The 228,922-nt window shown below is 61.2% G+C and carries 214 protein-coding genes, 6 tRNA genes, 1 other RNA gene and 7 pseudogenes (2 of these 228 cut by a window edge); 121 read left to right on the top strand and 107 right to left on the bottom strand.

The window, feature by feature from the left end:
* The 3 genes from yidD to rpmH all read right to left on the bottom strand — a co-directional run.
* On the bottom strand, nt 1-90 hold the 5' portion of the coding sequence (gene yidD, locus ACWHTU_RS01465; RefSeq protein ID WP_447861148.1) for a membrane protein insertion efficiency factor YidD. It extends 120 nt beyond the left edge of the window; 90 of the gene's 210 nt are visible here — the first part of the coding sequence; the start codon lies at nt 88-90; the stop codon falls past the left edge of the window.
* On the bottom strand, nt 66-455 hold the full coding sequence (rnpA, locus tag ACWHTU_RS01460) for a ribonuclease P protein component (RefSeq protein ID WP_447861147.1): 390 nt from the start codon (nt 453-455) through the stop codon (nt 66-68). The genes yidD and rnpA overlap by 25 nt, the downstream gene beginning before the upstream one ends.
* A 264-nt stretch (nt 456-719) precedes the next feature.
* Nucleotides 720-857, bottom strand: coding sequence for a 50S ribosomal protein L34 (rpmH, locus tag ACWHTU_RS01455; RefSeq protein WP_447861146.1), 138 nt, complete (start codon nt 855-857; stop codon nt 720-722).
* A gap of 384 nt (nt 858-1,241) precedes the next feature.
* On the opposite strand from rpmH, the gene ACWHTU_RS01450 reads away from it, so the two are divergent.
* From ACWHTU_RS01450 to ACWHTU_RS01390, 13 genes are all read left to right on the top strand, one after another.
* Nucleotides 1,242-1,517, top strand: a complete 276-nt coding sequence (locus tag ACWHTU_RS01450) for a hypothetical protein (protein ID WP_447861145.1) — start codon at nt 1,242-1,244, stop codon at nt 1,515-1,517.
* Between the two features lie 62 nt (nt 1,518-1,579).
* Entirely contained in the window at nt 1,580-2,203 is a 624-nt protein-coding gene (locus tag ACWHTU_RS01445) for a hypothetical protein (RefSeq protein ID WP_447861144.1), read from the top strand.
* 17 nt (nt 2,204-2,220) lie between these two features.
* The gene (locus ACWHTU_RS01440; protein ID WP_447861143.1) at nt 2,221-3,375 is read left to right on the top strand and encodes a L,D-transpeptidase family protein; all 1,155 of its coding nucleotides are present in this window, start codon (nt 2,221-2,223) and stop codon (nt 3,373-3,375) included.
* A 73-nt stretch (nt 3,376-3,448) separates the two neighbouring features.
* Nucleotides 3,449-4,051 carry a L,D-transpeptidase gene (locus ACWHTU_RS01435; RefSeq protein ID WP_447861142.1) on the top strand — a complete coding sequence of 201 codons (603 nt, stop codon included), beginning with the start codon at nt 3,449-3,451 and terminating at the stop codon, nt 4,049-4,051.
* A gap of 174 nt (nt 4,052-4,225) precedes the next feature.
* Nucleotides 4,226-4,741, top strand: coding sequence for a hypothetical protein (locus tag ACWHTU_RS01430; protein ID WP_447861141.1), 516 nt, complete (start codon nt 4,226-4,228; stop codon nt 4,739-4,741).
* A gap of 113 nt (nt 4,742-4,854) precedes the next feature.
* Nucleotides 4,855-6,615 (top strand): glucose-6-phosphate isomerase, encoded by a 1,761-nt coding sequence (locus ACWHTU_RS01425; protein ID WP_447861140.1) that lies wholly within the window; start codon nt 4,855-4,857, stop codon nt 6,613-6,615.
* A gap of 23 nt (nt 6,616-6,638) precedes the next feature.
* Nucleotides 6,639-7,394, top strand: coding sequence for a 6-phosphogluconolactonase (gene pgl / locus ACWHTU_RS01420; protein ID WP_447861139.1), 756 nt, complete (start codon nt 6,639-6,641; stop codon nt 7,392-7,394).
* Between the two features lie 6 nt (nt 7,395-7,400).
* Nucleotides 7,401-8,480, top strand: coding sequence for a glucokinase (glk, locus tag ACWHTU_RS01415; protein WP_447861138.1), 1,080 nt, complete (start codon nt 7,401-7,403; stop codon nt 8,478-8,480).
* Entirely contained in the window at nt 8,477-9,175 is a 699-nt protein-coding gene (gene rpiA, locus ACWHTU_RS01410) for a ribose-5-phosphate isomerase RpiA (RefSeq protein WP_447861137.1), read from the top strand. The genes glk and rpiA overlap by 4 nt, the downstream gene beginning before the upstream one ends.
* A 46-nt stretch (nt 9,176-9,221) precedes the next feature.
* On the top strand, nt 9,222-12,008 hold the full coding sequence (locus ACWHTU_RS01405) for a M1 family metallopeptidase (protein WP_447861136.1): 2,787 nt from the start codon (nt 9,222-9,224) through the stop codon (nt 12,006-12,008).
* Between the two features lie 18 nt (nt 12,009-12,026).
* A complete protein-coding gene (locus ACWHTU_RS01400) occupies nt 12,027-12,398 on the top strand; it encodes a VOC family protein (protein ID WP_447861135.1) in 372 nt (123 codons plus the stop codon).
* Between the two features lie 225 nt (nt 12,399-12,623).
* Nucleotides 12,624-12,875 (top strand): type II toxin-antitoxin system RelE/ParE family toxin, encoded by a 252-nt coding sequence (locus ACWHTU_RS01395; protein ID WP_447863292.1) that lies wholly within the window; start codon nt 12,624-12,626, stop codon nt 12,873-12,875.
* A 10-nt stretch (nt 12,876-12,885) separates the two neighbouring features.
* Nucleotides 12,886-13,191, top strand: coding sequence for a HigA family addiction module antitoxin (locus ACWHTU_RS01390; protein WP_447861134.1), 306 nt, complete (start codon nt 12,886-12,888; stop codon nt 13,189-13,191).
* Between the two features lie 1,071 nt (nt 13,192-14,262).
* Here the strand turns inward: ACWHTU_RS01390 and ACWHTU_RS01385 are convergent.
* From ACWHTU_RS01385 to ACWHTU_RS01365, 5 genes are all read right to left on the bottom strand, one after another.
* Entirely contained in the window at nt 14,263-15,153 is an 891-nt protein-coding gene (locus ACWHTU_RS01385) for a PD-(D/E)XK nuclease family protein (protein WP_447861133.1), read from the bottom strand.
* Nucleotides 15,150-17,702: a UvrD-helicase domain-containing protein gene (locus ACWHTU_RS01380; protein ID WP_447861132.1), complete on the bottom strand. Its 2,553-nt coding sequence runs from the start codon at nt 17,700-17,702 to the stop codon at nt 15,150-15,152. The genes ACWHTU_RS01385 and ACWHTU_RS01380 overlap by 4 nt, the downstream gene beginning before the upstream one ends.
* Nucleotides 17,703-17,762: 60 nt before the next feature.
* Nucleotides 17,763-18,500: a hypothetical protein gene (locus ACWHTU_RS01375; RefSeq protein WP_447861131.1), complete on the bottom strand. Its 738-nt coding sequence runs from the start codon at nt 18,498-18,500 to the stop codon at nt 17,763-17,765.
* Nucleotides 18,501-19,227: 727 nt separating this feature from the next.
* The gene (locus ACWHTU_RS01370; protein WP_447861130.1) at nt 19,228-19,872 is read right to left on the bottom strand and encodes a response regulator transcription factor; all 645 of its coding nucleotides are present in this window, start codon (nt 19,870-19,872) and stop codon (nt 19,228-19,230) included.
* The gene (locus ACWHTU_RS01365; RefSeq protein WP_447861129.1) at nt 19,863-21,929 is read right to left on the bottom strand and encodes an AAA family ATPase; all 2,067 of its coding nucleotides are present in this window, start codon (nt 21,927-21,929) and stop codon (nt 19,863-19,865) included. Before ACWHTU_RS01365 ends, ACWHTU_RS01370 begins: the two co-directional genes overlap by 10 nt.
* 205 nt (nt 21,930-22,134) lie before the next feature.
* On the opposite strand from ACWHTU_RS01365, the gene ACWHTU_RS01360 reads away from it, so the two are divergent.
* The 12 genes and pseudogenes from ACWHTU_RS01360 to ACWHTU_RS01305 all read left to right on the top strand — a co-directional run bounded on the left by ACWHTU_RS01360 (nt 22,135) and on the right by ACWHTU_RS01305 (nt 35,168).
* Nucleotides 22,135-23,184, top strand: coding sequence for a helix-turn-helix transcriptional regulator (locus ACWHTU_RS01360; RefSeq protein WP_447861128.1), 1,050 nt, complete (start codon nt 22,135-22,137; stop codon nt 23,182-23,184).
* Between the two features lie 163 nt (nt 23,185-23,347).
* Nucleotides 23,348-25,410 (top strand): annotated as a pseudogene (locus tag ACWHTU_RS01355) (type I restriction-modification system subunit M).
* A gap of 73 nt (nt 25,411-25,483) precedes the next feature.
* The gene (locus ACWHTU_RS01350; RefSeq protein WP_447861127.1) at nt 25,484-25,720 is read left to right on the top strand and encodes a FitA-like ribbon-helix-helix domain-containing protein; all 237 of its coding nucleotides are present in this window, start codon (nt 25,484-25,486) and stop codon (nt 25,718-25,720) included.
* Nucleotides 25,717-26,139, top strand: coding sequence for a type II toxin-antitoxin system VapC family toxin (locus ACWHTU_RS01345; protein WP_447861126.1), 423 nt, complete (start codon nt 25,717-25,719; stop codon nt 26,137-26,139). The genes ACWHTU_RS01350 and ACWHTU_RS01345 overlap by 4 nt, the downstream gene beginning before the upstream one ends.
* The gene (locus ACWHTU_RS01340) at nt 26,136-27,437 is read left to right on the top strand and encodes a restriction endonuclease subunit S (protein ID WP_447861125.1); all 1,302 of its coding nucleotides are present in this window, start codon (nt 26,136-26,138) and stop codon (nt 27,435-27,437) included. The genes ACWHTU_RS01345 and ACWHTU_RS01340 overlap by 4 nt, the downstream gene beginning before the upstream one ends.
* Nucleotides 27,434-28,576, top strand: coding sequence for an ImmA/IrrE family metallo-endopeptidase (locus ACWHTU_RS01335; protein WP_447861124.1), 1,143 nt, complete (start codon nt 27,434-27,436; stop codon nt 28,574-28,576). The genes ACWHTU_RS01340 and ACWHTU_RS01335 overlap by 4 nt, the downstream gene beginning before the upstream one ends.
* Nucleotides 28,576-29,079, top strand: coding sequence for a DUF4411 family protein (locus ACWHTU_RS01330; protein WP_447861123.1), 504 nt, complete (start codon nt 28,576-28,578; stop codon nt 29,077-29,079). Before ACWHTU_RS01335 ends, ACWHTU_RS01330 begins: the two co-directional genes overlap by 1 nt.
* Nucleotides 29,080-29,111: 32 nt before the next feature.
* A pseudogene (locus tag ACWHTU_RS01325) lies at nt 29,112-29,198 on the top strand (restriction endonuclease subunit S); the annotation flags it as partial.
* A 269-nt stretch (nt 29,199-29,467) separates the two neighbouring features.
* Nucleotides 29,468-30,112 carry a type IV toxin-antitoxin system AbiEi family antitoxin domain-containing protein gene (locus ACWHTU_RS01320; protein WP_447861122.1) on the top strand — a complete coding sequence of 215 codons (645 nt, stop codon included), beginning with the start codon at nt 29,468-29,470 and terminating at the stop codon, nt 30,110-30,112.
* Nucleotides 30,109-30,882 carry a nucleotidyl transferase AbiEii/AbiGii toxin family protein gene (locus tag ACWHTU_RS01315; protein ID WP_447861121.1) on the top strand — a complete coding sequence of 258 codons (774 nt, stop codon included), beginning with the start codon at nt 30,109-30,111 and terminating at the stop codon, nt 30,880-30,882. The genes ACWHTU_RS01320 and ACWHTU_RS01315 overlap by 4 nt, the downstream gene beginning before the upstream one ends.
* A 166-nt stretch (nt 30,883-31,048) precedes the next feature.
* Entirely contained in the window at nt 31,049-34,051 is a 3,003-nt protein-coding gene (locus ACWHTU_RS01310) for a type I restriction endonuclease subunit R (protein WP_447861120.1), read from the top strand.
* Between the two features lie 649 nt (nt 34,052-34,700).
* Complete coding sequence (locus tag ACWHTU_RS01305; protein ID WP_447861119.1) at nt 34,701-35,168, top strand: PilZ domain-containing protein; 468 nt, start codon at nt 34,701-34,703, stop codon at nt 35,166-35,168.
* Nucleotides 35,169-35,205: 37 nt separating this feature from the next.
* On the opposite strand, the gene ACWHTU_RS01300 is transcribed toward ACWHTU_RS01305, so the two are convergent.
* Nucleotides 35,206-37,878, bottom strand: coding sequence for an ABC transporter permease (locus ACWHTU_RS01300; RefSeq protein ID WP_447861118.1), 2,673 nt, complete (start codon nt 37,876-37,878; stop codon nt 35,206-35,208).
* On the bottom strand, nt 37,875-38,579 hold the full coding sequence (locus tag ACWHTU_RS01295; RefSeq protein WP_447861117.1) for an ABC transporter ATP-binding protein: 705 nt from the start codon (nt 38,577-38,579) through the stop codon (nt 37,875-37,877). Before ACWHTU_RS01295 ends, ACWHTU_RS01300 begins: the two co-directional genes overlap by 4 nt.
* A gap of 66 nt (nt 38,580-38,645) precedes the next feature.
* On the opposite strand from ACWHTU_RS01295, the gene ACWHTU_RS01290 reads away from it, so the two are divergent.
* Complete coding sequence (locus tag ACWHTU_RS01290) at nt 38,646-39,431, top strand: arylesterase (RefSeq protein WP_447861116.1); 786 nt, start codon at nt 38,646-38,648, stop codon at nt 39,429-39,431.
* Between the two features lie 79 nt (nt 39,432-39,510).
* Here ACWHTU_RS01290 and ACWHTU_RS01285 read toward each other — a convergent pair whose 3' ends face one another.
* From ACWHTU_RS01285 to ACWHTU_RS01265, 5 genes are all read right to left on the bottom strand, one after another.
* Complete coding sequence (locus ACWHTU_RS01285; RefSeq protein ID WP_447861115.1) at nt 39,511-39,696, bottom strand: hypothetical protein; 186 nt, start codon at nt 39,694-39,696, stop codon at nt 39,511-39,513.
* Nucleotides 39,697-39,846: 150 nt separating this feature from the next.
* A complete protein-coding gene (locus ACWHTU_RS01280; protein WP_447861114.1) occupies nt 39,847-40,725 on the bottom strand; it encodes an SWIM zinc finger family protein in 879 nt (292 codons plus the stop codon).
* Nucleotides 40,652-41,473, bottom strand: a complete 822-nt coding sequence (locus tag ACWHTU_RS01275) for a DNA-3-methyladenine glycosylase family protein (protein WP_447861113.1) — start codon at nt 41,471-41,473, stop codon at nt 40,652-40,654. The genes ACWHTU_RS01280 and ACWHTU_RS01275 overlap by 74 nt, the downstream gene beginning before the upstream one ends.
* 165 nt (nt 41,474-41,638) lie before the next feature.
* On the bottom strand, nt 41,639-41,911 hold the full coding sequence (locus tag ACWHTU_RS01270) for a CDGSH iron-sulfur domain-containing protein (RefSeq protein WP_447861112.1): 273 nt from the start codon (nt 41,909-41,911) through the stop codon (nt 41,639-41,641).
* A 51-nt stretch (nt 41,912-41,962) separates the two neighbouring features.
* Nucleotides 41,963-42,970: a ChaN family lipoprotein gene (locus ACWHTU_RS01265; RefSeq protein ID WP_447861111.1), complete on the bottom strand. Its 1,008-nt coding sequence runs from the start codon at nt 42,968-42,970 to the stop codon at nt 41,963-41,965.
* Between the two features lie 149 nt (nt 42,971-43,119).
* On the opposite strand from ACWHTU_RS01265, the gene ACWHTU_RS01260 reads away from it, so the two are divergent.
* The 4 genes from ACWHTU_RS01260 to ACWHTU_RS01245 all read left to right on the top strand — a co-directional run bounded on the left by ACWHTU_RS01260 (nt 43,120) and on the right by ACWHTU_RS01245 (nt 48,939).
* On the top strand, nt 43,120-44,523 hold the full coding sequence (locus ACWHTU_RS01260; RefSeq protein ID WP_447861110.1) for a hypothetical protein: 1,404 nt from the start codon (nt 43,120-43,122) through the stop codon (nt 44,521-44,523).
* Nucleotides 44,524-44,605: 82 nt separating this feature from the next.
* Nucleotides 44,606-45,547 (top strand): AAA family ATPase, encoded by a 942-nt coding sequence (locus ACWHTU_RS01255; RefSeq protein ID WP_447861109.1) that lies wholly within the window; start codon nt 44,606-44,608, stop codon nt 45,545-45,547.
* A gap of 100 nt (nt 45,548-45,647) precedes the next feature.
* Nucleotides 45,648-46,766, top strand: coding sequence for a DUF58 domain-containing protein (locus ACWHTU_RS01250; protein WP_447861108.1), 1,119 nt, complete (start codon nt 45,648-45,650; stop codon nt 46,764-46,766).
* Nucleotides 46,738-48,939, top strand: coding sequence for a transglutaminase TgpA family protein (locus ACWHTU_RS01245; RefSeq protein ID WP_447861107.1), 2,202 nt, complete (start codon nt 46,738-46,740; stop codon nt 48,937-48,939). Before ACWHTU_RS01250 ends, ACWHTU_RS01245 begins: the two co-directional genes overlap by 29 nt.
* Before the next feature lie 215 nt (nt 48,940-49,154).
* Here ACWHTU_RS01245 and ACWHTU_RS01240 read toward each other — a convergent pair.
* Nucleotides 49,155-49,229: transfer RNA gene (locus ACWHTU_RS01240), tRNA-Gly, on the bottom strand.
* Nucleotides 49,230-49,932: 703 nt separating this feature from the next.
* On the opposite strand from ACWHTU_RS01240, the gene ACWHTU_RS01235 reads away from it, so the two are divergent.
* The 4 genes from ACWHTU_RS01235 to ACWHTU_RS01220 all read left to right on the top strand — a co-directional run bounded on the left by ACWHTU_RS01235 (nt 49,933) and on the right by ACWHTU_RS01220 (nt 57,377).
* Nucleotides 49,933-53,370 (top strand): molybdopterin-dependent oxidoreductase, encoded by a 3,438-nt coding sequence (locus ACWHTU_RS01235; protein ID WP_447861106.1) that lies wholly within the window; start codon nt 49,933-49,935, stop codon nt 53,368-53,370.
* A 4-nt stretch (nt 53,371-53,374) separates the two neighbouring features.
* On the top strand, nt 53,375-54,760 hold the full coding sequence (locus ACWHTU_RS01230) for a 4Fe-4S dicluster domain-containing protein (RefSeq protein ID WP_447861105.1): 1,386 nt from the start codon (nt 53,375-53,377) through the stop codon (nt 54,758-54,760).
* A gap of 536 nt (nt 54,761-55,296) precedes the next feature.
* A complete protein-coding gene (locus tag ACWHTU_RS01225) occupies nt 55,297-56,358 on the top strand; it encodes a putative zinc-binding metallopeptidase (RefSeq protein WP_447861104.1) in 1,062 nt (353 codons plus the stop codon).
* Nucleotides 56,355-57,377: a D-alanine--D-alanine ligase family protein gene (locus ACWHTU_RS01220; RefSeq protein ID WP_447861103.1), complete on the top strand. Its 1,023-nt coding sequence runs from the start codon at nt 56,355-56,357 to the stop codon at nt 57,375-57,377. Before ACWHTU_RS01225 ends, ACWHTU_RS01220 begins: the two co-directional genes overlap by 4 nt.
* 234 nt (nt 57,378-57,611) lie before the next feature.
* On the opposite strand, the gene ACWHTU_RS01215 is transcribed toward ACWHTU_RS01220, so the two are convergent.
* Nucleotides 57,612-58,169: a hypothetical protein gene (locus ACWHTU_RS01215; RefSeq protein ID WP_447861102.1), complete on the bottom strand. Its 558-nt coding sequence runs from the start codon at nt 58,167-58,169 to the stop codon at nt 57,612-57,614.
* A 278-nt stretch (nt 58,170-58,447) separates the two neighbouring features.
* Entirely contained in the window at nt 58,448-59,053 is a 606-nt protein-coding gene (locus ACWHTU_RS01210; RefSeq protein WP_447861101.1) for a 2,3-bisphosphoglycerate-dependent phosphoglycerate mutase, read from the bottom strand.
* Between the two features lie 178 nt (nt 59,054-59,231).
* Between ACWHTU_RS01210 and ACWHTU_RS01205 the strand changes: the two genes are divergently transcribed.
* On the top strand, nt 59,232-60,086 hold the full coding sequence (locus ACWHTU_RS01205; protein WP_447861100.1) for a hypothetical protein: 855 nt from the start codon (nt 59,232-59,234) through the stop codon (nt 60,084-60,086).
* Nucleotides 60,087-60,110: 24 nt separating this feature from the next.
* Here ACWHTU_RS01205 and ACWHTU_RS01200 read toward each other — a convergent pair whose 3' ends face one another.
* On the bottom strand, nt 60,111-60,734 hold the full coding sequence (locus ACWHTU_RS01200; RefSeq protein WP_447861099.1) for a DUF2628 domain-containing protein: 624 nt from the start codon (nt 60,732-60,734) through the stop codon (nt 60,111-60,113).
* 158 nt (nt 60,735-60,892) lie between these two features.
* Here ACWHTU_RS01200 and ACWHTU_RS01195 point away from each other — a divergent pair, with 158 nt between their 5' ends.
* The 9 genes from ACWHTU_RS01195 (at nt 60,893) to dapB (ending at nt 71,138) form a co-directional block, all read left to right on the top strand.
* Nucleotides 60,893-62,086, top strand: coding sequence for an acetylornithine transaminase (locus ACWHTU_RS01195; RefSeq protein WP_447861098.1), 1,194 nt, complete (start codon nt 60,893-60,895; stop codon nt 62,084-62,086).
* Between the two features lie 22 nt (nt 62,087-62,108).
* A complete protein-coding gene (argF, locus tag ACWHTU_RS01190) occupies nt 62,109-63,137 on the top strand; it encodes an ornithine carbamoyltransferase (RefSeq protein ID WP_447861097.1) in 1,029 nt (342 codons plus the stop codon).
* A gap of 18 nt (nt 63,138-63,155) precedes the next feature.
* Entirely contained in the window at nt 63,156-64,373 is a 1,218-nt protein-coding gene (locus ACWHTU_RS01185; protein ID WP_447863291.1) for an argininosuccinate synthase, read from the top strand.
* Between the two features lie 129 nt (nt 64,374-64,502).
* Nucleotides 64,503-65,876, top strand: a complete 1,374-nt coding sequence (argH, locus tag ACWHTU_RS01180) for an argininosuccinate lyase (RefSeq protein WP_447861096.1) — start codon at nt 64,503-64,505, stop codon at nt 65,874-65,876.
* A complete protein-coding gene (locus ACWHTU_RS01175; protein WP_447861095.1) occupies nt 65,873-66,127 on the top strand; it encodes a hypothetical protein in 255 nt (84 codons plus the stop codon). Before argH ends, ACWHTU_RS01175 begins: the two co-directional genes overlap by 4 nt.
* Before the next feature lie 99 nt (nt 66,128-66,226).
* Entirely contained in the window at nt 66,227-68,122 is a 1,896-nt protein-coding gene (locus ACWHTU_RS01170) for a radical SAM protein (protein ID WP_447861094.1), read from the top strand.
* Nucleotides 68,115-69,377 (top strand): diaminopimelate decarboxylase, encoded by a 1,263-nt coding sequence (gene lysA / locus ACWHTU_RS01165; protein WP_447861093.1) that lies wholly within the window; start codon nt 68,115-68,117, stop codon nt 69,375-69,377. The genes ACWHTU_RS01170 and lysA overlap by 8 nt, the downstream gene beginning before the upstream one ends.
* A 32-nt stretch (nt 69,378-69,409) precedes the next feature.
* A complete protein-coding gene (gene dapA / locus ACWHTU_RS01160) occupies nt 69,410-70,282 on the top strand; it encodes a 4-hydroxy-tetrahydrodipicolinate synthase (protein WP_447861092.1) in 873 nt (290 codons plus the stop codon).
* 52 nt (nt 70,283-70,334) lie between these two features.
* On the top strand, nt 70,335-71,138 hold the full coding sequence (gene dapB, locus ACWHTU_RS01155; protein WP_447861091.1) for a 4-hydroxy-tetrahydrodipicolinate reductase: 804 nt from the start codon (nt 70,335-70,337) through the stop codon (nt 71,136-71,138).
* 1,025 nt (nt 71,139-72,163) lie between these two features.
* On the opposite strand, the gene ACWHTU_RS01150 is transcribed toward dapB, so the two are convergent.
* Nucleotides 72,164-72,475, bottom strand: a complete 312-nt coding sequence (locus ACWHTU_RS01150) for a hypothetical protein (RefSeq protein WP_447861090.1) — start codon at nt 72,473-72,475, stop codon at nt 72,164-72,166.
* Between the two features lie 214 nt (nt 72,476-72,689).
* Between ACWHTU_RS01150 and fsa the strand changes: the two genes are divergently transcribed.
* The gene (gene fsa / locus ACWHTU_RS01145; RefSeq protein WP_447861089.1) at nt 72,690-73,337 is read left to right on the top strand and encodes a fructose-6-phosphate aldolase; all 648 of its coding nucleotides are present in this window, start codon (nt 72,690-72,692) and stop codon (nt 73,335-73,337) included.
* 21 nt (nt 73,338-73,358) lie between these two features.
* On the opposite strand, the gene ACWHTU_RS01140 is transcribed toward fsa, so the two are convergent.
* Nucleotides 73,359-74,045, bottom strand: coding sequence for a uracil-DNA glycosylase (locus tag ACWHTU_RS01140; protein WP_447863290.1), 687 nt, complete (start codon nt 74,043-74,045; stop codon nt 73,359-73,361).
* Nucleotides 74,046-74,162: 117 nt separating this feature from the next.
* Here ACWHTU_RS01140 and ACWHTU_RS01135 point away from each other — a divergent pair, with 117 nt between their 5' ends.
* From ACWHTU_RS01135 to ACWHTU_RS01125, 3 genes are read left to right on the top strand one after another with little or no spacing between them, the layout of a single operon-like run.
* Complete coding sequence (locus ACWHTU_RS01135) at nt 74,163-75,275, top strand: lytic transglycosylase domain-containing protein (protein WP_447861088.1); 1,113 nt, start codon at nt 74,163-74,165, stop codon at nt 75,273-75,275.
* A gap of 12 nt (nt 75,276-75,287) precedes the next feature.
* On the top strand, nt 75,288-76,625 hold the full coding sequence (locus ACWHTU_RS01130; protein WP_447861087.1) for a glycerate kinase type-2 family protein: 1,338 nt from the start codon (nt 75,288-75,290) through the stop codon (nt 76,623-76,625).
* A 9-nt stretch (nt 76,626-76,634) separates the two neighbouring features.
* Nucleotides 76,635-79,286, top strand: coding sequence for a PEP/pyruvate-binding domain-containing protein (locus ACWHTU_RS01125; protein WP_447861086.1), 2,652 nt, complete (start codon nt 76,635-76,637; stop codon nt 79,284-79,286).
* Nucleotides 79,287-79,391: 105 nt separating this feature from the next.
* On the opposite strand, the gene ACWHTU_RS01120 is transcribed toward ACWHTU_RS01125, so the two are convergent.
* The 3 genes from ACWHTU_RS01120 to ACWHTU_RS01110 are packed head-to-tail and all read right to left on the bottom strand — an operon-like array spanning nt 79,392 to nt 81,030.
* Nucleotides 79,392-80,183, bottom strand: coding sequence for a chlorite dismutase family protein (locus ACWHTU_RS01120; protein WP_447861085.1), 792 nt, complete (start codon nt 80,181-80,183; stop codon nt 79,392-79,394).
* Nucleotides 80,184-80,200: 17 nt separating this feature from the next.
* Nucleotides 80,201-80,536: a hypothetical protein gene (locus ACWHTU_RS01115; RefSeq protein ID WP_447861084.1), complete on the bottom strand. Its 336-nt coding sequence runs from the start codon at nt 80,534-80,536 to the stop codon at nt 80,201-80,203.
* A gap of 20 nt (nt 80,537-80,556) precedes the next feature.
* Nucleotides 80,557-81,030: a hypothetical protein gene (locus tag ACWHTU_RS01110; protein ID WP_447861083.1), complete on the bottom strand. Its 474-nt coding sequence runs from the start codon at nt 81,028-81,030 to the stop codon at nt 80,557-80,559.
* Nucleotides 81,031-81,258: 228 nt separating this feature from the next.
* Between ACWHTU_RS01110 and rmuC the strand changes: the two genes are divergently transcribed.
* From rmuC to ACWHTU_RS01080, 6 genes are all read left to right on the top strand, one after another.
* A complete protein-coding gene (gene rmuC / locus ACWHTU_RS01105) occupies nt 81,259-82,104 on the top strand; it encodes a DNA recombination protein RmuC (RefSeq protein WP_447861082.1) in 846 nt (281 codons plus the stop codon).
* Nucleotides 81,995-82,651, top strand: a complete 657-nt coding sequence (locus ACWHTU_RS01100; RefSeq protein ID WP_447861081.1) for a DNA recombination protein RmuC — start codon at nt 81,995-81,997, stop codon at nt 82,649-82,651. The genes rmuC and ACWHTU_RS01100 overlap by 110 nt, the downstream gene beginning before the upstream one ends.
* A gap of 381 nt (nt 82,652-83,032) precedes the next feature.
* A complete protein-coding gene (locus ACWHTU_RS01095) occupies nt 83,033-84,406 on the top strand; it encodes a ribonuclease H-like domain-containing protein (RefSeq protein ID WP_447861080.1) in 1,374 nt (457 codons plus the stop codon).
* A 7-nt stretch (nt 84,407-84,413) separates the two neighbouring features.
* A complete protein-coding gene (locus tag ACWHTU_RS01090) occupies nt 84,414-84,626 on the top strand; it encodes an adenylosuccinate synthetase (RefSeq protein WP_447861079.1) in 213 nt (70 codons plus the stop codon).
* 192 nt (nt 84,627-84,818) lie between these two features.
* Nucleotides 84,819-85,508, top strand: a complete 690-nt coding sequence (locus tag ACWHTU_RS01085) for a hypothetical protein (RefSeq protein WP_447861078.1) — start codon at nt 84,819-84,821, stop codon at nt 85,506-85,508.
* The gene (locus tag ACWHTU_RS01080; RefSeq protein WP_447861077.1) at nt 85,505-86,026 is read left to right on the top strand and encodes a PilZ domain-containing protein; all 522 of its coding nucleotides are present in this window, start codon (nt 85,505-85,507) and stop codon (nt 86,024-86,026) included. The genes ACWHTU_RS01085 and ACWHTU_RS01080 overlap by 4 nt, the downstream gene beginning before the upstream one ends.
* Here ACWHTU_RS01080 and panC read toward each other — a convergent pair.
* The 4 genes from panC to ACWHTU_RS01060 form a co-directional block, all read right to left on the bottom strand.
* Complete coding sequence (panC, locus tag ACWHTU_RS01075) at nt 85,998-86,897, bottom strand: pantoate--beta-alanine ligase (RefSeq protein WP_447861076.1); 900 nt, start codon at nt 86,895-86,897, stop codon at nt 85,998-86,000. The two genes, ACWHTU_RS01080 and panC, sit on opposite strands and share 29 nt — an antisense overlap.
* A complete protein-coding gene (folK, locus tag ACWHTU_RS01070) occupies nt 86,894-87,466 on the bottom strand; it encodes a 2-amino-4-hydroxy-6-hydroxymethyldihydropteridine diphosphokinase (RefSeq protein WP_447861075.1) in 573 nt (190 codons plus the stop codon). The genes panC and folK overlap by 4 nt, the downstream gene beginning before the upstream one ends.
* A gap of 95 nt (nt 87,467-87,561) precedes the next feature.
* Nucleotides 87,562-88,737, bottom strand: a complete 1,176-nt coding sequence (locus ACWHTU_RS01065; RefSeq protein ID WP_447861074.1) for an LL-diaminopimelate aminotransferase — start codon at nt 88,735-88,737, stop codon at nt 87,562-87,564.
* A gap of 137 nt (nt 88,738-88,874) precedes the next feature.
* The gene (locus tag ACWHTU_RS01060) at nt 88,875-89,558 is read right to left on the bottom strand and encodes a type 1 glutamine amidotransferase (RefSeq protein WP_447861073.1); all 684 of its coding nucleotides are present in this window, start codon (nt 89,556-89,558) and stop codon (nt 88,875-88,877) included.
* A 220-nt stretch (nt 89,559-89,778) separates the two neighbouring features.
* Between ACWHTU_RS01060 and ACWHTU_RS01055 the strand changes: the two genes are divergently transcribed.
* Complete coding sequence (locus ACWHTU_RS01055; protein ID WP_447861072.1) at nt 89,779-90,603, top strand: hypothetical protein; 825 nt, start codon at nt 89,779-89,781, stop codon at nt 90,601-90,603.
* Between the two features lie 9 nt (nt 90,604-90,612).
* Here the strand turns inward: ACWHTU_RS01055 and ACWHTU_RS01050 are convergent, their stop codons facing one another.
* On the bottom strand, nt 90,613-91,305 hold the full coding sequence (locus ACWHTU_RS01050) for a class I SAM-dependent methyltransferase (protein WP_447861071.1): 693 nt from the start codon (nt 91,303-91,305) through the stop codon (nt 90,613-90,615).
* A gap of 286 nt (nt 91,306-91,591) precedes the next feature.
* On the opposite strand from ACWHTU_RS01050, the gene ACWHTU_RS01045 reads away from it, so the two are divergent.
* Complete coding sequence (locus ACWHTU_RS01045; protein ID WP_447861070.1) at nt 91,592-92,221, top strand: hypothetical protein; 630 nt, start codon at nt 91,592-91,594, stop codon at nt 92,219-92,221.
* On the opposite strand, the gene ACWHTU_RS01040 is transcribed toward ACWHTU_RS01045, so the two are convergent.
* On the bottom strand, nt 92,211-92,564 hold the full coding sequence (locus ACWHTU_RS01040; RefSeq protein WP_447861069.1) for a hypothetical protein: 354 nt from the start codon (nt 92,562-92,564) through the stop codon (nt 92,211-92,213). The two genes, ACWHTU_RS01045 and ACWHTU_RS01040, sit on opposite strands and share 11 nt — an antisense overlap.
* Before the next feature lie 100 nt (nt 92,565-92,664).
* Here ACWHTU_RS01040 and ACWHTU_RS01035 point away from each other — a divergent pair, with 100 nt between their 5' ends.
* Nucleotides 92,665-93,144 carry a hypothetical protein gene (locus tag ACWHTU_RS01035; RefSeq protein ID WP_447861068.1) on the top strand — a complete coding sequence of 160 codons (480 nt, stop codon included), beginning with the start codon at nt 92,665-92,667 and terminating at the stop codon, nt 93,142-93,144.
* 32 nt (nt 93,145-93,176) lie between these two features.
* On the opposite strand, the gene ACWHTU_RS01030 is transcribed toward ACWHTU_RS01035, so the two are convergent.
* Both ACWHTU_RS01030 and ACWHTU_RS01025 read right to left on the bottom strand, forming a co-directional pair.
* Nucleotides 93,177-93,788 carry a histidine phosphatase family protein gene (locus tag ACWHTU_RS01030; protein ID WP_447861067.1) on the bottom strand — a complete coding sequence of 204 codons (612 nt, stop codon included), beginning with the start codon at nt 93,786-93,788 and terminating at the stop codon, nt 93,177-93,179.
* Between the two features lie 15 nt (nt 93,789-93,803).
* Nucleotides 93,804-94,895, bottom strand: coding sequence for a WD40/YVTN/BNR-like repeat-containing protein (locus tag ACWHTU_RS01025; RefSeq protein ID WP_447861066.1), 1,092 nt, complete (start codon nt 94,893-94,895; stop codon nt 93,804-93,806).
* 318 nt (nt 94,896-95,213) lie between these two features.
* Here ACWHTU_RS01025 and ACWHTU_RS01020 point away from each other — a divergent pair.
* The 3 genes from ACWHTU_RS01020 (at nt 95,214) to ACWHTU_RS01010 (ending at nt 97,139) form a co-directional block, all read left to right on the top strand.
* Nucleotides 95,214-95,288: transfer RNA gene (locus ACWHTU_RS01020), tRNA-Val, on the top strand.
* Between the two features lie 357 nt (nt 95,289-95,645).
* On the top strand, nt 95,646-95,870 hold the full coding sequence (locus ACWHTU_RS01015) for a hypothetical protein (RefSeq protein WP_447861065.1): 225 nt from the start codon (nt 95,646-95,648) through the stop codon (nt 95,868-95,870).
* A gap of 117 nt (nt 95,871-95,987) precedes the next feature.
* Nucleotides 95,988-97,139 (top strand): tetratricopeptide repeat protein, encoded by a 1,152-nt coding sequence (locus ACWHTU_RS01010; protein ID WP_447861064.1) that lies wholly within the window; start codon nt 95,988-95,990, stop codon nt 97,137-97,139.
* A 79-nt stretch (nt 97,140-97,218) separates the two neighbouring features.
* Here ACWHTU_RS01010 and ACWHTU_RS01005 read toward each other — a convergent pair whose 3' ends face one another.
* The 6 genes from ACWHTU_RS01005 to ACWHTU_RS00980 form a co-directional block, all read right to left on the bottom strand.
* Complete coding sequence (locus ACWHTU_RS01005) at nt 97,219-97,653, bottom strand: TraR/DksA family transcriptional regulator (RefSeq protein WP_447861063.1); 435 nt, start codon at nt 97,651-97,653, stop codon at nt 97,219-97,221.
* An 89-nt stretch (nt 97,654-97,742) separates the two neighbouring features.
* The gene (gene recR / locus ACWHTU_RS01000) at nt 97,743-98,345 is read right to left on the bottom strand and encodes a recombination mediator RecR (RefSeq protein WP_447861062.1); all 603 of its coding nucleotides are present in this window, start codon (nt 98,343-98,345) and stop codon (nt 97,743-97,745) included.
* Nucleotides 98,346-98,425: 80 nt separating this feature from the next.
* On the bottom strand, nt 98,426-98,749 hold the full coding sequence (locus tag ACWHTU_RS00995) for a YbaB/EbfC family nucleoid-associated protein (protein ID WP_447861061.1): 324 nt from the start codon (nt 98,747-98,749) through the stop codon (nt 98,426-98,428).
* Nucleotides 98,746-100,671 (bottom strand): DNA polymerase III subunit gamma/tau, encoded by a 1,926-nt coding sequence (gene dnaX / locus ACWHTU_RS00990; RefSeq protein WP_447861060.1) that lies wholly within the window; start codon nt 100,669-100,671, stop codon nt 98,746-98,748. The genes ACWHTU_RS00995 and dnaX overlap by 4 nt, the downstream gene beginning before the upstream one ends.
* Nucleotides 100,672-100,719: 48 nt before the next feature.
* An RNA gene (gene ffs, locus ACWHTU_RS00985) (signal recognition particle sRNA small type) lies at nt 100,720-100,819 on the bottom strand.
* Between the two features lie 189 nt (nt 100,820-101,008).
* Nucleotides 101,009-101,098 (bottom strand) — tRNA-Ser (locus ACWHTU_RS00980).
* Nucleotides 101,099-101,445: 347 nt separating this feature from the next.
* Between ACWHTU_RS00980 and ACWHTU_RS00975 the strand changes: the two genes are divergently transcribed.
* From ACWHTU_RS00975 to ACWHTU_RS00955, 5 genes are all read left to right on the top strand, one after another.
* Complete coding sequence (locus ACWHTU_RS00975; RefSeq protein ID WP_447861059.1) at nt 101,446-103,095, top strand: AsmA family protein; 1,650 nt, start codon at nt 101,446-101,448, stop codon at nt 103,093-103,095.
* A 738-nt stretch (nt 103,096-103,833) separates the two neighbouring features.
* Nucleotides 103,834-104,916, top strand: a complete 1,083-nt coding sequence (locus ACWHTU_RS00970; RefSeq protein ID WP_447861058.1) for a DUF481 domain-containing protein — start codon at nt 103,834-103,836, stop codon at nt 104,914-104,916.
* Between the two features lie 41 nt (nt 104,917-104,957).
* Nucleotides 104,958-105,398: a large-conductance mechanosensitive channel protein MscL gene (mscL, locus tag ACWHTU_RS00965; RefSeq protein ID WP_447861057.1), complete on the top strand. Its 441-nt coding sequence runs from the start codon at nt 104,958-104,960 to the stop codon at nt 105,396-105,398.
* 26 nt (nt 105,399-105,424) lie between these two features.
* Nucleotides 105,425-105,883 carry a hypothetical protein gene (locus tag ACWHTU_RS00960; RefSeq protein WP_447861056.1) on the top strand — a complete coding sequence of 153 codons (459 nt, stop codon included), beginning with the start codon at nt 105,425-105,427 and terminating at the stop codon, nt 105,881-105,883.
* Between the two features lie 46 nt (nt 105,884-105,929).
* Nucleotides 105,930-106,256 (top strand): hypothetical protein, encoded by a 327-nt coding sequence (locus ACWHTU_RS00955; RefSeq protein ID WP_447861055.1) that lies wholly within the window; start codon nt 105,930-105,932, stop codon nt 106,254-106,256.
* A gap of 63 nt (nt 106,257-106,319) precedes the next feature.
* Here the strand turns inward: ACWHTU_RS00955 and ACWHTU_RS00950 are convergent, their stop codons facing one another.
* From ACWHTU_RS00950 to ACWHTU_RS00940, 3 genes are all read right to left on the bottom strand, one after another.
* Complete coding sequence (locus tag ACWHTU_RS00950; RefSeq protein WP_447861054.1) at nt 106,320-107,324, bottom strand: ABC transporter substrate-binding protein; 1,005 nt, start codon at nt 107,322-107,324, stop codon at nt 106,320-106,322.
* 10 nt (nt 107,325-107,334) lie between these two features.
* Nucleotides 107,335-107,565: a twin-arginine translocation signal domain-containing protein gene (locus ACWHTU_RS00945; RefSeq protein ID WP_447861053.1), complete on the bottom strand. Its 231-nt coding sequence runs from the start codon at nt 107,563-107,565 to the stop codon at nt 107,335-107,337.
* 269 nt (nt 107,566-107,834) lie between these two features.
* Nucleotides 107,835-108,905: a HEAT repeat domain-containing protein gene (locus ACWHTU_RS00940; protein ID WP_447861052.1), complete on the bottom strand. Its 1,071-nt coding sequence runs from the start codon at nt 108,903-108,905 to the stop codon at nt 107,835-107,837.
* A gap of 447 nt (nt 108,906-109,352) precedes the next feature.
* Here ACWHTU_RS00940 and ACWHTU_RS00935 point away from each other — a divergent pair.
* The 6 genes from ACWHTU_RS00935 (at nt 109,353) to ACWHTU_RS00910 (ending at nt 114,173) form a co-directional block, all read left to right on the top strand.
* A tRNA-Leu gene (locus tag ACWHTU_RS00935) sits at nt 109,353-109,435 on the top strand.
* A 111-nt stretch (nt 109,436-109,546) separates the two neighbouring features.
* Nucleotides 109,547-110,866: a trigger factor gene (gene tig, locus ACWHTU_RS00930; RefSeq protein ID WP_447861051.1), complete on the top strand. Its 1,320-nt coding sequence runs from the start codon at nt 109,547-109,549 to the stop codon at nt 110,864-110,866.
* A gap of 120 nt (nt 110,867-110,986) precedes the next feature.
* Nucleotides 110,987-111,625: an ATP-dependent Clp endopeptidase proteolytic subunit ClpP gene (clpP, locus tag ACWHTU_RS00925; protein WP_447861050.1), complete on the top strand. Its 639-nt coding sequence runs from the start codon at nt 110,987-110,989 to the stop codon at nt 111,623-111,625.
* 16 nt (nt 111,626-111,641) lie between these two features.
* Entirely contained in the window at nt 111,642-112,892 is a 1,251-nt protein-coding gene (clpX, locus tag ACWHTU_RS00920; RefSeq protein WP_447861049.1) for an ATP-dependent Clp protease ATP-binding subunit ClpX, read from the top strand.
* Between the two features lie 209 nt (nt 112,893-113,101).
* A complete protein-coding gene (locus ACWHTU_RS00915; RefSeq protein WP_447861048.1) occupies nt 113,102-113,626 on the top strand; it encodes a TIGR02266 family protein in 525 nt (174 codons plus the stop codon).
* Nucleotides 113,627-113,654: 28 nt separating this feature from the next.
* A complete protein-coding gene (locus ACWHTU_RS00910) occupies nt 113,655-114,173 on the top strand; it encodes a PilZ domain-containing protein (RefSeq protein WP_447861047.1) in 519 nt (172 codons plus the stop codon).
* Here ACWHTU_RS00910 and ACWHTU_RS00905 read toward each other — a convergent pair.
* The 3 genes from ACWHTU_RS00905 to ACWHTU_RS00895 all read right to left on the bottom strand — a co-directional run bounded on the left by ACWHTU_RS00905 (nt 114,139) and on the right by ACWHTU_RS00895 (nt 117,274).
* Nucleotides 114,139-114,933, bottom strand: a complete 795-nt coding sequence (locus ACWHTU_RS00905) for a HEAT repeat domain-containing protein (protein ID WP_447863289.1) — start codon at nt 114,931-114,933, stop codon at nt 114,139-114,141. The genes ACWHTU_RS00910 and ACWHTU_RS00905 overlap by 35 nt on opposite strands.
* Before the next feature lie 46 nt (nt 114,934-114,979).
* Entirely contained in the window at nt 114,980-115,816 is an 837-nt protein-coding gene (gene tatA, locus ACWHTU_RS00900; RefSeq protein WP_447861046.1) for a twin-arginine translocase TatA/TatE family subunit, read from the bottom strand.
* Between the two features lie 171 nt (nt 115,817-115,987).
* The gene (locus tag ACWHTU_RS00895) at nt 115,988-117,274 is read right to left on the bottom strand and encodes a M24 family metallopeptidase (protein ID WP_447861045.1); all 1,287 of its coding nucleotides are present in this window, start codon (nt 117,272-117,274) and stop codon (nt 115,988-115,990) included.
* 26 nt (nt 117,275-117,300) lie between these two features.
* Here ACWHTU_RS00895 and ACWHTU_RS00890 point away from each other — a divergent pair, with 26 nt between their 5' ends.
* From ACWHTU_RS00890 to ACWHTU_RS00875, 4 genes are all read left to right on the top strand, one after another.
* The gene (locus ACWHTU_RS00890) at nt 117,301-117,771 is read left to right on the top strand and encodes a hypothetical protein (protein WP_447861044.1); all 471 of its coding nucleotides are present in this window, start codon (nt 117,301-117,303) and stop codon (nt 117,769-117,771) included.
* A 128-nt stretch (nt 117,772-117,899) separates the two neighbouring features.
* Nucleotides 117,900-118,349 carry a hypothetical protein gene (locus ACWHTU_RS00885; protein WP_447861043.1) on the top strand — a complete coding sequence of 150 codons (450 nt, stop codon included), beginning with the start codon at nt 117,900-117,902 and terminating at the stop codon, nt 118,347-118,349.
* The gene (locus tag ACWHTU_RS00880; protein ID WP_447861042.1) at nt 118,349-119,086 is read left to right on the top strand and encodes a gamma-glutamyl-gamma-aminobutyrate hydrolase family protein; all 738 of its coding nucleotides are present in this window, start codon (nt 118,349-118,351) and stop codon (nt 119,084-119,086) included. The genes ACWHTU_RS00885 and ACWHTU_RS00880 overlap by 1 nt, the downstream gene beginning before the upstream one ends.
* Nucleotides 119,087-119,203: 117 nt before the next feature.
* Nucleotides 119,204-120,655 (top strand): amino acid permease, encoded by a 1,452-nt coding sequence (locus ACWHTU_RS00875; RefSeq protein ID WP_447861041.1) that lies wholly within the window; start codon nt 119,204-119,206, stop codon nt 120,653-120,655.
* A 31-nt stretch (nt 120,656-120,686) separates the two neighbouring features.
* Here ACWHTU_RS00875 and ACWHTU_RS00870 read toward each other — a convergent pair whose 3' ends face one another.
* The 9 genes from ACWHTU_RS00870 to ACWHTU_RS00830 form a co-directional block, all read right to left on the bottom strand.
* On the bottom strand, nt 120,687-121,112 hold the full coding sequence (locus tag ACWHTU_RS00870; RefSeq protein ID WP_447861040.1) for a hypothetical protein: 426 nt from the start codon (nt 121,110-121,112) through the stop codon (nt 120,687-120,689).
* A 187-nt stretch (nt 121,113-121,299) separates the two neighbouring features.
* Complete coding sequence (locus ACWHTU_RS00865; RefSeq protein WP_447861039.1) at nt 121,300-122,811, bottom strand: SLC13 family permease; 1,512 nt, start codon at nt 122,809-122,811, stop codon at nt 121,300-121,302.
* Between the two features lie 19 nt (nt 122,812-122,830).
* Nucleotides 122,831-123,328, bottom strand: coding sequence for a phosphate-starvation-inducible PsiE family protein (locus tag ACWHTU_RS00860; RefSeq protein ID WP_447861038.1), 498 nt, complete (start codon nt 123,326-123,328; stop codon nt 122,831-122,833).
* Nucleotides 123,329-123,406: 78 nt separating this feature from the next.
* Nucleotides 123,407-123,793 carry a hypothetical protein gene (locus ACWHTU_RS00855; protein ID WP_447861037.1) on the bottom strand — a complete coding sequence of 129 codons (387 nt, stop codon included), beginning with the start codon at nt 123,791-123,793 and terminating at the stop codon, nt 123,407-123,409.
* Between the two features lie 22 nt (nt 123,794-123,815).
* Nucleotides 123,816-125,105 (bottom strand): MFS transporter, encoded by a 1,290-nt coding sequence (locus ACWHTU_RS00850; RefSeq protein ID WP_447861036.1) that lies wholly within the window; start codon nt 125,103-125,105, stop codon nt 123,816-123,818.
* Complete coding sequence (gene nagZ / locus ACWHTU_RS00845) at nt 125,102-126,202, bottom strand: beta-N-acetylhexosaminidase (RefSeq protein WP_447861035.1); 1,101 nt, start codon at nt 126,200-126,202, stop codon at nt 125,102-125,104. The genes ACWHTU_RS00850 and nagZ overlap by 4 nt, the downstream gene beginning before the upstream one ends.
* A 94-nt stretch (nt 126,203-126,296) precedes the next feature.
* Complete coding sequence (locus ACWHTU_RS00840; RefSeq protein WP_447861034.1) at nt 126,297-127,817, bottom strand: leucyl aminopeptidase; 1,521 nt, start codon at nt 127,815-127,817, stop codon at nt 126,297-126,299.
* Nucleotides 127,818-127,915: 98 nt separating this feature from the next.
* Nucleotides 127,916-128,554: a 7-carboxy-7-deazaguanine synthase QueE gene (gene queE, locus ACWHTU_RS00835; RefSeq protein ID WP_447863288.1), complete on the bottom strand. Its 639-nt coding sequence runs from the start codon at nt 128,552-128,554 to the stop codon at nt 127,916-127,918.
* 70 nt (nt 128,555-128,624) lie between these two features.
* Nucleotides 128,625-129,317 (bottom strand): HAD family hydrolase, encoded by a 693-nt coding sequence (locus ACWHTU_RS00830; RefSeq protein WP_447861033.1) that lies wholly within the window; start codon nt 129,315-129,317, stop codon nt 128,625-128,627.
* A gap of 126 nt (nt 129,318-129,443) precedes the next feature.
* Here ACWHTU_RS00830 and ACWHTU_RS00825 point away from each other — a divergent pair.
* The 3 genes from ACWHTU_RS00825 (at nt 129,444) to ACWHTU_RS00815 (ending at nt 131,495) form a co-directional block, all read left to right on the top strand.
* Nucleotides 129,444-129,528: transfer RNA gene (locus tag ACWHTU_RS00825), tRNA-Leu, on the top strand.
* Nucleotides 129,529-130,507: 979 nt separating this feature from the next.
* Nucleotides 130,508-130,879, top strand: a complete 372-nt coding sequence (locus ACWHTU_RS00820) for a response regulator (protein ID WP_447861032.1) — start codon at nt 130,508-130,510, stop codon at nt 130,877-130,879.
* A 199-nt stretch (nt 130,880-131,078) separates the two neighbouring features.
* Nucleotides 131,079-131,495 carry a hypothetical protein gene (locus ACWHTU_RS00815; protein ID WP_447861031.1) on the top strand — a complete coding sequence of 139 codons (417 nt, stop codon included), beginning with the start codon at nt 131,079-131,081 and terminating at the stop codon, nt 131,493-131,495.
* A gap of 20 nt (nt 131,496-131,515) precedes the next feature.
* Here ACWHTU_RS00815 and priA read toward each other — a convergent pair whose 3' ends face one another.
* Together priA and ACWHTU_RS00805 are read right to left on the bottom strand one after the other, a co-directional pair.
* The gene (gene priA / locus ACWHTU_RS00810) at nt 131,516-133,882 is read right to left on the bottom strand and encodes a replication restart helicase PriA (RefSeq protein WP_447861030.1); all 2,367 of its coding nucleotides are present in this window, start codon (nt 133,880-133,882) and stop codon (nt 131,516-131,518) included.
* A 149-nt stretch (nt 133,883-134,031) separates the two neighbouring features.
* Entirely contained in the window at nt 134,032-135,600 is a 1,569-nt protein-coding gene (locus ACWHTU_RS00805; protein WP_447861029.1) for an OmpA family protein, read from the bottom strand.
* A 102-nt stretch (nt 135,601-135,702) separates the two neighbouring features.
* Here ACWHTU_RS00805 and ACWHTU_RS00800 point away from each other — a divergent pair, with 102 nt between their 5' ends.
* The 17 genes from ACWHTU_RS00800 (at nt 135,703) to ACWHTU_RS00720 (ending at nt 154,901) form a co-directional block, all read left to right on the top strand.
* Nucleotides 135,703-135,894, top strand: a complete 192-nt coding sequence (locus tag ACWHTU_RS00800) for a hypothetical protein (protein ID WP_447861028.1) — start codon at nt 135,703-135,705, stop codon at nt 135,892-135,894.
* Between the two features lie 206 nt (nt 135,895-136,100).
* Entirely contained in the window at nt 136,101-136,484 is a 384-nt protein-coding gene (locus ACWHTU_RS00795; RefSeq protein ID WP_447861027.1) for an NADH-quinone oxidoreductase subunit A, read from the top strand.
* A 29-nt stretch (nt 136,485-136,513) separates the two neighbouring features.
* Nucleotides 136,514-137,029, top strand: coding sequence for an NADH-quinone oxidoreductase subunit B (locus ACWHTU_RS00790; protein ID WP_447861026.1), 516 nt, complete (start codon nt 136,514-136,516; stop codon nt 137,027-137,029).
* Between the two features lie 51 nt (nt 137,030-137,080).
* Nucleotides 137,081-137,524, top strand: coding sequence for an NADH-quinone oxidoreductase subunit C (locus tag ACWHTU_RS00785; protein WP_447861025.1), 444 nt, complete (start codon nt 137,081-137,083; stop codon nt 137,522-137,524).
* A gap of 3 nt (nt 137,525-137,527) precedes the next feature.
* Nucleotides 137,528-138,832 (top strand): NADH dehydrogenase (quinone) subunit D, encoded by a 1,305-nt coding sequence (gene nuoD / locus ACWHTU_RS00780; RefSeq protein WP_447861024.1) that lies wholly within the window; start codon nt 137,528-137,530, stop codon nt 138,830-138,832.
* Between the two features lie 118 nt (nt 138,833-138,950).
* Entirely contained in the window at nt 138,951-141,662 is a 2,712-nt protein-coding gene (locus tag ACWHTU_RS00775) for a molybdopterin-dependent oxidoreductase (RefSeq protein WP_447861023.1), read from the top strand.
* Nucleotides 141,663-141,712: 50 nt separating this feature from the next.
* The gene (gene nuoI, locus ACWHTU_RS00770; RefSeq protein ID WP_447861022.1) at nt 141,713-142,300 is read left to right on the top strand and encodes an NADH-quinone oxidoreductase subunit NuoI; all 588 of its coding nucleotides are present in this window, start codon (nt 141,713-141,715) and stop codon (nt 142,298-142,300) included.
* Nucleotides 142,301-142,310: 10 nt separating this feature from the next.
* On the top strand, nt 142,311-142,832 hold the full coding sequence (locus ACWHTU_RS00765) for an NADH-quinone oxidoreductase subunit J family protein (RefSeq protein ID WP_447861021.1): 522 nt from the start codon (nt 142,311-142,313) through the stop codon (nt 142,830-142,832).
* Between the two features lie 92 nt (nt 142,833-142,924).
* A complete protein-coding gene (nuoK, locus tag ACWHTU_RS00760; protein WP_447861020.1) occupies nt 142,925-143,227 on the top strand; it encodes an NADH-quinone oxidoreductase subunit NuoK in 303 nt (100 codons plus the stop codon).
* A gap of 1 nt (nt 143,228) precedes the next feature.
* On the top strand, nt 143,229-145,226 hold the full coding sequence (gene nuoL / locus ACWHTU_RS00755; protein WP_447861019.1) for an NADH-quinone oxidoreductase subunit L: 1,998 nt from the start codon (nt 143,229-143,231) through the stop codon (nt 145,224-145,226).
* A gap of 22 nt (nt 145,227-145,248) precedes the next feature.
* Nucleotides 145,249-146,889, top strand: a complete 1,641-nt coding sequence (locus ACWHTU_RS00750) for a complex I subunit 4 family protein (protein WP_447861018.1) — start codon at nt 145,249-145,251, stop codon at nt 146,887-146,889.
* 3 nt (nt 146,890-146,892) lie between these two features.
* On the top strand, nt 146,893-148,527 hold the full coding sequence (locus ACWHTU_RS00745; RefSeq protein WP_447861017.1) for a complex I subunit 4 family protein: 1,635 nt from the start codon (nt 146,893-146,895) through the stop codon (nt 148,525-148,527).
* 21 nt (nt 148,528-148,548) lie between these two features.
* On the top strand, nt 148,549-150,045 hold the full coding sequence (locus ACWHTU_RS00740; protein ID WP_447861016.1) for an NADH-quinone oxidoreductase subunit N: 1,497 nt from the start codon (nt 148,549-148,551) through the stop codon (nt 150,043-150,045).
* A 122-nt stretch (nt 150,046-150,167) separates the two neighbouring features.
* Entirely contained in the window at nt 150,168-151,667 is a 1,500-nt protein-coding gene (locus ACWHTU_RS00735; RefSeq protein WP_447861015.1) for a sensor histidine kinase, read from the top strand.
* Nucleotides 151,664-152,098, top strand: a complete 435-nt coding sequence (locus tag ACWHTU_RS00730; RefSeq protein WP_447861014.1) for a response regulator — start codon at nt 151,664-151,666, stop codon at nt 152,096-152,098. The genes ACWHTU_RS00735 and ACWHTU_RS00730 overlap by 4 nt, the downstream gene beginning before the upstream one ends.
* A gap of 14 nt (nt 152,099-152,112) precedes the next feature.
* Nucleotides 152,113-153,765 carry a response regulator gene (locus ACWHTU_RS00725; protein WP_447861013.1) on the top strand — a complete coding sequence of 551 codons (1,653 nt, stop codon included), beginning with the start codon at nt 152,113-152,115 and terminating at the stop codon, nt 153,763-153,765.
* Between the two features lie 200 nt (nt 153,766-153,965).
* A complete protein-coding gene (locus ACWHTU_RS00720; RefSeq protein ID WP_447861012.1) occupies nt 153,966-154,901 on the top strand; it encodes a phosphodiester glycosidase family protein in 936 nt (311 codons plus the stop codon).
* Here ACWHTU_RS00720 and ACWHTU_RS00715 read toward each other — a convergent pair.
* On the bottom strand, nt 154,898-155,326 hold the full coding sequence (locus ACWHTU_RS00715) for a rhodanese-like domain-containing protein (RefSeq protein WP_447861011.1): 429 nt from the start codon (nt 155,324-155,326) through the stop codon (nt 154,898-154,900). The two genes, ACWHTU_RS00720 and ACWHTU_RS00715, sit on opposite strands and share 4 nt — an antisense overlap.
* Before the next feature lie 86 nt (nt 155,327-155,412).
* Here ACWHTU_RS00715 and ACWHTU_RS00710 point away from each other — a divergent pair, with 86 nt between their 5' ends.
* Entirely contained in the window at nt 155,413-155,724 is a 312-nt protein-coding gene (locus ACWHTU_RS00710; protein WP_447861010.1) for a hypothetical protein, read from the top strand.
* A gap of 17 nt (nt 155,725-155,741) precedes the next feature.
* Here the strand turns inward: ACWHTU_RS00710 and pyrE are convergent, their stop codons facing one another.
* From pyrE to ACWHTU_RS00605, 21 genes and pseudogenes are all read right to left on the bottom strand, one after another.
* Entirely contained in the window at nt 155,742-156,968 is a 1,227-nt protein-coding gene (gene pyrE, locus ACWHTU_RS00705; protein ID WP_447861009.1) for an orotate phosphoribosyltransferase, read from the bottom strand.
* A gap of 89 nt (nt 156,969-157,057) precedes the next feature.
* Nucleotides 157,058-158,050, bottom strand: a complete 993-nt coding sequence (locus tag ACWHTU_RS00700) for a YbgA family protein (RefSeq protein ID WP_447863287.1) — start codon at nt 158,048-158,050, stop codon at nt 157,058-157,060.
* A gap of 46 nt (nt 158,051-158,096) precedes the next feature.
* Nucleotides 158,097-159,035, bottom strand: a complete 939-nt coding sequence (locus tag ACWHTU_RS00695; RefSeq protein WP_447861008.1) for a TIGR01777 family oxidoreductase — start codon at nt 159,033-159,035, stop codon at nt 158,097-158,099.
* A gap of 126 nt (nt 159,036-159,161) precedes the next feature.
* Nucleotides 159,162-159,389: a hypothetical protein gene (locus ACWHTU_RS00690; protein ID WP_447861007.1), complete on the bottom strand. Its 228-nt coding sequence runs from the start codon at nt 159,387-159,389 to the stop codon at nt 159,162-159,164.
* A gap of 230 nt (nt 159,390-159,619) precedes the next feature.
* Nucleotides 159,620-159,841, bottom strand: coding sequence for a hypothetical protein (locus tag ACWHTU_RS00685; RefSeq protein WP_447861006.1), 222 nt, complete (start codon nt 159,839-159,841; stop codon nt 159,620-159,622).
* On the bottom strand, nt 159,772-160,266 hold the full coding sequence (locus tag ACWHTU_RS00680) for a DUF4143 domain-containing protein (protein ID WP_447861005.1): 495 nt from the start codon (nt 160,264-160,266) through the stop codon (nt 159,772-159,774). Before ACWHTU_RS00680 ends, ACWHTU_RS00685 begins: the two co-directional genes overlap by 70 nt.
* Nucleotides 160,256-160,690, bottom strand: coding sequence for an AAA family ATPase (locus tag ACWHTU_RS00675; RefSeq protein WP_447861004.1), 435 nt, complete (start codon nt 160,688-160,690; stop codon nt 160,256-160,258). The genes ACWHTU_RS00680 and ACWHTU_RS00675 overlap by 11 nt, the downstream gene beginning before the upstream one ends.
* A gap of 30 nt (nt 160,691-160,720) precedes the next feature.
* Nucleotides 160,721-160,909, bottom strand: a complete 189-nt coding sequence (locus ACWHTU_RS00670; protein WP_447861003.1) for a hypothetical protein — start codon at nt 160,907-160,909, stop codon at nt 160,721-160,723.
* A 144-nt stretch (nt 160,910-161,053) separates the two neighbouring features.
* On the bottom strand, nt 161,054-164,374 hold the full coding sequence (locus ACWHTU_RS00665) for a DEAD/DEAH box helicase family protein (RefSeq protein WP_447861002.1): 3,321 nt from the start codon (nt 164,372-164,374) through the stop codon (nt 161,054-161,056).
* A gap of 7 nt (nt 164,375-164,381) precedes the next feature.
* The gene (locus ACWHTU_RS00660; protein ID WP_447861001.1) at nt 164,382-164,579 is read right to left on the bottom strand and encodes a DUF2283 domain-containing protein; all 198 of its coding nucleotides are present in this window, start codon (nt 164,577-164,579) and stop codon (nt 164,382-164,384) included.
* Nucleotides 164,576-164,848, bottom strand: coding sequence for a DUF4258 domain-containing protein (locus ACWHTU_RS00655; protein WP_447861000.1), 273 nt, complete (start codon nt 164,846-164,848; stop codon nt 164,576-164,578). The genes ACWHTU_RS00660 and ACWHTU_RS00655 overlap by 4 nt, the downstream gene beginning before the upstream one ends.
* On the bottom strand, nt 164,845-165,369 hold the full coding sequence (locus tag ACWHTU_RS00650; protein ID WP_447860999.1) for a hypothetical protein: 525 nt from the start codon (nt 165,367-165,369) through the stop codon (nt 164,845-164,847). Before ACWHTU_RS00650 ends, ACWHTU_RS00655 begins: the two co-directional genes overlap by 4 nt.
* On the bottom strand, nt 165,339-167,372 hold the full coding sequence (locus ACWHTU_RS00645) for a site-specific DNA-methyltransferase (protein ID WP_447860998.1): 2,034 nt from the start codon (nt 167,370-167,372) through the stop codon (nt 165,339-165,341). Before ACWHTU_RS00645 ends, ACWHTU_RS00650 begins: the two co-directional genes overlap by 31 nt.
* Before the next feature lie 13 nt (nt 167,373-167,385).
* On the bottom strand, nt 167,386-169,164 hold the full coding sequence (locus tag ACWHTU_RS00640) for an ATP-binding protein (protein WP_447860997.1): 1,779 nt from the start codon (nt 169,162-169,164) through the stop codon (nt 167,386-167,388).
* Nucleotides 169,165-169,168: 4 nt separating this feature from the next.
* Complete coding sequence (locus ACWHTU_RS00635) at nt 169,169-170,341, bottom strand: DNA double-strand break repair nuclease NurA (RefSeq protein WP_447860996.1); 1,173 nt, start codon at nt 170,339-170,341, stop codon at nt 169,169-169,171.
* Entirely contained in the window at nt 170,338-171,468 is a 1,131-nt protein-coding gene (locus ACWHTU_RS00630; RefSeq protein WP_447860995.1) for a Druantia anti-phage system protein DruA, read from the bottom strand. Before ACWHTU_RS00630 ends, ACWHTU_RS00635 begins: the two co-directional genes overlap by 4 nt.
* Nucleotides 171,469-171,481: 13 nt before the next feature.
* The gene (locus ACWHTU_RS00625) at nt 171,482-174,238 is read right to left on the bottom strand and encodes an ATP-dependent helicase (RefSeq protein WP_447860994.1); all 2,757 of its coding nucleotides are present in this window, start codon (nt 174,236-174,238) and stop codon (nt 171,482-171,484) included.
* Between the two features lie 161 nt (nt 174,239-174,399).
* On the bottom strand, nt 174,400-174,789 hold the full coding sequence (locus ACWHTU_RS00620; protein ID WP_447860993.1) for a hypothetical protein: 390 nt from the start codon (nt 174,787-174,789) through the stop codon (nt 174,400-174,402).
* A gap of 251 nt (nt 174,790-175,040) precedes the next feature.
* Nucleotides 175,041-175,988: pseudogene (locus tag ACWHTU_RS00615) on the bottom strand (N-6 DNA methylase); the annotation flags it as partial.
* Between the two features lie 594 nt (nt 175,989-176,582).
* Nucleotides 176,583-176,669: transfer RNA gene (locus tag ACWHTU_RS00610), tRNA-Leu, on the bottom strand.
* A 44-nt stretch (nt 176,670-176,713) separates the two neighbouring features.
* Entirely contained in the window at nt 176,714-178,198 is a 1,485-nt protein-coding gene (locus ACWHTU_RS00605; protein WP_447860992.1) for an AAA domain-containing protein, read from the bottom strand.
* 155 nt (nt 178,199-178,353) lie between these two features.
* On the opposite strand from ACWHTU_RS00605, the gene rplI reads away from it, so the two are divergent.
* The 6 genes from rplI to lpxC all read left to right on the top strand — a co-directional run bounded on the left by rplI (nt 178,354) and on the right by lpxC (nt 183,721).
* Nucleotides 178,354-178,830, top strand: a complete 477-nt coding sequence (gene rplI / locus ACWHTU_RS00600; protein ID WP_447860991.1) for a 50S ribosomal protein L9 — start codon at nt 178,354-178,356, stop codon at nt 178,828-178,830.
* 104 nt (nt 178,831-178,934) lie between these two features.
* On the top strand, nt 178,935-180,191 hold the full coding sequence (locus ACWHTU_RS00595; RefSeq protein WP_447863286.1) for a serine hydroxymethyltransferase: 1,257 nt from the start codon (nt 178,935-178,937) through the stop codon (nt 180,189-180,191).
* A 14-nt stretch (nt 180,192-180,205) separates the two neighbouring features.
* Entirely contained in the window at nt 180,206-180,670 is a 465-nt protein-coding gene (gene nrdR, locus ACWHTU_RS00590) for a transcriptional regulator NrdR (protein WP_447860990.1), read from the top strand.
* A 151-nt stretch (nt 180,671-180,821) separates the two neighbouring features.
* Complete coding sequence (locus tag ACWHTU_RS00585) at nt 180,822-181,943, top strand: histidine kinase (RefSeq protein WP_447860989.1); 1,122 nt, start codon at nt 180,822-180,824, stop codon at nt 181,941-181,943.
* On the top strand, nt 181,930-182,643 hold the full coding sequence (locus tag ACWHTU_RS00580; RefSeq protein WP_447860988.1) for a response regulator: 714 nt from the start codon (nt 181,930-181,932) through the stop codon (nt 182,641-182,643). Before ACWHTU_RS00585 ends, ACWHTU_RS00580 begins: the two co-directional genes overlap by 14 nt.
* 136 nt (nt 182,644-182,779) lie before the next feature.
* A complete protein-coding gene (lpxC, locus tag ACWHTU_RS00575; protein WP_447860987.1) occupies nt 182,780-183,721 on the top strand; it encodes a UDP-3-O-acyl-N-acetylglucosamine deacetylase in 942 nt (313 codons plus the stop codon).
* Between the two features lie 309 nt (nt 183,722-184,030).
* Here lpxC and ACWHTU_RS00570 read toward each other — a convergent pair whose 3' ends face one another.
* Nucleotides 184,031-184,540, bottom strand: coding sequence for a winged helix-turn-helix domain-containing protein (locus ACWHTU_RS00570; protein WP_447860986.1), 510 nt, complete (start codon nt 184,538-184,540; stop codon nt 184,031-184,033).
* Nucleotides 184,541-184,869: 329 nt separating this feature from the next.
* Between ACWHTU_RS00570 and ACWHTU_RS00565 the strand changes: the two genes are divergently transcribed.
* Nucleotides 184,870-185,682, top strand: coding sequence for an inositol monophosphatase family protein (locus ACWHTU_RS00565; RefSeq protein WP_447860985.1), 813 nt, complete (start codon nt 184,870-184,872; stop codon nt 185,680-185,682).
* 92 nt (nt 185,683-185,774) lie between these two features.
* The gene (locus tag ACWHTU_RS00560; RefSeq protein ID WP_447860984.1) at nt 185,775-186,047 is read left to right on the top strand and encodes a hypothetical protein; all 273 of its coding nucleotides are present in this window, start codon (nt 185,775-185,777) and stop codon (nt 186,045-186,047) included.
* A gap of 25 nt (nt 186,048-186,072) precedes the next feature.
* Here the strand turns inward: ACWHTU_RS00560 and ACWHTU_RS00555 are convergent, their stop codons facing one another.
* From ACWHTU_RS00555 to ACWHTU_RS00530, 6 genes are all read right to left on the bottom strand, one after another.
* Nucleotides 186,073-186,405, bottom strand: coding sequence for an arsenosugar biosynthesis-associated peroxidase-like protein (locus tag ACWHTU_RS00555; protein ID WP_447860983.1), 333 nt, complete (start codon nt 186,403-186,405; stop codon nt 186,073-186,075).
* Nucleotides 186,406-186,500: 95 nt separating this feature from the next.
* Nucleotides 186,501-187,511 carry an NAD-dependent epimerase/dehydratase family protein gene (locus ACWHTU_RS00550; RefSeq protein WP_447860982.1) on the bottom strand — a complete coding sequence of 337 codons (1,011 nt, stop codon included), beginning with the start codon at nt 187,509-187,511 and terminating at the stop codon, nt 186,501-186,503.
* Nucleotides 187,512-187,577: 66 nt separating this feature from the next.
* Complete coding sequence (locus tag ACWHTU_RS00545; RefSeq protein WP_447860981.1) at nt 187,578-189,440, bottom strand: RiPP maturation radical SAM C-methyltransferase; 1,863 nt, start codon at nt 189,438-189,440, stop codon at nt 187,578-187,580.
* Nucleotides 189,441-189,477: 37 nt separating this feature from the next.
* A complete protein-coding gene (locus tag ACWHTU_RS00540) occupies nt 189,478-189,828 on the bottom strand; it encodes a 4a-hydroxytetrahydrobiopterin dehydratase (RefSeq protein WP_447860980.1) in 351 nt (116 codons plus the stop codon).
* A 93-nt stretch (nt 189,829-189,921) separates the two neighbouring features.
* The gene (locus ACWHTU_RS00535) at nt 189,922-190,953 is read right to left on the bottom strand and encodes a chromosome partitioning protein ParB (protein WP_447860979.1); all 1,032 of its coding nucleotides are present in this window, start codon (nt 190,951-190,953) and stop codon (nt 189,922-189,924) included.
* A gap of 1,068 nt (nt 190,954-192,021) precedes the next feature.
* Complete coding sequence (locus tag ACWHTU_RS00530) at nt 192,022-192,270, bottom strand: hypothetical protein (RefSeq protein ID WP_447860978.1); 249 nt, start codon at nt 192,268-192,270, stop codon at nt 192,022-192,024.
* A gap of 342 nt (nt 192,271-192,612) precedes the next feature.
* Between ACWHTU_RS00530 and ACWHTU_RS00525 the strand changes: the two genes are divergently transcribed.
* The 8 genes and pseudogenes from ACWHTU_RS00525 to ACWHTU_RS00490 all read left to right on the top strand — a co-directional run bounded on the left by ACWHTU_RS00525 (nt 192,613) and on the right by ACWHTU_RS00490 (nt 196,973).
* A complete protein-coding gene (locus tag ACWHTU_RS00525) occupies nt 192,613-192,840 on the top strand; it encodes a hypothetical protein (RefSeq protein ID WP_447860977.1) in 228 nt (75 codons plus the stop codon).
* Complete coding sequence (locus ACWHTU_RS00520) at nt 192,830-193,243, top strand: type I restriction endonuclease (RefSeq protein ID WP_447860976.1); 414 nt, start codon at nt 192,830-192,832, stop codon at nt 193,241-193,243. The genes ACWHTU_RS00525 and ACWHTU_RS00520 overlap by 11 nt, the downstream gene beginning before the upstream one ends.
* The gene (locus tag ACWHTU_RS00515) at nt 193,159-193,932 is read left to right on the top strand and encodes a DEAD/DEAH box helicase family protein (RefSeq protein WP_447860975.1); all 774 of its coding nucleotides are present in this window, start codon (nt 193,159-193,161) and stop codon (nt 193,930-193,932) included. The genes ACWHTU_RS00520 and ACWHTU_RS00515 overlap by 85 nt, the downstream gene beginning before the upstream one ends.
* On the top strand, nt 193,863-195,107 hold the full coding sequence (locus tag ACWHTU_RS00510) for a type I restriction-modification enzyme R subunit C-terminal domain-containing protein (RefSeq protein ID WP_447863285.1): 1,245 nt from the start codon (nt 193,863-193,865) through the stop codon (nt 195,105-195,107). The genes ACWHTU_RS00515 and ACWHTU_RS00510 overlap by 70 nt, the downstream gene beginning before the upstream one ends.
* Nucleotides 195,108-195,815, top strand: coding sequence for a type I restriction-modification system subunit M N-terminal domain-containing protein (locus ACWHTU_RS00505; RefSeq protein WP_447860974.1), 708 nt, complete (start codon nt 195,108-195,110; stop codon nt 195,813-195,815).
* Nucleotides 195,812-195,907 (top strand): annotated as a pseudogene (locus ACWHTU_RS00500) (N-6 DNA methylase); the annotation flags it as partial. The gene ACWHTU_RS00505 and the pseudogene ACWHTU_RS00500, both read left to right, overlap by 4 nt.
* Nucleotides 195,908-195,957: 50 nt before the next feature.
* Complete coding sequence (locus tag ACWHTU_RS00495; protein WP_447860973.1) at nt 195,958-196,800, top strand: HsdM family class I SAM-dependent methyltransferase; 843 nt, start codon at nt 195,958-195,960, stop codon at nt 196,798-196,800.
* A 26-nt stretch (nt 196,801-196,826) separates the two neighbouring features.
* Complete coding sequence (locus ACWHTU_RS00490) at nt 196,827-196,973, top strand: hypothetical protein (protein WP_447860972.1); 147 nt, start codon at nt 196,827-196,829, stop codon at nt 196,971-196,973.
* Between the two features lie 8 nt (nt 196,974-196,981).
* On the opposite strand, the pseudogene ACWHTU_RS00485 reads toward ACWHTU_RS00490, so the two are convergent.
* From ACWHTU_RS00485 to ACWHTU_RS00460, 6 genes and pseudogenes are all read right to left on the bottom strand, one after another.
* Nucleotides 196,982-198,134 (bottom strand): annotated as a pseudogene (locus ACWHTU_RS00485) (IS3 family transposase).
* A 908-nt stretch (nt 198,135-199,042) separates the two neighbouring features.
* A pseudogene (locus tag ACWHTU_RS00480) lies at nt 199,043-199,423 on the bottom strand (putative toxin-antitoxin system toxin component, PIN family); the annotation flags it as partial.
* A 72-nt stretch (nt 199,424-199,495) separates the two neighbouring features.
* Nucleotides 199,496-199,792, bottom strand: a complete 297-nt coding sequence (locus ACWHTU_RS00475; RefSeq protein WP_447860971.1) for a hypothetical protein — start codon at nt 199,790-199,792, stop codon at nt 199,496-199,498.
* Between the two features lie 3 nt (nt 199,793-199,795).
* Nucleotides 199,796-200,356, bottom strand: coding sequence for a Panacea domain-containing protein (locus ACWHTU_RS00470; RefSeq protein WP_447860970.1), 561 nt, complete (start codon nt 200,354-200,356; stop codon nt 199,796-199,798).
* A gap of 422 nt (nt 200,357-200,778) precedes the next feature.
* The gene (locus ACWHTU_RS00465) at nt 200,779-201,351 is read right to left on the bottom strand and encodes a PIN domain-containing protein (protein WP_447860969.1); all 573 of its coding nucleotides are present in this window, start codon (nt 201,349-201,351) and stop codon (nt 200,779-200,781) included.
* Nucleotides 201,352-201,816 carry a helix-turn-helix domain-containing protein gene (locus ACWHTU_RS00460; protein WP_215870506.1) on the bottom strand — a complete coding sequence of 155 codons (465 nt, stop codon included), beginning with the start codon at nt 201,814-201,816 and terminating at the stop codon, nt 201,352-201,354.
* Nucleotides 201,817-202,041: 225 nt separating this feature from the next.
* On the opposite strand from ACWHTU_RS00460, the gene ACWHTU_RS00455 reads away from it, so the two are divergent.
* The 9 genes from ACWHTU_RS00455 to ACWHTU_RS00415 all read left to right on the top strand — a co-directional run bounded on the left by ACWHTU_RS00455 (nt 202,042) and on the right by ACWHTU_RS00415 (nt 215,500).
* Entirely contained in the window at nt 202,042-202,251 is a 210-nt protein-coding gene (locus ACWHTU_RS00455; RefSeq protein ID WP_215870507.1) for a helix-turn-helix transcriptional regulator, read from the top strand.
* Nucleotides 202,252-202,371: 120 nt separating this feature from the next.
* Complete coding sequence (locus tag ACWHTU_RS00450) at nt 202,372-204,210, top strand: N-6 DNA methylase (RefSeq protein ID WP_215870508.1); 1,839 nt, start codon at nt 202,372-202,374, stop codon at nt 204,208-204,210.
* A 233-nt stretch (nt 204,211-204,443) separates the two neighbouring features.
* Nucleotides 204,444-205,481 carry a restriction endonuclease subunit S gene (locus tag ACWHTU_RS00445; RefSeq protein ID WP_447860968.1) on the top strand — a complete coding sequence of 346 codons (1,038 nt, stop codon included), beginning with the start codon at nt 204,444-204,446 and terminating at the stop codon, nt 205,479-205,481.
* Nucleotides 205,478-208,417 carry a type I restriction endonuclease subunit R gene (locus ACWHTU_RS00440; protein ID WP_215870509.1) on the top strand — a complete coding sequence of 980 codons (2,940 nt, stop codon included), beginning with the start codon at nt 205,478-205,480 and terminating at the stop codon, nt 208,415-208,417. The genes ACWHTU_RS00445 and ACWHTU_RS00440 overlap by 4 nt, the downstream gene beginning before the upstream one ends.
* On the top strand, nt 208,417-208,788 hold the full coding sequence (locus ACWHTU_RS00435) for a M48 metallopeptidase family protein (RefSeq protein WP_215870510.1): 372 nt from the start codon (nt 208,417-208,419) through the stop codon (nt 208,786-208,788). Before ACWHTU_RS00440 ends, ACWHTU_RS00435 begins: the two co-directional genes overlap by 1 nt.
* Nucleotides 208,789-208,802: 14 nt before the next feature.
* Entirely contained in the window at nt 208,803-209,507 is a 705-nt protein-coding gene (locus ACWHTU_RS00430; RefSeq protein ID WP_215870511.1) for a hypothetical protein, read from the top strand.
* A 22-nt stretch (nt 209,508-209,529) separates the two neighbouring features.
* The gene (locus tag ACWHTU_RS00425; RefSeq protein WP_215870512.1) at nt 209,530-210,684 is read left to right on the top strand and encodes a sigma-70 family RNA polymerase sigma factor; all 1,155 of its coding nucleotides are present in this window, start codon (nt 209,530-209,532) and stop codon (nt 210,682-210,684) included.
* A 49-nt stretch (nt 210,685-210,733) separates the two neighbouring features.
* On the top strand, nt 210,734-213,778 hold the full coding sequence (locus ACWHTU_RS00420; RefSeq protein ID WP_215870513.1) for a helicase-related protein: 3,045 nt from the start codon (nt 210,734-210,736) through the stop codon (nt 213,776-213,778).
* 12 nt (nt 213,779-213,790) lie between these two features.
* The gene (locus ACWHTU_RS00415) at nt 213,791-215,500 is read left to right on the top strand and encodes a hypothetical protein (RefSeq protein ID WP_215870514.1); all 1,710 of its coding nucleotides are present in this window, start codon (nt 213,791-213,793) and stop codon (nt 215,498-215,500) included.
* 8 nt (nt 215,501-215,508) lie between these two features.
* Here the strand turns inward: ACWHTU_RS00415 and ACWHTU_RS00410 are convergent, their stop codons facing one another.
* The 17 genes and pseudogenes from ACWHTU_RS00410 to ACWHTU_RS00330 form a co-directional block, all read right to left on the bottom strand.
* A complete protein-coding gene (locus ACWHTU_RS00410; RefSeq protein WP_447863284.1) occupies nt 215,509-216,477 on the bottom strand; it encodes an AAA family ATPase in 969 nt (322 codons plus the stop codon).
* 309 nt (nt 216,478-216,786) lie between these two features.
* Nucleotides 216,787-217,110 (bottom strand): annotated as a pseudogene (locus ACWHTU_RS00405) (nuclease-related domain-containing protein); the annotation flags it as partial.
* Nucleotides 217,107-217,559 carry a very short patch repair endonuclease gene (locus ACWHTU_RS00400; RefSeq protein ID WP_447860967.1) on the bottom strand — a complete coding sequence of 151 codons (453 nt, stop codon included), beginning with the start codon at nt 217,557-217,559 and terminating at the stop codon, nt 217,107-217,109. The pseudogene ACWHTU_RS00405 and the gene ACWHTU_RS00400, both read right to left, overlap by 4 nt.
* A gap of 13 nt (nt 217,560-217,572) precedes the next feature.
* Nucleotides 217,573-218,661, bottom strand: a complete 1,089-nt coding sequence (locus tag ACWHTU_RS00395) for a DNA cytosine methyltransferase (protein ID WP_215870517.1) — start codon at nt 218,659-218,661, stop codon at nt 217,573-217,575.
* A gap of 55 nt (nt 218,662-218,716) precedes the next feature.
* Nucleotides 218,717-218,917, bottom strand: a complete 201-nt coding sequence (gene mads1 / locus ACWHTU_RS00390; protein WP_215870523.1) for a methylation-associated defense system helix-turn-helix domain-containing protein MAD1 — start codon at nt 218,915-218,917, stop codon at nt 218,717-218,719.
* 70 nt (nt 218,918-218,987) lie between these two features.
* Entirely contained in the window at nt 218,988-219,500 is a 513-nt protein-coding gene (locus ACWHTU_RS00385) for a lysozyme (RefSeq protein WP_215870518.1), read from the bottom strand.
* Nucleotides 219,497-219,973, bottom strand: coding sequence for a hypothetical protein (locus tag ACWHTU_RS00380; RefSeq protein ID WP_215870519.1), 477 nt, complete (start codon nt 219,971-219,973; stop codon nt 219,497-219,499). The genes ACWHTU_RS00385 and ACWHTU_RS00380 overlap by 4 nt, the downstream gene beginning before the upstream one ends.
* Entirely contained in the window at nt 219,970-220,272 is a 303-nt protein-coding gene (locus tag ACWHTU_RS00375) for a DUF6127 family protein (RefSeq protein WP_447860966.1), read from the bottom strand. The genes ACWHTU_RS00380 and ACWHTU_RS00375 overlap by 4 nt, the downstream gene beginning before the upstream one ends.
* Nucleotides 220,273-220,340: 68 nt before the next feature.
* Nucleotides 220,341-220,691, bottom strand: coding sequence for a DUF2793 domain-containing protein (locus ACWHTU_RS00370; RefSeq protein ID WP_447860965.1), 351 nt, complete (start codon nt 220,689-220,691; stop codon nt 220,341-220,343).
* 4 nt (nt 220,692-220,695) lie between these two features.
* On the bottom strand, nt 220,696-221,286 hold the full coding sequence (locus tag ACWHTU_RS00365) for a hypothetical protein (protein WP_447860964.1): 591 nt from the start codon (nt 221,284-221,286) through the stop codon (nt 220,696-220,698).
* Nucleotides 221,287-221,354: 68 nt separating this feature from the next.
* Nucleotides 221,355-223,634 (bottom strand): phage tail protein, encoded by a 2,280-nt coding sequence (locus ACWHTU_RS00360; protein ID WP_447860963.1) that lies wholly within the window; start codon nt 223,632-223,634, stop codon nt 221,355-221,357.
* Nucleotides 223,634-223,843, bottom strand: coding sequence for a hypothetical protein (locus ACWHTU_RS00355; protein ID WP_447860962.1), 210 nt, complete (start codon nt 223,841-223,843; stop codon nt 223,634-223,636). The genes ACWHTU_RS00360 and ACWHTU_RS00355 overlap by 1 nt, the downstream gene beginning before the upstream one ends.
* The gene (locus tag ACWHTU_RS00350) at nt 223,840-224,067 is read right to left on the bottom strand and encodes a hypothetical protein (RefSeq protein WP_447860961.1); all 228 of its coding nucleotides are present in this window, start codon (nt 224,065-224,067) and stop codon (nt 223,840-223,842) included. The genes ACWHTU_RS00355 and ACWHTU_RS00350 overlap by 4 nt, the downstream gene beginning before the upstream one ends.
* 13 nt (nt 224,068-224,080) lie before the next feature.
* Nucleotides 224,081-224,866, bottom strand: a complete 786-nt coding sequence (locus tag ACWHTU_RS00345) for a DUF2163 domain-containing protein (RefSeq protein WP_447860960.1) — start codon at nt 224,864-224,866, stop codon at nt 224,081-224,083.
* Between the two features lie 2 nt (nt 224,867-224,868).
* On the bottom strand, nt 224,869-226,428 hold the full coding sequence (locus ACWHTU_RS00340; RefSeq protein WP_447860959.1) for a hypothetical protein: 1,560 nt from the start codon (nt 226,426-226,428) through the stop codon (nt 224,869-224,871).
* Complete coding sequence (locus ACWHTU_RS00335) at nt 226,425-227,492, bottom strand: hypothetical protein (protein WP_447860958.1); 1,068 nt, start codon at nt 227,490-227,492, stop codon at nt 226,425-226,427. The genes ACWHTU_RS00340 and ACWHTU_RS00335 overlap by 4 nt, the downstream gene beginning before the upstream one ends.
* Before the next feature lie 3 nt (nt 227,493-227,495).
* Nucleotides 227,496-228,922, bottom strand: partial view of a phage tail protein gene (locus ACWHTU_RS00330; RefSeq protein ID WP_447860957.1) — the 3' portion only. Its footprint extends 1,273 nt past the window's final position; 1,427 of the gene's 2,700 nt are visible here — the last part of the coding sequence; its start codon lies off the right edge, out of view; its stop codon occupies nt 227,496-227,498.

Raw genomic sequence — 228,922 nt, 5'->3', positions numbered from 1 at the left:
ACATGTCGGCTCGAATCGGCAGGCAGGCCCTAAAAACGGCGACACCCACCGGCGATATGCCCCGATCACTGTGAGACAGATCCATCGCATTTTTCAATCCCGGTCGGCCGCAGCAGTCCTTGACGCCGCAGTAGGGACAGCCAAGACGACCGCAGCGTCTCAAACGGCACCATCAAGGCATCGCGCTTCGGAAACACCACGCATTCGTGACCCTCCACGACCTCCGTGCGAACGTCTCGGACCAACTCCCGGAACAGACGCTTCACCCGGTTTCGCTGGACCGCTCCCCCCAGCCGTCTTCCCGCCAGCACTCCGAACCGGCTGGCCCCGCCCTGCGAAGGCAAAACCAGCAAAGTAAAGTATGGCGTCGAAATCCGACGGCCGGTCCGCTTCACACGTTCGATCTCTCCGCTGCTGCGCAGGAAGAGCGCCCGGTCTCCGCGCGCTCGTGCCATCTCTGAGAACCGATCGGATAACAACCGGAGGAACAGCGGGTGCTCTGAGGAAAACCGCGAGGCAAGAACGCAACGGATCGTGTCGATAACGACTTCCTATTCCCAAAACGGCCCGGACGGCTTGCAGCGAAACCCTATAGCGCCCATACAAGAGAGAGGGTGTGTCGAATGGATCGACACCACTAGCCGCGTTGCCCTCCGCGCCAACGTTCCCTGTCGCCGTTTGCTTCGTAACCGAGAGTAGCGATAGGCCTCCGGGAATGTTCACACCGTCAGCCGTGCCCGTCCCTTCGCTCGACGGCGCGCCAAAACTTTGCGGCCGTTCTTGGTGCTCATGCGCTTGCGGAATCCGTGTTCCCTTTTCCGTTTTAAATTCGAGGGTTGCCGGAACGTAACAGACATGCGCGACCCCTTTGCGTCTTGATTGCCATAGACGGTGGCGGCATTATAGGGGTCGCCTTCCTGAGAGTCAATGTTCGGTTGGTTCACGGGCGATGAGGTTGCAAATCGAGCGAGGCCGGTGGAGCGCGATCCGATTCCAACGGTCGAATTCCGTCAGCGAGGCCGAGGCATAGGGAGATTACTGGGGCGAATTTGCTGACTTCGGGCAAACCTGCCACAAGAAGAGACCGAGCTAGACACACGCTCTTCCGGAACGCCCCTCGTAACTCGTTCTGTTTTGGCGCTTTTACCCATATCTTTACCTGGGGCATTGAGCTTGCCTTGCAGAGTTTGCTTCTCGGATGATCAACGCATGACGAAGGTCGATACCTAAACTGCACAGGCTTGTTCCTTCTGAAAGGGGGTGAATTCCGTATGAAGCACTTCGCGACAGCAATGACCGCACTGGCGACGGTCCTAATTTTTGGGGCGCTGATGGTCGTCCATGCTGAAGAGCAACCCGCGACGCCCACGCCGGCCTCCCCGACAACAGAGACTCCGCCAGCAGCGACCGCTCCGGCCGAAACCGAGAAGAAAGTTGAGAGCGAACCGGAGAAGAAAGAGAAAAAGGCGAAGAAGCACGCCAAGAGAGCCAAAAAGCGGGCGGAAAAGAAAAGCTGAAACACCTAACAACTGAGGGGGAAGATGGAACGGCTACGACAGCCTGAAAGGAGGCGACATCCATGAAGTTCGCGTTGACAACTCTATCGGCCGCCGCAGGGCTTCTTCTCGTAACCGCTTGCGCGAAACCCCCCAGCGAGAAACTGGAAGCCGCCGAGAAAGCGGTCAAGGAAGCCCAAGAGAGCGGCGCGGCAACCTATGTGGCCGAAGACTTTGCCAAACTGGAGGGGATGCTGGCCAACGCGAAGAAGGAAATCGCGGATCAGGAAGCCAAGTTTGTGCTCCTCCGAGATTACGGAAAGGCCGAGCAACTCGCGGACACTGCCAAAGCCGAAGCAGTGAGGGTCAAGAACGAAGCCGAAAAGAAGAAAGAGGAAGCCAAACAGGCGGCGCTCCAAATGCAACAAGTCGCGCAGGAGTCGGTGAAGGCGACGCAGGAATTGGTCGCCCAGGCACCGGCTGGCAAAGATCGGGCGGCCCTGGAATCGATTAAAGCCGACGCGCAGGGTCTGAGTGCCTCACTCGATGAAGTTCAGAAAGCCCTGGATGCCGGGGATTACCTGGGGGCCCAGGCCAAAGCCAAGGCGATTCAGGATCAAAGCCAGAAGCTTGCAACGGAAATCCAGGCCGCGTTAGCGAAGGTCGGTGGAGCAAAAGGGAAGAAGGGCCAACAGGCCAAGAAATAGGCTACAATGGCCGTAACATGATGGCTGCTTCACCGGTTCAACGCTTCCGAGTCTTCTGTGTCACCTGTGTTGCCGCAGCGGCAGTGTCCGGCTGTGTCCAGACGGTTCCCGGCGACCTGGTCGAAGCGGTCGAGGCCTTGGATCGTGAGCTGGCGACTACGCGGGCGGCGGAGTTTGCGCCGGACGAATACAGCCGGTTTGCCCGGCATTGGGTCGCGTTCAAAGCCAAACTGGCGGCAGAAGAGGAGACGATTCGTTGGCCGTGGGAACCGAATCGCCTGGAGACGGAGCTGCGGACCCTCCAGGAGGAAGGCACCTGGGCGAAAAAGGAAGCGGAGCGGAACCGAGAGGCGTTGCGCGCCAAAGCCGAAACCAGGGTCGACCGAGTCGAGCGGCGGCTTCGGGACTTCCAAGTCCGGGTGAACGAGATCGAGGGACGCGCGGTCTTGGGAGCACGCTCCGTTGAAGCGGAACTGTTGGTTAGGCAGGCCCGCTCATTTCTGGAAAACGGACAATACGACCGGTCGCTGGAAGCAGCCGCGCAGGCATCCAAGTCCCTGGTTGACCAGGTAGCAGCCTTAAACTCCGCTTTAGGGCGATACGCCGATGCAGAACGGATCAACATCTGGCGCCGAATGGTCAGGCAGACGATCGAATGGTCCCGCACGCATCGAGCGCCAGCCATCGTGGTGAGCAAGGCCGATCGGATCTTGATCCTCTACAAGAACGGTCGCAAGGTGCTGTCCTACCCGGTACGCCTGGGCTACAACGGCATGCTCGAAAAACGGTTTCAGGGAGACGGTGCGACTCCCGAAGGCCGGTATCGAATCGTCAAAAAACGCGGAGAAGGCCAGACACAGTTTTATCGCGCCCTTCAGCTCGACTATCCGAATGCGGACGACCGTCGCCGGTTTCGATCGGCCCGCCGAGCCGGCGACTTCCCGACCGAAAAAGGCATCGGCGGTCTCATTGAGATCCATGGCATCGACAACCCCTTCATGAATCAGACGCTGGGGTGTATCATGTTGGAGAATCCACAGATGGAAGCGTTGTACAATCGGGTCGAGACCGGTACACCGGTGACCATCGTGGGAGCCTTGGATGTCGAGAACTCCGTCTCTTTGGTTCTGGCGGATTTGGAAGGATCGCAGAATCCCGAAGAAGAAACCTGAGCCCCGTGCCGCCCTCGACGGCGGTCGCTGCATGGCAGGCCTGCAACGGACCTTCCTGGTTTCTCTTACCTCTTTGATCGGGCTGCTGTTCTTGGCGCTGCCCCAAAGCAGCGGAGTGGCCACCTCCAACGCTCCGAGGATGCAAGAAACCCTACCGAGCGAGGAGCTCACTCTTCAGGCCCTCCGCGCGCGCCGCCTCGCACTCATTCGACAGTTGGCACAGTACAACCCGACCGGCCCCTACATTGTCGTCGACACGGCGCGTAATCGGCTTTTCGTGAAACGCAAGGATGAAATACTCCTGGCGGCGACCGCTTCAACCGGTAGCGGCACCATCCTCGACAAGCCGGGTCAGTCCGACGCCCAGTGGGTGTTCGACACGCCCCGAGGAGAGTTTGCTGTTCAGTCAAAGCTCATCAACCCGGTTTGGGTGAAACCGGACTGGGCCTTCCTAGAGGAGGGCCTGGACGTCCCCTCCGATCCTGCCGAACGGGTGGAGGCGGGGGTCCTGGGGGAATATGCGTTGGGCTTCGGCAAGGGCTATTTTATCCACGGCACCCTCTATACCCGCCTGTTGGGGAAAAACGTCACCCACGGCTGTATTCGATTGAGCGATGACGACCTCAAGGCGGTCTATCAGCTCGCCAAGATCGGCACTCCGATCATGATCTTCTGACTTCGTTGTTCGTTCCCCTTTGCCATTACGCTTCTTCTTTTTTTTTATATGATGCGCCCCTGCATCAGACCTCTCCTTGGGCTTACGTGGCTGTTCGTTGCAGCATGGTCCGCCGTCTCCCCCTGCCCCGTCGACGCGATTGAGGACCCCGCTTCGCTTCGCGAAGCCATCCGCGTGTTGCAAGAAGAACTCCGGTTGGCGGCGAAGCCCCAGATCTACCTGCTCCTGGACTTGCCCGCCAAGGCGGTCGTGATCAAAGGGCGAGGAATCGAACTGCATCGATTCCCGATCCTCGCCTGGCGTGTGTCGACCTCTGAACCGTTGGGAACAGTTTTCCGGCTCCGAAGAAGACCGCCAATCATACGTCCGAAAGCCGCGATCGCCGAAAATCCTCAACAGGACCCGATCGAGCTCACGGACATGCCTGTCGCCTTTACGCTGCGGTTCGACCCACCGCTGACCATTTGGATCACGCCCCCGGCGCGGGAAAATCCGTGGCGCTGGGCCAGCAGCCGGGGTGAAGAATGGTGGACCAGGCTTCGATCCTGGGCAGCGACCCTGCTCTCGACAGACCCGCCCGACCCGGAACCGTCTCTCCGACTCACACTTTCGACCGACGATGCGCGCTCGTTGGCGTGGTCGGTGACGGACGGTCTGCCCGTGCTGATCGTCCGTTCGCACCCGGAGTAAGGCGACGGACCACCCTCCGCCCCACCACCGTTTGCGTTTTCAAACCACGCATCCTAAGATAACCAAACTCGGACGTGGAAGGACACGTGCGTCGTTTGCGCACGGAGGCAAGCTTGCGGACATCGTCACGCCTGTCAGCGCAACAACCACTTCAGACCATCATTCGATCCGCGTTGGAACAACTCGCCGACGAACAGGTCGTCGAGCGACTGTGGGCCAAAGACCACACCCTGTGGAAACCGGACCCGACGGAGATCGACAACCGGCTTGGCTGGTTGACCGTGGTGGAACAAATGCGCGAACAGGTCGGTGCGCTCCGGACCTTCGCCCAATCGGTCAAGGATTCAGGCTTTCGAGACGTGGTCCTGCTCGGCATGGGAGGAAGCAGCCTCGGTCCGGAAGTCCTTCGTCGCGCACTCGGATCGACGCGCGGATTCCCGCGCCTGTGGGTGCTCGACTCCACGGTACCGCAAGTCATCCGCGAGGTGACGGACGCGGTCCGCCCCGCCCAGACCCTCTTCATCGTGGCCAGCAAGTCCGGCGGCACGATCGAAGTGATGTCGCTCTTCGCCCACTTCTGGGAGTTGGTCGCCCGGACGAAGGGAGCCCGCGGCGGAACGCAGTTCATCGCGATCACCGATCCTGGTACCAGCCTGGAAAAGTTGGCGGGCGAACGCGGATTCTGGCAGACCTTCGCCAATCCGCCGGACATCGGAGGGCGGTATTCCGTCCTGTCCTATTTCGGCCTGGTACCTGCGGCGCTAATGGGACTGGATCTCGCCGGATTGTTGGACCGGGGAACCGCCATGGCGGAGGCCTGTCGGTGCCACGCTCCTCTGGACCGGAATCCGGGCGCCTATCTCGGCGCAGTCATGGGAGCGCTGGGCCGGCAGGGACGGGATAAGGTCTCTCTCCTTGTCTCTCCCGGGATCAGCGGTTTCGGTTTGTGGGCCGAACAACTGCTGGCTGAAAGCACCGGCAAGGAAGGCAAGGGCTTGGTGCCAGTGGCGGATGAACCGTTGAGCCGTCCGGCGGTCTACGGAAACGATCGCCTGTTCGTGTATCTCCGGCTGAAAGGCGACAGGAACGACCGTCTCGATCGTCACGTGATGGCCCTCGAACGGACCCGGCAGCCGGTTGTTCGACTCGAACTCCGCGACCGCTACGATCTCGCCGCGGAGTTTTTTCGCTGGGAATTCGCCACCGCGGTCGCCGGCTATTTCCTCGGCATCCATCCTTTCGATCAGCCCAACGTGCAGGAGAGCAAGGACAAGACAAAGCGGGTGTTGCAGCAAGTGGAAGCCACCGGCCGGTTGCCTCGGCAGCGCGAGGCGTCCGTCGCGGCAGCGGCGGACACGATCCTCCGACGGACAGCTCCGGGACGGTATGTCGCCGTCCTGGCGTACGTACCACCCTCACGCCGAGTCGAAGCGGCGATTCAGTCGCTCCGTAAGACCATTCTCGCAACCGCGCAGGTGGCCACGACCGCCGGCTATGGTCCGCGCTATCTCCATTCCACCGGCCAACTGCATAAAGGTGGACCGAACACCGGGTTGTTTCTGCAACTGATCGACGAGATGACGCCGGACCTGGCGATTCCTGGCAAACCCTACACGTTCGGCACGTTGGCACGGGCACAGGCGCTCGGCGACCTGCAATCCTTGTTAGCCCATGGGCGGACGGCCGTCAGCGTGAATCTGGCCCGGCGGCCTCTGGCAACGATCAAGGCCTTGGCGCAAGCCTTTCGAGCACTCACTGTGAAGCGTCGCCGCGCGCAGCCCGGCGGACCGCGTACGACTACCGGAACCCATTCTTCCTCGCAGGGAGGACTGCGTCAAAAACCGCAGAAGACAACGGCAGCCAAACGACCATGAGTGCCACGCCGGAAATTCGAATCATGACCGATGCCGAGGAATTGGCCCAGGAGGCCGCCGAACTCTTCGTGTGGCTGGGCGAACAGGCGATCAAAAGCCACGGGCGCTTCCTCGTGGCCCTCTCCGGAGGCTCAACCCCGCAAGCCCTGTATACGATGCTGGCCGGTCCGGAATTTTCAGCCCGACTGGAGTGGAGTCGTGTCAGGTTCTTCTTCGGCGATGAGCGCTGTGTGCCGCCGGACCATCCCGAAAGCAATTACGGCATGGCCAACGCAATTTTGTTCCAACCATTGAAAATCCAGGCCGACCAGGTGTTCAGGATGAAGGGCGAAGACAGCGACCCCGATCGGGCAGCCCGCCACTACGAGGCATTGCTGAGACAAGAATGCGGAACGGCAGAGGCGGCGTGGCCAACCTTCGATGTGCTGTTGCTCGGACTGGGCGAGGACGGTCATATCGCCTCGCTGTTCCCCGGGACGGATGCCCTGAACGAGCAGACACGCTGGGTGGTCGCGGCGAAGTCGCCCCGAGGCGTTGTGTCACGGTTGACCCTGACCTTGGGCGTCATCAATCACGCCGGCGCCGTGATCTTTCTCGTAACCGGCAAACACAAAGCCGGCGTTGTTCGAGCCGTGCTGGAAGGGCGGGATCCGCAAACCGCCCGCTTGCCGGCCGCGCTGGTTCGTCCTCAACAGGGACGGCTCATCTGGTTTCTGGATCAGGCAGCCGCGTCGGAACTCACGATCGCCAGGCAAGGGATCACATCTCGCGAGGAGTAGGAGTCCATGATACTCGCCGGAGACATTGGAGGCACGAAAACCAACCTGGCCTTGTTTGACTGGAAAACCGAGCGTGTGGACCCGGTCCGCGAGGAAACCTTTCTGAGCGGCGACTACAAGGCGCTGGAGGAGATCCTGACGGAGTTTCTCACGCCGCCGGCCAGGCCCACGATCTCGGAAGACGCGGAACACCCAGACGATAGGGAGGCGGCCGCAACGCAGCCGCAAGAGCCGCTGCCTCCGGAACCTCTCGTCATCGACGCCGCCTGCTTCGGGGTGGCGGGACCCGTCATCGACAACCGTTGCCAGACCACGAACCTCCCGTGGGTGGTCGATGGGACAGCGCTGGGAAAACAATTTGGCATTCCACAGGTCTGTCTCCTTAACGACCTGGAGGCCACTGCCCATGGGATTTTGTTGTTGCGACCGGATGAAGTCGAAGTCCTTAACCAGGGGAACCCGCCCAAAACCAAGCGGGCCCTGGCGCTGATTGCGGCGGGAACGGGCTTGGGCGAAGCGATCCTCTTCTGGGACGGCAGCCGCTACCGACCGATGCCGTCGGAAGGCGGCCATGCGGACTTTGCGCCGAACAGTGACAGCGAAATCGACCTCCTGCGACATCTGCGCGTGAGCTATCTCCATGTGAGTTACGAACGCGTGCTCTCTGGCGCGGGGCTGCACGCGATTTACGAGTTTCTGCGTGACACGAAAAGAAATGAGCCGACCTGGCTCGCGGAGAAGATCAAAGTCGGCGATCCCGCCGCCGTCATCGCCGAGGCGGGATTGAAAGGCCAGGCGGAGATCGCCAAACAGGCGTTGGATCTCTTCGCCTCCATCTACGGGGCGGAGGCCGGCAACTTGGCACTCAAGGCGCTGGCGCTCGACGGCGTCTATGTCGCCGGCGGGATTGCCCCCAAGCTGATCGCGAAGCTCAAAGACGGCACGTTCCTGAAAGGCTTTACCAACAAAGGCCGGTACAAACGGCTGATGAGCGGGATTCCGGTCAAGGTGGTCATGAACGAGAAAACCGCCCTGCTCGGCGCGGCGGCCTATGCGGCCGGGCTCGTCCACGGTGTTCGTTCATGAACGCGGCGCATGATCTCGACGCTCTGAAGCGGGCCGCTGCGCGCAAGGCCATCGAGTTTGTCCGCGACGGGATGATCGTCGGATTGGGCACCGGGTCGACGGCGACCCATGCGGTGCTCGGTCTAGCGGAGCGGGTCAAAGCGGGCCTGAAGATCCGAGGTGTGCCGACCTCGCGCGAGACCGCCGAACTGGCCAGGCGTCACGGCATCGATCTGATCGAAACGGACGACGCGTGGTCGATCGATGTCGCGATCGACGGCGCCGACGAGGTCGATCCGCGCTTGAACCTGATCAAAGGCGGAGGCGGGGCGCTGCTCAAGGAAAAGATCGTCGCGGCCGCCGCGCGCCGGCTGATTATCGTCGTGGACCACACCAAACGGGTCCCTGCGCTCGGCACCACCTTTCCTCTGCCGATCGAGGTGGTCCCGTTCGGCTGGGGGAGCACCGCCCGCCAACTCGAAACGGTGGGCGGCAGAGCGGTCCTCCGCCGGCGCAACGGCGAAATCTTCCGGACCGAAGCCGGGCATTATATTCTGGATCTGCACCTCGGCCGGATCGACCGACCGGCTGAACTGGAGACGCAACTCAATCTGATCCCCGGCGTGGTCGAAACCGGCCTGTTCGTCGGCCGGACCAGTTTGCTGATCGTTGGCACCCCGAATGGTATCGAGGTGCACCACCCGCCAGGGGCGTGAACAGGCGCCGATGCGGAGTCAGGGCCGGCCCGGCGCACGTTCATCGATGACCCGAGAAAGACCGACGTCCCCTGACGTGACGCGTCGGGACATCCTGCGGCAGACATTGAGCAACGCGGGCCGGCTGATCGCCGTCGCAGGCATCGGGCGCCTGGTATGGTTGAGCGGCGGCCGCCGTGCGGACGGCGCCGGGCTGGACTCTCCGCGACCGCCGCGGGAAGCGCCCGAAGAGTCACCGACAAGGAGGAGATCTGTGGATCCGTATCGGTTGCCGAGACACGTCATCCCGAGCCGGTATGAGCTCACGCTCGAGCCGGACCTCACCACGTTTGCGTTCACCGGGCAAGAAACGGTCACGCTGACCGTCCGGCAAGTGACGACGGAACTGGTGCTCAACGCCGCCGACCTGGCGGTGACGTCCGCGCGCATCGAGAACGACCACGGCGCGGCGTACGACGGCACGGTTGAATTGGAGGAAGCGCTGGAACGCTGCCGCATCGGATTTCCCGCCGCCCTTCAACCCGGCGACTGGCGGCTGAGGCTGACCTTCAACGGCGTGCTGAACGAAAAGCTGCGCGGCTTCTATCGCAGCAGTTACAAGGACCAGGCCGGGACCGTGCACTGGCTGGCTGCGACGCAATTCGAAGCGACCGACGCGCGACGTGCGTTCCCGTGTTGGGATGAACCGGACTTCAAGGCGGTCTTTGCGACGACGCTGGTGATCGACCCGGCCCTCACGGCCGTGTCCAACACCAGGGTCCTCTCGGAGCGGCGGGACGGCGGTAAGAAAGTGGTGCGGTTCGCGGACACGATCCGCATGTCCACTTATCTCGTCGCTTTTGTGGTCGGAGAGCTGGAGGCGACGGATCCGGTCACCGTCGGCCAGACGCCGTTGCGGGTCTGGGCCGTCCCGGGCAAGCGGCACCTCGCCCGGTTTGCGCAGGAGATCGGAGCCTTCTCCCTGCACTTCTTCGAGGAGTATTACGGCATCCCCTACCCTGGCGACAAGCTGGACCTGATCGCGATTCCGGACTTCGCCTCGGGCGCGATGGAAAACCTCGGCGCGATCACGTTCCGGGAAACCGCCCTGCTGGTGGATCAGCGCACCGCGACTCACGCCGAACTTGAACGGGTGGCCGACGTCGTCGCGCACGAGAACGCCCACATGTGGTTCGGTGACCTTGTAACCATGTCCTGGTGGAACGGTTTGTGGTTGAACGAAGCGTTCGCGACTTTCATGGAAATGTTGGCCGTGGACGCCTGGAAACCGGAGTGGCAACGCTGGACGACCTTCAGCGCCTCCCGCGCCGCTGCGCTGTCGGTCGACGGCTTGCACAGCACCAGACCGATCGAATATCCGGTCCGCGCACCGAAGGACGCCGACGCCATGTTCGATGTCCTGACTTATGAAAAAGGCGCGGCGGTCCTGCGGATGTTGGAGCAACATCTTGGCCCGGCCGTCTTCCGTGACGGCGTCCGGGACTATCTCCACGCCCACGCCCACGCCAATGCCGACACCGGCGACCTCTGGACATCGCTGGGGAAAGCCGCCAAGCTGCCGGTCCCCGACCTGATGGATGCGTGGATCTTCAAACCGGGCTATCCGCTTATCAGCGTCACCCTGAATACGCCGTCCGAACTGGTCATCGCACAACAGCGCTTCACGTACCTACCCGAACCTCCAGCCGGATCCGACTCCGGCGGCGAGCGGGACCAGCGGTGGCAGGTGCCGATTCAACTGCGGATCGCCGCCGGCGGCCAGACGGAAACGAGGCGCCTGCTGCTCAAGGATAAGGAGACCACTCTAGCCTTGCCACCCGGCTTCGAGTCGGTGTTGCTGAATGAAGGCGGCCACGGCTTTTACCGCGTCCGCTATGCCCCGGAGCTATTGAAGCGACTAATCCCGCTCTTGCCGGACCGGCTGGCGCCAACCGAACGGTTCAACCTGATCAACGACGCCTGGGCCGCAGCCGTCGCGGGCCTGATGCCGCTCGACGACTACCTTGATCTGACCGGCCGTTTCAAAGCGGATCGGGACAAGAATGTCTGGACGCTCCTGCTCGACTCGTTCCACCAACTCAACCGCATCGTCGAGTCAGGCGACCGTCCCTTGCTCGAAGCCTTGGTTCGGGATCGAGTGGCGCCGGCGGTCGAAGATCTCGGCTGGGCGCCGCGGCAAGATGAGAACGAACTGACCCGCCAACTGCGCGGCGAACTGATCCGCGCCTTGGGAACTCTCGGAAACGACCCGGCCGTACAAACGCGCGCGGCCGAGTTGTATCAAACCTATCGGGCAGATGCAGGTGCGGTGGATCCGAACGTGGTACCGGCGCTCGTGGCGATCCTCGCCCACACCGGCGATGAGTCGCGATATCACGAATTCTCCGAACGGTTTGCCAAGGCCGCCACGCCGCAAGAAGAGCGGCGCTATCTCTTCGCCCTGGCCGCGTTCCGGCAGCCTGAACTCTTGGAGCGGACGCTGGCGCGGACCCTCAACGGCGAGATCCGAACGCAGGACGGCCCGTTCCTCGTCGGCGCGATCCTGGGCAGCGTCTACGGCCGCGAGCTGGCGTGGAACTTCGTGAAGATCAATTGGGACACGATGGATCGGCTGTTCCCCAAGAACGGCCTGCGCCGCATGTGCGGCGGCATCGTCGGTCTCGCGACGGCTGAACTCGAACGCGACGTCCGTGAGTTTTTCACCTCGCGCAAGATCGACCTCGGCGGCAAAACGCTGGACCAATATCTCGAGCAACTGCGCGTCGTCGTGCGGTTCCGCGAGCGCAGCGGCGCGGCGCTCCGCAGCTATCTCCAACGGTTCAACGCCGCGTAGGTTAGGAGGGAAATCCCCATGGTCACAGCCATTGCCTTCATGATGTATCCGGTCACTGACATGTCGCGCGCCCGGCGTTTCTATGAGGAAGCACTGGGCTTGAAACTCGCCAGGATCATGGAGGAAGGCGGACAGGCCTGGGCCGAATACGACCTGCCCGGCGGGACGTTCGCGATCACCACCTTCGCGGAAGGCGTCCATCCGAGCGCTGAGGCCGGGGGGAGCATCGGGTTCGAGGTCGACGACGTGGATGCGCTGATCGCCAAGCTCCGCGCGAGAGGCGTGACCGTCAAAGTCGAGCCCTTCTCCACGCCCGTCTGTCGGATGGCTGTCGTGCTCGACCCCGAAGGCAACGCGGTGACGCTGCATCAGGTGACGAAGGCGTGGTGAGGAAGGGGTGACAACTTTCACTCTTCTCTCTCCAGGTGCCGGGTGAGCAACTGTTTTGGGGTGTCAAGAGATCATGCAGGGTTTCACGATGACGTCACAAACCGTTAACGCCCGCATTGAGTCTAGGCGCGGCGTTCGTGAAGACCTCCGACTTCTGGGCTACCGCTCCCCGAGTGGTATCGAAAGCCAACAAAGACTCCCGGTACATTTTCTTCGTCCAAGGGTCTGAAGAAGCTCTTCGAGGAGGATGATCGGCGAAAGCTGCCGGCGGCGCACAGTGACAAGATCGCGCGGATACTAGCTCGACTGAATGAGGCCGTAACCGTTCAGGACATGGACCTGCCGGGGTACAGATTGCATCTGTTGAAAGGCGAGTTGGCGGGGTTCTGGTCGGTGTCCGTGTCGGGAAACTGGCGGATCATTTTCCGATTTGAGAACGGCGCGGCGTATGATGTGGACTTGATTGATTACCATTAGGAGAACTGCCATGCGTATGAAGAACCCTCCCCATCCTGGACTGTCGGTGCGGCATGACTGCCTTGAGCCGCTGGGACTATCCGTGGCAGAAGGCGCGAAGGTGCTGGGGATCACGCGGCAGGCGATGCATAACCTGGTGACCGGCAAAGCGGGGATTTCGGCAGAAATGGCAATCCGGCTGGACAAGGCGTTCGGCGGCGGTGCGGAGACGTGGCTGCGGATGCAGGCGGCCTACGACCTAGCACAGATGGAAAAGAAGGCCGGGAAGATCAAGGCCAAGCGTGTGGCAGAAGCATCCAGACCTGTGCATGCATGAGGCGGGGTCCGACGACGGGGACGATGATCTCATGGCCGGCGCAAATTAAGGGGTCGAGGAAGTTAAGGGGTCGAACCCCTTTATTTCCTCTTGATTTCTCTGCTTTTCCTTTCAGGGACTCAGATGACTCTGAGTCGAGGTGAACCCTTCGCGCGATCATGCATGAGGAAGTACCCTAATCCCCCCTCACTGGTAAGCGGTATGGTTTTTTTGTTCGGTCCGATCATGTACCAATCCCCCTTTACATCGCATACCACTCTTATCCACTTGATGCGGTTGCGAGACCAGCGGGGAGCCTCTAGATTACGGAGGTCCCCTCGCGTTACTACGATCATGTTCGTCCCGCACTGGAGGCATACACACAACCGTTTGCGTGGCCACTCGATAGAAGAAACGTTAAAGAACCAGCTTCTTCCCTTTTTGGTACGTGTTTCGCGGCTATACTTGAAAATGAGTTCAAGGCGGTCATTCACGACCCAACGCGAGGCTCGTTGCCTCGTGATGGTCCTAAATTTAGGGTGTGTCATCCATGCCATCAGCATCAGCCCATACCACCGATCGCTTTCCTTTAATACAACGCGCCGCATAGAGTCCTTCTATTCCAGATTTGAGGAGGAGGTGTGATCGACGGGGAGTTCGTTTCTCGAACGTTTCTCCAATTATTTTTAACAAATGACGCTGGCATTCCAACACATCTGATAAGGAATAGGCTTCCCTGTCTGTCCTATCACCCTCGGTGTTGGGTGACTATGGTTGTTGAACAGGTGCTACAACACAAAATCATATTCAGAACCTACAATGCTTGATGGGTGGTGCGCTTGCCACAGGTCATCAAGGTGTCCCCGTTCTGCCTTTTACCAACCCCAGGCGATCAATCAGCTCTACCAGATGGACCGGCATGCCTTGCAGTGGAGAACCCTCTTCTCATGGCGCCCGGTTTGATTACGGCAGATTGGACATTAATGGCCTTTTGTTCCACTCTTGCAGCGTTGGTGCATCTGAACCTTCTCCAGAAAGTCTCCTCGCGCCGATACGCTCTGAGGGGCAAGCCCTGTTTTACGGCGCGTTGTCTCAGAATTCTGCCAAGTTGTCTTCGATCCAAGCGTCTAGTTCTTGTTCGGCTGCATCATCCCGCATGCCGGGAGTTTTCCGTTTGCTCCGCGGCCCACCCTGACCTTCCTGGTATGCTTGATACGAGTCGCAACTGAACCGGGCGTCGCAGTTTCGGCAATGGATTTCAGCAAATGTCGGCTCGCGATCAAGACCGCCTCCAGGCGTGTCTCCGTGGTCCTTCTTGCGTCGAGTACCGTGTGGCTTGCCGAGTTTGTCAACCGGTGGCGGCGCGAACTTGCCGTCCTCGATCTCATCCACGCATCGGCCGAAATCCTCGATCGTGCGGGCGACCTCGTCCTCGTCGAACGGCAGATCAACGACTGGATCCCAGGCCGCCATGGCGGCGTTGATCGCCTTCGGAGCGCGTGCCTTGAGCGCCTCGCGGAGTTCGGGTGGCAAGCGTGTGGCGATGATCGCCGTCCCATCGAGACCCTGGTTACGCAATCTCTTCCAGATGTACGCGTAAACGTTGAGCTGCTGTTTGTATAGCTCGCTCTCGGCACGGACCTCGCTCTCCTCATGGGTCTTCAGATCGTACATCAGGACTTTATTCCCCTCCCGCACGATGTCCACGACTCCCTCAAGGACGAAGGGGCGCCCCTTCGGCGTTTTGAGGCCGGGAAGTGCGAGCTTAACCTCGGTCTCGGTGACCAAGGTCGCGATCGCCTTGAGCTTGCGCCAGTAGCACAGCACCTGATCCAGCGCTTGACGCTTCGCGCCCTCGGCGAGCACGTGCCCACCTTCCTGGCGGAGCAGATCGTGGTTCCTCTCGAAGAACTCGCGGATCCGCTCCTCGACCTCGGCGTCGTGTATCACGCGATCAACGGACTTTTTCGCCTCGCGGCTCACGACACCCGCCTCCCGGCCTCGGCCTGAGCCCGAAGCCACTGATGGAGATCCTCAATCGTCCGATGGACCAAGCTGCCGAAAAACATCGTCTGCGCGCGCGTCGGCGCGAAGTCGTAGTGCCGGTAGAACATGTAGCGTCGCGGGCAGGCGCGATACGCGAGGTAGTCGCCAGTGTACGAGTACGTCTTCGGCAGCTCCTCCTCGTGCTTCGGTTCCGCACGGGGGATTTTGTCGAGATCAAGATCTGCGATGCGCGGGAAGTCGTCGTCGAGGAGCGTCGCGAACGGCTCGTTCAAGTGCTGGCCTTGGCCCTGGTAGTGACAGAGCACGAGCAGGTTCTTGGGCCGCGAGAGCGCGACGTAGAACATCCGGGCGGCATCGAACGTTGCGATCCGGTCGAGCGGTTCGCCCTGGCGGCTATCGAGCAGCGGCCGGACGATCTTTTCGATCTTCTGCTCCAGTTTCTTCTTGCGCGGGTTGCCGAGCACCACGACGGGAAACTCAAGTCCCTTTGCCTGATGCACCGTGAGGAACGGGATTCGCCCCTTGGGGAAGGGATCGTCGGCGTCCTCATACTCCGACTCACCACGTCGCCACAGAGCGTAGACGAACGAGTTGAAGAAGGTCCGCACGAATTTCCTGCCTTGGAGGAAAGAGGCCGAGAGAACCGCACTCTTCTGCCGCGCCTGGAAGCGCGCCAGGTATTTTGAGATCAGGGCGAGGTTGCACAGGGGCCCTTCGTCCCCCTGTGCCGCGAGGTCGAATGCAGGGCGGAAGTGCTGGAACCCCGTGAGCTCGTAGAAGATGTCGAGCACGCCCCAGTCGAGCGTGGTCATGCGGTTCACGACGTAGTCGACCGTGAGAGGGCGTTCCGCCCGTCGCCGAGCTTCGATCAATCGGCGCAAGCCACGGCGCACGTAGCCCGTCGCTCGCGGCGACAGATCCTTCACCTTGACCATGCGGGCGACAATCGTGTCGATGATTGGCTCTGCGAGATTCTGCTCGCCCACAGCGGCGACGAGGAGTTGGCGATCGGCGATCGCGCGGTCGATCTGCTCCTGGCGCTCCTTGATGAACGCCGTGAGCGCCCGGTCCTCGCGCACGATCACCTTCCCGCGTTCATGTGCTCGCGTCACCCAGTCGAAGAACTGATGCATCCCCGGGCTTGCCGCTCCACCCGCGGGGCTCCCGAAGAGCACGAGGAGCACACCGAAGACGTCGAGTGCCTCCTCCACATCGAGGAACTGCCCGGCGCGCGGCGCATAGACCTTCAGTTCTTTCTTCTCCAGAGCGGTGATCATCCGCTTGACCTGGTTGCTCTTCAGGCTCGGGTAGAGGAACGCGATCTGGTTCGGGTCTGCGACCTTCTTCTCATCGAGGAGCCGGCGGACAAGCCCGGCCACCTCGGCGCAGACGTCGTCGGGGTGTGCCGGTGCGCTCGCGACGACGGCGGGCGTGTCGTCCTTGCTGTGCGCGACGATCGTCTTGCTCTCGATACGGTAGGAGCCCTTCTTCCCGGGTCCCTTGCTCCAGTCGAAGTGGGGGTGCCGGATGAACTCGGAGTAGAACTCCACGATCTTTCGCTGCGAGCGGTAGTTCGTCCCAAGGTTGATCGTGCGCGGGGCTTGACCGAGGTGCTCACGGCAGCGGTCCTCGAACTCCACGAGGTTCTCGACGGTTGCTCCGCGGAAGCGGTAGAGCGCCTGATCATCGTCGCCGACGACGCAGAGGTTCTGGTAGCCGCCGGCCAAGTGGAAGAAGAGCGACTCCTGGACGTGGTTCGTGTCCTGGTACTCGTCCACGATCACGTGACGCAGGACACGGCTCGTGACGTCGTTAGCACGGCAGTGCTCGAGCGCTGCCTGCTGGAGCAGCGATAGATCAGCGACACGAAGATCGCGGTACGCCTGATACATCAGGAGTAGCTTCTGAAGAGTGGCGTCGGACGTCTTACCAGCAGCCTTGCCGGGATCGAGGCACTCCTCGCTGAACCGGTTGAAGAGCGAGATCGCTGCTGCGACAGCCTCGTGGCGCGACTTTGATCGACGCCCGGTGAGGTATTGCGTGATTGTCTCGCTCTCCTCGCGCTCGAACCCGCCGGCCTTAAGCAGATCGTCCCACCGATCGTGCACAGTGAAGTACTGGTCCAGCTCATCGACTAAGGGGACGTTCCCGGGGCGTGCTCTGCCGCGCGAGAAGCGGCGATCGGCAAGGATGCGCTGGCAAATCGAGTGGACCGTACCGATCGGCATGGGCGAAAGGTCATAAGGGCGCCCGGTCAGCTTTGTCACTTCCGAGAGATATGCTATGAGGCCTTGACGAAGTTGCAGCGCAGCCTTCTCGGTGAACGTGCCAAGGAAGATCTCCTCCGGTGGCACCTCGTGGAAGACGATCAGGTTCAGCGTACGCCAGAGGAGCACGCGCGTCTTACCCGTCCCCGGTCCCGCCGTCAGGAACAGCGGCCCGTCCGTGTAGAGGATCGCCTCGCGCTGTGAATCATTTGGTTTAAAACCGGCCTTCTCCCAAAGAGCCTCAATCTGTAACGCCATACAGTATGCTCTTCCTGGACCAAACGAATGTAGGATATGATGCTATGTGATCTCGTCGGCTCAACGTTTTAATCTCCGGTGGTACCCGCAGAATCCGTAGTTGCCTGGTGTTGCTGGATGGTGACATACCTTGCATTGTGGTACCTCCTCGAAAGATTCCGAGTTGCCGTTTCGATGCGGGAGAGTTTTCGGTGAAAACCATTCGTGCTCAGCCCTCTCTTCGGGGTGCATGAATAATTGCGACGCTTCCCGCATTGCCTCAGCATCCTCAAAGCACCCTTGATCAACGAGGTCACCTACGGCGCGCTTTCGCTCTTCGTCGGTTGGCTCAAAAGTCGGCCGGCCTCTGCGCTTCCGCGCGACGAGGTAAATCGCCGTCTCTCGAGTATCCGACCACCGGCCTGCGCCTCCTGCGGCCACATTGGCACAACAGAGCACACGACGTTTTTCTAGAAACCGGATGAAGCGCTGAGCCGTTAATTCCCACTTTTCGGTACGGATCAAGGATTTACGTGTCCGGAATGTCACCATGGCAATGGTTGATCTCCACTCCTCGAACCGGAAACGGCCGTCTTCCCAGCGCTGCCGAAGGCGTGGCGGTTTAGCCGCTGCACGACCAAGATAGACCTCTACTTGAGAGAGCTCGCAGCCCATGATGTCGGGCAAGCCGTGGATGGCACGCATGACCGAGTCAACTGCCTCGCGCAGGCTTGATACCTGTGGAGCTTCCGTGAGAAGTTGCTCCAAGGACTCATTAGACAACGAGTCTAGTTTAGCCAGGGGGACGACCTTTGCCATTCGCGTTCCCTCCTGTCCGCGCGGTGATGTCTAATCGAAAAAAGATTGTTTCTACCTTTTGCCAAGCGCCTTAACTGTACAGGCCGGCCCTTCTACAAGACTTCACCTTCAATTCATCCGGCCACGGTGGTGGTCCCAGATCTCCACTTTGTCCCTGAATCGCTGCGCTCACCAACGCAGTTCGAGCGAATCCTTGACGACGAAACGATGGTGGACAGCTTATCAATATCTTCAATATCTCGCTGAATGGTCCGAACATTGGCTTAAAACCCCTTCGTCCAGAACGCGTCCCTAAGCGCGCGCGTCCCCACCTTGCCAGCGACTCGGGGAAGCGCCGCATCATGCTTCACTGCCGATGAGTCCTGTCGGTGAGTTTTCTCCATTGCGACTGTGCACGTTATCGACCTCTGCGACCTATGTTGAAGCAGAGGCCCGCTGCGCTACAAGCAAATTCACGTTTTCTTCAGCAACGAGTGCTGCGCGATGAACCGCCTGGCGCTGGTACGAGAACCTCGATACCAAGTCTGTCAGGAGTTGCACCGCTGGCTGTCTCGGAAGAGGATCGAGCCAAGTTCCTAAAGATCATCTAAGGACTTTGGCTCGCCCTGACCGCGTGAAAATGCGGGTGGTGCGATCTGAATACCCGTCCGCGCGAAGCCGAGTACACCAGGCGGGGTACGAGCACGGACGGGCTGGTCGGTAGCAAGCCCCGCATTGTCATGCTCCGTTACCGGCCAAGCACCTTTGCCACAATGCCCGCCCTAGTCGTGGCTCCGGTTTTGCGCATGATGTGTTTGACGTGTTCCTTGACCGTTTGTTCGGTGATGGTGAGGGTGTTGGCGATCTCTTTGTTGGTGAACCCCTTCACCAGCTCGCGCAGAACGGCCATCTCGCGGTCCGTCAACTGGTAGCGCTCCTGGGCTTGCTCGATCTTCTGCTGTTCTTGTCGCCCCAGCGGCTCGATTGTCACCACGATCCGCGCACGCGAAAGGCCACCGGAATCCGGCAAGCCGAATCCTCTCAGCAGAATGGCGCCGTCGGCCGACGCGGCGATCCGCGTGACGTGAAACTGCTCCCAGTCCTTGGCCTCGGTTTTCTCCTTCAGGGCGTCGATAACTGCACGGCACAGCTCGGTGAGCGCCGTGGGCAAGACGCCATGGGCGGCGGACGACGGTCCTTTCGTCTGCCCGGCCGCATGGATCTGCCGGGTCAGGTCGTGTGCGACCTGGTTCATGTACAGCAACTGCATGGTGACCGACAGCACGACAATGCCCGGCCCGGTTCGAAGATCCGCAAGATTGGCCGCCGAGTCATCGGCATTGCCAGTGATATCCATCGCTCCCTCGTCTTTCATCAGTCTGGCTACTGGCATGGGAAAAACCCTGTCACGCGCGTCGTGTTCCCATCTTTCACCCGGCACTCCGCTTCGAGCGCAGCGAGCAATTCCTCGGCACTGTAACGCCTGCCCAGGAGTCGCGCTTGCCGCAGCACCGTCACAAAGTCTCCTGGCGTTAACGTGGTCAATCGAGCCAACCGCTCCTGCACGGACGCGGACACCATCACTGCGTCGCCCGGCTGCCGATCCGAAACGAGCGCGATCACGAACAGGGTCAGTGTCTGTTCGGCCGTCAGATAGTCGAACCGGATCTTCAAATCGAACCGCCGCAGGACGGCCGGGTCGAGGTCTTCCATCATGTTGGTGGCGCAGAAGCAGATCCCTTCAAACGCTTCCATCTGCTTCAAGAGTTCATTCACTTGGGTCACTTCCCAGGAGCGATGCGCACCGCGCCGATCACGGAGAAAACTGTCGGCCTCATCGAGCAGGATCACGGCGCCTTCGTCGACGGCCTCCCGGAACAGTCGGGCCAGATTCTGTTCGGTCCCGCCGAGCCAGCAACTCAGCAAGTCCGACGCGCGGCGCTCGATGAGGGGACGGTCAAGCTGGTCGGCCACGTAATGCGCGAACGCGGTTTTCCCGCTGCCGGGCGGACCGTCGAGACACAGTCGCCCCATCGGGCGTTTTTTGAGTCCCTCCACCACAGCCTGCAGATCATGGCCGGCATTGAGGTGCTCGAGATCGTAGCTGAGGAGCGGCTCCGGGCCGATGCGATCGAGCGGCGCGCAACCCAGCACGTCCAGACTCTGTCGGATCGCCCGCTCGACGAGTGTTTCCACCATAGTCGGATCATCGCTGCCGGCCAAGCTCGCGACCTTGGACGCCTGGGCGATCAAGGCCGGGGTCAGGTTCGGATGGCCGGCCATCCGGTCGATCCATTCCGGTCGAACCGGCAAATGGTGGAGGTTGCCCGCCAACACCGCGCGGCGCACGGACCGCGGCGGTGTTCGCACCTCCAACGCGTACGCGAACCGCCGCCGAAACGCCGGATCGATCTGCTCGATTTCGTTGCAGACCCAGAAGGCCGGGCGCGGATTGGTCTCCAAAGCCGCATTGGTCCAAGCCTTCCGGAGCCCGGATCGCCGTTTCCACCCCACAAGCGGAAGCTCGTGGTCGCAAAAGACATCTTCCACCTCATCGAAGAGGATGAGGCTCCGGTCGTTGCGCGCCAGCAGTTTCTGCGTGAAGAGATACGACCGGAAGCGGAACTGCTCGAGCTCCCTGTCTTCGCACTCGTACCCGACCTGAAAGAGCGTGGCGCGCAGGGACGCGGCCAGCGCCTTGACGAGTTCCGTTTTGCCCGTGCCGCTCTCGCCGTACACCAGGATATTGATGCCCGTAGTCGGGTGCTCGAGGACCTGGCCCAGCAGGCGGTGCAGCACCTCGATATGGTCGCGAAGGTGAGGAAATTCCTCCAGCCGATGGCGCGGGTCCGGTGCCACCTCGCAATAGCGACGAAACGGCGCCGCCCCGCCCTCCGGATCTTCCAGCAGGCCGGTGCCCAACCCCTCCAACAGATCCAGCATCTCCGCGACATCGGGTTCCGTCCGATCCACACGCAAGAGACCGGACGAGCAGAGTGCGCTGTCCCCGCGCAGCATTCGGCCGATCTCTTTGCGCTCCTTTCCGAGCACGATCGCCAGCACCTCGTCCAACGACCACAGGTTCTGCTTCCGCGTCGCTTCCAGAAGGTCGCTGAGCACCGGACAGGCTTGCACCAAGACCGCGAAGGCGAGCAGCTCCTGCTCGGCTTGAGAGAGGCCGACCATTTCGGCAAGCTGATGGAGCTGTCGCGCGAGAGGCGTCCGCCCGGACACCGAACGCCGTTCCACCCTTTCGAGTCGATACTGAATCGCTCGTCTGGCTTCAACGCTGGCCGGACTCTTCAGATAGGCTTGCGGCAAACCGGTGAGCTTCTGGAGGGCGGATTCCTGCTCGCACTCGATCTCCGTGCGACGACCTGCGGCAAGCAGACGGAGAATCCATCGGGCAACCAGGTCACGGTACTCCGCCGGGACCGGCGCAGTAGACATGCTCCTCGATCGATGGAGTCGCTTCAGGAGACGACGCGACGACAGAAAAGCTTCGGATTTCCAGTGGCGCATGTGCAGACCTCCTCGTGATGATCCTCCTGCATAAAAACGTGTTCGTGCTTGTCAAACTAGCCGATTCGCGCGACAACATACGTCGTCAAGCGGCCATTTTCCCCGCTGGGATGGGTTACACCTTGAGGATGCGATGAGGCGTGCCGCTGAGACTGTGTTTCGTCAGTGGGTCATGCTCCGCTTGATTCCGCGGTCACCCCGGTCGGTCGGAACACGGGACATCAGGAATCGTCTGGCGGAGGAGGGCTTTGCCGTTGACTTACGGACGATCCAACGCGACCTGGGTAAACTTTCGGAGATTTTTCCGCTCACCAGCGAGGCCGACGGCAAGGCCTTGCGATGGTCTTGGATGTCCGAGGCAGCTTCCTTGGACATCCCCGGTATGGACCCCCCGACGGCGTTAGCCTTCCAGTTGGCGGCGGTGTATGTGACACCCCTCCTGCCGCCCACGACATTGCGCCATCTGAACCCGTACTTCCAACGGGCCCGCGACGTGCTCGCGAGCACGCGCGGGGGGAACATCAGCTTATGGCCGGACAAGGTCTGCGCCATTGTGCGCGGGCCGGTCCTGCAGGCTCCGGCAATCGTCCCATCGGTTCAGGAGGCTGTCTATCAAGCCCTGCTGATCGACCGGCAACTCATCGTTGCCTATCGCCGCAAGGCCGCCGACCGACCGAAAACCTACCCGGTCCATCCGCTCGGTCTCGTCTTCCGGGATGGAGTGGTCTATCTGGTCTGCACCGTGAAACGGTATGCCGACATCCGGCACCTGGCCCTGCACCGAATGACCTCGGCCATGTTGCGCAACGAGCCGGCCCGCCGCCCGGAAGGATTTTCGCTGAGCCGTTACGTGAAAGATGAGCAGTTCTTTTCCTATCCCGTGCAGGGCCGATCCATCCGAGCGGAGGTCCTCTTCGAGCGGGAGGCGGCTGTGCACTTGGCCGAACGGCCCCTCTCACGAGACCAACAGCTCATTCCTCAGAAAGATGGACGAGTCCTGCTGCGCGCGACCGTGCGCGACACATTGGAACTCCGATGGTGGGTGCAGGGATTCGGCGATCAGGTCGAGGTCCTTGCGCCGGCGTCCTGGCGAGCGGAGTTCGCTGCCATGGCCCATCGCCTTGCGAACCGGTACGGCGCTAGACCGCAGAACGACAAAACGGCGAGGCGACGGTCTGCCTGAGCTGAACGGACCGGCACCCCTGACATCTTCTCTGCTGTTCCGGTAACCCTTACCATACGGCGGTTTCACCCTCAGATGTTGGGTTGATTTCGCGCAGAGAATCGCGTATCCCTCTGCAAAACACGTTGCCTGGTTGCACTTCTCATCTGCCGAGATTCACACCATGAACAACTTCGGCGAGAAGGTCAGTTTCATCTGGGGCGTGGCGGACCTCATCCGCGACACGTTCAAGCGCGGCAAGTATCAGGACGTGATCCTGCCCTTCACGGTCCTGCGGCGCATAGACTGCGTGCTGGCGCCCACCAAGGAGAAAGTCCTCCAAGTCAACGCCAAGCTCAAGGGTAAGCTCGAAAACGTCGTTCCGCAGCTCTGCAAAGCGTCCGGTTACGCCTTCTACAACACGTCGAAGTACGACTTCGAAAGCCTGTTGCACGATCACGTGCACCTCGGCGCCAACCTTCGCCACTACATCAACAACTTCTCTCCGAACATGAAGGAAGTGCTGGAGAAGTTCGACTTCGACAACACGATCAAGAAGCTCGATGAGGCCGGCCTGCTCTTTCAGGTCATGGAGCGGTTCAAGACGATTGACTTGCATCCCAACACGGTCTCGAACCATGAGATGGGCTCCATCTTCGAGGAGCTCATTCGGAAGTTCAACGAAGCGCTGGACGATCCACCCGTTGCTATTACAGAGCAACGGGTACCCGGGCGAGCACTTCACGCCGCGAGAGGTCATCCGACTCATGGTGAACCTGCTGCTGGCTCAGGATAAAGAGGCCCTTGCCAAGAACCATATCGTCCGCACCATTGCCGATCCCTGCTGCGGGTCGGGCGGCATGCTGACCATCGCGAAAGAGCGGATTCTGGAGATCAACCCCCATGCCGACGTGTACCTCTTCGGCCAGGAAGTGAACCCGGAAACCTGGGCTGTCTCAAAGTCAGACGTGCTCATGACCAGCCCGGACGGGCGGGATGCCGAAAGCATCGCGTTCGGCAGCGTGTTGTCCGACGACAAGCACGCTAGCAAGCGGTTCGATTATCTCTTGGCCAATCCGCCCTACGGCAAGGACTGGAAGCGGGACGAGGAAGCCGTCGAGGCGGAACACGAGCGCGGCCATGCCGGCCGCTTCGGAGCCGGGCTCCCCCGCATCAGCGATGGGCAATTGCTCTTTCTTCAGCACATGCTCGGGCGAAAGAAAGACCCGAAAGACGGCGGCAGCCGGGTGGCCATCATCATGAACGGCTCGCCGCTGTTCACCGGCGACGCGGGAAGCGGCGAGAGCGAAATCCGCCGCTGGATTCTGGAGAACGACTGGCTCGAAGCGATCATCGCCATGCCGGAGCAGCTCTTCTACAACACGGGCATCGCCACCTACGTGTGGGTGCTCACGAACAGGCAAGAGAAGAAGCGCAGGGGGAAAGTGCAGCTCATCAATGCCTCAAGCTTTTGGGTCCCCATGCGCAGAAGCTTGGGCGACAAGCGGCGGGAAATTTCGGTCGAGCAGATTCAGCAGATCACCGACCTGTTCACGGCGTTCAAAGAAGGCGAGCACTGCAAAATCTTCGACACGACCGACTTCGGCTACCGCAAGATTACCGTCGAGCGCCCGTTGCGGCTCAATTTCCAGGCCGGCCCAGAACGCATGGCCAGATTGAAAGAGGAAACGGCCTTCAAGAATTTGGCGGTCAGTAAGAAGAAGCAGGCGAAGGAGAAGGCCAAGGAGGAAGAGGAAGGTCGAAAAAAAACAAGAAGCCATCGAGGCCATGCTGAAGCTCCTTCCGTCCACCCTCTTCAAAGACCGAGCGCGGTTCACCCAAGAACTCGACAAAGCCCAGGAGAAAGCGGACCTCAAGCTCACCAAGTCGTTGCGCGAGGCGATTGTGAACGCCCTGTCCGAGCGCGACGAGACGGCCGAGATCTGCCGCGATGAGGCGGGCAATCCCGAGCCCGATCCGGAACTGCGCGACACCGAAAACGTGCCCCTCAAGGAAGACATCCAGGTCTACTTTGACCGGGAAGTAAAGCCGCACGTGCCGGACGCCTGGATCAACCGGGCCATCGTGGACCCCAAGGATGGAAGAGTCGGCAAGGTCGGCTACGAGATCAATTTCAACCGGTATTTCTACCAGTACCAGCCGCCCCGGCCGTTGGAGGCCATCGAGGCGGAGCTCAAGGCACTGGAGCAGGACATCGTGAAGATGTTGCGCGAGGTCACTGAATAGCGGTTGCAGACCAGAAGTCAGGATGCTAGCATTTTGCAAGCGCGACCCGTTAAAGCGGGCAGGAGGCGGATAGATGGCACAGGTTCTTGTTCGGAATCTGGACGACAAAGTCGTGGCTCGGCTCAAAAAGAGAGCCGAGAGACGAGGGCGTTCGCTTCAAGCGGAAGTCAAGACCATCCTTGAGGAAGCCGCCAAAGAAGAACCTGGGGACTTCTGGGAAGCGGCCGATCGGATACGGGAACGACTGAAACGATCCGGCAGGAAGTTCAGCGATAGCGCCGCCTTGATCCGTGAGGACCGTGACCGGTGACGGCCTACGTGATCGACGCGAGCGTCATCCTCAAATGGTTCGTTCCGGAGGAGCACAGCGAACCGGCCTTGCGGCTTCAGCACACCGACGCCCGTCTGCACGTCCCTGCCTTTCTTACGCTGGAGATCGGCAACGTCTTGGCGAAAAAGCGTCGCCGTGGCGAACTGACGGCGCCGGACGCCGAGGACATCTGGCGCGCATTCCGACGGGCGCCGGTCCGCCGGCACGCCGATGAGCCGTTGGTTTTTGCCGCCTTCGACCTCGCTCACCTGACGAAACAGAGTGTGTACGACAGCTTGTACCTGGCCCTGGCCATGAAGCTGGACCTGCCGTTTCTAACGGCCGATCGAAAGTTCTACCAGGCGCTCCAGCACGGCGAGTACCGCAGCCGGCTTCGCTGGATCGAGGATCTGCCATGAAATGGAAGCCCTATCCCGCCTACAAGGACTCCGGTATCGAGTGGCTGGGGAAGATTCCGACGAACTGGGAGACGAAACGGCTGAAGCGGTTATTTCGAGTTGTCAACGGCTCCACTCCAAAGAGCGGCGAGTCTGACTATTGGGACGGTGATATTCCGTGGGTGACTCCCGACGATCTTGGGGAGTTGGTTGTGCCTGAGCTATCGCGTCCGACACGTTACATCACAAGAAAAGGGTACGAGAGTTGCGGGACGACCCTGGTGCCGGAAGGAAGTCTTGTGCTTTCGACAAGAGCGCCCATTGGGCATCTCGCTATTGCCGGCGTACCCCTTTGCACGAACCAAGGCTGCCGGTCCTTGGTGTTCAGCAGACGACAGAGTGAGAGGTACTATTACTATCAGGTTCTCGCGGCCCGGCGCGAGCTAGAGTCCCTAGGAGACGGGAGCACGTTCAAGGAATTGGCCAAGGAGAGTCTGGAATCCGTGCTTCTCTTGGAGCCACCGCCTGATGAGCAACGCGCCATCGCAGCCTTCCTCGACCGGGAGACGGCGAAGATTGATGCGCTGGTGGCGAAGAAGGAGCGGCTGATCGAGTTGCTGCAAGAGAAGCGCGCCGCCCTCATCACCCACGCCGTCACCAAAGGCCTCGACCCAACCGTGCCGATGAAAGATTCCGGCGTCGAATGGCTGGGCCGGATCCCGGCGCATTGGGAGATCAAGAGGAACAAGGTTCTCTTTCGCGAAATTGATCATAGATCCCTCGAAGGGGAAGAAGAGCTTCTCACCGTTTCCCATATAACAGGAGTAACAAAGCGATCCGAAAAAGAAGTTTACATGATCGAAGCCGAGTCTCACGAAGGATACAAGCTCTGCGAGCGAGATGATCTTGCCATCAATACAATGTGGGCTTGGATGGGAGCGCTGGGCATTGCAGGCGAGCCAGGAATGGTGAGCCCCTCGTATAACATCTATCGGCTCAAAGACCGGGCATTACTGCCACGATACTATGACTACCTGTGCCGAATTCCAGCCCATGTGTCCGAACTCACGCGCTTTTCGAAGGGAGTTTGGAAATCTCGCCTCCGCCTTTACCCCGAAGAATTCTTCGAGATTATTACGCCAGTTCCAAAACCCAAAGAGCAACAGGCCATTGCAGAAATGTTGGACCGCGAGACCGCCAAGCTCGACGCCCTCATCGCCAAGGTCCGTGAGGGCATCGAGAAGCTGAAGGAGTACCGCACCGCCCTCATCTCCGTGGCCGTGACGGGGAAGATTGATGTGCGAGAGGAAGCCGCGTGAATCGCGTCGTCGTGAAGCCTGAGTTGCTGCGTTGGGCGCGCGAGCGCGCCGGGCGCCGCGCCGAAAATCTCAGCGGGAAGTTTCCGAAGCTCCCTGCCTGGGAAGCGGGCGAGGTGCGACCGACACTGAAACAACTCGAGCAGTTCGCGAGAACGGTTCACGTCCCGGTCGGCTACCTTTTCCTGCGCGAGCCGCCCGTTGAGCGCGTGCCCATCCCGGACTTCCGCACTATTGCTGACACGCTCACTGGCCGCCCAAGCCCTGACCTGCTGGACACTATTTACCTGTGCCAACGCCGACAGGCGTGGTACCGCGACTGGGCACGTTCGATGGGCGAGGAGCCGCGCGCCTTCGTCGGTTCGGCTCGGCTTACTATGCCGATCGAGGAGACGGCCGCGACGATGCGGCGCGCGCTGGGGTTCGACCTTGATGCCCGTCGCGAGTGCTCCACGTGGACGGAGGCGTTGCGCCAGTTCATCGCTCAGGCCGACGACCTCGGCGTGTTGGTAATGGTGAGCGGGGTCGTCGGCAGCAATAACCACCGGAGGCTTGACCCCGAGGAGTTTCGCGGCTTCGCGCTCGCGGATGATCTTGCGCCGCTGGTCTTCATCAACGGCGCCGACACCAAGGCTGCGCAGATGTTCACCCTCGCGCATGAGCTGGCGCACGTGTGGCTCGGCGAATCGGCACTCACGGACGTGACGCCGGGTTCCACGCCCACGCAGCGGATCGAGTCCTGGTGCAACCGCGTGGCCGCGGAGCTACTGGTGCCCCTGGCTGTGCTGCGCGAGGAACTGCCTCGAGGTGATGTACTCATCGAGGTTCCGCGCCTCGCCAGGCATTTCAAGGTCAGCACGCTGGTCATCTTGCGACGCCTGCTCGATGCGCGACGGCTCACACGCGAAGCCTTCGAGACAGCCTATGATGAGGAGCTTGCCCGTCTCCGCGAGATGCCCAAGACAAGCGGGGGCGACTTTTATCTGACTCAGGCGGCTCGCCTGAGCCGTCGCTTCGCCCGCGCGCTCGTGGCGAGCACATTGGAAGGGCAGACGCTGTACCGCGATGCGTTCCGCATGCTCGGCATCGCCAGAGAAACGACATTTCGCGAGCTGGGCGCGAGCCTTGGGTATCCCATCTGATGGTTTATCTCCTCGACGCCAACGTCTTTATCGAGGCGAAGCGCCGCCATTACGGGATGGACTTTTGCCCCGCTTTCTGGGACTGGCTCGTCGAGCAGAATGCCGCGGAGCGCGTGTTCAGCATCGAGAAGGTTGGCGATGAACTAGCCGCGGGGAGCGATGAGCTGGCGGACTGGGCTGCCGCCCGTGGTGACACGTTCTTCCTGCGCCCTGATGAGGCGATGCTCGAGAGCCTCGCACGCGTAAGCGAGTGGGTCAATAATCAGCAGTATCGCCCGGCAGCCGTCACTTCGTTCCTTCAGGATTCGGACTATTACCTTGTCGCGCACGCGCATGCCCATGGTCACATTGTCGTGACCCATGAGGTGCCGAGCGACGGCGTGCGACAGGTCAAGATTCCAAACGTGTGTATCGGCATGAACACGAAGTGCATGACACCATTCGAAATGCTGCGGCGGGAGCGCGCACGATTTGTACTCGGCGGAGAACGGCGCTCCCGATGAGCGAGCGGCATCGGGTCAAGGTCCGCGAGGGGATCGAGAAACTCAAGGAATACCGCACTGCCCTCATCTCCGCCGCCGTCACCGGCAAAATCGACGTTCGGGAAGTCGTCCAATCATGATGATCGCCATCAGACAGAGTGACCGCACTCCACTTTCGTTAACCTGCCCGGGACGCTGATGATCGGCGTCGGCATCACTACCATCATCATGATCATCATGCTGATGCTGCAACTCATACCAACGGGATAAAAATGTCTGCACTTATCGAAAAGTGACGGTGTTTTTATCCATCCCGCGCATCCCTCTCTGAATATCCCCAGCCCTCTGTTTGGCCCTCCCCAAGCCCGGGAAAAATCCTTGACCTCCCCCCTCGGGACGCTGTTACAAAATGTCGGTACTTAACAACAAATGCCGACGATTTATAACAGTGGCGAAGAAATCAAAAACCCAACAGGTCCTCGACATCGCGCGGCAACTGAAAGTGATTCGGACGCGCGACCTCACCCGCCGCGGGATTCCGCCGATCTATCTGCGGCGGCTCTATCAGCGCGGCCTGCTTCAGCAATTCTCGCGCGGTCTGTACGTGCTCCCCGAAGGCGACCAGACCGAGCATTACCATCTCGCGCAGGCCTGCAAACGCGTGCCGCAGGGGGTGGTCTGCCTGCTGTCCGCCCTGCGTTTTCACGGTCTGACGACCCAGGCTCCTTTTGAAACCTGGCTGGCCATTGATCAAAAAAGCCGCGCTCCCAAGAAAGGATATCCTCCCATTCGAATCGTGCGCATGTCGGGGATCACACTGAAAGCAGGCGTGGAGCAGCACACCATCGAAAACGTGCCTGTCCGGGTGTTCGGCCAGGCCAAAACCGTCGCCGACTGTTTCAAATTCCGCAACAAGATCGGTCTGGATGTGGCCCTGGAGGCGCTGCGGGACTACCGACGCAAGCACCGGGGTGGCATGGATGAGCTCTGGCGCTATGCCAAGGTCTGCCGGGTGACCGCCGTGATGCGTCCGTATCTGGAGGCTACGGCGTGACTCGGAACTCGCTCAAGGACGTTGCGGCCTCGGTGCGCCAGCGGCTGTTGAACCTCTCGCGCGAACGCGGTGAGGATTTTCAACTGACACTCATTTATTATGCGTTGGAGCGCCTGCTGTACCGGTTGAGCCGTTCGGCTGCGCGCGAGCGATTCGTCCTGAAGGGCGCGATGCTGTTTTCCGTGTGGAGCGGCGCGCCGCACCGGGCGACGCGCGATCTCGACCTTCTCGGGAAAGGTCCCAATGACGTCGGCGTGCTCGTGAAAGATTTCCAGGAAATCTGTTGGACGCCCGTCGAGGACGATGGGCTCAAGTTCCTTGCCGAATCCGTTACCGGGGAGGAGATTCGCGACGGGAAGGAATATGAAGGCGTCCGTCTCTCCTTCGAGGCGCGGCTGGGAGTGGCCCGCATTCCGATCCAAGTGGATATCGGGTTTGGCGATGTGGTCCTGCCGAAGCCTGTCTCTTTGGAGTATCCCACGCTCCTCGATTTTCCAGCGCCCCGTCTGTTGGCGTACCCGCGCGAGACCGTGATCGCGGAGAGGTTCCAGTCCATGGTCGAGCTGGGCATCGCGAACAGCCGCACGAAGGATTTCTTCGATCTCTGGTCCCTGCCAGGCAGTTCAAGTTTGATGGATCTGATCTCTCTTACGCCATCCGTGGCACCTTTGCGCGCTGACGGACACCGCTGCCGACCGTTTCTCCCCTGTGCCCGACGGAAGATTTTTGGAGCAATAAGGACAAGCAGGCGCAATGGAAGGGCTTCCTGAAGCGGGCTGGCCAGGACTTGCAGGGCGTCTCATTGAAAGACGTGATCGGTTTCTTGCAGGACTTTCTCATGCCGCCGACCGTTGCTGCTGCGAAGGGAGCCCCGTTCGAACAGCATTGGCCGGCCGGCGGGCCGTGGGGGCCGAACAAGAAGGGAAGGCCCGCCTGATGGTGGACATCTCCGAAAAGAACTTCGAAGCCACCATCGAGCGCGTGCTGCTCAAAGGCACCGCGCCTTCTTCGACAGGCGGGGAGGGGTATGCCGGTCTTCCCGGCGCGTGGTACGAGAACGCGCCGGGCGGCTATCGCCGGATTGAGCCCGAGGAGTATGACCGCGCGCTGTGCCTGATTCCGGAAAGCGTCCTTCATTTCATCTACGCGAGCCAGCCGAAGGAATGGGACAAATTCACGAAGCAGCATGGCGCCGAAGCCAAGGACCGACTGCTGAAACGGCTTGCGTCCGAGGTCAAGACGCGCGGGACGTTGGAGGTGCTACGGAAGGGCATCAAGTCGGACGGCTGCTCGTTCCGCCTGGCCTATTTCCGTCCGTCGAGTGGGCTCAATGAAGAGGTCGAGAAGTTGTACAAGGCCAATCTCTTTGCCGTCGCCCGCCAGATCAAATACAGCGAAAAGAACGACAAGAGCCTCGATCTCGTTCTGTTCCTGAACGGCCTGCCGATCTTCACCGCCGAGTTGAAGAATCCGCTCACCGGACAGAACCTCCAAGATGCGATCCGGCAGTATCAGCACACCCGCGATCCGAAGGAGCCCCTCTTCGCCTTCGGGCGCTGCCTGGCGCACTTCGCGGTTGATCCGGATCTGGTGTATGTGACCACTCACCTGCAGGGCGTCAGGACGCGATTCCTACCGTTCAATCAGGGCCGGTACGGCGGCGCGGGGAATCCGCCCGTGGCGAGCGGGTTTGCCACGTCTTACCTCTGGGAGCGGATCTGGGCTCGGGATAGCGTCCTGAACCTGATCCAGCATTTTGTTCAGGTTGTCGAGGAGGAGGACGACAAGGGTCGCAAGACGGGCGAGCGGTCGCTGATTTTCCCGCGCTACCATCAGCTTGAGACAGTTCGCAATTTAATGCGGGAGGCGAAACAATCGGGTCCCGGCCATCGGTATCTGATCCAGCACAGCGCCGGCAGCGGCAATAGTAACTCGATCGCTTGGCTGGCGCACCAGCTCAGCATTCTTCATGACGCATCGGATCGCCGGGTCTTCGACTCCATTATCGTCATCACGGATCGGCGCGTCCTCGACCGCCAGCTTCAACGGACCGTTCGGCAGTTTGAGCAAACGGCCGGTGTGGTGGAGAATATTGACACGACCGCGCGGCAGCTCAAGCAGGCGCTGGAAGACGGCAAGACGATCATCGTCACGACCCTCCAGAAGTTTCCGGTCATCGCCCATCAAATGGGCGCGCTTCCCGGCAAGCGTTTCGCGGTGATTATCGACGAGGCCCATTCTTCGCAGACCGGGGAGAGCACCAAGAGCCTGAAACTCGTTCTCGCCGCTGGGAGCCTGGAAGTCGCCGAGGAAGAAGACCAAGAGGAAGGGGAGGACCTTGAGGATCGGATCATCGGAGAGGTCAAGAAGCGTGGACAACTGCCTCATGTCAGCTACTTTGCCTTTACGGCGACGCCGAAACCGAAGACGCTCGAGCTGTTCGGCTCGAAGCAGCCTGATGGGCGGTTCGCGCCCTTCAGCCTCTACACCATGCGGCAGGCGATCGAGGAGGGGTTTATCCTGGATGTGCTCGAAAACTACACGACTTATAAGGCCTACTGGAACCTACTCAAGACCGTTGCCGAGGATCCCCGTTACGACCGACACAAGGCCAACTATCTTCTGAAGTCATTCGTGGATCTCCACCCCCACGCGATCGAAAAGAAGGTCGCCATCATGGTGGAGCACTTTGTCGGCCAGGTGGCCCACCGGATCGACGGCAAGGCCAAAGCGATGATCGTGACGCGCTCGCGCCTGCACGCCGTGCGCTACAAGCAAGCCGTGGATCGTTATCTCAAAGAAAAGGGCTACGGGTTCAAGGCGCTTGTGGCGTTTTCAGGGACAGTCCGTGACGGCGGCGCTGATTACACCGAAGCGAGCATGAACGGCTTTCCGGAGGCCCAGACGGCTGAAACGTTCAAGCACGACGAATACCGAATCATGATCGTGGCCTACAAATTCCAGACCGGCTTCGATCAGCCGTTGCTGCACACGATGTACGTGGATAAGAAACTCGGCGGCGTCAATGCCGTGCAGACGCTCGCGCGGCTGAATCGGGTGGCCCCTGGGAAAGAGGAGACATTTGTGCTGGACTTCGTCAACGAGGCGGATGACATCCAAAAGGCTTTTGAGCCCTATTACGATCGGACGCTCTTGAAGGAAGGCACCGACCCGAACATTCTCTACGATCTACAGACCCGTCTGGCCGATTTTCATTTCTACACCACGGACGAGGTCAACCGGTTCGCGATGGTTTACTTCGATCCGAAGGGCACGCAGGATCGTTTGCACGCAGCATTGCAGCCGGCTGTCGATCGGTATCTGGCTGCCAGCGACGAGGAGCGGGTGCCGTTTCGAGGGCAGCTCAACGACTTTGTCAGTCTGTATGCCTTCCTCTCCCAGATCATCACGTTCGCGGACGCCGAACTGGAAAAGCTGTATGTCTTCGGCCGCTTGCTCCTCCGCAAGCTACCGGTGACTCGAGAACGACTCCCGGTCGAGATTCAGCAACAGATCGATGTGGAATCGTATCGGGTTCAACAGACCGGCAGCGGCGGCATCAGGCTCAAGCGGGGAACGGCCGAGCTTGAACCGATCAAGGCCAAAGATGTCGAGATGCCGCTGGCCGACGAGCTCGAGGCCCTCTCGCAGATCATTCGTGAACTGAACGAGCGATTTGGAACCAATTTCACCGAGAAAGACAGGGTCTTCATCGAGCAGCTTGAGGCCAAGCTTTCCGGAAACGAAGCCTTGGCCAAGGCTGTCGAAGTGAACACGCCGGATAATGCAAGGTTGACATTCGACCACATCGTGAACGACAAGCTTCAGGAAATGATCGACACGAATTTCAAGTTCTACAAACAGATCACCGACGATCCGGATTTTGCGAAAACCTTTCTGGACTGGCTCTTCGCTCGGTATCTGAAGAAAGCTCGGTAGTCCGGTAGGCTCCCGCAGAGAACCCTGTTCGACGGCCTCCACCCTTTCGGGGACGAACCGAATGTCCCGGCTTACACTGGCCAGCACCGTCGCTGCGGGTCTCGCAGTCCTGTCGCTATCCGCCTGCGGAGGTGGGGACTGTGGTGCACTTAGAACGAAACACCGGCTGTTCCATTACGGGAGGGTATGTCTACCAAGGGCAAGCCATTCCAAACCTTCAAGGCACCTATTTCTATGCCGACTTTTGGCCGGCTTTATGCGCAGCTTTCGATTTGTGAACGGACAGGTCACTGGGCATGCCGATTGGATAGCGCTTCGACCAACTGGCAACATCGCGAGCTTCGGGAAAGACACGGCAAGTGAGCTGTATGTCATGACCATTCAGGGCGGACTCTTCCGCATTGTTCCCAACTGAGACTGGATAACGATATGCCCTGACCCGGAGACATCCGGAAGCCGTGCCGTCGAGTTTCCTGCCCCGTCAAAGCGTCAGTATCCATCCTTGAGTGGGGCTTGCGTGGGACTGTCGAGTTCCTGTAACGTCGGGGTCTGTCGTTGTCATACCTTGCTCCATTCAGGCTGCACCCTGTCAAGAAGCCACCCTGTATGCTGGCCAAGCGGTCCCCGGTGCGGGACTTCGAAAATCCGGTTGGCCCCTCGGCGGACTCTCCTGGATCGACGGCTCGGAACCGTCACCATCTACCCCTATCCGCTGCCAACTCTGTACGTATTGCTTCCGATCATTTCTCGGCCGGCCCAGCCCAAACCCCGGCGGAGCTACGAGCGAGTGGCTGTCCAGTATCCGGTCGGGTTCCAATCGAGTTTCATGCGCTCATCGAAAAGCCTGAGGTACCCAGGCACGATCACCAACCTGTCCATTAGGGGTTGTTGCATTCGGAGCGCCACCCCGATTCCCAAAGGGGTGAGCCTGCGGCTCGAGTTCCAGCCGTCGCCGTATAACCTGCCGATCACCATTGATGGCGCGGTCATGCGCTTGCGGGCGGGAAACGCGATTGGACTCCGCTTTGTGACGGTCTATCGGGACGAAGAGCGCCGCCTGAGGCAGTTGCTCGAACCCCAGCTTTCTGGCTCCCGCCTCGACGAGCGCCAGCGCTGATCTGTCACTGCGGGCGCCCATCCACCGATCTTCCGTATTACTCCTGTCTCAGCACGGCCAGTGGGCGCCGGCCGAGGATGCGGAAGGTTGCGAGGAAACCGACCGTCACGTTGAGGGCGACGGTCAAGAGGAAGCCGACCGTCAGGACACCAGGCTGGAAAGACCACGGTAGGTCTAGGATGAAATACAGCACGGCCCACGAAAGCGCGCTGGCCAAGGCGATGCCGATCACGCCCGCGATCGCACCGAGAAGCGCATACTCCGTCGCGAACGACCGGGCAATGAGACCGCGTGTCGCTCCCAGGGCTTTGAGGATGACTGACTCATACAGGCGCCGATACCGGGTCGCTGCCAGCGCCGCTGCCATCACCAGCGCGCCGGCCAGGATGCAAAACGCCGCCACGGCCCGGATGGCCAGGGAAAGACGATCCAGGAGACGGGCGAAACTGTCCAGCACGTCGCCGATATTGATAGCTGTGACATTGGGAAAGGCGGCCACCACGGCCTGCTGCAACGGGATTTCGTCTTGTGGCGGCACGCGGGCCGTGGCGACGTAGGTAACCGGCACTCCCTCGAGCGAGCCAGGTGACAGGATCATGTAGAAATTGGTCGAGAAGTTTCCCCAATCGACTTTCCGAATGCTGCTCACCTCCGCCGAGACCGTTGCCCCCTGAATCTCAAACTCCACGACCGAGCCCACATCCAGCCCGAGGTTCCGCGCCGCTTCTTCCTCCACCGACACCAGCGTTTTGCTGGACACTTGGCCCGGTTTCCACCACTTGCCTTTGACGACCTCGTTGTCTTTAGGTAATTGATCCAGAAACGTGAGCACGTATTCGCGGGTGAAGTACCAACTCTTGCGCTTGTCCCGGGGCTTGTCCCGCTCCTCCTCGCCGCCTTCCTCGATCTTTACCGGTCGTCCGTTGATCGCAGCCAAGCGGGAGCGCACCAGCGGCGTGAGCTGCGGGTTGAGGTCACCGGTTCGTTCATGCAGCAATCGGACGAATCCGTCAGCCTGGTCAGGCTGAATGTCGATGAAAAAGAACGTCGGGGCGTCCTCCGGCCGATTCTCTCCGAGTTGTCGGATCAGCGAACGCTCCAACAGCCCGACCGCCATGATGACCATCACGCCGATGCCGACCGAAACCACGATACCGGTCGCATGGGAACCGGGCCGATAGAGATTGCCGATGCCGTAGCGCACTGCGAGAGATCGAGGCGTCGGCACCCAACGGATCGCATGGACCAGCGCCGCAGCCGCCAGCGACAACAGGACAATCGCCAAAACCAACGCGCCCAAAAATACCAGTCCGACCTTCCACGAGCCGGCCTGCCACATGGAGAGCCCGGCCAGCCCGGCTGCGATGGAGATCGCGGTGATCGCTCGCACTGGATCGTCCGCACCGACTCTCCATCGCCAGTGTTTCCACTGGTGCGCCGCACCAGCGAGTGGAGCGCCTTCGGACCCTGCGACCTCGCGCCGGAGAATCAGCGCGGGCCGGATCTCGCGGATGCCGAGCAGCGGCCAAACGCTGAACAATACCGTCGTCAGGAGCCCCAGACTCATCCCGTTGAAGAGCGGCAGCCAGGAGGACCTCGAAAGCTCGGACGAAAACGCGATCTGCTCCAGCACGTTGGTGGCGAACAGTCCGGCGATGAAATCTGGAAGCAGATCTTGGAGCGCAACACCCAGTCCCGCGCCAGTCACGCTCCCCAATACGCCCAGAAACGCGGCCTGCCCGAGGTAGGTCTTCACCACGGTGGCGGAGTCGGCGCCTAACGTTTTCAGAATCGCAATCGTTTGCAGTTTTTCCCGGAGAAACGCTTGCACGGACGTGGCGACGCTGATCCCACCCACGAACAGAGCGGTCAACCCGACCAAGCCCAGATACCGGGCGAGTTGTTCCAAGAATTGCTTGAGCTGCGGCTGCGCCTCGCGGTAGCTGGACACCCTAACCATTTCTCCCGCCAGCCGTCCCCGCAACTCGTCGAGCAGAGGCGGGATTGGCATCTCGGGCGGCACCTTCAGCAAATAGCGTTCGCGGACGCGGCTTCCCGGTTTGACCAGTTCCGCCGCCGCCAACCCTTCGCGCGAGATCATCACACGGGGGCCAAGACTGAAGGCGTTGACTATCCGATCCGGTTCCTTCCGAATCACTCCGGCGACGAGGAACGTCGCCTGTCCGATCTTCAGATGGTCTCCAACCGAGAGGCCCATTCGGATCAGCAACGATTCCTGCACGAGGGCCCCATAACAAAACGGCGCCGCGCAGCCGGTCCTGATCGACATGAGCAGGCTCGACAGCGGTCGATCCGGGTCCGCCTTCACTGTTCCGTAGAGCGGATAGCCAGGTTCCACGGCCTTCAACTCGACGAGTTGCGTCGTTGGGCCGGATCGGGCCTGGCCGTCGTTCACCGCCGCCGCCATTGCGACCAATTCGCTCACATGGGTCATGAGGATGCCGCGCGACGCAAGCGAGCGAAGGACCCGCTCCCCGGCTTCGCTCATGGGCCTCGACGTCCGCACTTCCAGATCGCCGCCGAGCAGCCCTCGGGCCTCGCGCGTAACGGCCCGCTCGACGTTCGCGGCGAACAGCCCCACACTGACTAGGGCGCTCACACCGAGCGCGATGCAGACGAAGAAATAGAAAAAATGCCGCCAGGCGGCCCGCGTCTCGCGCCAGGCCATCTTCACCGCGAAGGAGGTCACGACTCCCTCTCCACTGTTCCTCCCGACGGGGCGATGAGACGATCGGACTCGATTCGGCCATCGCGCAGGCCGACAATGCGCTCCATGTAGGACGCGAGCATCGGATCGTGGGTGACAAAGACAAGAGTGGCACCGTGGTCTCGGTGCAACCCTAACAACAGATCGATAACCTGCTGGCCCGCCGCCGAGTCGAGGTTGCCGGTGGGTTCATCGGCGAGCAGGATGGGCGGTCGGCAGGCGAAGGCTCTCGCCACCGCTACCCGCTGCTGCTCGCCGCCGGACAGTTGCGCCGGATAATGAGACTGACGCTCTTCCAGCCCGACGGCCGCCAGCAATTCCGCGGCCCGCTTCTTCGCCTGGGCGTCTCCGTTCAACTCGAGGGGCACCGCAACGTTTTCCAGCGCCGTTAAGGTTGGGATTAGATGAAAGGACTGAAAGATGTACCCGATCTTTTCGCGCCGGAAGCGAGCCATCGCGCGCTCCGACATCGAGGTGATCTCCCGACCATCGAGGCGGATCGAGCCAGCCGTCGGCCGGTCCAACCCGGCGATCAGTCCCAGCAAGGTGGACTTCCCGCTGCCAGACGGCCCGATAATTGCGACCCGTTGCTTGTCTGGAATGTCAAGGGTGATGTCGTCGAGGATGGTTACTGAGCGGCCTCCGGCGGAGAGCCGCATGGTGAGGCGACTGATCGAGATCATTCCTGGCGCTTTCGTCTCCGATGACGTGGCACTGGTTTCGGCACGAATCTATTATACTGTATGACGATGTGCCGCTCCGCAGGTCTCCGCTTTCTTCAGCACCATGTTGTCGCCGCATTGGGCTATCTGCTCGCCGGCGTCGTGTTGTTCAGCTGCGACCAGAGGCCGGAGCCGCCTTCGGTTTCTCCGGATTCTCCGTCCAGCCTCGCTCGCGACAGGTTGCCCGAACAGTCTGAAACGGCCGGTGCCGATCAGCCGGGACATGCCCGCCATCCGAGCGCGGATGACCGGCCTCGCATTGTGGCGTTTGGAGACAGTCTCACTGCTGGCCTCGGTGTGGCACCCGAGGACTCCTATCCTTCCCACTTGCAACGGCGGCTCGATGCGGCCGGCTACCGGTATCGCGTCATCAACGCGGGGGTGAGCGGAGAAACGACTGCGGGAGGGCTCCGTCGCGTCTCCTGGATTTTGAACAGCAGACCCAGTCTCGTGATCCTTGAATTGGGCGGCAATGACGGATTGCGCGGGTTGAACGTGGATGAGACGCAGTCGAACCTGGAGCAGATCATAAGACGCCTGCTAGCGGAAAAGGTCCCCGTCGTGCTGGCGGGCATGAAATTGCCGCCGAACTATGGAGCCGACTATACGGCGCGTTTCGAAGCGATCTATCCGAAACTGGCCACAACCTACGGGTTGACCTTGATTCCCTTCTTCTTGGAAGGGGTCGCGACGGACGCAACTCTCAACCAGGCCGACGGCATCCATCCGACAGGCGAGGGGTATCGCCTGGTCGCCGAGCACGTGTTCCAGGCGATTGAGCCTCTCCTCCTGAAGCCGAGACCGGCTCGATGACTTCGGTCGCACAACAAAAAAGCCCCCACGCCCGACGGCGCGGAGGCCTTTTGCTCATCACCCGTTCGCTGAACCGTGATCAGGATTTCTTGAAGAACGTATCGTAGACGCCGTATCCCAATACGAGTGCGATGAGTGTGTAATACATATAGGAGATGCCACTGTAATCCGGTGCCCCGCCCTTCGGCTCATTGGCGAGGGCCAAGGAGACATTGCTGGCCATGACCGCACTGACAATCAGAACTCTGCTGATCAGATTGTTCATAAGTGACCTCCCGGGGTGGTTCGGAAATAGCCGGACAAAACGGGGCCGATTGTACTGAAATCCCATGGGTAGACGCAAGGGGAAGATGCACAGAGGGAGAAAAGCGAGAACTTCTCCCAGCGTTCACAATGACTTGTGACTTGGAACAAATCACCCGACTGGCGGACCTCCCAGAGTTCTGAGCGCTGCCGCTAACTCTTGGAAGGAGACGGCCAAGGCTTCCAGCCGTGAACCTTTCTCCATGAGTTCGCCGGCGAGGGTTTTCATCTGCCCGTCGAAGCGTCCTATTTCTTTGGAGATCTCCAACGTTCGGGCGAGCATGGTCTTGTAAGAAGCCAATTCTTCCTGCAGTTCCCTGCGAGCGGCCTGCGCGGACTTGGTCTCGTCGAGCGAGATTTGGAGCTGATGGGTAAGATGGCCGACATAGGCCTCCCGGTCCCGCATGTCGGCTTCCAGTGCCAATTGCACCGCTTCGCTCTCCCGTCGACGGTCTTCCAAGTTCCTGATAGCCTGAATCCAGGAAGCAACTTCGCCGGCTTCAAGTGTCGGCGCTTCAGGAAGCGCCTGTCCTTTTTCCAGAGCCCGCACCGCCGGCTGCAACCATTCCATGAAGATCATGATCTCGCTGAGTTTGATATCGGGCACGGAGCCGGAGGGGGGTCTTTCAGGGTAGGGGGTCTCGCGGGGACGTGTCTCGCGGGGCCTCTTGGCAGCCGTGCGAGGTTGCGACCAGCGGTGATACTCCAGTAGCACGGCGACGCAATGCCGGCACATGGGCTCTTCAACCAGGGTGCAGGTACATTTCGTCAGCAGATGCCCATCCTTCAGTTTGATCGTTTGCTCATAAAGGCCTGAATTGCCGATGACAGCGGAAGAAATTTGCGATTCATCGGCTTCGACGATCCGGACGCGGTTCTCGGAGACATATTGATGCCCGATCTGGAAGGCGGTGCTCTCAACAACCGATTGAATCATGGGCGGATCGAGCAGGCTGAGGCGGTCGGCGGTACAGGGAATGCGGTTGCGCATAACGATCCGTCCTTTTTGCTGACCGACGCCGCGTTTCTCCAATGTGTTCCTGCCCTACCCGCGGAGCCTGAGCGACAAATTGCGTTTCATGATGACCGAAGTTCTTTCCCCATACCACTAGCCAATTGGGGGGGCTCCCCAACGAAATTGGCAGTCTCTTCGCCGCAACGGACCTTCGCCGCTTTCTGCCTCGTATAACCGCAACCTCTCCCCGGTTTTTCAGGACCGTAGGTTCTTCCATAGATTTATAGATACCAGCGGGCAGTGGTCTCATAGGGATGCCAGATTTGCCCGATTTTCCGAAGTCTAGTCGGCACAGGCAGGCTTTGCAATCCGTAGCGTCGTTGGACGCTTTGCGGATGCCTAAGTCGTCCACCGGCAGGACATCCAAGCGGTTGAGCGCAAACATCAGAAACATTTCAGTCGTCCATCGACCGATTCCGCGGATCGAGACGAGTGAGGCGATGATTTCCTCGTTGGACTGCCGCGCGAGTCGCCTCGGCGTGATCCGTCCATCTCGGAAGCCAGCGGCCAAATTTTTCAAGTACCCGGCCTTTTGCCTGGACAAGCCAGCGGTCTGGAGGACGGACATTGGAGTCCTCGCGACGGACAGCGGCGTCGGCCGTCTGGTGGGATAGAGCGCGAGAAAGCGATCGAAGATGGTTTCCGTTGCCTCAGGGGAAAGTTGTTGGAGATGATCGAATCGCAAAGGGTCGCGAAGTAGTCCCGGCGCGGCATCAGCCTGCATGGGCCAACACGCGAAATGATCTCGCGCATGACCGGATCGACGCGCCGAAGATGCCGGCAGGCGGCGGCATAGCCGTTCTACAAGCGAAGGGTCCGAGATGGGGTTTGTCCGTGTTGGTCGTCGTCGAGCAACGCCATATGGTTCGCGAGCGGCAAGCGGCGCCCTTTAGCGCTCCCGGCTCTCGCCCTTCTCGATCAGCGGTAAGCGGGAGTGCGTTCCATCACAGAACGGCGGGGTCTTGGTGTGTTTACAACCGCAAAAGGCCACTTGCTTTCTCTCTGCAAAGGTCACTTCCAGCGGTGAGAAATCGGTCCCCGTATGGGAGCCGTCGCAATACGGTTGGGTTTTCGATCGGCCGCAGCGACACCAATAGACCATGCCAGGCCCCACATCCACGATATAGGGCCCGCGCTGGGCAATCACGATTGGATCCGGCATGATGTCCTCCTCTCAACCTCGATCTCGTCTCGCCGCGCTCACCCTCTCATCTCAACGGCATCGGCGAGGTGGGCCTTGCAACCCCATGGGAGTCAACCAGATATAGTCCGCAATGCCGTCTTTGAGCAGCTCCTGAATTTCATCCCGGTGATCGGCGTGAAAAGAACTGAGATACACGGTCAGTTGTCGAACCCCTTCGGAGACCCGCCGCATGACTCGTTTCGGCACCGGCAACTGATACTGGATGTGGCCGCCGCCGGTATAACTGAGGATCGGCCCCATCGGAGAACCCGGGCCGATGCGAAACGTCCGCAGAGCTTCAACGATGGTTTTGGCCATGGCTTCGTCGCGGAACATGGACGCCTCGTACATGCCTTGATAGGCCGCGTCGGATCCGCCTTCATGACAAAGCCGAAGTTGTCGCACGATCTTCTCCCGATACGCTGCATCGTCGACGATTTCTTCCTGCGCCATCCCCCATCTTGCCATCTCCGGATCGGTCCGGACCCCCGCCAATCCGTGCTTCGCCACCTGGCGGACGAGTGAGCGCGGGGGGTTCAGCGCGCGCACAGGCAGCTGATGCTCCCGGGCGAATGTGATCAAAGGTTCGTAATCCTCGTACGCGCCACCCCAGTTTTGGCGCCAGCGGACCGCCTCCAGAAATTCCGATTTGGTCATGTTCGACTCTGCAAGATACCGATCCAGGCCGGCCTGGCCGTCCCAGCCGAACATCTCGATGGCCAGAACGGGTTTCCGTCCTTTGGCGATCAGCGCCTCCAAGACCCGAAGAGCCGCCTCAACATGAAACCGATTGTGGTGTTCTTCCCCGAGATAGATCACGTCCCAGGAAGCGAGGGAATCGAACCACTCCTCCAACGAGACCGCGCGTCCGGTCCGAGCTTCTAGCAGTTGCCACTCGCGAAACGATCCCGTTTTGTCGGCTGGCAACGAGGAAGATGGCGGAAACTCTGCAGCGCTGTTCGCAGGGACGGGTTGGGCAACCGCGATGGAGAAGATCGCACCGAGCCACAACCATCGGACGAACGGGTGGCATCTCATGCAGAAAGGCTGGACGGTCATCGCGGTCTTACCTAGCATACGCACGGCCCCACGGCAAGGAGGCGAGCCTTGACGGAAAAGAAGCGCGGCCGTTATGCTCCGGCGGTGCAAACAATCGAGAAGGTCGCCGCTCGCCCGCCGTTATCATTATGGGTGTCGATCCCCAGTCGCTTGCCGATTTGCGCATCCGGCTCGAACGCGTCCGGAACACCGATGAAGAACGATGGCGGGCTTCCCGCCGTCTCGTCGAGCCTGCGCATGTGCGCCAGACGTTGAATCGGTTGAGCGTCGCGCTTCGGGAGGCTTCCCTGGCGGAGGATATGAAAGCGGCTCTCCTGTCGGCCATTCGCTCAGGCCATGCCGACCGGATCCAAGACCTGCCCGGAGAGCGGTTGAAAAATCTCACCGGGCTGCCCCCGACCAAGGCGATCCGAGCCCTCAGTCTTCTCTTCGGCGGAATGGATGCAGCTCGATCCGTTTTGCCGGTCTCAATCTGGACACCCCTTCAAGTCGAACATCTGGTGCGTACCCACCGCAACCCGTTCGATCTGTTGCTCGAAGCCGATGTAGCCTCGCTCCTCGACCTGGGAGCCGGCGATTTGTCCTTCGCGGAGGAACTGGTCGATCACTATCTCCCGCACTTTCGAAAAACAAAGAAGCCGCTCGTTCTCCATTGCCTGGACCGCCTCCAGCCCGGCTCCAAACTGGGAGGCCCGCTGCATGCCCGTCAAGATCGGCTTGAACGGCTGAAACATCTAGATCTGATCCAGTTCAGCTTTTTCGGCGGTCAGGACATGTTCGCCCTCGAACCTCTGGAACAGACGGGGGAGATCGCCTCCCGCTACACCGTGGTGACGTGTTGGGCGCCGGCGACCCCAACCTTCGCCTATGAACCGACCAGGTTGTCGCGTGCAGTGATCGAGGCGGACCTGCGACGGACCAAGGGAACGTTCCGGATGGTCGAAGTTGACGGAGAAACTGCGCTGGAAGTCCGGCACGAAGGTCGGACGTTGTTGTTCCCTCCCTGGAAATTCGACATCCGTGGGCCGCTCGCCTTACTGAACCTTGTGGCTCGCCACGGGCTGCTCGCGGTCCTAGGCGCGGTGGATACACAGGTTTTCTGGGAACTTTTGTCCCAGCTTGTCGCCGATCCAGTCGTTCGGCCAGTCGAGCAGATCCTGACACCGACTCTGCTGGCGGATCTTTTCGGTCCCGTCTATCGTCGTTTGGAGGAACTGCCGGTCGGCGGCTCGGCGGTACTGAACGACGTGACGAATCTCCGGACCGACATCCCGCGCGTTCTCGCCGGGACCCGCGAACACGGACCAGCGTTTCGATTCAGGTACGTTGAGGTCAGACGCGGCGCCGTCTTTCCAGGCATCCCGGCCAGCAGCACGGCGCGACTCTTTCACCGCATGACTCAAGAAGCGCCTCCCTGGTTCATGATCCTTGTCCCTGAGACTGTCGAAGACCATCACTCTGCGCCCGCGGAGCGCGACGAACCGACTGCCGAGGAACGTCGCGACGACCGCGCAATATCGACGGAAAATTGACGCTCTCCAGACCCTTTGCTAGACTTCGCCAGTGTCCCGCCGATCCTTGCGCTTGGCCCATTTTCACCGATAGACCCCGACCGTGGACGCGACAAAGGCGATCCGTTCCATCCAAGACAACGTCGAGCGCGTGATCAAGGGCAAACCCCAGGTGATAGAAAGGGCGGTGGTGTGTCTTTTGGCGAGAGGGCACTTGCTCATCGAAGATGTCCCGGGAGTAGGGAAAACCACTCTCGCGCATAGTTTAGCCCGCTCAATCGACTGTTCGTTCAAGCGGATCCAGTTCACCAGCGACTTGTTGCCGTCGGACATTCTCGGCATCTCGATGTTCAACCGGCAGAAACAGGCCTTTGAGTTCATGCCCGGGCCTATTTTCGCCAATATTGTCTTGGCAGACGAGATCAACCGCACAACGCCCAAGACGCAAAGCAGTCTGCTAGAAGCGATGAGCGAGGCCCAAGTCTCGGTGGATAGCCAGACCTATCCGTTGCGTCAGCCGTTTATGGTGATCGCCACCCAAAATCCTTCTGAATACCACGGTACCTTTCCTCTTCCCGAGTCCCAACTTGATCGGTTTCTCATGCGCATCCGGATCGGGTATCCGTCTCCGGAGGAGGAGAAAAAAGTCCTCGACCGTCCTCACTCGCTGCATCCCGCTGAAGACTTGCAACCGGTAATGACCGGGGCGGAGGTCCTAGCTCTCCAGAGCCGCGTGGAAAAGGTCCGACTTGATGAAAGCCTGATGGAATATCTCCTCGCAATCGTCTTGGCTACGCGCCGCACCGAAGTATTGGCCCTGGGCGTCAGCACCCGAGGTGCGATGGCTCTCTGTAAGGCCGCCAAGGCGCTGGCCTTGGTCCGTAACCGCGACTACTGTGTACCAGACGACATTAAAGAGATGGCCCCCATCGTGTTGTCCCATCGGGTTATGCTGAAGCACGGGCACGCCATTAGGGGCAAGGGTGTCGACCGGGCAGAGCAAGTGATTCTTGATATCTTGGAGACCGTTCCCGTTCCCTTATAAGGGCCACGTGCGCTTCCACGTCGGCCAAGTTCCAAGTTCAGAGATGCCTTCCTCTGAAAACAGTCTGCCCTCAGCCGGCCATTCTCAGTTCAGGAGGTTCTTGCGCCAATTCTTCTCTCACCGCTCGGTCCGGCTGACGGGCGAGGGAACCCGCTTCGTACTGTTCACTTTGGCGGTCGGTGTGGCCGCCATCAACACCGGCAACAACCTTTTCTATTTGCTGCTTGCGATGATGCTCAGCTTGATTGTGATCTCGGGCATCCTATCGGAACAGTGCCTCAGACGGCTCGAGTTCAGGCGGCGAGTGCCCGATTACCTCATCGCCAAGCAACCGGCCACCGCGGAACTGTCGGTGGTCAATCGCAAGCCGTGGTTGCCCAGTTTTTCTCTCCGCATCGCGGACGTGGTGGACGGCGCTGTCATCGAACGGGGGGTTCACATCCCGCACCTGGGCCCGCGATCATCCGTTCACCTCTCCTATCCGCTGGTGGTCACGCGCCGAGGGCTGCATCGGGTCGAAGGACTCAAGGTGATGACGCCGTTCCCCTTTGGCTTGTTTTTGAAAAGCGCCTTCGTTCCCCTCGAAACGACCGTCATCGTGTGCCCGGAAATCAAACCGGTCCCCGAGCACCTAGTCCGGGAGTTGGTCGCGGAGGGACATGAACTGGCGATACCCCGCCGCGGGCAAGGGGTCGATCTGTACAATCTCCGACTGTATCAGCCGGGCGATGATTCGCGCGCGATCCATTGGATGACCACGGCTCGCACGTCCAAGCTGATCGTTCGCGAGACGGAAGCAGAAGACCAACGCCGCATCACGCTTGCGCTGTCGACCGTTGCACCGCAACGGCAGCATGAGAGCTTCGAGCAGGCCGTCATCTTAGCAGCTTCTCTTGCCGTGTTTTTTCACGATCGCGGATTCGCACTGCAGGCACTCATCGGAGACCGAGAGATTCCTCCGGCTTCAGGGGAACATCAGCTTTACTCGATCCTGCACGCGCTGGCCTTGTGCGGGATGGTGGAGCCCGCGGTAGCCGAGCCGGTCCGAGACACGTTCAATCAAGTGCTCGCTATCAGCGAGCTCACCGACTGCTCGATCGCGATCTTGCCCTGGCCGGACCAGGGGATCATTCACGCGTGTCGACATGTGACGCGTTGGGTCGACATGACCGAATATCAGGACATGGGCCATGAAGCTCGATCAGGCATTCCGGCTTAGCTCTGTCCTGCTTGCGGCCGCCGCGTTTTGCGGCTTGACCCTAGCGACGGGATTGTCTGTCTGGATCCTCGCTCTTGGCGGCATCGCGTTGGTCGCCCGACTGTTCCAACTCGGTTGGTGCCCGGAGGAATGGGGTGGCTCGTTCATCAACTTTTCCTCCGCCACATGGAACACGCTTTTGGTCCTGGCCTTCGCGGGCTTTTGGATCGATCTGCTGTGGATTTCCCAGGACCTTCTGCCCGCCGGGGTCCACTTTCTGATCGCCCTCCTGGTCAACAAATTGTTCAACCTGCACCAACGCCGCGATTTCCTACACCTGTACGCCATTAGTTTGATGGCTATTCTCGCCTCCGCAGCACTCACCACGGAAGTGTGGTACGCCACGGTCTTTTTCGCTTATCTTCTCACAGCCGTCTGGACATTGCTGCTGTATCACCTGACCAAGGAAACCGAAGAGGCAGGCTCCGCCACGCCTCATCGGATCGGAATCGCCGAGTCGTTGCGCGCGGGGGGCCGTATCACCCCGCGATTTTTCTGGACCACAAATGCCATCGCCATGAGCGCGTTCTGCCTCACGTTAGCCATTTTTTTCGCCATTCCACGGATTGGGGCCGGATTCTTTCACAAGGGCCGCACCGACGGGTTGAAAACTTCCGGCTTTTCCGAGAGGGTGGACCTCGGCGTGTTCGGTTCGATCAAACAGGACACCAGTGTCGTCATGCGGGTGGAGTTGGCAGATCGATCGAGACCGGCTACGGACCGGTTATATCTTCGGGGAGTTGCCTACGATCGCTACAACGGCCGTTCGTGGAGTAATAGTTTCGCCCATCGCCGTATTCTTCACGAGAACACCCCGGGCACATTTCGCGTACCCGGCTCGCTCGGTCGGTCAACCAAGCATGGCTCGCAGAGGGAAGGGCTCCAGCAAAACATCCTGCTCGAACCGCTGGACGCTGCGGTGCTGTTCACCGTCCCGTTCCCCGATTTCATTACCGGCGAATTCTTGACTGTCCAAGGGGATGTCATGGGCGCCCTGTACCTGCCGTCCCCACCCCCAACCAGAGTCGAATACACCGTGGTCTCTCGTGACAACCGGTTGACGGACGAAGATAAGGCGGCAAGGTCTTTCGTCTATCCTGATTTTATTCGGACTCACTTTCTCCAACTCCCGCCGATCGGCTCTCAGGTGACCGAACTGGCCGCGCACGTGACCGAACAGGCCGAGACCCCTTATAAAAAGATGATCGCGATCAAACGCCACCTTCTGGAACAGTACCGATATAGTCTGGATGTCGGCTCACCGCTCTCCGCGAAGCCGTTGGAGGACTTCCTTTTTAGGCGTAAGACGGGATACTGCGAACACTATGCGACAGCGATGGTGGTGTTGCTGAGAGCGGTCGGCGTTCCGGCCCGATTGGTCACGGGCTTTCTGGCCACCGAGTGGAACGGTTTCGGCAATTACTATACGGTGCGCCAGAAAGACGCCCATGCATGGGTGGAAGTGTTCTTCCCTCATTCCGGATGGATTACCGCGGACCCGACCCCCACGATCGGAGAAAGCGCTCCGGATCCCTGGTGGCATGCGATCGTGAGAATGATGGACTCGATGCGACTGCGATGGGATCGGCTGATCGTGCAGTACAGCGCCAGCGATCAACTCGCGGTGGTCCAGGGCATCCGGGAAAGCAGCGATTCTTTTCGAGCAAAGATTTCTCTCTCGCTCACGGGTTGGTTGAACCCGCTGTCGAACGCCATGACTCGACTCGGCCGTCTTGTACGGCAGGCCGACCTCGGTCAACTCGCAACGATGCTCGCACTGGTGACGCTGGGCGGCGCCTTCTTCGTGCTAGTGATTCGGCAGACGATCCCATCGAGGCACGGCAACGGCGCAGAACTCCCTGACGAGCAGCGTGTGGCCATTCAGCTTTACAAGCGAATGGTCGATCTTCTTGGCACCCACGGACTGGTAAAACCGACGAGCATCGCTCCGATCGAGTTCGCGCAACGTGTCCGCCAACAGAGACATGACGCCGGCTTATTGGTCGAAACGTTGACCCAGTTTTACTGCCGCGCACGGTTCGGGAAGACCCCCCTCACCCCTGAAGAGCTTGCTCGGGCCGACCAGCTTCTTGCACAGCTTCGCACCGTACTGCGATCTTCCGAGAACGCTTAACAGAACCCGGCGTGACCCCCACGAGAACCCTTCATCGGTGAAACAGCTCTCTGTCGTTTCGTGCCTGTACTTGCGCGGTGCGAAGGAAGATTGGCTCGCTTAAATCGACCGATTTTGCAGCGCTTCTTGATCAGCCGGGTTACAGCAGACATCCCGGTGAAGAGAGCGATGCCGGGGAGATCCCTGGGAAAACAGTCCTCGGGGAGGGCTGACTTTGGAGCGGGAAACGGGATTTGAACCCGCGACCCTCGCCTTGGCAAGGCGATGCTCTACCACTGAGCTATTCCCGCTCCGGCAAAGGGAAAGAAATTCTAAAGAGGCCATTCATGCCTGTCAAGCTCCACACGGTGCGGAGTTTACTGTAGGAGGGACGGAGGCTGAACTCTGATCCGCTGCATAGCATAAAGACTGGTCGAAAAATGGGCCTGCACGCTCAGATGAATTCAGCCTAGCCCCTGCCAGGTACTCATTCCTCTAATTTTTTTCCAAATAATGCGATGCCTGGACCCAAATCAATTCTTCTCAGAAGCGTTTTCGATCGTTGATTAAAAAATTTCTCATCTTGTTACGCATCCCATCAGCGTTACTTCTGTGTAACATCATAAAAGACTCCATAAGCACTTGATTTGTTGTGCCTTTAACCACTCTGTAGAAATTGACACATCTTTTCAATCGCTACGACTTCTTCACATCCACAGAAATTCGGTTCCTCTGAATTTTCACACTAACCACAATATCTCTATGTTTTTTCAGTAGGTTAAGCGATTATGGCGCGATGATTTCTCACTGGCTTGAATATTGCGAGCTAGCAACACACGCCTTGGTCATCAGATGTGTGGCGTATTGGTAACGGTCGTAAAGTTTCTTCCAAGAAAATACTGAAATTTCACGAGAATCAGGAAAAGAAAGGGGGTGAGAAAGACATTTTCCGCAGAAGAAGGCGGAACCGGTTATTTGGGTTGGTAACAAGTCATAAAGCAGGAGGGACACGCTATGCAGTTTTCACGACGGCAATTTCTTAAAGTCTCGGCGGGAACGGTCGCCGCGGTGGCCCTGGCTGACAAGGTCCTGGCCTTGACGGCCCTGCAGCCGGTCATCGAGGTCGGCAACCCCCTGGGCGACTATCCCGATCGGTCCTGGGAGCGGGTCTACCACGACCAGTACCGCTATGACTCCTCGTTCACCTGGTGCTGCTCCCCCAACGACACCCACGGCTGCCGTGTGCGCGCCTTCGTCCGCAACGGCGTCGTCATGCGGGTAGAGCAGAACTACGACCACCAGACCTACGAGGACCTCTACGGCAACCGCGGCACCTTCGCCCATAACCCTCGGATGTGCTTGAAGGGCTATACCTTCCACCGGCGGGTGTACGGCCCCTATCGGCTGAAAGGGCCCCTGATGCGCAAGGGGTGGAAGGAATGGATGGACGCCGGGGCACCGGAACTCACGCCACAGGTGAAGAGCAAGTACAAGTTCGACGCCCGCTACCTGGACGACATGCTGCGGGTGTCCTGGGACACGGCCTTCACGTATGTCGCCAAGGCCGTCATCCTGATCGCCCAGCGCTACAGCGGCGAGGCGGGAGCGCGGCGGCTGCGCGAGCAGGGCTATCCGCCGGAGATGATCGAGATGATGAAGGGCGCGGGGGTCCGCTGCTTCAAGCATCGGGCGGGCATGCCAGTGCTCGGCATCATCGGCAAGATGATGAACACGCGCTTCAACGGCGGGGTATTGCCGCTGGTGGATAGTTGGATCCGGAAAGTGGGGCCGGACCGGGCGCAGGGGGGCAAGTATTACTCGAACTACACCTGGCACGGCGACCAGGACCCCAGCCAGCCCTGGTGGAACGGGACCCAGAACTGCGATGTCGACCTCAGCGATATGCGCTTCAGCAAGCTGAACACGAGCTGGGGCAAGAACTTCGTCGAGAACAAGATGCCGGAAGCCCACTGGAAGCTGGAATCCATCGAGCGCGGTTGCCGGATCGTCGTGATCACGCCGGAGTACAACCCGACGGCGTATCGCGCCGACTACTGGATTCCGGTCCGGCCGCAGACCGACGCGGCGAACTTCCTGGGCGCCTGCAAGATCATCCTCGATGAGAACATGCAGGACATCGACTATATCAAGAGCCAGACCGATATGCCCTTGCTGGTCCGCACGGACACGTTGCAGTACCTCGACCCGCGGGACGTGATCGCGGACTACAAGTTCCCGGACTTCTCCAAGAGCTATTCGGGCCGGGTGCAGTCGCTCAAGCCGGAGCAGATCGAGCGGCTCGGCGGCTTCATGGTGTGGGATCTGAACAAGAACCAGGCGGTCCCCCTGCACCGGGAGCAGGTCGGCTGGCACTATTTCAACAGCGGCATTGACGCGGCCCTCACCGGCACCTACCGGGTGAAGCTGCTCAACGGCCGCGAAGTGGACGTGATGCCGATCTACCAGATGTACTTGGTGCACCTCCAGGACTACGACCTGGACACCACCCATCAGATCAGCCGGTCGCCCAAGGACCTGATCGTGCGGTGGGCGCGGGACAGCGGGACGGTGAAGCCGGCGGCCATGCACAACGGCGAAGGCGTCTGTCACTACTTCCACTGCACGGAGATGGGCCGCGCGGCGGCGCTGGTGCTGACCCTGACAGGCAACATCGGCAAGTTCGGGGCGGGCTGCCACACCTGGTCGGGCAACTACAAGGCGGGCATCTGGAACGCCACGCCCTGGTCCGGCGCCGGGTTGGCGGTGCATACGGGCGAGGACCCCTTCAATCAGACCCTCGACCCCAACGCCCACGGCAAGGAGATCAAGACCAAGTCGTATTACTATGGCGAGGAAGTCGGCTACTGGAACCATGGCGACACGGCCTTGATCGTCAACACGCCCAAGTACGGCCGCAAGGTGTTCACCGGCAAGACCCACATGCCCAGCCCCTCGAAGGTACGGTGGGTCACCAACGTGAACATTCTGAACAACTCCAAGCACCACTACGACATGGTCAAGAACGTCGATCCGAACATCGAGATGATCGTGACCCAGGACATCGAGATGACCTCCGACGTGAACCATGCGGACGTGGCGTTTGCGTGTAACAGTTGGATGGAGTTCACCTATCCGGAGATGACAGCCACGGTGAGCAACCCCTGGTTCCAGATCTGGAAGGGGGGGATCCGGCCGCTGTACGACACGCGCAACGACGCGGACACGTTTGCGGGCGTGGCGGCGAAGCTGACGGAGATGACCGGCGATCCACGGATGCGCCAGGTCTTCCACTTCGTCTACATGAACCGCGTGGATGTCTACGTGCAACGCACCTTGGATGCCAGCGCCACAGCCTATGGCTACAACGCGGACGTGATGCTGAAGTCGGAGAAGGGCTGGATGGTGATGGGGCGCACCTATCCACGGCATCCGCTGTGGGAGGAGACGAACGAGTCGAAGCCCCAGTGGACCCGCTGCGGGCGGATCGAAACCTACCGGGTGGAGCCGGAGGCCATCGAGTACGGCGAAAACTTCGTCGTGCACCGCGAAGGCACCGAGGCCACGCCCTATCTGCCCAATGCCATCATGTCGTCCAACCCGTTCATCCGGCCGGACGACTACGGCATTCCGATCACCGCCCAGCACCATGACGACAAGCATGTCCGCAACCTGCGGCTCCCCTGGCAGGAGATCAAGCGGCATGCCAACCCGTTGTGGGAGAAGGGGTATCAGTTCTACTGCGTCACCCCCAAGACCCGGCATCGGGTGCACAGCCAGTGGTCGGTCAACGACTGGGTGCAGATGTACGAGTCGAACTTCGGCGATCCCTACCGCATGGACAAGCGGACGCCGGGGGTCGGCGAGCACCAGCTGCACATCAACCCGCAGGCGGCCAAGGACCGCGGTATCAACGACGGCGACTACGTGTACGTGGACGGCAACCCGGTGGACCGGCCCTATCGCGGCTGGAAGCCCTCGGATCCCTACTACAAGGTCGCCCGCTTGATGATCCGCTGCAAGTACAACCCGGCCTTCCAATACCACGTGACGATGGCGAAACACGCGCCGTACGTGGCGACGGCGAAGTCGGTGAAGGGGCACGAGACGCGGCCGGACGGCCGGGCGATCGCGGTGGATACCGGCTATCAGTCGAACTTCCGCTACGGCGCCCAGCAGTCGTTCACCCGGTCGTGGCTGATGCCGATGCACCAGACGGACAGCCTGCCGGGCAAGCATGCCATCGCCTGGAAGTTCAAGTGGGGCTATGCGATCGATCACCATGCGGTCAACACGACGCCGAAGGAGTGCCTCATCCGCATCACCAAGGCGGAGGACGGCGGCATCGGCGGCCGGGGGCCGTGGGAGCCGGTGCGCACGGGCTTCACCCCGGGCCAGGAGAACGAGTTCATGATCAAGTGGCTCAAGGGGGAGCATATCAAGATCAAGGTGTAGGCCCATGACCCGAGTTCCGGGCCCCGTCGCCCGCAAGGGGACGGGACCCCGGAGCCGGGACTGGGTGGCGGAGGACGGATCACGGAAAACGGAGGACACCATGCCGGAAGTCTATAACTGGCAACTGGGCCGCAAGATGCTCTATCCCTACGAGGAGCGGCATCCGAAGTGGCAGTTTGCCTTTGTGTTCAACATCAATCGCTGTCTGGCGTGCCAGACCTGCTCGATGGCGGACAAGAGCACCTGGCTGTTCAGCAAGGGGCAGGAGTACATGTGGTGGAACAACGTGGAGACCAAGCCCTACGGCGGGTATCCCCAGTTCTACGACGTGAAGATCACGCAACTGATCGAGCAGGTCAACCCGGGGGGCCAGGTGTGGAACGTGCGGGTGGGCCGCAAGCACCATGCGCCCTACGGGGTGTTCGAAGGGATGACGATCTTCGACGCCGGGGCCAAGGTGGGCCAGGCGGCCATCGGTTACATCCCGACGGACCAGGAGTGGCGGTTCGTCAACATCTATGAGGACACGGCCACCTCGATGCGGGCCATCGTGGAAGGCATCGACAAGTCGGGGTTCTCGCGGGACGAACCGTGGAAGCTGACCGGCAGCAGCCTGCCGGAGCATGAGACCTTCTTCTTCTACCTGCAGCGGATCTGCAACCACTGCACGTATCCGGGCTGTTTGGCGGCCTGCCCGCGCAAGGCCATCTACAAGCGGCCGGAGGACGGCATCGTGTTGATCGACCAGAACCGCTGCCGGGGCTACAAGAAGTGCGTGGAGCAGTGCCCCTACAAGAAGCCGATGTACCGGGGCACGACGCGGGTGAGTGAGAAGTGCATCGCCTGCTATCCGCGCATCGAGGGCAAGGACCCGCTGACGGGTGGCGAGCCGATGGAGACCCGCTGCATGGCGGCCTGCGTGGGCAAGATCCGCCTGCAGAGCCTGGTGCGCATCGGCGAGGACGGCCTGTGGGCGGAGGACCGCTGGCACCCCTTGTATTTCGCCATCCGCGTGGAGCAGGTGGCCCTGCCCCTGTACCCGCAGTGGGGCACCGAGCCCAACGGCTACTACATCCCGCCGCGGCACAGCCCGCGGGGCTACGCGCGGCAGATGTTCGGGCCAGGGGTGGACAACGCGATCGAGAAGTACCTGGTGCCGAGCCGGGAACTGTTGGCGGTGCTGCAACTGTGGCGGGCCAGCCAGCAGATCATCTTCCGCTACGACGTCATTCCGGGCCCGAAGGTGTTTGAGACCCAGATCCACGGCAAGCGGTTCGAGATGTACAACGACACCGTGCTGGGCTTCAACAAGTCGGGCAAGGAGGTCGTGCGGCAGCAGGTGGAGGAGCCGATCTACATCCGCCCGGCCGAGCGCGTGAACTGGCTGTAACCACGGCGCCAGGCTGCATCAGCGAAGGGGCCGGGGGGCAGGTGCCCCCGGCCCCTTCTGTTTGTAGCCCGCTGGACAGCCTTATTCCCATAATTATTATTTATTTCCATCCGACCTCCCCCCATCATTTCCATTCCACCCACCGGTTCCAGGTTTCAAACATCTCTGCGACGTTCCCCCTCTGCTAAAAAATCAAGCTGATCACCGTATCGGAAACGTTCACGCCGACGCCTCCGGCATTTTTCGATACCGCAAGGCGATCCGCCGTTGGTGAGAAATCGCGAATATCCGGAGTGTTAGCCTTTGCCGCCTTCCACAAGCCCCTTAACTTGGCGCAGGATAACATTGTGGAGAGAACATATCCGCCTCAACAGGAAAGGAACTGTTCAAGTGCTATATTTTGTAGGGCTTATCCGCTCCGGACGAACAGGGTCCTACGCCGCCCTGTGCGCGTCAAGGACGAGGACCGCGATGCAGCGCAAAGGCCGAAACAGCGAGCGCAGCGTTTTTTGCCAAGACGAAAGAGGTCGGACCCCGTGACGCAGCACGGCACAGACGAGGTGGGAATCCTCTCCATCGCAGCGGACGATCAGCCTTGGGCGGCTTGGTCGGACGACATGCTTCTGGATCTGAAACTGTGCGATCTCCGGCTGGATCTCGAGGGAGGGTTCCTTTCTGAACAGATTGCTCGGTTGTATTCAGAACTTGCCTCCAGACGATTGGTCTTCCGGCCACACTTTTGGCTGTCCGATGAATGGTTCACCCCGGACGGAATTCCCGGGATCGCCATCCCATTCTATCTCGCGCACCCGCGGCTCGCTCGACTCGAACTCAGTCAAATGCTGGAGGTGGAGGGAGGCACGACCGAATGGTGCATGCGCATTTTGCGCCACGAAACCGGGCATGCCATTGAAAACGCACACCTGCTTCGCCGCCGGCGGCGGCGGCAGCAACTGTTCGGGAAGTCTTCGCAGCCCTATCCCGATTATTACACCCCCAAACCTTATAGCCGCAGCTTTGTGCTGCATCTGGACATTTGGTACGCGCAAAGCCATCCGGACGAAGACTTCGCCGAAACTTTCGCGGTTTGGCTGGACCCCGAATCAATGTGGCGTGACCGCTACCGCGGGTGGCCCGCGCTGAAGAAACTGAAATACATGGATCAGCTCATGCGGGAACTGGCCGATGTCCCGCCGAAGGTGTCGTCCAGGCAGGAGATCGATCCGCTTTCCAGTCTCAGCAAGACCCTGCGGGAGCATTACGGGCAGAAGCGCAAGCGCTACGGCGTGGAACGCCCGAATTTTTACGATGCCGACCTTCGTCGACTGTTCTCAGATTCCGCCGCCTTCGCCGGAAACAAGACCGCGGCCGCTTTTCTCAGCCGGATCCGCAAAGAAGTCCGTCGCAAAGTCGCCGGCTGGACGGGCGAGTATCAATACACCATCGATCAGGTGCTTGAGAGCATGATCACCCGATGCCGCGAACTCAATCTCCGGCTCGCTGTTCCGGAAGACCAGGCGAAACTCGACTTTACGGTGCTGCTGACTGTGCAAACGATGAACTATCTGCACAGCGGTCGGCATCGGGTAGCGCTATGAGAAAACTCCGTGTTCTGGTCCTGATGCACGAAGACCTCGTTCCACCGGCGCATACCACCGGCCATGATCTGAAAACGGTAGAGTGGAAAACGGAGTACGACGTGGTCTCGACGCTCAGGAAGATGGGCCACGAAGTCCGTCCGCTCGGCGTGAAGAGCAACTTGGGCGTCATTCGGAGCGCGGTCGAGGAGTGGAAACCACACATCGCCTTCAATTTGCTGGAGGAATTTGACGGCGTGGCGGTGTATGACCAAAACGTCGTGTCCTATCTCGAGCTGCTCCGTGTTCCATACACCGGCTGCAATCCTCGTGGGCTGATGTTGGCGCGCGACAAGGCATTGTCGAAGAAGGTCCTGTCGTTTCACCGGATTCCATTCCCCGAGTTCATCGTCGTCCCCTTGGGCCGCTCAGTGAAACGTCCCGAATGGCTCCCCTTCCCGTTGATTGTCAAGTCGGTCTCTGAGGAGGCGTCACTCGGGATTTCGCAGGCGTCCATCGTCGAAGACGACGACAAGTTGCGGGAACGCGTGATGTTCATTCATCACAGCGTCGGCACAGGCGCCATCGTCGAGCGATACATCGAGGGGCGGGAACTCTATGTCGGTGTACTGGGGAATTCCCATCTCCATGTGCTTCCAGTGTGGGAGTTGCTGATGGACAAGATGCCGGATGAGGCGCGCCGCATTGCCACCGAGCGGGTGAAGTGGAACCGGAAATACCAAGAGAAATACGGCATCAGGTCATGCGAAGCCAAGGACCTTCCCGAGGGCATGACGGAGCAGATTCAGCATCTGGCCAAGCGGGTCTATCGCGCCCTCGGACTGAGCGGTTATGCACGGATTGATCTCCGGCTTGATATGGAAGGTCGCGTCTATGTTCTAGAAGCCAATCCAAATCCGCAAATCGCCGAAGACGAAGACTTCGCCGAGTCCGCTCAGCGGGCCAACCTCTCCTATCCCGATCTGCTTCAAGATGTTCTGAACATCGGGCTGCGGTGGCGACCGGCCCGCGTCGCATAGCCCTGGCAGCGGCAAGCTCCTTCTTCCACTCTCACCGAGAAAACCGGTTGCGTGGGAGGTCGAATGAGACTTCCGTCCCTCATCCGACCCTGTCTTAAGGCCCCGGTTTCGTGACATGCGGATCGGCTGGTCGAACCTATGTGCACCCGGACACTGGGTGACTGTCCGGCAGGATAAGGAAGCCCCAACTTTCAGCGCAGTTCCAGGGCTTACAACGCGACGGGCTCCGACCGTCTAAGGCCCAAACCGGATTCCGAACATCACGGCCACGCTGGTGTTGTCGGTGGGAACCGGGGGAGAGAGGGTGATGTGATGCAGGTTGACCATCAGCGTCGTGGCCAGCGCAATGTTTCGGGTGGCCTGGAATTCGGCGGAAAGGCCGAGCGGAATGAAGTGGCTGGTATCGTTGCGATCGATGCGGTTCGGACCCGTTCCACGATCCAGATCCGCGTGCACTAAACCGATCCCCGCAAACGGCACGAGGTTAACGTCATTGTTGAGGCGCACATGGTACTTGGCAACACCGGCGAACGCGATCTGCGTCAGATCTCCCGTCGGCGCCAACACCATCATGGGACCGAAGGAGAACGAGCGATCCAAGTAATAGTCAAGATTGAATCCTAGCGCGAAAACCGTCCCATCGGTAGTTCCGCTCCAAAAACCGAGGTCCGTACCGAATCCCCAGCGATTCTCACCCGCCCATGCGAGATCCAGGAGCGGCAAAGCCAACGCGGCCGCCAGCGTACCTGAGAAGATCATCCCCCTTAAGAATCTGGCGCACACTCCACTCATTTCGCTTTCCTTTTCGGAACAACAGCCGTGCGGACTTTATCATGACGATCTCTACGGGACAAGCTTCCGCCGACTTCGTGATAAAGCCGACAGGGCCGAGGCTGGTATGATCGTCAATCGGGTCCGAAACCCGCTCATGCATGAGGTTATCCAAGCGAATTCTGCTCCCATCGCCGAAATATCGGGGCGACACGATCGGTTTGTGCGAACGGGAGGAAGCGCGCTCACGATCGCGACGGACCAGCCGAGACAGCGGAGCCGAAGCCGAGCCGTCAAGGTCAGAGATACCGACGCACCGTGACCGTTCCCTCAGCGCCGAATTCGTAAAGCAAGGGGGCACCGGTCGGAATGTTGAGCTCAAGGACCTGGTCTGGCGTCAGGCGATCGAGGTGCATCACCAGGGCGCGTAGACTGTTGCCGTGGGCGACGATCAGGACCGTTTCGCCTGCCAGGAGATGGGGTTTGATGCGAGATTCGTAATAGGGGAGCACGCGCTCAGCCGTATCTTTAAGACTTTCTCCGCCGGGAGGACGGATGTCGTAACTCCGACGCCACAACTTGACCTGTTGTTCGCCGTATTTCTTCGCTGTTTCGGTCTTGTTCAGCCCCTGCAACTCGCCATACATGCGCTCATTCAAGGCCTGATCTTTTTCGATCGGAATGTGGGACTGCCCGATTACCTCCAAAACGATCCGCAGCGTCTCGATGGCTCTGGTCAACACCGACGTAAAGGCCCGATCGAAGCGATATCCGATTAGCTTCTTGCCCGCAGACCGGGCCTCTTCTTCACCCTTTGCCGAGAGGGGGACATCGACCCAGCCCGTGAATCGGTTTTCTCGATTCCATTGCGATTCGCCGTGACGCAGCAGCACCAGCCTGCCCATTCCAATCCTCCCTCCGGTCAAGATGGTTTGCTTCCCTCAGCCCCAGGATACGCGATCGCCGCTCCAAGTCAAGCCTCGAACCGTGAAACTCTGATTGTCGGGAGCTTCTTGCAATCGCTCTGTGCAGTCAGTACCATGCCGGCTGTCGTGATAGTTCTTTTTCTATGGGCAGTGGGTCATGGTCTCCGTTGCCGATCCTCAAGATCGATCCTGGCGGGAGCTCGAGCGCTGGTGGATCGACATGGCGCGAAACCTTGGTGTCGGCGAACGCGCAGAGCAGTTCTTTGCACACGCGCTCGGTCCTGGTCGATTGTTAGAGCGAATCAGGTGGGTGGGCGGGAACATCGACTACCTGTTGTTCGTCTTGATCCGGTATTGGATTCCGCCCGTGCTTCCACCACCGGGACGAGAACGTATGTCGAAAAACGATCAGGATTATTGGCTGGAATCCGAGCAAATCCTCAAACGAGCGGTCGAACGGTTGAGGGAATTGAAACCTTTAATCGAATTGCTGACGGCTCCCAATCCGCTGACCATCTCCGCCGACTCCGGCAAGAAATCCCAAGGGACCGCGCCAGTGGTGGAAGTGGAACTCGCCCGGATGCTGGAAGGCATCGCCGAGGTGGCCGGCAGCTATGGCGGGCCTGATTACACGTCGGTCATCAAAAACTTCGATCCGGTTCCACTCCGGCAGACCCAACCGTTCAAACACAATAAGAAGAACAGCGCGGAACTATGGGTGGTCTTTCTCTTGCGCGAACATTTCAAGACGCTGGGTTTGGGCAAGGATCGATACTGGCCGCTCGTGGCTGAGGTCTGCGCGGCAGCAGGTATCGCCCAGCCAAACGGCCAATTGTACGGTGCGGAGGAGCTGAAATCTTGGTGGCAGAAGAACTGGCCGCGGACCTACACCCAATTAGAGCAGAAACAAGCTGCGGCCGACTCAGGGGGAGCCGCGTACGGCCACGATTTCGAGTGGTTCCAGGCCTGGATCACGTGGCAACGTACCCGCGCCCCGTTGGCGCCCGCGTAACGAACGGAAAGGTCCCGCAACTCATCACACCTTCGTGCGAGTGGGGCCTGGCTGAGTGCGCGGAGGGGCGGTCCCGCTGGGACTGGGCGGCCCCTCTCGCAGAATAGCGATGAGGAGCGCCACCTTCAAAGCGAACAACCCGACTCCAACCCACACCACATAAGGCTGAACTCCTCCCGAATCGCTCAAGACCCGGTCCCGGTTGGACGCATCCAGGTTCGGCAGTGTTTTGAGCTTTGCCAACTGCTCCTTGATGTGCCAGTAATAGATATAGTTCGCGCTGGCTCCTGCCATGATCCGCCAGACCAAATCTGCCGACAGATCCTGCGTGAAATAAAACGCCGCGACTGGGCCGACTGCATAGACCAACGCATACAGGTACATCTTGCGGTACAGAAACCAGAGGAAGGGCTCGAAGAGAAACGCCGGCCAATTCCAAGTGAAAGCAAAACGGGGGCCTGACGCGCCGGAAAATTTCTTGAACGTTTCTAGATAGCGATCGGCATTGGGTCCGATGAACTTCCGCCAGAGCTGCGCTTCATCCCAGACAGGGGGAGTCGTCTGGGAAGGGGAAAGTGCGGTCCCGCATTGCTGACAAAAGCGGGCGTCGTCTGGATTGACCTGGCGACAGGTTTCACAGGATCGCATGGGCCGAGCTTATCACATTCGCGGAGCTTCGCTCACATCACGTGTCGATGAAATTTCTCAATGTTCAGAAAGGGATAGAAGACTCGGTCGTCGAGTTTGATATTGCTTTCACTCGATCGGTGTGTTAGTGTCCGCCAATTCATAAAGGATGGTGCCCGATGCCGACAGAGGAGCTGCAACAAGACGCGGAACGCTATCTGATGGCGACCTATGCACGGCAGCCTATCTCGATCGTACGCGGTCGGGGTAGCCGCGTCTACGATATGGAAGGCAGGGAATACATCGATTTTGTTGCCGGAATCGCAGTGAATGTCCTGGGACATGCGCATCCGGACTTGACCTTGGCTATCCAAAAGCAGGCCCAGCATCTACTCCATGCTTCCAATCTGTATTACACGGAGCCACAAGTCAAATTGGCTCAGGCGTTAGTTGACCATTCATTCGCCGACAAAGTGTTCTTCTGCAACAGCGGAGCGGAAGCCAACGAAGCCGCCATCAAGTTGGCCAGGCGCTACTCATTCGAGAAGTACGGGCCGGGTCGCCATGACATTATTACGATGCGGAATTCGTTTCATGGCCGGACCCTTGCAACACTCACGGCGACGGGACAGGAAAAAGTGCAAAAAGGCTTCGACCCGCTCGTGCCGGGGTTCAGCTATGTGGCGTTCAACGATCTGGCGGAGGCGGAAAAAGCCATTACCGCCAAAACGGCTGCTGTCATGCTGGAACCGATCCAGGCCGAAGGAGGCGTCCACGTCGCAGATCGCACTTACTTAAAAGGTTTGCGGGAATTGTGCCGGCAACGCGATGTCCTGTTGATTTTCGATGAGGTTCAGACCGGCATGGGCCGCACGGGTACCCTCTTTGCGTACGAGCAATTTGGCGTCGAGCCAGACATCATGACCCTGGCCAAGGGGTTGGGCGGCGGTGTCCCGATCGGGGCCTGCCTTGCAAGGGCCCAAGTGGCGGAAGTCTTTACGCCCGGGACCCATGCGTCCACCTTCGGCGGCAATCCGCTGGCTTGCGCCGCCGGGTTGGCCGTGCTACGGGTCTTGCTCGAAGGGCGGATTTTAGACCATGCCCGCCGGATGGGAGATTACCTGGCCAAGGGCTTGGCGGAGTGCAAAGATCGCCATCGCGTCGTCAAAGAGGTACGCGGTCTTGGCTTGCTCCAGGGGATGGAACTCGCGATCGACGGCCAACAGATTGTGATGGATTGCCTGGCGCGCGGACTCTTGATCAACTGCACGATGGAACGGATCTTGCGGTTCATTCCTCCGCTGATTATCACCCAGCGCGAAATCGATCGCCTGTTGGACGCGCTGTCGCAGATACTGAACAAACGAGCGTGACAAACCGCGAGAGGAGGTCGCTATGGCAGGACGTCCTGCCAGCGTGACGGACAGAGAGCCCGGCCAGGGGCTCGGGAAAGACTTGCTGCATGTCGGCCCTATTCCCAGACGGAACATCGACGCCTTGCTGCGTCTGGCCGCCGACTTGAAGCGCGCTCAACGTCGTGGCAGAAACCCTCGGTTGCTGGCCGGCAAGATGCTTGGGCTCTTGTTTCAAAAGCCGTCCACGCGAACACGGGTCTCGTTCGAAGCTGGCATGAATCAACTAGGAGGGCAGGCGATCGTCCTCCCGATGGCTGACATCCAACTTTCGCGCGGAGAAAGCATCGCCGACACGGCACGGGTACTTTCACGATACCTAGACGGCTTGGTGATCCGGACCTATGACCATGCGACCGTCGAGGAGTGGGCCAGAGAGGCGACGATTCCGGTCATCAACGGGCTGACCGATCTCAGCCACCCCTGCCAAGCGCTGTCAGATCTCCTGACTATTCGCGAGAAAAAGGGCCGCCTCAGAGGGATCAAGATCGCCTATGTCGGCGACGGCAATAACGTGGCCAATTCCCTCATCGAGGCGGCGGCCAAGATGGGGATGGCGATCGCTCTCGGCTGTCCGGCCGGCTATCAGCCTGATCAACATATCGTCGACGTCGCTCGGTTGGAGGCGCAGCAAACCGGCGGCGTCATCGAAATCGGCGAAGATCCCGTCGTGGCGGTCAAGGAAGCCGATGTAATCTACACCGACGTCTGGATCAGTATGGGCCGCGAGCGGGAACAGGCTCGGCGCCTGAAAGCCCTCACTCCTTACCAACTGAACGAGCGGCTCCTGCGGCGGGCCAAGCCTGACGCCATTGTCATGCATTGTCTGCCGGCGCACCGAGGTGAAGAAATCACGGCTGAGGTCTTGGATGGTCCGCGATCCGTCGTCTTGGATCAGGCCGAAAACCGCCTACACATGCAAAAGGCCATCCTGGTCACGTGGCTAGGAAGAAAGCCAAAGGCAAGAGGGGCATTTGTGGCATCCTCCAGAGCGTCGGGTGCCCGGCGATAGGCGAGAGGAACACGCGTGTTGCAGAGACCCGTCAAGAAAGTGGTGTTGGCGTACTCGGGCGGGTTGGATACGTCCGTCATCCTTCGATGGTTGCAGGAAACCTACGGGTGCGCGGTGGTGGCGTTCTGCGCCGATCTCGGACAAGGCGAAGATCTCAAGGCCGTCAAGGCGAAGGCGCAAGCCTTGGGCGCCTCGAAAGTCTACGTCGAAGATCTCCGTGAGGTCTTTGTGAAAGACCACATCTTCCCGATGCTGCGGGCGAACGCCGTTTACGAAGGAAGCTATCTGCTGGGGACCTCGATCGCCAGGCCGCTGATCGCCCAACGTCAAATTGAAATCGCACGGAAAGAAAGCGCAGACGCCGTCGCGCACGGCGCGACAGGAAAGGGAAACGATCAGGTCCGATTTGAACTCACATACCTCGCGCTCGACCCCAAGATCAAGATCATTGCGCCCTGGCGCGAGTGGGCGTTCCGTTCGCGACGGGAACTCATCGAGTATGCGCAGGCGCACGGCATTCCGGTGACCGCGACCAAAGCCAAGCCCTACAGCATGGATCTTAATTTGTTTCATGTCAGTTATGAAGGCGGGATCTTGGAAGATCCCTGGGAGGCGCCGCCGGAAGAAATCTTTCAGATGACCGTCTCGCCCGAACAGGCCCCGGACAAGCCCAGGGAAATCGAGATCGACTACGAACGGGGAGACCCGGTCGCAGTGGACGGCAAGCGCATGAGCCCAGCGACGCTGTTGGCGCATCTCAATCGGCTGGGCGGAACGCATGGGGTGGGCCGGGTGGACCTGGTCGAGAACCGTTATGTCGGCATGAAGTCCCGCGGCGTCTACGAAACGCCGGGTGGGACGATTCTGCATGTCGCGCACCGGGGGATCGAGTCGCTGACGATGGACCGGGAGGTCTTGCATCTTCGCGACAGTTTGATTCCCCGTTACGCCGAACTGATTTATTATGGATATTGGTACAGCCCGGAGCGGCTGATGTTGCAGAAAGCGATCGACGAGGCTCAACAGGATGTCACCGGCACGGTCCGGGTGAAATTATATAAAGGCGGTTGCATGGTCGTCGGCCGCAAATCGCCCAGGTCGCTCTACCGGTTGGATATGGCAACATTCGAAGAAGACGAAGTCTACCGGCAGAAGGACGCGGAAGGTTTCATCCGGTTGAACGCGCTGCGGCTCGCCATCCGCGCGCAACGGCCCAAAAACCAAAAAAAGGCGTAAATCGGTGAAGCGTCTTTCGCAATGCGCGCTGGCGGAGAACTCATGGGCGGAAAGAAGCGACGCGGCGTTCGGGAAAAGAGGGAAGCGGTTGCCAGTCGTTTACGCACCACGCCTCCCGCGTCACACGAGATGACCAAACTGTGGTCGGGAAGGTTTCGCGACCGGACCGATCGGCTGGTGGAGGCATTCACCTCGTCGCTTGCCTTTGACCGACGGCTTTACGCGCACGATGTTCAAGGCAGTATCGCCCATTGCAAGACCCTGAAGCGGGCGGGTGTGCTGACCTCTCGCGAGACGGCAGAAATGATCCGCGGGCTGGAGGCAGTGAAGGCAGAGCTTGATGAAGGACGCTTCCCCTTCGTCCCCGAGGACGAGGATATCCACATGGCTATCGAGCGCCGGCTGACGGAGTTGATCGGGCCCCTGGGAGGGAAACTGCACACCGGTCGCAGCCGGAACGATCAGGTGGCGTTGGACATCCGCCTGTACCTGCGTGATGCGCTCAAGGCAATGACCGGCCGGATCGAGGAGTTGGAGCGTGCGCTCCTCTCTCAGGCGCGGGCGCACCTGGATGTGATCATGCCGGGCTATACGCATTTGCAGCGAGCCCAGCCGGTGCTGCTGGCTCACCACCTCTTGGCCTATGTCGAGATGTTGGAGCGAGACAAGGGACGGATCAACGACGCCCTGGCCCGATTGAACGTGATGCCGCTGGGTTCAGGAGCGCTGGCCGGCACGAACTACCCAATCGATCGCCGGTACACCGCGCGTCTGCTGGGTTTTACCGACGTGACGGAGAACAGTCTCGACGCCGTTTCCGACCGCGACTTCGCTATCGAGGTGATGGCCGCGCTCTCCCTGATCATGATGCATCTGTCTCGGCTCAGCGAAGAACTGATACTGTGGACCTCTCAGGAGTTCCAATTCGTGGACCTGCCGGATGCTTTCTGCACAGGCAGCAGCATGATGCCGCAGAAGAAAAATCCGGATGTGCCGGAACTGGTGAGAGGGAAAACCGGCCGGGTTTACGGTCATCTTCTGGCGCTGTTGACGACGCTGAAGGGACTCCCATTGAGCTACAACCGTGACCTTCAGGAGGACAAGGAAGCGCTGTTCGACGCGCTGGACACCGTATCGGCCTCTCTTGAGGTCTCTGCGGAGTTGATCAAAGGACTGAAGGTCAACCGCGATACACTGAAGCGCGCGGCCGCTTCGGGCGCCATGTTGGCCACGGAGTTGGCGGATTATCTCGTCTTCAAGGGCGTCCCGTTCCGTGAAGCCCATACCGTCACCGGCCGGATTGTGCGGTTCTGCCTGGATCACCAGAGAGACTTAGAGACTCTCACACTGGACGAACTCCGATCATTCTCCGAGCGGTTCGACAAAGACGTACTGGACGTGCTCACGGTGGAGGGTGCGGTTGAGCGAAAAGCCCAGATCGGCGGCACAGCGCGCAAGCGGGTCGAGGCGAGAATCAAGGTTTTGGAGAGAGCACTGGCATGACGAGAGAGCGAGACCCCGTCACGGCATTCGGGCTTACCCTGGCGGTCATGACGATCGCCGCCGGCTGCGGCGTCGTCGGATCCCCGATCGCGCCCGAAGATGTGGGGATCGCCCCCCGGTTACAAAAGGAACAGGAGATAGAAGCTCAGGAGCGCGCACAAGCCGCCCAACGACAGGAAGGGAAATCAGGCGCTGTCGAACCTTCTTCTGAGCCTGAGCTGCCGCCGTTGAGGCCGGTCGGCATCAGATAGTGCGCATGAGTTTGTTTGTGGGAGAACGCTGCGCGACAACCGGGCGGGAGCGTCGGCCTGGTTGACAATGGGCTACCTGACAATCAGGAGGAGAAACCGATGGAGCTGATCCGACCTGCGAGGTCGACGACAAGGACGAAGACCCTCTTGTTGGTTGATCCTTATCCAAGGAATAACCCTTATCACCTGACGGCTTCGGAGCGGCGGGCGGTGTGGTTTCCGAAGTTGAGCCTGCCGGTGATCGCGGCCTACACACCAGAGACCTGGCACGTCGAGCTGATCGACGAAGCCGTGCGGGACATCGATTTCGAACATCCCTGCGACTTGGTGGGGCTCTCGGTTATGACCTGCTATGCGCCGCGGGCCTACGAGATCGCCGCAGAGTTCCGAAAACGCGGCAAGAAAGTGGTGCTGGGCGGGGTGCATCCGACGTACTGTCCGGATGAAGCGCTCCAACACTGCGATGCGATCGTCTGCGGGGAGGCCGAGGATCTCTGGCCCGAATTGATCGCTGACTTCGAAGCCGGGGCGATGAAGCGCGTGTACAAGATGGAGAAGTTTCCATCGCTTGAACGTTATAGAAGCCCGCGCGTCGACCTGCTCAGCCCGGACGCTTACATGACCCGGCAATGCAGCTTCACGACGCGGGGGTGCCATTTCGATTGCGAGTTTTGCAGCGTGTCACCGTTCAACGGCAAGACGACGCGGCGCCGGCCGGTTCAGGAGGTCGTGAAAGAACTGACGCATATCAAGCAATGGATCCGGAGCGAACTGGTCGACCGGATGCGAAACGAGCCGCTCTGGAAAGCGTTCCTGACCGGTCTGCGCATCCGGCTGGGCATCGAGGATGGGACGATCTTCGCCTTCGTGGACGATTTGCACAACAGCAACCGCGCTTACTGCCGCGAGCTGTGGGCGGCGCTCAAGCCCCTGAATATCAAATGGGGATGCCAGTCGACGTTGTTCCTGGGTGACGATGAAGAGATGGTCAAGCTCGCGGCGGAAAGCGGCTGCGTATCGGTTTTCGTCGGGATGGAATCTCTCGATGAGGACTGCTTGGAGGAAACCAACAAGCCTTTCAACCGTGTGCAGAAGTTCTCGCAGGAAATCAAAATGTTTCACGATTACGGGATCATGGTCAATCCCGGCATCGTGTTCGGCTTCGATAACGACGACGAATCGGTGTTCGAACGGGCCGTGGAGTTCCTGGTAAAGAACCGGGTGGAGCTGGCTTACTTCAACGTGCTAACCCCGCTCCCGGGCACGGCGTTGTACGAGCGGTACAATCGAGAAGGCCGCATCTTCGACCGGGATTGGGCGAAGTATGACGGCAAACACGTGGTCTTCTATCCGAGCCGTATGACACCGGAGCAACTGCAGGAGGGGTTCTACTGGGCCAATCACCGCTTTTATTCGCTTCCGTCGATTTGGTACCGCTTGCTGGGAACGAAACAGCGATTCATCGCCCGATGGGAAATGAACCGGGAATTCCGCAAGCTGATCAAACGGGCGTGCCCGCGGGGCACCCTCTCCCCGGTGGCCAAGGTCCTGAAGAATCTTCAGGCCAAACTGCCGGCGCTCGATTGCGAACATCTGATCCCCAACGCGCTGCATGCGATCAAGCAACGGTTCGATGCGACCTCGGGGCCGGCCCACGAACTTTGGTTGAACATCAAGGCCAAGCGGCACGACCGATTCGCCGCCTTAGTCGTGGAGTTGGAGGGCACACTTGACCGGCTCAATGCGCAGGAACTGCTCAAGCGGATCAAGGAAGCGGCGGAGAAAGCCAGGCTCGACATTATTGTCAACTTCGAACACTTGAAGCACGCGACGCCCGATGCATTGCGCGCCCTGCTGGACGGCGAGGCGTTGAAAGCCATCATGCCGTATGCCAGAGTCCGCTATCGAAAGTTCAAGGCGGCTTTCGAAGCGTCGCTGCAGGGGCTTTCGATCAGCGGGCTTGAAATGCTCAGTGAGGACCTCCAAGATGCATGATTTCCAGTATCGTCAGGGCGAACTCTACTGCGAAGACGTCCCGCTTAGTCGTATCGCCAAGGAAGTCGGCACGCCATGCTACGTCTACAGCCATGCGACTTTGTTGCGGCACTTCCGGGCCTACGACAGCGCGTTTCAGAACATTCCCCACATCGTCGCTTTCGCCATGAAGGCCAATTCCAACCTGGCGATCCTGCGGCTGCTGGCCCGTGAGGGCAGCGGCGTGGACATCGTCTCGGGCGGCGAACTGTACCGTGCCCGGCAGGCCGAGGTGCCGACTTCGAAGATCGTATTTGCTGGGGTCGGAAAGAGTCGAGAGGAAATCCGCGATGCGCTCAAGTCGGACATTCTCATGTTCAACGTGGAATCCTCGGCTGAGCTCCATGCGATCGACGAAGTCGCAGCCGAGATGGGCGTTCGGGCGCGGGTGGCGCTGCGGATCAATCCGGACATCGATCCCAAGACGCACCCGTATATTTCGACCGGGTTGAAGAAAAGCAAATTCGGAATCAGTGCGGATCGCGCGCTCGAAGAGTTCAAGCTGGCGTCGTCGCTTAAGCACATCGAGGTCGTCGGAGTTCATAAGCACATCGGCTCCCAGCTCACCGATGTGACGCCGTTCGTCGAGGCGCTCCGGAAAGTGCTCGGATTGGTCGAGGCCCTCAAAGCACAGGAAATCGGCATCCGGTACGTCAACATCGGCGGCGGGTTGGGCATTACGTACGCCGACGAATCACCGCCGAGGCCCCAGGATCTGGCGGACGCCATCTCGCCGCTGGTGCGGGACCTCAAATGCGTATTGATCATGGAACCGGGCCGTGTCATCGTGGGGAATGCCGGCGTCCTCGTCACCAAGGTGCTCTACACCAAAGAAGGCGAGGCCAAACGGTTCATGATCGTAGACGCGGCGATGAACGATCTGATCCGCCCGAGCCTGTACGGCGCGTACCACGATATTCGGCCGATTCGGGAAGCGGCCGCACACGGCGAACGGAAAACCGTCGACGTGGTCGGCCCGGTCTGCGAGTCAGGTGACTTTCTGGCCAAAGATCGCTCAATGCCCGAGGCCAAACCGGGGGAGTTGTTGGCGGTCATGAGCGCGGGCGCCTACGGGTTCGTGATGTCGTCCAATTACAACTCCCGGCCGCGGGCACCGGAAGTCTTGGTCAAGGGCGGAGAGATGCATGTGATCCGCGCGCGGGAAACCTACGCGGATCTCGTGCGGGGCGAAACTATTCCGGATTTCCTCAGGTAGCGAGGCGGCACCTCTTTTGCGCGAGGATCGAGATGTTTACCGGCTCACTCGTCGCTATTGTCACACCCTTTAAGAACGGGCGGGTGGATGAACGAGCATTGGGCGACCTTATTGAATGGCAGATCGCCAACGGCACCGACGGGATCGTGCCATGCGGCACGACCGGGGAATCGGCTACCCTTTCGCACGAAGAACACGAACGGGTCATCGCTTTCACCGTCGAGGTGGTCAAGCGCCGAGTGCCGGTGATCGCCGGAACTGGCTCTAACTGCACCGATGAGGCCATTGCCTTAACCCGGCATGCGAACCGCGTCGGAGCCGACGGCGCCCTGTTGATCACTCCCTACTACAACAAACCGACTCAGGAAGGGTTGTTCCGCCACTTCAAGGCGGTGGCCGAAGCCGCAGACATCCCGATCGTGCTATACAATATTCCGGGGCGGACCGGCGTCAACATGCTGCCGGCGACGGTGGCCCGGCTGACCTCCGTACAGAACATTGTCGCGATCAAGGAGGGAAGCGGGGCGGTGCAGCAGGCGTCGGACATCGTCCAGATGTGCGGAGACCGGATCACCGTGCTGTCCGGCGATGATCCGCTTACCTTGCCCATGATGGCGGTCGGGGCCAAGGGCGTCATCACAGTCACCGCGAACATTGCGCCGGCGGACATGGCTCGCCTGGTGGATGCTTTTGCGGAAGGACGGATAGAGGAGGCGCGGCGGCTGCACTTCAAACTCTCCCCGTTGTTCGCCGCCCTGTTCCTGGAGACGAACCCGATCCCCGTCAAAGCGGCTCTCGGCATGATGGGGAAAATCGAAGAGGAACTGCGTCTCCCTCTCTGCCCGATGGGGCGGGAAAATCGCGATAAGTTGGCGCGGGTGATGAAAGAGTACGGGTTGATCTGATCAGCGTTCGGCGGTCGCTGACCGCCCTCTCGTTTCCTCTTGAGGTCCCGGTGTGATTAAAGTCGTCGTGGCTGGCGCAGCCGGACGCATGGGTTCCAGGCTTGTAGCCTTGCTCAAGGACTCGGCCGCCCTGACCTTAACCGGGGCGGTCGAAAGGAAAGGGCATGTCTCCATCGGCGAAGACGCGGGAGAGCTCGCCGGCTGCGGTAAGACAGGTATCCCCATCACGGACGACCTGTCCGCGCTCCTGGAGCGTGGTGAAGTGGTCATCGATTTCTCCACACCTCAGTCCTCCCTGGCCCACCTCCGAACCGTTGTTCAGCATCGCCGGGCGATGGTCATCGGCACCACTGGCTTTTCCTCTCAAGAACTGGACGAACTCAAAAGTCTGGCGCGCCAAGTCCCGTGCGTGTTTTCGCCGAACATGAGCGTAGGCATCAACGTGATCTTCAAAGTCATCACTGAGATGGCCAAAATCCTCGGAGAGGAGTACGACCTCGAAGTAATCGAGGCACATCACCGCTTGAAGAAAGATGCGCCGAGCGGTACGGCACTGAAGATGGCGGAAGTGCTTGCCAGGTCGATGAACCGCGACTTGGCCCAGGTTGGAGTTTATGCTCGGAAAGGGTTGATCGGGGAGCGCAAACGCGGGGAAATCGGCATTCAGACCATACGGGCGGGCGACATCGTCGGCGATCACACCGTGCTCTTTGGCGGCATCGGCGAGCGCATCGAGGTGATCCACCGGGTGCAGAGTCGCGACACATTCGCCCGGGGGGCCCTGCGCGCGGCGCGGTGGGTCGTGAAACAACCTCCCGGACTCTACGACATGCAGGATGTGTTAGGTCTCAAGTAGACAGCCTGTGCGCGACCCGGAAGGCCAACGGCTTAAAGGGATTTACTGGCAAGAGACCTGAAGGTTCGGGCTACTGACCGTGGAGCCACAGGTAGGACACTGGATCGCGCTCTGGCCGCGTGTGAAACTCATGAGCCGGTAGCATGACGGACAGCAGAGCACTGCAGTGAAGGGAACGGTCGCTATTCGATGAACAGGCGGTTTCATGGTGGTTCTTCGGCGGACGACTTTCGAGCATCCGCCGCACTTCCGAGCACAGCACAGACTTCTCCCTTCAGTCCTTCCGTTCGATTGGTGCCGACCTGAGCCGTAACACGCCGAGTGCCGATGGTACGAAAGACCGCATCCGCAGCGCGGTCTGAACGCGTAGAAGCAGGCGTGATTGTTCTCAGGGGCTGAAGAAAATTAATGTCGTGCCGTCAACGGTCGCGGCTCCGGATCGACGGCTTTTCGCCGACCGCAGTTCAAGCAAGCAAAGACTGTGATCGCCAGCCCGGCGTCAAGGTCCACAGCCCGTTCCGGCAACATTGTTCCCCGACATTTATCGCACGTTTGCATGCCGTTACTTTAACACCGCCCTCTGTCTATGACTATCCTCCTGAAGTACTGGATTCTTGGTGCAAAGGCCCCTCGTTCAGGTGGACAATCGGCCTATGGACCTTATGGATGATGGACGACGAAAAAGTGATCCGAAGCCTCGTCAAGTGTGCACTCCTTGACAGAAGAGCCAGACCTCACATAGGATTGTGGAATTCCACGCTGAGATCCACAATGTATAGGCTATTGTTCATTACGGGACTGTTGATCTTGCTGTATTTTCTCATCCGAAGCGCCATCAGAGAGCTAACCGGGAAGAGGGGCACGGGCGGTGGGGCGCTGATGGAAGACCGCAACAAGATGGTGCAAGATCCGGTCTGTAAGATCTTTGTCCCGAAAGGAACGGCGGTTATGGCAGAGATCGGAGGCCAGACTTACTTTTTTTGTAGCCGTGACTGCGCGTTAACGTTTCAGAAGCAGTTATCCGGCTAGCAGCCGGAATAACTGTAATCGGTCAGTTTCTCGTCCTTGTCGAACTTCAGCGTGATCTGACACTCGTTCGGGGAAAAATTGAACAGCGGCAGACCCGATTTGCCGCCGGCGATGCGATAATAGGTCCAGGTTTCGCCTCCGAAAAAGCGCGGCGCCTTGCCGTCCGGTGCTCCCCAGTTTTTTTCGAACCATGCCTTGTCCTTCCCTTGCAACTCGGCAGGCTTCAGCGAGGCTTCAAGATAGGGATTCCGCCCGCAAGCGGCGAACAGCAGTGTGAGAAGCACAACGCAGACAAATGGCTGTTTCATGATTCCTTCTCAGGCCTGATCCATTCGACGCTTCGCCGTTAATTATAAAGGGAGCGAATGAATCGACGTACAAGAATTGTAACCACCACCCCCATGCCTGTCAAACCGCTGCACGAAGGAGAGGGAATTGCTTTGTCCTTGAGATGTTCCTACAATCACTCCTAACAGAGACGACGGCTGCGACGAAAGCTTCCAAGCATGAAAGGAAGAGTCTATGCACATTTATCTTGATACCGCGAGCGTGAAAGAGATTCAAGAAGCGGCGAGTCTCGGCTTGCTGGACGGGGTGACGACGAATCCGTCACTCGTGGCGAAGGAAGGCCGGAGCTTCAAAGACGTGCTGCTCGAAATTTGCAACATTGTAGACGGACCGATAAGCGCCGAAGTGGTCAGCGTCGAAGCGGAGGCCATGGTGAAGGAGGGGCGCGAGCTGGCCAAAATCCATAAGAACATCGTGGTGAAATGTCCGCTGATCCCGGAAGGCTTGAAGGCAACGAAGCGGCTGGCGGCGGAGGGGATTCGTGTGAACGTCACGCTCTGTTTCTCGCCGACCCAAGCTCTCCTCGCAGCTAAGGCGGGCGCCTGGTGCGTGTCCCCGTTTATCGGCCGGCTGGACGATGTCAGTTCCAACGGCATGGAGCTCATTCGTCAGATCGTCACAATCTTCCGCAATTACGCCTTCCCGACCAAAGTTTTGGTTGCCAGCGTCAGGCATCCCCAACACGTGGTGGAGGCGGCGTTGGCTGGCGGGGACATTTGCACCATGCCCTTCGCAGTCTTTCAACAACTGGTGAAACATCCGCTCACGGATGTCGGGCTCAAGAAATTTCTAGCCGATTGGGAAGCAGGTGGCCGGAAATAGCGCGGGCCCGCCGCACCTCGCTCATCGCTGGTCGAGCCTCCTCCTGGCTTGCCGAAAGACGGAATGGAACATTCGTCTTGTCAGTTTTCCAGTAAAGGTGTTTTGCTGGCTGGGATGATACGATCCGATCAGCGTCACGCCCCATGGGAGGGGGTACGACAAGCCGTGGCCGAATACAGGCGACGGCGAAGGGATCCTGTGACCCAGGTCGCCACAGGCTTTCAGATAGCGGTCGAAGGCGATTTTCCCCAGCGCGACCACGACACGGACCCGCGCGAGCAGACGTAACTCTTCGACCATATAAGGCTGGCAGTTGTCAAATTCCTCCGGCAAGGGTTTGTTGCCCGGGGGGGCGCACCGGACCGTCGCGCCGATGTAGCAGTCGCGCAGTCGAAGCCCGTCGTTCCGATGAATCGACGTCGGCTGATTGGCAAAGCCGAACTTGTACAACGCCTCATAGAGCCAATCACCGCTGCGGTCGCCGGTAAAGACCCGGCCCGTGCGATTGCCCCCATGGGCCGCCGGCGCCAGTCCCAACACATAAAGACGGGCGTCGGGATCACCAAAGCCCGGGACGGGACGACCCCAGTAAGTCCAATTGCGGAACTGGCGGCGCTTGACTCGGGCGACCGCCTCCCGATAGGCAACCAGCCGAGGACAGCGGGAGCAGCGCACGATGCGTTCGTTCAGAAGATCCAGCGCTCGCATGAGGGACGAGTGTAACACGACCGGGAAAGGGCGTTCATTCTTGCTCGCCCTCTCACTTGCTGCTAGCATGGGTTAAAACGCAGATAGACGTCTCGATCCTGGACGAAATTATCCCCTATGCAGTTGCAGCTCACAGCCTTGCTGGTCTTTGCAACGGCTTCACTGTCTGGTCTTCTATTCATGTCCATTGCGGCGGAACGGGAACCGGCGGACGCGACCGTCGGGAAGGCGTCTTCCAAGAAGGCGGTTGAGGCGTTCCCCTCCGCCGGCGGTGACCGACGACAGGATGCCAAAGGTCTCGACGCCGATCGTGAGACTCCTTCGGAAGGAGCTATGGAGGAACTTGCCGAAGCGGAAGACCGCCTCGTCATCCTTCCGGAAATCAAACGGGAAGGCGAGCGGTTCTTCCTGAGTTCGTTCAAGCTGCCGGAAAAGCTGTTCTTTGCGGGTCAGCCGGTGCCGCTGGACAACTGGCAGGTCCGCGAGCGCATCGAGTATGAATTCTATCAGTTTTTGGAGGAGCAAGGTGAAAGCATTATCTTGGCCAAACGCATGGGCCGATGTTTCCCGCCGGTGGAAAAGCAGTTGGCCGAGGCGGGCTTGCCGGACGATCTGAAGTACATGCTGCTCGTAGAGAGCAAGTGCGTCGCCGCCGCCTATTCCCGCGCGAAGGCATCTGGCCCCTGGCAATTCATCGGCTCGACCGGCAAGCGCTACAAACTCCACAGCGACAAGTTTCTGGACCAACGACGCAATCTGGAAATGTCGACGGAGGCCGCCATCAAGTATCTTCGTCACTTGAAAGACTTCCACCAAGGCGACTGGTTTTTGGCAATGGCCTCGTACAATGCAGGCGAAGACCGCATCAGGAAGTTGCTCAAAGAACAAAAGGTGAATGATTATTGGAAGCTCCATGGCCCGCGAGAAACCATGCGCTATGTGCCCCGGATCATCGCAGCAAAGGAGATCTATTCCCAACCTGAGAAGTACCTCGGCCTGACGAAAAAAGATTTGTATGCGCCGTTGGAGACCGAGATGGTGACCGTCACGATCAAGGAAGCACAACGGCATCTCACCGCCATCGCCGAGGAGTTCGGCACCTACTTCCTCGAACTCAAGATGCTCAACCCGGAGATCAGAAAAGACTTCCTACCCAAAGGAACCTATCAGATCAAAGTCCCGCGGCAAACCTGCCCCGACCGCTGCTTTAAGCAAGAGAAGACCCCCTAAGGGCCTGGCACTATGCGCGTCGGCGTGTCGCAGCGTCGCATCCGCGCGTTCTTTCACCGGATCTGCGCGGCGGCGCTCTCGGCGGCAGACCCGGCCAAGGCAATCCGTCGCTTCGTGCGACGGGAAGGGACTTCACTGCGAGTCGGCCAAAGAGTTTATGACCTCCAGCGGCACCCCCGTGTCGTGGCGGTTGGAGCCGGCAAGGCTTCTGCGCGGATGGCGTGGGCGCTGGAACGAGTGCTCGGCAATCGCTTGGACGCTGGGCTGGTGGTCGTGAAATACGGCCACGCGGCCCCCACCGACAAGATCGAGATCATGGAAGCCGGCCATCCGGTTCCCGATCGGGCCGGGGAGCGGGCCGCCTCAAAGCTACTGACGCTTGTCGGCGGCCTTACGTCGAACGACCTGCTCATCGTGATCCTGTCCGGAGGCGCCTCCAGCCTGCTGCCAGCTCCGGTCCCCGGCCTGAGCCTCGCTGATAAGCAAACGGCGACTCAGTTGCTGCTCGCAAGCGGGGCGACCATTCAAGAGACCAATGCGGTGAGGAAACACCTCTCCGCGATCAAAGGAGGGCGACTAGCTGCCGCGACGCAGGCGCGGGTGATCAGCTTGATCCTCTCCGATGTGATCGGGGATGATCTGGCCGCCATCGGCTCGGGTCCCACCGCGCCCGATCCAACGACGTACGACGAGGCCTGTGCCATTCTGCGGTGCTACGACATTTGGAACGCGATGCCGACGCCTGTCCGCAGGCATTTGTCCGCCGGAGCGGCGGGCCGGGTTGCGGAGACGCCCAAGCCGGGCTCGCCGGTCTTCCGCCGTGTGCAGAACCTCATCATTGGCAACAACCGCGCAGCGGTCGAAGCGGCCGCGAGAGCCGTGAAAACAACCGGGATTACTTCCGCCATTCTGACCACAACGTTGACCGGCGAAGCGCGGGAAGCGGCGAAAGTCTTCGGCAGCATCGCACGGGAAATCGTGTCGGACGACAGGCCCTTTCGACGTCCCTATTGCCTGATCGCCGGAGGAGAGCTGACCGTCACGGTTCGGGGTGGCGGCCGGGGCGGACGATGTCAAGAGTTTGCACTGGCTTCCGCACTGGAAATCGCCGGATTGCCCAATGTGTGGCTCGCGGGCTTCGCCACGGACGGCACCGACGGCCCGACCGAGGCGGCCGGGGCGGTGGCGGATGGTCGCACGGTCCTGCGCGCGGCCAGGGTGGGACTGGATGCGGCGCGCGCGCTGCGCGACAATGATGCCTATCCGTTCTTTCAAAAGCTGAACGCCCACATCGTAACCGGCCCGACCGGCACGAATGTGAACGACTTGTATGTCCTCGTTTGCGTGTAATCCCGTTCCATGACTCATCCCGCTCTCTTGCCGCTGGAAGCCTGTGAAGACCGCGCGCTGGCCGGTGGAAAAGCGGCCGGATTACGCCGCCTAATTCTTCACGGTTTCCGCATTCCGCCCGGGATCTGCCTGACGACGGCGCTGTACGAAGCAGCGCTTGAACGCACGGGGATTCGTCTTCGCGATCAATGGCGCACGCTTCAAACCCAATCCGACCGTGACCGCCAGGTCACGTTGGCCGCCTGCCGGCGCGCAATTGAGCAGCCGAGCCTCTTGCGAGCGCTTCTCGATCCCCTGGCGGCGTCATTGGATGAGCTGGAAAGAGACAAACCTCCCGGCGCCAGTGGACTCTGGGCGGTCCGGTCGTCGGCCTCGAGCGAGGACGGGCGGGACGGATCCTTCGCGGGCATCTATCGAACGGTTCTCGGTGTAGCCCGGGATGACATTCCGGCGGCTGTGGTCTCGTGCTGGGCTTCGCTGTGGACCGAGACGGCTTTCGCCTACTCTCGCCGTTGGGGAATGGTAACGGACCCGCCGAAGATGGCGGTGATCATTCAGCCGCTTCTTTCTCCTACCGCCTCCGGCGTGGCCTTTTCCCAAGATGTGGCGACGGGTCGACCGGACCGCGTATTGGTCAATGCCGTCTTGGGATTGGCCGACTTGCTCGTAGCCGGTCGCATCGTACCGGACCACTATGTGGTCGTCTTCGACGAATCCAAGCGAACGCCTGTGGCCACAGTGGTGGAGCGTACGATCGCGGAAAAGCCGAGACGGAGAGTCCCAGCGGCGACCGGTCAGCGAAATGAGGTAGTCGACGAAGATGAGAAGAGGAAACCGGCACTGGAAGACTCGACCGTACTGGAGTTGGCGGCACTGGTAAAGCGGGTCGAGCGAGCGCTGGGCGAACCGGTCGATGTCGAGTGGGCGATCGATCGTCAGGGAATCTGGCTGCTCCAGGCGAGATCGCTTCTTCCCGCAGGTGCGCCGTCAACCACGGCATCCGGGCCGTGCGAGTGGTCGCGCGCCAATTTCAAGGAGACCATGCCGGAGCTGCCGAGCCCGCTGGGACTTTCCTTCTTGAACCATTTCATGGAGCACCAGATCCTCAAACATTATCGAAAGGCGGGCTGCAAGATCCCGGAGAATGCACAGGCGGTGCGGATCGTGCGGGGGCGTCCTTATATCAACGTAACGTTGTTTCAAACCCTCATGGCGCAATTGGGTGGCGACCCGCGGGATGTCGCTGAACAGATGGGCGGGCATGGCGGCGCGCTGCCGGTCGGCGTCGAACGGCTGCCCTGGTGGACACTTCTGTGGGCGGGAAGCCTGTTCATGTGGAAGATGCGGCAGGCCTCGCGGCGTGCGCCGACCTGGTTTGCTGAGATGAAGCGGATGGCAACCGATCTCCATGCGGATTCGCTCAAAGGCTTGTGCATCGCGGAATTGCTTGCGCGAATGGACCTGATTAGAACACGACTGCAGGAACACGATCTGACCTTCGCGATCGTAGCCGGCGTGGGACAGGCTTTGCGAACCCTCGGGTTCCTATCGTCTCGGGCGATCGGCGAAGGGTGGCGGGGATTGCTGAACGCGGCGTTGCAAGGACAGGGTACCGTCATCAGCGCCAGACAGGTGATTTGGCTGGCCGAACTGGCAAACCAGGCAAGGCAGGAAGACCGGGCACGGGCCTTTTTTCTCGCTGTTCCATGGACGCCGGATCGGTTCCGGTCCGTCCTGGCCGGCACGCGGTTTCTCAAGGAGTTCGACCGGTTCTTGGCGGAGTTCGGCCATCGGGCTCTCGGCGAGTCCGACGTGGCCGTGCCCCGCTTCAGTGAGCAACCAGATTATCTGTTGGGTGTCATCCGGGCTCACCTGCAAGCGAGGGGCGGGAAATCGGTCGAAGAGATCCTGTGGCAGCAGGAGTCGGCGCGGAAAGCCGCTCTAGCAGAAATCCGCCGGCGAATGGGGTGGCGTCTCCACAACTGGATGGCGTTTCGCTGGTGGTACCGGCGGCTCTGCCGATTTCTCGCCTTGCGGGAGGCGAACCGCCACCATCTGATGTATTTTTCCGCCGCCACGCGGCTTCTGGCCTTGGCGCTGGGAGAACAGCTCTCGGCAGCCGGCGTACTGGACACCCCGCACGACGTTTTCTTGCTCACCGCCGAAGAGATTAGAGCCATCGCGTGGAATCCTTCGCAAGACTGGAAAAGTCTGATCGCCGGACGGCGGACAGAGCGTAAGGAACGTGCGACATACCAGGCGCCGGACACGATACGAGACGACGGACGGGAATGGGACAATGCGGAAAGGCAGCAGTCGCCACGGACAACGAGCATCCCGCTGAGCGGAACCCCCGTCAGCACAGGTTATGCGGAAGGACCGGTCTGTCTCCTCCTCTCTCCAGACGATGTCAGGAAAGTCAAACGCGGCGACATCATCGTAGCTCCGGTGCTCGATCCCGGTATGGCGCCGGTCTTCAGCCTTGCCGCCGGACTCGTCGCCGAAATGGGCGGTACGCTCTCCCACGGCGCGATCATCGCTCGCGAATATGGTCTGCCGACGGTCGTCAACGTCCCGGGTGTGACGAAGCTCCTCAAGGATGGCGAGCAGATCGCGGTGGACGCGACACGAGGTCTCCTTCGGCCGCTTGGACCATCATGATGTCTCCCCCGTTTTCTCTTCCGACTGCCGGTGGTCGTCCTTGCGTCCGAAATCGTCTCGCCTCCAAAACGGATCGGTCTCGCCCCGACGCCGGTTGAAGCCCATCTACTTTGTTAAGATCTCCAGAATTTCGTCCAGTGGTCGGATGCTTCCCAGCAGCGTCGGATGACCGAAGCGGCGATAGTGTCGATTCTCCTGCACCTTTTCAAGGGCGATGATGAGGTTGTGGAAGTCGTCGAGTCGGGCGGTCTCGAAATAGGTGATGAAGTCGAGGTCGTCGAGGCCGGTTGCGTGGTAGAGCTTGCGTTTCACGGTCTTGAGATAGGCCACGGCGGCTTCTGTGTGTTCTTTCATCATCTCGATCCTCGACGCCTGATCCAACCGCCACCACTCTGCGTCCTTCTGGATCGGCATGACGATCGCGTAAGGCGTCGGCCCAGCATCGGCCTGGGCTTTGAGTGCCGCCTTCAGGTCCTCGGAAAATCCAGGCACGTAGTTGGCTTTCTTGGTCAGCCCGTTGAACGTCTGCGTGTTGCGGAGGTGACGCCCTAACAGCGTGCTCATCAACTCCAGGAGAAAATTTTGATTGTCGAGTATCTCCTGGGCATGGAGACGAAGAAAAAAGTCCGCCTGAGCGGACAGCCCGCGCAAGAGATAGACATCGATAGCCATCTTCTCGCTATGTTTCCGGATCATGTCTTTGACTACCGCTGCCGCCGAGGCGCGAGCATTCTTGTCCAGCTTCCACCAGTCTGCGTCAATGGAGAACACAGCGAATGTGGCATAGACGCCCGGCTCGGTCAGCAGCGTTGTCCGATCGGCGGCCTGGGTCTCCCAGGCAAAGACCGCCCAACACAGGAAACCGATAAGAATCCTCAATGGGAATAGGCGCAACATCGCCCGTCTCCTTCTAATTAATGATGGTCTTGCAAGGTGAAGCCGGAACCGGCAGGCTCCGGGAGCTTCGGCACCGGTTGCCCCGCCCAACCGATCTTTGACGCAAAGCCCTGGCCGTATCGATCATAAAGCTGGAAGAACTGGAAGGCCTTGCAGTCGGTCAGGACTTCTTTGACTTCTTTCAAGTACCGCTCGAACGTGTACTCAAACAGCACGCCCTGTCCGCCCGTCATGATCACCACACGCCGCGAAGGATCGATCGCCGTCTCCTGATGAAACACATAGCGGTAATACGGACTGTCCGGCCCGCCGATATGCTGAAGAAACTGCGCCCAGGTAGGTGGCTTGTCCATCGAGAGTCGCTCGGCGATGTTCACTCCCTTGATGGGTCCGAAGGGTTCGAAGAATTCTTTGAACATGTTGTCGGCCAGCGATGTTCGCCGGAAATGTGATGGATTGCGTGCTCGAACGGTACGAGCGTGTGGGTTTCCCAGCGAGAGCCGGGCGCCCAGTGGAAGATCACGCCGTTGGTTGGCCCCTTCCATTCGGTGCCGCCGACCTGCTCGACCTGGTGTTCAATGATCTTGTTGGCCCACACCCAGAAGACGAAATCCACGAAGCGAGGATCGGCCGGTGTGATCGTCAACGCGTCGGTGCGAAGCGGCGCCGTGGGGTTATAGCTGGTGCGGACGTCTTGGCAGTGTGCCTGCCATTGCGCATCGGACCAGGCTGCGTCGCTCACCGGAAACGCCGAGGCCTGATCCAGCAGATCGACCCGTGCGGTGAGCATCAAGGCCAGCGCCCCGGCGGCGAGACCGACTATGGCCCGACAGTTCCTTTCTCGCATGGTTCCGGCCTCCTAGCAGCGATGCCGCTGACCCTATCCTACCTTCCTCGATACCATGATTTCATCTGTCACAAACGATCGTTTTTCTCAGGGGACGGCGTCCAACAAGCAGCGTCCAACGGCTTGACCTTTCTCAACGATTCTCGTAGGCTTGCGCCGCTTTCCCAACACAACCAATCGCGATTCAGCCCTGAGCCTATTTCTACGCCATGCGGCGGAGGTGGTCCGATGTTTGACGTGACTGGCCTCCTAGCAGGCTTAGCCGTTGGCCTCCTGCTCGGTGCGGCGCTCGCCGGTTTCTGGACCGCGTCACGACTTCGCGCACAGACGCATACACGCCTCATCGAAAGCGCAGAGCGGGCCCAGCGGGCGGAGGCCGCAGCCTCCGAACTTCGTCGCCGCTCCGAGCAGGAGCGGGCTGAGATCCTGCGGCTGAGGGAGGAATTGGCCGAAGCCCAACAGGCTCGGGTCTCGGCCGAGACGCGCGCGGAGGAAGCCCTCAAGAATCTTCAGGAACAAAAGACGCTGCTCAGTCAGGCCCGGCAGGATTTGGTCGAGACTTTTCAGGCGCTCTCCGGCGAGGCCCTGAGACAGAACAATGACACCTTCCTGAACCTGGCCAAGACGTCCTTCGAAACTCTGCAGGCGGAGGCGAAGGGCGAGCTGGCCCAGCGCCAGCAGGCGATTCACGAACTGGTGAAGCCGCTCCAGGAAGCCCTCAGACACTACGAAGAGCAGCTCCACGCGCTCGAACAATCCCGCCAGTCGGCCTACGGCGGGTTGGACCAGCATCTCAAGCTCCTGGCCGAATCCCAGCAGCGGCTCCAGCAGGAGACCGGCAATCTGGTCAGAGCCTTGCGGGCGCCGACGGTGCGCGGCCGGTGGGGCAAGATCACGCTCAAGCGCGTGGCCGAATTGGCTGGCATGGTTGCTCACTGCGATTTCGTCGAACAGGATACGGTCGATGGCGAACAAGGGCGCCTGCGTCCCGACATGGTCGTGCACCTGCCCGGCGGCAGACAGATCGTCGTGGACGCCAAGACGGTGTTCTCGGCCTATCTGGAGGCGCCATGAGGCGCCGGATGATCCGCAGCGTCTCGAGCAGCTCAGACGGCATGCGGCGCAGGTGCGGGCGCGCATGGATGAATTGAGTCTCAAGGCATACTGGAGCCAGTTCCCTCAGGCGCCGGAGTTCGTGGTGTTGTTCCTGCCGGGTGAGCAATTTCTCGGCGCGGCGCTCGATCAGGACCCGACGTTGATCGAGGATGGGTTCGCGCGCGGGGTGGTGATCGCCACGCCGACGACCCTTATCGCCCTGCTCCGCGCGGTCGCCTACGGATGGCGGCAGGAACAGTTGGCGGCGCACGCCGAAGAGGCAGGCCGCCTGGGCAAGGATCTCTATGAACGGATGGCCGTGCTGGCCGAGCACCTGAACGACGTAGGGCAGGCGCTGGGGAAAAGCGTGATCGCGTATAACAAGGCGGTCGGCTCACTGGAGGCCAGGATTCTGCCGGCTGCGCGCCGGTTCAAGGAGCTAGGCGTGGCATCGGACAAGGAGGTCCCTCCGCTGGAGCCGACCGAGATCGTGCCGCGCAAGTGTCTGCCGGTCGACTCACCGTAACGCATGGAGCGATCCTAACGACGAATGAGAGATGGTCGCGGAGTTCCATCCTGACGTTCGGCTTCGATATGCGCTCGATCAGCATCTTTACATCTTTATGGCTATAGTCTACAGTCAAGCCCGCTTGGGCTGGAGACGCTGGACGAAGGCCATCGGGACGGTGGAGTGCTGACAGTGTCGACGACCACGGAAATCCTGCCGAGAACCTTCGTTCACCTCCCAGGAGTCGGCGAGACAACAGAACGGGCTTTGTGGCTGGGAGGGATTACCTCCTGGACAAAGTTGCTGAAGTCTTGTGCGCCACTTCCGACATCTCTCCGCGCGAGATCCGAAGTCGCTCGGGTGACTCACCAATCGCTGGAAGCATTCGAGCGCGATGACGTGTCTTTCTTCGCAGAACGCCTTCCCCGCGACGAATGGTGGAGACTCTATCCGAGTTTTCACGCCAAGGCTGTCTTTTTGGACATCGAGACAACGGGGCTCTCCCATTACTACGACGACATCACGCTCGTGGGTCTCTATGACGGGGAACGGGTGACCACCCTCATCTCCGGGCATAATCTTCATCAACTTCACGATCTGCTCCGACAATACCAGATTGTCATCACCTTCAACGGCACACTGTTCGACATTCCGTTCCTGAAAACCAAGTTTCCCACCCTGCAATTGCCGCCGATTCACCTTGACCTCCGCTATCTGTTGAAGAGACTTGGATACTCGGGAGGACTGAAACAGATTGAACGGCGCCTCGGACTCAAGCGAAGCAAGGAAGCCGAATCGGTTGATGGATTGATGGCAACGGTCCTGTGGGCACGCTATCGTCGTGGGGATGTCAGGTCCCTTGAACAGCTTGTGACATACAACACGGCAGATGTCACGAGCCTGCGGAGCCTCATTCGGTTTAGCTGCCAGCAATTAGCAAGCCGACTCCTCAACGGAACCGGCTTCCCCCAGCAAGAGCCTCGTCTGACACGTCCCAAGCCAGTGCCCGTCCACGTGTCGGTGAACGGGGCAGGCGCCAAGCTTGTCGTGGGCAATCACGGGCTTGTGTTGCAATCGAGGCCGAGTGAGCGGCCCACAATCACGCTCAACAATCTCTTAGCGAGAATGCCGGGCTTGAGAATGCCGAAGGTTGTGGGAATCGATCTTCGGGCATCAGAAGAACGCCTGACAGGTTGGGCTTTGCTCAAGGGCGACTGGGCCGAGACGCGGTTGATCAAAACGGATAAAGACCTCGTCAAAGAAACCGTCGAGGAGGCGCCCGACATCATCTCGATCGATTCGCCCCTAGGCATTCCCCTTGGGCGATGCTGTACCGAGGAGTCGTGTCGATGTCGGGCTCAGGGCATCTTGCGCGAATGCGAGCGAATCTTGTGGAAGCGGGGAGTCCGAGTTTATCCGTGTTTGTTGCCAAGCATGCGTAAACTGACAGAGCGCGGGATGCGCCTCGCTGGAGCGTTTCGCAGGCGCGGGTACACCGTGATCGAGAGCTACCCCGGGGCAGCTCAGGACATCATGCGAATCCCTCGGAAGCGATCCAGCCTGGAAGACCTCGCCAAGGGCCTGGAAGCCTTCGGCATTCGTGGCGCGTTTCTCTCGCAACCCTGCAGTCATGATGAGCTTGACGCGATTACATCGGCGGTGGTCGGCTACTTCTTTCTCACTGGAGAGTACGAAGCGTTGGGGAATGAGCGGGAAGAGCGCTTGATCGTGCCGAAATTGGACAGTCTGCTGACAGACATTACCCCTCGATAGGCAGGCCATGCCCCTCACCGTTGTAATCGGCGAACAATACGGCTCCAAGGGCAAAGGCAAGATCACGTCCTACCAGGCTCTCCGGGATAACGTCGACATGGTCGTTCGCTACGGAGGACCGAACTCAGGCCACACGGTCGAAGTCAGCAGGCAGCGTTACGAGCTGCGCCTGCTCCCATGTGAGGTTACCAACCCTAAAGATGGATGTGGAACAGGTTAATCGGAAGAGCTAGTCCGTCGAAATAAGCGGCAACCGCCGAAATTGCTGCCTTGCGGACACGACTGGACAGCCTTCGCGGGGAGACACAGACACTCGAAGCAGGGATAACCAAAGTTGGCTCAAAATCTTCCGTCAAATGGTCACAATCCGGCACGATGATGGGCATCTTTTTTCACAATCAGTACTGTTTTTGTGTTAACGACGCTGATGGACTCATTGGTATTGGTAATCGAGACCGCCTGCCTTGAAAAGACAGGCGCGTTTCAAGGCTATAAGGTCCATCCAGAACGTTATCTCTCTATGTTTTTGGCACCACAGAATAATCTCTTTATTCCACGGTCTCTGGCTGAAAGCGAGCCGAAATACAAACAGCTAATCCCATACGTGATCCTTCGTTGTCGCGACTCGCTCTTTTCATACGTGCGGGGAAAGCAATCCAACGAATCGCGCCTTGTCGCCATGCGATCGATCGGCGTCGGCGGTCACATCGAGCCGGCCGACCAAAGCCTGTTCTCGTCGGATCGCGAGATGTACTTGGAGGCGGCGCGGCGAGAGGTGCACGAAGAAGTCAAGATCGACACGCCCTACGTCGAGCATCTCGTGGCGTTGATCAACGATGATGCAACCGAAGTTGGGAGAGTTCATCTTGGCATCATGCATATCTGGGATTTGGCCGAACCCAGGGTGACCAAGCGGGAAGGCCTGATCACTCAGGCGGGGTTTGTGCCGATTACGAGGTTGAAAAGCAGGCTAGACGAGCTCGAAACGTGGTCTCAGATCGCACTTCAGGTGCTTGAGGACCATCGCGTCCCCGGTTGGGAGAAGAACATCGCAAGCCTACTGCGCGTTGCACCTGGGTGCCCTACGCAGTCAGCAGAATGAGTGAGAGACCGCCGATGAAGGGCCCTCATTGCCCCCAGTGCGGTACCCCGTTTGTCCGCCTGATTCATCATCAGGGTCGCCTCGAACCGTTGCTTAAATGGTTCAGGCTCTATCCGTTCCGCTGCCAGGTCTGCGCCAACCGGTTTGTCGCCCTGCGGCGCGGGATCAAAGATGACTCCCAGGCATTCGACCGCCGGGAGTACAAACGGCTGTCCACCAACTTCCCCGTCGTCTTTGCCGCGAACCAGCTCTCGCTCGACGAGGTCGTGATCGATCTCTCGATGGGGGGCTGCTCAGTGAGAACCGCCCAGCCATTGGCTCGCGGGACCTTCGTGGAACTCCTGCTGAAGCCGTCCACCCGTGAACCGGGGATCAAGGTCGAAACGGCGATCGTTTGTTGTGTGCGCCCGTCCACCGTCGGCGTGAAGTTCTTGGAATTGGAGCCGCAGGAGAAAACCCGTCTCAGTCGGGTCGTCCACAGTCTGCTTCTCAGTCAGACCGCTGCTCCCCAAGCCTGATTCGCCCACCTGTCCGTTTTTTCGCCGGAACAGTCACGAGCAGATTGTCAATCAGACGGACCTTGCCGATCCTAATTGCGCCCAGCAGCGCGACCTTTCCCGCCGCGCGCCGCAACGGCTCGAGCGTCCGGGCGTCGCACAGAGCGAGATAGTCGACCTGCGCCAGCGGTTCTGCGGCCACAGTATCGTGCATGATACGGCTGATCTGTGCTTCGGACCGGATGCCGGATCGAATGGCGGCCCATCCCGCCCGCAGGGCCCGATAGAGGACCGGGGCCGCGCGGCGTTGGGCCGTTGTCAGGTACACGTTGCGGGAACTGAGCGCGAGGCCGTCGGGTTCGCGCACGGTGGGGTGAACGACAACGCGGGCGCCGAGATTCAGGTCTTCCACCAAGCGCTGCACAAGCAGCGCCTGTTGGTAGTCTTTCTGCCCGAAGACCACCACGTGCGGCCGCACGAGGCACAGCAGCTTCGTCACCACCGTCGCCACGCCTTGAAAGTGATGCGGCCGCACGGTTCCTTCCCAGCGCCGCGCAAGTTCCTGGAGGGCGACGACAGTCTGAAAGCCCGGTGGATACATGGCCTCTCGGCTGGGAGCAAACAGCACATCGACCCCTTCGTGCGCACACAGGGCCCGATCCTGCGCGAACGGCCTGGGGTAGCGGGTTAGGTCTTCCGCCGGGCCGAATTGCCGCGGGTTGACGAAGACGCTAACAACGAGGGCATCGCAGGACAGGCGAGCCTTTCGGATCAGCGCGCGGTGTCCTTCGTGCAACGCGCCCATAGTCGGCACGAGACCGATTGTCACGCCTTCACGGTGGAGCCGGCGACTCCACACCGCCATCGCACGAGGGACTGTGATGATGTTCACGGGATCGGCTCTCGTTCGGACGCGGGTACATGGCAGGCAGGGCGCGAGCCGTAGCGGGAGCCGGGCTGTGGATCAAGCAGGCGGACGATCGCCCGGTCATCCAGGCTGTCCAGCAAGGCCTTGACGGTGCGGTTGAACACGGGGTGCACCCAGTCCGGATCTAGTTCGGCGAGCGGCACCAGCGCAAATCGTCGGAGATGCAGGCGGGGGTGGGGGATGACCAAATCGGGCTCCTGAATGATATACCCCCCGTAGAACAGGATATCGAGATCGAGCGTCCGTGGTCCGTCTCGATGCTCCTGGTCGCGGCCCAAGGAGGATTCGATCTCCCGACAGACCTCCAGCAGGCTCCGGGCCGTCACGTCGGTCTCCATTCGGACCGCGCCGTTCAGGAACCAGCCGAGTCCGGGATCGGTACCGTCTGCGAGCGGCTCGGTCTCATAGAGCGACGACACACCGGTGATCCGCGAATGGGGAAGCAGACTCAACAGCGTCACCGCCCGATCGCAGTAATCGAGCCGATCGCCCAGGTTGGAGCCGAAACCGATGAACACCGTTTCGCGAGACACGCTTATCCACATGTTGCGTTGAAAGTTCGCCATTCTGAGTTAAAGAGACTGATCACAACACTCAGCATTCGTCATTTAGCGCTCTTGACACGTAATTAGAATCCAGCCTTGCGAATGCGCTCTACAGCTTCCGCCAACCGCTCCTTGGTTGTACAGAGGGTCATGCGGATATAGCCTTCGCCTGGCGCGCCGAAGCCGTTGCCGGGCGTCGTGACGACGCCCGCCTTCTCCAGCAGATGCGCGGTAAAGGACGCGGACGCGTAACCCTTCGGGACGGCGATCCACACATAGAACGCCGCCGGCGGGTTTTCGACCTCCAAGCCGAGCTGTTTGAGCCCCGGCACGAGTGTGTCGCGCCGTTCCTGGTAGATCTTGCGCAGGCCGTCGGTGACGGAATCTTCCAATTCCAGCGCCGTGATGCCGGCTACCTGGATGGCCTGGAAGCAACCGGAATCCAGATTGCTTTTGATCTTGAGCAGACCGTTCAGCACCTGCCGGTTGCCGACGGCGAAGCCGATCCGCCAGCCGGTCATATTGTAGGTCTTGGAGAGCGAATGGAATTCGATGCCGACGTCTTTCGCACCCTCCACCTCCAGGAAACTGGCTGGCCGCCGCCCGTCGTAAAAGATCTCCGAATAGGCCGCGTCGTGGCACACGATGATCTGGTTCGCTTGGGCGAACTCCACGACCCGCCGGAAGTAGTCCTTGTCGGCGACGACGGAGGTCGGGTTGTTCGGCGAGTTGAGAAACATCAGCTTGGCTTTTCTCGCCACGTCCTTCGGGATCGCGTTCAGATCCGGTAAAAAGCCGTTCTGCTTGGTCAACGGCATCATGTAGGGAACCCCACCCGCGAAGGTGGTCCCCACCGGATAGACCGGATAGCCGGGACTCGGCACCAACACCACGTCGCCGGGATCGACAAACGCCAGTGGCACATGACCGATCCCCTCTTTGGAGCCGATCAGAGTGAGAACTTCCGAGGCCGGGTCTAGCATGACGCCGAACCGACGCTTGTACCAGCCGGCTACGGCCTGACGGAATGACAACAACCCTTCATAGGACGGATATTGATGGTTCTTCGGATCAGCCGCCGCTTGCTTGAGGCGTTCGATGATCGGCGCCGGTGTCGGGAGATCGGGATCCCCCACACCCAGGTTGATGATGTCCACGCCGCGCGCGATCGCGTCCTGCTTTATCTTATCGATCGCGGCAAACAGATACGGAGGCAGAGCCTTGATGCGGGTTGCGTATTCAATTGGGAACCCAGACATTCAGATAACTCCTTTCTTAAATAGCTCCTCGCGATCAGCCACCAGCGGTCAGCGCCGCCCCCTGAGACTGAACGTCGCCCGGATGACAGGCATGCTTGCTGTGGAAGCGCTAGCGTACTCGAATTGAAGGTCCGCAATCAACGCGGGAGAGCGAGCAGATGGTCGATGAGCACCCCGGCTCGGGCATGCAGATGCGGCAGATGCGGCAAGGCCTGCGCAAGAAGGGCGGCCGGTTGGAGTCCTGACCGCGCGACATCCTCGGAGCATTCGCGGCACAGCGCATCGATCCCGCTCTGTTCCATCTCCAGATGGAAGAGGAGACCGTACGCGTGCGACCCGTACCGAAAAGCTTGGACTGGCGCGATCGTTGACCCGGCGAGCGCCACGCAGCCGGCCGGCAAGTCGAAGACCTCACCGTGCCATTCAAAGACGTCGAACGTGTCCGGAAACCGGCCAAAGACCGGGTCTTTCTTCCCGTCGACCGTGAGACGGATCGGCGTCATGCCGATCTCCAATGCACGGCCCGGACGCACTTGCGCCCCAACCGCCTTGGCCATGAGCTGACTGCCGAGACAGATGCCAAGGACCGGTTGGCCGGCCAGCATCGCAGCCTGGATGAAGGCCACCTCCTGCGCCATCCAGGGATCCGGATCATTGGCCGACATCGGTCCGCCCATGACGATCAACAGATCGCCTGGATCGTTGGGCAGACCGTCGTAAGGCACAAGGTATTGCTCGACAGTCACGCCGCGCCCATTCAGGTGCTTGGCGAAGATACCGGGTCCTTCGAAGGACACATGTTTCAGACACACCGCGCGCATTGACATTCATTCCAGACGCGGGGTTCTTCGTCCCGTCTTACCCTGTAAGCTCGCAGTTCTTTCGCACGCGAGCCCAGGCGCCTTGGCAATCGACTCAGGCGCTCTCCGTGGTCGGATGAAGCACAATCGGGTCCTCCTCGTCAAGCCCGCCGTTGGAGGGACCGCCGATTTGATAACCAACGTCTACCGTTTAAACGGCCGCTGCGCTAGAATGATCGCCATGCGTCACTCCATTCGCAACGCCGAAGATGTGGCGTGGTTTCTGGCACATACACACGGGTTTCGCGGCGGCTTTGTAACCGACGTGCATGTCTCGAAACGCCGGCTGTTCGACGAGGGCTCCGGCCGAGACGTGCCCGCCGGGACCACGGTGACCACGGTGATCCGTTACCAAGTGCGCGGGACCACACGGGTGGCTAAGCTGACGATGCTCGGCGTCACGGATTTCTCGATTTTTGAGCAAGAGGGCGCCGACTGCTCGACGCTCGGTGTGATTCATGCGGAGGTCAGTGCCGACCGGCTCCGCTTCTGGTTTGATCCCCAGGGAGAGCTCTACGTCGTCTGCGAGGAGGCGGAACTGGAGGAAATCTCCAAGCCTGCCGACGAAGCCGCGTTGGCGAGCCGTCTGGCCCAGTGGACGTTCCAGGCCGAGTCCGGAGAAGGACCGACGATCGAGTGGTTGCTCGCTGAGCTGGATCGGGCAGGGCTCCCCTGTTCGTGGAAAGCGAAACGCGTCAACGGAGCGAGCCATCCGGCGGTCCGCTGGGAAGGCCACTTCATTCCTGCCGCCTCCCGCGAGGCGCCGCACCTCGGCTCGGTTTTCGTCCGGGTGTATGGACCGCTGGATGGGGCCGGATTTGGGATCGTCTTGCAGACGTCCACCCTTCACAACGGCCAAGCCGGTCGGGTCTTGGGCTTGCTGGCCGATCTCATCGCCCGCACATTCTCTGGAAACTGCCTGGTCGGGAATACAATTATTCCCGGGATGGACTGGATCAACGGAAAACTGCTGGAGCGTGCTCGGTGGGCGGATGAGACCGAATAAATCCGCCGATCAACGCTGAAGAGATCCGCCGCCGTTCTTCGACCCGTTCACATGGGCCGAGCCGTTCGAGTGACCCGCCCGACCGGTTTTGTTGTTCACGCACTCCACGAGATGCCAGAAGCGCAGCGGGTTGACTTTTTCTTTCCTGGCGACCTGCAAGGTGGTCCCTTCCAGCACGGTGTTAAGCGACAGGTCCGTGCGCCACCCAAGATGTTTGGTCAGCGGGGAGATGACTTTTTCGACCGCGGCGATCAGCTTGTTGCCGTTGCTGAAATGATTCAGCATGACGATCCGTCCGCCCGGTCGGCAAACGCGGATCATTTCGCTGACAACGCTGCGATAATCCGGCACGGCGGTCACCACATAGGCAGCCACGACCGTATCGAAACTGTCGTCCGGAAATTCCATGGCACCGGCGTCCATCCGATACAGCCGCACATGGCTCAACCCATGGGCCAGGGCCCGTTTCTTCGCTTTTTCCAACATGCCCTCCGAGAGATCGATGCCCACGATCTGGCAGTGGCGGGGGTACATCGGAAGCGCCAGCCCGGTGCCCACCCCAACTTCCAGGATGCGCTCATTGGGCTGCACGTTCAGATTGCGGATCGCGGATTCTCGTCCCTCGTGAAATACCTTGCCGAAGACATGATCATAGATGTTGGCATAAGCTGTATAGACACGCTCGACTTTCTGAAGATCCATGTTGCCTCCACGCCTCACACGCGCCTGCCCGCGGACGCCCGCTCGGCGGAAGTAACAGCCGACGGCTTCAATGATGTGAGGGAAACCAATTAAGGCGGGGAACTGGACATGTTGAAACTACGTGCCCGCCCGGACAAAAAACGGACTTACTGTAGCGAAGTCGTCACAACGAGTCAACAGATTCGTGCGGCGCGGCCGTCTGGCGCCCAGCCGCCGACCCGCATCGGACCGACCAGCCGTCTTCCGCGTCTTTCGACACGCCCTCGCATGTGCTATGGTAGGCCCGATGGTGTTGGCCGGACTGGTCGCCGCAGTGCTGTTCTTCGGGCTGATCGTAGGGGACTGGTGGTTGTTTTCAAGCCTGTCGTCGGATGCCAGTCGTTACGGTTGCGGGATCGCCCACGGCCAGGACAGGCTGAACGGCACGAACTTCCTGCGGCTGCAAGAGCGCTTTGACCGTAACGGCATGCTCGCCCTCCCGCACGGCGTCGCCCGCTTGTTCCCGGAGGAACGGCGCCTGACATTCCGCTCCCAGTGCCATCTGTTCTCGCTGCGGTTTCGGACCGCCTGGCCGCTGAAGGGCACGATCGACGTGATTCCCGACGGTGAGAGCATCCGCTTGGTTTATACGAAGCGGATTCCTTGGTCCTCGGCGATTCTCACATTGTTGTGGTTTGGGGTTGTCGGGCTAGGGACGATTGGGTTCCTAATCGCCTACGTCGTGGAAGGCGGCGCGGCGTCCCTCAGCGGGCTCTTGATGGGGTTGGGCGTCACAGGGTTAGGCCTATTAGTGGTCGCGTTCGGCCTGGTCACCGTGGCGTTCGCCTATCGATTAGAGAATAGTCGCCTGACTGAGCTGTACCAGGAACTGCGCGCGGTCCTGGAAGAGCCGCCCGACCGGCCCGTCACGTCCTGAAGGCGTCCAGGAACCGGTCGTATTCCTTCGGCAGGTCAAGCGCCTGACGCGATCTGGCCAACCCGGCGATGATACCGCGATGTTTTTGATTGAGACCGGCCGCGGTGAACGCTTCGACATACCGGGCCCATCGCAACTCGGGGTCGGCCACGATGCGATCCCGTTCCTCGGGCGGCAAGGCCTTGAGAGTCGTTGCGAGCTGAAGAACGGCTTTTTCGACGCTATGATAGGGAGGGACCAGCTTCAACTTCGCGTAAAACGTCTCCAAGTGCCGTCGAAACTCATCACGGAGTTGTGCGAGGGAATCGGGAGTATGTGGCACAGGGTCGGTCGTTTCAGGCATGAAGAATCGGTGATCGATTGCTTGACAAGGATATAGCGGCGTATACCGGGCAAGCAAGGGGCATGATGGGGTGGACTCTTTGTCGAAAGGAGAGACGAGCATGAAAGCGGTGAGCGGCATCGCGTTGTCGGTAGTAATGGCGGCAGTCCTCGCAGGCTGCAGCTCCTATCACCAACGGATGGGATACGCCGGCGGCGGGTATGGATGGGAGAAAGCGGCCAAGGACATGACCGCTCTCGTCGACAAGACGATCCAGGATCCGGCCAAGGCCAAGCAAGTGAACGAGCTGCTAGGCCAGATCATGGGCGAGATCAGGCATTCAACCGAGCAAAGTCGGCAGTATCACCAAAAGCTCTACGAGCTCAATGCCAACTATGAGGCCTCCCCCGAGGACTTCACGAAAATCCTCGACGACCTGAACAACCACCGCATGCGGTCGGCGTCCAAGATCCTCGGCCTGCGCTTCCAGATAAGGAACATTTTGACGGCGCAAGAATGGAAGGCGCTCTCCGATGCGATGACGGCGTATCGCAGCCGCTACCGACACGGAGACGAGATGGGGCCAAAAGCCGGGAACTGAAGCAAACGACGCGCATTTCGCAATTCGACAGATCACAGGCCCAGACCGGCGGCCGCGGGAGTATAGTTCAGACAGAGCAACTCGGCCGCCCCTTCCGCAAGCCGCAACGCCGTCAGCGAGGCGTGGTCGATCCGCGCCCGGCGCAGACCGACGAAGTCCAGATACAGGTAATGCGCCAGAACCGAGCGGATGACGTCGGCGTGTGACACGAACAAGAACGGTCCACCGGTACCGTTGCGGCAAACTTCCTCGACAGCCGCCACGGCACGGTCTTGAACCTCGGCCAACGTTTCGCCGCCCGGCGGCCTGGCTTCGCGCGGTTTGGCGTAATAGTCATTTTTTATCGGCTCGTCGGCCAGGTCCTTCCAGAACCTTCCCGCCCATTCGCCGACCCCGATTTCCGATAGACCGGGCAGCAGAGTCACGCGAGCCCCCAAGACCGAGGCCAGAATCTCCGCGGTCTGGACTGCCCGCGCGACAGGGCTTGAATAAATGGTCTGAATGCCACACCCCTTCAGGCAAGCGGCGAGTTGATGCGCCTGGACCGCGCCGTGAGGGTTCAGCGGTATCGGCTGGTCGCCCATGATCTGACCGCTGCGATTCCAGTCCGTTTCGCCATGACGAACGAGCAGAATGATCGACATATTCCCCCTCGCCGTTCAGCTCGAAGCGGCAGCCCGAGCCGCCGTGACTTCGGTCAACGGGACACGGATCCAGGTCTTGCCGCCGTCGGTCGAACGATAGAGCCCGCTCCCGTTGGTCCCAACGAAGAGAAGATTCGGATCGCGCGGGCTCAGCACGATCGTGCGGATGTTGAGTGTCTCGAGCCCGGTGTTCATGGCCCGCCAACTCGCGCCAGCATCGTGGCTCTTGAAGACGCCGGCACGGCCTCCCACGTACAGCACGTTGTGATCGGTCGGGTGGATCAGCATGGTACTGATGAACTGATCCGGAAGGGACCGGCCGATCCGTTCCCAGGCGTCGCCGCCGTTCGTCGTCTTGAACAGCCCGTTGGTGGTCCCGGCGTAGACCGTCTCGGGTGCCATCGGATCCACAACAAGGATATTCACGCCGAGCGACATCGACGCCATGAGTTCTTCTTCCGGGATTAACCCGTTGTTGATCTTATGCCACGAGAGCCCGCCGTCGCGGGTCCGATAGACTCCTCCCGTCGTGCCCGCATACAGCACCTGCGGATTCCGGGGATTTATGGCGATGGTCACGACGATGTGAACTTCCTTCATTCCATTCATACGCTCTTCCCACTCTCTGCCGCCGTCTCTGGTGTAGAACACACCCACCGTTGTGGCCGCGTAGACTATTTCGGTGTTGGTCGGGTGAAACACAAACTGGTTGACGTAGGAGACATGCTCTTTGAGGCCGACATTGTGCGGGAGCCAATGCTGGCCCCCGTCTGGACTCTTGTAGACCGCGTCCCCCATCGTACCAGCATAGACGATAGCTGGGAGTTGCGGATCGACGGCGACGACCGTAACCCGTCTGGCGCTAAAGTCGGGGAACTTCTCCCAGGTCGCCCCCCCGTCGCGGGTCTTGTACACCGCTTCATTCGTGGCGACATAGATGATGTTCGGATTCGTTGGATGCAAGGCCACGGAGACCACCGCATCCCTTTGTTTCCCGCAGGCTGAGAGGGCAAGCCACACGACCGTAAGCAGCACAGGCAGCCTCGCGAGAATCATCGGGAAAAGGAATTCGCTATGCTGCTGGATGGACAAGCTGAAGAACCACACGCTGGCTGATTCCTCTCAACGGCTCCGCAAGGTAGACCTTACAGGATGCCGAACGAGTCCGCCAGCCGAATATCGATCCAGCGGGTATGACGGTCTTCGGAGAACATCTGCAGGTGATGGATCCACTGCCCGCACCTCCTTCGACTCCCCATGTTCACGGCGCCCAAAGCGCTTTTTCAACACCTTGCTAATCATACCGGCAGACTTGAGTCAAGGAGCTCGGTCCGGCGCAGGGTAAGGAAGGGGCGAGAAGTCTCGCGTCCTTTGAGCGGCAAGATTGAACCGGATCCAATGGCCGTGCTAGACTGACCCACGGGTGGGCGATTAGCTCAGTGGGAGAGCGCTTCCCTCACACGGAAGAGGTCACTGGTTCGATACCAGTATCGCCCACCATACGCACTTCGTGTGGTCCGCCCACTCTCAACGCCTCATATCAAAATCAGATATCACAATTGGGGCGGGCGGATAGAGTCTTTACCCATATAACTCCTAACTCTTTTGCCCCCTCCCCGCAGTCGCCGAGGCGGCGCAATTAGGTCAAAACCTGGACAGAAGCCCACTGGTAGGCTACACTTCGCGGTGTAGACGAGACTGCGGAGGGAGTTCTTGTTAAATGACGGGAGGTGTGGTATGCGGCAAGTACGAGTTCTTATCGGAGCAGCTTGCTTGGCGACAGCGACGTTAAGCTTCGAGGGCTGCGCCAGCACGAGCACGGAAAGCTATACTCCGCCGACGAGTATTTACGGGGCGATGGACAGTACGTCCCTCGTTTACACGAACCCAATGGCCGCTTCGCCTATCAACGACCATCCGCTCCGTTGGGTCACGTTTCTCCTGCACCCCGTCGGGGTGGTAATCGACTACGGGATCAACCGGCCGGTGTACGGTCTCTCTTCTCTCAATCCCAATTTGCACGGGTACACGAGCGAAGACGCGATGCTCGATGCCCAGCGGTATCGGTTAGGAACCCCGTAATCCGGAGACAAGCAGTGGCCCTTCGCCTCCATACCACGCTTCCCCTCTTGCCTTTGCCCGTAGCAATATTTTAGGGTTCTAGGGGCGCCGGACGCTCGGCCGCCCCCTGGACTCCCGATGAAGTCTTCTCCGGAGCGACGCTGCTTCTTCTTGTTGCTCGGCTTGGCCGTCGTGGCACTCGCCGTCGCTTGTGCCACGGAGGGGCCTCCGTCGAACCTTCCCCCCTCCGCCAGCGACCTCATCCTCTTGAAGTCAGCCGCGCTATGCGACGACAAGCCGACGTTTCTCCAACGGCATAGTTTGGTTTCCATCCGGCGCCAACCCTGGGGCAGCGGGCAGGAACTGAGCATTTCGGCCGAGCATAGCGCGTCCAAAGCCGAAGAATCCTATTTTTTCGACGAGGATGGCATCCTTGTCGGCGCTCTTTTTACCTATCCTGTCGGATTGGACCTGGCTCCCTATCCCGTCTTGCGCCGGACCCTCTCGCAGCTCAAGCCGTCACTGGAGTTCTATCTCAATGTTGCCAAACTGGTGACTCGGGCCGACATGGAGTCCAGTTCCCTCTACGAAACGGGAGACGAGAAAACCACCACCCAATACTTGATTCTGGGAGACAGCGACCATCAGACGTTGCTTCAGGCTTCGTTTTCGATCGATCCCTATGTCAGGCTGTTTTCTCCCTATCGGAAGGAGTTTCTTGATCGGCTTCGCAGCCCACCAGGGACCAAGCAGGGCCAGCGCTTCGACAGTCAGGGCGCAGAAGACAAGGAGCCGTTCACGTCCCTTCAGCAATTCGCACGCGGGCAGACAGCCCAACTGGCCTATTGCGGTCCACAGAACTACGACATCGCAGCCGATGCTTACCAGAAAGCCATTGCGAGTGGGTTTTCCAATAAGGTCTGGTTAGCAGAAGCCCATCATCGCCTGGGTATAGCCTGGGAAAAGAAGGGAGACCTAGAGAAAGCCAAAATCGAAATGCTGCAGTCCCTTGCGATCAGGCCTAATACACCGGACGTGCTTAATAATCTCGGGACGGTGTACGCCAAACTGGGAGACAGGGAAAACGCTCTCGCTTCCTTCGAAAAAGCGGTGACGTTGCGGCCCAACTACGCCATTGCCCGCTACAACCTGGCGGAAGCCTATGAATCCGTCAACCCGAAACGGGCTATTTCCGAATACGAAACTTACTTGGCGCTCGTCCAAGGCATTCCCGAAGAAGTCGACCGAGCAGACATGGCCCGAAAAAAACTGAAGGCTCTGCGCCGCTAGGAAGCTGGGTTCGGGCACCCACCCGATGGGCGGTGCAAATCCTTTCCGGCGGCCAAGGATTGTCCACGGGATGGAAGAGTTACCGGCGGATCTTCTCTTCTTCTTCTTCTTGGAGGGTCTTACACGCGATGCAAAGGGTGGTGACAGGGCGGGCTTTGAGCCGTTTGTAGGGGATTTCCTCTCCGCACCGCTCGCAGATACCATACGTGTTGGTGGCGAGGCGTCCAAGCGCGTCGTCGATTTTTTTCAGCAGTTTCCGCTCACGTTCCCTGATCCGCAGCGAAAAGTTCTGATCCACTTCCGCCGAGGCCTGATCACTGACGTCGGGAAAACTCTCTACCTGGGCGCGATTGGTCAGCACTTCCCCGGCTTCTTCCAAGATGGCGGCACGTTGTCGTTCAAGGTCGCGACGAATGTCCGGGTACCGTCCGCCGGACCGGGATGGGGACGACCGGGCGAGTTTGGTGCGGACCGAGACTTTTGCTTTTGTCTTGGCTGACGGACGGGACTTCATCGTACAGGTCGATGAGCTTCAAGCTTCGGCCGAGCGCAAACTATACCAGCCGACGACCGAGGGGGTCAATGGCCGCCAGGCACACGGTCTTACACCTCTCGTCTGCCTTCGATGGACTTCAGAAGCGTGACCTCGTCGGCGTATTCGATATCCATTCCGACCGGAACCCCGTAGGCGATCCGTGAAACCCGTACGCCGAAGGGCTTCACCAACTTGGTGAGGTAGATCGCCGTCGCTTCTCCTTCGATGGTCGGGTTGGTAGCGAGGATCACTTCTTCGATTCCGCCCGCCTTGAGCCGGTCAACCAGGTCCTGCGCGCGAATGTCCGAAGGACCGACTCCGTCCAACGGCGAGAGAGAACCCAAGAGAACATGATACAAGCCGCGATAGCCGCCGGCCCGCTCAATGGCGTACAGCGTGCTCGGTTCCTCCACCACGAGGATTGTGGCACGATCCCGTTTAGGATCCGAACAAAACTCGCACAATTCGCCTTCTGCGATATTCCGGCACTGACGGCAGAACGAAAGACCATCCTTGACGGCACGGATCGCGTCGGCCAACCGCAAGGCCTCCTCGCGTTCGGCCTTGAGCAAATGAAAGGCTAAGCGCTGAGCGGTTTTCCGGCCGATGCCGGGCAGCTTCACCAGTTCACCGATCAACCGCGCCAGCAATCCTTGTTGATCGACGCCCATACCGGACCGATGCTTGATGACGGAAGGTTTGACGAATCGGAGGCGCTCTGAGCGCTTTCCTTCTTCGCCGCATGACGCATTCAGAACAAGCCGGGGATGCGTAAGCCGCCCGTCAGCGCTTTCATCTCCTCGGCCACCATGTCACGCGCCTTGCGCAGCGCGTCGTTCGTCGCCGCAATAACCAAATCCTGCAGCATCTCCACGTCGCCGGACTTGACGACTTCCGGATCAAGAGCGATGCTGACGATTTGCATGGCGCCGTTGGCCGTCACTGTCACGATCCCGCCGCCGGCTGTGCCGGTCACGGTTTTCGCCGCCGCTTGTTCCTGGAGTTTGGCCATTTGCTCCTGCATGGCCTGGGCCTGCTTCACAAGGTTGGCCATATTGCCGAACGGATTCTTCATGATCGGGCCTCCTGCGACGGGGACGAACGATGCGTTACCGGAGCCGCGGTCTGCCGGACCTCGATGAGGTCCCCGCCAAACATCTCGAGAGCTTGTTTGACCAAGGGACGGGCACGGACGTGCTCGAACAGCATCTGCCGTCGCTCCCGCTCTTTGGCTACCCGCATCTCCGCCATGGTCGGTCCCGGCTGATCGCCGTCCCCCAACTCGACCACGTGCAGACGGGCCGGCTGGCCTGAGAGCCGCTGGCACAGCTCGGTAATAACCCGCAGATTGTCTTCTCTCTCAATAAACGAGCGGGCTACCGTCTCCCCCTTGGTGAATCCAATTATGATCTGATTGCCTTCGATTCCGACGAAACGCCCTCGTTCGAGAAACGAAGCAATGCCAGGATGCACGCTCGCCACTTCCTCTTGAAATTGGTCCCAGTCGAGCTGAAGCGGAGGGACCGACGCAATCACGGGCGCGGTCGGCGCGGATTTGCTCTCAACCGACGGCTTGTCGGCCGAAGCGGAGGCCGAGACGGATCCCGGCGGGCGGCGACGGTTCTGAGTCAGGGACGACGAGACGCGCGCGGCACGCGGCAGGGCGATGTCCGGTGCCTCGGGATCGGTCGAAACTGGGTACCGGTCCGACGGAACTTTCGCCGCCGCCTCAGCGGACTGTGCGAATCGGTCCGCCTTGCCGGACGCCTGCTGCTTTACCGGGAGGGCCGTCGCGGCTTTCTCGCGCCCGGACGCGACCGCCCCCTGTCCACCGGAGCCGAGCAGCTTCGTGGCCCGCACGGCGGCCACCTCCAGCACATACCGGGGGTGAGCACTCAGCCGCAAAGCATCCTCGGCTTGAGTCAGGATCCGAAACAATTCTTGTACTTGTTCCGGCGTGAACATCTTTGCGTCCGAGGCGAGTTGGCGAATGTCTTCCTCGGACGCCTCGATCAACCCGCGCAGGTCCTGCGGCGACGAGACCACCGACGCCACTAAAAGATTCCGCACGTATTCGACGAGATCGGCGCAATACGCGCGCAGGTCATGACCTTGATCAAGCAGACGATGGATCACTCGCAGTGCCGCCGGGCTGTCTTGCGCGATGACAGCCTCGATCATTGCACGGACATGTTCTTGCGGCACAGCCCCCAGCAGCACCTCCAAGTCGGCGTGCTTGATCGTTTTCCCGCCGAAGGCCACCGCCTGATCGAGCAGACTGAGCGCGTCCCGCATGCTGCCCGCGCTGGCCCGAGCCAGCGCGGCCAGGCTGCGATCTTCCACCGTAATGCCGTCTTGCACGGCCACACGGCGCAATCGCTCAATAATTTCGGTTTGGGGGATGCGTCGAAAGTTGTAATGTTGGCAACGCGAAAGGATGGTCGGCGGGATCTTATGAATTTCAGTGGTCGCAAAAATGAACACCACATGCGGCGGTGGCTCCTCCAGCGTCTTGAGCAGCGCGTTGAACGCGGAATTCGACAGCATGTGAACTTCATCGATAATGTAAACGCGATAGCTCCCGCGAAACGGCGTAAACTTGACGTTTTCCCGGATCTCGCGCACATCGTCGACGCTCGTGTTCGACGCGCCGTCGATCTCGATCACGTCCACCGAAGTCCCTTGCGCGATCTCGATGCAGTTCGGACAGACGTTGCACGGCGTGCCGGTCGGCCCCTGTTCGCAATTGAGTGCCTTGGCCAGAATCCGCGCGACGGAAGTCTTGCCCACGCCGCGGGTGCCGGAAAACAGGAAAGCCTGCGCAATCCGTTTCGTCTTGATCGCGTTGACCAACGTCCGGACGACGTGCGGCTGCCCGACCACGTCCTCGAAGGTCGCGGGCCGATATTTTCTGGCGGAAACCTGATACTCCAACGTCTCGTGACTCCGAATCAGGAATGATGAATGTGAAATGATGAATTGAGCAGATTCGGGCAATTTTTAATTCATAATTCAGCGTTCAACATTCCTCGCTTCGAGGTTGAGCGGGGCCAGGTGATCCTGCGGCACCCAGACTGGCCTGCTTACCGTTGCTTCCTTCCGGACCTGGCGGAGTTCACAGGATTCTGTTGCACAGGGCCCAGCCCCTATCCATCAAGAAGTTCCGAGTGATGAGCGCTGAGGGATGAAGGACACTTTTAGGCCGTTCGCTCTGCTTAATCTCACTCAGCACTCAGTCCTTGGCTCCCGTTACTGCACATGAACACTAAAGATGTCTATCGGGCGGCGTTAATCACGCTAAAAACACTGATGAGCCGGCACGAGCAAGCCTGGTTGGCGGAGAGGGTGGGATTCGAACCCACGGTGCCGTTACCAGCACACGTGCTCTCCAGGCACGCCGATTCGTCCACTCTCGCACCTCTCCACCTCGCCAGTGGAGCCGGATACCTTGTAACGGCTCTTGGGTGCCTGGAGAAACCCGTCCTTGCCGTTTCGCTTTTTCCCCAGCACTTCGCCGTGAGTTCAGCATGAGCCGCCATCTTGGTCGCCAGCAGAGAGATGGCATCTTAACATGCGACCCTCTCAGCGGCAAGGCGAAGGAGGCGCACCTCGGGCGTGTTCAACCCCACCCAAGGAGAGAGTCGCTTCCCTCGCTCGGGATCGCCAGAGACCCGCGCGATTTCCGGTATCCTGACGCGCAGGAAATGTTGCCGCTCGCGTTGACCCTCACGGAGAGACCTCACTATACTGCGTAACATGAGGGGAAGTGGCATGATGAAAGTGCTGGCGGTTCTCGGCGTCGTCGTTCTTGCGCTGGTGCTCCTGGTCCTCCTCCTTCCGTTCATCATCGACCTGAATAAATACCAGGATCAGTACCGTCCCATCATCGAAGACGCGCTCAACCGGAAAATCTCACTCAAAGACATCCGGCTCACCATCTTTCCCCGGATCGGCGCCAGGGTGGCAGGATTCTCCGTGCTCGACGATCCCGCCTTTGGCGCAAACCCGTTTGCTTCGCTGACCTCGCTCGATGTCGGCGTCAAGCTGATGCCGCTCCTGAGCGGTCGCATCGAAATCGAAGCGATCACGCTGCGCGATCCCGTTATCACCGTCATCAAGAATCGCGACGGAGCCCTGAACGTGTCCACCATCGGCAAGAAAGGGCCGGCCGAGCCTAAAGCCGTGACTCGCGTGCCGACTCACCCGCCTGAGGGTCCGCTTCGCATCTTGGCGTTGCTTGCCGTAGATCGCGTGTCGCTGACCGGCGGCACTATCACGTATCGGGATCTCTCGGTCGCCAGCCCCGTCGAGTATCGGCTGCAGGACCTCACTGTGAAGCTCGCTTCCGTGGGCCTGGGTCAGACACCGAAGCTGCGCCTCGAAACGCTGGTGCAGCCGCTGAATCTGCCGATCGCCATCGACGGCGCCTTCGGGCCGCTCAAAGAGACCGCCGACATCGAGTCGGCCACTGTCGACCTGGCGCTCGGCAAGACGCAGCTGGCGATCAAAGGCAGTTCGGTGGGCGGCAGCACCCAGCTCAGCATCTCGTCTCAGGTGATCAACACCGCCGATCTCCCGTTGGCATTGCCGCTCAAAAAACCTGTCGAGATCAAGAATCTCCAGATCTCGGCTGAGCTGAAAGGGCAGGAGGCACGCGTGAACAATCTGTCGTTCGACATCTTCAACGGGCAGACCAAAGCCCAGGTGGGGCTGACACTGGGCGCCGACGCCCCTCCGTTCAACGGGAAAGTCGTCATGCAAGGCCTGCAACTGGGGCCGGCCCTCGAGGCCGTCGGCACGGACCAGGTTTCCATCAGCGGGACGGCCGCCATGGAGATGGCGATCCTGGGCCGTGGGTTCACCATGCCGGACCTCACCAAGGCGCTCGAAGGGATCGGACATTTGGACATCAAGGACGGCAAGCTCGAAGGTGTCAACTTACTGCAGGAAGTGGCAGCTCTCCTCAAAGTAGCCGGCATCTCGACGGACAACGTGAAAGCCACCGTGTTCTCGACGATCGAGGGAGACGTCGCGATCAAGCAGGGCGTCGTCGCCGTGCAGCGCCTCTTGCTGGACAGCCACGATTTTCAAGCCACGGCGAACGGCACGGTCGGGTTCGACCAGACCCTTCATCTGAAAGCCAGCCTGAACTTGTCCGAGGCGCTTAGTCAGAAGATTGCCACCGGCTCGCCCGTCGCCAAGCTGGCCATGTCAAACGGGCGAGTGACCGTCCCGCTTGTCATCACAGGGACCGTGCAGACACCGTTTTATGGCCTCGACACCAAAGCGATCGGCGCCAAGGTGCAAGAGCAGGTGAAAGAGAAGGCCAAAGAAGTGGTCGAAGAAATGTTGAAGTCAAAGAGCCCTGAAGAAGCGGTCCAGAAAGGCCAAGAGATGTTGAAACAACTCTTTGGACGGTGAAAGGGATCCTGACGCCTCCGCACGAATCCCTTGTCCGTGCGGATTCCTGGTTCTGGGTGCGCGGCCCGCCCTTACGCACTTAGCGTTTCGCCTCATGGTGGCTTCCAAAGCCTTTCCCTCTAACATCTAACCCTAATCCGAAAATAAATCTGCTGTCATCGGGCTAGTCCACGGGTCCTGTCGCGGCGAACAGCCCAGGACCCATTGCTCTGCAGAGTGCAATGGGTGCCCCGCTCACTCCACCCATCCCCATGGCCCCTTGCATGCGGGGAGCAATGGGCGCCCCGACCCTTGCGTTGCGCGCGGTGGGGCAGGGGTCCCCGACACACTGGCTTGCCCTCAAGCCAGGTGTGGGGCCACCGCGCCACCCGTGGGCAGTTCACATCGGTGTATCGACATTGTTTTCGGATTAGGGCTAACCTCTAACATCTCGCTCAGTCCCAACTCCTCATGATGCCGTACCGTTCCTGGTGAGGCTGCCGACGCATTTCCTGCGCTCGTTCTGGAGGTGCCGCCCTCCAGTCTCTCCGGGGCGTTGCTTCCGCTCCGCTCCGCAGCCGCTTCTTGGCCATCAGGTCCCCCGTGGGAAAGGTCATGCGCGCTGCACGGAGTCCCCACTGAGGAGGCTTGTAATCGACAACGTAGTTTGCTATAGTTTGCACCTCATCCTACTGCCGTCCATCCTCGCTTATCCAGATCAGTGCAGCCGCGATTGCAGCCATTCTCAATGGAGGGCTCATGAAGAACGTACCCGCAGGCCTTGCGTCGGCTTTGGTCTTCGTTCTTTTCTTGAGTTTCACCGGCTCAGCCAGAGCCGAAGGGGCGGACGTGGTCACTTTGAAGGACGGCAGCGCGATGTATGGCGAAGTGATAGAAATGTCTAATGGCGAACTCATGATCAAGACGGCCTTCGGAGTCGGGGACGTGGTCAAGATCAAATGGGGGACCGTTGCCAAGTTGACCACCACCCATCCTTTGCCTTTCCACTTGAAAGAAGGAACCGTGTTGGTGGCCACGGCTCAAGAAGGCGAGAGCGGGACGCTGCTTCTCCAAGCTCAGCCCATGACCGGATTCCTGACCGTCCCGCTCGATGCGGTCGTCTCCATCAATCCTCTCGTTCAGCCCCCCGTGGTTTACAGCGGGAGCCTTCAGGTGGGGTTCTCGCAAACCACAGGGAACAGCCATCTGCGGAACGCCAGCATGATCGGCGAATTCACGGGGCGAAGCGAAAAGCTGCGGCTGACTCTGCTAGGTCGATACATTTACGGCGACGACGGAGGTCGGTTGATCGTGCGGAATAGCCGAGGCACCATCAAATTGGACTTCTTCCTGACTAAACGGTTCTATTGGTTCGCCGCCTCCTATTTCGAACAAGACACGTTTCAGGATTTGAATCTCCGCACGTCGCTCTCCTCTGGCCCCGGCTATCAATTTATCGACAAGGGCGACTTCAGCAGCGGCGTGCTGAAGGACATGACGCTCTATGCGGAAATCGGCGCGGCCTATTTCAACGAGGATTTTAAGATCGCGCAGGACAAGACGTCGTTCCGTGGACGCTGGTCCGTCAAGTTGAACTGGCCGATGTTCGACGAAAAAATCACGTTCTATCACTACGAAGAGGGCTTCCCCTCTTTGCAAAACAGCAAAGACTATTACATCACGGCGGACACCGGTGTCCGGTTCAAGATCATCGACGGGGTCGTGAGCGGCTTTCAGTGGACCATTCGCTACAACAATAACCCGCCTCCCGGGACCACGGACACGGACAACCTGTATCTCTGGACTCTCGGCTATAGCTTCGACACCAGCCTCAAGCGGTGAGCGTAGGGCTTCGTTCACACAACCAATCAGGAGGGTCTGCCATGCTGAAGGAATTCAAAGTCTTCGCCATGCGCGGCAATGTGCTGGATATGGCCGTCGGGATCATCATCGGCGGGGCGTTCGGGAAAATCGTGAGCTCGATGGTCAGCGACGTCCTGATGCCGCCGATCGGACTGCTGTTGGGCAAAGTGGACTTCTCCAGTCTGTTCATCAACCTGTCCGGTCAGCCTTACTCCTCGCTCACCGCGGCGAAGGCGGCCGGCGCACCGACCATCAACTACGGAGTGTTTCTACAGGCGGTCCTCGATTTCGTGATCGTGGCGTTCGCGATCTTTTTGCTTGTCAGGCAAGTCAACGCCATGACCAGGAAACCAGAAGCTCCGCCTGCTCCCTCGACGAAACCGTGCCCGTACTGCCTTTCCGAGATTCCGCTCAAGGCGACGAAGTGCGCCCACTGCACGTCAGAGGTCAAGGCTGCGTAACTCGTCTGCAAAAAGGAGAGCCCATCATGAAACCCATATTCGCAATCGCCCTGCTCCTCGTCGCTTCATTGGCGTTCAGCTCCTTCAGCCAGGCTGAAACCAGCCAGCTCACTCCGACGCTCGGTGAGATGAAATCCACTCTTCAGCAGCGGGCCGCCGAAGACCAGCAGGCCGCGAAGGACTTGCTCCAAAACGAGAAGGCCAGAACCCGACAGGCGGTCACCGATGAAACGCAACGGGCCAAGAGTTTGGCGGATGAGAAAAAGGCGAAGGCGCGGTCGAAGCTGACCGAGGAGAAGCAGAAGACCGCGGACCTTGCAGCTGGGCAGAAGGCCAAGGCGGAAACCGCAGCGACCGAACGGAGGCAGAAAGCCGAAAGCGCGGTCCAGAGACAGATGGACCAATCCCGGCAGAAGGCCTCGGAGAAAGCCGCCGAAGGGATAGGAAAACTCGACAAGTCATTGAACGACCTGATGACGCGGTAGCCGCATCGCCGTGTCGCCCGTCTTCCCACCACAAGGAGGTAGGCCAATGAGACGGATGCTGAGAAGCGCGCTGACCATCGTCATGACATTCACCTTTGCCTCGACCTTCGCGGAGGAGCCAGCCCCATCCGCTCCGGCTGCGCCGCCAGCCGCTCCGGCTGCTCCAGCGCCGCCGGCACCTGCTCCGGCCGAGCCGGCTCCCGCCGCTCCAGCGGCTTCCGAGGAGCCCAAGGCTGAAGGCGGAAAGAAGGTGGGGAAGGAGATGAAATCGGACAAGAAAGGGAAAAAACGCGGACTCGAACGGGCCGATGAAGCCGCCGGCGAGCATGGTCGAAAGGGAAGAGCCAAGGCAGGGGAGAAGCAAGGGCGCTAGACGCACGGGCCGGTCGCAGCCCGGGCTGCGACCGGCCGTCCGTCGCTCAGCGAAGAGCGAATTTTACAATCGACACTGGTTCTGCTCGACCCCGCCGGCAACCGCATCTCCCGGAACGGTGGCCAGAATCTTGTAGTGACCCAAGCCCAGCTCTTTCCCGTAGGCCTCGCCCACCAAGACATCCTGCACGTGCTGGTGGTCCCAGGCCCGGAAATAGGACCGCCCTTCCTTGAGCCCGTCGAACTCGTGACCTTCCAGAGCCTTGATGACGGCGGCCGTGTCGGTCGTCCCGGCCCGGCGAACGGCCTCCAAGACCTGCATCATCGCCGCGTAGCCGTGGTAACACCGCGATGTCGGCGTATGGTTGTACTTGTCGATGACGCCCTGAATGAAGCGTTTCGACCCTTCGGTGTTGATCTTCGGATCCCAGATCAGCCCCCAGACGCCGGCGTTGTTCGCATAGCCTAACGGCCGGCCGATCTGCTCGCCGCCGATCATCCCGCCGACGCCGATCTTCTCTTTCGCCAGCTCCAGCTTCGTATAGGCTTTCAACGCGTGAACGAGATCCCAGCCGTAGAGGTTCAGGATCACCGCGCCCGGCTTGGCATTCTTCGCCTCCATCAGCGGAGCCGTGAAATCGGTCGCGCCAAAAGCCGTGGTGACCGACCCGACGACGTCGCCGCCTTGAGCCTTCAGCGCTTCGGTCATGGCCTGCAGCGCCGCCTTGCCGTCCACCGTGTCGGCCGTGATCATGAACCACTTGTTGCCGTAGGCCTTCACGATATGCGGCACGACCGCCTGCGCCATCATGCGGGCATTCGGCATGAAGACGAAGGTGTGGGAATTACAGCGGGAGCCGGTCAAGTCCATGATGTGGGCGCCTGTGACCATGAAGAGCCTGTTTTCCTGCTTGGCGAATTCCGAGACGGCGATTGCCACATCACCGTTGAACGTGCCCATGAGGAAATCCACGCGATCGTCTTTGACCAGTTTGGTGGCCGCCTTGATCGCGGTGTCCACGTTGGACGCGTCATCGGCCTCGATGAGACTGACCGGACGTCCCAGCACGCCGCCACGCTTATTTATAGAGGTCCACCGCCACCGTAACCCCATGCACGTCGTGGATCGAGGACGTCTTATAGGGGCCGGACAAAGGATCGATGATGCCGACTTTGATCGGCCCGGCGGCCGAAGCGAGATGCGTCCTGCCTGCGAACCCAAGGATCTGGTTTACCCCGTCGCCCATGACGAGCACCCCGCCGGCTGCGGCGGAGAGTTGCAGAAAGCGCCGGCGCGAGATCATACGCATAGAACATCCTCCTGCAGGGTGAACGTGTTCGCAAGAGTATAACACTGCTCGACACGTCAACCGAGCCGCCGCGCACTCGCTGAGCAGGCTGGTTTGGGGCTGATGAAATGGATGTCCTCGGACGCGACGTTCGTTGAGGGTGCAGAAACAGGGTGCAAGCCCGAGAGCCGAGCCAAAGGAAAGGGTGTTCAACACGTCGACGGGCTGCAGGTCGAAGGTACGACTTGCAGCCCGCCAGTCTCATCGCCGCGCGAAAGCGCGCAGCCGAATTAGCTGTACTGATCTTCCGTGTAGACCTGCTTGATCGCCCAGAACACCGCTTCCTTCAGTTTCTTGATCAACGGATCCGGAGGGTCGTTCCGAATCTTCTGCAGCTTGCGGTCAAGCGCGAAGAGCGGCTGCACCGCCCGCCGGTCCGGCACGCGCCCCAGCGCCCAGGCGATCTCCGTCTGGACGGTAATGTCAATCCCCGGCGCATCCAACATCTCCAGAAGCGGAGGTACCACGGAATTGTCGCCGTAGAGGTTCCCGACGTCGCCCAACCCTTTCGCCGCCGCGGCCTGGAGTTCCGGCTGCTTCGAATTTTTCAGAATATCGATCAACAGCGGGATGCTGTCCTTGCCCACATTGCCCAAGGCCACGGCGGCCTGCTTGGCCAAATCCTTGTCCTTCAGAGCCTCCTTGAGTTTGGGCAGCGCCTCGTCTGCCTGCATCTCGCCGAGGACCGAAATCACTTTCAGCCTTCGCAACTGATTCGTGTTCTTGTCGTCCAACAGCTTAATGAGCCGATCCGGCTGTCCCCATTCCGCTGTGATGAGGACCGGGAAATCGTATTGCTCCAGACGCTCCTTCAGCTTGGCCATCGCGAACACACCGGGGTCTGCGCCGTTCGCCGCCTGCACGGCATCCTCAAAATCTGTCCGCACTTCCTTCTGCCAGTTGATCTTCATACCGCCCAGGACGTACGTCAATTGGCAGGCCGGCCCTTTCCACAGCCGAGAGGGAGCATCGGGAAGATCATTGTCTCCTCCAGCCGCCGTCGTGCCTTCCCAAGTCTTCCGCTGCTCGCACTTAACCTTGAAGACGACGTCGTGAGGTTTCCCGCTGTCACGGACAACCGTATAGCCGAGTTCACTCATGCGACGTGTGACGACCTCCGCGATCGGCCCGGCGTCGACCGCGCCTTTGTCAGTCAGGGCGATGGCGTCCACCAGCACCGTCTGAATCTTGGCCAGTTGAGCCTTTTGTTCGGGACTGAAATAATCACGGTACGCCCAACTGGTCTGCGTCAAGGCCACCGCAGCGAGCCAAACCGTTCCCCTGATTACCCATTGTTTCATCTGGCACCTCCTTCCGGTGCGCTGCCTGAAAGATCTTGCATGCTGCGCGACAGGCAAGACTTCCGAATCTGTGTCAGGAAGAAGGACCGAAGCAACCGGCGGGAACGTTGGGAGTCGACACACCACCGGCTAACTCCGTGAAGATCCAGAAGCCTTCCCGAGTGGTTCAAGTCACCATTATACCGCCCAACTCATCCTTGTGCCACCACGCCCCGCCGGTTGACTCCAACCCAACCACGAGGCTCGTCCAGGCCCGCTCGAAGGCCCAGGCGGAAGTGCGATCGTCGCCCCGCGTCGCAGAATCGCCCGAAGCGGCGAAGGGGGGCGAAACGGCCCCTTGCCTTGCACAATCATGGTTGACAGTAGCGCGCGACGGACTGTACAAGAGAATGGAAGCGAATGGCGCGCGCGGCGCGGTGATTGTGCTTCCGCTGCAGGTGGAGAGGAGCGAGAGTGGCGGAATTGGCAGACGCGCGAGACTTAGGATCTCGTGGGCAACCGTGGGGGTTCAAGTCCCCCCTCTCGCACCAACCATCTCGCGAACCGAACCGCAACCCTCAAAACTTGAACTGACACGCTCGCTCCCGACGGACAGCGGATGCCGCGGGGGGCTTGTCGGCTGGAGTTCATGGCACATGAAGATGGAAGTCTCTGAGCTCGGACCGATGAAGCGGGTGCTTAAAATCGAAGTGTCGGCCGAGGAGGTCAAGCAGCGATTCGTTCAAGCCTACATGGAACTGAATCGTCAGGTTCAAATTCCAGGCTTCCGCCAGGGCAAAGCCCCTCTGGCGTTGCTGGAAAAGCGCTACGCGAAGACGGTGGAGGAAGACGTGATCCGGAGTCTTGTGCCGGATTACTATGATCGAGCCATCCGGCAGGCCGGCATCGTCCCCGTCCTGGTCGAGATCCCGCCACTAGAGCGGGTGAAAATCAAGAAAGACGCTCCCTTCACGTTCACGGCGACGGTCGAGATCAAGCCCAAGATCGAGCTGCGAGACTACAAAGCGCCCAATCCCATTTCGCTCAAACCCGATAAACGCATGGTTACCGAAGAACAAATCGATCGAGCCGTCGAGGTCCTTCGAGAACAACATGCCCGGTTGGATGCCGCGCCGACGGGAACTGCGCTCAGTGAAGGGGATTATGCGATTCTCGACGTCGAAGGATTGCTGGATCTCGCACCCCTTGAAGGGGCCAAGAAAGAAGGGCTGCTCCATAAGATCGGTTCGAAGATCCCGATCCTCGGCGTCGAAGTCGACCCGCATCTTCTTGGCAAGAAAGAGGGAGAGTTGGTGGAGATTTCGCAACCCTATCCGCCGACACATCCTGATCCCCGGGTGGCGGGCAAGACCGTCGTTTTCCGTCTGAAGATCCGTTCGATCAAACAGAAAAAGCTCCCGCCGGTCGATGACGAATTCGCCAAAGATTGTGGTCCCTACAATTCCCTGCAGGAACTCAGGGACCGACTTCGCAGTGAACTGGAAACAGCGCTGAAGAAAGATATTGAGGAAACGTACAAGGACACTATCCTGAAGCGGCTGGCGGAAACCCACCACTTCGAACTGCCAGAGACGCTGGTGGAACGGGAGCTGGCAGCTATGTTTCGGCAGCACTTGCAGACGCGCCGCCGGCAACGAGGGATCGGACCCGGTCAGGATGAATCCGCAATCAGCGGTGAAGAGTTCAACAAATTCCGCGAGGAACACCGCCCGGAAGCTCAACGACGGGTCAAGATCGGTCTGATCTTGGAAGCGATCGCCGAAAAAGAAGGGCTGACCGTCGAAGAGGAAGATATCAACGCGGAAATCGCTCGGCTGGCGGGGGAACTGAAACTGGCGGCGGACGAACTCCGACGGTTGATTCTCGCAGGCGGGCAAGAGTCGGTGGATGAACTGAAGGCCCGCATCTTGGCGGACAAAGCCCTCGATTTCGTCTACCGTCATTCGGTGATTCAGGGATGACCGCCGTCCATTCTGTCCGCTCCCTCTAATATCCGGTTCTATGTCCAGCGCACGCGCGAACCCCAAATTATGGTAAACTACCGACGACGTTCTAGCTCCTAGCTGAAAGGATTGCACGGCATGCTGGTTCCAATTGTCATTGAGCAAACGAATCGAGGCGAGCGCGCCTATGATATTTACTCGCGCCTTCTCAAAGACCGTATCATTTTTTTGGGAGCCCCGATCGACGACGTGTTTGCGAATCTTGTCATCGCTCAGTTGCTGTTTCTGGAAGCCGAAGATCCGGAAAAGGACATCAACCTCTATATCAATTCCCCGGGCGGCAGCGTGACGGCCGGTTTGGGTATCTACGACACCATGCAATACGTCAAGCCGCCCATTACCACCATTTGCCTGGGTCAGGCCGCGAGCATGGGGGCCTTGCTGTTGGCTGCAGGCACCAAAGGCAAACGGTTCGCGTTGCCCAACGCGCGGGTGATGATTCACCAGCCGATGGGAGGGTTTCAGGGGCAAGCGACTGAGATCGACATCCATGCCAGAGAAATTCTCAAGATCCGCGAGCGGTTGAACGAAATTCTCGCCCGGCACACCGGCCAATCCCTGGAAAAGATTGCCCAGGATACGGAACGCGATTACTTCATGTCCGGCGAAGAGGCAAAGAAATACGGCATTATCGACGAGGTCATCACCCGTCCTCCGAAGATCGCCAAGGGACGCGAGCAAAACGAGTCGGAAAGGGACGGGGCGAAAGACAAATAGCTTCAGGGAGAGCCGTATGCCGAAACAGGAAAAGTTGGATCGGCACCTCCGGTGCTCATTCTGCGGCAAGAGCCGTGACGAGGTGCGCAAGCTGATCGCTGGTCCCACGGTCTACATCTGCGACGAGTGCGTCAACCTGTGCAACGACATCATCGCGGAAGACTGGGAAGAAGCGAAGGAGGAGATCTCCTCCAAGCTGAGGAAGCCGGCCGAGATCAAACACCATCTCGACCAGTATGTCATCGGCCAGGACCGAGCCAAGAAGATCCTCTCCGTAGCGGTCCACAATCACTACAAACGCATCTCCGCCCGCGAAGTCGACGACGTCGAACTTCAGAAGGGCAACATCCTCATGGTCGGACCGACCGGGACCGGCAAGACGCTGTTGGCGCAGACGCTCGCGAAGTATCTGGATGTCCCCTTTACCCTGGCCGACGCGACGACGTTGACCGAAGCTGGTTACGTCGGCGAAGACGTCGAGAACATCATTCTCAAGCTGCTACAAGCCGCCGACTATGACGTCGAACGAGCCGAACGAGGGATCGTCTACATTGACGAGATCGACAAGATCAGTCGCAAGAGCGACAGCCCTTCTATTACGCGAGACGTTTCCGGCGAGGGTGTTCAGCAAGCCCTGCTCAAGCTCATCGAAGGCACGGTCGCCAACGTGCCCCCGCAGGGCGGCCGCAAGCACCCTCACCAGGAATTCATCCAAGTCAACACCAGCAATATTCTCTTTATTTGCGGTGGCGCGTTCGTCGGGCTTGAGTCGATCATCGAGCAGCGCCTGAACCGTAAGGCCATGGGGTTCGGCGCGGAAGTCCGAAGCCGCTCCGATGCCCGTTTGGGAGAGCTTCTGGCTCAGGTTCAACCGGAAGATTTCCTGAAGTACGGCCTGATCCCGGAATTCATCGGGCGGCTGCCGGTAGTCGCCACCTTGGAAGAACTCGATGAAAAGGCCTTAATCCGCATTTTGACCGAGCCGAGGAACGCTCTCACCAAACAGTATGAAAAGCTGCTGTCCTTCGAGAAAGTAAAACTGAAGTTCACGGAAGGAGCCCTCGCCGCGATCGCGCGGAAAGCCTACACACAGAAAACCGGCGCGCGCGGACTGCGCGCGATCCTGGAAGAGGTCATGCTGGACGTCATGTACGATGTTCCCTCCCAGAAGCAGATCAAAGAGATCGTCATTACGGAAGAGGTCATCTCCGGGAAAAGCCAGCCGATCCGCATCTACGAACAGGACAAAGAGATGAAAAGCGCCTAATCACATACTCTCTCCGGCCCGTCCCGTTTCGGATCGTATTCCCCTGTGGCGGCCGGTCGCCTGTTCCTTCCATGTCGACGGCGCTTTCGTCTGGTTTTTTCCCGACACCCGGTGCCACCACGCGGCCTGGCCGCCGGTGGATTCGCAGCTTCCATTCGACATTTCCGAACCCTGCGCTATACTACCCTTCAAAGAAAGACCTCCCGGGGGTGACCGTGAAACTCTCCGTCAGCTCGAGCAACCGCCACAAAGGCAAGACTCTGGATTTGGATCCGGCACGCGAGGTGATTACACTGCTGGGAATCGGCGGCGAGCCGCTGGGCAGTCTGTCTTGGGACTTCATCATCGATCAGATTTTGGCCCACCGAAAGACCCAGGGCATGAAGGACGCGCGGAGCGAGCCGAGGGTGTCATTGGCCGTCCGGGTCAAGTACAGCACTCCCGAGGGTCGTCAATTCGAAGGCCGAGCGGGAGGGATCGGAGGCGGAGGACTGTTCATCGAGAGCGAAGCGCCACTGCCTGTGGGAACTAAGCTCGCAATGGAGTTCTCCCTGCCGGAACGCTCATCGGACTGGCTGGTGGCCAAAGGCGTCGTCGCCTGGGTCTGTCCAAAGGCGGATCAGTATACCTTCTCTCCGGGTATGGGGGTGCGGTTCACCGAAGTCTCGAACGACACGCGGGCCCGCATTCTCGAACTCGTCCGATCACTCCAAGCGGTCGGCCAACCGACCTAAGCAGTTCGTTCCGATAAGGGAATCGTGCATGAAACTCATGGTGACTGCGACAGAAGCTCATCAGGGCAAAGTTCTCGACATCGACTGCGATCAAGAAACAATCACGCTCCTGGGAATCAACGGTGAGCGTCTGGGGACACTGACCTGGGAAGCCGTCATCGAGCGGATTCTCGCTTCCGACGAAGACTCACGCTTTGCGCACAGCCGCGCTCATCCGCGGGCTCCGCTGGCGATCCGAGTCCGCTATACAACGCCGGAAGGGAAACAGTTTGATAGCCTCACCGGAGGCATCGGCGGGGGTGGCTTGTTCATCGAGAGCAGCACCCCGCTGCCGCAGGGGACCGAATTGACCGTGGAATTCGCACTTCCCGATCGACCTTGGGAAAAGCTGAAGGCCAAGGGGAAGGTCGCGTGGACCAGGAACAAACCCGAACGCTACCTGCTCTTTCCCGGCATGGGCGTGCAGTTTACGGACATCGCACCGGAAGCCCGAGCCCAGGTCCTGGAACTCGTCAATGCGCTGAACCGGAATCGGACGGTGAGCTGATCTGCGCACTCGCCCACCTCGCCCAGCGGCGCACTCCTGCATCCGTATCGGTCGCCGCAACCTTTTCCAAGTCGGCAACGATTTCTCGGTCGCCGATCTTTCCCAGGCGGAACGCCGCTTCGGTCCGCACGCCGATCGCGGGATCGCGGAAGAGACGTTCCCGGAGCAGGGGAATCACCCGCGAATCGGCCAGTTCCCCCAGCGCTGCAACCGCTCCCTGCCGAACGAACGCATCATCGTCCCGGAGTGCTTCAACGAGAGCCGGGTAGGCCGACGGCGCATCGAGCGAGAGCAGCGCGAGAACAGCCGCGCGCCGTATCGTGGCATCGGGGGTTTTGAGCGCCTGAGCCAACTGCTCGATGACAGTTTTTGTCGCTCCGAGCTCTCCGATCGCCTGGGCCACGCTGAGTCGGACCTGTTCGGAAGAATCGTGCAGCCGGTCGGCCAGAGTCGACAAAATCCGATCACCCACATCTTCCCCCAGCCGACCAAGCGCCCAGGCGCTTATCCGACGGACGCTGGGGTCCGGATCGTTCAGCGCCTTCACCAAGGCCTCAGCCGAGCTTGGTTGTCCAAGCTTTCCTAAACTTTCCGCGGCAGTTCGTCGAACTTCGGGGTCCGCGTCCGCAAGCAGCGACTCCAGATGCGGAACGATCGCATCGGGGCGGCGTGGCGGCTCATCCGGATCGCAAGCCGAGAGGAAAACGAGGATGCCGACCAGGATGAGTGTGGTGAGCAAGGGAGTTTGGCAACGGATCACACGCAAGGGCCGCTGACACCGTATCTCGAGGGATAGCTAACCCCGGTCAGGCCGGTTTGGGAGGCTCTTCCTGCACGGCTGGCATCTGTTTGGCCGCTTCGATCGACTGCTCGATTTCCTTCTGGGCAGCGTCCATTTCAGCTTGAATGGTGCGCATCTCCGGATCGACTGTGTTGCGGACATCGGCGACTGCCTGTCGAAACGTCCGGAGCGCATCGCCCAGTCCGGACCCGAGACTCTGCATGTCCTGAGGCGAGAGGCCTCCCGGTTGTGACACGGCCTGTGCCTGCTGGGCGGCCTTCTGCTTGAGGGCCGCCTGTTGCGCCTGGACCCGGGCGACAGCCTCTTTGTTCACGATCGCGGACGGCCGTTTCGTCACCGGCTTGGGTTGCGCACTCGGAGGGAGCGGCGGATATTGCGCCCGGGCGACGGGGGGCGGAGTCGCCATCCGCTCCTCCATTGTCGGCGGCCGATGCCCCTGAGCGCCAGCGGGGGCAGAGCTGGGAGCAGCGGACGGCATAGTTTGCGCTGGCGCTGCAGTCCGCGGCTGCGCTGGTTGCGGCCCAAGGTTCGCCATGAGCGCGGCCGTGGTTCCTGGAGTCAGCTCCGGTCCCGGTGTATAGGGAGCCGTCGGCTTGGGAGTGGGAGACGCCGGTTGGCTGGCGACTATCTGTGCCTCTTCCGCCGCAGGCTTGGCTTGCAGAATTGGTTCCGGGGCAGGTTGGACGGCTTCGGGTGGCGGGATGTCGTGGACTTCCTTCTTAAAACCCTTGAGCGCCTTGCCCAGCCCTTCGCCGATCTGCGGCAACTTGCCTGCGCCGAAAATAATCAGCACGATGGCCAGAATGATGATCAGTTCGGAGAAGCCCAGTGTGCCAAACATCCTGTGGTCCCTCGCGGGCTAGGGCCTAACGTGACTCTAGCCCGTGCTCGACAGCGGTGTCAAGCAACGTTCTGAGAAAGGTACAGCGTTCAGTATTCAACTATCCATGCTCAGTTTCTGAAAAAGCGGAATCCGTGCGGGACGAAGGCTGTCGGCCGAACGCTAACCGTTTCATCTAAGAATCGGCACGATCTCGGTTTGGACCGGTTGGCCGAAGACCATCGCCTTCCGATCCGAGAGATAGACATCCAGCTCGCTGCGGATGCCGAATTCGCCGGCCAGATAAATGCCAGGTTCGATGGAAAAGCAGGTCCTCGGTAGGAGCCGGCGCGTGTCCTGTGTTTCCAAGTTGTCGATGTTCGCTCCGTTGCCGTGCACGTCTTCACCGATGGAATGGCCAGTCCGGTGCAGAAATTGCTCCCCGTAACCGGCATCGCGGACGACCTGCCGGCAGACGTCATCCACTTCCGCTCCGCAGGGGAACCGTCCTGCCGCCACATGGCGTTGGACGAACGAGAGGGCCTCATCCCTCGCCCGTCGCACGATCTCGAAGATCCCGCGCGGGCGGGCCGGCACGCGCTCGCCCACGTAGCCGGTCCAGGTGATGTCGGCGTAGACGGCGCCCGGCTGGGACTGCTTCGCCCACAGATCGATCAACACCAGTCCGCCGCGGCGGATCTCGGCCGAACCGGTCGGCTCCGGCGTGTAATGAGGATCGGCGCTGTGCTCGTCCACCGCTACGATCGGAGGACTTGCCGTCACCAAGCCATGCACCCGCATGCGCGACAAGATGAACTGCTGTAACCCATACTCCGTCAACGATACGCTTCGCTCGATGGACGTCCGGACGTGGTCGAAGGCTTCATCCACAATGCGGCGGAGCGCTGCCGCGGCGGCGCGATGGGAGTCCAGTTGCTGATCGTTCCAAACCGCCTCGAAGCGTTGCACCAGATCCGCAGAGGTCACCACTTCGACACCGAAACTTCGCACCAACTCGATCGTGCCCGCGTCCACCCGGGAAAGATACGGGATCGCGTTCAACGGCGAGTACTGCATCGCGGCACGACGCACCCCCGCGAGTATCCGCCCCAGACAGGCTTTCTGTTCCTCCCACGACACATAGGACAGCGTGGCACCCGGCAAGCAGTCCAGCACATGCGGCTCGATCCGGTGCAGCAGTTTCATTGGAGTGCCGCACGTCGGAAGCCAGTAGTACCAGCGGCGGGTCACATGGGTTGCAGGATCGATGTGCAGGACCCGGTAGGCCAGCGGGTCGCTGCCGCGGAAGTCATAGAAAAGCCAGCCATCCAGACCCGGCTGATCGCAGAGGGTTTGTTGAATCTCTTCAACGCGGCGGCGATGGATCGGCGACCCGCTCATCGCGGGCATCTTATCGTCCCGCCAGGACACCGTCAATCGGCGGTGGCGCACAGGGATGAGCATGGTAGAATGCGCCACGGCCGGTGGCTCTTACGGAGGCACATTTGCTCCCCGATCCTTCGCTCGATCTCGCTCACTATCGCGTCACGTTCTTTTTCGGGCCGGAGCCTGACGCCCAGCATCCTGAACGCCTCTCTTGCGTGTTCAACGTGAAGAAGCGGAGCTGGAAAGGAGGCGTGCAAGTGGCCGTCGAGATCAACTTGGAACAACTCGATCGCGCGCGCCGGGCACTGGGCTGGAGCGCGTGGTTGGACCGTGTCCTAACCGGCGTTCCTGATGATGAACACGAAGGGTATCGTGCGCGCGCGGAAGACCTTCTCGCGCAAGCCCTCTGCGCCTGCAAGCTCGACTTGCGGTTGCAGGCCGGTCTCGCCCAGGAGAACCAGCGGATCCGCGCCGAGTCCTGGTCACGAGAGCTAGATCGGGCCGTGGTCGCACACCAAGCGGTCATTAAATCGCACATTCTGACCGAACTCGACCTGACCGAGGACTCGAACCTCCCTGCAGACAAGTGATGGCCTACGCCCTGGACGCAGGGGGTTTGCATTCACCGTCGAATTTGTTATAAGCAATGGTCCGGACAAGACGCGGTTCCGCCGCATCCAGTTCGTCGAACGTCAACCGGAAAGAGGAGGACGCGCACGTGAATATTCTTCAAGCCACACCGCTGAGCAACCAACGGAATCGGGCGGGCGCTCGAGGGTTCAGAATCATGGCGATCGTCATGGTCCTCGCGATCTGCCATCTCACTCTTATGCCCTTCGCGACTGCGCAGACCAAGGAAGAAGGAAGCACCGAATCGACCGAGTCGCAAGGCGGCCTCGGTATCGGAGCGGCCCTGCTGACGATTCCCTACGGAGTTGCGAAGATCGTCTTCGCCTTGTGTGGCGGCATCGTCGGCGGGTTGACGTACATCTTCACGGGAGCGGACGAGAAGGCAGCCAAGAAAGTCTGGGACACCAGCATCAGAGGCACTTATGTGATCACCCCGGACCATTTGAAAGGGAACAAACCGGTGCGCTTCCTGGGTGTGCCTCCGGAGGAGGAAGCCGGACCTGACTCGGCTGCGCCGGAGCCCGCCCCAACCCCCTAATGAAACCCGTCATCGGGATCACCCCGGATTTTAACGCAGGGGACCGGGAAGACTTGGGGGGGCGGGAACCCACCTATTTTCTCCGAGCCCGGTATGTGCGTGCGATCGAAGAGCTGGGCGGCGTTCCACTGATTCTCCCTCTCGCAACCGATCCCGCGCTGCGGCGTCGGCTGATCGGCGCTCTGGACGGTGTGTTGCTCACCGGCAGCGGTCCCGATCTTCCTCCCTCGCTATACGGCGAACGGCAGCGCTACCGGTTCCGCGTGATGAGCCGGCAACGGTCGGATTTCGAACTGGCTGTCGCGAGACTAGCCGTCAAACATGGTACGCCGTTGTTGGGTATTTGCGGAGGCATGCAAACCATCAATGTCGCCCTTGGCGGAAGCCTGTTTCAGGACATCCCGTCGCAGATCGCCCACGCTCTGTCCCACCGGCAGGCCAAACCAGCGACAGCGCTTTCGCACCCCGTTACGGTGAAACCGGGGAGCTTGCTCTGGCGAATCGTCCGGCAGGACCGTATCAGGGTCAACAGTTCCCATCACCAATCCGTCAAACAGCTCGCGTCGTCCCTGACGGCCAGCGCGGTCGCGCCGGACGGGGTCATCGAGGCCGTCGAGTCGTCGTACCACCCCTTTCTGTTGGGGTTGCAATGGCATCCGGAATTTCTCTTCGACCGATACGAGATTCACCGCCGTCTCTTCCAAGCCTTTTTGAAGGCCGCCCGTGAAAAATCGTGACCCCTGTACCAGCCCAGTCGACGCGTTCTTCCGCCGGCAACCTGCTATACTTTTCGTCAGTGGTGTCAATCTGTTCACCCCCGCTCCGCTTCCGCAACCGCGCGTGTTGGAGTCTCCGTGGCCAGTCGCCTGTTTCGAACTAAATCCATCGATCAAATCCTGGCCGACGCCGATCACCCGGAACATCGGCTCAAGAAGACCCTGACCGTTTGGGATCTGACCGGCCTGGGCATCGGCGGCATCATCGGCACCGGAATCTTTGTCTTGATCGGAACCGCGATCGTTGGAGACGCCCACCGGCCAGGCGCCGGACCGGGCATCATTCTCTCGTTCGTCTTGTCCGGACTCACTTGCGGGCTTGCTGCCCTGTGTTACGCCGAGTTCGCAGCCATGATCCCAGTCTCCGGCAGCGCCTACACCTACTCCTATGCGACCCTTGGCGAGTTCCTGGCCTGGCTCACCGGCTGGAACCTGATCCTGGAATACGGCGTCGCCTGTGTAGCTGTGGCGATTGGATGGTCTGGGTATTTCAACAACATTCTCGCATTCTGCGGGATCGCGCTGCCCCATTGGGCGACACATGCGCCCGGCGTGGACGGCGGTCTCGTCAACTTGCCGGCCGCGATCATTGTCTTGCTCGTTACCGGAATCCTGGTGCTAGGCGTCAAGGAAAGCGCACGGACCACCGGTTTGATCGTGCTCGTCAAATTGGCCGTGATTCTGTTTTTCATCGCCGTAGGGGCCTCCGCCATCGAGCCGAGCAATTGGACACCTTTCATGCCTTACGGGTTCCAAGGAGTCGGGGCCGCGGCGGCGATTGTCTTCTTCGCTTACATCGGCTTCGACGCGGTCTCCACGACGGCAGAAGAAGCCCGCAATCCCCAGCGGGATGTCCCGCTCGGAATCATCGCTTCTTTGGGCATTTGCACTTTGCTCTATATCGCGGTCGCCGCGGTCCTGACCGGGCTCATTCCCTACCGGCAGATCGACGTCCACGCACCGGTCGCCGAGGCCCTGCGTGTGGCAGGATTTAACTGGGGCGCGGCCGTCGTGGCGACGGGCGCCGTGGCCGGCATCACGAGCGTTCTGTTCGTCATGATGATCGGACAAATCCGGGTATTCTTCGCCATGTCGCGGGACCGATTGTTGAGCCCGTGGCTCTCGAAAGTACATCCACGCTATCGCACTCCGCACCGTGTCACGATCCTGACCGGAATCGGCGTGGCCGTGCTCGCGGCGTTCGTCCCCATTGGCGACGCTGCCGATATGACCAACATCGGAACATTGTTTGCGTTCGTCCTCGTCTGCCTCGGCGTGATCGTTCTGCGGTGGACAAAACCCGAACAACGTCGCCCCTTCCGCATTCCGTTCATGCCGTGGATCCCTTTGCTCGGCATGGCCACCTGCCTGGGTCTTATGGCTTTTCTCCCCGTGATGACCTGGATTCGATTCCTTGTGTGGACGGTGATGGGGATCGCGATCTATTTCGGCTATGGCATCAAGCGCAGCAGGTTGGGGGACGAACCCCTGCCGGAGCGGCAGACCCTTCCGCAATCCGAAAGCGTGTGAGGGGGAGAGAAGGATCTCCGGGTGATTGGCTTTAAGATGATCCTGTCCGCGAAGCGAGCGACTCGGGCACGGAAGACGGAGCGGTCGCAGGAGCACCGTCAGCCGGTTGAGGCGAGGCGGCCGGTGCGGGTCCGGCACCACCCGGAGCCACAGTCGCGACAGGTTTCAGCGGGGCGGCCGGTTTGGGCGGCGCGGGCTTTTCAGGTTTGATCCCGCCTTCCCAGGACGGTCCCGTATACATGTCAGGAGACAACCCTTTCGCCTTCCATTTTTCCTCGAAATCCGCGGCGGCGCGGTTTGGGGTTTCCCCCACACCGACCACATCATTCCAGGGATAGGCCTTGGGACCAATCTCACAGACCCCATTCCCCCGTTTCAGATAGAGCGCGATCGGATTTCCACGATATGGGCCCAGATAGATGTGGATACAGCCGACATATTCGAGCAGAGTGGCCATTACCCAACCTTCAGAAAATGCCATAATGCCACAAGCAACAGCCGTGAGCAAGAGGAGGAAGCGGCAAGGCTGCAGGTTGACGGTGTCAGTCGACACGACTAAGTTGTTGCGCCGCTTGCGCCAACTCGCGAGTCGAGCACGGCTGTCATCCTCAGATGTTCGATGGCGCCGCCGAAAAGGCACAGTGTCAGATCAACCCCAAGACAGGGCAGAGCAGTCTGAGCACCGCCCAAATCGTGACGACCCCGATCATGTCGATGATGAGGCCCGCGCGGATCATGCTGCCTAGCGGGACAAACCCAGTACTGTAAATGATCGCGTTGGGCGGTGTCGAGATCGGCAAGGCGAAGCCTAGGCTTGCGCCGAGCGTGGCGCCCAGAGCCGGCGGAAGCGGCGACACTCCGGTCGCTTGCGCGATCGCGACGGTCAGAGGGACCGCCATAGTGGCCGTGACGGTATTGGAAACCAGCTCGCTGATCAACACGGCCATCGCGATCGACACCGCTGTTAGGCTCCAGAGTGTATGAGCCCCGAACAGGGAGACGAAGCCCCGACCACAAAAATCTGCGAGACCGGTCTTCTCCATGAGCGCGCCGAACGTCAACCCGCTCCCGAATAGAACCAGCACATCCCATCTGATATGCGCCACGTGTCTCCACGACAACATCCGCTCGCCTCGCCGCAGGTCGGCTGGAAGAACGAAGAGCAGGCCGGCGGCTAAGAGTGCCACCCGCTCGTTGGGTAAATACGTTTGAAACCACAGGACGATCGGATGATCCGCGTTCCCCAAAGCGATCACGAGCCCCGGGAGGAGCCACAACAGAATCGCGACACCCAACACGACACAGACATTCGCCTGGCCTCGCGTCCACGGTCTCGGTGCCTGAGGAAGCCCTCCCTGGAAAGAGCGGTGATTGCTCAACACCGGGGAGATAGAGGGATGGAGCCACCACACGATTCCCCAAGCGATCACAAGGAGGATGAACGCCAGCAGACCGCCGAACGCCATCCAGGTGGTAAATGAAACGGTCGTACCGATTTGCTCGGCGATCAGTCCGACCCCAACCACATTCGTCGGCGTGCCGATGACGGTGGCCATGCCGCCAGCCGTGGCCGCAAAGGACAACAGCAGCAGCGGGCCCGCCCGGTCAGGTCCGCGGACGGCTTGCGCATCCGCACCGGCTGAGGCGGTGAGACGCAGCGCGATCGGCAACATCAGCGCCGTAGCGGCGGTGTTGCTGATCCACATGGAGACGCCGGCGGTCGCAGTCCCGATCATCAACAGGGCCCGCTTCGGGCCGGCCTCCCACGGCGCCGATAAAAGAGTGGCGGCGAACCGCCCGGCGACTCCATGAACGGCCATCGCTTCTGCGAGCAGCAAACTTCCAATCAGCAGGAACATGACCGGGTGGCCATAGGACGCTAACACGGTCCGGAGTGAGCCGAGCCCGACCAGGATGCAGAGGGCTGTGCCCAGCACCCCGGTAACCGGCAAGGGAATGGGTTCGGCGATCCAGTAAAGAACGACCCAGGTCAGGATCGCGGCCAAAACCCGGGCGTCACGCGGAAGGTCGGAAGGCGAGGCAAACAAGATCAGCGCCGCGACGGCAGGTCCCCCGGCGTAGGCAGCCGCGCGTTTGAGACGCGTCCAGCGCGCCTCCCGGGCGGTGCGGACTTCTTGGGTGGCATCGTCCCACAAGGCGCATCGAGCAAGGGGGTCAGCCGCCCGCCTTTTCCAGGGCAGGCGGTCCCAACACCGACCGCTCAGGCCGTTTGCGCAGGATAAAGACGGCCACGATCAAAACCATGATGACTCCGACGTTCAAGCAGACATCCAACAAATACCGGGTAAACATTTCGGCTGTGATTTCCGGGAGATGGGCCAGCTCGGCGCTGGCGGTCAGGATTCGCCGAATACAGGCGATGATCCCGACCGCCAGATAGGGTTCCAGGAGCAGGACATCGGTCTTGAGGTAGCGGATGACGGTCCTGAACAACTCCAGCAGGATAATGACCAATAAGAGATCGTTGAGGAGTTTGAGACCGGCCGGGTGCAGATTTGCCTGGGTGGCCCGCTGAAAAAAGACCAGCCAGCTTTGGGCGAATATCACCATGCCGAGGAGGAGGAGGCTGAGCCCAGCGGTGATGTACCCCCAGCTATCCAACCATTCCAACCAGGCGAGGCTCCGTTTGATCATCTCCGTACGATCGCGCATAAACCTCCGTTTCCGGGACGCCGTGCCGGGGATCGAGCCGGGCACGGGCGGCCTGTCGTCATCCGCGGCACCGCCCGCTTATGCGTTTCCCGGCCGCTCGAACCCTTCCGCGAGGGGGCCTCGCATCCCGCCGAACTGCAGCCCTCGCACCGACGTGGTGGTCAAGGAATGCCCGCAACATCGGATTTCCTGAAAGCCCGCCCCTCCATCCATGATCATGACGCGAAGACCGCAGGAATCGGGATGGAGTTTCTTCTCATCGAGCACGGTCCCCGCTTCCAAGTCGCCCCGTTTCCGGCCCATTGCCGGTGTCATTTCAGCAACCACATCCGCTTCGGTCAGTTCATGACCGCAGCAGATGATCTTCTCAAACCCCTCTCCCCCGGCCATCACCTTCACCACAAGGCCGCATCCCTCCGGGTGCCGTTTCCGTTCATCAAGAATGTCGCCTCTTTTGATCCCCATAGCTGCCCGTGCGCTCTTCAGTTCACTCTTTCACATTCGCCGCCGCCATGCCTCGCTCCTCGTCCACGGTCCGGAAGATCAACCAGCCCACAGCAAAAAACATCGCCATCGAGAGAACCGCCCAACGCTGGCTGCCGGTCCAGGCCGTCACTTCGGCGTAGACCAATGGGCCGATGATCGCGGCAAACTTGCCGGCGACCGAGAAGAATCCGAAAAATTCCGCTTGCCGGCCCAGCGGAGTAAACCGCCCAAGCAGGGTGCGGCTGGTTGCCTGATTGGCGCCCAAGGCCGCGCCAGCGAGCAACCCGATCACATAGAATTGGCTGTGGGTGCGGACCAGTGCCGCCCCCGCCACCAACGCGGTCCAAAGAAATAGCGTGACCGTGATGGTCCGGGCCGCGCCGATTCGATCTGCAAGGACGCCGAACAGGATGGACCCGAGTCCCGCGCTTACTTGGGTGACGAGAAAGTACATAATCAGATCGGCCGGCGTAAAGTCCAGAACTTTGTTGGCGAAGATGGCCGAGGCCACGATCACCGTGTTGATCGCATCGGTGTACACGAGATAGGCGATCAGGTAGCGGCTGAGATCCCGGTAGTGACCGAGCCGGCGGGCGGTCTCGCCGAGCCGGCGAAACGCCGACCGCCAGACTGCGGTCGTCGCGTTCGACGGTTGCGGTTGGACGCGTTCCTGCAGGAAGAGAAACGTCGGGATCGCCGCCACGAAGAAAAACGCCGCGGTCACGACGAAACTCGCGCGATAGAGCGGCAAGTTGTCGTCCGCAAAGCCCCCGCGGATGAACGGATAGACGAGCGCCAACGAAAGAAGCCCGCCGACATAGCCCAGCCCCCAGCCGTACCCGGAGATCCGCCCCATTCGGCTGAGCGGAACCAGTTCGACCAGAAACGCGCTGCAGAAGACGAAACCCAGGTCGAAACCGATATTGGCCAGCCCGAACAGGGCCAGCCCCAGCGCAATATCGCCGGCTCGGACCAACGCGAGGAGCGCCGTGCAGACCACGCACAGCATCGTGGAGCCGATGAGAAAGACCCGTTTCTTCGCCCGCTCGTCCGCCAGCGCTCCGAGCGTCGGAGACAACACCGCTACGACCAGCATCGACGCGGCATAGCCCCAAAACCAGAGCCGTTCGGCGAGACCCTCAGGACGCAGGTGACCGGCGACGACTTGAACGAAATAGACGCTGTAAGCGACAGTGACGATGATGGTCGTGAAGGAGGAATTGGCGAAATCATACATGCACCAGGCCCAGATCTCCTTAGGGCCAGCCCACTGAGCGGGGGCCGTCTTCACGCCTGGGCTTTCAGAAGCCGCTCCCTCGCCTGCCGGATAGAATCCAGCAAGGCCTTATGGGTTCGGCATCCCACAACCAGTTTGGCATCTGCGAGCGAGATGGGTTTGTAGGCCGACAAGAATCGCCGCTTCAGTCGAGCGATCCGCTCCAGCGAGATCTCGAGCCGGCCTGCAGGGATGGTCCCGTCCTCGACGGCTCTTTCCATCGCCCGGACGGCCGTCGCCGTGCGAGCCGGGTCCTGACAGATGAGCAACATGTCGGCGCCCGCCAGGAAAGCCCGGACCGCCGCCTCTTCGACGCCATAGTGATCGATGATCGCGCGCATCTCCAGATCGTCGGTCAACACGACCCCCTCGAAGCCCATCTCGCCCCGCAGCAAGGTGGTCAGGATGGTCGGGGATAGCGTAGCGGGCCATCGGGGATCCCAGGCGCGGTAAAGCACGTGCGCGGTCATGAGGGTCGCGACGCCGTGCGCGATCGCGTAACGGAACGGCGGCAGCTCGATCTCGCGCAACCGTTCCACCGGTGCTTCGACGACCGGCAGCTCCTTGTGGGAGTCGGCCGCGGTATCGCCGTGCCCTGGGAAGTGCTTTCCGCAGGCGATGACCTCGTTGTCCTGCAACCCGGCCACCGTCGCCTGCCCCATCTCGCAGACGGTCCTCGGATCGGACCCGAAGGCCCGGTCCCCGATCACCGGGTTAGCCGGATTGCTGTTGACGTCCAGGACCGGCGCCATGTTCATGTTGATGCCGACGGCCCGCAGCTCGGCGGCGGTGGTCGCCGCGACCGCGTAAGCTAGATCATAGGAACGGCACGCGCCCAAGACTGCGCAAGGCGGAAAGAGGGTGAACTCGGCCGGAAGGCGCGAAACCCGCCCGCCCTCTTGATCGATGGCGATCAGGAGCGGCGAGCCCGGCGAGAGTTTTTGCAGGTCATTCGTCAACTGGACAATCTGACCCAACGCCTCCAAGTTGCGCGAGAATAGAATCACCCCACTGGGTTTGTAGTCGGTCACCAGCGATGCCACGTCCTTTGACGCCGCCGTGCCGGAGAATCCTGCCATGAAAAGCTGGCCGACCTTTTCACGCAACGCCATGGCGTGTGATCCGTCGATCGGTCGATCCGACGATCTGCTGAGCGGCCGGAAATTCCGACCATTCCTCACATTAGGAGAACACGCGCTTCCTGGCTTAGAGAGACCGATCAATCAAGTACTGGATCAGGAGTCGCGTGCCGATCCCCGTCGGGCCCTTCGGGATATAGGCCCGCTCCCGCTCGCTCCAGTCGGTGCTCGCAATATCAAGATGCACCCAAGGATAGTCGCTCACGAATTTGCTGAGGAACAAGGCCGCCGTGATCATCCCACCGCCCCGCCCCCCGATGTTCCGCATATCCGCCACGTCGCTTTTCAGCTGCTCGAAATATTCCTCCCAGAGTGGCATTTCCCACACGCGTTCGCCGGTCTTGAGCCCGGCTTTCCGTATGGACTCCTTCAGCGTTTCGTCGTTGCCGAACATCCCGATCGCGAATTGCCCCAGCGCGACCATGCATGCGCCCGTCAGAGTCGCCACGTCGATGATGGCGGCCGGCTTGTAGCGGGTCGCGTAGGTCAGGCCGTCCGCCAGGATAAGCCGCCCTTCTGCATCCGTGTTCTGAACCTCGACGGTCTTGCCGGAGAGGGTGCGCACGATGTCGCCGGGCTTCATCGCCCTGCCACCCGGCATGTTCTCTGTGGCCGGAAGAATACCGATCACATGGACGGGGAGGCGCAGGCGCGCGGCTGCGCGCACGGTCGCCAGCACCTCCGCGCCGCCGGTCATGTCGGCCTTCATTTGTTCCATGTTCTCCGCCGGCTTGAGCGAGATTCCGCCGGTGTCGAAGGTGATCGTCTTCCCCACGAACACAATGGGCTTCGCGTGCCGGCCGTCAGTCCCGTTGCCGCGATATTCGAGGACGATGAACTTGGGCGGCTCGTGGCTGCCGCGCGCGACGCCCAGCAATGCCCCCATGCCCAGTTTCTCCATATCCGCCCGTTCAAGAACTTTCAGCTTCACACCGCGTTCTCGGGCGATGGTCTTGGCTTCCTGGGCGATGCGCGACGGCGTCATAATATTCGAGGGATGGTTGCAGAGATCGCGCACGAATACGGTCGCCTCAGCCGTCGCCAGACCGCGCCGAATGCCCTCCTTCAGATCGTCCAGTGTCTCTCCGCTTGAGGTGACAACGGTCATGCGGGTAAGATCTCTCATCTCCGCCTGGTCTTCGCTGCGATAGACGTTGAACCGATAGGTGCCCAGCACGGCACCCTCAACCATCGCTTGCGCAACCTCGATCGCAGACGTACGCAGCAGAGAAACCTGCGGCAGAACGGCCGTGAAAGTGGCGGCCTTCGTCTGGCGCACGCGTTTGGCGGCGCTGCCGAACGCTTGGCGGATCGTGTCCAAATGCAGATCCTTTTTCTTGCCCAAGCCGACCAGCAGCACGCGCTTGGCCGCGGCCTTCCCCGCTGTATGGAACAACACGGTCTCGTTCGGCTTGCCTTCAAATTCGCCGCTCTTCAGCAGGCCACGCAAGCCGCCGTTGAGGGCACGATCCACAGCCGAGGTCTCTTCCAGGAACGAGGTCTCGCCTTCGAAGTGGGTTAACACCAACACTTCGGCCTGCTCCGCTTCGACCCGCCCCTGCTTCGCGGTCACCTGCATGATCTTCATTCGATCTCCCTGCTGTCGCACAAACTGTCAGCACTGGGCCGGCAGTCGTCACCTTAAACTAAACTGAAACTGACCATCGAAAGCTTATGGCTACTGAATCACACACCTTTCATGTCGGGCGCCCAAATGTACTTGTGCAGTTGAATCTGAAAGCGAACGGGCAACCGGTCTTCCAAGATCCATTCGGCAAGCCGACGCAGGTCCAGTTCGCCAAAGACCGGGCTGAACAGGACGGGACATCGGTCAGCGAGCTCGTATTGTCGGAGGATGGTCTTGGCCCACTCATAATCAGTCCGATCCCTGAGCACGAATTTCGCTTCGTCCTTGGCGGTCAACCGGGAAAGGTTCTCCCAACGCATACGCTCCATCATGCCGCTGCCGGGGCATTTGATATCCAGAATGACATGGGCCCGTTTGTCGACCGGTGAAATGTCAATCGCTCCGCTGGTCTCCAGCAAGACATCGTAGCCTTCCGTACAGAGCCGTTCGATCAGCGTGCAGGCTTCCGGTTGATGTAACGGCTCCCCGCCGGTGACCTCGACCAAGTGGCAGCCGAACATCCGGACCTTGGTCAGCACGTCCTCGATCGTCATCTCGACGCCGCCGTAAAAGGCATAAGCGGTGTCGCACCAGACGCACCGCAGTGGACACCCGGTCAACCGCACGAACACGCACGGTCGACCCACATAGGTGGATTCGCCCTGAATGCTAAGGAAGATTTCCGTCACGCGCAGCATACAGGTGGGGCGGTCGTCGGGTGCGACAGCCAAGAGCACAAGCCCCTCGTGGCGCACCAAGTTCGCGCGATTATTCCCATTTCGCGATCGGCCATCCGTAACGGCGGGCAATCCGGGCCATCCCTCTAATCGGGTTCACGACCGTCGGATGGCCGACCGCCTGCAGCGCTTCCACATCGCCCGGACTGTCTCCATAGGCATAGCAGTCGCCCAAATCGAACCCGTTCTGTCGCGCAAAGGTCACCATCAATCGCCGTTTCCCATCGCCGTACGGAAGCGGATCCACGAGCCGACCGGTGAACCCGGCCGGCGTCCGTTCCGGTCTGGCCGCCAGGACCGAGGTCACCGACAAGAAAGCCGCCAGCGGCTGGATCAAAAAATCCAACGAGCCCGTGATTAGCACGATCGCATGCCCCTGACGTCGGTGGGCGTCGAGTTGGGCCAACCCGTCTGCGGACAGAAAGGGAAAGACCTCCTCCCGGCAGAACGCTTCCGCCAACGATTCCATCTCGGCCGGGTGTTTGCCGGTGAGATAGAGCTTCTGTTCCCGCAGGGGCTGCAGGGAAACCGGGGGAACATGACGCAGCCACCACCAAAGGCTGGCGGCCGCCTCGCGCCAGCCGACGACTCCGGTCCGCCACAGGTAGCAAAAAAATCGGACCTCGCTGGGCGCCCCGGGCAACAGGGTATTGTCCACGTCGAAGAACGCGGCGATCTTCACGGCCCGACGACCGGTCGTGGAAGTCTGAAATGAGGCAAGCATCTGATCCCCAGCACAGTTGTGGAGTGCAATCGCGAGGGAACGCGACGGGTCTCTGAGCGGCGCCGATTCTACCGGACAGGCGGTTGATTGACAAGCATTTTGGCCCACTTCTATAATCCGCCGGGCGCCGAAGTGGTGGAATTGGTAGACACGTACGTTTGAGGGGCGTATGGGGCAACCCGTGGGGGTTCGAGTCCCCCCTTCGGCACCATTTCTCCCTTTTCCTTTTTTTTCATAGGCTCCATTCCTTGGTGCCCGCCTACCGGCGAACGGATTTCTTCTCGCTGGCGGAAGCAGGTGCAGAGGACGGCTCGTAGGGCTGCAGCGCCTCAAGAAGAACTCCGTAGCTGGCCACCATGGGCCGCGCGCGAGTGCGCCGCTAAACGACTGGTACCATGCACCGCCGCATCAGCTTGTTTCTTCATCACCAATGCCTCGACCGGAGTCGTCCTACATGTCGCAGGGTCCCGCCAGCGACTGCCGCCGGCACAATTCACATGCGTTCAGCTTACGGCACATCACGCAGGGCAGCGCCGCGCTTCGCATCCGAAGCACGGCGCGCGATCCCGGAGGAAGTCGCCGCCCGGGTCGCCCGCTATTTCCACAAGCATCGAACAGAGGGGGGTTTGTCGTCACCCGAGCCGGCCGGCGCGCTCGCGCAATTTTCATCCCTTCCGTTCACTCGATGAAGAGAGCCAGTGTTACATGGTCGGTCGGCCGGACCGCCAATCCGACGCGCCTTCCATGAAATAAATGCCATGCCCAGAAGGCCCCGACGGGCCAGCGACTGGAATGGAACGCCCGGATGCAGTCCAGGCGCGACAAGGCGATTTCAATTTCGGGCGATCGGTTCCTCTCGCCATTCTTGATGCCTTCCCAATTCCTGATCTTGACACAATTCAGGCTTTCCGTTGATGCGCTGCTCCCTGGCAGTGCGTGGGGCTCTGGGCCTGAAGCCTGATGAGAGACTGATGGACGCTCCCTCGCAGGATGGCTCCGGTGTCAAAGCCCGCTGCGAGATTCTCTCCGCGCGCCCTTCGACGCGCATCGGGTGTCCAACATACGCGGGGACGACGAGTCGGTCCTCACCGCGGTCCAGCCTTGCGAATCTTTTCCGCGCCAGCTCGGTTGAGCAGGCCGTTTGCTCGGCTGGGAACCGAATGCTAGACTTTGTGCAAGGTGAGGGCTGTATGCCGTCCGTGCTCGTTGTGGACGACGAAGACCAAATCCGGAGCCTGATCCGGCGGACGCTGGAAGAAGCCGGTTACGAAGTGCACGAAGCCCGAGACGGGAAGGAAGGTCTGTGCCGATACCGCCGTTGCCCGACTGACCTGGTGATCATGGACATTCTGATGCCCGATCAGGACGGGCTGGAGAGCATCATCTCGCTCCGCCAGGAGTTTCCGTCCTCCAAAATCATCGCCATTACTGGCGGGAGCGACATGATCGGGATTTTGAACCATCTGGACGTCGCGCAAATGTTGGGAGCCCGGAGGACGCTGCACAAACCGTTCGACATGCGGGCGCTTCTCGAAGCGGCTCGAGCCGCATTGCGGCAGTAGCGGCCACCTCTGCACGTCGCCGCTTCCTTCCTCTTGGATCCCGCTTCGCTCGACCGACCGTTGTTGACTTCGTTCCGCGATCCCTTCACACTGCCAGAGGGAAAAGCGAACAGCGAAGAGTCTAACACGGTCGGCCGCTTGCGACTGGCTGCTCGCCATTCGTCAAAACCGAACATTCATCACACGACCCCGCTTGGGAATGTGGCTTCTCCGGTTCAACGCCCTACTCGGCAGCCTCGTGGTCGCCATCGGGTTTTGGCTCATCTGGGGGGAGTTGCCCTTCGTTTGGACTGCCGTGCTGGCGCTGGCGGCCGCTGGATTCCTGCTGTGGCGCGGTCGAACGAGCAACGAAATCTGGGCGTGGTCCACGCTGCTGCTGGGCCTTGAAAGCTTGGCGTGGCCGGTCGTGACGATGATTCAGATCCGACTGGTGACGACTGAACCCACGAACGAGCAGATGGGGGCGATTTTGACAGCGATCCTCTTCGGACTGTTTTCGTCCATTTTCTGGATCACGTTCTCCTACGGCTTGTTTAAGCGAGCGGGAAGCCGCCAGAGTGATGGCCGAACGCTCTCCGACGAACCCGGAGATCACCGGAACGTCTGGCCGTCATAGTGTGGAAAGACGGTCACCCTTCATAGCATGTCCACCGGATCGACATCCACCTCGAATTTCAGATCCTTGGACGGCTGTTTTCCTTCCATCTGCTCGAGCGTCGCGGCGACGAGCGCGCGGGCAACCTCGCGATCGGTCGACTTCACCAGCAGTTGCCAGCGATGCCGCCCGCGGACCTTGGCAACCGGCGCGGGAACCGGACCCAGCACGCTCACTCCGTCGGTCTGTGCGTGAACGCTCGTCAGGCCTACAGTCGCCGTGCCGGGACCGGACTGCCACCCCACCCGCCGCGCCTGCTCTTTCAACAACTCCGCCCACCGAACCGCCGAGTCCTCCGCCCGGTCGGCGTTCCTGCCGGAGACTCTCAAACTGATGAGATGGCAAAATGGCGGATAGCCGAGGGCCTTCCGCATGGCCAGCTCCACCTCGCGGAACGTCTGGAAATCGCGATTGACAACCGCGGCAACCGCGTGGTGTGTTGGCATATACGTCTGCAGCACCACTTGGCCGCCGGCATCGTCTGGTCGTGCCAATGCCACCGCATCCAGCAACGCGTGATAGGTCCGTTCGGCGGCCCGAAAGTCCGGGAGGTGCAATCCGGCATCCGCGTACGGCACACCAACGAATCCAAACGGGGGAAGCGGCCCGACCTGGAACAGCAACTGCGTTCCGATGATCACATCTAACTCTCCGGCTCCCAGCAAGCGACGGACCGCGTCCTCCTGCGAGGCATGCCGGATCACGTCGCGGTCGAGTCGCGCGATCCTGGCCTTTGGGAAGACGCGCCGGACCTCATCCTCTAATCGTTCGGTACCGAACCCGATCGGCTCCAGTTTCGCCGCCCGGCAGGCAGGGCAGGTGTCGGGAAGCGCTATGGACGCCCCACAGTACTGGCAGATCAGGCGGCCGATCCGGCGATAATACACGAGGGCGACACTGCAGTCAGCGCACCGCGGGACGTTTCCGCACTCGTGGCAAGTGAGAGCCCGGGCATACCCTTTGCGGTTGAGAAAGAGCGCCGCGCCGCGCCGCTGATCTAGCGCGCGGTCGATCCCCTCAATCATCGGCGGCGACAGCAAGGTGCCGAACGGATACGTCCGGAGGTCGACCAGTTCCACCTTCGGCTGACCTGGAGCTTCGGGTCCGAGGTAGATTGCGACTCCATCGCGTTCAATCGCTTGCAAGGTTTCCAACGATGGATGGAAGGAACCGAGCACGAGCACCGCGCGATTCCGGTCGGCGCGGAGCCACGCTACGTCCCGCGCATGGTAGCGGGGTTCCTGTTCCTCCTTTAGTGAAGGATCGTCTTCTCCATCGATCCAGATCAGCCCCAGGGACGAGACCGGCGCGAAGACCGCCGACCGCGTGCCGATCACGACGCGCGCCGAGCCTTCGCGCATTCTCCGCCATCCCTCGGTTCGAACCGCCGCAGGCAGCCCGCTGTGGACCAGAACGACCCGGTCCCCCCAGCGAGACCTAGCCTGATATGCGAGCCGCCGGGCCCGAAGCACCTCCCCCGTGATCACCAGGATCGTCTGCTCACGCGCCAGCACCGTTTCCGCGACCCCCATCAGAGAAGCGAGGCGGTGTTCCGGGGGCCCGTGGAGCAGGATCGCCGAATGTCGGGAGAAATCGCACGACCTGATCAGTTGATCGAGCCGCGCGGACGCGTCCGGCGAGAGAACCGGTGGCTGGAATCTCGCATCAATCAACCACGAATCAAGATCATCCCTCATGTGCGCCGTGGCCGCCCGTCGCCCGGTCCTCACTCCCGACTCAGGCTGCTCGGCGGCTTCCAGGCAATGCACCCAGCCCTCTCGCACGACTTTCCTCAACACCCGCCCAAACGACGTCCCTACAGCTTTGCGCAGCGAGGTCTCGGTCAAGCCTTTCGCTCGTCGGGCGAGCCGACGCAAGAGTTCCTGCTCAGCGGCAGAGAGGTGTTCTCCGCCGTTCAGCGCCCAACATCCGGCTTCGGTCAGCCCGTACCTGACCTTTCGGCGCCCTGGATAAGTCGGGGGCGCCACCAACCTGACACACTGGCCCCAGGGCGCGAGATAGCGCTCCGCGACCAGGCGGGATAATTCCAGCAACTCAGGACCGAGTTCAGAGCCTTTGTCCTGGTCTAGCAGTGATTGGATCTCGCGGAGCCGTTTCGACGCGGACTCCGCCGGCGGCCGGTCGGCCACCGCAACCACGACGCCTTGCAGGAAGCTACGCCCGAAGGGCACGAGCACTCGACTCCCCGCCTGGGTACGGTGCCGTAGGTGGGCCGGAATGAGATAGGTGAAGGTCCGAGCCAGGTGCCGAGAGATGACGACGTCCGCATAGAGAGGTGGACCGGGAACTGATGTTTCCGGCTGCAGAGCGAACACACCGTCAGGCATGCGGCATTCTAACAGGCTCTTCAAATGGGGAACAATGTAATGTAAGGAACACGGGACAAGGCGTGTGGCGAAGCGGTTGGTAAATTAAAAAATGGACAATACCCGGAGCGGCGACGGCGCTGACAAGAACGGAGGGAGAAGCCTCCGGACTACGGTTGAGGCAGCGCGAGGTCAGACGGCTGATCAGCCTGAGGTGCAGGAGCATCCGAGGTCGGTGGAATAGTCACGTCGGAGCCGCCCGTCTCTCCAGCCGAAGCGGCTTGCCCAGGCTGTGGAGCGGCCAAATCATCGAGAGGCTGGCTGCTCGGCGGCGCGGCCGAGGGGTCGGAACCCAACGGCGTGGGTCCCAGACGGGAGAAACTATGCCCCGCTTCGCCAGTCGCCGACTGCACCGGCGCACGCAGCGGTTCCTTTCGAGAGGATTCCGACGAATAGAGAACGATTTCGATGCGGCGATTCTTCCGCCGGCCTTCTTCGGTGACATTGCTTGCGACCGGCCTGGTGTCGCCGTACCCGACTGCCGAGAGCTGGGCCGAATCGATACCGCCCTTTTCGATCAAGTACCGCACGACGAAGGAGGCCCGCGCCTTGGACAGTTCCCAATTGGTCGGATACTTGGCTTTGAGCGAGGGACCGATCTCCACATTATCCGCATGACCCTCGACTCGAATGTGCTTGTCGGTCACGGTCTTGAGATAGTCGGCGATCTGCTCGAGGATCTTCATTCCGCCTGGCTTGACCGCGACTTCTCCCGATTCATATTCCAATTGATCTACGAGTTCATCCAGGTTGATCAACATGCGGCGGCCAACCTGCTGGAACTGAATCTTGTCTCTTCCGGCAGCAGGAACCGATTCGTCGGGCCTCCTCGCCTCCTCAACCATCGGGTCTGGTTGCGGCCGTTCCGGAAGCAGCAGACCTTCGGCAGGCCCGCCGACGTCGGAACCCTTCCACCGGAAGCGATCGCCTCGCAGAATGGGCGCAGTGGCCCGCGTCAACAAACCCGCCGCAGTGCCGTCTTCGAGCGCCAGGACTTTTACTTCTCCTAGGGTTCGCCGCGGAAGTCCCGAGCCGGTTCGGAAGACTTCGAGCCGGTCTCCGACCCTGAGCCCGTCAAGTCGCCCCTTGTCCAGGTAGACCAAGTTCCGTTGACCGATTAAGAACTGATTCGTCTGGACTTCGACAATCATGCCCTCGATCTCGCCGAAACCGCTGGCCCCCTGGGCCGCCTCTTCCTGAACCGGCGGGACGAATCGCATGACCCCGTCGCCGGGTGAGATGGCCGCATACGGACGGATAACGTGAGCCGTGATGAGCTCATGGTCGACTTGAACGACTCGGACCACTCCCAATATGTTGGTCAGAAACCCCAGGTAGCGGCCATTCGCCGGATGAAAGACCTTTCGGACACGCCTGTACACGGTGTACAGGTCGCCGACCATCGCTTCACCGGGGCTGGTCAACCGCAAATAGACGGTATCGCTTCCCCCGACGAGCATTCGGTTTCCGGTTGTCTGGTTGTCTCCGGTCAGCGAGTTGACGACCCCGTCCAAGGGAGTCGTTTCGCGAATATACCCGGCGGAAAACCGCAGGGCAGCCTCCCCGAGCCTGACGCTCTGGGCATCCTGAGCCTGCGCTTGGGCCTGGGTATTGAGCGATCCGCCGAGGACCATGCAGATTAGAAGAGCCGACAGAATTCCGGACGGCGGTATGCGCATCGGGGTCGTTCCAGATGTTGACTTGCCAACCATAGCAAACCATACTGGGTTGTCAAGCGATTTCAGGGCCTTGAGCGGACGTTGCCGTAGGAGTTTGTCCCCATGCCAAATCGATCCCGACCGCTCGAGCGGAAAAGCCAAGGTCCCGCTTCGCCGGGCCGTCGCCGAATCGACATCCAAATTCACCGCAGGAAGAAGATCAACGCGCTGTCCCCGCTTGAGATCGAATGGGATGTGCGGTCCGGCAATCCTCCTTCGGGACTGCGTATGGCTTCGGACAAGATGAAGCCGTAACGGTTAGGGTGCGTGCCTCTCCGATCCTTTCCGATTTTGATCGCCGGCACTCGCACCCAGTGCGGCCACTACGTTGAGACTCCAGATCCGGTAGGGCTTTCGGAGGGCCTGTGCTAGGTCCTTTGTTCGCTTGCTATTGCAATTCGGCGGGGTCTAAGATTTCCAATAGTCTTTTCAAGTCAAGGTCTTGAGCGAGAGCGGGGTGTATGACCGGTACTGAGCTTCTGCTGGATTACCTCACACGCTATTTTCCGGTTCTTCTGTTTATCGCGATCGCGCTGGCCTTTGGCGTTGTCACCCTTCTGGTGAGTTATCTGGTCCAGCCGAAATACCCGGAACCGGAGAAGCTCAGCCCGTACGAGTGCGGCAGTGAACCGTTTTCCGACGCGCGCATGCCGTTTCCGGTTCGCTATTACATCTTCGCAATGCTCTTCGTCATTTTCGACATCGAGGTCATCTTCCTGTACCCCTGGGCCGTGGTGTTCGATAAGATCGGATTGATCGGGCTGATCGAGATGTTGATCTTCATCGGCTTGTTTCTGGTCGCGTATGTCTATGCGTGGAGAAAAGGAGCGTTGGAGTGGGACTGAGCGGGTGAGTACGAAAGGGACGGAAACGAATGGGACTGATTCAGATTGGTCGGCACGAAAAGGACGGCCACCCCGACGTCATCACGACGACGGTCGAGAAAGCGGTGAACTGGGCGCGGAAGGGCTCCCTTTGGCCCTTGACGTTCGGCCTCGCGTGCTGCGCCATTGAAATGATCGCCGCCGTCTCCTCGCGCTACGACATGGACCGTTACGGGGCCGGTGTCTTTCGGGCGTCGCCGCGCCAATCCGACCTCATGATCGTGGCCGGCACTGTGTGTCGTCGTATGGCGCCGGTCATCCGTAAGATCTACGATCAAATGCCGGAACCCAAGTATGTCATCGCAATGGGATCCTGTGCCACATCCGGCAATATCTACGACAGCTACAGCGTGGTCCAGGGGGTGGACCGATTCGTGCCGGTGGACATCTACGTCCCCGGCTGCCCGCCGACTCCCGAAGCGCTGTTCGACGGCATTCTCAAGTTGCAAGAGCGCATCATGCAACGGCGGGTGTTTACGAAGCAACCGGAACAGGTCAAAACATAACACGTGCATCCTCTGGCGCAAAGAATCCAGGCCGCATTTCCGGACGGTTTCGTGAAAGCCGTCGAGTGGCGGGGGGATCTGGCCGTCACCGTCAAGCGGGAGGCCTTGCATCAAGTGGCGCAATTCCTCCACGACGATCCGGCGATGGATTTCGATTATATCGTCCACGTCAGTTCGGTCGACTGGCCGGATGACGAGGAGCGCTTCGAGGTGGTCTACGAGTTCTATTCGCTGAGGAAACGCCATCGGATCAGGTTGAAGACGCGGGTGCCCGAGTCGGATTGTGTTGTAGACTCGCTGACCGACATCTGGAAGGGCGCTGACTTCATGGAACGCGAGGTCTACGACATGATGGGGATCCGGTTCAGGAACCATCCCGATCTTCGTCGGATCCTCTTGCCGGACGATTACCCAGAAGGGTATCCGCTCAGGAAAGACTTCCCCTTGCGCGGCAAGGGGTGGCGTGACACGTTCGAATTTCTGAATGAAACCTAGCGAATGGCGAACGGCATCGAGCTATTCGCTCCCAGCTATCGGCTGCTTCGTTACGAAACGAAGATGAAACTCGAAGATCAACGGACAACGGTTTATAAGGTCGATCCCGAACATCCGGAGAGCGCGACGCTTCCCACACTTCGGACGGAAGAACTGCTTTTGAACATGGGGCCTCAGCACCCCAGCACGCACGGCGTGTTAAAAGTGATTCTGGAGTTGGAAGGAGAGCGGATCGTCAAGTCGACGCCGGTCATGGGATTCCTGCACCGGGGAGTCGAAAAACTGGCCGAGCATGGAACCTACCATCAATTCATTCCCCACACCGACCGGCTCGATTACGTCTGCGCCATGTACAACAATTTCGCCTACTGCCGGGCAGTCGAAAAGTTGATGAACATCACCGTCCCAGAACGGGCCGAGTATTTGCGCACCATCGTGGCAGAAGTCCAACGGATCATCGGCCATCAGTTCTGGCTCGGCACGCAGGCGCTCGACATCGGCGCCATGACCGTCTTCTTCTATTGTTTCCGCGATCGCGAGATCCTGCTGGACTGGTTCGACGAGTTATGCGGGGCCAGACTGACCACGAGTTGGTATCGCATCGGCGGGGTGGAGCGCGATTTCACCCCCTCGCTCATCGACAAGCTTCGCAAGTTCTTGGATTATTTTCCGCCCAAGATTGACGAGTACGTCGTGTTCCTGGAAAAAAACCGTATCTGGCTCGCGCGCACCAAAGGTGTGGCGGTGATCTCGGCCGAGGACGCGGTGAATTTCGGGCTCAGTGGTCCGACGCTCCGCGGGTCCGGCGTGGATTACGACCTGCGGAAATACGAACCCTATGCCGCGTATCCCCGCTGCGAGTTCAGTGTTCCGGTCGGCAAGAACGGCGATACGTACGACCGGTACTGGATCCGCATCCGAGAGATGTACGAAAGCGTCAAAATCATTCGGCAGTGTCTTGACCAAATGCCCGAAGGGCCGATCATGGCTGATGTGCCGAGCGTGACGCTGCCCCCAAAGAACCGGGTCTTCACCAATCTCGAGTCTATGATCCAGCAATTTAAGCTCTTCTCGCAGGGGTTCAATGCCCCTCCGGGCGAAATCTATTGCGGCACGGAGGCCCACAAGGGCGAGTTGGGCTTCTACATTGTGAGCACAGGCGGGGGGAAACCCTATCGCCTCAAAATTCGTGCCCCCTCGTTCATCCACATGGGTGCGTTCGATCACATGTCGCGCGGTTACATGATCGCGGACGCGGTGACGATCTTCGGGACCTACGACATCGTCATGGGGGAATGCGATAGATAAGAAAACACATCACTGGTCAACCGTTATTCGCCTCTCGGGCAATGAGAGCTCCGCAAATCTCTTTTCGCCGTGGATGAATGAAATGACTGGTGACGATTGACGCCTGACGGAGAGCGCTATGGCACTGAAACCGGCGACGAATCCTGAAGTCGAAGCGGCGACGATCGAACTGACGATCGACGGCCGGACCGTGACGGCCAAGGACGGAGTCTCCCTGTACGACGTCATCGCCAGCACGGGCAAGATCATTCCCGCCATGTGTTATCACTACACCTTCGATCCGTTCGGGTCCTGCGGGATGTGTCTGGTGATGCAGGAGGGCAAGAAAGCGCCCGTCCGGTCCTGCACGGCCAAGGCAACGGCCGGCATGGTCATCCGCACAGAAGGGGAGGATTTGTTCCAGGCCAGAAAGAAGGCGGTCGAGAAACACCTCTCGGTTCACCCGTTGGACTGTCCGGTGTGCGACGCCGACGGCCACTGCGAACTGCAGGACATGGCTTTTCTCCACGGCGTAACGAACCTCGCCAACGCCAAGCAGAAATTCATCCCGGAGGACACGCGCAGCCTGGTCCTGGACTTCAACATGAACCGCTGCATCGCCTGCGCCGAATGCATCAACGTCTGCAAGGACGTGCTGATGATCGACGCCTTGCAGTTCATGAAGAAGGGCGGCTTCAACCAGGTGGTGGCCAAAGGCGATCTTCCGCTCGCCTGCGAATTCTGCGGGGACTGCCTGGCAGTCTGCCCGGTGGGAGCGATCACGAACAAATATTCCAAGTACCGGTACAAGCCCTGGCAGATGAAGAAGACCATGACCACCTGCAACTACTGCGGGGACGGCTGCCAGATGTACTTGGAGACCAAGGATTCGGAGGTCATTCGCGTGACCTCGCCGCTGTCCTGGAAAAACAAGTGGGGCGACCGCGCGGAGACCGCCAAGGGTCACGGCGGGCTGTGCGTGCGGGGACGCTTCGGATTTCAATATCTCGACAGCGACACCCGGTTGAGGCAGCCGCTTGTCCGCAAGGCCAATCGGCTAGTGGAAACGCCCTGGCTTGAGACCATGTCCGCGCTCGTGTCTCGCCTGGCCGAGATCAAGGCGATGCACGGCCCTCAGGCGGTAGCCGGTTTGATTACGGCCCGCTGCACAAACGAAGAACTCTATCTCTTCCAGAAGCTCATGCGGGCGGTGATCGGCACCAATCAGCTCGACAGCAGTGCGCGCTATGGGCATCTCAACTTCGTCCACGCCGCCCGGCGCGCGCTTGGCGTCGGTCGGATGGCCAACGATTGGGAAGACATTACCAAGGCCAAAGCGATCCTCTTAGTCGGCAGCAACATCACCGAAACCAACCCGCTCACCGCCGTGCGCGTCAAAGAGTCGATCCGCGTCTACAAATCGCAGGTCATCGTCGTGGACTCCGCCAACACCAACATCGCCAAGCTGGCATCCCATCCCCTGCTGATCAAGCCGGGTACCGAGGGACTGTTCATCGACGGGTTGGTCAAGTCGGTCATCGACCAGGACCTGGTGGACGAAGAGGCGACCGGTCAGCATCCGGAGGCGTTCGCCGCGCTCAAAGAAGCGGCCGCCGGGATTTCGCTCGAACAGATCGCCGACCGCACCGGCGTCGCGGGCGAACAAATCCGCGAAGCCGCGACGATCTTCGCTGAAGCGACGCGGGCTATCGCCCTCTGCGCGGAAGGCGTCGTGCGGCGGGCGAACGGGTACCAAAACGTGCTCAAGCTGATCGACCTGGCCTGGGTGACCGGCAAACTCGGTCGGCCCGGATGCGGCGTGGGCACGCTCACCGAGGAAAACAACGAGCAAGGCGCGGTGGACATGGGTGTGGCTCCGGAGTTTTTACCGGGCCAGGCACGCTTCGACGACCCGGCCGCGCGTGAGCGGTTCGCCAAGGCCTGGGACGCCCCACTGCCGCCCGTCGGCACGGGGGCGACTCTCATGGAGATCCTGGCGCGCTGCCGGAGCGGGCAGATTAAAGCACTCTACCTCGTTGGTGAAAACCCGCTCGCCACGCTACCCGCGTCCGTCGACGTGAGAGCCGCATTGGATCGGCTCGACCTACTGATCTGCCAGGATCCCTTCCTGACGGAGACCGGGCAACTTGCCCACTTTGTGCTGCCGGCGTGCACCTACGCGGAAAAAGAAGGAACCTTCACCAATCTGGAAGGGAAGGTCCTGCGCGTGCGGCAGGCGATGGACCCTTTCGGCGAGAGCGTGCCCGACTGGCACATCATGACAGCGATGGCGAACGGGTTGGGTCGCCAATGGGAATACGAGACCGCGCAGGATATTCAGAACGAGATCATGAAACTCCTGCCGGGGTACTACAATCTGGGGCAACCACGGAAGATCACCCCAAAACCGGAAGCGTCCTATCTCTCGAACGGCTATGCGGCCGAGGTCAAGAGTCGTTACTCCTCAAACAGCACGCAGCGACTGGGGGCGGAGCACAACCATCGGTTCGGTTTGACGATAGGGCAAGTCCTCTACCATTCCGGCAAGCTGTCCACCCAGGCCTCCGGACTGATCAAGATCGCTCCCAACACGGGGCGGCTTCGGATGAACCCGCAGGACATCGAACGACTCGGGCTCGGAGAGCACGCGAAAGTCAGGGTCACGTCGGAACGGGGATGGGTGGAACTTGGGGTGGAGGCCGATTGGGCCGTCATGCCGGGCACCTGCTTTTTCCCGGAGCATTTCAATCAGCCTCCGGTCAAGGACCTGATGCCGGTCGAGGTGGATCCGACCACCGGGGTTCCGTCTTTCAAGTTCGCATGGGTCAATATTGAAAAGGCCGGCGGTTAAGAGTAAGCTCTTTCAGCTTTGCGCAGCCACAGTCCCGAGCGGAGACCAAGATGAACGTCGGCGCCCTCGCGAAAAAAGTGCTTCAGGCCGCGTTGTTTTATGAAATCTGGGACGCAATGAAGGTGACCTTCAAGCACATGTTCCACCGTCCCATCACATTCCAGTATCCTCGCGAACATCGGACCATCCCCGACACGCATCGGGGCGCGCTCGGGCTCCTGCGCTACGACGACGGTCAGGAACGGTGCGTCGGCTGCGACTTGTGCGAAGCTGCCTGCCCTTCCCACTGCATCAAAGTCATCAGTGCGGAGGACAAAACCCGGCCTCTTCAGCGATACGCCAGCGAGTTCTACATCGATATCACGAAGTGCGTCTTCTGCGGCTATTGCGTGGAAGCCTGTCCGGTCAACGCCTTGGCCATGACCAAGATGTACGAATATTCTACCCACGACAAACGCCAACTGCTGTTCGACAAGAAGCGGCTTTACGAGATCGGCGAGCGCCATCTCGCTGACGCCAAGAAGTACTTGCAAGCGCATAACCAGGAAAAGGACGACGAGTGGAGCCGTGAATACCGATACTTTTTCCCCCAGTCGGTTCTCAAGCCCACGCAGCCGCCGCCTAAACATCTGAGCTGATCCGACCTGCATGGTCCCGGTCTTTTTTGCCTATTTTTCCCTGGTGAGCATTGCAGCGGGAATTTTGACCGTCGCGTTGAAGAATCCCGTCCACTGCGGGCTCGCCTTGTTGACGCTGTTGCTGCACGTCGCCGGCCTGTTCGTGCTGCTCAACGCTGAATTTCTCTTCGCGGTGCAGATCATCGTGTACGCCGGCGCGATTTTGGTCCTCTACCTCTTCGTCCTGATGTTGCTCAATTTGAAGACCGAAGAGCGGTACTTCCATACGCGCTACGCGCTGATCCTTTTCGCCACCGTCGGTATCGCCGGCGAACTGCTGCTCCTGGTGCTCCGGTCACCGTTCGGCGGATCGAAAGGCGACGCGCCGACGGAAGCGATTCTACAAAACGGCGCCAGCCATGCGGTCGGCATCAAGATGTTCAGCGATTACCTCCTGCCGTTCGAGATTGTCGGGGTCTTCTTGCTAGGGGCGATCATCGGCGCGATCGTGCTCGCGAAGACGCCGACTTCCGTCGAAGGACGCGAAACGTGACGGGGGAGGCCTTGGGGATGAGGGAATGAGAAGCGAAGCGGAGGCAGAGGTGTGAACGTCACCCGTGACGCTTCACGCCACGACATTCAGCCATGGTTCCATTGAGCGCATACGTGGCCGTCAGTGCGATCCTGTTCGCCACCGGCTTGATTGGCGTGCTGATCCGCCGAAACTTCATCATCGTCCTGATGGCGGTGGAAATCATGCTGAACGCCGCTAACATCAACCTGGTGGCCTTCTCACATTACCTGGAGTCGATGGCTGGCCAGATCGTCGCCCTCTTTGTCATTGCCATTGCCGCGGGAGAAGCGGCGGTGGGTCTGGCCATCATCATCGTCGTGTTTCGAGGCAAGATTTCGACCAACGTGGACGAAATGAATTTGTTGAAGTGGTGACGTGTTCGAGCTGCTCGTCGTTCTGATCCCGCTTTTGCCGCTGACGGCCGTGATCCTCAACGGCCTGTTCGGCCACCGCTATTCCCACGAGGCCGCACATAAGCTCGCCTGGGGGTCGGTCGGGCTGTCGTTTCTCTGCGCCGTCGGCGTTTTTGCCGACACGCTGAAGTCCGGCGGGGCCGCCCGCGAGGTGACGGCCTACCAATGGATCTTCGGCGGCGACCTGACGATCAACCTGGCTTTCCTGATCGATCCGCTGACCTGCATCATGCTGCTGGTCGTCACCGGCGTGGGCTTCCTTATCCACGTCTATTCCGTCGGGTACATGCACGGCGAAGAGGGATTCACCCGCTTCTTTACTTACATGAACCTTTTCATGGTCTCCATGTTGCTGCTGGTGATGGGCAACAACTATGCGGTACTGTTCATTGGGTGGGAAGGCGTCGGACTTTGCTCGTATCTGTTGATCGGCTACTATTACGACCGCGTGTCGGCCGCCAAGGCGGCGACCAAGGCCTTCGTCGTCAATCGGATCGGAGACGCCGGCTTCCTGCTCGCGATTTTCCTCGTCTTCGTCAATTTCAGGACCCTCGATTACACCCGGGTGTTCGCGCAGGCCGGGTCGCTGGCGCCCGAGACCGCCACTGCCATCGCACTCTGCCTGCTCATCGGCGCCGTCGGCAAGTCGGCGCAGATTCCGCTCTACACCTGGTTGCCCGACGCCATGGAAGGACCGACGCCGGTCAGCGCACTCATCCATGCCGCCACGATGGTCACCGCCGGCGTGTACATGATCGTTCGCAATCACGTGATCTACGATCTCTCGCCGGTCGCGATGACAGCGGTGGCGTGGATCGGGGGCGTCACGGCGCTTTTCGCCGCGACGATCGGCTTGGTGCAGACCGATATCAAGCGGGTATTGGCCTACTCGACGGTGAGCCAGTTGGGGTACATGTTTCTCGGCTGCGGAATCGGCGCGTACGCCGCCGCTATTTTTCACCTCATGACCCATGCGTTCTTCAAGGCCTTGCTCTTCCTTTCCGCCGGCTCGGTGATCCATGCCCTCTCTGGCGAACAGGATATCCGCAAGATGGGCGGCCTCAAATCGAAGATCCCTTGGACGCACCGATTGTTCCTGATCGGAACCCTGGCCATCGCGGGCATCTTCCCTCTGGCCGGGTTCTGGAGCAAAGACGAGATCATGGCCCACGCGTTCACGCACCGGCACTACGGCCTGTACGCGATGGCCGCGCTAGGCGCGTTCCTCACGGCGTTCTATATGTTCCGCTTGACCTACCTCACGTTCTACGGTGAGTCGCGGGTGGCTCACCATACGGCCGAGCACATCCACGAGTCTCCGCCGGTGATGCTCGTACCCCTGGTCGTACTGGCGGCGCTGTCGGTCGTCGGCGGGTTCCCCGGCGTCCCGCCGGAGAACGGCTGGTTCCACCGTTTTCTCGCGCCCGTCACCGCCGCAGGCGCAGAAGCTCATGAACCGCATATCGGGGTGGTGCTGATGTTGATAGGCGTCGCCACCACGATCGCGCTCGCGGGGTGGGGGCTGGCCCATTATCTGTACAGCGTCCGTCCGGGGACAGCGGACAGATGGGCTGCACGCCTCTCATTAGCCTACGGGATGCTGTTGAACAAATACTATGTCGATGAGATCTACGACGCGCTGTTCGTCGAACCGACGAAGCGCCTGGGAATGCTGCTGGATTGGTTCGACCGAACCGTTATCGACGGGATCGTCCGTGCGGTCGGCCAGTTCACGGAAACCGGTTCGGCCGTTAGCACCTGGATCGAGAAGCACGTCATCTACGGCGTCCTGAACGTCATCGGGTACGCCAATCACTTGGCCGCGCGGTCCTGGCGCCGGCTTCAGAGCGGCATGGTCCACCATTACGCGGCCATCATCGTCGCGGGGCTGTTCATCTTGGTCCATCTGATGCTCGTCTGGTGGACCGGGTCGTCTCCCATCGGGATCGCGTTACGGTAAAGCGCGCAAAGGGCGTTGCGTCATGTTGGAAGAATTCAGCGCAGGGTTCCCCATTCTCTCCTGTCTGCTCTTCCTTCCGTTGCTCGGCGCCGCGGCGCTGTGGTGGCTGGAGGATGAGGACCTGGTGAAGGTCACGGCCCTGGCGGTCTCGTTGCTGGAGCTGGCGCTCGCCGTGTTCGTGCTCCTGCGCTTCGTGCCAGAATCGCCGGCCATGCAGTTCACGGAGCGGGCACGGTGGATTCCTCCATTGGGGATCAGCTACCACCTGGCGGTGGACGGCATCAGCGTGTTGTTCGTCGGCTTGACGGCGTTCCTGACTGTGCTGATCGTGATCTATTCCTGGGAGACGGTCCGGCACCAGGCGAAGCTGTACCTGATGGCGCTGCTGGCGCTGGAGAGCACGATCATCGGAATCTTCGTCTCGCTCGACCTGATCCTCTTTTTCGTCTTTTGGGAGCTCATGCTGATCCCCAGCTATTTCTTGATCAAGCTCTGGGGCAGCGGACCCGAGCGGCACTATGCAGCGCTGAAGTACGTTCTGTACACGTTGTTGGGCAGTGTCTTCATGTTGGTGGGGTTCGCCCTGCTCAACCTTAATTATCATCGGTGGGCTGTCACGCATCATGTCGAACCGTCCTATTCGTTCGACCTGCTCGAGCTGCTCACGGTGCCGGTGCCGGTCGAGCAACAGGTGTTGATCTTCTGGCTGATCTTCCTGGGACTGGCCTTCAAGGCCCCGGTGTTTCCCTTCCATACCTGGCTACCTGACGCCCTGCTCGAGGGCCCCATCGGAATGGCCGTGGTGCTGGCGGGGCTGAAGTTGGGCACCTACGGGTTCCTGCGATTCAGCATTCCGCTCCTGCCGGAGGCCTCCAGGAGCGAAGGCGTCGTGACGGTCGTGATGGCGCTGGCGCTTGCTGGAATTCTCTACGGCGCGATCACGGCTTTGATCCAGCCGGACTTTCGCCGGCTCCTGGCGTTCAGCAGCATCAGCCACCTGGGTTTCTGCGTGGTCGGGCTGTTCGCCCTGAACTTTCAAGGACTGCAAGGTAGCCTGCTCACGATGATCAATCTCGGCTTTACCACCGCCGGCTTGTTCTTCATCGCCGGATTCCTGTACGCGAGGCGGCACAGCACGCAACTGCCGGCATTGGGAGGGGGACTTGCCAGGCAGGTGCCGCTGCTCGCCACGTTCCTGCTCATCATCGGCCTGGCGTCCATCGGATTGCCCGGCACAAACGGGTTCGTGGGCGAGTTTTTGGTCCTCCTGGGAGCGTTCAAAGCCAAGTGGGTGTACGGGGCCATTGCGGTGACCGCGGTCATTTTCGGAGCAGCCTATTTTCTGTGGTATTACGAGCGGTTAATGATGGGGCCTTTGACAATGGGCCCCGGACAGGCGATGCCCGATCTGCACGGTCGGGAGACCGCCATCGCAGTTTCCCTCTGCGTGATGATCCTTTGGATCGGGCTCTATCCCGCTCCGTTCCTACGGATGATGAACGGATCGGTCCAGGCGCTGATGGACCGGCTGGAACGGGGCACGGTCGCGGAACTTCGGGGAGAGGTTAGGGGTCAGGCGCCGGGGGAGAGCATACCCATGGCGTCGATGTCTTCACCGCTTTCGTCTCCGCAACCCGCACGCGCCCACTCTGACGGGAACTAGACGATGGCCGACTATACGCTGTTGTACATCTTGTTCGCGCCGTTTGTTGGGGCTATCGCGCTGGTGTTCGTCTCAAACCGGCAGGCGCTCTTGGTGCGCGGGATCGCCGCGGTCTCGGCCGGGATCTCGCTGCTCGCGTCGTTTTACCTCTTCTACGCCTACGACCCCGTCAAGGGCGGGTTCCAATTCGTCTGGCGGCACGAATGGTCCAGGCAACTCGGCGTGTCTCTCTACCTCGGCGTGGACGGCATCGGTACCCCGTTGGTCCTGGCCTCTTCCATTCTGCTGTTCGCCGGCATCTTCGTCTCCTGGCACATCAAGGACCGCACCAAGGAGTTCTACATCTCGCTCCTGGTATTGGCCGCCGCGACGATCGGCGTCTTCATGTCGCTGGACCTCTTTTTCCTCTATTTCTTCTACGAGATGTCCGTGATCCCCATGTACCTCCTGCTCGGTATCTGGGGGAGTCACACCAAGGGCTATCTTGAAATGACCGACCCTGAGGGGCTGAAAAAGCGGGACTCCGTCGGTTTCATCTTCAATTTCGCCTCGAACAGCAAGGAATACGCGGCGATGAAGCTGACGCTGTTCCTCTCGGCGGGAGCGGTTGTCGCGCTGATGGGGATCCTCCTGATCTACAAATTCTCCGGGCTCAACACGTTCGACATCCTGGTGCTGCGCGAGAAGGCGAAGTTCACCGGGCTGCTGGCGGACATCATCTGGCTCCTGATCTTTTTCGGCTTCGCCTCCATCGCACCGATCTGGCCGTTGCACTCGTGGTCGCCGGTCGGCCATGCCGCCGCGCCCGCTGCCACGAGCATGTTGCACGCCGGTGTGCTGATGAAGCTGGGGCACTTCTCGATCATCCGGGTAGCCTTCGAAATCCTGCCGGAGACGACGCGGGAGCTGATGCCGATCGCCGCCGTGCTGTGCGTCTTCAGCATCATCTACGGCGGCTTCGTCGCCTTCTACGCCAAGGACACCAAGTACGTGATCGGTTATTCCAGCTCCAGTCACATGGGGTACGTGTTCCTCGGCATGGCAGCGCTGGATTACATCAGCCTCACCGGCGCCGTGTTGTACATGTTCGCCCACGCCTTGGCGACGGGCATGCTCTTCGCCATGGCTGGCTGGGTCTACGACCAGACGCATTCGCGGGACATCCCCTCGCTGGGCGGACTGGTCAACCGCATGCCGTTCATCGCGGGATGTTTCATCGTGGCCTGCATGGCCTCGATCGGCATGCCAGGCACGGTGAACTTCATCGCCGAAATCATGATCATCGTGGGCAGTTGGAGCAAGTACCCGCTGCAGGTCCTCGTCGCTGTGGTCGGCATCGTGCTCACGATGGCCTATCTCTTCCGGATGATGCGCGGAGTCTTTTACGGACCGATGTCGCAGCACTACAGCCACGCCCATGACGCGGTGGCGGCCGTCGACCGACTGCCGTTGCTCTTGATGATCGCCTGCAGCGTCGGCTTCGGCATTTTCCCCGGACATTTTTATTCGGTGATCCGATCCGGTGTCGATCCAGTGATCGCGCGCATCACGCAGGTGGTGCCGGTCGCGTCGGCGGAACCGGACAATAGTCCTCAGCTCCCAGCGGCGAGCGAAAAGCGCGTGGCAAGCAGCGAGTAGTTCCCAGCAAGGAAACGATTCATGACGTTCAACCTCACCATGACCGGGTCCGATCTCCTCCTCCTTCTGCCGGAGATCTTTCTCACGTTCTGGCTGTGCGTCGTGCTGATCGCGGACTTCGCGTTGCCAAAACTTCCCAAAGAACAACTGGCCTACCTGAGCATCGGCGGGCTGGTGGTGACCCTGGGGTGTCTCATCTGGTTCGATTCAGCGGGGATTTCGGGCACGCTTTTCAATCGGATGTTCGTCGTGGACCGGATGGCCCTGTTCTTCAAGACGTTCGTCGTCGGCGCGACGGTGCTGGTCATTCTGGCCTCGATCGACTACGTGCAGCGGTTCCGGTTTTTCAAGGGCGAATATTACTTCCTGATCCTGATGTCAGCCCTGGGTATGATGTTCATGGCTTCGGCCAACGACCTGCTCTCCGTCTTCATCACGCTAGAGTTCTCGACATTCGGCTTCTACGTGTTGGTGGCGTACCTGCGCGACGACATGGCCTCCAATGAAGCGGGGCTCAAATTCTTTATCCTCGGCGTGTTCGCCGCTGGGCTGCTGGCCTATGGGATTAGCCTGGTGTACGGAGAAACCGGCAAGCTCGTCTTCGCCGACATGACGGACGCCTCGACCACGCCGGGGCTGGCGATTGGATTCCTGCTGATCTTCGCCGCGCTGGGCTTCAAAATCGGGGCCGTGCCGTTCCACGCCTGGATCCCGGATACCTACCACGGGGCGCCGACGCCGGTCACGGCGTTCCTCTCGATCGCCCCCAAGGGCGCGGCCTTCGCGATCCTGATCCGCACGTTCTACGTGGCGCTCGCCACGTTCAAACCGACCTGGGTGTTGCTGCTGGTCGGCGTCTCGATCCTGTCCATGACGTACGGCAACATCGTGGCCATCGCGCAGCGGAACATCAAGCGCCTGCTGGCCTATTCAGGCATCGCGCAGATCGGCAACGTGCTCATCGGATTGGCCGCGGGCACCAAGATGGGCAGCGACGCCATTCTCTTCTATCTGCTGACCTATCTGTTCGCCAACCTCGGGGCCTTCGCGGTCGTGATCGCGGTGGGAACCCTCATCGGTAGCGACGAGATCGAGGATTACAACGGACTCAATCGCCGGTCGCCATTCCTGGCGTTCGCGATGCTGATCTTTCTGCTTTCCCTCGCGGGCGTGCCGCCGCTCGCGGGGTTCATCGGCAAACTCTACATTTTTGTGGCGGCTATCCAGGAAGGGCTCTACACGCTGATCCTCGTCGGCCTGGCGAACATCGTGATTTCCATGTACTACTACCTGGTCGTCGTCAAGAAGATGTATATCAACGAGCCGATCGACCCTTCGCCCCTGGTCGTCTCCGGACCGATGAAGGCCGTGGTGTACGTAGGACTGGCGGGCACGCTGATCCTGGGCATTTACCCCCAACCCTTCATCGATTGGGTGGTCGCCGCTACCCTTATGTTCTCCCATCTCGCCGGCCCGTCGGCCTCCGCCACGCCCCCCCTCCTTCCCTTCGGCGGCTGATTGCAGCCGCCGGTTTTGCCGATCCGAACCGACGCAAATAATCCTTGCAGCGTCCACGGAAGCGGCGGTACAGTCCTCCCCAACACGAGCCTCGATCGCCGGATCGGCTTCCCGGTTCGCCCATGAGTCCGACGGACGACATCGACCGCGAGCGGCCACCGCAGGCTTGTCAGCCCGAATCCGCCACTGTGTTCGACCGCCCCGCGCCAGCCGCCACGACGGGGGCGACACCCGTTTGGCTTCGCTGGCTTCAGCACTGGCCCATCGAGCGTCGAGTCCTGGCGGGATTCGGGCTGGTGTTCGCTGGGGTGCTGGTGATCACCACCGTGTCGTATCGCAACACCAATACGCTCATCAAGAACAGCCGCCTGGATGCCCGCAGCCACGAGTTCCTGGATCTCCTCGACGGAGTCGCCGTCGCCCTCGCCGATGCGGAGAGCGGTCATCGCCGGTACCTGGTCACAGGCGAAAATAGTTACCTGATCCCCTATCGCAACGCCGTCGACCGCATGCCCGAGTACTTCCGCTATCTCCGGGAGTTGACCGCCGACGCCCCGGCGCAGCAAGGCCGCGTGAACTTTCTCGAGGGCCTGATCAAGAAGCAACTGGAGGCGGAGGCCGCCGCCATCGAACTCCGGAAACGGAAGGGATTCCAGGGAGTCAGGCAAATGGCGCTTGAAGGGGCGGCCAAGCGCGAGCTGGCGACGGCCCGCGGCGTCATCGCGGAAATGGCCAACGAGGAAAACCGCGCACTGCGTCGCCGCGTCGCGGAATCGGCGGAGAGCACGCGCAGCACGATCCTGCTGCTGGGAGTCGGGACGCTGCTGCAGTTCGTCCTACTGGCCTCGGTCTATTATCTGATCCGGCACGACATCACCGAACGGCGACGGGTCGCGGCCGAGCTGCGGCGGCGCGGGGAGTTACTGGAGGCCGCGAACAAGGAATTGGAAGCGTTCAGTTATTCCGTCTCGCACGACCTGAGAGCTCCGCTCCGCCATATCGACGGCTACACAGCGCTGTTGGAGAAGAGCGCCGGTCCGGCTCTCGACGAGAAGGCCCGCCGCTATCTGCAGACGATCTCGGAATCGGCCAGGCGGATGGGGCAGTTGATCGACGACCTGCTGGTGTTCTCCCGCATGGGGCGGGCGGAAATGCTGCGCACGACGGTCGATCTGGACCAGGTGGTGAAGAACGTCCTGCACGATCTGCGGCATGACTTGCACGGACGGGCGGTCTCCTGGACAATTGAGCCACTGCCGCAGGTGCAAGGGGATCCGTCGATGCTGCGGCAGGTCCTGGTGAATCTGATCTCCAACGCGATCAAGTTCACCGGCACGCGCTCGCTGGCCAAGATCGAGATCGGCTGCGATCGCAGCCGACCCGATGAGGTCGTGATCTTCGTGCGGGACAACGGCGTCGGCTTCGACATGCAATACGCGGGCAAGCTGTTCGGCGTGTTCCAACGGTTGCATCGGGCCGACGAATTCGAAGGCACCGGCATCGGGCTCGCCAACGTCCGGCGGATCGTTCACCGGCACGGCGGCAGGACCTGGGCCGAGGGTGCTCCGGACAAGGGCGCGACGTTCTATTTCTCGTTGCCGATCGCGAGGGCTTCCGCATGACCACTGGGAAACCGATCGTCCTGGCCGAAGACAATCCACGGGACGCGGAACTCGCGCTGGCCGCCATGGAGGAGCACCATCTGGCCGACAAGGTCGTGGTCTGCCGGGACGGCGCCGAAGTGTTGGATTATCTGTATTGCCGAGGACGGTATAAGACGCGCCTACAAGGCAATCCCGCGGTGGTATTCCTGGATCTCAAGATGCCCAAAGTAGACGGGCTCGAAGTGCTGCGCACCATCAAAGCTGATGCCCGACTCCGGCCGATCCCGGTGGTGATGTTGACGTCTTCGCGCGAAGAGCGCGACCTCGCCCAAAGCTATGCCCTGGGGGCAAACGCTTACGTCGTCAAACCGGTTGAGTTCCAGCAATTCCTCAGGGCGGTGAAAGAATCGGGCATGTTCTGGGGGGTAATCAACGAACCTCCGCCGTAAGGAGCCGGTCCTGCGTGCAGGACCGTGACGACACGGAGAGCCGCGTGAAAAACCCGTTGCGCGTGCTGCAGCTCGAAGACAACCCCGTGGATGCCGAGTTGATCACGGCGACGTTGGCAGAAGGCGGGATCCCCTGCGAAGCCGACCGCGTCGAAACCCGGGCCGACTTTCTGGCTGCCCTCAAACGCGGCGGGTACGACATGATCCTCGCCGACTACTCCTTGCCGTCCTTCGACGGCATCTCTGCCCTGGCCATCGCCCGCGAACTGCGACCCGACATCCCATTCATCTTTGTTTCCGCCACCCTCGGCGAAGAACTGGCGATCGACACGCTGCATCGCGGCGCGACCGATTACATCCTGAAACAACGGCTGGGCCGGCTGGTGCCGTCGGTCCAGCGGGCCCTCCGCGAGTTGGACGAGCGGATGGAACGCAAGCGGGCCGAAGAGGCGTTGCGGCAGAGCGAGCGGCAGCTCCGCCAGGCGCAAAAGATGGAAGCCGTGGGGCGGCTGGCCGGAGGGCTGGCGCACGATTTCAACAATCTCCTGACCGTCATCATGGGCTATACCCAGGTGCTGCTCGGCGAACTAGGACCGGATCACCCGCTGCGAGCCCAGATCGAAGAAACCCAGAAAGCCGGCGAGCGGGCCGCCACGTTGATCCGGCAATTGCTGACCTTCAGCCGCAAACAGGCGCTGGAGCCGAAAGTGGTGAGCCTCAACAGCGTCGTGCACAACCTGGACAGTATGTTGCGCCGCCTGATCGGCGAGGACATCGATCTCGTCATCGCCCTCGATCCGGATGAAGGCCGGGTCAAGGCCGACCCAGGCCAGCTCGAACAGGTCGTGATGAATCTGGTGGTCAACGCCCGCGACGCCATGCCGCAGGGAGGCAAGCTGACCATCGACATCTCGCAAGCCAAGCTCGTCCGGACCCCGATGCACCACCTGCGTCCGTTGCCGCCCGGCTCGTACATGAAACTGTCCGTCCGCGACTCCGGGTGCGGCATGAATGCCGAGACGCTGTCCCATATCTTCGAACCGTTCTTCACGACCAAAGAGGACGGCAAGGGCACGGGGTTGGGGCTCTCCACGGTGTTCGGAATCGTCACGCAAAGCGGCGGCGGGATCGACGTCTGGAGCGAGGTGGGGAAAGGGACAACGTTCGACATCTATCTCCCAAAGGTCGAATCCGAAGCCGAGACCGCCCCGATCGTCTCCGCTCCCGAACAGGTGTCGCGCGGGACGGAGACGATTCTGCTGGTCGAAGATGAGCCAAGCGTCCGGGACCTCATCCGGGAGGAACTGCGGAAATGCGGCTACCGGGTGCTGGAAGCGAAAAACGGGGTTGAAGCCTGCCTGGTGGCCACCCAACAGACGGGATTCATCCATCTGCTGCTGACTGATGTCGTCATGCCCGCCATGAGCGGACGCGAACTGGCGCATCACCTGTTGGCTATCAAGCCGGACCTGAAAGTCCTGTTCATGTCCGGCTATCTCGACGACGTCGGGGTCGGCTCCGACATGGACGAGCGCAAGACAGCGTTCCTCCAGAAACCCTTCACGCCCGAGGTGTTGGCGAGAACCGTCCGGGACCTGCTGGACGGCAAGTCCGGATCCGGGCGGAATGGCGCCGGCGAGCACCTGGCAGCCCGAGCCAAAACCTAGCGTCTCCCTTGTCCGTTTCCCGAGATCGAATCGTGTGCACGGTTCCCCGGTGTCGCCAGCGCACCGATGCGGTGCGAACAAGAGAGCTGTTTTTCCTCCCTCTCGCGTCTTGGACGATTGACGCTTCTCCCTGTGGCTCTCTATACTCCCGTTCAACAGCCGCCGCCGACTCCAGCGGGTCGCGGCCTCGGAGAAGCCAGATGCAATGGTGCAGGGAGCATGGCCCCCTCCGTGCGAGCCGGTTAGGTTCTACCCGGCTGCGTTTTGTCATCCCGCTCTTCCTGCTCGGGTACGCCGGCATTCCCGATGCCGTCCCCGCCCAGACCATCCAATGGAATCCGTTGGCCGACGGCTTGGCGGTGACCCTGTGGTACCCCACGCCGGCCTGCCAGGACGTGCCCGCGTTGCTCATGGTCCAGATCGACCCGGAGCGATTCGAGTTCTCGATCTATCAGTTTCACGACGAAGGCCTCGGCGCCCCGCTGACGATCCAGGAGTGGCAGCACCGAACCGGCGCCCATGTCCTGTTCAACGCCGGCCTGTTCCGCGAGGACTACTCGTATTTGGGCCTGCTGATGAAGGACGGGCGGATGGTCGGCGCCAAGCGGCACCATTCCTGGCAAGCGCTCTTCGTGGCCGAGCCGGTCGTCCCCGGTCTCCGAAAGGCCCGGGTGCTTGACTTGGCTTTCGAGTCCTTCCATGAAGCGCACCCCTTGTACCGGGAAGCGGCCCAGTCGCTGATGTTGCTGGATCGCACGGGGAAGCCGCGGGTGCGCCAGACGGGGAAACGAGCCCAGCAGACGGTGGTGGCGGAAGACGGGGAGGGACGGATCTTGATCATCAAGACCACGGACGCCGTCACGCTGTATGGGTTGGCCGAGTGTCTGCGGAACGGCTTTCCCGCGATCCGTCAGGCCATGGCGATGGACGGTGGTTCCTCCTCCGACCTCTTCATTCGAACCGATCTCCTGGCGAACCGGAGCGAAGAAGGCGGCCAGCCGGCGTGGAAGGATATCGTGAACGGACAGGCGTCCCGCCACATCCCGCTGCCCGCCGTTATCGGCGTAAAACCGCGCCGCGAGCCGCCGCGGATGGAATCGGAGAAGACCGCGCCCGGCCGGACGACGCAACGTTAGCGACGCGGCGGTGCGACGGGGAATCCGGCTTCCAACCAGGCATTCATGCTCCCTTTGACGTTGTAGACGTGCCGGTACCCCAGGTCCGCCAACGTTTCAGCCGCGATATGGCTGCGGTGTCCGGACTGGCAGTAGACCACGATATGGTCATCCGGCTTGGCGCCGATCTCGCGATGGCGGGCTTTGATCTCGCGGAAATCGATATTCCGATCCGTACCCGGGATGACCCCTGTGGCATGTTCTTCCGGCGACCGCACATCGATCAAGAAAAAGCCCTTCTGGGCCAACGACGGCGCTTTGTTCAACCCAGCCCGCAGCTGGTGGACAGACAACTCATAGGAATGATACGCCAGGGCGCCGCTCGCGCCGGTCAGCACGGCGAGCAGGGCGAGACTGGCCCATGCAATGGATCGGCGGGAATCCATGGTTCTTCCTCCTTGTGACAACGAAAGTCCGTACAGGGACAGGTTGAGTCGGGCGGAAAACGAACGAGGTGTATGATAGGAGCCCCATGAAAGGCTGGTCAAGAGTCGCCGCGCTGGCCTGTGTCTTGGCGGGGAGCGGCTGCGCGGACGGCGCCAAAGTGATACAGGAAACTGAGACCGGCGGGATCGTGGTCTATCCGTTCAACAGCGGGCAAGGCCATCTGGTATCGCCGTTCCGACGCGACGCGCTGCAACTGATCGTGCAACGGTGCGGCAGCCAGTACACGATCGTCCGGGAGGGAGAGGCAAAGGGACGAAGCCGGATCGCAGGCGGAATGGGAGGGACGGAGGACGTGGTTCACGAGCGGCGCTGGGGAATTCAGTTCGAGTGCAAGTAACGGCGGGGCCGGCGGGTTTAGGTCTTCGCGGCCATGGGCGCCGTCTCGTGTCGGCGTCGCAGATCGTCGATAGTCAACAGGCTGAACAGCGTCACGCCCTGCCGTTCGACGTTCGCCCGTCCGCCCTGTTCCTTCCGATCCACGATGACCAAGGCGTAACGGACATCGAGCCCAGCCTCGCGCGCCGCAGCAACGGCCTTGAGCAACGAGCTGCCGCTGGTGAGCACGTCGTCGACGATCAACGCCCGATCGCCAGCCTGAACGGCCCCCTCGATCAACTTCCCCAGCCCGTGATCTTTCGGCTGCTTGCGGACGACGAAGGTTCGCCAGTCCCTGCGCGGCGTCGCGCGAAAGCCGTAATCGGAGAGGGTCGTCGCGATCGAAATGGCGCCCAACTCCAGCCCACCGATGCAGTCGAACTCCAGGTCCTTGAGAACTTCCCAGGCCGCCCGCGCCACCAATGCCCGGGGACCCGGATGGGCCATGAGGGCGCGGCAATCGACATAAAACGGGCTCGTCAGACCGGAGGCCAACTTGAAGCCGCCTTGAGGGTCCCACTTGAACGACCCGGTCGCAAGAAACGCTTGAGCCAACTCATCCCGTACCATCGCCGCTCCTCTGCCCGCCCTGCGCACCGCCTTCGTTCCTCTCGGCGGGGCGGCTGATTCTACACGCTTCGCCATCCCCAACGCATTCACTTTTTCGGGGCTGTCCGTCCCGCCGGAGCCCGGGCTTCCGGCAAACCGCTTGACCTGGGTCGCCAGCATGCCGGCGACCAAGTCGAGATCGAAGGGCCAGGCATAGCGGAAGACGACGTCAGGATGGGCGCGACGAAGCTGGTCGATCGTCCGGGGAATCTCAATTTCGGCGTGAGATCCTCCGGGCGTCAGCATGGAGGAGATCACCGTGACTTGCCCAACTCCCTCCTTGAGGAGTTCTTCGACCGCCTCCTCCAGCGTCGGCGCGCAATACTCGTTGTAGGCAATACGGAACAAGGAGCCGTCCAACGACGGCTTGAGCCGCGCGGCCAGGGCTTCGAGCCCCGACTGGTAAGGATCGTTCTCGCCCGTTCGTGGCCATCGACGAATTCGGCGGTCCAGCTCCACTTCTTCTGCCGTCGGCGCACCCCCGGTCGACCGGCGCTGCGCTTCCAGCCGTTTGAGCTTCATGACGAGGTCGTAGGGACAATCCTTGGGAATCCCGCCATGCCCGACCAGGACCACGCCGCGTTTGCGCTCCCGCATCACCATTCTCTCCTTCCCCCGAACCCCTCTCCTAATTCCCTCGCCCCGTGTAAGAGAGGGCAAGGGCGAGGGGGGAGCCAACCGGTAGATCAGGACAACAAACCTCCGGGACGCAACCCGAGGAGTATCAGTTTCTGGCGGTCCGGATTCAGATACACCTGATCCCGAAGGGCCGCCACATCATAGGCCCGGACATAGTGTTGCAAGAGCGTGATCGGCACCACCAGCGGCGACCGCCCGCGGCGATAGTCTTCGATGACCCCGAGCAACTCGTCCCTCTCCTGTGCATTCAGCAGCCCCTTGAGATGGCCGGCGATGCGACGGAGGACCGGCACGTGAGTGCGAACCGTGGCCGGAGTCTTCAGCGCCTTCAGCAACCCCGCGCCATAGCGCCGAGCCAAGTCGATCGGCCGATACCGATGGGCGTTCGCCACCAAGCGCCCAAGCTTCCGGTAATGCGCGGGGCTGTGCGCCAGCAGCAGGTACGTGTGAGACAAGTGAAAATCACCCACCGCCTGGCGGGTAATGCGCCCCTTCAGCAGCTCCCGCCAGCGCCGATAGCAGAAGACTCGCTCGATGAAGTGTTCACGGAGCACAGGATCGCACAACCGGCCCTCTTCCTCCACCGGGATCAAGGGAAAATGGGCCATGAACGCGCGCGCAAACAGCCCCACGCCGTTCCGGCTCGACCTCCCGGCACGATCGACGACAGGGACTCGCTCGATGCCGCAACTGGGGGAATCCTTCTTGAAGATGAATCCCGAGAGGTCCAGCACTTCCAGCTCGCGGACCCGTTCGTCCGAGAAGCGCGCCATCTCCGCTGTCCGATCGCGGGCCGAGTGCACCGTCACCAGCCGCGGGCGCCGGGGATCGCCGACCAGCCGCATCGCCTCGCGCGGAACGCCGAAGCCGGCTTCCACTTCGGGGCAGACCGGCACCCATTCCACGAACCGCCCGAGCACCTCGACCAAGAAGCTGTCCCGCTTGTGTCCACCGTCGTAGCGGACCTCCTCGCCGAGCAGGCAGCGACTGATGCCGAGGCGAATCGGCGGGCTGACAGCTTCGCAAGTCTCGTCGAGCATACGCCGCGGCGTCACCGGATTTTGACCAGCCGGTCCGACCTGGTCCTCATGCCGCACGTCGGGAGGATGCTGCTGGCCCGAAAATCGTCTGCAGGGCTGACTCCAGCGACGGATAGCGGAATCGGTACCCGGCCTGTTGCGCCACCCCCGGCAGGACGCACTGCCCCGTCGTGAGCACCGTGGCGAGTTCGCCCAGCGCCAGGCGCAACACCATCCCAGGCACTGGCAGCCAGGAGGGTCGGCGCAGCACCCGCCCCAAGGTGGCGCAGAACTCCCGCATCGTCACCGCGCCAGGAGCGACGGCATTGACTGGCCCGCTCACCCTCGGGGTGGTCAACACCCATTCCATCATTCCGATCAGATCTTGCCGGTGAATCCAGGATACCCATTGGGTCCCCGGCCCAATCGGCCCGCCGATGAAGGCGCGGAACGGCAGCAACATCCTGGGGAGAGCGCCGCCGTCCTTCTCCAACACCATGCCAAGGCGCAGACAGACGACGCGCGCCCCAGCGCGCTGCGCCACCATGGCCTCCCGTTCCCATGCTACACACAGCTCGGCCAGAAACCCCGTTCCCGGCGGAGCGCCCTCCTGCAAGGGGCGGTCGTCGCTCGGACCATAGTAGCCGACGCCGGACGCGGAAAGGAACACGCGGTGGCGGGCGGAGACGCGATCGAGGGCCTGTGCCAACAGTCTCGTGGCGGCGATGCGGCTGTCGTAGATGACTCGCTTGCGCTCTGGACTCCATCGCGCCTCGGCGATAGGCGCGCCCGCTAAATTGATCACTGCGTCCGCCGAGTCCAACTCCCGTTCCCAGGGGCCCGTCGTCAGCCCGTCCCACTCGACGACCTTGGTAGAAGAGTCGAGGCCCAACTTGGCCTCTCCGGCCCGACGAGACAGCACCACGACATCGTGGTCTTCAGCGGCCAACGCCCGGCACAACGCCCGGCCGATAAAGCCGGTCCCGCCGCTGATCACGATTTTCATGAGCCCTCCTCGGAGTGAGCGGCGCCAGAGTGACTGAGACTATCGGGAATCTTACCCCTTGACCAGAAGACAGCGTCTCCCTCTGGAAGGCCGTTCCCAACCACAGAGCGCGTGGAGGTCTTTCTCTTAATGCTCGGAGCCCGCCGCGGTCACGGATCGCTCGAACGCCACCGCCCCGTCAACCAGCACGAACAAGGCAATCAGCGCGAGCAGGACTCCTCCCGTAAACCAGCCGAGCGGTGACAATTTCCACGTGTGATCCGTGATCCCGGCCAACACCCCGATCACTCCGCACAGAAACGCGACGCCCGCGCCGATTCGGGCGATGGTGGTCCGCTTGAGGCCTGGTCCCATGGGGCACCTCCTTCTGCACCTCAGCCGCGTCAGTACGACATCGGAATAGCTTTCTCCCCCTCCCTCTGAAAGGGACCAGAGGAGGGTATCGCCTTAAGGCGATAGGTCGGGGGCCGCCTACCTGCCGCGCCGCTGCACGGTGCGGCGCAGGCAGGTGAACAATCCCCAGCCGATGGCCTCCAGCCGGGCCAGGGCGGCCTCTTCGACGACCGACTCCGTGAATGGTGCGCTCACAGTGCCTCCCACAATGCGCGGATGGGAACGGCGAACAACGAGTTCCCGAACGATACACTCACTGTGCCGTCGTAGAGCACGACGCCGCAGACGAAGCGTTGGCCGGCGGCATCCTTGAGCTTGCGCAGCCCGCGAAAGTCGGCTGCCGTCACCGTCGCCGCGGCCTTGACCTCGATCCCCGCGACGGCGCGCGCCCCGCGCTCGACCACGATGTCCACCTCGTAGCCGTCGCGGTCACGAAAGTGATGAAACGCGAGGGGATGCTCGTACCGCTCGCCTGCCGCCTGAGTTCCTGGAACACGAAGGTCTCGAGCACCTGGCCCAACAGGGCGCGATCCGCCGTGAGCGTTTTGGCGTCTGCGCCGAGCAGCGCGCACGCGAGACCGGTATCGCCGACATGCAGCTTGGGCGTCTTGATCAGCCGGCTCAAGCGGTTGACGGACCAGGGAGGCAACTCCTCGAGCAGGAAGATGCGCTCAAGCAGAGTCAGGTAATCGCGGATCGTCGGCCGGCTGAGCTGGTACGGCGCAGCCAGGTCGGAGACGTTCAGCAGCCGGGCCGTCTCCACGGCGGCTGCGGCGAGCAGCCGCGGAACCGCGTCGAGCGAGGCGATCCACGCGAGCTCACGCACGTCACGCTGCACGATCGTTTCGACGTACGTCTCGTACCATCGCGCCCGCCGCCGGATAGCCGCCGGCAACGATGCGCTCGGGAAGCGCCGCGCCGAGACGCTCGAACGGGCGCATCGGGAAGCCTTGCCCGAAAAGCCGATCGAGAAAGGATGGGCGTTCACCAGCGAGTTCGCACTGCGCGAGCGGGTGCAGGTGCACGATCGCCATGCGACCGGCCAGCGAATCGCCGAGCTTCGGCAGGAGAAGCACGTTGGTAGAGCCGGTCAGCAGGAAGCGGCCCGGCCGCCGGTCGCGGTCGATCGCCGCCTTGAGCGCGGCGAACAGGTGCGGCACATGCTGCACCTCGTCCAGGATCACGCGCGCCGGCAAATCCGCGACGAAGCCGATCGGATCCGTCGTCGCGGCGCTGCGGATGGCGTCGTCGTCGAAGCTCACGTAGGCGTAGCCTGCGCGCAGGCCAGTGCCCTAGGCGAGCGTCGTCTTGCCGCTCTGGCGGGGGCCGTGGATCAGCACGGCCGGAGCGTCTTCAAGCGCCTCAGCCAGCCGATCCGCGACGAAGCGCGGATAGAAACCCGTGTCCAGCATCGGCTGATTGTAACGTTTGCTGTCGGCTAAGTGCAACCTTGCGGCTCGGCGGATTGCAAGGTTGTCCATCGGCTGATTGCAAGCTCACTCGCCGGCTGAACGCTTGTTTCGTTGTCGGCTGAACGCAAGATCTTCCCTCGGCTGTTCCTAGGTTCCTGTTGACTTGCCAAGGGGCTTTGGCCACCGCACACGACCTTTCCGGAGTCAGCGCACTCACACGGGCCGAAGCACGGTCACGAACTCGGCCACGACTTCCACTGACCCTGCATCTCGGCCCGACAACGTAATCGGCGCATACTCGGGGTTGGTCGGCGATAGCGTGACCTTCGTGTGCCGCCAGCCCCCCTCCTCATCGGATTTCTTCTCCGAGGAGTAACGCTTCACCGTAAACGAGCCGCCAGTCTCGGGATCTGCAGGCCCACGATACTGCGCGAGGACGATCTTTCCCTGCCGCGTGCCGGCAGGCTTCGCCCGGAAGACGAGATAGTCCCCATCCCGAATAATCGGTTCCATCGACTGGCCGACCGCCCGGCACACGAACATCCGCTCGTCCAGCCGCCCGATTCCATCGACTTCGATCCAGCCCTCCGGCTCGACTGCTTCGCCGTTTCCGAAGTATCCAGCTGCTGCCTTGAGTGAGTAGAGGGGAAGCAGCGTTTTGAACGCCTCTCGCTTCACCCGCTCGTCGTCGAGGGAGATCAGGCGGAGCTGCGGCTCGGGGCGAGCCCGAACAAGGGCATCGGCAAGGTCCGCCAATGACCGGGCGCCAGCGGCCAGCGCCGTTTCAAGTTTCCGCTGCTGGACGAACAGGTACCGCCACTGCCCGTACCTGGTGGCGCTCATCTTCTCACACCACAGCCGCGCCGCTTCGCTCTTGAGCGCCGTGTTCGGCCGCACCTCGCCTTTCGTCTCGACGAGCCACATCACCTCCCGCCCGTCCGCCTCGCGAACGGCTACGATGAAGTCGGGATAGTACTGGCGCGGCCGGTTGCTCTCGTAGTACGTGACCGAAAACCCCATCCGCTCGTTCTTGGAGTAGCGTACGACATCTTTGGCGGTATCGAGGAAGTCGGCGAAGCGCTTCTCCAGCTCCGTGTGGCAGGGCACTCTGTTGGTGTGGCAGCGCTTGCCCTCGGCGACGATGCCGGTCCACTGGAAACGCCGCAGGTTCGTCGAGTCGAGCCACTCGGGGTTGCCGAGAATGGGCACCGCTTCGACGCCAGCTGCGCATGCACCACGGATGGCCGTGTCAAGCGCGTCAATCGCCTGCCGCCGCCAGTAGTAGATCGCCACATCGCGCACGTCGCTCCTCAAACCACCGGCCTCCAGCGGCACCACCCGCGACTCAAGGTAGCGACGCGAGACCTCGAGGAGCTCGTCGAAGGTGGGACCGACGCCGAGATCGCCCGCCGAGTCCGGATTCGTTTCGTGGTACAGCTCCTCGGCTGTGAGGAACGCAGTGCGAAGCACCGGCCATTCTCTGCGGACCTCCTCCAAGGTCATCACCGCCTCGGGCGCACCGCCGACGACCGGTCGCACGCGCACGTCTGGCGGCGTCTCCTTCGGGTTGATCCGGATCTGCGGCAGGTCCTCTACCCGAATCAGGTCCGCGAGCGACTCCGTTACGCCGACCGCCCACGAGCGCACGTTCGGCACGGTGATTCGATACCTCTCCTTCTTGGGGTCCGGCTCGATCCAGACGGGCTTGTGCCCCCACTCGCCGGCCTTCGGCCGTTTGCGCTTCTCGACCGGGAAACCGACGAACGGGATCCCGAAGGCGTCCACCGTCTCCTCGCTGCCTTCCGGCCGCTCCTCAAGCGGTTGGTTCAAGACGTCGTAGTTCGTACGACGTAGACCTCGGCCAATAATCTGTTCCGTCAAGAGCGGCGAGTCGAAAGCGCGCAGGCCAAGAATGTGCGTCACGCTCTTCACGTCCCAGCCCTCGGAGAGCATGTTCACGCTGACGATGCAGCGCACGTGCTCGCCGGCCTTTCCCTTCACGCCGACGGTGTTGACCATGTCGCGTAGCACTGCTTCATTGCCCTTGTCGGCGTCGAAGACCTTGGAGTCCACCTGGATCGTGACCCAGCGCGATCGGTCCTCGTCGTCGGGGTTGCGCAGCAGCTCGTACTCGCGCGTCAGGTGCTCGAAGAGCCATGCCGCCCGCTGGGCGCTGTCGGCCACACACAGCAGCACCGGCGCCGGCCCTCGCGCGAACTCCAGTGTACCCGCCCACTCGTCATAGTCCTTTTTCCATGATGAATAGATGCTTGCGATCGCGCCCTTGCAGGCGCGCAAGTACTCCTCTTTGGTCTTCGCCCCCTTCACCAGGTCCCAGAGGTCGAGGTACACCTTCCCGTGCTCGTCCGGGTCGGGCAGGCGCACGACTTTGACCAACCCCGACTCGAAGGCGTCGTAGACCGAGAAGTCCGAGACCAACCACTCGAAAAGCGTCCCCTCGGGCTTCGGGGACCCGGAGCCGTACCACGGCGTCGCCGAGAGATCGATCACCAAGCTCACACGCGCGGCCTTGCTGATGCACTCGAGAATCTTGCTCCACTTGATGTACTCGGGATCCTCGCCCTTCTTCGTCCGCTTCTCGCCATAGACGTGGTGTGCCTCGTCGTTAATCACCACGAGGTCGCGCCAGCCACCGAGCAGCCGCCGGATCGGCGCGTTCGGGTCCTGCCGGGCGCGCCGCTGCATCGCGCGCAGCACCGCCTGCGGGATGAAGCGCCCCTCTTCGAGCGGCACCTCGCCCTCGCCGATCCAGTCCTCGCGTTTGTTCTCAAGGAGGATCCCTTGCCAGTTGCGCACCAGCACGTTCGGATGGAACTCCTCTCGGTACTCGGGCGGTACCATCTCGAAGGCATCGTAGAGATTATGCTCGCCGGCCGGGTCGAGCCCGTCGCCGCGCGGCATGCCGCTCACGCGGTCGCGCACGGTGAGGTTCGGCACCAGCACGAGGAAGTTCGCTGAGAGCGAGGAGCCGCTCACCTTGCGCTTGTGCAGCGTCGCCCAGGTGACGAGGAGCGCCATCACCACGGTCTTGCCGGTGCCGGTGGCAAGCTTGAGCGCGTAGCGCAAGAGGTCATTCGTTCCCGGCATCTTGTAGCGGTTTTTCACCTCGTACAGGTAGATGACCGTCTCGACCGCCTCCTGCTGGCAGAAGAAGAAACGCTTGCCGACCGCCTTGCGCTCTTCATCGCGCTCGAACCACCACTCCAGCAGCCGCCGCGTGACGACCGCCGTGCCCGGCCAGCCGTCCTCACGCCAGGCGCGCACCTTGTCGCGGAGCTGGTTGACGAACTCGTTCTTCTCGGCGGCTGAGGCGGACAGGTCGTCGAAGAGCCCAGCCTCTTTGCCGACCACGCCGGCGATGCCGCCCTTGACATCCTTGGCCGACGCGCGTAAGCGCATCGAGGGCCGGCGCCCCGCGACGCGCCTCGAGCGGCCGCCGGGCAGCAGCTCGTAGTGCGCGTCTGGCTCACGGAAGGCGTCGCAGATGACGACCCGGTCAACGACGTAGGCCATGCGCTGCCTATCCAGTCGTCGCTACCGTCACCGACCGCGGCTCCTCAACGCGCTTGGAGGCGTCCAGGACCTCGATCGAGACGAGGTTGCCCGCTGCGTCATAGTCGAGGATGACACCCGGCTTGTCCTCGTCGCTTTCCGCGATGGGCACGTCGCGAAAAACGATGGTCAAGGTATCGGTTTCAGCGTCATAGGTCACCTTCATGACGTCCTCCAGTACTTATCCAGTTTACTTGAGCGGTAGACTGTGACGACGGTATCCGTTTCGGCGCCCGTGTCCACGACCACCCGGACCACGTACTCCCGGCCTGACTTCGGATCGCCGCGGCGCGCCTGGCGGATCTCCCGTCCGGGTCGCACGGCCATGACCTGCTCGGGCACCGTGGCGATCTCGATAACGGTGGCTTCTTCGACACCGCGCCGTTGCGCGCGCCAGCGTGCATGCGCACTCATGACCACGCGCTTTCCGGTCATGTTGCCAGATCCCGCACGACGACCGACTCGTTGCCGTACACGTCCACGACCTTGACCGCGATGCGCTTGTAGCCGCGAACCGGGAACGGATCGGACGTGAGCTTCAACGTGAACTCGTCGTCCGGCACCTCGACCCCCAGTTTCGAGAGCGCGGGCTTCTTCCGGAAGTCGAAAAACATCTGGCAGTCCACGAAGCAGTCGCCGTCGTAGTCCTCGTCGAGGTACCAGGCCGAGACGTAGCCCGAACCGGCGTGCTTGTACTCCGTGCGCCGGTGCTTGCGATCGAACAGCGCGACCCCCTTGAGGGTCACGCGCACCTGCTTCTCCTTGCCGTTCTTCTCGGTCTTGATCTCGATGTCCGGCAGCGCGAGCGGCGAGAAGAGCATCTCTGGCTGTGTCGCCTTCAGACCCTCGGCGAGCGTGTCCGGGCGGATCATAATGAGTTCCACCTTCACTTTGCCGCGTTTTTCGAGCGCCGACTTCACCTCGCCTACGTTCGCCTCAAAGGCCCAGCCGAGCACATGCACCTCGAGGATGCCTGAGGCGAGCGCGTCCTGGACGGCGTCGTTGATCTCTTGGCGGTGACGCGCCCCGAGAGCGGGCCGACCGAGATCGCGATTTTCTCTTTCTCGTTCTCCGCCACCGCGTGCACGAGCCCGCTCGCGCCCTGGATCGCCGCGTCCTTGCGGTAGAGGCGGCTGATCACTTCGATGTAGTTCTCGAGCTTCGCCGGCTCGCCAATCCCCGGCTCGCGGACGACATAACCTTTCCAGTCCTCGACCGAGTAGCGGCCAAGCGACATCACCTCGAAGGGACCGCAGACGCGGATCGCGTCCTTGTCCACCTCGGGCCGGTCCACGAGCTCGACCTTCTCGGGCTCGAGGTCGTAGGCGAGGCTCTTCAGCGTCACGCGGTTGACGGTCTTGTAAATGAAGTTGCCGGAGACCTTGCCGTTGCGGGTCTTGTAGTGCTCGAAGGTCGCGGAAAGCAGCCGCTGGCGAGCGACGTTGATGGCGACGCGCGAGGTGTCGCAGGTGATCCAGCGGCGCCCAGTCGTTTCCGCACACCATGCGGTCGTGCCCCCTCCGCACGTTGGATCGAAGACCAAGTCACCTGGATCAGTCGTCATATGTATACAGCGCTGGATCGCCTTGGGAGATGTCTGGACGGCATAGACTTTAGGGTCGGCGAACCCACTGATCACAGTGTCATCCCAGATGTTCGAAATCGGGGATACCGGAAAATCATCAGCATAGCGAACGTACGACAGCCGCTTACCCGTAGCCTCGATGCGACGCTTTTCTGCCAAACGTGCCAGTCCCTCAACGCGCGTCTTCCAATGGCTATTTGGCGATGGGTAGTAGGTGACACCTTCAAACTGAAAAGGTTGCGGCTCCTTCGCTTCACCCTGCGCGCTTAGGTCGCTGAGCCGGTAGATGCGCCAGCCCTCGGGAAGTTTTTCAATGTTTTCGATCTCTTCGATCGTCAAACGCCTTCGAAACCCATCCGGCAACTCGACAAACACGTATGCCGAACCTTCATCACTAACTGCCTTTGCTTGGTAAATCCGCCGATACTTGACGGTTTGAACGTCCTTCGCAAACCACACGAGGTAATCACAGACTACTGAAAGTAGAGTGCTGGAGAACCCAGACGTTTTGCGGAAAGCGATTACAGCGAGTTCGTTCTTTGCCCCAAAAACCTCTGCCAGAAGCGCCTTCACAAGATGCAGATTCTCTTGGTTGATCTGGACAAAGAGGCTTCCCGTCTCCGCCAGCAGCTCCCGGCACAGGTACAGCCGCTCCTGCAGATACGACAGGTACGAGTGAATCCCGAGTGCCCACGTGTCGCGAAACGCCTTGATGGTGAGCACGTCGTCGGCCTGGTCGTCGGGATCGTTTTTCGTCGAATCCACACGCTGCTGGAAGTTCGAGTCGTACTTGATGCCGTACGGCGGGTCGATGTAGATCATCTGCACCTTGCCGCGCAGGTTCTCGTAGTGGAGGAGCGACGCCATCACGTGCAGCGAATCGCCGCAGATGAGCTTGTTCTTCCAGCCCTCCTCGTGCGTGTAGAACTCGACGCGCTTGGTTCGGTCGCTCTCGCGAAGCTGCTTCTCGAGGTCGGCGAAGAGGTGCCCCTGCCGCGCCGCGCCCGACTTCTCCTCGGCGACCTTCCGCGCCCGCTCGATGATCTGCGCGATGCGCGACTCGGAGACGATCTCGTTCCGCTGGAGCGGCAGCACCGGCACCTCGCGCTTGTTACGCTTTCCCGCCCAGAAGAGCACCGGATCGGCCGCTGGGTCCATGTCCACGACCACCGGCCGCTCGTCACCGTCGGGCAGCTTGCCAACGACGACGGCCTTGCTCCAGCCGTTGTCCATCGGCAGCGTCACGACCTGCTCGTCGGCTGGCAGCAGCGGCGTGTGCCCGGTCTCGGGCGTGCGCGGCTCCTTGATCTCGTCGTAGGTGTAGCGGGTGACCTTCTTCTCGACTTTCGGACCGTTGCTCTTTTTCCGTGCCATGTACCGATCCCTCTCAGCTACTCAAATCGTTCGCGTCGAGAAACGCCTCGACGGTGTTGAAGGCGTTCAGGAACAGGGGGCTCCCCGAGAAAGAAAGCGGGCTGACTGGTCCGATGGTCATGAACGAGTACTGCCGGCTCTTGGCGTCGAACGCCGAGTGCGGGTCGCGGAAGAGCTGGTAGAGATCGAGCGCCGTGCCGGACGAGCCGACGAGCTGCTTCAGGGACTGAAACTCCTGCCCGAGCGCCAGCCCGAACCCGAAGAAAAAGATGCGGAGCTGCTGGAGGATCTCGGGGTGCAAGCTTGACAGCGTCTGGCTGATGAACAGCCACCCGAGGCCGTACTTGCGCGTCGTCCGGGCAGCGTCGATCAGGACCGACCGCACGCCTTTTGCCGCGTCATCATCGCTCGTCAGCTCTCGGGGAGCCAGACGATGTGCCTCGTCTATCACGACGAGCGCATTGAGGCTCTGACCTTCCTTGTAGAAGTACTCGGCGGTCTGGGCAAGTCCGTCGAGCAGCCGCTTGATGACGAGTGACTGAATTTTGTCGTTCCAGAACAAGCCTTTCGCCTGTTCTTTGGAAAGATCGATCACCAGGATCGGCCGGTTGTCACGGGCGGAGCCGTCGTCGTTGGTCAGCGACAAGAGCCAAGCGAGCGCTTTGTTGATGCTCTTCGCCCCCTGCCGGTCCTCGCGAAACAGCTCCGCCACCGGCCCCCAGTAGTCGTTGAAAAACTCTTCGGGATCGGCTTCATGCAGCGCGGTGTCGAAGCGGGCGCGCGATGCCTCGGTCCGGTAGAAAACCTTTTGGACCTTGTCATCCTGCAGCAGTTTCCAGGCGGCGTCGAAGGACTTACGTTGATGCAGCTCGGCGAGCTTGATCTTGCCTTTCTGCAGCTTGTCCGAGAGAATCCCGCAGGCGAGTTCGCGGTTCTCCCCCTTGGGCACGGTCAGCCGCTCGAAGAACTGCGACTCGAACAGGATCTGCTCGAAGAGTTCCCAGCGGTCGAGCACGAGATTGCGAATGGTGAGGGTAACGGGCTGCTTCCCGAGCTTGCGAGCGACATCACCTACGGGCAGCGCAAATTCGCCGCTCGTGCCCCCCTTCTTCATGTCCCGCGCGAACTCGCCCTGCGGGTCGATCACGAGCAGCGCCATCTTCGGGTACCTCGCGTAAGCGAGCAGAATCATCTTCGCGAGCACCGACTTGCCTGAGCCGGTCTTGCCGAAGATGCCGAGGTGGTACGCCTCGCCGGCGCCGTCCGGCCCGCTGTCGAAGTGCTTGAACCAGAGTGGTAACCGTGGCTTCGATCCGTAGACATGGCCAAGGTAGAAAATCTGGTCGCGGTACGGGCGCAGCAGTTCGTCGAGCACTTCGTCGGTGACCAGATGGATCGGGGTTCCGGTCGCAGGGACCGTCCCCAGGATGCTGGGCTCGTAGCCCGCGGGACCGCCTTTCCTGAAGACCGCGCTGATCACCATCTGCCCGAGATGCGTGTCCTGGCGCTCGCTGACCGCATCCACCCGCCCCCGCTGGCGGATCAGGCTGCGCATCGTCGGATCCTCGTGCCAGATGTTGCGCAGTTGCACCTCGGTGATCTGCCCGAGCGCGTAGTGGGGGTTGGTGTCCTGGGAAAAGCGGAACAGCGCCAGCTCACCCACCAGCTTTCGCATGACCGCGGAGCCGAGGATGTCGAGCGCGAGCTGGGCGGTAGACGACGGCGACCCGACGACGCCGAGCCGCTCCGTTTCGTTGATGATTTTCTCCAGATCCTTGTCGGCTGCGGCCATGCTCCTACCTCCCTGCCTCGCTCCGGTAGCCATGCATCGCAAAGAACACTTCGCCGATATCCCCACCGTACTTCTCAGAGATCTGTTGGGTTGTGACTTGTCGGAACGCCGGGATCGCCCGCGCCAGCGCCTTGACCGTGCGGTCGGCGAGGTAGATCGGGTATGGCTCAAGCATAGACGGCGTAGCACTCTGGTGCTTCAGGCCCTGGACGACGGTGGCCAGCCGGTGGGTGTTGTCGGTGATGCTGGCTGCGGCCTCGACACGGAGCGCCGGCAGCCACTCCTGCGGCTTGTAGTAGAAGACGTGCACGCTACCGAGGGCCGAGACGATCTCGTCGGCGAGGGGGTTTGCCTCTCGTCTGATCTCGGCCGGCAGGCTGCCCGTGTTCAGATGCCAGGTGATGTTGCCCTGCGCGTCGCGCGGATGCTCGAGGGGCATCGGCTTGGTCAGTTCACCCGGGTTGAGCAGCAGCGTGAGCATGCCCCGGTCGTCGTGGCCGGACGGCCAGCCCAGTGCCGTGCCGATCTCCCGCCGGGTCGAGTACTTGGGCAAGGCAACATGTTGCTTGTCCGACCGCTCCGAGCGCAAGAGCGTGAGATAAGCGCGCAGATACTCGGCGCAGTGTCCGAGGAACTCCTGCGAGCAGCGCAAATCCTTCGCCTCTGGTGCCTTGTTCAGCGCCTGGTTGAAGTAGATGACCGGCAGGGTCAGGGTGCCGTCGAGCATCACTACGTCGTGCGGCGCGTTCGTGGCCAAGCGAAGCTCTTCGCCGAGCATCACGGCACGCAGCACGGTTGCCGTGTCCTCCTGGTGCGGCTCGGCGGCAATGAACGTCTTATGTCGCGGCAGGTCCCAATGCCGTTTCTCAGACGGCGGCGTCAGCCCCTCGACCGCCACCGCGGCGGCGGCAGCGAGATCCGTGGTCAGCAGTCGTTCGATGGCGTACGAGCCGTCGGCGGCGCAGGTGGTGGGCAGCGGCGGGTAGCCGAGCGAGGATTCGGAGATCACCCGCCCGGACTTGAGCAGCTGCTCGCGCAGCGCACCGCGGTCTGCGCGGATCTTCTGGAACGACGCGAGCAGGCTGTCGGCGACCGCCTTAGTCTGCCCGAGCACCTCCTCGACCAGCGCCGCCGGCAGGTCTGAGAACGGGGTTTGCTCGTTCGTGCCGGCGCTCATCTGCGATTCCACAATCGGTAGCTCTCCGGCTCGAAGCTGCGGTAACTGTCGTCGCGCATCGCTCGCGGTAGCAACCACCGCTCTCGAAACCAGGCGAAGAGCTCCGATGCCCTGCGGCGGTAGGCATAGAGCCGCTGATGCTCATTAATTAAAAATTCTCGCGTGTTGCTGGCCAGTGGAGCAAGGAAAATCTCTCTCTGCACGCCATGATAGACCAGTTCGCGGGACAACCCAAGAAGCGGGAGCGCCTTGCGGAGCAGTTCGCGCCGGTTTCGGAATCCTTCACCCCACCGCTTGTGCTTCGCTGTGGCCTCGCAGTGGGCAAGCGCCAATCGCTGCAGGTCATGATAGAGGCCGTTGATGAAGTGAAATTCCCCAAATCCCTGCGTGAAGCCAACCGATGAGAACACAGGGGTTCCTCGATACACCAACCGGTTGTAGAGGGACGACCGTCCGAGCGCCGACGTGGTCGTGAGAAGAGCCAGGCGTCCATCCAAACGCTGCCGACGAATATACGATCGCTGCCCTCCATATTTCCGCCGGAACGCCTGCTGCACCTCCCAACTTGTGGCGAGGAGGGCGATGAGCTTGCCGCACAGGAGCTGCGAATAGGGCGGCACGGCACCTAGGATGAAGAGGTCCATGACATGTTGCAGACGGCGTCGCTTCGCCTCGTGCGACCAACCAATCCAGCGGTCCCTTGGTCCCAAGGCAAAGACGGGGTCTCCGAGACCGAACAGACCAATGAGTTTCCCGTTTGAATCGTCAAACACGAGAAACCGCAACCGGCGGCCATATCCTGACGAGACTGGGACTGTCCAGTGAAGGCGGCAGTACCGGAAGAGCCGTTCCTCTTCCGAATCCGGCAGGACTTGGACAAGCCGGGGTTGAATGGCTTCGGGATTGACTTCGTACCCTGATGCGATGAACGACAAGAGCCGTGCCTCATGCCGTTCAAGGCCTTCACGTGACCGCTCCATCGTATGGAGCACAGCCTTAGCATGGAGTGTTCGAAGAAAGGCCTTATCCTGTCCATCAGGCACGACAAGACGCCCGTCTTGCATCCCAAAACCCTGCTCTCTCAGAGCGCGAAGGATGCGCTGGCGCAGCTTCTGCCGATCCTGCATCAGGTCCATCCGCTTACCGGTTACACTCCCCCTGCCCTGCGGTACACAGGCCTAGGTAGTCACATTTGCGGCATTTGGCAGGCGTGGGCGCAGCGGGCATGTGGCTCTGGTGAAGCGCGCGTGCCGCGTCACGCACCTTCCTCTTCACATCCTCGATGAAATCGTCATCCACCGAACGGGGCTTCCGCTTCCGTTCGTCCAGCTCATAAATCTCCACGTAGTCAGCGCGGCGCCCTGTCAATTCCTCATACCCCAGTGCATAGATGTGGAGCTGTGTTTCGGTGACCTCTTCGGGCTGGGCGCGGTCGGTGGACTTGAGGTCTACGATTGTCGTCTCGCCGGTGTCAATCCGACGCACCAGGTCGACCCGCCCGTTCACGGTGACGCCGTCGCCGAGGTTGATCTCGATCTGCTTCTCTGAGAATTCGATCTTGTCAAACAGGGCCTTATTGTCGTGGACATAGTCACGCAACACTTTTTCGGCAGCCGCTTCGAGCTTTTCCTTGAGAGCCGGATACGCATAGGGGGTGTGCAAGTGAGTCTTCACGAGATCACGGGCCTCGCCTTCGGACACGTGGTCGCCTCTGGTGGCACAGGCGTGAACCTCGGCGAGCGCGTTGTGCAGCGAGCGACCGTACCCGAGGGCCTCGTGAATCGGCGCATTGAAGCCATAGAGAATGCGCAACTTGAACTGATAGGGACACTCAAAGAAGTATTTCAGGTCAGAGAAGGAAAAGACAACGTTCGAGACGCCTTTGCGTGGCGTGGGCGGTAGGCGATGGCGTTGAGAGTAGTCCTGGGAACGGCGTTTGACGAACTTCGAAACTAGCACGTCATCCCAGAACACCGACTTGGTTTGGAAGAGCTGATTGCCCGGAATTGGTGCGTACGTCAGATGGAGGAACTTCTGGCTCCTCGTCATGGCGACGTAGAAGAGGCGGCGCTCATCCTCGATGGTACCTTCATAGCGAGGCTGACCTTTGACGGCAGCCCTAGGAATGAGATGCCAGGCGTTGCGACCGCCTTGCTTCTTGGAGGGAAAGCGATTCTTCAGGAGTGCCGGAACAAACACCACCGGCCACTGCATGCCCTTGGCCTGGTGAACCGTCATGATGCGGACTGCATCGGGGTTCGCGTATTGGTTGTCCTGCCACCCTTCTGGGTAGGCATCTTCCGCCTGAAATTCGAGGAAGTTAGCGAACGATTTGTACTTTTCCTTGGGCTCGGAGTGGTAATGGATCGTCTCAAAGTCGGAGATCAGCTGACTGAACTTACCGAGGTTGTAAAACACAATCTCGCCCCGGCCGTAGGGGACTTTCTCCTCACGAACACCAGCCTCCTCCAGGAACGTTTGGAAGGTGCGCTGAATAGAGTAGAAACCAAAACGCTCAGTTGGGTTGTCGAACTGCGCACGTGAACTTGCCGCTGTGGCGATGGCACGCCGGACATCGGCGGTGGTGAGGCCTAAGCCGGCGTTAAGCCAGGTGCGCTCGAGCCCGGCGGCGTCAACGCCAGGCCGGCTTACCATGAAATAGAACAATTGCCTTGCAGCTTCTGCCTCGGTGGTGCCGAAGAGGTTGTTCATGCCGACAACGAGGTAAGGAATTTGGGCCTGGTCAAGGGCGTGGGTAATGGGTTCGGCGTTGGCGCGGACACTACGAAGGAGAATCGCGATATCCGACCACGAGATCCCTCGCATGTGGTTCGGATCTTCTTTTGTGGGCTCCTTGATCGCGACACCGCGAAGCGCCTGGATGGTCTGGGCAATGTACGTGGCTTCTTGATCGGGTGTGTTGAAGGAGAGCGCGACGATGTCGCCCGGCTCATAGGTCTGGGCATCGGTGGGCCGCATCTTCTTGGGCAACCGTTCGGAGTTCTGCTCAATAAACGGCCTGGCAGTTTCAACGATGCCCTGACTTGAGCGGAAATTGTCCTCCAGCCGGAGCTGCGTCACCTTTGTGTAGCGTCTCTGAAAAGTCAGAATGTTCTGCACATCACTGCCGCGCCATTGGTAGATGGTTTGGTCGTCATCACCGACAACACAGACCTGAGCCCCAAGTTCATGGAGTGACCAGACCATGGCTTCCTGAATAGGGTTCACATCCTGATACTCATCCACGATGATGTGCTTGATCCGCGCAGCCAGCCGTTTGCGGATTTCGGGCTCATTGGTCAGCACATCCACGGCTGTTTCCATGATGGCGGAGTAGTCGAAATACCGCGATTCATTCAGCAGGTCGCGGTAGGAGCTCAGACCAGTGACGACAGAACAGCCAGCGAGGGCCTTCTCGTCTATGTCAGCCTCGCGAAGGATGCTCATGGCGGCGAGATAGTGAGGGGTGTCTTTGTATCGCTCGAGCTTGCGCCCAGTGAGATCGGTGGAAGTCGTAAAGCCGCTCTTATTGCTGTGCCGGTCGATAAACAGTGACTGCTGCACCTCGTTCAATACGTCGTACTTGAGATACTTCGGGACTTCGGCTTTGAGCAAATCCAGGCAGAAGGCATGGATAGTGCCGATGTACATCTCCGCCATACCGTTCACGCTGCCAAGCTCCTCACGGCACCGATTGAAGATGCGTTCTTTGAGTTCTGCTGCGGCCTTGTCTGTGAACGTGAAGGCCACGATGTTGGCGGGCTTGAGTCCGTTTTTGAGCAGCGCTGCCACCCGACGGGCGACAACCTCGGTCTTTCCTGATCCCGCACAGGCGATGAGCTGTAAGTTTCCCGCGTGGTGGCCGATGGCTTGAAGCTGCGCAGGAGTGAAATTCATATGACGACGCAAGCTTCCTAGAGGCTTGTCAGTACGCCGGGCAAGATACTTACTGATCCGTGAGCAATCAAACGATTGCGCAAATCAGATGCCACCGCATAAATGCCAGCTCTTACCAGCGACCTGAGTCATGTTCTGATCCGTTCCGTCCTCAAGCGGAATCAGCTGTCGCTGACCCCGCCCGCCGCCAACAGCTGGGCCACCCGGCCAATCACCGCTTCCAGCGCACCATCCCTCGCCGCCTCCGGCACGTCCCAACTCATGCTGTCCAGCACGTCCCCGCTTTCCACCAGCAGCACATCAACGCCCACAAGCCACGCGGGATCGCCCCTCTCCGACGAGAGCCGCCGCACCGGCTGTATTGGCGCCCGCTCGCGTTCTAGCGCTTCCCGTAGACTCGGCGTCAGCGGCACCACCCGCCCGTTCCGCCGCGCCACCGCCTCGACCACCGCATGCCCCAGCTGGCGCTCCCAGCGCTCCCGATCCGCCGCCAACCCGTCCCACGGCACGATCCCCACGACGAGCTGCTTGGGCCAACGATCCGCCGGCACCACCGGCTGCCGCTTCAGCCGCTCCCACGCTTCAGCCGAGACGCGCTCGGTCCGGCCGTCGATCTGCTTGACCGGCCCTATACCCCCAATTCGATGGTCGCATCGCCCGCCTCATTGCCCAGCCATGTGAGCCGATCGAGCCGCAGACTCTTGCGGCCATCCGGCTCGACCGGATAGCGCACCGGGATCGCTCCGGCCACCGAATCCCAGTGCTCGCCGCCTGGCTGCCGTGCTACGCTCGGCGCAGGCAGGCCCCCGTCGCTCACGTTGAACGGCGGATTGGCCAGGATGAAGTCGGCCTTGAGGTCGGGGTGGCGGTCGTTGTGGAAGGTGTCGCCGTGCGCAATCTGGCCGTCAATGCCGCGGATGGCGAGGTTCATCTTGGCCAGCCGCCAGGTCGTGTAGTTCGACTCCTGGCCATAGATGGAGATGTCGGCGCGCGCTCTACCGCCATTGCCATTGCCGCTGCCATGCGCGCGGATGAACTCGACAGACTGAACGAACATGCCGGCAGAGCCGCAACAGGGATCGCGGACGCGGCCGTGGTAGGGTTCAAGCATCGCGATGAGGAGCTTGACCACGCAGCGCAGGGTGTAGTACTCACCGCCCTTCTTGCCCTCGGCGCTCGCGAACATGGACAGGAAATACTCGTAAGCCCGTCCAAGAACATCCAAAGACCTGGCTCGCATTTCCTGTCCACCCTCACCCCCGGCCCCTCTCCCAGAGGGAGAAGGGCAAAGGTGTGAGGCGATTTCCTTCAGAACGGCTTCGGTGTCGTTGAGAATCCTCGCATTCGTCAAGCGGAGAACTCTCAGTCCCTGAGAGCGAAGATAGGCGTCGCGCTTAAAATCGTGTTTGACGCGGCGCTGCTCGCTGTGGGGGCCGCCGTCGCACTCGACGACAAGTCTGGCGTCGTGACAATAGAAGTCGCAGATGTGGTCGCCAACTTGATGCTGCCGGTAGAACTTTGCATCGCAGAGCTTTCGGTCGCGAAGGAGTTCCCAGAGGAGCTCTTCGGCAGGTGTCTGCTTCTTGCGAAGCTCCCGTGCTCGCTCGATCAAACCCGAAAAGTCGTAACCGCCCCGATACTGTGTCTCACTCCCTCTCCCTTTGGGAGAGGGTCGGGGTGAGGGTGGATCTGGTCGAAAATCGATATTTGAGACCAGGTCGGCCGCCTGACCCCAGCCGCGGAGGTTCACATAGCCGACGCAGAACGAACTGGCCGTGACCACCCCCGTCCCACGAGCCTCTCCATCCGGTCATCAGCTGAATGCTGCGGTGTGCGGAACGCCCGATCATTGAGGGCGTTCAGTTTACCGGAAACCGCATCCTGACTCGATACCCTGTTTGAGGAGTTACAGGATTTCTTCGTTCTGGGTCATGGCCCGGCGCGGAAGGCCCATCCGCCACCACCACTGGGTTTCATGCTCCGTGCCGGGGAGCGTCGGACGATTGAGACCGGGTGCCGCGCGTGTCGTTGGCCCGCGCCTCCGCGGTCCGGGCGATACCTCCAGTCTCTCACGAGCTTGTGACATCCGAGGTCACTTTCGGAAGCGTCTGGTGATGGATGCCGGCAAACGAGTCACGCGGGGTCAGAGCGGAGCGGAGCCGACATGAGGGCAGCGGTGCCTGCGATGCCGACGAGTAGCTTGACGGCTGGACGAGGGGACTGTTCGGCAAGGGCCCGCTGCAGGGCCTGGCTGCTACGGAAACGAGCGCCGGTGGAGGCGTTTCTCCGTGGGCGCCTGGTGCGAGACACCGACACGCAGCCCACGGGTCGCGCGAGCGTTGTTTGGTGCCGAAGCCGGGATTTGAACCCGGACACCCTTGCGGGCGCTAGACCCTGAATCTAGTGCGTCTGCCAGTTCCGCCACTTCGGCACGCAGATCGGGGAGCGAATTATCCCGAATTCGCCGACGCGGCGTCAAGCAGGCGCCGGTTGCGCTTGCCGTCCCCAACGCCTCATCTCATCCGACGGGTTCCAAGAGCCGGCGGTGACGATGTCGCGGGTATCGCCGCTTAAGATGATGCGCTCGCGGACCAGTCCGGCGGCGGCCAGCAGGAAGGCGCCGGGAATCCAGGGCGCTTCATCGGCCAGCAACACGTCGAAGCGCACGCGACCGAAGAGCGGATCCGACACGACGCGCGCGGCGGTCGTGGCGACGAGACGGCGATTCTGGATAAACGCCTGCCGATTGGTGCCTTCTTCCGCCGCCAGCAGTTCCCTGATTTTCTTGGTGCCTCCAAGCCGTTTGACTTCCGCCTTCAGTTCCTCGAACTCCGGCCGGAGCTCTTTCGGCACGGCCGCTTCCGGCGCCAGTTCTTCAATCCGCCGCTTGGCCACATCGATTTCGCGCCGGAGGTCTTGCGCCTGCTGGTCATAGAGTCTCCGGTATTCGGCGAGCGATTCGAGATTCTTCCCGACGGCCTGCATGGTCAGTCGTTTCCAGATCGGGAGCGACTCGTACGCCGAGACCGTCGCGTCGATTTCCTTGATCTTGTCCTGCACCTCGGTGAGCTGCGTGAGCAGCCGCCATTCCAACAGCTTGACCTCGTCCAGATCGCGTTGCTTCTGCGCCTTGTAGGCCAGGAGCGGACTCAGCTCCCGGAAGCGTTCGTACTTTTTCCGCAGGGCCGCTTTCTCGGCCCTCGACTTGGCATAGAACTGGTGTATCTGGGCTTCGAAGCCCAGTTCTTGCAGTGCGATCCCGGCGACCTCCCGTTCGAGCGGCAACTCATACCGGCACAGGTGGCTTTTGTAGGGCAGCCCGGCTCCCTTCATCACCCTGGCGATCAGGCCGAACACCTGATCCGCGGCGTCGTGGCTCGGGCTGACGAGGAGCAGGCGCTTGTTCGAGCGGACCAATTCGACCGCTTGCGTGGCGAGCTTCTGTCGGCGGGCGGTCAGGTCTTCGGCCCAGATCGTCGTGAGCACGGAGGTAGAAGTTGTGGGGAGCGGTGTCTGTCCATTCGCCACCCGATCCGGCGCCAGCCATGGCAGCAATCGTTCCGCTGCGCCGAGCGTATAGGTATCGGTCTTGGCCGCCATGTCAGCCAAGCGGCGAGCGGCGGTCTGGAGAAAACCCGAGGCGTCGGGCACTAATGTCGCGGGCGCCACGACTTGGCCCAGGGCGTCGAACGTCTGCACCAACAGTCGGCTCCCGCGATAGCCGACCACGATCCCTTCCGTCGGCTCGGCCTCATCGGGCGGGATAATTGTGACGGGCCAATCCTCACCCAGCGCCATGGTCTGGGCGGATTCGAACTCGTACACAAAGAGATTGCCCACCGTAGCGCACAACCGGCCGCTCGTAAGGGCCACCGGGCTGTCCCAGCCTTTCGTCGCAGCCCGCACGCGCTCCGCTTCAAGCTTGGCGGCAAAGTGGTCGAGCAGTTCCTGAACCTTCATGCCGGCGCACCCTCTTCCCTGCCGGGCCGTATCTTAATGAGGTATCGAACGCCCTGTCCAGGTAGGCGATGATGAGGAATCCGCGCCATTCGCAAATTGACTTTTTGCTGTTCGGTCAGTATCCTTTTTTCTTTCTAACAGAAGGAGTTAGGGTCATGAAAGTGATTCTCCAGGAAACGCTTGAAGGGATCGGCCATTTGGGCGACCTGATCGAGGTGTCGGACGGATTTGCTCGCAATTATCTCCTGCCGCGTGGAAAGGCGCTCGAAGCAAACAGCCGCAACATCAAGGCCTTTGAACACGCCAAGCGCATGATGGCGGAGAAGGCAAAGAAAGAGCGCCTGGAGCTCGAGGCGCTCGCCAAAAAGATCTCCGCCGTGTCGCTCACCATTACGGCCCAAGTAGGCAAAGACGACAAAATGTTCGGGTCCGTGACGGCGAAGGACATCGCGGAGGGTTTGGCTGAACAAGGCTTCACCGTGGACCGCCGGAAAATTCAATTAGCCCAGCCAATCAAGGAGCTCGGCACGTTCACTGTTCCCGTCAAGCTGCCGCGCGACATCACCGCCAGCGTGACCGTCCATGTGGTCAAAAAACAGGAGCCGGAGACTGCGACGAAGGAGAAGGCGTAAGCCACGGATGTTTCCGGTACGTGTCGCATGACACATGGACCACTGAGATAGTGAGATAGCCAAGAAGGGAGCAGAGGCGCAACATGAATGACGCGGTCGGCTCAATGGACGCCCTCAAAGTAACGGACCTCGATGTCTATGAGGCTATCCGCGCGGAGGAACAGCGCCAGCGCGAGAAGCTTCTGTTGATCGCATCGGAAAATTTCGCCAGCCCGGCGGTGCTGGCGGCCCAGGGCTGCCTCATGACCAACAAATACGCCGAAGGTTATCCCCGCAAGCGGTACTACGGGGGCTGCCAGCACGTGGACACGGTCGAGGAACTGGCGATTCAGCGGGCGAAGCAGATCTTCGGTGCAGAGCACGTCAACGTGCAGCCCCATTCCGGCTCGCAGGCTAACATGGCCGCCTACCTGGCCGTGCTCAAGCCGGGCGATGCGATCCTGGGAATGGACCTGGCGCAGGGTGGCCACCTGACGCACGGGAGCCGCGTCAATTTTTCCGGCATCCTCTTCCGGGCTTTCTCCTATGGCGTCGACCGTGAAACGGAAACCATCGATTACGACGCGGTCCAGCGGATCGCCGAGGAATGTCGTCCACGGATGATCGTAGTGGGGGCCAGCGCGTACGCCCGCACGCTCGATTTTCCCCGCTTCCAGCAGATCGCGCGGTCCGTGGGGGCCTATCTGATGGTGGACATCGCACATATCGCGGGCCTCATCGCAGCGGGATTGCATCCTAACCCCGTTCCCTACGCCGATTTTGTGACGACCACGACCCACAAAACCCTGCGGGGGCCGCGCGGCGGCATCATCATGTGCAAGGCCGAGCACGCCAAGGCCGTGGACAAAATCGTGTTCCCCGGACTGCAAGGCGGACCGCTGATGCACGTCATCGCCGCCAAGGCCGTCGCTCTGAAAGAAGCGCTGTCGCCCGGCTTCAAGCTGTATCAGCGCCAAGTGTTGGCCAATGCACGTGCGCTGGCCCAGGGCCTGATGGACCGGGGCTACCGGATTGTATCGGGGGGCACGGACACGCACCTCATGTTGGTCAACCTGACGAGCAAAGGCCTCACCGGGAAAGAAGCCGAGACCGCGCTGGACGCGGCCGGCATTATCGTCAACAAGAACGCTGTCCCCTACGACGAAAAGCCGCCGGCGGTGGCCAGCGGCATTCGGCTGGGGACACCGATCGTCTCGACCAGAGGGATGCGCGAACGGGAGATGGGTGAGATTGTCTCTCTGATCGACCGAGTGCTGCAACGCCCCCACGACGCGCAGGTACAGATCGAAGTGCGCGCGCAGGCGAAGGCGTTGTGCGACCGATTCCCTATCTTCTATGCCTACGAATCGTCCTCCGTGTAAGAAGGTTGCCGGCTGTGAAATGCCCGTTCTGCGACGAGCTCGAAGATAGGGTCGTCGACTCGCGGATGGCGAAAGAAGGCGAGGTCATCCGCCGCCGCCGCGAATGTCTCTCCTGCAAACGCCGCTACACCACGTACGAGCGCGTCGAGGAGAGCCTGCCCCTCGTTGTCAAGAAGGATGGGCGCCGGGAGCCGTTCGACCGATCAAAGATCTTGGCGGGTTTGAAGAAGGCCTGCGAAAAGCGTCCGATCAGCACGGCGACCATCGAAGCGGTCACAGACCGGATCGAAAAACGCATTCAAGAGATGGGCGAGAGCGAGATCCCGAGCCGGGTCATCGGCGAAGAGGTCATGAAGGAGCTGCATCAACTCGACCAGGTCGCCTACGTCCGTTTCGCGTCGGTGTATCGGGAGTTCAAGGACATCGACCAGTTCATGGACGAGCTGAAAGCGCTGGCCCAACAGCGGCGAGACAAGTAGCCCGGCGCTCTATCTCGTTCCGGCACACCCTTGCTCCACTTTCACGACATTGGTAGCCGTCAGGAGTGAATCCCGCTCTAGCGGGGCAATAGCCCGCGCGCGGGATGGAGTGGGGCGCCCGGTTGACAACCGGCGCTGCCGACGCGTCAACATGCCAACTGTGCCTGCCAAACGATCGCGGACGAAACCGATCCGGGTTCCGAAACGGCGCCCCCCCGGCGCGACGCATGTCGCCATCATCGGCGCCGGGCGCGGCGGCACTGCGTTGATGGAGATCCTCGCGACGGACCCGCTGGTGCGAATCGTGGGGGTCGCCGAGATCGATCCCCGCGCCCCCGGCCTCAGCCTGGCCAAACGGTTGCGGATCCCGATTACCCGCAATTACCGTGACTTGCTCGATATGGAGCGGGTCGATCTCATCATCGACGTCACGGGCAATCCGGAGGTCGAGCGGACGTTGCAGGAGTTTCACCGCATGGGGGTGACCGTTATCGGCGGCGCCAGCGCTAAGTTCATGTGGCAGCTCATCGAGGCCCGGATCCGGGCGACGGCCGAAATCGAAAAGACCCTCGCGAAGTATCAAGCCCTTTACCGGCTCTATGTGAAAGAGGCCGGGTCGGCAGTGACGGAGGAGCGTACCCGTATCGCCTGCGAAATTCATGACGGCCTCGTCCAGAGCCTAGCCGGCGTGAACTTCAAACTCGACCTATGCCAGGAACTCCTGCGCAAGGACCCCAAGGCCTGCCAGGCGACGCTGCGCGAGACCAAGGCCCAGCTCAAGCTCGCCATTCAGGAGGCCCGCCAGGTGATCTTTAATCTGCGCCCAGTGCACTACGACAAGATGGAGCTGATTCCGGCGCTGACGAACTACCTGAAGTCGTACGAAACGCAGTACCATATCAAAACCGAGTTCTCGTTCAGCGGGGATGAAAATCTCCTTTTCCCGCGGACCAAAATCTTTCTGTTCCGGATTGTGCAGGAAGCCTTGAGCAACGTGCAAAAGCACGCCCAGGCTGGCCGTGTCCAGGTTCGACTCGACATCGGGCTTGACCTGTTGACCGTGACGATCGTAGACGACGGGATCGGTTTCGACATGGACGCCGTGGCACACGATCCCGAGAAGTGGGACCATTTCGGCATCCGCGGCATTGTGGAGCGGGCTCGGCTGGTCGGTGGTGAAGCCCAAATCGACTCGAAGAAAGGACGGGGGACACAGGTGATGGTGCGCGTCCCCCTCGTCAAGAAGGAGGCGGGCCGGCATGGAAAAAATTAAGGTGTTGATCGCAGACGACCATCGCGTGGTGCGGGAAGGGCTTGCCGCCATCCTCAAGACGAAGGAGGACATTCAGGTCGTCGGGGAAGCTCAGGACGGGCTCGAGGCGATCGAAAAAGCCCGGGCTTTGCTTCCTGACGTGATTCTGATGGACGTCAGCATGCCCCGGATGGGCGGCGTGGAGGCTACCAGACAGATTAAGCGCGAGTTTCCTCACATCGGGATCGTCGCGTTAACCATGTATGAAGAACAGCAGTACATCTTCGACCTGGTTCGTGCGGGTGCGACCGGCTATCTCCTAAAAGACTCCGATTCGTCCCAGATCGTGGCGGCGATCCGCGCTATCTATCGCGGCGAGTCGCTGATTCACCCGTCGGTCGCCAGCAAGATCCTCGCGGAATTCTCCTTGATGGCGCAGAAGAAGGGAAAAAAGCCGTCCTGGGTGGAACACGATTTAACGGAACGGGAGATCACCGTGCTGCGGCTGGTCGCAGATGGGAAAACCAATAAAGAAATCGCCAATACCCTGGACCTGAGCGAGAAAACGGTCAAGAATCACGTGCGGAACATCTTTCACAAGCTCCAAGTCTACGACCGGACGCAAGCGGCGATTCTGGCGATCCGGAAGGGCCTCATCGAACTGGAACCGCGGCCTGAGGTTCGAACGTCCTCAAGCCCCGTGAAAAAGCCACACGTGTGAGTTTTTTGCAACATGCCCGTTTTTCCTTCTAGAACGAATCTCCAACATAATTTCATAGTGTTACAGTGTTCGCGAGGGTGGAAGACGATGGCATGTGCGTTGCTAGGCCTATCCCCGGTCTCGCTAAGGTTTGTTGATGCGTTCTCAGCACACGATCGCGGACACAGTTTCCTGTTCAGGAGTCGGCCTGCACACCGGTCAGCCTGTCACGCTTACTCTGCGCCCGGCACCGCCAGATACGGGAATCGTTTTTCTTATTTCGAACGGGTCATCCTATACTGCGCTCGGCGCTTCGGTCGAAAACCTAACCTCCACCGAACTCTGTACCGCGATCAGCGGCCAGGGTTCCGAGGTCAAGACTATCGAGCACATCCTGGCCGCACTGGCCGGCCTGGAAGTCGACAACGTCTATATTGAACTGGATGCCGGAGAAGTACCGGTGATGGACGGCAGCGCCGGACCTTTCGTACAAATGGTCCGGGCAGCAGGGATTATCCCCCAGCACCGCCCGCAGCCGTTTCTTAAGATCACCCAGCCAATCGAGGTTGTCGACGGATCGAAGCGGATCAGAATCGAGCCTAGCGCGACGCCGCGGATCACGTACTCCATTCAGTACAGCCATCCGCTGATTCAGACCCAAAGTTATAGTTACGACCACTCCGTCTTGGCGTTCGAACGGGACATCGCCGGAGCCAGGACCTTCGGCTTTCTGCATGAAGTCGAAGCGCTATGGTCGAGGGGCCTCGCAAAAGGCGGTTCACTCGACAACACGATCGTCTTAACCCACGACGGAATCCTGAACACGTCGGGGCTCCGCTACCAGGATGAGTTCGTTCGGCACAAGGTGCTTGATTTGATCGGAGACATCGCCTTGCTGGGCGTGCCGTTCATCGGCCACTTGATCGCCGAACGGTCCGGTCATGCCCTCCACACCAAACTCGTGGAACACATTCTTCGGCAGCCTGACAAGTGGGTGCTCCTGAACCTGCACGAGAGCGACGCCTCCGCTTCCCGTCCTGTCGCCAATGTCACCCGGCCGGCCTATGGTCTGGCTGTGCACGCGTCACCCATTCAATAAGTTCTGCAACAGAGCCTGTCCCTTTTGTCTGCCCTCCATAAAGAAGAAGATAGGGAGCAGCAAACGGCGAATAGCCACGCTTCACCTTCCCAGCCCTTTCCCATCGAGGAAGCGAGCTGAGTTTCCTGACTGCCCATTGCTCTTCGGAATGCATGGGTGACAGGGAGGGAAATGAACGCCGGAGGCAAGTGGCCTTGCCCCCGGCGTTGAACCGAGGCGGGGTTACTTCTTCTTCTTCTTCGCTGCCTTCTTCGTCGCCAAGACTCTCACCTCCCTTCGCGATTAGAAACACGACCCCGCGACATCAGCTTAGACGGCTTCAGTCAGAGGGATTTCCAGCGCCTCAAATGTGTTGGGGCCCACTTTTCTGAACCGCTTATCGCGCTTCAACGAGGTCGCGACTGACGTCAGCGGCGTTTTCCCTTTAATTTGCAATCCACCCTCGACCAACCGTTGTAACAATTCCTTGGCGTGCATCGCACGATTAGCTTCGCGGAGAATCTGATAAGCGGCCTCAGGTACGCTCTTCCCGACATACTTGGTACGGCCGAGTAGGATCTCCCGCGATTGATCTGTAACGTCCGTGACTGGGAGCGGACGGGCCCCCTTCTCATCGGTGATGATTTGGCTGGAAAGACTGGCGAGCTTTGCTTTGTCGGCTTCAACCCGGTAGAGAGTCTCGGCAAGCTCGAGATATTTTTGGATTGTGGCAATTTCTTCATCGAGGCGTCGGCGCTTTTTTTCCAATTCCTGGAGGCGGTTGCGATACGCACTGATCCGCTGCTCCAAACCCACTAGAATGTCTGTCAATTCTTCCACCAGCCGCACCTCTCAAAAGCATGCTTGCTTTGTAGCATTGCTTCGTATGTTTGTCAAGCTAAAAATACTATAAGTTTTCAATATACTCATCAATTATTTATTCTGCTCATGAGCTTTGTATGTATTTTTAAGCAAGAAAAGCCTTGTTCTAAAGTCTTCTGCATTCGTCTCATTAAAGTTTTTAAATAGTTACAAGTCAAAACTGGGAAAAATCTTATTTGGAGATGTAAATGTTTGGAAGTATTAGGACTGATTTTCCGTTATCCTCCATCGATCGGCCTTGCCCACATCGACGTTCCCGAAATCTTTTTTGATATGATCCTGATGCAATGAATGATGTCTTGCCTCCTCTTTTCGGTTCCCGGCATGAACGGTTCAAGACCGTTGCTGTAGACGCGGCTCGAAAAGCCGGTGCGATCCTTCAGCAATACGCACGCTCGGGTTTTCAGATCGAATATAAAAGCGTAGTGAACCTGGTCACCGACGCGGACCATCAGGCCGAACAGGCGATCATCGATTGCATCTTGGCAGCCTATCCCTCGCACGGGATCTTCGCCGAGGAGCGCGGGCGACAGCTCGGCACAGATTCTGCGTTTCAATGGATCATCGATCCATTGGACGGCACCACCAATTTCGCGCACGGATACCCGGCCTATTGCGTATCAATCGGCCTGGAATACGAGGGACAGGGGTTGCTAGGAGTGGTGTACGATCCCACCAGAGACGAACTGTTCACGGCCGTGGTTGGGCAGGGCGCGTATCTGAACGGCACTCGTCTACACGTTTCCGACGTTCAGCGGCTTGATCAGGCCCTGCTTGTCACGGGCTTTGCGTATGACATCCGGGACACACCGGCCAACAACTTGGATCATTTCGCTCGATTCGCGCTGCGCGCGCAAGGGCTGCGGCGCACGGGCACGGCCGCGCTTGATCTGTGCTACGTCGCCGCGGGTCGATTCGACGGTTTTTGGGAGTTGAAGCTCCAGCCGTGGGACATGGCGGCCGGGGTGGTGATCCTCCGGGAGGCGGGCGGGCGGGTCTCGAATTTCAAAGGCGGGCCGCTGTCAATCTACGATCAGGGACTGGTGGCCAGTAACGGGCTGATCCACGAAGCCATGCTCGCGGTCCTGGCGTTGGGCTGAAAGCCGTTTCGCACGTGCTGGGCGTTACCTGGTATACAGGAGCCCCTGAAATACGCTAAGATGCGTCCGACCTCATTCGAGAGAGGGAGACCATGTCGGCAACGCACATTCCACCCGGTACACCCGGTCAGCCGGCTCAGAAAGCCCCCGAAGTGTGGGATGTCGAATTGCTCCGCGTGCTCGTGTCTCGCAACGGCAAGCAAGTCAGCGCCGAGTGGGCGATCCATCCCCAACTGAAACACGACCTCCTGCCGCATGAATGGAACGAAGTGAAGGACCTCATGGCCAAAGTCACCACCATCGTAGGCGCTCGATTCTCTCGGGTGTTGGCGGAGGCGGAGCCGGATCCGCCGGGCAACGCCTGATAACCCCCTCGCCCCGGCTCGGAATTCACATCGACAGTTTGTCCGCGACATTCCGCATCTGCACACCGTGCACCAGCGAGGCGCCGCCACGGATGGCGCACGCGACGTGGACGGCCTCGGTCATCTCCTCCACGTTCGAGCCTTTCTCGAGACACGCCTGCGTGTACGCGTCGATACAATAGGGGCACTGCACGGCATGGGCCACGCCGAGCGCGATGAGCGCCTTTTCACGCTCCGTCAACGCCCCTTCCGCAAACACGGCGTTGTAGTAGCTCATGAACTTCTCCCATAGTTCCTTGTTCCCTTTGCCCATGTCGGGGAACTTGCCCAGGTCTTTTGGATGATAATAGGTCTCCATGCGTCACTCCACCCCAATGTGAACGATGACCGTTGCAGAGAGATTCCGACACACCTGAGCCGACAATTCCTCATCCATAATCGTTCCCTTCGCGATCACGCCGGCAGATAGCCGTTCGCCCTGAACCAAGCCAGCGCGTCTCGGATCGCGTGCTCCACGGGACGGCGCGGATAGCCCAATTCGCGGATCGCTTTGGAGCAGTCATACTGCTGCATGTGGGCCAGCACTTCAACAAAGAATCCGGGCACCAGAGCAGGCCGGCGAAAAATCGTACGAAACACTGCGTCGCCGACCTTGGCGCCGACTCGGGCCAGCGCGAACGGAACCGGTACCAGCGGCGGCCGCACACCGGCCACCCGAGCAATTAGGGCGTTGAGCTCTTTTTGCGTGGTGTTCCAATTGCCAAGGATATACCGTTCGCCGACGCGGCCCCGTGCGGCGGCGAGAATCATGCCTTCCGCCACGTCCCGCACATCGATTGCGTTCACAGGACCGTCCACGTACCCCAGCATCATCCGTTTGGCGATCATCAGAATTTGCGTGCCGCTGGTCGGCTTGCTGTCGAACGGGCCAAAAAACGCCGTCGGGTTGATCACTACCGCCGGCACGCCGTCCTTGGCGGCCGCCAGCACGGCATTTTCCATCGCGATCTTCGCCATGAGGTACGGATTGTTCGGATAGGCCGTGGTGAACGCGCAGTCCTCGTCAGCGAGCCGACCGGGCTGCGCGGGGAAACCGATCGTCGTCAAGGTGCTGGTGAAGACGAGCCGTTCAACCGAGGCGCGGTGCACCGCTCGGAGCAGATTGTCCGTTTCGGCGAGCGCCTGTCTCGTCGCGGCCTCGACGGGAATCGTCTGGGACGGATAGTAGCTGGCCGCTTGGTAGACGACGCGCACCCCCTCGCAGGCCCGGATCAGTGATTTCGCGTCGTTCAGGTCGCCGTCGACCCGTTCGACGTCGAGACCGCGCAACATCAGATGTCCGACCGCCTGGCGGCTGGATCGGATGGGCCTGACCAGAACTCGGACCTCATCGCCTCTGGCCAGCAACGCTCGGACGAGGTTCGACCCGAGATGTCCGGTTCCTCCAAGAACCAAAACTTTCATGCTGGCTTCCTCCTGGAAGAGGAAAAGCGGGGCGGGCAGCCGGAGGAGCGCCGCAGGCCCGGACCGTCACAAGAAGGGATGCTCAGGAATCGCTAGGGTCAGGTATCTGCCTTTCTCTTCGTACAAGATGCGCTTCGCCGTCAACTGCGCGAGCTGCGCCGCGATCATGTCGGCCGACTCGTCCGCGTGCGGATCGCGGGCCAGCATGGCGTTGTGAATCTGCTCGGCCGACTTCGGCGCTTCGTTGCAATATTCGATGATGAACGACGCCGGCCACTCGAAGCGCTCGCGGGTCGGCGAGCCGGGATTCCGCCCGTCATACACGGTGATGTACCGCAGCGCCTTGGAATAATACAAAAACGGCTTGTCGTCGGAGGCGTGCCGCCGCTGCCACTCGTGCACCAGATCCACCAGTTCCTGGTAGACATGCGGATCGACCCGCCAGTCTTCCAATTCGTATTCGAAATCGTAGGCGATCTTCATCAAGTCGACCTGCCGCGCGTCGTAGACGTACTCGTAGGCCAACCCCGGTCCGGTGATCCGCACGCCGTACTGGTGGGGCCGCATGAAATACGGACTGAACCGCTCCAACCAGAACTTCCCGACCGCCTCCGGCGGTTGCAGATGGAATAAAGAGGGGATCAGATCGATCTGCCGGCGATAGTCCTCGTCGGTCTCGCCAGGGAAGCCGAGCAGGATGTTCCAGGAGACGACGATCCGGTAGTAATAACTCCACTTGAGGCACAGGATGTTCTGCATCGGGCTCACGCCCTTGTCCATCGCCCGCAATTGGTTCTGGCTCAAGCTCTCCAGACCTGGCTGCATGCACTTTACCCCGCCTGCCGCCAGTGTGCGGATCTGCGGTTTCTGAAGATTGCTCTTAGTCTCGATGAACACGTCCAGGTCGCAGTGTTCCGCCGCGAGCTTCCCGAACAGATCCTCGATGTACTTCATGTCGATGATGTTGTCCACGAGCCGGAAGCGCGTGGTGTCGTAGCGGCTGGAGAGATACTCCAGCTCGCGCAGCACTTGCTCCGGTGACTTCGCCCGAAATTTCATGCTCTGCGCGTTCAGGCCGCAGAAGGTGCAATGATGTTTCTCACCCCACCAGCAGCCGCGCGAGCCCTCGTAGAGCAGAATCCGATCGAGTCCGCGGAACGACTCGGCGCCCAGTTCCGCCAACTGCCGGTAATAATCGTCGTAATCTGGCGGGCCCGTGTGCGCGAAGTCGGTGAAGAGCGACAGGTTGGGCTCGAACCGGACCTGACCGTCTTTGCGATAGGCCACGCCTTTGGGATACGCCTCGTCCTTCCCCTCCAGGATCTGCGTCACCAGCAGCGGGAAAACTTCCTCGCCCTCGCCAACCACCACATAGTCGATCCAGGGGAACGCGCGGAAGTACTCCAGCCCCATGTCGCCGTCATAGTTGGCGCCGCCGAAAACGATTTTGACCTGCGGATACAGATCTTTGATGAGCTTCGCCAGCGAGAGGCTAGCGACGTTCTGATCGAAGGTGGAGGTGAAACCGACGACACGGTACTGCCCCCAATCGATCGCCGTCATGGCCCACGTCAGGAACTGCGGCGCGATCCGGTTGGCCATCTCCTCGAAGTAGGACATCGGCTGTCCGCTCTCGCGCGAGAGCTGTTCGAACACCGGCTTGAACATGCGCGGATACTCCGCGCGTTTTGGATTGTCGCGAAAGAGGAGGTAGGAAAAGAGCCATTCTCCGAACAGCGCTCGCTTCTCACAGATGGATTCGTACAGCGGCACGCCGATCTTGTGGGCGAAACGGACGTTCAAATAATGGCACTCGACGCCGATTCCCTTGGCCTTCAGCAGGGCTGTGAGCGTGCCCAGTTGAATGGACGGATACTTCGAGTAGCTGAAAGGCATGTTGACGAGCGCCACCGGCGCCTTGTCGCTCATCGTCGCTCCCCTTCGGGCAGCCCGCCCGGCGCGGGCGTTAGGCGGCCGTCGCACGGAACGGTTCGAACTCCCGATCCGCCTTGGCGGCCAGGTAGAAGTCGCTTTCGGTCAAGCCGTTGATCTTGTGGGTCCAGATCTCGACCTTGCATTTGCCCCACGCAAGGTACAAGTCCGGATGGTGGCCCTCCGCTTCCGCCACCGCGCCAACCCTGTTGACGAAGTCCAACGCCTGCTTGAAATCCTTGAACGTATAGAGCCGCTCCAGATGACCGTCCTTGTTGACCTGCCAGCCGCGTCCGAGTTCTTTCAGCAACTCTTGGACGCGGGCCTCGGGTAGCGGCGGCACGCCGCCGCGGCAAGGGACGCACTTGTTATCCGCAAGACCCATACGGTTCCTCCTTCACGCCGGTCACGGAACCAGCAGAACGCTCCAGAATCGCCATTTTAATGGCGCTCAAACAGTCCCTGCAACCGGCCTCCCTTACTCGTTGTCATCCGGCACGCCGCCCGCCTTCGCCAGATCCTCGACGTCGATCTTGTCCGGGTTGAACTTGGCCGCGGCCTTCACCATGCGATCGAGCGCCTCATCGAAACTCAGCGGAGCGGCGCCCTTGGGCCGAAAGCGGAGCGGGTTCACCCGCGCGACAACGAAGCTTTTGAGATACGGGCTGGTCAATCCCTTGGCCTTCAGCGCTTCGACCTGCTTGAGGATCTGATCATCCAGCGCAAGCACGACCTTCGCCCGCCGCCCCCGAACCTCTAGCGCTTCGCGTAACGGTCGTTTGAGAAACTCATCCACGCGCTTCAGCACGGGATGGTAGGCGCCGCCGCTGAAACGGGGCCGCTCCTCATAGCAGAGTCCCAGGGTAATCAACGCCGGTTCCTCGAATTCCAAGGCGTAGGTCTTTTCCGTCACGTCGTCCAGACGAGCCAACTCTCGGTACATGCGGATCACTTCGAGGGCTTTCTCCCGCAGATTGTGGGCTTTCTCCGTGTTCAGGGCGAGGATCTGATAGGCCGCCGACGCTTCCGGCACCACGATCGCTGTGATGCTTTTCGCTCCCAGCATCCGCATCGCGGAAAGCCGATGGTGTCCGTTCGGCGTCCAGTATTTGGCGCGGCCCTCCGGTTCTTGGTCTCCCTCTAGCGCCGTACCACCCACCCCAGGCGCGCGGACCACCACGATCGGATCAAGGAACCGCCCGATCTGTCCGATCACAGCTTCCAGTTTTCGCACGTGACTGTCGGAGAGATTGCGCTGATACGGCGTCGGCTCGACCATGTCGATGGGCAACGCTGCGAAGACCAGCCACTTCCCGCCATACGGTTCGCGGTAGACCGACAGGACCTTTCCCCCGTGGCTTTCAATCGTTCGGTGCAGATCCGCCACCTCCGCAGGCGGCGCGGCGGCCAGCAGTTCCCTCGGGGCCAGACCCGTGGACGCGCCAGCGGGTTTGCGGCGGCGTCGCACGGTTCCGGGCGCTTTCGTGGCTTTGGGCTTTCTTTCCGCCATCTGAGTATGCGGAGGATATGGTAGGCCACCCTCGGAGGAAAAGGAAAGCCCCCTCTTCCCCTACGCCGAAAGCGCGAGTACCAGGGGCAAACAGCTTTAGGCTATTTGCTGCTAACTATTCGCGATTTTCACCCTGGGGGATGAACCAACGGCTTACAAAGCTACAGAGGATTGATGACCTTTTATTGGAGAATCGACGACAGGTCTCAAAACAACATGGGCTACCTTCCGGAAGGTAGCCCATGCCTGGCGCTTAGGACGCCGAGTAAACTATGGTACTTATTTCGGGTAGACCCGCGCGATTAGGGAGCTGCTGAGGCTTCTGGTCGGGGGAGAACCGGTAACTCCCAGGCGCTTGTGTTCCTCATGCTCGCCGCGGGTTCTCCGACTTTGTAGGGCTGTAGTCCGGATGGTCTGTGGTGCCGCGAGGCACAGCCGTTGAAGAACCGGCTAGCATGACCGGGCAGAAGCCCGCCCTTGACTCGGCGGGCCCTCCTGGCCAGGTGGAGTACGATCGTCCATCAGTCCACCTCCTCCCCTTTTGGGAGTCAACCGGGAGTCTTGTTGACAGCCGCGCGGTCTGTCCGACTCCCTTCTATCCCCCATCTGGTCGCTCATTCGGCCGGCTGCAGCACTCTATCTACTCCTCTCGGAGCAACGTGTCAATGGGGCGTGAAGGAGCGTCTGGAGCGGTAGAGCAGGCGTTGGCGCTCGCTGATAAAACGAGCCTGCTCTTTCTACCTGCCACCTTTTAGGTCATCACGACGGCGTTTACCGCAGAGCTCGAAAATCGAGCAGAGGTTCGGCCCTGGACGATCGTAGACCTGGTCGCGGGGATAAGGTCGAGGCCCCCCAATCTGATCGGCCGCGTATACTCGGCTACTTCGACAAAGATCGTGGCCGGCCTCGCTCATCTACAAAAAAAGGACCGGTGCCGGAAGCCCAGGCTTGGGAGGCCACAGGCTACGCCTCGTGGCGACGAAAGGCGGCTTCTCCGTTTCCGCTGCGCCTCCCAGACGCCGTTCAACCTAGTGCTGGAAGCCAGGGTCTTGATCGCGGTTCCATTCTTCAGGCTGCAATCCGGCTCGATTCGACCTTGACGTCGCTGATACTGGTGGTCTGACCGGGCCGCAATTCCTGCAGAGCGGGAATTTTGTCCGACTTGACCCCGACATCCAGCAGGTAGCGTCGCATCCCGTCGTAGCTCGAAAAGCTGCGCGACCGCTTGGGAGCCTTGCCTTCTTCCTTCGGCTCGAAGCTCACGTCAAACCGCCCATCCTCGCGCTTCTTGAGGGTGAATTTCCCTTCAATTTCCATAACCTCACCTCCTGGCCAATGTGTCACTTCAGTAACGCGCGGGATCGAGAATTTCAAGAGGCCTGGAGCCGCCAAGCCGACTGGTTCTTTCATGCACGGACACGGCCGTTGTGCCAGGGCAACTTTGTGCACGGTCCGCTTCACCTCAGTGCGACCCTGTCGCTTTTTCAGCGGCCTTGCCTTATCCTTCTGCCTATCGGAGCGTTGGGGTGACCATCCAACTTACGACCAATTGCGCTCCGCCAGACCTCTGGGGCTGTACCTCCGTGGCAGCCGTATAAAGCGAGCAGTCACCGGCGACCACGGAGCTGGCCCCGAACGTCGGCTCCTCAAGAGAAGGGCATGCCGGACCTCACGAAGGAAACGGACGCGCGAATCCTGATCAACGACCTGCTACGGCAAGCGGGATGGGAGCCGTCTGACAAGGCGATGGTACTGACCGAGGTGATGGCCGGTATGCCGGGCGGCGCAAGCGCCGGAGCCGAAGTGGGCGGGCTCAGTGGGGGGCCTCGCTCACAGGTAGAGGGAGTGAACCGAAGGCTGGGCGCGCGCGAACTACGTGCTGCTTAGCCAGAACGGCCGGCCCCTCGCCATCATCGAAGCGAAACGCTTGGCCATCGAACCCTACGCCGCCAAGCACCAGGCGCCCCCCTATGCCAAGAGCCTCGGCGCGCCGTTCATCTTCCTCACCAACGGTGAGCTCATCTACTTCTGGGACTACACCAACGACGATGCGCGCATCGTCAACTCGTTTTATTCCCGGCGCGATCTCGAACGGCTGGCTCACCTCAGGGAGACCAAACGGCCGCTGGCGACGATCGCGATCCCTGAGTTCTCTACCTGCGACAAGGGGAACAACGGCGGGTGCGCCTCTATCAGCGGGAGTGTATGCAGGCGCTGGACCAGGCCGTCGAATTGGACAAGCGACGGTTTCTCATCGAGCTGCCCACCGGCACCGGCAAGACGGACCTGATCTGCTTGTACCTCCAACGGCTCATCAAAGCCGGGCGGGCGGAGCGCATTCTCTTCCTCGTGGATCGAGACCAACTGGCGAAACAGGCCATCGAAGCGCTGCAAGACATTCTCAGTCAATACGGGAGCTACTGGCTCAAGCCCGGTGCCGTGCGGCAGGAGAAACAGATCACCGTGTGCCTCCTGCAAACCATGATCGGCCGGTATCAGGAGTTCACCAGCGGCTATTTCGACGTCGTCATCGCCGACGAATGCCACCGGTCCATCTGTGGAGCCTGGCAGACCGCGCTGACCCACTTCGACGCCCTGCACATCGACCTCACCGCGACCCCGTCTGCCTACATCGAGCGGAACACCTTCCAGTTTTATCACCGTACGGAGAGCCAACCGGATTTTGCCTACTCGATCCAGCAAGCCTTTCGCGAAGAGTATCTTGTCCCCTACAAGTTCTCGACCGGTATCACGGTCTTCTTGGCCGAAGGCACCGACGTGGAGGAGGAGCGTTATGATCCGTCGAGTTCGAGCGCACATGGACCAACGAGGACACGAATCGCAAGATGTTGCGGGAGTTCGATCGGCTGGCCTGGGAGCACTATCGGGAGTTGGCGCCCGGGTAGCAGATCGGTTCAGGCAAGGCTATCGTCTTCGCGATCACCAAGCACCACGCAGCCAGGCTCGCCTATTACCTGAACGAACTGCATCCCGAATACAAAGGCCGTTACGCCGAAGTCGTTACGAGCGATGTGCCGAACGCCGACGATCTCATCCGCAAGTTCAAGGGCGAGGATCTCCCGCAGATCGCGGTGAGCGTCGGTATGCTCGACACAGGATTCGACTGCCGGGAAGTCCTCCACCTGGTCATGTGCCGCCGGGTGCGGAGCCCGATCCTGTACCAGCAAATGCGCGGCCGGGGCACGCGGACCGCTCCGCATATCGGGAAACGGGGCTTTGTCATCTACGATTTCTTCGGTAACCACGAGTATTTCAACGATAGCGAAGCCGAGGTGTTTGTCAGCACCGGCGGCGGCCGAGCACCAAGTGGCGAACCGACGCCCCCGAGGCCGGGGCGCGACCTGATCGAGTTGGGCTTGGAGGACGAATGGCTCCAGGCGGTGAGCTACGTGGAAGTCGGGCCAGAGGGCGAGCGGGTGGATAAACGCGATTACGTGACGAATTGGGAACGGACCATCCGCTCTGCCGGTTCCAACGATCCTGCGCTCCAGAAGATTCGGTCCGGGCAAGCCCTCACGGCTGAGGAGGAAGAGGCGCTGGCTGCGCGGCTGAACAATCCCAAGTCTTCTTTCAACGAAGACAACCTGCGGAGGGCCTACCGACAGCTTGGCGAGAACCTTGTGGATTTTGTCAAGCACGCGTTGAGCATGGTGAAGGTGAAGGGCCACGAGGAGGAGGTCACGGAGAATTTCCAAGCCTGGTTGGTCTCGAAATCGCTGACGCCGCAGCAGGCCCAATACCTGTCCTTGCTCAAGAATCGGGGAATCGGCGGCGGCAAGCTCGAGTTGGATGACCTCTTTAAGCCGCCACTGTCTGTCCTCAACGCGGCCGGCCTGGGTGTCGAACTGTTCGGCGAGCAAGGCCTCAAGGAAGTCATCTCGGACCTGAATGCTTGTGTCTTCACAAGAAAGAGTGCGCAGGAGGCGCCGGCCATGAAAATTCGAGCCAATTTCGTCAAGGACGGACAATGGTGGGTGGCGTGGACCGAGGATGTCCCAGGGGCCTTAACCCAGGGCAAGACATTGAAAGAAGCCAGGGAGAACCTGGCTGACGCCGTCCATCTGATGCAAGAGCCGATGGACTTGTCGAAGTTGCCGAAGCGTCAAGTGGTTGTCGAAGAGATTGAGGTCTGAGTGAAGCGGCGTGAGCTGATCCGCCATCTGGAACGGTTCGGCTGTACCCTGCTCCGCGAGGGCGCAAGACATAGCCGCTACGTCAATCTCGCCGATCCGAGCCGGTCGGCCACGGTCCCGCGGCACACGGAAATCGCGGACCTGCTTGCCAGAAGGATTTGCCGCCAGCTCGGGTCCCGGATCAAAATGAATCAGGACCTCCGCCGAAAGCTCGATCGCATCACCGACATCCTCTGGGCCGGTGGTGTCACCAACCCCGTCACCTACATCGAACCGATCTCCTACCTCATTTACCTCAAGCTGCTGGACGAAGAGGAAGCCGAACGCGAATTGCGCGCCCGGCTCACCGGCGGCAAAGGCAACGGCAATGGGCGGCTGCTCTTCCCCAAGCAGGCCGAGCGCTACCGGTGGTCCAAGTGGCGGTTCAAAAGCGGGACCGACCTGCGCGACTTCCTTCGCAACGAAGTCTTTCCCTACATGGCCTCGCTCGTCAAAGAAGAGCCGCAGATCGCCGAGTACTTCCGCGACGCCGTCCTGGAGATCACGGACCCCAACGTCCTTAAGCAAGTGGTGGACGAACTGGACGGGCTCGACTTCCGCAAACTCGGCACCGACGTCAAGGGCGACATCTTCGAGTATCTCCTCACGCACCTCGGCCAGTCGGCGCTCAACGGCCAGTTCCGGACCCCCGCCAGATTCGGACCATGATGGTGGAGATGGTGGACCCGGACCTCGGTGACACCATCTTCGATCCGGCCGCCGGCACCGGCGGCTTTCTCATTGATGCCGTCGAGTACATCCCGGCGAAGTACTCCGCCGAGCCGCAACGAGTGCCCATCTACGGCGAAGAATGGCTAGAGAAGGCGAGCGACGAGCAAAACGGCTGCCGACCGTCCAATGGTACCGGAAGGGACCCGGCGAGAAGATTCCCGATTGGGAGCTGCTCGAACGGGCGATCTATGGCTTCGACGTGAGCCGCCAGATGATGCGGATCGCCATGATGAACCTGGTGCTTCGCGGCATCCGCAAGGCGCAGGTCAAGCGGGCCAACTCGCTCTCCGAGATAGGCGGGTTGACCGAGGACGACCTGCGTCGCCGCTACAAGGTCATCCTGTCCAATCCGCCCTTCTCCGGCATCCTGCCCCAGGATTCGATCCGCAAGGACCTGCCGACCAATTCAAAAAAGAGCGAGCTGCTCTTCCTGGGCGTCATGATGCAGGCCCTGGCGCCCGGCGGCCGCTGCGCCGTCGTCGTGCCGGAAGGACTGCTCTTCGGCTCCACAAAGGCGCATGTGGAACTTCGGCGCAAGCTCATCGAGGACTTTGAGTTGCTCGCCGTGGTCTCCCTCCCGGCGGGTGTGTTCAAGCCCTACGCCGGCGTCAAGACCGGCGTCCTCGTCTTCCGCCGCCCGGTGTCTGTACCCTCTCCCCACCGTGGGAGAGGGAAGGGCGAGGGGGCTTCGTCTTCCGGAACCCATAAAGTCTGGTTCTACAACGTGCGAGCGGACGGCTATGATCCGGACAAGATCGTGGGCGGCGGCCGGCCGGAAACACCGGACCGCAACGACATTCCAGACCTGCTCCAGCAATGGACGGCGTACAAGAAGTCCGGCTTCAAAGATCCGCCGGGCGTGGAAGGGGGCATGCTTTTGAGCCGGGGACCCCGGAGCCGCGCTGCTGGTGGGCCACGCTGACCACGATTGCGGAGAACGACTACAACTTGGCCGCCGGCCGCTACAAGCCGCAGATCGCGGAGAAGCCGCCGGAGGAAGACCCGGCGCAGTTGATTCGGGAAGTCCTCGCGATCGAGCGCGAGATCACGGCAGGGCTGGAAAAGCTGCTCAAGGATGTGGAGTCAGCGGGATGAAGTGGGTTCTACCCCGTTTCCACGGACAGGTGAGTTACGAGTTTCGCTTCCCGTTGCTGCATCTCGAGTCGCCGGCGCTGCCGGGGATTGTGCCAGCGCTCGATGTAATCAAAGATATCCGCCCGGGCTTCGGCGCGCGTCCGAGACTGGCGCCGATTCACCCGCTCGCGTTTGAGCCGCCCGAAGAAGCTCTCCGCCGCCGCGTTATCGGCGCAGCTTCCCACCGCACTCATGCTGCATGGCACCTGATGGGCCGCCAGGAACTGTTGATATTCCTCCGAGGTAAACTGACAGCCCCGATCCGAATGGAGAATGACGGGCGTCCGGGCGGGCCGCTGCCAGAGCGCCCTCAGCACGGCCTGGACCCCCAACTGGCGATCCTGCCGCGGACTCATCGACCAGCCCACAACCACTCCGGAATACAAATCCAGCACCACACAGCAGTACAACCAGTGTTCGGCCGTGCGAATGTAGGTGATGTCGGTCACCCATTTGGTGTTGGGCGCGGTGGCGGGGAAGTCCCGCGCCAGATGATTGCGGGTGCCGGGTGGAGGTGTCCCTGACGGCTTGGTCCGCCAGCGCCGCCGTTGCGGGACCCCGCGCAAGCCCGCGCGGCGCATCAGACAGGCCACCCGGTGTCGGCCACAGCGCTCGCCGGCATAGCGCAGATCCTCCCAGATCCGCGGGCTCCCGACGACGCCGTCGTGGTCGGCATGGACCGGCTGAATGCGCGCCAACAACCGGGCATTCTCTTGCGCGCGGGCGCTCGGCCCCCGCGTCGCCCCCCATAATACCCGCTCGGCGACACCCGCAAACACCGACACAGCAACCGGATGGGAAAGGCCTCGCGGCAGCGGTGGATCATCCGGGACTTCATCGCGACGCTCTCGCGAAGAACGCTGCCGCTTCGCGCAAAAAATCCCGCTCCTTCGCCACCCGGGCCAACTCCCGCCGCACCTGGCTCAGTTCCTCATCCCAGGCGCGGCCGGGACCTCGAAAGGCGTGGCCCGGCGCCTGCCGCACCTCGCGTCGCCACCGCCCCAACAGAGCCGCCCCAATCCCCAGGTCGACGGCAATTTGCCTCACCGTGCCCCCTGGCGCCTCCAGCAGCGCCACCGCTTCTCGTGTGTACTCCGCTGAAAACCTTTGCCTCTGTGCCATGACACCCCTCCTGGCCCAGTATGGACCTTAACACGGTGTCCGTAAAAGCGGGGCAGAACCCCTTTATTTACAGTCCGCAGTATAGACCAACAGATCAACGAGCGAAGACGTATTCCTCTGCCTACAAGAAAATCCTCCAAGCTCACTCCTAAGTTTTTATCGATGTGATTATCCTCTCTGAGTTTGTCAATGTCCTTGCCCGGCTCGCCTATAACAGCCTCCCAGTCAAGGCAAGGCCGGATTTTAAGCTATACCGCAAGAGTTCCTCCTTCAAATCAGTCGTTAAGAGCATCGCTGATTCGTGCCGACGTGTTTTTCAGGTCTCGACGAGAATAGAGAGCGGGTTCGCATCGCTGGATGTCGTAGCGTTGCTTGACCGCTACGAGGCTGGAAGGTGTGACATTAATGATTTGATGCTAACTGAACTCTGCAAGGGCCAAGGGTTGACTCTCGTGACCGACGATGCCGATTTTCGTGGGAGCGGTTTGAGAATCCTAACCGCGAACGCGTGCTCGTTGCGCTAGCGGGCGCACCGTCCGGCGAGCCGGGCGAGAGGATCACGCGAGACGAGTCAAAAAAGCACGGGAAGAATTAGAACACCCTTCATAAGGATAGGAAAAGAAAAGGGGGCGAAAGGGGTCGGGAGCCTTTTTCTGGGCGCAAACGACGTGAGAGCCCCAGATAAGACTCCTGATAATCATCTCGAAGGCTCCTCATGTGGCGTATAACGTCACGATGTCTGCGCATGATGCGCACACTGCACCAGCACAAGAATGGTGTCAGGCATGAGTTATTGACTTAACGCGCAGGGCATGGGGCTAGGCCGACGGAGTGTCTGATGAATGGAGCAACACGGGGCGCGAGGAGGAATATATCCGTGAAGGGCTCTTGTCAACTGCAGCGCACCGTTACGTCGAACGCTTCAGGTGTTGGAGGAAGGTCGTCACGGTGACGATCTCGACCGATTCGACGTGCCGCAGGTCGAGCAGGTCGGCGTCTCCACTGACTAGCCACCGGACGCCTGCGACCAGCGCGCAGGCGACAAATTTAGCGTCGTCCGGATCTCGAAGGAGCGAGACCGGGGACGGGTTTGCTGGCACGGTCTCGATGAAGGGGAGCACCTCCTCTTCAAGGAGCCCGCGGATCTCGGCTGCACGGAGGCGAAACTTCGGATAAGCGAAGACGCGCAGGTACTCATCCAGGATGGCCGCTGAGACGACTGGGCAAAGGCGGCCGGCTTGCCAGGCCGGAACCAATCGTGAGGGAGTACTGGTGAAAAGCAGGGTGGAGACGAGAACATTCGGAGGGGCCCAAAAGGTACCGGGAGTCTTTAAAAGCGCCGCATGGAAACAGGTCTCTTGCTACCGTTCATCGGCCTCGCCGGCTGTTTCCACCTGGGCGAACTCGATAACGACTTCGTCCTCGGTGTAGCGATACAAGAGCCTTAAGAACCGCGGGACCGGGAGGCGGTAGGGCTGGGACCTGACGAGATACCGGGGCGGGGTAAAACCTGGGACACGGTAGCCTATCTCGGGCTGTCGCGCTAGGCGCCATTCAAGCGCTCGAACGACGTTCCGCAGCAATGGATCTTTCTGTTCTTCCTGCTCAAGGTACTCCTTCGCTGCCGGTTCAATGACGACGGTTCTGGCAACAGCCATCGGCTAGGCCGTCTTGCTTGAGACTCGTTTGGCCCATTTCACATCCTCGTCGGTTACTTCTCCAAGCTCCGAGGCCAGCGCTGCATACAGCGGGATCTCTTCTCCGATTTCGGCCAATTTCCAGATCGCGTCATGGGAGGCCAAGCTGATGGACGCCGCGGTATGCTTATGACACACCACGTCGATCACCGAGTCGATCAAGCTGATCTCGTCTGGCGTGAACATGGAAATATCCGGCTTCCTCAGCGCGACATACTCCTTCTTTACCTTCCCGAAATACTCGACTTCCCGTACCGCAAGCGCCGCCTCAGCTTTAAGTTCGTCGATAATGCCGAGAATGTGTCGAGGAACCGGGCCGAATTGCTGTTTCGTGTATGTCTCGCCGGTGATCGATGCGCCGGCTGTCGCATAGGCGATCACATCCGAATACCAGAGAATCTTGTTCAGCTTCGTCGCTCCTAAGACCGAGGGGTCGTGACACTGAAAGCAGATGTAATGGACCAGCGCCTTCAGCTTGTTTCGATCGAGTGGCTGTTTCACATTCTCTGGGATCACACGCCCCATACCTTCCCTCCCCCGCCGGGGTAATGAGAAACGAGCGAGCAATCATTCGGAAAAATCACAAGACTACGGATAAGAAGTCCTGAGGCACTAATCCAAGCAGGTGCATTATAGGGGTAGCCAAGAGAGACTGGCAAGGATTCAGATGAAGGGGAAAGGCTGCGCCAGTCGATGGAACTGGCGCAGCCTCTTTGTTTGGTGGTGGGGCGGCAGCCTGCGCCAAACGCCGTTGAAAAGACATGTTACCGGCGTCCCGGCAAGTTGATAAGTCCTGCGGGCTACTGCGAAAAGTGGGGGGTTGACAGGCTGTGATCGTCAGATGGTCGAGCGGTTCTTCTCGTAGATTGGTCACCGATTAGGCCGTTCAACCGCGTCTGTTTTCGGATGCCGGTTCGACTCCCATATCGGAATCGAACCCGCGTCCGTCAGATCGCCACCTTCCACTCTCGCAGCAGGCCGACCGTCTGCGTGAGGCCTTGCTTGAGCAGGGTGTCGAGGTACTCATCGGCCGTCTTCGGCGGGTTCTTCAGCGACCGGCGATGGTTGGCGGCTGCCTCACATACCTGCGCCGGGTGCAGGTCGAGCAGGTCGAAGATGAAGTCGTCGGGGTGCTGGGCGGCCAGGTTGTAGCGCTTGAGCTGTTCAGCCGGGAAGTCCTTCAGGTTGAACGTCACGATCAAGCTGGCGCCGCTGTGAATGGCGGCGGCCACCACATGGCGGTCGTCCGGGTCCGGCAGTTCGACGGACGGGATCAGATGCTCGAAGCCGGCGACGAGGCAGTCCCGCACGTGGGCGTTCATCAATGAGCGTGTGCGCTCCAGGTCTTCCGGCTTGAGGTCCGGTCGCTGCGCCAGGACGTTGCGTATCCACTCATCGTGGATCATGTCCGACCAACGTGCCCGGAACAGGTCCGTCAGAGCCAAGCGCATCAGGAAGTCGCGCAGCGGTGCCGGGTAGAGCACGCACGCGTCGTAGACGACGGTGAAGTGCGAGCTCATTCATTCGTATCCCATCTTGAGCGCCTGCGCCTGCTCGGCCAAGGCGTCGAGAGCCTTGTCGCGCGCGGTGTCGATCCGCTCCTTGTAGGCGATGACGTCCTGGTAGCGGACCCGGCGGTGCGTGCCGACCTTGTGGAACGGGATCTCGCCGCGCTCCAGCAACTGCACCAGGAACGGGCGCGAGACGTTGAGCACGTCCGCCGCCTCCTGCGTCGTGAGCTCGGCATGGATCGGGATGATGCTGACTGCGTTGCCCTCGCCGATCTCGGTCAGGACATCGACCAGCAGGCGAAGCGCAGACACCGGGACGCGAACCGGGTGGGCGGCGCCCTTGTCGTCGAAGATCTCGATCTGCTGCGTCTCGGCACGGGTCTGCAGATAGGCGGACAGGGCCCGGCCGCTCTCCCGGGCGAGAGCGACCTCCTCTGCCGTGGGCAGCGGATGGGCGGGTGAGAGGGTAGTCATGGCAACCTCCTGGAAACATGGATTTGTGTCATGGGAGGAAGTATAACCGAAATAAACGAAAAGTCGAAATATCCGAAACGATGCTCGGGCGGCGTTGGGCGACCGCCATCTGCCAATCCGCACCCATTCACACCCATTGCGCGGACCACTACGCCCGGCGACTTGGCTCCCCGACCGAACAGCGCCTTCATGGACACCTGCCAACTCGTTCGGAAGGAGACCAAGATGGAGGTCGTTCATCTCAACCAGAGACAACTGGCCACCCGCTGGGGTGTCAGCGAGGCGACTCTGGAGCGCTGGCGCAGCGAGGGGATCGGGCCCAAGTTCCTGAAGCTCTGCGGCCGGGTGCTCTACCGCCAGGTCGACATCGAAGCCTACGAGGCATCGTGTCTGGCGACCTCGACCAAGAGCCGCGGCACGAGGGCGAACGAGTAGAGTGAAGCGTGTTGCGTTTTGTCGGTAGTTGCCAATAGGTGAAGGCGTTTCGGAACAGGTCAGGCACGGAATGGATTACAGGGCTTGACAAGCGTTTGCGATATTGCAAATATCGCAAACATGACAAAACAATCTTCGACTCTACCCGCCACGCTTCGCGCCATCCGCGCCAAGCTCGATCTCACCCAGGAGCAGCTCGCCGAGCGGCTCGGGGTCTCGTTCGCCACGGTCAACCGCTGGGAAGGCGGTGACACCAAGCCCCAACGCGCGGCGCAGGAGGCCATCATGGCGCTCGCCCGCGAGGCCGGGGTGGAAGAAGCCGCCGAGGATGCCCCGGAAGCCGCCGTCCAAGTCTCCCGCCGTCGCGGCCGTCGCGCAACAGCCGCGACGCCCACCACCAAGCCCATGGAGCAGATGCTGTGGGACGCGGCTTGCTCCATCCGGGGCGAGAAGGACGCGGCGAAGTTCAAGGACTACCTGCTGCCGCTGCTGTTCCTCAAGCGGCTGTCGGACGTGTTCGACGACGAGATCGAGCGCCTCGCCGAGGAGTACGGCGATCGCGCCACTGCCCTCGAGATCGCCGAGTCCGATCACTCGCTGCTGCGGTTCTATCTGCCGCCCGAAGCCCGTTGGGCGGTGATCAGCGGGCGCGAGCCCTATGACTGGCCGCTCGACGACAAGAAGCGCAGCACCGCGCCGAAGGACATCGGCGAGCACCTGACCAAGGCCGTGCGCGCGGTGGTCAAGCAGAACCCCTCGCTCTCGGGCGTCATCGACGTGGTGGATTTCGCCGCCGAACGGAACGGCGAGCGCGACATCAACCCGGCCAAGCTGCGCGGCGTGGTGGAGACCTTCTCCGACCCGCGCTATCGGCTGGGGCTAGCCGACGTGCAGCCGGATTTCCTCGGACGGGCCTACGAGTACCTGCTGCGCAAGTTCGCCGAAGGCTCGGGCCAAAGCGCGGGCGAGTTCTTCACGCCGACCGAGGTCGGCTTCCTGATGGCCCATATCATGCGGCCGAGGCCGGGCGAGACCTGTCACGACTATGCCTGCGGCTCGGCAGGCCTGCTGATCAAGCTGCAGCTCGTCGCCCGTGAACTCGACCCGACCAGCAAGGTGCCGCTCAAGCTCTCCGGCCAGGAGCTCCAGGCCGAGAGCTACGCCGTGGCGCAGATGAACGCGATCATCCACGACATGGAGGTGGAGCTGGCGCGTGGCGACACGATGATCAATCCCAAATTCCGCAACGCGGACGGGACCATCAAGCAGCACGACATCGTCGTCGCCAATCCCATGTGGAACCAGCCGTTTGCCACGGACATCTTCGCCAACGATCCGTTCGACCGCTTCCGCACGGCCGGCGGCATCACTACCGGCAGGGGCGACTGGGCTTGGCTGCAGCATACCCTGGCGTGCATGGACGACGACGGCCGCGCCGCCGTGGTGCTCGACACAGGTGCCGTCACGCGCGGCTCCGGCTCGAAGAACGAGGACAAGGAACGCAACATCCGCAAGTGGTTCGTCGACCGCGACCTGATCGACGGCGTGATCCTGCTGCCGGAGAACCTCTTCTACAACACCACCGCCGCCGGCGTCATCGTCGTGCTCTCCAAGCGCAAGCCCGCCGCGCGCAAGGGCAAGATCGTCCTGCTCAACGCCAGCCGCCGCTTCAAGAAGGGCCGGCCCAAGAACTACCTGCCAGAGGAGGACATCCGGCCGCTGGCGGCGATGTACCTCAAGGGCGAGCCGGTCGAGGGCGAGGTGGCGGTGATCACCACCGAGCAGGCGCGGGAGGCGGACTACAACTTGAGTCCGAGTCGGTGGGTAAACGGCTCCTCTGGTGCTGAATCGGCGGATCTCGGCGCGCTACTACGCCGATTCGAAGCTTTACTGGATGCCGAGAAAAAACTCGAGGGCGATCTGGCTGGTGCCCTTGCGCAACTGGGCAAGCTGGCATGAACGGCACGGAAACTGGAAGCGCGACTCTAGCCGAGCTATGCGACCTGATATCTGAGCAGGTCCATCCGGCAGACGTGCCTGAGGCACTTTACGTCGGTCTGGAACATGTCACTCCTGGACGGCTACGCCGCTCGGGAGGCGGTATCGCGGCCGATGTCCAGAGCCACAAGTACGCGTTTCGCCGGAACGACATCCTTTACGGAAAGCTGCGACCGTATCTCGACAAGGCCATCTTGGCGGATACGGATGGGGTCTGCACGACTGAGCTGCTGGTCCTGCGAGCCAAGCCCGGAGTCGATCCCAGATTCCTCGCGTGCCTCGTGCATGATCCCGACTTTGTCGAGCATGCACTTACGGGGGTCACTGGGGCCCACCACCCACGTACGTCTTGGGCTCACATTGCTCAGTTTGAACGTCCACGATTCTCGTTCGAGGAGCAGCGAACCATCGCGGGCTTGCTGTGGCGTACTCAAGACCTCCTGCGTGTCTGTGAGGATACGATTGAAGCAGCTCAGAAGCTCAAGCTCGTTGCCATGCGCGAACTGTTCACGCGCGGCCTGCGGGGCGAGCCCCAAAGGGAGACAGAGTTCGGCCCTGTCCCTGACTCTTGGGTGTCATCTCCCTTGGACGAGTGTGCCGAGGTGCAAACGGGGGCAGCGAAAGGCAGGAGGTTCTCGGACGGGGAGACAGTCGAAGTACCGTACCTGCGCGTTGCGAATGTCCAGGACGGGCACCTTGACTTGAGCGAAATGAAGAAGATCAAGATCCGCCGTTCTGAAATCGATCGTTACCGGCTCAAACCAGGTGATGTGGTCCTCACGGAAGGCGGCGATTTTGACAAACTCGGTCGTGGTTTCATTTGGCGCGGCGAATTGGACTTGTGTGTCCATCAGAACCACGTCTTCGCAGTGCGCACGGACAGAGGGAGGCTGCTACCCGACTTCTTCGCCTATTTGGCGCAAAGTGCCTACGGTAAAGCCTATTTCCTGAAGGTTGCGCACAAAACGACCAACCTTGCCTGCATCAATAGCACGAAGCTGAAGGCGTTTCCTGCCGTGTTCCCCCCGACCTTAGACGAGCAACGCGAGATCGTCGCCGTTCTGGATGCCATCGACCGCAAGATCGATTTGCACCGCAAGAAGCGGGCGGTACTGGAAGAACTGTTCAAGGCTCTGCTGCACAAGCTGATGACGGGCGAGATCCGGGTCGATGAACTGGACCTGTCGGTGCTGGACCGCGTCGAGTCCGAAGCCGAGGAGGTCGTGGCATGAGTACCCTCAAGATCAGCGAGGCCGGCAGCGTGCAGTTCCCCATGGTCAAGCACGCCGAGGAGATCGGCTGGGAGCCGCTCACGCCCTTCGAAGCATTGACGCGGCGCGGCGACGAATCCTCCAACCTGTTCCGCGGCGTGCTGGAGCGGAAGATCCTCGAATTCAACCCATGGCTTTCGGCGGATGCGGCGCGCTCGATCGTCGAGACATTGGATGCCCTGCCAGCCACCATCGACGGCAACCGCGAGTTGCTGGCGTGGCTGCGCGGCGAGCGGCAGTGGTACGACGATACCGAGAAACGCCATCGCCGCGTCCAGCTCATCGACTTCGAGCACGTCGAGACGAACGCCTTTCATGTCACCTGGGAGTGGAAGATCAAGCCGCCGGCTCGCAAGGGCAACCGCGCGGACGTGATGTTCGTCATCAATGGCGTGCCCGTGTGCATCGTCGAGCACAAGAACCCGAAAGACGGTGATGCGATCGAGCGGGGAATCAAGCAACTGCGCCGCTACGAGCTGGAGACGCCGGAGCTGCTGGCGGCACCGCAGCTTTTCAACGTGACCCACCTGCTCGATTACTGGTACGGCGTGACCTGGAACGTGAACCGGCGCGACATGGCGCGCTGGAAGCAGATGCCGGAGGAGAGCTACCGCTTCGCCGTGCAGTCGTTCTTCGAGCGCACCGACTTCCTGCGCACGCTGGAGCACTGGATCCTGTTCTATGTCCAGGATGGCGAGACGCGGAAATCCGTCCTGCGCCAGCATCAGCGGCGCGCCATCGATGCCATCCTCGACCGCTGCCTGGACCCCGCCAAGACCCGAGGGCTGATCTGGCACACCCAGGGCTCGGGAAAGACCTTCACGCTGCTGACGGCAGCGCGGCAGATCCTGGAGGACAAGGCCCGCTTCTCCAACGCGACGGTCATCCTGGTGGTGGACCGGACCGAGCTGGAGGGTCAGCTCAAGGGCTGGGTCGAGCGCCTGCTCGGCGAGATGCAGCAGCAGGACATCGCAGTCCGGCGGGCCAACAACAAGGCCGAACTCCAGGCGTTGCTGGACGCCGACTTCCGGGGCCTGATCATCTCGATGATCCACAAGTTCGAAGCGATCCGGAAGGACAGCTGTCTGCGTGACAACGTCTACGTCTTCATCGACGAGGCGCATCGCTCGGTGGCCAAGGACCTGGGCACCTACCTGATGGCGGCCGTGCCGAAGGCCACCATCATCGGCTTCACCGGCACACCGATCGCCCGCACCTCCCAGGGTGAGGGTACATTCAAGATTTTCGGCGCCCAGGACGAACTGGGCTACCTCGACAAGTACTCGATCGCCGAGTCCATCGCCGACGAGACCACCCTGCCCATCAAGCACGTGATGGCACCCTCCACGATGACGGTGCCCGCAGATCGACTCGACAAGGAGTTCTTCGCCCTGGCTGACAGCGAAGGCGTCACCGATGTCGAGGAGCTCAACAAGGTGCTGGACCGCGCGGTGGGACTGCGCACCTTCCTGACGGCCGACGACCGCATTGAGAAGGTGGCCGCCTTCGTTGCGGAGCACTTCAAGGAGAGCGTCCTGCCCCTGGGCTACAAGGCCTTCCTCGTCGCGGTCAACCGCGAGGCCTGCGCCAAGTACAAGAAGGCGCTGGACAAGCTGCTGCCGCCAGAGTGGTCGGTGCCCGTCTACACCGAGAACGCGGCCGACGCCATCGACCGGCCCCTGGTGGCGGAGCTCCAGCTCTCCCCCGAGCGGGAAGAGGACGTGCGACTGCTGTTCAAGAAGCCCGCGGAGGATCCCAAGATCCTCATCGTCACCGACAAGCTGCTCACCGGCTACGACGCGCCGCTGCTCTACTGCCTGTACCTCGACAAGCCGATGCGCGACCACGTGCTGCTGCAGTCGATTGCCCGCGTGAACCGCCCCTACGTCGATGCCAATGGCGTGCAGAAGCGGGTCGGCCTGGTGGTGGACTTCGTCGGCGTGCTGCGCGAGCTCAAGAAGGCCCTGCAGTTCGATTCCAGCGACGTGAGCGGGGTGATCGAGGACCTCGACGTCCTGCTCCAGGACTTCCAACAGAAGATCGCCCAGGCCGAGACGGATTACCTCGACGCCGGCGAGGGCGGCAGCGCCGACGAGCGTCTGGAACGGCTCGCCTATGGCCGCTTCCTCGCGCCCGAGGCCCGGAAGGCCTTCTTCGAGGCGTACAAGGAGATCGAGGCGCTGTGGGAGATCCTCTCCCCATCGCCCGAACTGCGCGACCACATCGCGACCTACAAACACCTGAGCCAGCTCTACGCGGCAGTCCGCAACGCCTACGCCGACAAAGTGGGCTTCGTGGCCGACCTCGCCTACAAGACCCGGCGGCTGATCGAAGGCAGCGCGACACAGGAGGGGTTGGGGCGGCTGACCAAGAGCGTTACCTTCGACGTCAAGACGCTGGAATCGTTGCGTGGCGAGAAGGGATCCGACGAAGGCAAAGTGTTCAACCTCGTACGCGGTCTACAACAGGAGATCGACGAGGACCCCGCGACCGCTCCGGTGCTGCAGCCGTTGAAGGATCGTGCGGAACGCATCTTGAAGGACCTCGAGGAGCGCAAGACCACCGGCCTGGCCGCGATGGACCTGCTGGCCCAACTCGCGGCCGAGAAAGAGGCGGCGCTCAAGACGGCCCGTGAGAGCGGCCTGGCGGCACGCGCCTTTGCGATCTATTGGACGTTGCGCGGCGATGCCGCGTTGCAAGGGGCCGGCATCAATGCCATGGAAATCGCTAGGGAGGCCGAGGCTTTGCTCGGACGCTTCCCGAACGCGGCAGTCAATCCCGACGAGCAACGTCGCTTTCGTGCCGCACTCTACAAACCGCTCCTCGAGCTGTCCCAGGACGAGCGCGCCCGGGTCGTCGACCTGGTGGTCAAGTTGCTGCTGGCGGAGGGTGACTGATGAAGGCCGGCGGTGAAGCGTGTCGGGACTCGGGGACGAGAAGGCGCGCAGAGCCCCGAAAGGGTTCGCTATATCCGGCCCAGGAGCTCAAGCGCCGTGCCCTGGCCTGGGCGGTGACGCTGCGGGTGAATCCCAAGGTGATCCGGGTGCAGGAGATGCATAGAAAGTGGGGCTCCTGCTCTTCGGCGGGGACCGTCACTCTCGCATCGGATCTCGTCGACAAGGATGAGCGCTTCCAGGATTACGTCATCGTGCACGAGCTCCTGCATTTGCGCTTCTCGACCCATGGGAGGATGTTCAAGGCGCTGATGAGCGCGCATGTTCCCGGCTGGCGTCGCTGGGAAGTGGTGCGGCGCGGCAACACCGACTGAAAGGGAATCGACACGTGGACCCGAAACACCTCTTCGTGGATGAGCGCCTGAAAGGAAGCTGCGTCTATTGTGGTGGCCCTCCCGAAACCGTCGACCACGTGCCATCGCGAGTATTCCTGGACGATCCGCTTCCCGAAAACCTACCGGTCGTCGAAGCCTGTAGGGAGTGCAACGGGGGCTTCTCGTTGGACGAGGAATATCTGGCGTGCCTGCTGGAGTGCGTCATGACCGGAACGACCGATATCGGGGGGCACGCGAGGGAAAAGGTCAGGCGATCGCTGGCGAGGAATCGTCGGCTCACGGCTCAATTGGAGGCGTGTCGCAGGGATGACGACACCGGCCGTCCCTGGTGGCAGCCCGATGAAGCGCGAGTACGCAATGTCGTCATCAAGTTGGCGAAGGGGCACGCCGCCTACGAATTGAGCGAGTCCTGGCACGACGAACCCGATGCTTACTCGGTTCGTGCAATTCCTGCGATGCCGGAGGCGGAGAGGCAGGAGTTCGAAGGCATAGGGGGAGAAGCCCGGTGGTTATGGCCAGAGCTGGGAAGCCGCGCTTTCCTGCGTGCCTTGGGAAAGTTCGTTCCTCCAGTCCAAGTTGGCGCGTGGCTGATCGTACAGCCTGGTCGTTATAGGTATGCGGTCGACTGGCAGACCGGAATCGATGTCCGCATGGTGATCGGTGAGTATCTCGCCTGTAGGGTCGTGTGGAACCGATAGGCAGGCACGCGTGGGAGGGGGCGTGGAAGAAACCAAGGTAGACAGGGTCGTCAGAGACTTGGTCGCGGACCATGATCGACTGGATGGTTTTCTATCCAAGGCCCATGTGGAGAGGTTGCTCGAGAAACGACAGCTGACCGTCGAGGAAGGCGCAGAGGTTTATCGGCAGCTTGATGCGCTCGGCATCAGTGTCGAGGATGAATCCGAGAACCCGGATGAGACCGAAGGCCCAAGCGTCGATGAGGTCGACTCTGTCGACGCCGGCGTCGATGGTTCGTTTGAACGCCTCGACGTCAGGCTGCGCAGTCTGAGCTCCAGGCTTCTGACCGCCGAGGAAGAAGTCGAACTGGGGCGGCGGATGGAGCTCGGTCGCCGCGCCCTACGTGAGCTTGAAGAAGGCGTTCCCCCATCGGAGGAGCACGACAGGATAATCGAACGAGGTAGGAATGCGAAGGAGACGATGATCATGGCGAATCTCCGTCTCGTGCTCCACATCGCGAAGCCGTATGTCGGACTTTCCGATCTCAGCCTGGATGATCTCTTCCAAGAGGGAGTGATGGGACTGATGCGCGCGGCGGACAAGTACGATCATACGCTCGGGTACAAGTTTTCCACCTATGCGACATGGTGGATCAGGCAGTCGATCACGAGGTCTCTCGCCGATCGCGGAGCGACGATACGTCTTCCGGTACACGTGTATGACGACGTGCTCAGGCTGAAACGCGCACACAAACTCTTGGGACAAGCACATCCAGAACGACGGACGAGCATGGCCGAGCTCGCCGACGAACTCGCTTGGGCGATCGACAAAGTCCATTTCATACAACAGATCGCTGCCTTCGTTCCTGCGTCGTTGGACGAGAGGATCAACGGGCATGACGATCTCACGCTGATGGACACGCTGGTTTCCGGGCTCCCGTCGCCGGAGGAGCATCTGGATCATGCCGATCTGGCGAGGTGCATCGACGGCGCCCTGAGTGGTCTGAAAGAGCGAGAGAGCAAAGTGTTACGCCTCCGATTCGGTTTGAGTGATTCCGGTCACGGGGCGACGCTGGAAGAAATTGGGCAGATGTTCGGTCTGACCCGCGAGCGGATTCGGCAGATCGAAGCCAAAGCCCTCGGTCGACTAAGGCATCCAAGTCGAGGAGATGTGCTTCGCGATTTTCTGGACTCGTGAGGAGTGCAGGGAGTGTGGCGAGGGCAGAGCTTCATAGAGGAGAACGAGAATGAACGCAGAAACGGCTCGAGAGAAATTCGTCGATTGGTTGGCAAGGCGCATGACCCTGGCCGGCAGGGGCGACTGCGACGACGTGTTAACGGTCGAGCCGTCAGGCAAGTATTGGTTGGGGAGATTGCAATCCGCCGAGGCCGTGGCCGAAAGCGACTGGGGTGATCGGGGGGAACGGCTAGAACCCTGCGCATTCGGGATCAAGGTCAAACCCAGAGGGGCGGGACCGTGGCGCTTCCGTGTCGTCACGAGTTTTCGGGTTTGGCTGTGGGACAAGTCGGCGAAGATATGGAAGAAGACCGGGCCCGTCCGCGTTGGATTCGCGATCGAAGTGCCGGTACGGATAGGGATACATCGATATGGAGAGGAGGAGATCGCGAGCGCCCTGGCCAGCGTGACTGGGCGCGACGGACTCGCCGCGCGGATCGATGTCGAAGTCGACACCGGACAGTCCGGTGATCATGAGCTGAGCGTGTCTCTGGTCAATTGCTCCCCCAAGGAACATCCGGACTTCAAAGACACACGGCTCTACCAGTGCGAGTTGCGAGTCGAGGATCTCGATACGCTCCCTTTCATGCTCGAAGCACTGGAGGATTCGTTCAGATACGACAGGTGTATCGAGGCGTACGGCATCAACTGCGGCGTACGTACCGAGTCTGGAGCCATCGTCACGGAAGATGCGGTCACGGTCGACCGCCGTAGACCTCGGTACTGGAGCGTGGACGATCCGATGCCAACCATGCGATTCATGGATTTGGCGGCCGATCCGATCGGGCCGGCGGAAGCTCTACTTTCGGCGCTGAGGAGTTGGGGAGGCGCCAACTGGGCGGCCGATGTACTGGAACATCGGGCGGACGCAGAGAGATGGTCGACCGAGATGCAGCAACAAGCGACCAGGGCCGCCGAGGAATTCGAGCGAGAGTGTGAGCGACTCGCGAAAGGCATTGAGCTATTGAAGTCCGACGAAGCTTTGTTTCGCGCGTTCACCGGAATGAATCGCGCAATGTCATTCAGTGCCCGGGGCAAGTATGACTCCTGGCGTCCGTTCCAGTCGGGGTTCTTGCTCGCGAACCTTTCGTCGGTCGTGGACAAGGAGCATGAGCCGGATGTCGTCGACGTCGTCTGGTTTGCGACGGGCGGAGGCAAGACGGAGACGTACCTCGGCCTTTTGGTGACGGCTGCGTTGTACGACAGAATGACCGGGAAAGTTTCGGGGATCACTGCGTGGAGTCGTTTCCCTTTGAGGATGCTGTCCCTACAGCAGACCCAGCGTTTCGCCGACGCAATCGCCTCGGCAGAGATGGTACGCCGCGAGATGGGTTTGGCAGGAGATGGTTTCTCACTTGGGTTCTTCGTTGGGCAGGGTGCAACCCCCAATCGCATCCTCGAGAACCCCAAGCCGGGCGAACCGGATCCCGACGACGACCAGATGCCGCGCCGATACCAGGTACTGGAGTACTGCCCCTTCTGTCACGAGCGTTCGATAACGATGGACTTCGACAGGCGCACATGGAGGCTCCAACACCGATGCGGAAACACGGCCTGTGTAGCGAATGGTGACGCTCTGCCGATATACGTGGTCGACGAGGAGATCTACAGATTTCTACCTACGGTGGTCGTCGGCACCCTGGACAAGGCGGCATCGATCTCCCTTCAGGCGTCCATGCGCGGCATGGTCGGTGCTCCCTTGGGCGTGTGCTCCAAAGAAGGGCATGGATACACCTATGCCCCGAGGAGTTCACGTCCTTCGGGATGCCTCGTTCCCGGTTGTCGGGGGACTCGCCAGGCGCTACCCATGGAGGAGGATAAGTATGGACCGTCCTTCCGACTCCAGGACGAACTGCACCTCCTGCGGGACAGTCTCGGGGCTGTCGACTCACACTACGAGGCTTTGTACGACGCGCTGCAGGACGAACTTTGCGGCAGGAAGCCAAAGGTACTTGCATCCTCCGCGACACTTACGGGTTACGAAAAGCAGGTAGACGTTCTGTATCGGCGTGCGGCGCGTGTTTTCCCCGTTCCTCCACCGCGTGTCGGCGGAGGCTTCTGGACCGCGGATTCGGAAAGCTTGATGCGCCGGTTCGTGGCGATAGCGCCGCGGGGGGTGACCATCGAGTACACGGTCGATCGATTGCTGACCGAGTTGCAGATCGCTGTGCGGGATCTGGCGCGAGATCCCGTATCCACGTGTGCCGATATCGGGATCGATCCGCAGTTCTCGGCAGAGTTGCTCTCTCTGTATGGAACGAACGTCGTTTATGGGAATACGTTGCGTGACCTCGAGGCAGTGATGCGCTCGATGGAAACGCAGGTGCTCGTTCCTGGTGCGATCAATACTGCATCACTCACGGGAAAGACCGACTTCTCGGAAGTGCGCGAGATACTCGAAAGATTACAGAGCCCCGAGGACTCGTTCGAAGAGCGACTGCACATCGTATCAGCATCCTCGATGATGTCCCACGGCGTGGATGTCGATCGGTTGAACGTGATGGTGATGCTCGGTATCCCGCTGTCGGCAGCCGAATTCATCCAGGCCACAGCCCGGGTGGGACGCCACTTCCCGGGCCTCGTGTTCGTCGTCCACAAAATCGGCCGGGAACGTGACGCAGGGGTCTTTCGCTCCTTCAGACAATTCGTCGAGCAAGGGGACCGATTCGTCGAACCCATACCGGTTACGAGGCGCAGCCGCCGAGTCTTGGACCGAACCGTTGCCGGTTTGGAGCTGGCTCGCTTGCTGGTAATCCATGAGGGGTCTTCTGGAACTGCTCTGACGACTTTGCGCACTTTCAAGGACTATGTGTCGTCTGGGAAATTCGACGTCGACGTGGAACTCGATGCACTGATCGAAGCGCTTGGTTTGCAGAGCGAGCTCGACGAGCCGTTGAGAAAGGACCTGCGAGTATGGTTCGACGAGTTACGCCACAACATCCTCGTGCCACCCAATGACGCGCGTTTCCCTTCCGATCTGTCGCCGTCTGGTCCACCCATGCTGTCGCTGCGGGACGTCGAGAAGCAGGTTCCGGTCATCGGGACCAGGGTCTGAAGGAGGAGAAAAGTGAAAGAATCGAGAAGCGCTTCCCAGATCCTCTTCGGATTCCTTCCGGAACAGACCGTCGACCTGCGCGGCGGAGTGTGGAGAGTCAAGGACTGGCGGCATCCCAAGGTTCGCAGCGAGATCGATTCGGCATCGCTTCGGCGGGAAATCATCCGGCAGGCGACGCCGTGGAGTGCAGTGGGAATGGACGCCGGTTTCGTCGCCCATTTGCACGCGGGCGCACCCATCACAGTGTTGACGCTCGACGAGAATAACGGCGTCGAAGTGGAGCCGTTTCCGAAATCGTGGATTTGCAAATCCTGCAAGAGGGTACACGATACGCCAGATGCGACGTGTCCTTGCGGGGCAAAAGGTCAGAAGGGGCAGCTGTTCTTCGTGGGCTATCACGACAAGTGTGGAACACTCCGAGCACCGTGGATCCCCAAGTGTCCCGAGCACAGGCAGGTGCGCATCGTGTTTCCTGGGACTTCCTCCGCGACCGAAATCCGATTCGAGTGTCCGGTATGCGATCGAGAACTCCGGAAAGGGTTCGGACACGTCCCGTGCGATTGTGGTCAGGGCAATCTCGCCTTTCAGCCACATCGTGCGTCTTCTGTCTACACGCCCCGCAACGTGGTGATCGTCAATCCGCCTTCGCGGGAGCGCATACGGGCAATCGCCGAAGCGGGTGGGCCACCCAAGGCGTTGAGCTGGGTCGTGGATGGCATGAAGACCAAGACGGTCGAAGAAGTCCCAGCCAGTCGTGAAGCCCTGAGGCGGCAACTGGAGGCGCAGGGGCTGCCCCCGGAGATCATCGATAAGATGCTCGACATCGCCGGGACGGCATCTGGAGCACTGCAAAGTGAAGACATCGTGCTGCCATCGGGTCAACGAGAGGATGCAGAGGCCCAAGCAGTGACCATCGCCCTGGCGACCATGGAGTCCAGGATCCGAATCGACGATTTGGTGGCGGCGACCGATCCTTCCAGCGAGCTCGGTCTACTCTACCGCGTGCGATATGCGCATGCGCTGCGTTCGGCGGGATTGTGCGCAGTCGACCTGATCGAGCGTTTCCCCGTGCTCACGGGGCACTTCGGCTATACGCGAGGTGACCACGAGCCTGGCAAGGGGCGGCTCGTCCCATACAAGGGGCGCCATGGGCAAGGTTATAAGGTGTACGCGGACATCGCCGAGACGGAGGCTCTGTTCGTCAGGTTGGATCCGATGCGGGTCGCGAAATGGTTGGTCGATACAGGTCATCCACTCACCGAGTGGCACGACGAACGATCGGCTCGAACGGCCATCCTGGAGGCAGCACGCATCCCGTCGTCGACGGACGAGAAGGACGGGTCCGTCGGCGCTGCACTACTCGAATTGGTCCATTCCTATGCGCACCGTTTCCTGAGGATATCCGCCGTTCACGCCGGCATCGACAGAAATGCCCTTTCAGAGCTACTGCTTCCCCTGCATCTGGGGTTCTTCATCTACGCTGCCGCGCGGGGCGACTTCGTGTTGGGAGGACTTCAAGCCGTTTTCGAGACCGAACTGCACCGCCTGCTCGACGCCATCGTGTATGACGAGCATCGTTGCGCATTGGATCCGGGTTGCTCCGACGCCGGGGCGGCTTGCATGGCTTGCCTTCATGTCGGAGAGCCTTCCTGCCGCTATTTCAATCGGTATTTGAGCCGCCTGACACTTTTCGGACAAACTGGGTATCTGCGCAGCCCATGAGCCTCGGTTCATTGGCCCCAGACAATGGCGTCTTTGATCTTCCGGCTGGCAACGACATAGAGACCCACCTTCGCCCGACTCAACCCGACATAAGCAACGGCGCGAAGGTCTTCGATCGTCGCGGCATCCGATAAAGCAAGGACGACCACGTCACGTTCAAGCCCCTTGAAACGGTAAACGGTTTCGACGGGGATACCATGACCGTCCAGTGTGGTGAATAGATGCCCAGCCACGCCGGTCGATCTCAGTTCTGAGACCACCGATGTGGAATCCGTCAGGACGATCAACTGGGTTGGCTCGATCTTGTCTTCGAGGACTATGCTCTCGACCAGGCCGACGACGTAGGGTGCGAGCTGCTCTCGACGGTCCACCTCCACGAACCTCGGCTCCGGTCCATCGACAAACTTGCCATCGAGGCGATCGTCGAAAATGCTGGCCACCCTTCGAGCTATCGGACCCGTGTTCCGGCAATTCACGGTCAACTCGAGTTCGACCAGTCCTTCGGGTATCGACCATCCTCGTCGATACAAATCTTGGTGAGAGTCGGCGAATAGGTATAGAAGACCATCGCCGGCAACGAGAGATTGTGTCACCGAAAGCCATTCCATGGCGAAATCCTGAGCCTCATCGACCAGTACTGCATCGTACTGCGTGCCGTTGCGAGCGGCAGCCTCGCCCAGAATTCGAGGGGCTTCGATTTCGTACCACTCGCTCGTCGGGTCGAACGGGGTCTTCGATTTGGCGCGTCGTGCCTCACGAAGTACGAGGCTGTGAAAGGTCTCGACGTCGACCGACGAGCCAAGCAGTGTCGACGCGAGATGCTGTCGCAGTGGTGCGTTGTAGCAGAGCAGCAGTACGCGAAAACCAGATGAAGCGAGCTGACACGACTTCTCTACGGCCAGCACCGTCTTCCCCGTCCCGGCACCCCCGAGGATCATGGCGCGCTTGACGCGTCTGATCGCTTGCAGCACCACCATCTGTTCGCTCGTCAAATCGAGCAACGCTTGCCCGGCGTCTCCAATTTCGTCTCGCAGGAGGCGTCTTACTCGAATGGTAGGTGCCAAATGGTCAACGATCCGCTGGACGTCACTCTTGGACAAGGCTCGATTCTGTCCCCAATGGCGGAATATCCGTTCTATCGCCTCCATTGGCCGAGCCAGATCGACACGGTCGACGACGATTTCTCTGGGTGCATTGAGCCCGAGAAGCTGAGTGACTTCTATGTCCGGAAACACGACGGCATGCACGATCGGATACCGTGTCAGGGTGGGATCGACCGCCTTGAAGAAGTTGAGCAACGCATATTTGGAGTCTTTCGCCTGATCGAACGGGTTTTTGATGGAACGGCGGATTCCATCGCCCCCAGTCGAAAACCAAGTGCCGTCAATGGCTTCGATCCCGCCGCCCTTCACCTCCAAAACGAGGATGCCGAGGTCGGGAGCCAGCACGACGAAATCGGCTTCGCCGTCGCCCTGCTTGCCCCCACGACGTGATTGCCAGGCAACCGAATGGAAAACGACGAGATCATCAGCGGTGGACAAGCGCTCGCGCACCTTGATCTCCGATCGCGGGCTGCTCGGTGATGCCTCACGGGGGTAGAAGGTCGTCATTTGCTCGATTTGCTTGGTTTTCGTAGCGGCCGACGGAGATATCGATGATCGGTGGTGGTGGCCGTTTGCTTCCTGTGCTTCCGCGTCTCGACGATCTTGGAAACATGACACGCTGCGTCGGCGGGTGGTTCATGCGCCCAAATCCTCACCACTTCCCAGCCGAGCTCCCTAAGGCGTCGATCGGTGTCGGCGTCACGGGCGCGATTGGCCTTGATCTTCGCTCGCCAGAATTCGGCGTTTTCCTTGGGCCAAGTGGCGTGTAGAGGGCAGCCGTGCCAGAAGCACCCATCGACGAACACTGCGACGCGCGGACCCAGGAAAGCAATATCCGCGACCCGTCGCGGTTTCGAAAGTAGTGGTACTTGCAGGCGATATCGTAGACCCAATGCGTAAAGGGCCTTGCGAAGTTCTAGCTCGATGTCGGTGCCGCGCTGGCGCACACGCGCCATACGACGACTGGCCTCACGCGACGAGGGGGTTACGCGCGACATCACGTTTCCCCTTTGTGCCCGTCATCGATGGTTGAATGGCGAGATGCTGGAGGATGCTACGACCGATGACTTTTCCAAGTGTCACCGGGACGGCATTGCCGATCATGCGCCCCAAGGCCTTGAACTGGATCGGCGCACCGTCCGGGACGAAGGAGTAATCCCCCGGAAAGCCCTGCAAGATGGCACCTTCACGCAGCGAGATCGCGCGGTCCTGCTCGGGGTGACCAAAGCGACCATTGCCGAAGCCGTAATACTGCGTGGTGAGTGTGGGAGCAGGCTCGTCCCAGACCATGCGGCCGTAAACACCGGGATAGGTGCGCCCCGTATCACGCTGGTGGCACTCCGCAATCAGACTTTTGGGCCAGTCTCGCCATGTTCCACCAGGGCGCGATGCCCGGATCCGATCGAGGTTGAGTTTCGATAGTTTGGAAGCCGCGTGCAGCGGATCACGCGGCAGAGAGTCGCCTGCGGCGATCGCTGGGAGCTTGCCAATCGCTTCGCGTACCGTCACTGGGCGATTGTGAGTGTACTCGGTGAGTTCGATGGGGCCGAGTCGCGATGCGAGTAGCACCATTCGACGTCGACGTTGAGGCAAGCCATAGCCAGAGCAGTCCACGACATCGTGCCAAACTTTGTAGCCGAGCTTTTCCAAAGTGGCTACGAAATCACCATACACCTCGTGTTTCTCTACCGTCGGTACGTTTTCCATGGTGACGATGTCCGGGCGCACACCTTTGACCAATCGCGCGAACTCATACAACAGCGCCCAGCGTGGGCTACCCACCGTGTCGTAGCGTTGGGCATAAGTCGAGAACGGCTGACAGGGCGCGCAGCCGGCGAGGATGCGGATATCCGCGTCGCCGAAAAGAGCCCGCAGTTTCGCAGGTTTCGATCGAGAGACGTCTTCTTCGATGAATCTGGCGCCGTTGTTGGTTTCGAATGGATGGCGGCACGCAGGATCGACATCAATGCCGGCGACCACAGGAATCCCTTCTGAGGTCAGACCGTGAGTGAGCCCACCCGCGCCACAAAACAAATCAATGCAGGCCAAGGTCGTCATTCATGATCTCCTTTGGTCGGCCAGAACGAGCTTGGCACCGTGACGCTCCTCTCCATCATCGGCTCGACGCATCGTCGGGTTCTTCCGACGCCTTGCCGGATCGCACCCATTCGTCGACTTCATCGGCCTTGAACTTCCAGAACCTCCCTACTTTGTGGGCCGGCATGTCCTTTTTCCCGATCCACGCATAGACCGTGTCCCTGCTGACCCCGAGGTATTCGGCGATTTCCTCGACGGACAACCATCGGTCGGACATGGTGGTTCCCACAGCATAGACACCCATGATCAGTGATTCTGCCATAGCTTCAGCGGGATTAAAACCGGTTTTATGCCGAACTGTCCTGATTAGGCGGGGTCGAGTCGGAGGTCGTAGGTCTAGATGAGAGTAGAAGCGTGGTCTCGGCACTCCGCCTTACTACCAACCCGGGCAGCACCTTCCCGCCGCTATACACCCACCGGCGCAGCTCCCTGGCAGCGCTCGACCAGTCGCGCTGGTTGACCCGGCGCCGTAGAGTCGAGGTCTGCAGCCGCCCTGCGCCGAGGTTGAACGTGAAGTCCACGATGGCCGCGAGCCGTTCCTCGGGCTCCGTCGCCAGCACCGGACAGTAGCGCAGTGTGGCGGCGAGCGCGGTTCGCAGATCCTGAGCCAGATAGATCTCGCCCTCATCCTCGGTGATCGGCGGATGGTCAGGCTTGCAAAGGTGTCCGTAGCCGATCGTCCAATACCCTGCCGGGCAAATATAGGGGTGCGCGCGGCGCTGCGGATCGTGCTTGGGCACCCGATGGAATCCCTCGAATCGCTTTGCCAGGCCGACCGCAGCCAATGGCACGTCGATCATGGACGCACTCGGTCGAAGACGCGGCCGAGGAACCAGAAGTTGAGCACGCCGGCCCACAGCGCCTGATCGGCCTCGGTCCAGGCGGCCTGGATGGCCGGAATCCACTCCACGCCCGCATCGATCGCGCCGACGAAGGCTGCCGTCTTGGCGGCGCAGTAGAGCGCCATGAACCAATAGGTGATCACCGGCCGCACGCTCGACGACAGCGCATCCGCCCAGCGCACGCCGGATCGTTGCCCTTGTGAGGCGACGGCTTCCTTCAGCGCCTCGATGGCCCCGGCGTTCCACGCGGCATCGGCAGCAGCGCCGATCTCGGCCATGCGCTGGGCGCCGCGCAGCTTCTCGAACTCCAGCGCCTTGTCCTGCATCGCCAGCTCGTGGCCGCGTTCGCCCTTGCGGTCGAGCCACTTGAGGATTTCGGGAGCGAGGCGGAAGGCCCCGCCGAGGAGGCCGCCGAGCAGGGTCTCGATCATTGGTCACCTCCGAACACCTTGAGCTTGATGACGGCGCCGGCGACCAGGGCCAGCAGGAAGCCGGTGGTGACGAGCCGGACCACGGTCTGCCAGGCGGTGTGCTTGGCGGCGTTGAAGGCCTCGAGCAGGCCGCGCAGCTCGCGGATGTCGTGGGCGGCGTGGCCGTTCTCCAGCCCGAGATGGGCAAGGCAACGCTCGGCTCCGCGTTCGGCGGCACGGTCGAGCAGGTCTTCGAAGTCCTCGCGGCGCAGGAGCAGCGTGTTCTCCGCGAGGGTGGGCGGCTGGGTCGGTTCGGTCATGGGCTTGTCTCCAAAAACGACAAACCCGCCACGTGGGCGGGTTCGGGGGTGGCGGACGGGGTGCGGGGTCAGATGGGAACGCCGGCGCTCCAGCCAGAGGATTTGTAGACGGCGAGCCTGTCCTCGGCGGCAATAAAGGCGAGCCAGCCGACCTTGGGCGCGTGGTACTCCCAGGCGCCGTCGATCCACAGCGCGATCTGGTCGGCCTTGCCGGCCCAGGCGCCGGTGGCACCGGCCGGCACGATGTAGCGATCGCCGTCGGTGGGGCTTGCGGGTGGCGTGGTCACGGTGCGGCTCGTCACCGACAGGCCCACGATGGCGCCCAGGCGCTTCAGGTTCGCGTCCATCCCGGTGTGCCAGCCGGACTCGCCCAGCGTCCAGCCGTAGGCGAGGCCCAGGTTCGGATCGAGCAGTGGCATCGGTTCAACTCCTCTCGAGGTGGGTCATCGCCCGCCGGTCAGGCAGAGCGCGGCGGTGGTGTTGGTTCGGGTGCTGCCGCCAGTGGCGGCCGACGAGGGGCAGGTGCAGCACGCTGCCCTGCCTGGCCACGAGGCGGGTGAGCAGCCATTCGGCGCCGGCGTCGAGATCGGCGATGCGTGTCAGCACCGGCTCGACGGCGCTGCGGCGCATCACGATCAGGCCGTGGACGTGGCTGGCCGAGTGGGCGTGCTGGAAGGCGCTGTAGGCCAGCCGCCGCACGCCGACGGGGCGGCCTTGCTCGTCGATCAGGGCTTCGTCGGTGTAGGCCAGCACCGCCGACGGGCAGGCATCGAGCGCATCGGCCAGATGCGCGAAGGCGCCGGCCTCGTAGCGGTCGTCGGGATCGACGAAGGACACGAGCGGCAAGGTCCCTCGCGCGAAGCCCGCCGCGCGGGCCCTCCCGACACGCCCCGGGATGCCGGGCACCAGGTGCAGGCGGATTGGCGCGCCGGCGAGGCTGGCGATGCAGGCCTCGCGCCATTCGGTCGGCTCATCGAGCGTCAAGAGGTGCGCGTCGATGCGCGGCGGGCTCATCGCTGCCCCCGCCGCTGGGCGGCTGCCCCCCCAAGGGGGCGCGCCATGATCTTGGGACGGCCCGGCGATCATGGCGACACCCCGCCCCAGTGCTGCCCCCAGCGCAAGCCGTAGCCGGCGCGCTCGACGGTGCGCACCTGCGCCTGCCAGCTCACGAGCCCGTCGCGCTCGGCCTCGATCTCGACGGTGACGCGGTCGCCCGCGACGCCGGCGTCCAGGGCGGCGCTGGCCAGGTCCCAGGTCCAGGTGTTGCCGGTGAGGCCGGTCTCGCTGCGCACGAGGGTGCCGTTGCGGTCACGGAGGCGTACTGCGTAGGTGGTTCCGGGTTCGGGGCCGATGTCGCCCTCGTCCTGGCGCACGAGGTAGGCGGTCTGCAGGGTGCGGTCGCGGTGCGCCCAGGTGAGGGTGAGGTCGCCGGCGACCACGGCGGGCTCGCGCTGGCCGTTGAGCCGCACTCGCCCCGGCGGATACGGCCGCGCCTGGCGGCCCGCGAGCACGAGGGGCGCACCGTTGGCAGCCAGCACCGCATCCCCTTCGGCGCTGGCCGTGCGCGGGATGGCGGCGACGAACACCGACTCGCCCGGCGCGCGCTCGATGGTCTCTGCTGCCAGCCACTCGCCCACGCCCACCAGCCGCGTGCCGGCCGGATGCATCTGCGGCGTGGTGTCGAGCACCCCGCGGGCCAGATCCACCGTGCCCGCGGTGGCATCGAAGGCGATGATGGCCACGGCTTCGCGGATCGCGCCGCTGGCGTCGATCAGGTAGGCGTAGTCGCCGACCGCGAGGCGCTCGGGCTGGGCCAGGGCCGTCACCGGCACGGCCAGCGCATCGGCTTCGCTCGCCGGCAGCGCCTGGCCGAGCGTGAGCAAGGGCGCGTAGTCCTCCGGGGCCACTGCCTCGAGCTCACCGCTCGCGGGCCCGGTGGCGAGCTGCCAGTTCAACTGCCCCGAGCCGCCCGCGCAGGCCAAGGCCCCCACGTAGGTGTCGGTGTCGGTGAGGTAGTCGAGATCGGCCCGCGACAGCCGCCGCGCGAGTTCCCAGTACGGCACCTCGACCGCCAGCACCAGGGCCGGCGGCAGCGGTTCCAGCGGCGGCTCCTCGAGGCGCGGTGGGGTGGGCGTGAGCACGGTCTGGCCCATGCCGAAGACGTCCTCCACGGCCTCGATGCGCCATTCGGTGGCGCCCAGCGTGCCGGTGTCGATGCCGGTGACGCGCACCACCATGCGCTCGATGCCGAGGCGTGGCCAATGCAGCAGGAACACGTCCCCCGGCAGGGGCGGGCGCTCCAGGGCGCCGGGGGCGACGGTGAGCGTCATGCGCGCCAGGGGCGAGCCCAGCGCGCGCAGGTCGCGCAGCGCCAGCCGCGCGGCCAGCGGACCAAAGTTCACGCCCGGATAGTCGCGCCGCTGGTTGATCACCCCGCCTTGCAGCTGGATCGCGGCGAGGTTCTCCACCGTGACGGTGGCTTCCTTGCCCGTGGCCCAGTCGGTGTAGACCACGGTGATCTCGTTGGGCAGTTCCCCCCACTGCGCGCGCTCGAAGCGCTCCATACGCACGATCTCGTCGGGGCCCAGGAGCGGCAGGCCCTCGATCCAGTAATCGTCGCGCAGGAGCTTGAGTTCGAAGCGGCCCCGTTCGGGGTCGAGGTAGAGGATGCCGCCGACGTGGTCGAGCACCTGGGCGATGAAGGCCTCGATCGGCTGCTGGCGCGTCCAGACCAGGTTCAGGCCGAAGCCTTCGGCGTCGAGCGCCCAGGCCGCGTTCCAGAAGCTCGCGCCCAGCGTGCTCTGCGGATAGCCCATGCCCCAGTGCGGGTCGGTGAGGCACTGCACCAGGATGTGGGCCGGGTTCATGCCGACGGTGAGAGAGGTGCCGGTGTCGGCATCCCAGGTCCGCACCTCGGCGTTCCAGGGCATCCAGGGTTCGTCGTGCCAGCCCGCCGTGAAGCGCCGCACCCGCACCGCCCAGGGCTTGAGGTAGGGGTTGTTCGCGGCGAACAGGATCTTGCGTGCCACGATCGACAACACCCCGCGAAACGCCGGGATGGCCGCGCCCAGGCGGCTCATCAGGTAGTCGTTGCGACCTTGCGCGGTACTGCCTGCGAGCACGTCGAGGTCGCCCACCACGCCGCCTTCGCGTTCGTCGCCGCCGAAGAGCGTGGGCCGATCGATGCGCAGGCGGCCCAGCCCATGGCCGCTCGGCAGCGGCGCGCGGCTCGCATCGCCCCAGGCGGTGCGATCGCCGATCTGGATCTCCTGCACCGCATCCACCGGCCCCTGGCACAGCACCAGGTGCATGCCGATGCGGTAGCGGTAGCCGACGGTCTGCTTCTTGCGGCGGCCGCCCATCAGCGCGGCTCCTCATGGCAGGCCTGCGCGACCTCGACCACGCGATGCGCCATCGCGTCGCCGGTGGCCAGCAGCACGGAGGCGGGCAGCCCCCGGGCGAGGAAGTCACGGAAGTCCAGGCCTTGGCGCGCGAACCAGGTGCGCGTGCCGTGCACGCAGAGCCCCGCGGCGCGCACGTGGGCGATGGTGACGGTCACGTCCTTGCTCATTTCTTGCCGCCCTTCTTCTTGATCGGTTCGGCCGAAAGATCCCCGTACCACACGACGTTGGCGCCGCGCAGCAGCACCGCGCCGAAGACGACCGGGATCGGTCGCCCCTCCTCGGCCGTGGGCGCGTCGAGGTCGGAGAGTTCGGCGGGTTTCGGGGCGGGCGGTTTGGGCGCGAGGGCGACGGAGACCAGCGCGGCGACGACGATGACGGCGAGGTACCACATGCAATCGATCTTCTTAGAAGACGCCCGTCGAGAACGGGTTCTTGGTGGGGATGAAGGGAAAGCCGCCGTAGTTGGCGAGGTTGCCGAATCGGGAGTGGCAGGTGGACATGCTGTGGTCACAACCGGCGGTCAGGGTCACGCTCATGCCGGCGGCAAGCCCCACCGGGTAGAGCAGTTCCACGCCCGCGGTCGATTCGCTCACGATCATGTGGCGCGCGCCTGCCGGCGTCTGCAACCAGCCGCCGGCGAGCATGCCGGCCACCTCGGGCGGGAGGCTCGCCAATTCCACCTGGCGGCCTTCGGAGCGGATCACTTCGGCGCTGGCCGAGATCGGCGTCGCCCCACACGCCGCCGAATACAGCACGTGCGAGCAGGCGCGGCTGTAGAGCCGACGCAGACCAATGCGCTTCAAGCTCACCTGGGCGGACTCGCAGCGGATGCGGGCCGCGTCGTCGGCCACCTCCACCCCGAGCACGCGGCCCATCCAGCGCGTGCCGGAAAGCCACCAGGCATCGCCCCAGGCGTCACGTCGGGCGATACGCAGTCGCACCGCGGTCGCCTCGCCGATGAGGGTCGCCTGCAGCAGATGGCGCACGAGCGCGTGGTCGGGTGGCAGCGTCAATTCCAGCGCCGACTTGGCCGCCTCGGCGCCGAGCGCGAGCGCGCTGCGCTCGAGGGGGCAGCGCTCGTAGCGCTGGCCGCCGATCTCCACGTCGAACTCGTGCGGGGTGAGCCGGAAGCTGCCGCTCGTGCCCTCGAACACGTAGAGCTCGACCTCGAACAGGGGGCCCTCGCTCATGGTCAGGACGGGGTGTAGGTGATGCGATCGTTGCCGCGCGGCTCGGGCAGCCGGCGCAGGGTCAGGGGGATCTCGACCAGCTCGGGGGTGTGCCAGTACAGATCGACGGCGTCGTGGTCGAGCCGGCAGCGGGCCAGACGCAGGACGCGGCTGCCGGCGGGCACCGCGGCATCGAGGCCCGAGCGCAAGACGAGCACGCCGCCGGCGTCTCGATGGAACGCGCCGGTGAGGACGGCCTGGCGCGTGCCGTCGGAGTGCAGGATCAGCGCGGCGGCCGGGCGGTGCCAGAAGGCGGCCAAACCGTCACCCTCTACGCGCAGGAAACCATCGTCGGCTGAAGCGGGGGCAGCGATGCGCAGCACCGGCGCCAGACCATCGGGCAGCCAGCAGGCACCGAGCCGCCCCTGGGCGCGGTACAGCCGCGCGCGCCAGCGGGCGATGTCTTCACGCCCGGCAGCCAGAAACCGGCGCTGGAAGCTCGTCGTCGGCCACGGGTCGTCACGGCGGACCCAGGGGTCGGCCGGGGAGAGGTCCTGCCGCGTGACCACGCCATCCGCCGTATGGGTGGGGTCGTCGCGCCAGTTGCCATCGGGCCAGACGGGCAGGCCGTCGAGCCAGAGATCGTCGAGCCGCCCTTCGTCGGGCAGCGGCTCGAAGGCCACCTGCGCGGTGACGCTGCCCGCATCGAGGCCGGGCACCCACTGCGCGAACTCGGCCGGCTCCACCGCGAGGCCCTCGACCAGGGGCAGGACGGTCGCCCCTGCAGGAACCGCCCGTGCCAGCGGCTCGGTGAGCCACAGGCGCTCGGGCTCCACGTCGGCCAGTTGCAGCACCTGCCAGCAGTCCGCGGCCATCAGCAGCGCGAAGCGACGATCCGCAGGCCAGTGCAGGCCGTCTTCCTCCAGGCGCAGCTTGGCTGCGGCCGGCGCGAAGCCCGCCGCATCCACCGGCGTCACTGGAAGCAGCCGCGCGCCCCTGTCCGCCGCCGAGGTCAGCCTCACCGCGTGTTGCGGCAGCGGCCACCAGGCGAGCCGGCCCAGATGGTCGGCGAGCCAGTCGGTCACCAGCGCGTCGCTCGCGCGAGCGTGGCCCACGTGGTAGGTGAGGGATCGCCGCGGCACGCGCCGCAGCCCCTGCCGCGCCTCGTTGCCCGAGGCGAGCCGCACTACGCCGGTCGCCCATTGCAGGCGCTCGATGAGGGGCTCGGCCCAGTCGTGACGGAAGGCGAACACCCCGCGTGGAGCCTCGGGCCAGGGCGTCTCGCCGAAGGCCTCCATCGCTTCTGCGACCATCGCCGCCGCGGCGGTATCGCGGCGCAACACCTCGACCCAGAAGGCGGGTGCGTGCCGCGGCGGTGCGTGCTCCGCCAGCGTCTCGGCCCACAGCGTCGAGAGATGGGTGGCCGGTAGCGGCTGGGCCGAGGTCTCGGCCAGCGCCGTGGCGGCGAGCGCCCCGAAGGCCGCGCGCGAGATCGACTCGGCCCGTTGCTCGACAACGCTGACCCCCGGTGTGGGTTGGCCACCGACCTCGGCCACCACCTCAGGCAGAAGCCGATCCGTCATGCCGACTCCAGCCCGAACTCGGCGGCGTTGAAGGCGCCTTCCGTCCACGGCACGTTGCCGTTCGGGTTGCGCTCGAACAGCGCCGTGTGCCAGGCCAGTTGCTCTTGCAGATGGATGTCGGCGCTCACCGCCGTCTGCGCACCGCTCGCCACGATCCCGCGCACGCGGCCGGTGCCCGCATCCGTCTTGCGCGCGAGCAGGGTCACCTGCACGCCGTGGATCGCCGGGGTGGTCATCACGGGCAGCGCCTCGACGTCGAAGGTCTGGCGCAGGCCGGCGGTGGCCGCGCGGATGGCAGTGGCTTCGTCGCCGTCGCTCACCGCCTCCCAGGCGGATGCCGCGCCCTCGACCGTCCACTGGTTCTGTGCGCCGTTGGCCTGGGCTTGAAGCGCATCGACCCGCACGTCGCCGAGGAAGGTGTTGTTGATCGTGCCCGAGGTGTCCGCGAGATAGAGGTCGTCCACGTCGACGGTGACCGGGCAGGGCTGACCCGGCACGCTGCCTGCGAAGGCGGTGAGCAGCGGCCCGCCGCCCTGGGTGGTGTTCTGCGCCGACAGGGTGATCGCGAGCACGCCGTTGATGCGCACGTTCAACGTGCCGTTGCTCGTGCCCTGAACGACCTGCAGCTCGACGTAGTGCCACCCCCGCACGGCTGCCGTCGTGACCGAGGTCGAGATCCACTGGTCCCAGCCGCTCATCCCCGATCCCGTCCGCCGGTAGAGCTTCAGGCGCCCGTCCTCGCCCAGCTTGACGAGGTGCGCCACCTGCGCGGATGCGTCGCGCACGCCGAGCAGCACCGGCTCCTCGCCGGTGTTCTCGAACGGCGCCACGCGCAGTGCCGCGCCCACGATGAGGCTGGTGCGCCCGGCCTCCAGGTTCTTCACATACCCGCCGCCGGCGCCTGCGGGCAGGCGCAAGGCGTAGGACGAGGGTCGCCGGCCCTGGATGCGCGTGGCCTGAGGCGACAGGTACGCCGCCTTGCCGCGCGCGAGCCACGGATCGCCGAAGGGATCCAGCGCCTGCGGGTCGTAGTGGTCGAAACCGTCGATGAAGAGCAAGGCCATGGGTTACCCCTGGAGCGCCGCGCGCACCGCGCGCGCGTTGCGCCCGATGATGTTGAGGATCACCCGCTCGCCGGCGGGGGTCTGCAGGTGGTCGTGGGTGACGCCCGGGTCGATGGCGTTGACGATGCGCACGGCCTGGCTGACCGGCGGTGTGGCCGGCTGCACCTGGACCTGGGGCACCAGGCCACCCGCCGCGAAGGCCAGGCGCTGGCCGTCCCAGCCGGGCGGGGCCTTCAGGCCGTTGAGGGCATCGAGGAAGGCCACGCCGACACGCCGGACCGCCGCCGCACGCACCACGTATTCGCCGGCCGACAGCCGCGCAGGGATCGAATCCGAGGTCGAGGTGCCGGGGCCCGACACGTAGCCTCCAGAGGCGAACTTCTTGATCCCGCCCAGCAACGCCATGACGGCGGCCACCATCGCCGCCATCGCGGCAATCGCCAGCCCCGGGCCCACGACCGGAATCGACGCCTGCGAGGCGGCCGCGCCCGAGCCGGCTTCAGCCGCATTGGCGCTGACCTTGGCCGCCGTCTCGGCCTGCTTGGTGGCCACCGACTGGGCGGCCGCCGCCTGCTCGATGGCCGCTTCCTGCTGGGTGAAGCCCAGCTTCATGGCGAGCATCCGCGCCTGCATCGCCACCCACTGCTGGAAGGGCTGGATGACCAGGTGCTGCAAGAAGGCATCCGAGATCGAGCGGAAGATGTTGGAAAGCCCCTCGCGCAAGCCTTGCGCGCCGGTGACCATCCCCTGCACGGCCTGCCCGAAGCCATCGCCGATGCGGTTCCACATCGGCGCGAGCTCATCGACGACGAGCCGTGTGCGCTCCAGTTCGTTGCGCCAGGCGGCCACGCGGCCCGCCACCTCCGGTCCGATCGCCTGCGCGGCCTGCTGCATCGCGGGCAGCAGGCGCTGCATCTCATCGGCGGACTCGCGCTGCAAGGCGACGATCCGTTCGCGGGCCTGGGCTTCGGTGAGCAGCCCGGCCTGCTGCTGGATCTGGATCGCCTCCTGGGCATTGCGCAGCCGCTCGGTGACGAGCCGCCACTCGCTTTCCAGCTTGGCGAGGTTGGCCTGCGCGGCGCGGACAGAGATGAGCCGGTCGATCAGCGAGACGCCCGCGGCGTCGTTCTCGGCCGCGAGGCGCGCGCGCAAGTCGCGGTAGCTGCGCTCGATCGCGGCGCGCCGGTCTGCCGCCGTGTCGGTGCCGGTGAGCTGGGCGAGTTCCTCGCGCGCCTGGGCCAGGGCCTCGGCCAGTTCCCGCTCGGCCCGGGCGGCGGCGCGGGCGTTGGCGACCTCGATGTCGGCGCGGCGGTCGTTGAGAACGATGAGGTCGGCCTCGAGCTTGGCGATCTCGGCTTTGGCGCGCAGTCGGTCCGATTCTGATGCGCGCGGGTTGGTCGCGACGGCTTGGCTAGCGGCGAGTGCCAGCC

The organism is Nitrospira calida, from assembly GCF_976986435.1.
Note: the sequence above shows the minus strand (reverse complement) of the source record. Positions and strands in the feature narration are given on the sequence as shown.

Coding starts and splice junctions, on each gene's coding strand:
- ACWHTU_RS00395 (WP_215870517.1), bottom strand. CDS start 218,661: ATGACGACCTTGGCCTGCATTGATTTGTTTTGTGGCGCGGGTGGGCTC.
- rpmH (WP_447861146.1), bottom strand. CDS start 857: ATGTCTGTTACGTTCCGGCAACCCTCGAATTTAAAACGGAAAAGGGAA.
- clpP (WP_447861050.1), top strand. CDS start 110,987: ATGCTGGTTCCAATTGTCATTGAGCAAACGAATCGAGGCGAGCGCGCC.
- ACWHTU_RS00820 (WP_447861032.1), top strand. CDS start 130,508: ATGCCGTCCGTGCTCGTTGTGGACGACGAAGACCAAATCCGGAGCCTG.
- ACWHTU_RS00545 (WP_447860981.1), bottom strand. CDS start 189,440: ATGAGCGACAAGGCGCCGGTGGCGCTCGTCAACATGCCTTTCAGCTAC.
- ACWHTU_RS00855 (WP_447861037.1), bottom strand. CDS start 123,793: ATGGGGATCAAAAGAGGCGACATTCTTGATGAACGGAAACGGCACCCG.
- ACWHTU_RS00815 (WP_447861031.1), top strand. CDS start 131,079: ATGTGGCTTCTCCGGTTCAACGCCCTACTCGGCAGCCTCGTGGTCGCC.
- nuoK (WP_447861020.1), top strand. CDS start 142,925: ATGGTTCCATTGAGCGCATACGTGGCCGTCAGTGCGATCCTGTTCGCC.
- ACWHTU_RS00730 (WP_447861014.1), top strand. CDS start 151,664: ATGACCACTGGGAAACCGATCGTCCTGGCCGAAGACAATCCACGGGAC.
- ACWHTU_RS00525 (WP_447860977.1), top strand. CDS start 192,613: ATGCCGGACCTCACGAAGGAAACGGACGCGCGAATCCTGATCAACGAC.
- ACWHTU_RS01125 (WP_447861086.1), top strand. CDS start 76,635: ATGACTCATCCCGCTCTCTTGCCGCTGGAAGCCTGTGAAGACCGCGCG.
- ACWHTU_RS01170 (WP_447861094.1), top strand. CDS start 66,227: ATGGAGCTGATCCGACCTGCGAGGTCGACGACAAGGACGAAGACCCTC.
- ACWHTU_RS00440 (WP_215870509.1), top strand. CDS start 205,478: ATGAGTACCCTCAAGATCAGCGAGGCCGGCAGCGTGCAGTTCCCCATG.
- nuoI (WP_447861022.1), top strand. CDS start 141,713: ATGAACGTCGGCGCCCTCGCGAAAAAAGTGCTTCAGGCCGCGTTGTTT.
- ACWHTU_RS00380 (WP_215870519.1), bottom strand. CDS start 219,973: ATGATCGAGACCCTGCTCGGCGGCCTCCTCGGCGGGGCCTTCCGCCTC.
- ACWHTU_RS01350 (WP_447861127.1), top strand. CDS start 25,484: ATGGCACAGGTTCTTGTTCGGAATCTGGACGACAAAGTCGTGGCTCGG.
- ACWHTU_RS00740 (WP_447861016.1), top strand. CDS start 148,549: ATGACGTTCAACCTCACCATGACCGGGTCCGATCTCCTCCTCCTTCTG.
- ACWHTU_RS01065 (WP_447861074.1), bottom strand. CDS start 88,737: ATGTCTGGGTTCCCAATTGAATACGCAACCCGCATCAAGGCTCTGCCT.
- ACWHTU_RS00350 (WP_447860961.1), bottom strand. CDS start 224,067: ATGTGGTACCTCGCCGTCATCGTCGTCGCCGCGCTGGTCTCCGTCGCC.
- ACWHTU_RS00700 (WP_447863287.1), bottom strand. CDS start 158,050: ATGCTCGACGAGACTTGCGAAGCTGTCAGCCCGCCGATTCGCCTCGGC.
- ACWHTU_RS01050 (WP_447861071.1), bottom strand. CDS start 91,305: ATGGATCTTCAGAAAGTCGAGCGTGTCTATACAGCTTATGCCAACATC.
- ACWHTU_RS00645 (WP_447860998.1), bottom strand. CDS start 167,372: ATGGCACGGAAAAAGAGCAACGGTCCGAAAGTCGAGAAGAAGGTCACC.
- ACWHTU_RS01445 (WP_447861144.1), top strand. CDS start 1,580: ATGAAGTTCGCGTTGACAACTCTATCGGCCGCCGCAGGGCTTCTTCTC.
- ACWHTU_RS00710 (WP_447861010.1), top strand. CDS start 155,413: ATGAAAGGCTGGTCAAGAGTCGCCGCGCTGGCCTGTGTCTTGGCGGGG.
- ACWHTU_RS00860 (WP_447861038.1), bottom strand. CDS start 123,328: ATGCGCGATCGTACGGAGATGATCAAACGGAGCCTCGCCTGGTTGGAA.
- ACWHTU_RS00765 (WP_447861021.1), top strand. CDS start 142,311: ATGGTCCCGGTCTTTTTTGCCTATTTTTCCCTGGTGAGCATTGCAGCG.
- ACWHTU_RS00690 (WP_447861007.1), bottom strand. CDS start 159,389: ATGGGACCAGGCCTCAAGCGGACCACCATCGCCCGAATCGGCGCGGGC.
- ACWHTU_RS01090 (WP_447861079.1), top strand. CDS start 84,414: ATGCCCCTCACCGTTGTAATCGGCGAACAATACGGCTCCAAGGGCAAA.
- ACWHTU_RS00635 (WP_447860996.1), bottom strand. CDS start 170,341: ATGAGCGCCGGCACGAACGAGCAAACCCCGTTCTCAGACCTGCCGGCG.
- ACWHTU_RS01045 (WP_447861070.1), top strand. CDS start 91,592: ATGGTGTTGGCCGGACTGGTCGCCGCAGTGCTGTTCTTCGGGCTGATC.
- ACWHTU_RS01235 (WP_447861106.1), top strand. CDS start 49,933: ATGCAGTTTTCACGACGGCAATTTCTTAAAGTCTCGGCGGGAACGGTC.
- ACWHTU_RS01100 (WP_447861081.1), top strand. CDS start 81,995: ATGGCGAACAAGGGCGCCTGCGTCCCGACATGGTCGTGCACCTGCCCG.
- ACWHTU_RS01030 (WP_447861067.1), bottom strand. CDS start 93,788: ATGTCGATCATTCTGCTCGTTCGTCATGGCGAAACGGACTGGAATCGC.
- ACWHTU_RS01115 (WP_447861084.1), bottom strand. CDS start 80,536: ATGGACAAGCCACCTACCTGGGCGCAGTTTCTTCAGCATATCGGCGGG.
- ACWHTU_RS01175 (WP_447861095.1), top strand. CDS start 65,873: ATGACGAGAGAGCGAGACCCCGTCACGGCATTCGGGCTTACCCTGGCG.
- ACWHTU_RS00715 (WP_447861011.1), bottom strand. CDS start 155,326: ATGGATTCCCGCCGATCCATTGCATGGGCCAGTCTCGCCCTGCTCGCC.
- queE (WP_447863288.1), bottom strand. CDS start 128,554: ATGCTGCGCGTGACGGAAATCTTCCTTAGCATTCAGGGCGAATCCACC.
- ACWHTU_RS01135 (WP_447861088.1), top strand. CDS start 74,163: ATGCAGTTGCAGCTCACAGCCTTGCTGGTCTTTGCAACGGCTTCACTG.
- ACWHTU_RS01400 (WP_447861135.1), top strand. CDS start 12,027: ATGGTCACAGCCATTGCCTTCATGATGTATCCGGTCACTGACATGTCG.
- ACWHTU_RS00375 (WP_447860966.1), bottom strand. CDS start 220,272: ATGACCGAACCGACCCAGCCGCCCACCCTCGCGGAGAACACGCTGCTC.
- lysA (WP_447861093.1), top strand. CDS start 68,115: ATGCATGATTTCCAGTATCGTCAGGGCGAACTCTACTGCGAAGACGTC.
- ACWHTU_RS00945 (WP_447861053.1), bottom strand. CDS start 107,565: ATGCGTATGATCTCGCGCCGGCGCTTTCTGCAACTCTCCGCCGCAGCC.
- ACWHTU_RS00970 (WP_447861058.1), top strand. CDS start 103,834: ATGAAGAACGTACCCGCAGGCCTTGCGTCGGCTTTGGTCTTCGTTCTT.
- ACWHTU_RS00565 (WP_447860985.1), top strand. CDS start 184,870: ATGAATGATGTCTTGCCTCCTCTTTTCGGTTCCCGGCATGAACGGTTC.
- ACWHTU_RS01040 (WP_447861069.1), bottom strand. CDS start 92,564: ATGCCTGAAACGACCGACCCTGTGCCACATACTCCCGATTCCCTCGCA.
- ACWHTU_RS01290 (WP_447861116.1), top strand. CDS start 38,646: ATGTGCCGCTCCGCAGGTCTCCGCTTTCTTCAGCACCATGTTGTCGCC.
- recR (WP_447861062.1), bottom strand. CDS start 98,345: ATGGGCGTCGATCAACAAGGATTGCTGGCGCGGTTGATCGGTGAACTG.
- ACWHTU_RS01270 (WP_447861112.1), bottom strand. CDS start 41,911: ATGCCGGATCCAATCGTGATTGCCCAGCGCGGGCCCTATATCGTGGAT.
- ACWHTU_RS01140 (WP_447863290.1), bottom strand. CDS start 74,045: ATGCGAGCGCTGGATCTTCTGAACGAACGCATCGTGCGCTGCTCCCGC.
- ACWHTU_RS01295 (WP_447861117.1), bottom strand. CDS start 38,579: ATGATCTCGATCAGTCGCCTCACCATGCGGCTCTCCGCCGGAGGCCGC.
- ACWHTU_RS00880 (WP_447861042.1), top strand. CDS start 118,349: ATGAAACCCGTCATCGGGATCACCCCGGATTTTAACGCAGGGGACCGG.
- pgl (WP_447861139.1), top strand. CDS start 6,639: ATGACCGATGCCGAGGAATTGGCCCAGGAGGCCGCCGAACTCTTCGTG.
- ACWHTU_RS01390 (WP_447861134.1), top strand. CDS start 12,886: ATGCGTATGAAGAACCCTCCCCATCCTGGACTGTCGGTGCGGCATGAC.
- ACWHTU_RS00465 (WP_447860969.1), bottom strand. CDS start 201,351: ATGAGCTCGCACTTCACCGTCGTCTACGACGCGTGCGTGCTCTACCCG.
- pyrE (WP_447861009.1), bottom strand. CDS start 156,968: ATGCGGGAGCGCAAACGCGGCGTGGTCCTGGTCGGGCATGGCGGGATT.
- ACWHTU_RS01195 (WP_447861098.1), top strand. CDS start 60,893: ATGCCGACAGAGGAGCTGCAACAAGACGCGGAACGCTATCTGATGGCG.
- ACWHTU_RS00450 (WP_215870508.1), top strand. CDS start 202,372: ATGACAAAACAATCTTCGACTCTACCCGCCACGCTTCGCGCCATCCGC.
- ACWHTU_RS00540 (WP_447860980.1), bottom strand. CDS start 189,828: ATGGGTCTTGCGGATAACAAGTGCGTCCCTTGCCGCGGCGGCGTGCCG.
- ACWHTU_RS00555 (WP_447860983.1), bottom strand. CDS start 186,405: ATGGAGACCTATTATCATCCAAAAGACCTGGGCAAGTTCCCCGACATG.
- ACWHTU_RS00805 (WP_447861029.1), bottom strand. CDS start 135,600: ATGCGCATACCGCCGTCCGGAATTCTGTCGGCTCTTCTAATCTGCATG.
- nagZ (WP_447861035.1), bottom strand. CDS start 126,202: ATGGCGTTGCGTGAAAAGGTCGGCCAGCTTTTCATGGCAGGATTCTCC.
- ACWHTU_RS01365 (WP_447861129.1), bottom strand. CDS start 21,929: ATGTCTACTGCGCCGGTCCCGGCGGAGTACCGTGACCTGGTTGCCCGA.
- ACWHTU_RS00910 (WP_447861047.1), top strand. CDS start 113,655: ATGAAACTCATGGTGACTGCGACAGAAGCTCATCAGGGCAAAGTTCTC.
- ACWHTU_RS00745 (WP_447861017.1), top strand. CDS start 146,893: ATGGCCGACTATACGCTGTTGTACATCTTGTTCGCGCCGTTTGTTGGG.
- ACWHTU_RS00335 (WP_447860958.1), bottom strand. CDS start 227,492: ATGGCCTTGCTCTTCATCGACGGTTTCGACCACTACGACCCGCAGGCG.
- ACWHTU_RS01340 (WP_447861125.1), top strand. CDS start 26,136: ATGAAATGGAAGCCCTATCCCGCCTACAAGGACTCCGGTATCGAGTGG.
- ACWHTU_RS00995 (WP_447861061.1), bottom strand. CDS start 98,749: ATGAAGAATCCGTTCGGCAATATGGCCAACCTTGTGAAGCAGGCCCAG.
- ACWHTU_RS01120 (WP_447861085.1), bottom strand. CDS start 80,183: ATGTTGCGCCTATTCCCATTGAGGATTCTTATCGGTTTCCTGTGTTGG.
- ACWHTU_RS01245 (WP_447861107.1), top strand. CDS start 46,738: ATGAAGCTCGATCAGGCATTCCGGCTTAGCTCTGTCCTGCTTGCGGCC.
- ACWHTU_RS00750 (WP_447861018.1), top strand. CDS start 145,249: ATGTTGGAAGAATTCAGCGCAGGGTTCCCCATTCTCTCCTGTCTGCTC.
- ACWHTU_RS01200 (WP_447861099.1), bottom strand. CDS start 60,734: ATGCGATCCTGTGAAACCTGTCGCCAGGTCAATCCAGACGACGCCCGC.
- rpiA (WP_447861137.1), top strand. CDS start 8,477: ATGAACGCGGCGCATGATCTCGACGCTCTGAAGCGGGCCGCTGCGCGC.
- fsa (WP_447861089.1), top strand. CDS start 72,690: ATGCACATTTATCTTGATACCGCGAGCGTGAAAGAGATTCAAGAAGCG.
- ACWHTU_RS01230 (WP_447861105.1), top strand. CDS start 53,375: ATGACCCGAGTTCCGGGCCCCGTCGCCCGCAAGGGGACGGGACCCCGG.
- ACWHTU_RS00515 (WP_447860975.1), top strand. CDS start 193,159: ATGCAGGCGCTGGACCAGGCCGTCGAATTGGACAAGCGACGGTTTCTC.
- ACWHTU_RS00400 (WP_447860967.1), bottom strand. CDS start 217,559: ATGGCGCGTGTGCGCCAGCGCGGCACCGACATCGAGCTAGAACTTCGC.
- ACWHTU_RS01150 (WP_447861090.1), bottom strand. CDS start 72,475: ATGAAACAGCCATTTGTCTGCGTTGTGCTTCTCACACTGCTGTTCGCC.
- ACWHTU_RS00955 (WP_447861055.1), top strand. CDS start 105,930: ATGAGACGGATGCTGAGAAGCGCGCTGACCATCGTCATGACATTCACC.
- clpX (WP_447861049.1), top strand. CDS start 111,642: ATGCCGAAACAGGAAAAGTTGGATCGGCACCTCCGGTGCTCATTCTGC.
- ACWHTU_RS00475 (WP_447860971.1), bottom strand. CDS start 199,792: ATGGCTGTTGCCAGAACCGTCGTCATTGAACCGGCAGCGAAGGAGTAC.
- ACWHTU_RS00870 (WP_447861040.1), bottom strand. CDS start 121,112: ATGGCCACTCTGCTCGAATATGTCGGCTGTATCCACATCTATCTGGGC.
- ACWHTU_RS00550 (WP_447860982.1), bottom strand. CDS start 187,511: ATGAAAGTTTTGGTTCTTGGAGGAACCGGACATCTCGGGTCGAACCTC.
- ACWHTU_RS00535 (WP_447860979.1), bottom strand. CDS start 190,953: ATGGCGGAAAGAAAGCCCAAAGCCACGAAAGCGCCCGGAACCGTGCGA.
- ACWHTU_RS00410 (WP_447863284.1), bottom strand. CDS start 216,477: ATGGTGGTGCTGCAAGCGATCAGACGCGTCAAGCGCGCCATGATCCTC.
- rmuC (WP_447861082.1), top strand. CDS start 81,259: ATGTTTGACGTGACTGGCCTCCTAGCAGGCTTAGCCGTTGGCCTCCTG.
- ACWHTU_RS00655 (WP_447861000.1), bottom strand. CDS start 164,848: ATGACCGGAAAGCGCGTGGTCATGAGTGCGCATGCACGCTGGCGCGCG.
- ACWHTU_RS00625 (WP_447860994.1), bottom strand. CDS start 174,238: ATGAATTTCACTCCTGCGCAGCTTCAAGCCATCGGCCACCACGCGGGA.
- ACWHTU_RS00455 (WP_215870507.1), top strand. CDS start 202,042: ATGGAGGTCGTTCATCTCAACCAGAGACAACTGGCCACCCGCTGGGGT.
- ACWHTU_RS00670 (WP_447861003.1), bottom strand. CDS start 160,909: ATGGACAACCTTGCAATCCGCCGAGCCGCAAGGTTGCACTTAGCCGAC.
- ACWHTU_RS00940 (WP_447861052.1), bottom strand. CDS start 108,905: ATGAAACAATGGGTAATCAGGGGAACGGTTTGGCTCGCTGCGGTGGCC.
- ACWHTU_RS00640 (WP_447860997.1), bottom strand. CDS start 169,164: ATGGCCGCAGCCGACAAGGATCTGGAGAAAATCATCAACGAAACGGAG.
- ACWHTU_RS01285 (WP_447861115.1), bottom strand. CDS start 39,696: ATGAACAATCTGATCAGCAGAGTTCTGATTGTCAGTGCGGTCATGGCC.
- ACWHTU_RS00960 (WP_447861056.1), top strand. CDS start 105,425: ATGAAACCCATATTCGCAATCGCCCTGCTCCTCGTCGCTTCATTGGCG.
- ACWHTU_RS00795 (WP_447861027.1), top strand. CDS start 136,101: ATGACCGGTACTGAGCTTCTGCTGGATTACCTCACACGCTATTTTCCG.
- tig (WP_447861051.1), top strand. CDS start 109,547: ATGGAAGTCTCTGAGCTCGGACCGATGAAGCGGGTGCTTAAAATCGAA.
- mscL (WP_447861057.1), top strand. CDS start 104,958: ATGCTGAAGGAATTCAAAGTCTTCGCCATGCGCGGCAATGTGCTGGAT.
- ACWHTU_RS00530 (WP_447860978.1), bottom strand. CDS start 192,270: ATGGAAATTGAAGGGAAATTCACCCTCAAGAAGCGCGAGGATGGGCGG.
- ACWHTU_RS00660 (WP_447861001.1), bottom strand. CDS start 164,579: ATGAAGGTGACCTATGACGCTGAAACCGATACCTTGACCATCGTTTTT.
- ACWHTU_RS00360 (WP_447860963.1), bottom strand. CDS start 223,634: ATGGGCGGCCGCCGCAAGAAGCAGACCGTCGGCTACCGCTACCGCATC.
- ACWHTU_RS00420 (WP_215870513.1), top strand. CDS start 210,734: ATGAACGCAGAAACGGCTCGAGAGAAATTCGTCGATTGGTTGGCAAGG.
- ACWHTU_RS01330 (WP_447861123.1), top strand. CDS start 28,576: ATGGTTTATCTCCTCGACGCCAACGTCTTTATCGAGGCGAAGCGCCGC.
- ACWHTU_RS00355 (WP_447860962.1), bottom strand. CDS start 223,843: ATGAGCAAGGACGTGACCGTCACCATCGCCCACGTGCGCGCCGCGGGG.
- glk (WP_447861138.1), top strand. CDS start 7,401: ATGATACTCGCCGGAGACATTGGAGGCACGAAAACCAACCTGGCCTTG.
- ACWHTU_RS00800 (WP_447861028.1), top strand. CDS start 135,703: ATGCCAAATCGATCCCGACCGCTCGAGCGGAAAAGCCAAGGTCCCGCT.
- ACWHTU_RS00775 (WP_447861023.1), top strand. CDS start 138,951: ATGGCACTGAAACCGGCGACGAATCCTGAAGTCGAAGCGGCGACGATC.
- ACWHTU_RS00595 (WP_447863286.1), top strand. CDS start 178,935: ATGGACGCCCTCAAAGTAACGGACCTCGATGTCTATGAGGCTATCCGC.
- ACWHTU_RS01275 (WP_447861113.1), bottom strand. CDS start 41,473: ATGCAGGCTGATGCCGCGCCGGGACTACTTCGCGACCCTTTGCGATTC.
- ACWHTU_RS00830 (WP_447861033.1), bottom strand. CDS start 129,317: ATGCTTGCCTCATTTCAGACTTCCACGACCGGTCGTCGGGCCGTGAAG.
- argF (WP_447861097.1), top strand. CDS start 62,109: ATGGCAGGACGTCCTGCCAGCGTGACGGACAGAGAGCCCGGCCAGGGG.
- ACWHTU_RS00435 (WP_215870510.1), top strand. CDS start 208,417: ATGAAGGCCGGCGGTGAAGCGTGTCGGGACTCGGGGACGAGAAGGCGC.
- ACWHTU_RS00665 (WP_447861002.1), bottom strand. CDS start 164,374: ATGGCCTACGTCGTTGACCGGGTCGTCATCTGCGACGCCTTCCGTGAG.
- ACWHTU_RS01035 (WP_447861068.1), top strand. CDS start 92,665: ATGAAAGCGGTGAGCGGCATCGCGTTGTCGGTAGTAATGGCGGCAGTC.
- ACWHTU_RS01280 (WP_447861114.1), bottom strand. CDS start 40,725: ATGCGCAACCGCATTCCCTGTACCGCCGACCGCCTCAGCCTGCTCGAT.
- ACWHTU_RS01440 (WP_447861143.1), top strand. CDS start 2,221: ATGATGGCTGCTTCACCGGTTCAACGCTTCCGAGTCTTCTGTGTCACC.
- ACWHTU_RS01370 (WP_447861130.1), bottom strand. CDS start 19,872: ATGCCAGTAGCCAGACTGATGAAAGACGAGGGAGCGATGGATATCACT.
- ACWHTU_RS01220 (WP_447861103.1), top strand. CDS start 56,355: ATGAGAAAACTCCGTGTTCTGGTCCTGATGCACGAAGACCTCGTTCCA.
- nuoD (WP_447861024.1), top strand. CDS start 137,528: ATGGCGAACGGCATCGAGCTATTCGCTCCCAGCTATCGGCTGCTTCGT.
- ACWHTU_RS00370 (WP_447860965.1), bottom strand. CDS start 220,691: ATGCCACTGCTCGATCCGAACCTGGGCCTCGCCTACGGCTGGACGCTG.
- ACWHTU_RS00345 (WP_447860960.1), bottom strand. CDS start 224,866: ATGAGCGAGGGCCCCCTGTTCGAGGTCGAGCTCTACGTGTTCGAGGGC.
- ACWHTU_RS01060 (WP_447861073.1), bottom strand. CDS start 89,558: ATGCGCGCGGTGTGTCTGAAACATGTGTCCTTCGAAGGACCCGGTATC.
- priA (WP_447861030.1), bottom strand. CDS start 133,882: ATGCCTGACGGTGTGTTCGCTCTGCAGCCGGAAACATCAGTTCCCGGT.
- ACWHTU_RS01375 (WP_447861131.1), bottom strand. CDS start 18,500: ATGGCAAAGGTCGTCCCCCTGGCTAAACTAGACTCGTTGTCTAATGAG.
- ACWHTU_RS01260 (WP_447861110.1), top strand. CDS start 43,120: ATGGGTGTCGATCCCCAGTCGCTTGCCGATTTGCGCATCCGGCTCGAA.
- ACWHTU_RS00840 (WP_447861034.1), bottom strand. CDS start 127,817: ATGAAGATCATGCAGGTGACCGCGAAGCAGGGGCGGGTCGAAGCGGAG.
- ACWHTU_RS01210 (WP_447861101.1), bottom strand. CDS start 59,053: ATGGGCAGGCTGGTGCTGCTGCGTCACGGCGAATCGCAATGGAATCGA.
- ACWHTU_RS01055 (WP_447861072.1), top strand. CDS start 89,779: ATGCGTCACTCCATTCGCAACGCCGAAGATGTGGCGTGGTTTCTGGCA.
- ACWHTU_RS00495 (WP_447860973.1), top strand. CDS start 195,958: ATGGCTAGAGAAGGCGAGCGACGAGCAAAACGGCTGCCGACCGTCCAA.
- ACWHTU_RS00580 (WP_447860988.1), top strand. CDS start 181,930: ATGGAAAAAATTAAGGTGTTGATCGCAGACGACCATCGCGTGGTGCGG.
- ACWHTU_RS00695 (WP_447861008.1), bottom strand. CDS start 159,035: ATGAAAATCGTGATCAGCGGCGGGACCGGCTTTATCGGCCGGGCGTTG.
- ACWHTU_RS00585 (WP_447860989.1), top strand. CDS start 180,822: ATGCCAACTGTGCCTGCCAAACGATCGCGGACGAAACCGATCCGGGTT.
- ACWHTU_RS00340 (WP_447860959.1), bottom strand. CDS start 226,428: ATGACGGATCGGCTTCTGCCTGAGGTGGTGGCCGAGGTCGGTGGCCAA.
- ACWHTU_RS00790 (WP_447861026.1), top strand. CDS start 136,514: ATGGGACTGATTCAGATTGGTCGGCACGAAAAGGACGGCCACCCCGAC.
- ACWHTU_RS00630 (WP_447860995.1), bottom strand. CDS start 171,468: ATGCAGGATCGGCAGAAGCTGCGCCAGCGCATCCTTCGCGCTCTGAGA.
- tatA (WP_447861046.1), bottom strand. CDS start 115,816: ATGTTTGGCACACTGGGCTTCTCCGAACTGATCATCATTCTGGCCATC.
- ACWHTU_RS01380 (WP_447861132.1), bottom strand. CDS start 17,702: ATGGCGTTACAGATTGAGGCTCTTTGGGAGAAGGCCGGTTTTAAACCA.
- ACWHTU_RS00460 (WP_215870506.1), bottom strand. CDS start 201,816: ATGACTACCCTCTCACCCGCCCATCCGCTGCCCACGGCAGAGGAGGTC.
- ACWHTU_RS01010 (WP_447861064.1), top strand. CDS start 95,988: ATGAAGTCTTCTCCGGAGCGACGCTGCTTCTTCTTGTTGCTCGGCTTG.
- ACWHTU_RS00560 (WP_447860984.1), top strand. CDS start 185,775: ATGTCGGCAACGCACATTCCACCCGGTACACCCGGTCAGCCGGCTCAG.
- argH (WP_447861096.1), top strand. CDS start 64,503: ATGACCAAACTGTGGTCGGGAAGGTTTCGCGACCGGACCGATCGGCTG.
- ACWHTU_RS01405 (WP_447861136.1), top strand. CDS start 9,222: ATGACCCGAGAAAGACCGACGTCCCCTGACGTGACGCGTCGGGACATC.
- ACWHTU_RS01265 (WP_447861111.1), bottom strand. CDS start 42,970: ATGAGATGCCACCCGTTCGTCCGATGGTTGTGGCTCGGTGCGATCTTC.
- ACWHTU_RS01215 (WP_447861102.1), bottom strand. CDS start 58,169: ATGAGTGGAGTGTGCGCCAGATTCTTAAGGGGGATGATCTTCTCAGGT.
- ACWHTU_RS00470 (WP_447860970.1), bottom strand. CDS start 200,356: ATGGGGCGTGTGATCCCAGAGAATGTGAAACAGCCACTCGATCGAAAC.
- ACWHTU_RS01130 (WP_447861087.1), top strand. CDS start 75,288: ATGCGCGTCGGCGTGTCGCAGCGTCGCATCCGCGCGTTCTTTCACCGG.
- ACWHTU_RS00365 (WP_447860964.1), bottom strand. CDS start 221,286: ATGAGCCCGCCGCGCATCGACGCGCACCTCTTGACGCTCGATGAGCCG.
- ACWHTU_RS01005 (WP_447861063.1), bottom strand. CDS start 97,653: ATGAAGTCCCGTCCGTCAGCCAAGACAAAAGCAAAAGTCTCGGTCCGC.
- ACWHTU_RS00720 (WP_447861012.1), top strand. CDS start 153,966: ATGCAATGGTGCAGGGAGCATGGCCCCCTCCGTGCGAGCCGGTTAGGT.
- ACWHTU_RS01360 (WP_447861128.1), top strand. CDS start 22,135: ATGAGGCGTGCCGCTGAGACTGTGTTTCGTCAGTGGGTCATGCTCCGC.
- rplI (WP_447860991.1), top strand. CDS start 178,354: ATGAAAGTGATTCTCCAGGAAACGCTTGAAGGGATCGGCCATTTGGGC.
- ACWHTU_RS00975 (WP_447861059.1), top strand. CDS start 101,446: ATGATGAAAGTGCTGGCGGTTCTCGGCGTCGTCGTTCTTGCGCTGGTG.
- rnpA (WP_447861147.1), bottom strand. CDS start 455: ATGGCACGAGCGCGCGGAGACCGGGCGCTCTTCCTGCGCAGCAGCGGA.
- mads1 (WP_215870523.1), bottom strand. CDS start 218,917: ATGTCCGACCGATGGTTGTCCGTCGAGGAAATCGCCGAATACCTCGGG.
- lpxC (WP_447860987.1), top strand. CDS start 182,780: ATGCGTTCTCAGCACACGATCGCGGACACAGTTTCCTGTTCAGGAGTC.
- ACWHTU_RS00735 (WP_447861015.1), top strand. CDS start 150,168: ATGAGTCCGACGGACGACATCGACCGCGAGCGGCCACCGCAGGCTTGT.
- ACWHTU_RS00605 (WP_447860992.1), bottom strand. CDS start 178,198: ATGAAGGTTCAGGAACTGCTCGACCACTTTGCCGCCAAGCTTGAAGCG.
- ACWHTU_RS01310 (WP_447861120.1), top strand. CDS start 31,049: ATGGTGGACATCTCCGAAAAGAACTTCGAAGCCACCATCGAGCGCGTG.
- ACWHTU_RS01110 (WP_447861083.1), bottom strand. CDS start 81,030: ATGCGAGAAAGGAACTGTCGGGCCATAGTCGGTCTCGCCGCCGGGGCG.
- ACWHTU_RS01015 (WP_447861065.1), top strand. CDS start 95,646: ATGGACAGTACGTCCCTCGTTTACACGAACCCAATGGCCGCTTCGCCT.
- ACWHTU_RS01320 (WP_447861122.1), top strand. CDS start 29,468: ATGTCGGTACTTAACAACAAATGCCGACGATTTATAACAGTGGCGAAG.
- ACWHTU_RS00385 (WP_215870518.1), bottom strand. CDS start 219,500: ATGATCGACGTGCCATTGGCTGCGGTCGGCCTGGCAAAGCGATTCGAG.
- ACWHTU_RS01205 (WP_447861100.1), top strand. CDS start 59,232: ATGGTCTCCGTTGCCGATCCTCAAGATCGATCCTGGCGGGAGCTCGAG.
- dapA (WP_447861092.1), top strand. CDS start 69,410: ATGTTTACCGGCTCACTCGTCGCTATTGTCACACCCTTTAAGAACGGG.
- ACWHTU_RS01080 (WP_447861077.1), top strand. CDS start 85,505: ATGAGTGAGAGACCGCCGATGAAGGGCCCTCATTGCCCCCAGTGCGGT.